Consider the following 225,458-nt stretch of genomic DNA (forward strand, 5'->3'; position numbering starts at 1 on the left):
CCCGCACCTGGATGAGCGAGATCGAGACGATGATGACGAACAGCAGCCACGCCATCGCCGAGGCGAAGCCGAAGTCGAACTGCCGGAACGCCTGCTGAAACAGGTAGATCGCGTAGAACAGCGACGCATCCGACGCCCCTTGCACCTGATCTCGATGGAAGAGCAGGAACGCCTGGTCGAAGACCTGGAACGCAGCGATCGTGAGCACGAGCACGTTGAAGAACACCGCGCCCGAGATCATCGGCAGCGTGATGTTCCAGAAGCGCCGGAGCGGTCCCGCGCCGTCGACCTCGGCGACCTCGTAGAGCTCGGTCGGCACGTTCTGCAGCGCGGCGAGGAAGATGACCATCGTGCCCGCGACGCCCCACAGCGTCATGAGCACGATCGACGGCTTGACCCAATCGGGGTCGAGCAGCCACTGCGGCCCCTGGATGCCGATCGCCGCGAGGCCGCGGTTGATCGCGCCCTGGTTGCCGTTGAGGAGCAGCAGGAACATGGATGCGGTGGCGACCGTCGGCGTCATCTTCGGCAGGTAGAAGACGGTGCGGAAGAAGCCCGCGCCGCGCCGCACGCTGTTGAGCAGCATCGCGAGGCCGAGCGCGAGCACGATCTCGAACGGCACCGCGAGCACGGCGTAGAACAGCGTGTTGCTGAGCGAGCCGATGACCTTCGGATCCTCGAACAGCCGCTCGTAGTTCGCGAAGCCGGCCGGCCGCGCGGTGTTCGTCGCGAGCTGGTAGTAGCTGAACGAGATGACGAGGCTGTAGACCATCGCGCCGAGCGTGAAGATGAGGAAGCCGATGATCCAGGGCGAGATGAAGAGGTAGCCGGCGATCGCCTCCTTGCGGCGGAGCTTGCCCAGCTTCTGCTTCGGGGCCTTGGGTGCGCGCGCTCGGCGCTTGCCGGGCCCGGCATCGGCGGTGGTCGTCATCGATCCCCTCCCATCGGGGGTCGATCTCAGGACTGGGACTGTCCCCCTGAGAAGCGGTTCTACTTCACTTCTCTGGGAGGAGCAACGATTCCGCCGCTTCCCGTTCGCGAGCTCGGAGCACTTCTCCAGGGAAGACGACCGAGGATGCTCCTAGCGCAGGTGCGCGGGATGGCGGGGGTGACGCTGGTGCGGACGCGGAGCTGGAAGCTGTGACGGGGTCGACGACCGAGGAGGTCACGACCGGGTTGCGAGCGGATCGCCGGACGATCCGCGTCGCCTCGGTGCCCGCCTCGCACGTGTACGTGCACCACCTCGCGCCGGTGCACGACGCCGACGACGAGCCACGCATCGAGCGGCTCCCCGATCCGGATCCCGACGACCCCGCGAGACCCGCGGGCGCCAAGTGGTGGCCGCCGACGATGCTCGAGCCCGCCTGGGTGCGCGCGCATCCCGAGTTCGACGTCATGCACCTGCAGTTCGGCTTCGACGCCCGCACGCCCGCGCAGCTCGAGGAGCTCGTCGAGGCGCTGCGCGAGACGGGGCGCCCGCTCGTCTACACCGTGCACGACCTCCGCAACCCGCACCACGAGAGCCGCGACGCGCACGATGCGCAGCTCGACGTGCTCGTGCCCGCGGCGGATGCGCTCGTCACCCTCACGCCGGGAGCCGCGGCCGAGCTCCGTCGCCGCTGGGGGGTCGAGGCGCTCGTGCTCCCGCACCCGCACGTCGTCGACCTCGACACGATGCGCAGGGCATCCGCTCGCCGTCCGCGATCGGCCGGGGATCCGTTCCGGATCGGCGTGCACGTCAAGAGCCTGCGCGCGAGCATGAACCCGCTGCCCGTCATCCGCGCGCTGAGCGAGATCGTCCGCGAGCTGCCGGGCGCGGTGCTGCAGGTCAACGGCCACACCGACGTGCTGCGACCTGGCGAGCGGTACGACCGGCTGCTCGCCGAGCTGCTCGAGCAGCAGGCCGCGGCGGGGCTGCTCGAGCTGCACGTGCACGACTTCCTCGACGACGCGGCGCTCTGGGCGTACCTCTCATCGCTCGACGTGTCGGTGCTGCCGTACCGCTTCGGCACGCACTCGGGCTGGCTCGAGGCGTGCCGCGACCTCGGCACGGCCGTCATCGCGCCCGATTGCGGCTACTACCGCGAGCAGGGGCCAGTCTTCGAGTACCGCAACGGCGACGACGGCTTCGACCCCGACTCGCTGCGCACGGCCGTGCTCGCCGCCCATGCCGCGGGTTCGCCGCCTGCCGCGCGCATCGCGGACCGCGTCGCCGAGCGCGACGCCGTCGCCCGCGCGCACGCGCGGCTCTACGAAGAGCTCGTGCTGTGAGCGGGCTGCGCATCTGCCTCATCGCCTCGAGCCGCTTCCCGGTCGCCGAGCCGTTCGTCGGCGGGCTCGAGGCGCACACGCACGCGCTCACGCGCGCGCTCATCGAGCGCGGGCACTCGGTGACGCTCTTCGCCGGCGAGGGATCCGACCCCGCGCTCGGCGCCGAGACGCTCATCGCCGAGCCGTTCGAGCCCTCGCCCGGCGCGCGCCGCGACGTCGGCGCGCCGCCGCTCCAGTGGATGCAGGAGCACCACGCCTACCTCGCGCTGTGCCTCGAGCTCGCCGCGAGCGGCGCCGACCGCTTCGACGTCATCCACAACAACTCGCTCCACCACCTGCCGGTCGCGATGTCGAGCGCGATCGAGGTGCCGATGCTCACGACGCTCCACACGCCCCCGACGCCGTGGCTCGAGTCGGCGCTCCCCTACGCCTCCGAGCGCTCGCGGTTCGTCGCGGTGAGCGGCTTCACCGCGCGGCAGTGGCGGGACTCGGTGCGCGCCTCGGTCGTGCTCAACGGCGTCGACATCGCGCTGTGGCAGCCCGGTCCCGGCGGCGGGCCGGCGATCTGGTTCGGCCGGCTCGTGCCCGAGAAGGCGCCGCACCTCGCGATCCGCGCGGCGCAGCTCGCGGGCATGCCGCTCGACCTCGCGGGGCCCGTGCTCGACGACGCGTACTTCGAGGCCGAGGTCGCCCCGCACCTCGGCTCGCGCGACGGGAGCCCGCGCATCCGCTACCTCGGGCACCTCGGCTCCGTCGAGCTCGCCGAGCGAGTCGGCGAGGCCTCCGTGACCGTCGTGACCCCCTCGTGGGACGAGCCGTACGGTCTCGTCGCCGCCGAGTCGATGGCGGCGGGCACGCCGGTCGCGGCGCTCGCGCGCGGCGGCCTGATCGAGGTCATCTCGCCCGAGAGCGGCCGCTTGTGCCAGACGGAGGACGCCGCGGAGCTCGCGCGGGCGATGCGGGAGGCGAGCGGGCTCTCGCGCGCCGAGACGCGCGCGCACGCGGTCGCCCACTGCTCGATCGAGGCGATGGTCGACGCCTACGAGCGCTGCTACGCGTCGCTCGCGGACGAGCGGCGAGCCGCGTGATCGGCTGCTACATCCACCACCACGGGCGCGGGCACCTCTCTCGCGCGACCGCGATCGCGACGGCGCTCGCCCGGCCGGTCACGGGGCTCTCGACGCTGCCGGCGCCGCCCGACTGGCCGGGCGACTGGGTGCAGCTGCCCGCCGACGATCCCGACGGCGCGGCCCTCGACGCCGATGCGCACGGCCGCCTGCACTGGGTGCCGCTCCAGCACCCGGGGCTCCGCGCCCGCATGGCGCGCATCGCGCAGTGGATCGAGGAGCACCGCCCCGAGGCGCTCGTCGTCGACGTCTCGGTCGAGGTCGCGCTCCTCGCGCGCCTGCACGGCGTGCCGGTGGTCACGGTCGCCATGCCGGGGCATCGCACCGACGCGGCGCACGAGCTCGGCTTCGCGATCGCCGAGGAGCTCATCGGCGCCTGGCCGCGGGAGGCCGACCCGCTCGGCGACGCTGCGGCGCTCCGCTCGCGCGTGCACGCGGTCGGGGCGATCTCGCGCTTCGCGCCGACCGAGCCGACCGCGGCCGCTCGCGAGCGCCGCAGCGTCGTCGTGCTCGGCGGCGCCGGCGGCGACACGTTCACGGCGGACGCGGTGGCTCGCGCCCGCGCGGAGACGCCCGGCTGGGAGTGGACCCACCTCGGTGCCAACGGGTCGTGGACGGACGATCCGTGGTCGGCGCTCCTCGACGCATCCGTCGTCGTCACGCACGCGGGCGAGAGCGCGATCGCCGAGGTCGCCGCGGCGCGGCGCCCCGCGATCGTCATCCCGCAGCCGCGGCCGCACGACGAGCAGCGGTGCACGGCCGCGGTGCTCGCCGTCGAGCGCTGGCCCGCGCTCGTGGAGGCCGAGTGGCCGAGGACGGGGTGGCCGGCCCTGCTCGAGCGCGCGGCCTCGCTCGACGCCGGCTCGTGGCGGGCCTGGAACGACGGGCGCGGCGCCGAGCGCGCCGCCGCGGTCATCGCGACCGTGGCCGATCGGAGCGGCACCCGATGACGCGCGTCGCCGTCATCACGATCGCCCACGGCCGGCACGAGCACTGGGCGCTGCAGGAGGCCGCGCTCGCGCGCTCCGAGCGGCGGCCCGACGAGCGCATCCTCGTCACGATGGACGACCCGGCGCTCGCGAGCGCCGCTCGCGAGCGCGGGGGCGTGCGCGTCGTCGAGACCGGCGGCGACGAGCGCGGCCTGCCGCTCGCGCGGGCGCGGAACCTCGGCGCCCAGGCTGCGATCGAAGCGGGAGCGGAGGTGCTCGTGCTGCTCGACGTCGACTGCCTGCCCGCGCCCGCGCTCGTCGACGCGTACGCGCGGGCCGCGGAGGCGCCCGAGACGCGCGAGAGCCTGCTCTCGGGCCCCGTCACCTACCTGGATCCCCCGCCGCCGGGGGGCTACGACCTCGATGCGCTCCCCTCGCTCGACCGACCGCATCCGGCCCGGCCGGCTCCCGCGCCCGGCGAGGTCGAGCTCGGCGGCTCGCACGACCTCTTCTGGTCGCTGTCGTTCGCGCTCACCGTCGACCTCTGGCGCCGCATCGGCGGGTTCCACGAGGGCTACGTCGGCTACGGCGGCGAGGACACCGACTTCGCGTGGGCCGCGCGCGAGCTCGGCATCCCGATGGCGTGGGTCGGCAGCGCGCGAGCGTTCCACCAGCACCACCCGATCGAGGACCCGCCGCGGCGCCACGTCGACGCGATCCTGCGCAACGGCGCCGTCTTCCGCGACCGCTGGGGCGCGTGGCCCATGCGCGGCTGGCTCGACGCCTTCGCTCGGGAGGGGCTCGTCGAGCGCACCGCGAGCGGCGACTACCGGCGCACCCCGCGCGACTGACGCGCGCGGCCGATGCCACGCATCCGCGTGCCCCCGCTGGGGTTCGAACCCAGACTGGGCGGAGTTTAAGTCCGCTGCCTCTGCCGGTTGGGCTACGGGGGCGAGGGCGCCGTGCGCCCGCTCCAACGCTAGTCGGCGCCCCGCTCGACCACGGCCGCGAAGCACTCGGGCAGCAGCACGTTGTCGCCCGCGCCTCGGAAGAGCGGCGCGATCTCCTCGGGCGTGAAGCCGGCGATGCCGCAGCCGATCTCGGTGACGAGGAACTCGAGCTCGGGATGCTCGGCGGCGAAGTCGAGGAAGGTCGCGACCTCGCGCTCGATGACGCCGAGGCCGCTCATCGTGTCGATCGCGTACGACTGCCCGTGCAGGCCGCGACCCTCGCCCCAGACCGCGCCGAAGCGCTCCATCGCCGTGCGCGCGGCGCCGGCCCCGTGCATCCCCCCGGCATTCGAGCCGAAGACGAAGACCTGCTGCGGTTCGAGGGAATCGACCCTCGTCGGCGACGTGCGCATGCCCCTACGGTACGCGGCTACCCTGGCGCCATGACCGTCCACGTGCGCGCCACGATCATCCCGCTGCCCGACCGCGAGCCGCGCGTGCCGGACAGCGCGCTCGTGATGCCCGGCGCCGTGATCGCCGGCGCGGTCTCGCTCGGCGAGCGCGTCGGCATCTGGCCCGGCGCGTCGCTGCGCGCCGAGGAGGAGGCCGTCACGATCGGGCACGACTCGAACGTGCAGGACAGCTGCTCGCTGCACGTCGACCGGGGCTCGCCGCTCACGATCGGCGTGCGCGTCTCGATCGGCCACAACGCGGTCGTGCACGGCTGCACCGTCGACGACGACGTGCTCATCGGCATGCACGCGACCATCATGAACGGCGCGCACATCGGCAGCGGCACGATCATCGCCGCGGGCGCGCTCGTGACCGAGGGCACCGTCGTCCCCCCGAACTCGCTCGTCGCGGGCGTGCCCGGCAAGGTGCGCCGCGAGACGACGGAGGACGAGCGGCGCGCGATCGCGAGGAACGCCTCGACCTACTCGGAGCGCATCCGCCTCTACGTCGACGCCTTCGGTCGGTCGTAGCTCTGGCGTGCGGTGCGGGCGGATGCGTAGGCTCGGCCCGACCGGAGGGAGCGGCATGGCGATCGAGGCGACGGGCACCGTGACCGAGCACGGCGAGAGCGCGGAGCTCGTGCTCGAGCGCCGCGTCGCGCACGACGCGCTCGCCGTCTGGCCGTACTTCGCGGAAGCGCGCGAGCTCGGGATGTGGTTCGGCGGCTACGCGGGCGACCCCGACTCGGGTGAAGTGGTCGTCTCGATGAGCGCCGAGGAGGACGACGCGACGATCGCCGTCGAGATCCTCGACTGCGCCGCGCCCGAGCACCTCGCGGTGCGCACGCACGACGAGCACGGCTCGTGGAGCCTCGAGGTCGAGCTCATCGACGGCGGGCACGAGCAGGGCTCGGGCACGACCGTGCGCTTCACGCACCACGACGTCGCGCTCGCGGCGCTGCCCGACATCGGGCCGGGGTGGGAGTGGTATCTCGACCGGCTCGTCGCCGCGCTCGGCGGGCAGCCGATGCCCGAGTGGGACGACTACTACCCGGCGCTGCGGGACGCGTACACGCGCTGACAGCGGGCGGGGCGGCCGCTATCGCGACCGCACCGCCTTCTCCGCCATCTGCACGACGTTGTCGAGCAGCATGACGCGCGTCATCGGGCCGACGCCGCCCGGCACGGGCGAGATCCAGCCGGCGACCTCGCGCACGCCCGGGTCGACGTCGCCGAGCAGCTTGACCTTGCCGGTCTCGGCCGAGAGCCCGCGCGTGATGCCCACGTCGAGCACGGCCGCGCCGGGCTTGACCCAGCCAGCCTTGATGAGCCCCGGCACGCCGACCGCCGCGACGACGATGTCGGCCTCCCGCACCTGCGCCGCGAGGTCCGGCGTGCGCGAGTGGCAGAGCGTCACGGTCGCGTCGATGCCCTTGCGCGTCAGCAGCAGCCCGAGCGGCCGGCCGACCGTGAGCCCGCGGCCGACGATCGCGACCGTCGCGCCCGCGATCTCGATGTCGTGCCGGCGCAGCATCTGCACGATGCCCGCGGGCGTGCACGGCAGCGGCGACTCGATCGGGCCATCGACGCCGAGCACGAGCCGCCCGAGGTTCTCTGGGTGGAGGCCGTCGGCATCCTTCGCCGGATCCATGAGCCCGAGCATCGCGTGCTCGTCGTGCCCCGCCGGCAGCGGCAGCTGGATGATGTAGCCCGTCACCTCGCGCGCGCTGTTGAGGTCGCGGATCGCGGCCTCGACGTCGGCGCTCGACGCGCTCGAGGGCAGGTCGACGCGGATCGACTCGATGCCCACCTCGGCGCAGTCCCGGTGCTTGCCCTTGACGTACGACTGGCTGCCGGGATCGTCGCCGACGAGCAGGGTGCCGAGCCCGGGCGTCACGCCCTTGCCGCGCAGCACGTCGACGCGCTCGCGCAGCTCGTCCTTGATCGCGGCCGCGGTGCGGTTGCCATCGAGGACCTGCGCCGTCATCGGTCGACGCTCGAGCCGAGCTCGTGCACCGCCTCCGGCTCCCCGGAGGGCCCGACGCCCGGGTAGAGCGGGAACGCGTCGGCGAGCTTCGTCACCCGCGCGCGGAGCGCATCCAGGTCGGCTCCGGGCAGCAGCGCGAGCGCGATGATGTCGGCGACCTCGGTGAACTCCTCGTCGCCGAAGCCGCGCGTCGCGAGCGCGGGCGTGCCGATGCGGAGGCCGCTCGTCACCATCGGCGGGCGCGGGTCGTTCGGCACCGCGTTGCGGTTGACGGTGATGCGGATGTCGTGCAGGAGGTCCTCGGCCTGCTTGCCGTCGATCGCGGCGTCGCGGAGGTCGACGAGCACGAGGTGCACGTCGGTGCCGTCCGAGCGCACGGTGATGCCCGCATCCCGCACGTCCTGCTGCATGAGGCGCTCGGCGAGGATGTGCGCGCCGCGCAGGGTGCGCTCCTGGCGCTCCTTGAACTCCTCGGAGCCGGCGAGCTTGAACGCGGTCGCCTTCGCCGCGATGACGTGCATGAGCGGGCCGCCCTGCTGGCCGGGGAAGACCGCGGAGTTGAGCTTCTTCGCGATGTCCGCCTCGTTCGTGAGGATGAAGCCCGAGCGGGGGCCGCCGATCGTCTTGTGCACGGTCGACGAGACGACGTGCGCGTGCGGCACGGGGTTCGGGTGGAGGCCCGCGGCGACGAGGCCCGCGAAGTGCGCCATGTCGACCCACAGGAGCGCGCCGACCTCGTCGGCGATCTCGCGGAAGGCGGCGAAGTCGAGCTGGCGCGGGTAGGCCGACCAGCCGGCGATGATGACCTTGGGCTTGTGCTCCTGCGCGAGTCGGCGCACCTCGTCCATGTCGACGCGGCTCGTGGCCTCGTCGACGCCGTAGGCGACGATGTCGTAGAGGCGGCCCGAGAAGTTGATCTTCATGCCGTGCGTGAGGTGGCCGCCGTGGTCGAGCGAGAGGCCGAGGATCGTGTCGCCCGGGCGGGCGATCGCGTGCAGCACGGCCGCGTTCGCGGTCGCGCCCGAGTGGGGCTGCACGTTGGCGAACTCGGCGCCGAAGAGCGCCTTCGCGCGCTCGATCGCGAGCGACTCGGCGACGTCGACGTGCTCGCAGCCGCCGTAGTAGCGGCGTCCCGGGTAGCCCTCGGCGTACTTGTTCGTGAGCACGCTGCCTGCCGCCTCGAGCACCGCGATGGGCACGAAGTTCTCGCTCGCGATCATCTCGAGGTAGTCGCGCTGGCGGTCGAGCTCGAGCTGCAGCACCGCGGCGATCTCGGGATCGACCTCCGTGAGCGGCGAGTTGAACGTGGAGGGCAGGCGGTCGGTCACGGTTGCTCCTTCGCTGGGGCGCTGGCGCGCGTCGCTGGTTCGGATGCCCAGGCGCGCGGCGGCTGCTCGGCCGCTCCCCGGTGGTGCTCCACCATTGCGCCAGTCACGGCCGCTCCCATCGTACCCGCGCGCGGATGGCGACGACGGATGCGTGGGGTGAGAGAAGTTCATTGACAAGGCAGTGCTCGCGGCCGGATGCTGGCGCTCGACCCGTTTGACGAAGAAGGAGCACTGCATGAGCGTCATCGACCTGACCGGCAAGGTCGCCGTCATCACCGGCGGCGGCAGCGGCATCGGCCGCGCCACCGCCCAGCTGTTCGCCGAGCTCGGCGCGAAGGTCGTCGTGAGCGACATCGCCCAGACCGCCCACGAGACCGTCGCGAGCATCGAGGGGGCCGGGGGCACCGCATCCGCCTTGATCGGCGACATCGGCGACGTCGCCGTCGCCGACTCGGTCGTCGCAGCGGCAGTGGAGCGCTACGGGCGGCTCGACGTGCTCGTCAACAACGCCGGGATCATGGATCACTTCGCGGGCGCCGCGAACGTCGAGGACGCGCTGTGGGACCGCATCATGCGCGTCAACCTCAACGCGCCGTTCTACCTGACGCGCGCGGCGCTGCGGGTCATGCTGCCGCAGGGCTCGGGCTCGATCGTCAACGTCTCGAGCGCCGCGGGCATCCGCGGGGCCGCGGCGGGCGCCGCCTACACGGCCTCGAAGCACGGGCTCGTCGGCCTCACGCGCAACACCGCCTACATGTACGGCAAGCAGGGCATCCGCGCGAACGCGATCTGCCCGGGCGGCGTCGCGACCAACGTCATGACCGAGGACGTGCAGCGCGGCATCGACCACGATGGCCTCGCCGCGCTCGGGCCGATCCACCAGGGCGCGCTCCGCAACGCCGAGTCGATCGAGCAGGCGAACCTCGCCGCGTTCCTCGCGTCGGATGCAGCTTCGAACGTCAACGGCGCGATCATCCCGAACGACGGCGGCTGGGCCGCAGGCTGAGCCGGCCGGCTGCGCTCGAGCGCTCCGCGGACCCCGTCCCGGCAGCGGGACCCGGGATCACGGGTCCGGCTGCCGAGATGGGGTCCGTAACGGTTCGCGGCGACGGCGCCAGTCGCGCGGGCGGATGCGCAACGGCGGATGCGCAACGGCGGATGCGCGCTGGCGGATGCGCGCTGGCGGACACTCGGGCGTGCTTGGATCGGCGCATGGACGACGGCGACCGCTCCCGCTCGCTGCTGCTCGGCGCGCTCGACGCACAGCGGCGGCACGTGCTCGCCGCGGTCGACGGGCTGACCGACGCCCAGCTGCGGGCGGCGGTGCTGCCGTCGGGCTGGTCGCCGATCGGGCTCGTGCGGCACCTCACGCTCGGCGGCGAGCGCTAATGGATCCACACCGTCATGGCCGGCGAGCCGCTCGACTACTGGCCCATCGATCGGCCCGAGCTCGACGAGGGGAGGCCCGCCGACTGGCGCGTCGAGCCGCACGAGTCGACGGATGCCGTGCTCGACGAGTACCGCGACGCGATCGCGCGCTCCGACCGGATCCTCGCCGAGCTGCCGCTCGACGCCTCGCCTCGGCACCGCGAGCCCGACTGGCCGGCGGAGCGGTTCGCCGACCTCGAGGCGGTGCTGCTGCACGTGATCCTCGACGCGGCGACGCACGCGGGCCACCTCGACGCGGCCCGCGAGCTCGTCGACGGTCGCCAGCACCTCGTGCTCTGAGGCCGCTGGTCCCGATAGCCGCGAAGCCCTCGCGCGACTCGACCGCTTCTCGTCGACAGGACCTGCTGCAACGGATCGAGTGGGCGAGAACCGGTCGAGTCGCCGCGGGAACCGGTCGAGTCGCCGAGACCGGGTCGAGCCGCCGAAAGCGGGTCGAGTGGAGTCGCTGCGGACCCGAGATCGGCAGCGGGACCCGAGATCTCGGGTCCCGCTGCCGATGTGGGGTCTGGGTCGCCGGTCAGCGGCGCGCGAGGCCGCACTCGCCGCTGACCGGCGCGCCCTAGATCAGGTGGTCGGTGAGGTGGTTCGGCGTGCCGAAGCGGTGCGCCGTGATCGCGATCGCCTGCTCGCGCAGGAACGGCAGCAGCTCGACGCGGCCCGCCTCCGTCACCGGGTGCGACACGATCGCGAGGTCGGGGCGGCCCTCGACCGCCTCCGCGAGCGCCCGCACACCGGCGGCCACCGCGTCGTCGGCCGCGAGGTAGCGGATGCGACCCTGCTCGAGCCGCTGCGCCGAGCGGCGGAAGGCCGCGTCGTCCTCGACCGTCACCGGCACGCCCGCCGCCGCAAGCGCCGCCCGTACCGCGGGCGCCGACTCGATCGCGGTCGACACCCGCACGGAAGCGCCCGCGCGAAGCGCCGCGACGACCGAGCGCGCGAGCTGCGCGACGCGGCCGCCCTCGGCGAGCCGGATCGTCACGCCCGGCATCGGCAGGTGCCGCAGGATGTCGCGCTCGGCCGAGAGGCCCTGCACGTCCTCGGCGACGCCGAGCTCGGTCGCCCACACGTGCTGGTCGGAGCCGGCCGCGCGTGCGAGCGCCTCGGCCTCCGCTGCTGTCACCGAAGCCGACGCCGTGGCCGTCACCGACGCATCCGTCGCCTTGACGAGCGACTCGACGGCGTCGACGATCCCCTGCACCGCCGGCAGCTCGATCGGCGCGGTCTCGCGCGCCTCGGCCGAGCGCCAGTCGACGAGCGGGAAGAGGTAGCTCGGCCCGCCGGCCTTCGTGGTCGGGCCGACGACCGAGCGCTTCCAGCCGCCGAAGGGCTGGCGCTGCACGATCGCGCCGGTGATGCCGCGGTTGACGTAGAGGTTGCCCGCCTGCACGGTGTCGAGCCACTGGCCGATCTCGTCGGGGTCGAGCGAGTGGATGCCGGACGTGAGCCCGTAGTCGACGTCGTTGACGAGCTCGATCGCCTCCTCGAGCGTCTCGACGCGCATGATGCCGAGGATCGGCCCGAAGTACTCGGTGCGGTGGTACTCGCTCCCCCGCTGCACGCCGGCGCGCAGGCCCGGGCTCCACAGCTTGCCGCTCTCGTCGAGCTGCTTCGGCTCGACGATCCACGACTCGCCCGCGCCCAGGCTCGTGAGCCCCTCGAGCAGCTTGCCCTCGGCGGGCGCGACGATCGGGCCCATCTGACTGTCGGCGTCCCACGGGTAGCCGACGTCGAGCGAGCGCACGCCGTCGACGATCTGGCTGTGCAGGCGCTTCGAGCGGCCTGCCTGGCCGACGAGGATCGCGAGCGACGCCGCCGAGCACTTCTGCCCCGCGTGGCCGAACGCGCTCGCGACGATGTCCTTCGCCGCGAGATCAGAGTCGGCCGAGGGCGTCACGATGATCGCGTTCTTGCCGCTCGTCTCGGCGAGCAGGTCGAGGTCGGGCCGGATGCGTCGGAAGGCCTGGGCGGTCTCGAACCCGCCCGTGAGGATCACGCGGTCGACGCGCGAGTCGCCGATGAGCTGGTCGCCGAGGCTGCGGTCGGCGAACTGCACGAAGTGCAGCACCTCGCGCGGCACGCCCGCCGCCCACAGCGCGTCGAGCATCACGGCGCCCGTGCGGGCCGTCGCGCGCGCGGGCTTGACGATGACGGATGCGCCGGACGCGAGGGCCGCGAGCGTCGAGCCCGCGGGGATCGCGATCGGGAAGTTCCACGGCGGCGTGACCGCGATGAGCCGCGAGGGCACCGCGACGGCGCCGTCGACGCGGTCGAGGTCGCGCGCCCGCTCGGCGTAGTAGTGGGCGAAGTCGATCGCCTCGGAAACCTCGGGGTCGGACTGGTCGAGCGTCTTGCCGGCCTCGGCCGCCGCGACCTCCATGAGCTCGGCGCGGCGAGCCTCGAGCTCACGGCCCGCGCGGTGCAGGATCTCGGCGCGCTCGTCGCCCGAGAGCGCGCGCCAGGCGGCGTTCGCCTCGATCGCGGCCTCGATCGTGGCGTCGAGCTCGGCCGCCTCGCGCAGCGTCGCCGCCTCGACGAGGTCGACGCCGAGCTCCGACGCCTTCGCGCGCTCGCGGATGCCCGCTGCCCACGCCTGGTTCGCCGGCAGCGACGGGTCGGAGTCGGGAGCGTTCCGGAACCCGCGCTCGGGTGCGTCGACCGCATCCGCCGTCGTCACCGCCGTGCGGTCCTGGGTGCGGTGCGTCGCCGGCGCGGGCGCCGCGAGCGCGTCGAGCGAGGCGAAGAAGCGGTCGCGCTCGCGCTCGAAGAGCGGCTCGTCGCGCGCGAGCTCGAACACGGCCGACATGAAGTTCTCGCGGCTCGCGCCCTCCTCGAGGCGGCGGATGAGGTAGGCGATCGCGACGTCGAACTCGCTCGGGTGCACGACGGGCGTGTAGAGCAGCAGCCCGCCGACGTCGCGGCGCACGACCTCGGCCTGGCCCTGCGCCATGCCGAGCAGCATCTCGAAGTCGAGGCCGCGCTCGATGCCGCGCTCCTTCGAGAGCAGCCACGCGAAGGCGACGTCGAAGAGGTTGTGGCCCGCGACGCCGAGCTCGACGTTCGCGATGCGCGAGGGCTCAAGCGACCACGCGAGCACGCGCTTGTAGTGCGTGTCGCTGTCCTGCTTCGTGTGCCAGGTCGCGAGCGGCCAGCCGTGCAGCGACGCCTCGACGCGCTCCATCGGCAGGTTCGCGCCCTTGACGAGCCGCACCTTGACGGGCGCGCCGCCCGCGGCGACGCGCTCGCCGGCCCACGCCTGCAGGCGCTGCATCGCCGGCAGCGCGTCGGGGAGGTAGGCCTGCAGCACGATGCCACCCCGGTACTGCTCGAGGCCCGGCGCCTCGAGGATCCGCGTGAAGACCGCCATGGTCATCTCGAGGTCCTTGTACTCCTCCATGTCGAGGTTGATGAAGGTGCCGGTCGCGGCCGCGCGGCGGTAGAGCGGCAGCAGCCGCTCGATGACGTGCTCGACGGCCTCCTGGAACGCCCACGGCTGGTGCGGCGCGGTCGTCGCCGAGACCTTGATCGAGACGTAGTCGACGTCGGGGCGCTCGATGAGCGCGAGCGTGCCGTCGAGGCGGCGCTTCGCCTCGCGGTCGCCGAGCACGGCCTCGCCGAGCAGGTTGACGTTCAAGCGGGCGCCCGTGGCGCGGATGCGCTCGATCGCCTTGCCGAGGCGGGCGTCGGTCGCGTCGATGATGAGGTGGCCGACCATCTCGCGCAGCACGCGCCGCGCGATCGGCACGACGACGTGCGGCGCGAGCGGGGCGACGCCGCCGCCGAGCTTGAGCGCCTGCCGCATGGGCCAGGGCAGGAAGCCAGGCGCCATGCCTCCGATCTCGCGGAGCGTCTGCGCGGCGACGTGCACGTCCTCGGGGCGGACGACGCCGTCGACGAAGCGCACGGCGAAGTCGAGGCCCTTCGGGTCGCGGAGCACCCCCGCGAGCTGCTCGGCGCTCGCGTCGGTGGGGATGCGCTCGGCCTCCTCGAGCCAGGTGCGCACCTGCGCGACGATGGCCGGTGCGAGCGCCCGAAGCTGTTCGAGCTCGGTCGCATCGGCGCCCGTGCTCGGCTCCACCGCGTCGTGCCGCTCGGCAGTCGTGGTCGTGGTCGCTGTGCTGTCGGTGGCTGCTGCGCCCATGCGGCTGCCCTCCCTCTGCCGTCGTGCGGCTCGCGTGATGGTGCGTGCGATGGCACGCTGCGGACAGTATGCGCCCGCGCAACCGTCGCGTACAGTGACGGTTCACGACGAATATCCGTCGTGTACCGCGATGCTTCCCGGAGGGTCCCGATGCTCGAAGTCCGCCGCTTGCGGCTCCTGCGGGAGCTGCGCCTGCGCGGCACGATCGCCGCGGTCGCGACCGCGCTCGCCTACGCGCCGAGCGCCGTCTCGCAGCAGCTCTCCGCGCTCGAGCGCGAGGTCGGCGTGCCGCTCACGCGCAAGCAGGGCAGGCGGCTCGCGCTCACCCCACAGGGCGAGCTCCTCGCCCAGCACGCCGAAGGCATCCTCACCGGCCTCGAGGCCGCGGAGCGCGCCGTCGCCGCGTCGCTCGGCCGCCCCGTCGGCACGGTGCGCATCGCCGTGTTCCAGTCGGCGGCGCTCGGGCTCGTGCCGCACATGCTGCGGATCCTCGCCGAGGAGGCGCCGGAGGTGCGCGTCGAGATGGTGCAGCGCGAGCCCGAGACGGCGCTCTACGACACCTTCGTGGGCGACTTCGACCTCGTCGTCGCCGAGCAGTACCCGGGGCACGCCGCGCCCCAGCACGCGGGCCTCGACCGGCAGCTGCTGACGACCGATGCCCTGCGGCTCGCGGTGCCGCCCGACTCCGCCATCGAGCGGCTCGCCGATGCCGCCGGGCACGCGTGGGTCATGGAGCCCGTCGGCGCTGCCTCCCGGCACTTCGGCGAGCAGCAGTGCCGGGTCGCGGGCTTCGAGCCCGACGTGCGGTTCGCGACCGCCGACCTGCAGGCGCAGATGCGGCTCATCGAGACCGGGCACGCGGTCGGCGTCATGAACGACCTCACGTGGGTCGGCACCCGGGTCGGCTTCCGCATCGTCGAGCTGCCGGGCGCGCCGCGCCGCGAGGTGTTCACGGCAGCGCGCACCGCCTCGGACGGCAACCCTGCCATCGCCGCCGTGCGGTCGGCGCTCACCGCCGCGGTGCCGGCCGGCCTGGAGTGACTCGCGGCGTCAGCGCACGCGCGCGAGATCGCGGCGGTGCAGCGCGACGTCGCTCGAGACGAGCACGAGCGCGATCGTGAGCCCGGCGAGCAGCGCCCACGGCAGCGCGCCGACACCGATCGAGTCGAGCACGAAGGCGCCGAGCAGGGCTCCCGCGCCGATCCCGACGTTGAAGCCCGTCGTGTACCAGGCGGTCGCCTGCTGCAGCATCCGCTCGGGCGTCGCCTGCAGCTGCCGCGTCTGCAGCAGCGCTGGCAGGGCACCGAGCGAGAACGCCCACAGCAGCACCGCGGTGACCGTGAGCACGACGTGCTGCGAGAGCCCGAGCGCGAGCATCGCCGCGATGCCGGCGACGAGCATCGCGAGCGTCGCCGCCGTCGGCCGCTTGCCGAGCCACAGCGCGATCGCGAGCACCGCCGCGATGCCGACGAGGCCGTAGCCGAACAGCGCGCCCGAGAGCCACGACTCCGGCAGGCCCGCATGGTGGACGAGGAACGGCGAGACGTAGGTGTAGAGCGCGTAGTGGCCGAGCATGACCACGGTCGTCGACAGGATCGCGAGCGCGACGCCGCGCACGCTCTTGCCCGGCTCGGGGTCAGGCAGCGCGATCGAGCCGGTCGAGGTCGTGGCGCGGTCGCGCAAGTGGTCGACGGGCGGCAGCAGCCGCCACACCGCGAGCGCGACCGCGAGGCACACGCCGCCGAAGAGCGCGAACGACCAGCGCCAGCCGATGAGCTGTCCGAGCAGCGTCGCGAGCGGCAGCCCGAGCACGTACGCGAACGAGCCGCCCGCCGACGTGATCGCGACGGCGCGCGCGAGCTGGTGCGGCTTGACGAGGTAGGCGGCGTAGGCGCCGACGACGGTCCAGAAGATGCCGTGCACGATGCCGCCGATGACGCGGAACGCGACCGACCACGCGTAGTCGGGCGCGAGCGCCGAGCCGAAGCAGCTGAGCCCGAAGACCACGAGCACGGTGGTGACGAGCAGGTGGCGGGGGATGCGTCGGGTCAGGCGGATGAGCGTGGTCGAGGATGCGACGACGGTGAAGGCGAAGATCGTCACGAGCAGGCCGATCGCGCCCTCGCTCACGCCGAGCTCGCGACTCATGGGCAGCAGCAGGCCCATCGGCAGCATCTCGACCGAGATGTTCGTGAAGACGGCGAGCGCGAGCACCGCGAGCGCGGCGGTCGGGAAGCGGTCCGGGGCCTTCCCCGCCGCGGTCGTCGACTGCTCGCTCACGACGGGCAAGCCTATGCCGCCGATAGCATCGGCCCGTGCTGACCGCCGACGACGTCATCTCCGCCCGCTTCGCGACCACCCGGTTCGGGCCCGGCTACGACATGGACGACGTCGACGACTTCCTCGACCGCGTCGCGACGACGCTGCGCGCCTACGCCGAGGGCGACGGCGACGGGATCGACGTGCTCGCCGCGGACGTCTCGGCCCAGCGGTTCCCGACCACGACGCTCCGGGAGGGCTACGCGCAACTGGAGGTCGACGACTTCCTCGACCGCGCTGAGACGGCGCTCCGCGCGCTCGAGGCCGCGGCGCTCCGGGGCCCCGCAGGCGCGTAGGCGCGCCTACGCTTGCCCGGTGCTGACCACCGAGGCGATCACCGCCGTGCCCCTGCACTCCGCGAGCGCGTGGCAGCCGGGCTACCCGGCTCCCGCGGTCGACGCGTGGCGCGCGCACGTGCTCGCCTTCGCCGCCGCGCCCGAGTCGGCAGCCGGCGAGGCCGCGCTCGCGGCGGTGATCGCGGGCGCCGTCTCGCTGCCCGGCACGATCGCGCTGAGCGGCGCGCGCTACCGCACCGCCGACGTCGACGCGCTGCTCGACCTCATCGCCGACGCGCTGCCCGAGCCGGAGTGGCCGGAGGGGTCGCGGCCCGAGTGAGTCGCCGCGGCTCGTAGGATCGAGCGGATGAGCGCCAACCACTGGATCCTGTCGATCGTCTGCGACGACCGCCCCGGCATCGTCCACGCCATCACCGGCGCGATCGTCGCGTGCGGCGGCAACATCACCGAGTCGCAGCAGTTCTCCTCCGCCGACACCGACCGCTTCTTCATGCGCCTGCAGGTCGAGGCAGAGGCAGAGCGCAGCGACTTCGAGGTGCAGCTCGCACCCGTCGTCGAGCGCTACGGCATGCAGTGGCAGCTCGACGACGTCGCCCGGCCGCTCAAGACGCTCGTGCTCGTCTCGAAGGCGGCCCACTGCCTCAACGACATGCTCTTCCGCCAGCGGGCCGGCCAGCTCTCGGTCGACATCCCGCTCGTGATGTCGAACCACCCCGACCTCGCGGGCCTCGCCGCGTTCTACGGCGTGCCGTTCGAGCACGCGCCGGTCGTCGACCCCGACTCGAAGGCGGCGTTCGAGCAGCGGGTGCTCGAGGTCGTCGAGCGGGAGGGCGTCGAGCTCGTCGTGCTCGCCCGCTACATGCAGATCCTCTCCCCCGAGCTCTGCGCCGCGCTCGAGGGCCGGCTCATCAACATCCACCACTCCTTCCTGCCCGGCTTCAAGGGCGCGAACCCCTACCGGCAGGCGCACGCGCGCGGCGTGAAGCTCATCGGCGCGACCGCGCACTTCGTCACGAGCGACCTCGACGAGGGCCCGATCATCGAGCAGAACGTCGAGCGCGTCGACCACACGCAGAGCCCTGCGCAGCTCGTCGCGATCGGTCAGGACGTCGAGTCGCGCACCCTCTCGCGCGCCGTGCAGTGGTTCGCCGAGGACCGCGTGCTGCTCGACGGGCAGCGCACGATCATCTTCCGCTGACGGCGAGGGCGATCCGTCACCGCGAGTTCACCCGCCGTGCGTGCGCATGTCGCCGGGTGCGGCTAGGTTCAGGAGCACCCTGCACCCCAACGGAGTGGATCTATGCGCGCACGCACGATGCTCGGCACTGGAACAGTCGCCGCGCTGGCCCTCACGGGCCTGGTCGCTTCCCCGGCAGTCGCCGCGGAGCACCCTGTCATCAACGAGTTCTCGGCCGACGTGAACGGGACCGACACGGACGCCGAGTTCGTCGAGGTCCACGCGGCACCGGGCAGCGACCTGAGCGGTCACACGATCGTGATCGTCGAGGGCGACTCGAACAGCAACCAGGGCAAGGTCATCCGGGCGGATGCCGCGCCCGCGGTCGACGCGAGCGGCTTCGGCGTGCTGCGCTACGCGACCAACGGCATCCAGAACGGCTCCGCCTCGATCCTGCTCGTGCAGGGCACCGCGACCGGCGGCCAGGTCGTCGACGCCGACAAGGACGGCGTGATCGACGAGGGCGTCGGCTTCACCGTCGTCGACGCGGTCGGCGTCCGCGACGCCGACGCGGGCGACCTCGCATGGGGCACGATCCTCGACCAGGGCTTCGACGGCGGCTCCGCCACGGTCGGCGGCGCGAGCCGCGTGCCCGACGGCACCGACACCGACCGCGCGAGCGACTGGGTGCGCAACGCCTTCAACGGCGCCGGCATCGCGGGCTTCGAGGGCACGACCCCCGAGCCCGGCCAGGCGTGGAACACCCCCGGCGTCGCCAACCGCGTCGTCGAGGTGCAGGAGCCGCCGGCCGACATCACGTGCGAGTCGGATGCGGTGACGATCGGCTCCGTGCAGGGCGCGGGCGACACGACGCCCGTCGCAGGCTCCGTCGTGACCGTGCGCGGCACGGTCGTCGGCGACTGGCAGGAGGGCGGCTTCAACGGCTTCCACCTGCAGGACGCCGGTGACGGCGACGCCGCCACGAGCGACGCGGTCTTCGTCTACGCCCCCGGCGCCGACGACGTCGCGGAGGGCGACCTCCTGACCGTCACCGGCACGGCCGGCGAGTTCCAGGGCCAGACGCAGCTGACGAACCCGTCGATCCTCGACTGCGGCGCCGGCACGGTGCCGGCGGCCGTCGCGCTCGAGCTGCCGATCGCCGACGAGGAGCGCTTCGAGGGCATGCTCGTGACGCTCCCGCAGGAGCTCTCGATCCTCGAGTACTTCAACTTCGGCCGCTACGGCGAGGTCGTGCTCGGCACCGACCGCCAGATGCAGCCAACCGCGGTCGCGGCGCCCGGCTCCGCCGAGGCCGCCGCCGTGCGCGCCGCGAACGCCGAGCAGCGCATCACCGTCGACGACGGCCGCTCGGTCCAGAACGCCGACCCGGCGATCCACCCCGGCAACCTCGCCGAGTTCACGCTCGAGAACGACTTCCGCGGCGGCGACACGATCACGGGCCTCACGGGCGTGCTCGAGTTCCGCAACTCGACGTGGAAGCTGCAGCCGACCGACCCCGGCACCTACACCGCGGTGAACGAGCGCCCGGCAGCGCCCGAGATCGAGGGCGCCTCGCTCGAGGTCGCCTCGTTCAACGTGCTCAACTACTTCACGACGCTGAACGACCGCGGCGCGGTCACGGCCGAGGAGTTCGAGCGCCAGGAGGCGAAGATCGTCGCGGCGATCGACGAGCTCGACTCCGCGATCGTCGGCCTGCTCGAGATCGAGAACAACGACGGCGCCGCGCTCGACACGCTCGTCGCGGCCCTCAACGAGGTCGCCGGCACGCAGCGCTGGGCGGGCATCGACACCGGCACGCTCGGCACCGACGCGATCACGACGGCCCTCATCTACCAGCCCGCGCTCGTCGAGCCGGCCGGCGCCTTCGCAGCGCTCGACGAGACGGTCGACGCGCGCTTCGACACGGCCTACAACCGGCCCGCGCTCGCGCAGTCGTTCCGCGACCTCGAGACCGACCGCATCCTCACCGTCGCGGTCAACCACTTGAAGTCGAAGGGCTCGGCGTGCCCGGGCGACTCGGGCTCGCCCGAGCAGGGCAACTGCAACGGCGTGCGCACCGCAGCCGCCGCGGCACTCGCCGACTGGCTCGAGGGCGACCCGACCGGTCAGGACGCCGAGGGCTCGCTCATCATCGGCGACCTCAACGCCTACGACCACGAGGACCCGATCACGACGCTCGAGGCGGCCGACTACACCGACCTGCTCGAGGCCTTCCAGGGTGAGGAGGCGTACACCTACGTCTTCGACGGCCAGCTCGGCTACCTCGACTACGGCCTCGCCGACGCCGGGCTCATGCCCTTCGTCGCCGGCGCCGCCGCGTGGCACGCGAACGCCGACGAGGTGAGCCTCATCGACTACACGATGGCGTTCAAGCAGCCGGCGCAGGACGCGCTCTTCGCGCCCGACCCCTACCGCGCGAGCGACCACGACGCCGTCGTGATCGGCCTGGCGTGGGAGGCGCTGCCGCCCGTCGAGGCGACCCTCGTCGACTACGCCGGCGACGACCGCTACGAGACGAACGCGCTCGTGTCAGCCGACACGTTCGAGCCGGGCACGGATGTCGTGCTCGCCTCGGGCGAGATCTTCGCCGACGCGCTCGCGGCCGGCCCCGCAGCCGCCCGCGCCGGCGAGAGCCTGCTGCTGACGCCCGGCGGCCGACTGCTCGAGGTGACGGCGGAGGAGCTCGAGCGCCTGCAGCCCGAGCGGGTCACGGTGCTCGGCGGCCCCTCGTCGGTGTCGTCGGCCGTCGTGCGCAGCGTGCTCGAGATCGTGCCTGGCGCGACCGTCGAGCGCATCGCCGGCGCCGACCGCTACGAGACGGCCGCCCTCGTGGCCGAGCGCTACTTCGGCACCGCCGAGCACGCGTTCATCGCGAGCGGCCAGCTCTTCCCCGACGCCGTCTCGGCGAGCGGCACGGCCTCGGCGATCGGCGACGTGCCGGTGCTGCTGACGCCGCAGGCGACGGCGAGCCCCTACACGGTCGCCGCGCTCGAGTCGCTCGAGGTCGCCTCGGCGACGCTGCTCGGCGCTCGCGCCTCGGTGAGCGACGCCGCCCTCGTCGGCTACCGCGCCGCCGCGCCGGTCGAGCGCTTCGCCGGCGCCGACCGCTACGCGACGAACGCGATGCTCGTCGAGCGCTTCATCGCGGGCGGCGACGACCAGGCGATCGCGATGGCGACGGGGTTCAACTTCCCCGACGCGCTCTCGGCCTCGATGGTGGCCGGCGCGCTCGACGCCCCGGTGCTGCTCGCGGCCCGCTCGTGCGTGACGCTCGACGTCGCGGAGCGGATCGCCGAGCTCGAGCCGACGACCGTCGTCAACGTGGGCGGCCTGCCCTCGCTGTCGCCGGAGGCGTGGCGCACCGGCTGCTGAGCGGCTGAGCAGCCGCGGACAGCGGCTGCGACCAGGGCCCGCGCCCGAGCCACCGGCTCGGCGCGGGCCCTCGTCGTCGCGGTCAGGAGAAGTCGCGCGAGCCGGGGCTCGGCACCTCGAAGCGGTCGAGCCGGTCGGCGAGCACCGCGATGACGCCCTCGGGCGTGCGCTGCAGCATGCCGCGCACGATGAGGGCGGGCGAGTGCCGCGCGACCTGCCGCGAGTGCGCCCACAGCCCCTTCGAGATGATGACGTTGAGCATCCCCGTCTCGTCCTCGAGGTTCATGAAGGTCACGCCCTGCGCCGTGCTCGGCCGCTGCCGGTGCGTGACGATGCCCGCGGTCTGCACGCGCCGGCCGGGCTCCGCGTCGGCGAGCCGCTCGATGGGCAGCACGCCGCGCTCGTCGAGCATCGGGCGCGCGTGCCGCACCGGGTGGTCGTCGGTCGCGACGCCCGTCGACCAGATGTCGAGCGCCACCTGCTCGGAGGCCGAGAGCATCGGCAGCAGCGGCGGCTGGATGACGAGCTGCGAGCCCTCGAGCTGATCCTCCCGCTCGGTCGACGCGGGCCCCGCGAGCCACAGCCCCTCGCGGCGGCTGACGCCGAGCGCGTCGAGCGCGCCGGCGGTCGCGAGCGCCTCGAGCTCGCCCCGGTCGAGGTCGGCGCGACGGGCGAGGTCGTGGATGTCCCGCAGCGGCGCCGCGTCGCGCGCCGCGACGATGCGCTCGGCCGCCGCCGCGCCGACGCCCGCGACGCTCGCGAGCCCCATCCGCACCGCGAAGCCCGCGTCGCGCCGGTGCCGGTCGCGCACCGCGAGCGACTCCGAGGCCACCGGCGGCACGGGCGGCTGCTCCCGCTCGAGGCACGCGTCGAGCCCGGGCCGGCGCTCGCCGTGCCGCTCGAGGCCCGCGACGGCGGCCGAGCGCACCACGCACGGGCGCAGCGTCTCGACCCCGTGCCGCAGCGCATCCTTCACGAGCGTCTGCGGCGACCAGAACCCCATCGGCTGGCTGCGCAGCAGCCCCGCGAGGAACGCCGCCGGGTAGTGCAGCTTGAGCCACGACGATGAGTAGACTAGCTTGCCGAACGCGAGCGAGTGCGACTCGGCGAAGCCGAAGCCCGCGAACGCCTCGATCTTGCGGTAGATCGACTCGGCCGTCGCGTCGTCGACGCCGTTCGCGGCCATGCCGGCGAAGAGCTTCGCCTTGAGCGCCTCGATGCGCTCGCGCGAGCGCTTCGAGCCGATCGCGCGCCGCAGCTGGTCGGCCTCGGCGGCGTCGAAGCCGCCGACCGCGACCGACATCTGCATGAGCTGCTCCTGGAACAGCGGCACCCCGAGCGTGCGCTCGAGCACGGGCACGAGCAGCTCGTGCGGGTAGCTGATCGCCTCGGCGCCCGTGCGACGGCGGATGTAGGGGTGCACCGCGCCGCCCTGGATGGGGCCGGGGCGGATGAGCGCGATCTCGATCACGAGGTCGTAGAAGCAGCGCGGCTTGAGCCGCGGGAGGGTCGTCATCTGCGCGCGCGACTCGACCTGGAACACGCCCACCGCATCCGCTTCGCACAGCATGTCGTAGACGCCCGCCTCCTCGGCGGGGATCGACGCGATCGACCACGCCTCGCCGAGCTGCTCGCGCGCGAGCTCGAGCGTGTGCGAGATGGCGCCGAGCATGCCGAGGCCCAGCAGGTCGAACTTCACGAGGCCCATCCACTCGCAGTCGTCCTTGTCCCACTGCAGCACCGTGCGGCCCGGCATGCGCGCGGGCTCGATCGGGCACACCGAGCCGACCGGCTCGTCGGTGAGCACCATGCCGCCCGAGTGGATGCCGAGGTGGCGCGGGGCGTGCAGGAACTCGGCGGCGAGGAGCGCGACGTCCTCGGGCATGCCGTCGACGTCGGGCTTCGAGTACGACTCGACCGACTTCGACCACGCGTTCTGCTGGCCGACGGCGTAGCCGAGCGCCTTCGCCGCGTCGCGCACCGCCGACTTCGGCCGGTAGGTGATGACGTTCGCGACCTGCGCGGCGTTGCGGCGGCCGTAGCGCTCGTAGACGTGCTGGATGACCTCCTCGCGCCGGCCGGCGTCGAAGTCGATGTCGATGTCGGGCTCCTCCTCGCGCATCATCGAGATGAAGCGCTCGAACGGCAGCTTGTAGCGGATCGGGTCGACGGCGGTGATGCCGAGGATGAAGCACACCGCGCTCGCGACCGCGCTGCCGCGGCCCTGGCAGAGGATGCCCTGCCGGTGCGCGAAGTCGGCGATCTCGAAGACGATGAGGAAGTAGCCGGCGAAGCCCTTCTGGTCGATGAGGCCGAGCTCGTGCTCGAGCCGCGCCGCGACCTCAGCGCTCGGCCGGCCCGCGCCGTCGACGTCGTAGATGCGCGGCAGCCGCTCGGCGACGAGCGCGCGCAGCCAGCTCATGGGCGAGTGGCCCTCGGGCACCGGCACTCGGGGAAGGCGAGGGGATGCGGCGCGCAGGTCGAAGGCGAGCTCTCGACCGAGGGCGGCGGCGGTGTCGATCGCGCCGGGGAAGCGGCGGAAGCGGCGGGCCATGACGTCGCCCGCGCGGAGCGACGGGACGCCGCCCGCGGGCAGCCACGCGTCGAGCTCGTCGATCGAGCGGCGCGCGCGCACCGCCGCGACCGCGTCGCCGAGCCGCTGCTGCGCGGGGCTCGCGATGTGCGCGTTCGTCGTCGCGATCACCGGCATGCCGCGCGCCTCGCCGAGCGCGGCGAGCGCCCGGTTGCGCTCGAAGTCACGCGGGTCGCCGGTGTCGCTCAGCTCCACCACGACGCGGTCTCGGCCGAAGAGCGACGCGAGCCGGTCGAGCTCGCGACCCGCAGCATCCGCCCCCTCCGGGTCGGCCTCGCCGAGCGCCTGGCGCACGGCGCCCTTCCGGCAGCCCGAGAGGATCATCCACTCGCCGCTCGCCGTCTCGGCGAGCCGCTCGAGCTCGAAGACGGGCCGGCCCTTCTCGCCCGGCGCGCCCTTCGCGTCGGTCGCGAGGTAGCCGTCGGTGAGGGCGGTCGCGAGCGCCGTGTAGCCGGCGGGGCCGGTCGCGAGCGCCACGAGGTGGCTGCCGCCCGGGTCGGGCACGCCGTTCTGCGGCTCGTCGAGGCCGATCGAGAACTCGGTGCCGAAGACGGTCGGCAGCTCGGCCTCGGCGGCCGCCTCGGCGAAGCGCACCGCGCCGTAGAGCCCGTCGTGGTCGACGAGCGCGAGCGCCTCGAGGCCGAGCCGGCGCGCCTCGGTGACGAGCTCGGTGGGGCTCGCGGCGCCGTCGAGGAACGAGTAGTGCGAGTGCGCGTGCAGCTCGGCGTAGGGCGTGACCGCGCCGGGTTGCGGCACGCGCACGCGGCGGCGCCGCGCCTCGTCGAGGTCGCGCGCGTGCGGCGTGCGGCCGGCGCTGACGTCGCGGTCGGAGAGGATGCCCTCGAGCTCGCTCCACGGCATCGCGGGGTTGTTCCAGCCCATCTCCTCGCCTCCTTCCCGCGTGTCGTCGAGGCATCGGCCTCATTCGAACGTACATTCGAATGCTACCCGTCGTCGCCCACTCGCGCCACAGCTCCCACCGGTCGCCCGATCGCCCCGCCCTAGGCTTGCCGCATGTCTGCCACGCGCGCTCCCGGCCGCTCCGACGCCGGCCGCGACGGTGCGCGGTCGGTGGGACGCGGCTCACGGCGCGGCACGATCCTCCGCATTGCCGCGCTCATCGCGGTCGTCGCGGCGATCATCTGGGTCGCGGCGACGGTGCGGCTGCCCGACCTCGACGACCTCCGCGCGCAGATCGAGGGCTTCGGCTGGTGGAGCTGGCTCGTCTTCGTCGCCGCCTACGCCGTCGTGGCGCTCACGCCCATCCCGGTGACGATCATGGCGCTCGTCGGCGGCCTGCTGTTCGGCGTGCCGGCGGGCAGCCTGCTCTCGGTCGTCGGCGCCGTCATCGGCAGCATCGGCGCCTACTGGATCGCCCGCGCGGTCGGCCGCACGACCGTCATGCGCCTGCTCGGCCGGCACGCCAAGAAGCTCGAGGACCGGCTCGACGAGAGCAGCGGCTTCGCGGCCGTGTTCACGCTCCGGGTCATGCCGGGCATGCCCTACTGGCCCGTCAACTACGGCGCCGGCGCGCTCGGGGTGCCGAGCCGCGTCTTCTCGATCGCATCGCTCTTCGCCTCCGTGCCCGGGCAGGTCTCGCTCGTCTCGATCGGCGCCTTCATCGCCGCGCCGTCGTTCTGGGCGGGCGCGGTCGTCGTCATCGCGTGGGGCGTCGTGCTCGGCTTCACGATCTGGGCGTGGCGCTCGTGGCGCGGCAAGGCCGAGCACTCGCTGCCGGGCGAGCCGGATCCCTCCGACACCTCCGCTGGTTGAGCCGCTCCGCCGCCGCAGGCGGCTGAGCGAGTCGAAACCATTCGCCGAGAGCCGTCAGGCGTAGCGCCCCTCCGCGAGCCACGACCCATCGGCGTGCAGCAGCACCCACGCCTCCCCCTCGCCGTCGAGGATCTGCACGCGGTGCACGACGTCGCCGAGCTCGCGGCGCCGGATCGGCCACGGCCCCGCCCACGCGACCACGCGACGACGGGCGGATGCGGGGGGCGAGAAGGCGACAGGGCTCCCCTGCCGCTCGTCGAGGGCCGCGGCGTCGACCGACTCCCCCGCCGCATCGAGCAGCCGCACGGGCAGCGGCGGCCGGAAGACGACCGCGGGCCGCGGCGGCGGAAGCGCGCCCGGCCACGGACCCGCGGCCTGCGGCGCCGGTGCATCGCCCCACGGTGTGAGCACGCCGCGCTCGGCGAGCAGCCGCCCGCCACCGGGTCGTGCGGTGAGCACCGCCTCGCGGCCGAGCATGCCCTGCAGCCGCTCGAGCGCGTGCTTCGTGCGGTCGTCGATGTCGCCGCCGCCCCACAGCCCCGGCATGTGCTCGACGTCGGCGTCGAGCCGCTCGGGCAGCGCCTGCACCTCGACGAGCGCCGAGCCGAGCTCGCTCTCGCCCAGCTGCCACCGCATCCGGTCGACGATGTCGCCCGCGCGCAGGAACCCCGGCTGCCGCCAGAGCCGCTCGCTCACGCGGCCCTCCTCGCCGCGCATGACGATGCGGATCTCGCTGCACACGAGCCGCTGCTCGGCGAGCTGCCGCACGAAGCGCTCGACCGGCTCGCGCACCGCGAGCGCGAGCTCGTGCACGCCCTCGATGCCCGGCTCGAACGCGAGCCGCAGCACTCGCTCCTCGCCGAGGCCGCTGTCGTCGACGCGCCGGTCGTCGAGCCCGCGCGCCCTCGCGAGCGCCACGAGCCCGGCCTCGCCGAAGCGGTCGCGCACGCTCGCGTCGGGCAGCTGCGCGAAGCCGCCGAGGGTGTGCACGCCGAGCCGGTGCAGCATGCTCGGCAGCTCGTCGTCGCCGAGCACGCCGACGGGCAGGCGGCTGAGGAACTCGCGGCTGCGGCCCGCCGGCACGATCGTCTCAGCGCCCGCGCCCGCGGCGAGCTCCGCCGAGAAGCGGTCGTCGGCGACGCCGAAGCTCGCCGTGAGCCCGAGTGGGGCGAGCGCGCCTCGCACCGCCTCGATCGCGCGCGACTCGGAGCCGTAGAACCGGCTCGCCCCGCGCATCCGGAACGCGAGCGCCCCGTCGCCGATCGGCTGCGCCGTCGGCACGACCGCGAGCACCGCGCGCACGACGCGCTCGAAGGCGAGCGCCTCCCCGACCGGGTCGGCGGGCGCGAGCGCGAGCATCGGCGATGCGCCCTGCGCGTCGCGCACCCGCATCCCCACCCGCACGCCATCGGCGCGGGCCTCTGCGTCGCACGCGACGACGCGCAGCGCGTGCACGATCGCGCCGGGCGATCCCTGCTCGCCGCCCGCGGGCAGCGCGCCGGTCTGGCGCGCGACGACGACCGACCAGTCGGGCACCTTGAGCACGCCGACGCGGCCGCCGCGCACCCGCGCTCCGGTCTCGCTCTCCGTCTCGATCGTCACACCTCATCATCGAACACACGTTCGATCAGCGTCAAGCGGATGCGGTGTGTCGCGGCCGCGATCGGGTGCGGGCATGCAGAGGTGCGGGACGCGGCTCGCGCGCCCCGCACCCCCGCTCCATTCAGCTCACCCCGGTCGAGCGGCGGCGCAGCAGCAGGAGCGCACCCGCTGCGAGCAGGGCGAGCGCCGGGAGCAGCATCTCGCCAGCGCTGCCACCCGTGCGGGGCAGCATCGCCGTCGGCTCGTCGGCGGCCACGGCCGTCACCGCGCGATCCGTCTTGGCGTCGCCCGCCGGCTCGTCACCGGGGACGTCGCCCTTGTCGATCGGAGCGGGCTCGCCGGGCATGCCGGGCTCACCGGGCTGACCAGGCTCGCCGGGCTGTCCAGGCTCGCCAGGCTGACCCGGGGCGACCGGCGCTCCGTCGACGCAGCCCGGCGAGACGACGCCGAGCAGCGAGAGGGCGACGCACACGTCGGCGTCGATGAGCGGCGGCTGCTCAGGACGGTCCGAGCCCTCGCCGGCACCCGGCGCCACCGCCGGCGCGCAGGAGCCCGAGCTCGAGCCCAGCAGACCGAGGCCCAGGCAGACATCCGCGTCGATCAGCGACGGTGAACCAGGCTGCTCGCCCTCGTCACCGTCACCCGCACCCGGCGTCACCACCGGCGGTGCGAGCTCAGGCAGCGGGGAGGCGCAACGGCGCCTCCTCCTCGAGCTCGACCGCCGGCCGACCCGCGATCGGGATGCGCGCCCTCCGCGGTGCGCCGCCCGCAGCCGCCTCGACGAGCAGGCTCCCCGCGGCGATCCGCCCGTCGCCGTCGGCGAGGCCCTGCCACTCGGCGCGCACGCTCCGCACGACGGTCGCAGCGTTCGGCCACTCGCCGACGACGAGCAGCGTCGAGGAGGCCTGCCGCAGCCGCGCCGCGAGGCGCGCGGCCTCGGTGGGCGTCACGCGCGCGGGAGAGGCGGCGAGCACGACCGGCATCGCCTCGGCGAGGCTCGCGACCGCGTCGAGCCACGCGCGGCCCGGCTGCGGCACGAGCGCGATGCGGTCGATCGGCACACCGAGGTCGCGGGCCGCCTCGATGCCGAGGTCGGGCATGCCGACGATCGCGCCCCACGCGCCGGCAGGCAGGGCCGCGCCCAGGCACGCGAGCGCGAGGCTGCGCGACTGGATGCTGTGGGCGGCGCCGGGGCGGAGGCTGCGGACGACCTCGTCGAGCCCGGCGGGCGCCGACTCGTCGACCGTCGGCGCGGTCGCGGGCACGGCCTGCTGCATGCCGCGCAGCCGCTCGCGGAGCGCCTCGATCGTCGCGGTGCGCTCCTCGCCCGAGCGGCGCTCGAGCCTCGTGGTCGCCATCCTCATCCCCCCATTCTCGAAGGTGTGTTCGAACCGGTCAACCGCCTGCGGCGTGTCGGCGGCCGTGCTCCATGCGAAGATCGATCCCGATCCGCTGAGCCCTGCGACCGCGACGAGGAGGCCGGATGGCGACCGACGCTCCCCACCCCGACGACGCATCCGAGACCCTCGCACCGGCCGCCGACACCGACCGCTCGACCGGCACCCACGTGCTGTGCGTCACGACGAACCCCGCGATCGACATCACCTACACGATCGACGACCTGCGGCCCGGCTCGAGCCACCGCGTGCCGACCGGGCTCGCGCGCGCGGGAGGGAAGGGCGTCAACGTCGCGCGCGTGCTGCACCAGCAGCACGGTCGCGCGATCGTCGTCGCCCCGGTCGGCGGCCCCGTGCAGTCGCTGTTCGTGCACGACCTCGACCGCTCCGGGATCCCGCACCGGCTCGTCGAGGTGTCGGCACCCACGCGGCGCACGACCGCGATCGTCACCCCCGCCGGCACCACGAACCTCAACGAGACCGGCGAGCCGATCGACCACGACGACTGGGCGCGCGTGCTCGAGATCGTGCGCGCCGAGGCGCCCGCCGCGCGCGTCGTCGTCTCGTCGGGCTCGCTCCCGCCGCTGACGCCCGACCGCTTCTGCGCATCCGTCGTCGACATCGCGCTCGCCGCCGGCCGCCCCGTGATCGTCGACGTCGGCGGCGAGCAGCTGCGGCACGCGATGGCCTCGGGCGCGACGGCCGTCAAGCCCAACCGGCACGAGCTCTTCGACGCCATGGGCGGCACCGACCCGCTCGACGCCGCCCGCCGGCTCGCGGCGCTCGGCACCGGCACCGTCTTCGCGTCGCTCGACATCGAGGGGATGCTCGCGGTGCTCCCCGACGGTCGCGCGTGGCACGCCGTGCTCGACCACGTGCTCGACGGCAACCCGACCGGCGCGGGCGACGCCGCCGTCGCGGCGCTCGCACAGAGCCTCGGTGAGGGCGCGTCGCTCGAGGAGCAGCTCGCCCGCGCGACCGCGTGGTCGGCGGCCGCGGTGCTCCACGCCCAGGCCGGCTCGATCGCCGACCCCGCCGAGCTCGTCGAGCGCATCCGCATCACGCCCATCGGCTGAGCGTCCAGCCGACTCCGAGCGTTCACCCAACGCCCATTCGGCCCCCGGCATCGCGCTGGTACGGTGTGCCCATGACGACACTGCGCCTCGAAGAGCTCAACGCCGCCAACATCGTCGCTGCCAACGGCATGACGCTCAAGCGCGGCCAGGAGGCCTTCCTCGCCGCCAACGCGCGCCTCGAGGAGTTCGTCAACACCCAGAGCGCGTGGCAGCGCGTCGTCTTCGACGGCGACGAGCCCGTCGCGTTCGTGATGGCGAACTTCGACCCCGAGGTCGACCGCGAGGAGTACCGCTCGAGCATCCTGCGCATGTACGTCGCGGGCGACGCGCAGCGGCGCGGCGTCGGCAGCTACACCGTCGAGCAGGTCGCCGAGGAGGCCAAGCGGCTCGGCTTCGAGCACCTCTTCGCGGTGTGGGAGGAGGGCGACCTCGGCCCCGGCAAGTTCTTCCAGGCCGTCGGCTTCGAGATCATCGGCGAGAACGAGTACGGCGAGGCCATCGGCCGCAAGACGCTCTAGCCGGCGCTAGCGCCGCGCATGCGTCGCCTGGCCGCCATCGTCGCCACCGCGGCCGTGCTCGCGGTCGCGGGCTGCGCGTCCGCCCCGCCCGAGCGCCGCGACGCGGGCGTCGCGCTGTTCCAGTGGACGTGGGACGCGATCGCCGCCGAGTGCCCCGCGCTCGGCGAGGCCGGCGTCGCGTGGGTGCTGACCTCGCCGCCGCAGGAGCACGTCGACGGCGCGACAGCCGGGCTGCCCGGCGCGGATGGCACCGCCGGCCCTGCCGGCGCGGATGGCACCGCCGGCCCTGCCGGCGCGGATGGCACCGAGTGGTGGTGGAGCTACCAGCCCGTCTCGTACGAGGTCGAGTCGCGGCTCGGCACGCGCGACGAGTTCGCCGCCATGACCGCCGCGTGCGGCGAGGCGGGCGTCGACGTCTACGCGGATGCGGTGATCAACCACATGGCGGGCGTCGAGTCGGGCTCGGGCTGGGCGGGCACCGCCTTCGAGCACTACGAGTACCCGGGCCTCTACGGCCGCGCCGACTTCCACGACTGCAACCGCACGCTCGACGACGACATCGACGCCTACCGGGAGCCCTTCGTCATCCAGCACTGCGAGCTCGAGAACCTCGCCGACCTCGCGACCGAGTCGGTGCACGTGCGCGCCACGATCGTCGCCTACCTCGACGACCTGCTCTCGCTCGGCGTGACGGGCTTCCGCATCGACGCGGCCAAGCACATCGACCCCAGAGACGCCGCCGCGATCGTCGCCGCGCTGCCCGAGGGCACGCCCGTCATCAGCGAGGTCATCCGCGGCGCGGGCGAGCCGGTGACGCCCGAGCAGTACACGGGCTTCTCGACCGTGTGGGAGTTCGGCTGGGCCGAGCGCGTCGGCGCCTTCGTGCGCGGCGGACAGGCGCGGGCCGTCGCCGACCTCTCCCCCGCCGGCTACGGCCTGCTCGAGGAGGGCCAGCGCACCTTCGTCGCCAACCACGACACCGAGCGCAACAGCCAGACGCTCTCCTACCGCGACGGCGGCGCGTTCGCCGCGGCGACCGCGGTCATGCTCGCGAGCGACTACGGTCCGCCGACGCTCTACTCCGGCTACGCCTTTACCGACCGCGACGCGGGTCCCGAGCTCGAGGCCGACGGCTCGGTGGCGGATGCGTCGTGCACGGCGGATGCACGGCCAGACCCCGAGGGCGGCTGGCAGGACGGCGAGTGGGTGTGCCAGCACCGGTGGCCCGGCACGCTCGAGCTCGTCTCCTGGCGCACGCGCGTCGTCGACGCGCCCGTGACCGAGCAGTCGTCGATCGGCTCGGTCTTCGTGTCGCTCCGCGGCGAGACGGCCGCGTTCGCGGTGCAGCTCGACGACGAGCCGACCTCGGTCGAGGTGCCCATCGACCTGCCTGACGGGACGTACTGCGACGTCGTCGTGCCCGACTGCGCATCCGTCGTCGAGGTCGCCGGCGGCGTCGCCGCGCTCGAGCTCGGCCCGTGGCAAGCGGTCGCGCTCGACCGCTCCACCCGCCCCTGACCGCCGAACTTCCCCGAACCGCGGCTTTCCCCGGCGGGATCCCGCGGTTCGGGGAAGTTCGACGGAGGCGTCGGGACTAGACGAGCGACTCCCGCCACGCGCGGTGCAGCGACGCGAACTTGCCGCCCTGCTCGATGAGCTCGGCCGGCGAGCCGTCCTCGATGATCCGGCCGTGCTCCATCACGAGCACCCGGTCGGCGATCGCGACGGTCGAGAGCCGGTGCGCGATGATGATCGCCGTGCGGTCGGCGAGCAGGGTCGTGAGGCCCTCCTGCACGAGCCGCTCCGACGGGATGTCGAGCGACGCCGTCGCCTCGTCGAGGATGAGCACGCGCGGGTCGGCGAGGAACGCGCGCGCGAACGACAGCAGCTGCCGCTGCCCCGCGCTCACGCGACCGCCGCGCTTGTTGACGTCGGTCGCGTAGCCGTCGGGCAGCGCCTCGATGAAGCCGTGCGCGCCGACCGCGCGCGCGGCCGCCTCGATCTCCTCGTCGCTCGCACCGGGCTTGCCGAGCGCGATGTTGTCGGCGACGGTGCCCGAGAAGAGGTATGCCTCCTGCGTCACCATCACGACCGCGCGGCGCAGGTCGTCGTTCGCGAGCTCCCGCAGGTCGACGCCGTCGAGCTTCACCGATCCGTCGGTCGGGTCGTAGAAGCGCGAGACGAGCTTCGCGAGCGTCGACTTGCCCGCGCCGGTCGTGCCGACGAGCGCGATCGTCTGACCGGAGGGGATGTGCAGGTCGAAGTCGGGCAGCACGACCTTGCCGTTGCCGTACGCGAAGCGCACCGCGTCGAAGTCGATCTGGCCGCGCGAGGCCGGCAGCGCCTTCGGCTGCACCGGCTCCTTCACCGTCGGCTCCTCCTCGAGCACGCCCGAGATCTTCTCGAGCGCGGCCGAGGCCGACTGGTAGCCGTTGAAGAACATGCCGATGCCCTGGATGGGCTGGAAGAAGTTGCGCGCGTAGAGGGCGACGCCGAGCAGGGCGCCGATCTGCATCGAGCCCTCGACGACCCGGAGGCCGCCGACGAGCACGAGCGTCGCGATCGTGACTGCGCCGATCATCATGATGCCCGGCTCGTAGATGCCGAAGATGTTGATCGTGCGGTAGTTCGCGTCGCGGTAGTCGTCGACGCGCTCGTCGAACTCGCGCTGGTTCGCGCCCTCCTTGCGGAACGCCTTCACGGCGCGGATGCCCGTCATGGTCTCGACGAAGTGCACGATCATGCGCGCGCTCGTCGTGCGGGTCTCGCGGAAGAGCACCGTCGAGCGCACCTGGAACCAGCGCGTGAGGATGATCGCCGGGATGAGCGCGATGCCGATGATCGCGCCCGAGAGCGGGTCGAGCAGCGTCATGGCGCCGGCGGTGAAGCCCATGATGAGCACGCCGCGCACGAGCTCGTTGAGGCCCTGGTCGAGCAGGTCGCGGATCGACTCGAGGTCGCTCGTCTGCCGGGCGATGATGCGGCCCGACGTGTAGGACTCGTGGAACTCGAGGCTCAAGCGCTGCGCGTGCGCGAACAGGCGGCGGCGCAGCTCGTAGAGCACCGTCTGGCTGATGCGCGCGATGCCGACCGTGTAGAGGTACATGAGCACGCCGGCGGCGATCGCCGCGGCGATGTAGACGAGCGTCGCGACCCACAGCGGCATCCAGTCGCCCTGCCGCATGATCGCGGGCAGGCCGACGTCGATCCCGTAGGCGATGAGCAGCGGCCCCGCGATGTTCGCGGCGGCCGCGATCACGACGAACAGCAGCGTCACGACGACGCGGCCGACGTGCGGCTTCAGCAGCGAGCCGAGCAGGCGCCGCGAGCGCGCGCGGATGGCCTTCGACTCGGCCTTGGTGTAGTCGGTGCGGTCCTCGCCCTGCACGCCCTGCACGGTCATCGGGAGACCCCCTGGGAAGACTCGGCATCGAGCGCGTCGATGTCGATGACGTCCATCGCGCCGGTGACGGCGGCGATCGACTGGCGGTCGCGCTCGGCCTCCTCGAGGCTCGAGATCACGTAGCGGTAGTGCTCGCTGCGGGCGAGCAGCTCGGAGTGGGTGCCGACGTCGACGATCCGGCCGTCGCGCATGAGCGCGACGCGGTCGGCGAGCTGCACCGTGCTGGGGCGGTGGGCGACGATGAGCGCGGTCGTGCGCTCGAGCACGTGCCGCAGCGCATCCTCGACCTGCGCCTCGGTCTCGACGTCGAGCGCCGAGAGCGGGTCGTCGAGCACGAGCACCGCCGGGTCGGCCGCGACGGCGCGCGCGAGCGCGAGCCGCTGCCGCTGGCCGCCGGAGAGGGAGAGGCCCTCCTCGCCGATCTCGGTGTCGAGGCCCTTCGGCAGGTTGCGCGCGAAGTCGGCCTGCGCGATCGAGAGGGCGCGGTCGAGGGCTTCCTCCGACGCATCCGGGGCGCCCATGAGCACGTTGTCGCGCACGGACGCCGAGAAGAGCGTCGCGTCCTCGAACGCCATCGCGACGTGGGTGCGCAGCTCTTCGAGGGTGAGCTCGCGCACGTCGACGCCGTCGAGCAGCACTCGGCCGCCCGTGACGTCGTAGAGGCGGGTCGGCAGCGCCGTGAGCGTCGTCTTGCCCGAGCCCGTGATGCCGATGAGCGCCATCGTCTCGCCCGGCTCGATCACGAGGTCGGCGCCATCGACGAGGTCGCGCTCGTGCGGCTGCGCGTCCTGGTAGCGGAAGTGCACGCCCTCGAACACGAGCCGGCCCTTCGGCTCGCGGATGGTCTTCGGCTCGGCCGGGTCGACGATCGTGTTCTCGCTGTCGAGGATCTCGTGGAAGCGGCGGGATGCGTTCGACGCGTCGATGAGGAACGCGAACAGGAAGCCGATCGACTCGATGGGCCAGTTGAGCACCATCGCGACGGCGAAGAACGCGAAGAGCGTGCCGACCGTGATCTGGCCGCTCGCCGCGAGCCAGACGCCGAGGAAGAGGCAGACGGCGTACGAGACGTACGGCACGATCGTCAGCCACATCCACAGGCTGCCGTCCATGCGGGCCTTGTCGATCTCGGTCTCTCGCAGCCGCTTCGCCTGGTCGGTGAAGCCCTCGAGCGCGTGGCGGCCACGGCCGAACGCCTTGAGCACGCGGATGCCGTGGATCGACTGCTCGACGGTCGTCGCAAGGTCGCCCGCCTGGTCCTGCGCGGAGCGCGAGATCGAGAAGTAGCGGCGCTCGAAGCGCAGCGCGACGAGCACGATGGGCGCTGAGAGCGTGACGAAGACGCCGGCGAGCAGCGGGCTCCAGTAGAAGAGCACGCCGATGCCGACCACGAGCGTGATCGAGTTGACGACGAGCAGCGGCGCGCCGAAGGCGGTGAAGCGGCGGATCATGCCGAGGTCCTGCACCGCGCGGCTGAGCAGCTGGCCCGACTGCCAGCGGTCGTGGAACGCGACCGGCAGCGCCTGCAGCTTCGCGTAGAGCGTGCGGCGCATCGACGCCTCGACCTTGGTCGAGGGCAGCGTCACGAGCAGCCGGCGCATGTAGACGAAGAACGCCTCACCGAGGCCGAGCGCGAGGATCGCGATGCCCACCGGCCACACGGCGGCCGCGTCGCCGGCGGCGAGCGGGCCGTCGACGAGCGCGCGCATCGCGATGGGCGTCGCGAGGCTCAGCAGCGCTGAGAGCAGCGCGGCGAACGTGCCCCACAGCAAGCGGGGCAGCACGGGCCGGAGGAACGGCACGAGCCGCGAGAGCGCTCGCAGGTGGCCGACGGGCTTGGTCTCGGTCTGGTCCGGAGACGTCGAGGACATGAGGGGATCCTTCGCGGTCGCAGGCTGGGTGGGCCTGCGATGGTGTGACGCGACGATGGTCGCAGTGGTCGTGCGGCGTCAGCGGAGCGTGACGCGGGGCGAGCGGGCTCGCGGCGGGCGGGGGCCCTTCGGCCGTCCTAGGCGGCGGGGCCCGCGGGGCGGACGCGGAGGGCGCGGGTGGCAGCGATCGCAGCGGTCGTCGTCGTGCTCATGGCATCCTCCTGGCGTCGGCCGCACCCGGTCGGTGCAGACAGCCTTCGATCCTAAGCAGATGCCATGCGACGTGTCCAGCGCTGATCGGCGTTTCCCAATGACTCGGCGTCGCGCGATCCTCGATCGAGCGCCGCGAGCAGCCGATCGGCGTCGGCGGGCGTGCGGAGCAGCAGCACGGGCGGCGCCGCGGCGTCGGCGCGCCAGGCGCGCATCCGCTCGCGCTTCGAGCGCCTCGAGCGGAAGTGCCAGACGATGATCGAGTCGCGCGCGAGCACGAGCCGCAGCGTCTCGACGTTGCCGTTGCAGACGCGCTCGCGCGTGCGGAGGCGCCTCGCCGTGCGGCGCACGAGCCGGCCGAGCGACACGAGCCGCGGGTAGTCGAGGCCGACGATGACGTCGACGCGCTCAAGCGCCGCGCGGTTGTGGATGCCGTAGACCGTGTCGGCGACGTACGCCTCCCGGTCGAGCACCGGGAGCACGCGCGCGTCGAGCTCGGCGCGCGGCGGCTGCACCCAGCCGGGATCCCAGCAGAGGTCGTCCATGAGCACGACCGGCAGGCCGAGCCGCTCGGCGAGGGCGGTCGCGAGCGTCGACCTGCCCGATCCCGTGACGCCGAAGCACAGCACGCGGCGGGCGCGCCGGACGTCGTCGATCGTCCCCGCGCTCATGCGGGCGAGGGTAGCGCGAGTCCCGACTCGGCAGCGGGTGCAGCCCTGCCCGACAGGTGGCGGCATACCGCCACCTGTCGGACGGCAGTGCACCCGGCGCCGCGCGTCGGCAGGCGCTCAGTGCGCGAAGTGGCGCTCGCCCGTGAAGTACATCGTGATGCCGGCGGCGGTCGCCGCGGCGATGACCTCCTCGTCGCGCACCGAGCCGCCCGGCTGCACGACCGCGCGCACGCCCGCGTCGAGCAGCACCTGGAGCCCGTCCGCGAACGGGAAGAACGCATCCGATGCCGCGACCGAGCCCGCGGCGCGCTCCCCCGCTCGCGAGACCGCGAGCGCGCACGAGTCGACGCGGTTGACCTGGCCCATGCCGACGCCGACCGAGGCGAGCCCGGCGGCGAGCAGGATGGCGTTCGACTTCACCGAGCGCACCGCGCGCCACGCGAACTCCAGATCGGCGAGCACGTCGTCGGGCACGTGCGAGCCCGCGACCCGCCGCCACGTGTGCGACGAGAAGCCCTCGAACGTGTCGGGCTGCTGCACGAGCACGCCGCCCGAGACCTGCCGCAGCTCGGAGCCCTCGCGCGCGTAGCCCTCCGGGAGGCGCAGCAGCCGGATGCTCTTCTTCGCCGTGAGCAGCTCGAGCGCCTCGGGCTCGAAGTCGGGCGCGACGACGACCTCGGTGAAGATGTCCTTGACCGTCTCGGCCATCGCGCGCGTCACGGTTCGGTTCGCGGCGATGACGCCGCCGAACGCCGAGACCGGGTCGCACGCGTGCGCGCGCTCGTGCGCCGAGGCGATCGCATCGGCCGCACCGGGCGCCGCGATCGCGATGCCGCACGGGTTCGCGTGCTTGATGATCGCGACCGCGGGCTCGACGAAGTCGTACGCCGCCCGCAGCGCCGCATCGGCGTCGACGTAGTTGTTGAACGACATCGGCTTGCCGTGCAGCAGCTCGGCCTGCGTGATGCCCCGCCCGCCGGGCAGCGCGAAGAGCCCCGCCTGCTGGTGGCTGTTCTCGCCGTAGCGGAGGCCCTGCACGAGGCTCGCGCCGCCGACGGCGCGCAGCAGGCCGCTCGCGCTCGAGGTGTCGGCGACGGATGCGTCGGCCGACTCGGGTGCGGTCGTCGCGGTCGGCGCCGCGGCCTGCGCCTCGGGCGCGGCGGGCGCCTCGGCGGCGGGCGCCGGGGCCGCGCTCGCGGTGGCGGCCGCGCTCGGCTCGTCGACCGGCTCGCCCGCGAACCAGCGCGCGACGGCGCGGTCGTAGGCGGCGGTGTGGGCGAACGCGTCGCGCGCGAGGGCGCGGCGCTGCATGAGGTTCAGCCCCGTGCCGGCGGCCTTCGCGATGAGCGGGTAGACGCGCGGATCGGTGACGATCGCGACGTTCGCGTGGTTCTTCGCCGACGCGCGCACCATCGCCGGGCCGCCGATGTCGATCTGCTCGACGATGTCGGCGTCGGCCGCGCCCGAGCGCACCGTCTCGACGAACGGGTAGAGGTTGACGACGACGAGCTCGAACGGCGCGATGCCGAGCTCGGCGAGCTGCGCCGCGTGGTGCTCGAGCCGCAGGTCGGCGAGCAGGCCGGCGTGGATCGCCGGGTGCAGCGTCTTGACGCGGCCGTCGAGGGCCTCTGCGAACCCGGTGACGGCCGCGACCTCGGTGACGGGCAGGCCCGCATCCGCGAGCATCTTCGCGGTCGAGCCGGTCGAGACGAGCTCGACGCCCGCCTGCGCGAGGGCCGCGCCGAGCTCGACGATGCCGGTCTTGTCGCTCACCGAGAGCAGCGCGCGCCGGAAGGGCACCGCATCGCGCTCGCGGTAGAGGCTCGGGTCGTGCTGGGGTCCGCTCACGTGGCTTCCTCCGGTGCGGTCTCTGGCCGGTCGAGCTTGTGCTCGAGGCCGTGGTCGGCGAGGTCGATCGAGCCGTCGGCGATGCCCTCGAGCACGCCCGCGAGCAGGTCGCGCTCGACGGCCTTGATGCGCTCGTGGAGTGTCGCCTCGGTGTCATCAGGCAGCACGGGCACGCGCTGCTGGGCGAGGATCGGACCGGTGTCGACGCCGCTGTCGACGATGATGACGCTCGCGCCCGTCTCGGTGACGCCCGCCGCGAGCGCGTCGCGCACGCCGTGCGCGCCGGGGAACTCGGGCAGGAACGCCGGGTGCGTGTTGAGCAGCGCCGGCGCGAAGCGCGAGACCGCCTGCGCCGAGAGCAGCCGCATGAAGCCCGAGAGCACGACGAGGTCGGGCTCGAACGCCTCGACGCGCTCGGCGACGCGCTCGCTCCACGCCTCGCGCGGCGGCGCGAACGGCTCGACGAACGTCGGGATGCCGGCGGCGCGCGCGATCTCGACGCCGCCGCACTCGCGGTCGGCGCCGACGGCGATCACCTCGACCGCGACGCGGCCGGAGCGGGCGCGATCGAGCAGGTCGGCGAAGTTGCTGCCGCTCCCGGAGACGAGGACGACGACGCGGAGCACGTCCTCCAGCCTACCGAGGGCGCTCGTCGTCGTCGGCAGACGGGATCGGATGCGCTCCGTCGCCCCCGCGCTGCGGCTCGGGGAGGTCATCGGTCGCCTCCGCGCCGCCGGCGGGCGCGTCGACGGGATCGACCGCTTGCGTCTGCACCTGATCCTCGATCGAGACCGCGACGACGGGGGACGACTCCTGCGGCTCGGCGGTCGCCGGTTCGGCCGTCACCAGCGAGGCGGGCGCCGGTTCGGCGAGCGGCGCGACCGGCCGCGTCTCCTGCGCGTCGGCGTCCGCACCGCCCGCGGACGCATCCGCCGCATCACGGCCGGCGCGCAGGCCGAGCACCTCGCGGATCGTCGAGCCCTCCCCCTCGCGGGCGAGCGAGCCGACGCCGCGGCCGCCGACGACGAGGCCGATGAGCAGGCCGACGCCCACCTCGAGCGCGCCCCACGCGGCGACGAGCACCGCGTCGGGGCCCGCTTCGGCGAGCCGACCCGGCCCGATCGAGCCGCTCGAGAGCATCGCGGCGAGGCCGAGCAGCGCTCCGGCGAGCACGCCGCCGCCGACGCCGGCGATCGCGAGCTCCCACCAGTGCACGGGGCCCGAGGGCTCGCCCGCGAGGATCGTCTGCCGCGCGAGCGCGCCGACCACGACCGCCGCGACGACCGGGAGCGCGACGACCGCGAGCATCCACGGCGCCGCCTCGGGGTCGATCGCCGACAGCAGCGGCATCGCGGGGATCGGGCCGAGGTCGGTGCCGAGCGGCGAGACGTGCGAGCCGGTGCCGATCATGAAGCCGGGGCCGATCGCCCACGCCGCGGCCCAGACGATCGCGACGGGTGCGAGCGCGAGCTGCAGCAGGAAGAGCACGAAGGCGCCGAGGTGCGTCACCTGCAGCGACTCCATCACGAGCAGCCCCTCGGCGAAGCGCGTGAAGAGGCCGACGCCGAGCACGAGCCCGCCGACGCCGAGCACCGCGACCGCCCCGCCCGCGCCGGTGCGGAGCGCGGCGCGGATCGGACGCATCCAGCGATCCTCGATCGTGAGCGCGCGCGATGCCGCGTCGAGCCAGTCGTGCCCGTGCACGCGCACGATCGCGGCGGCCATGCCGACGAGCGCGACGAGCGCGGGCAGCGCGAAGGCCTGCGCGAGGTCGGGGGATGCGATGGGGTGCTGCGCGCTCACGGCGGCGAGCAGGCCGACGGTGCCGGTCGCGAGCGCGCCGCAGAGCGTCGCGATGCCCGCGTCGAGGATCGGCAGCTCGGCGAGCCGGCGACCGCTGCGCCAGTGCAGCCACAGCGTGATGAGGCCGATGCCCCACGCACCGAGCGTGATGGCGAAGGGCCGGCTCGCTGCCTCGATCCCGACCGCGATGACCGCGTCGCGGCCGAGCTGGAGCGAGAGGTCGACGCCGTGGCCGACGAGCCACGCGTCGGCCGCGATGCGCCACTGCACGAGCGGGTCGCCGGCGAAGCCCCCATCGACGCCCCAGACGGCGAGCAGCACGAGCGCGCACAGCACGAGGCCCACCGCTGCGATGGCGGCGGACTCGACTGCCTGGCCGATCCCGGCCCACACGCGACGCACGGCTGGCACCCTACCGACGCATCCGCCCCGCGTCCTTCCGCCGCGCGGCGCTCGGGCAGGGTCGCGGTAGGTTGGATGCGCACGGCGCGGCCCGCGCACGCTCTCGAGGCCGCCGTCACAATCCGAGACCGCGAGGGGTTCGAGCCGCATGGCCAAGATCATCTACACGTACACCGACGAGGCGCCGATGCTCGCGACGCACTCGCTGCTGCCGATCGTCGAGGCGTTCGCCGCGGCCGCCGACGTCGAGGTCGAGCGCCGCGACATCTCGCTCGCCGGTCGCGTCGTCGCCGCCTTCGCCGACCGCCTGCCGGCCGAGCAGCAGGAGGCCGACGCGCTCGCCGAGCTCGGCGAGCTCGCGAAGACGCCCGAGGCCAACATCATCAAGCTGCCGAACATCTCGGCGTCGGTGCCGCAGCTCAAGGCCGTCATCGCCGAACTGCAGTCGAAGGGCTTCGCGCTCCCCGACTACCCCGACGAGGTCGTCACGGACGACGACCACGACGTGCGGGCCCGCTACGACTCCGTCAAGGGCTCGGCCGTCAACCCGGTGCTGCGCGAGGGCAACTCCGACCGCCGCGCGCCGCGCTCGGTGAAGGAGTACGCGCGCAAGCACCCGCACTCGATGGGCGCGTGGTCGGCCGACTCGAAGACGGCCGTCGCGACGATGGACGCGGGCGACTTCCGCTCGAACGAGCAGTCGGTGACGATGCCCGCCGCCGACACGCTGCAGATCCGCCTCGTCGGCGCCGATGGCGAGACGACCGTGCTCAAGGACGGCCTCGCCGTGCTCGAGGGCGAGATCGTCGACGCGACGTTCATGTCGGCGAAGGCGCTCGACGCGTTCCTCGCCGAGCAGGTCCGCCGCGCGCGCGACGAGCACATCCTCTTCTCCGCCCACCTCAAGGCGACGATGATGAAGGTCTCCGACCCGATCATCTTCGGCCACGTCGTGCGCGCGTTCCTCCCCGCGGTGTTCGAGCAGTACGGCGAGCAGCTCGCCGAGGCGGGCCTCTCGCCCGAGAACGGCCTCGCCTCGATCCTCGCCGGGCTCTCCGAGCTCGGCGACGAGACGGCCGCCGCGGTGCGCGCCGCGATCGAGCAGGGCATCGCCGACGGCCCTCGCCTCGCGATGGTGAACTCCGACCGCGGGATCACGAACCTGCACGTGCCCTCCGACGTCATCGTCGACGCATCCATGCCCGCGATGATCCGCCAGTCGGGCCACATGTGGGGCCCCGATGGCGAGGAGGCCGACACGCTCGCGGTCATCCCCGACTCCTCGTACGCCGGCATCTACCAGGTCGTCATCGAGGACTGCCAGCGCAACGGCGCCTTCGACCCGAAGACGATGGGCTCCGTGCCGAACGTCGGCCTCATGGCGCAGAAGGCCGAGGAGTACGGCTCGCACGACAAGACGTTCCGCATCGAGCGCGACGGCCGCGTCGAGGTCGTGAACGCCGCCGGCGACGTGCTGCTCTCGCACGACGTCGAGGCCGGCGACATCTGGCGCGCGTGCCAGACGAAGGACGTGCCGGTGCGCGACTGGGTGAAGCTCGCGGTCACGCGCGCCCGCGCCTCGTCGACGCCCGCGATCTTCTGGCTCGACGCCGAGCGCGCGCACGACGCCGAGCTCATCAAGAAGGTCGAGGCCGAGCTGCCGCAGCACGACACCGAGGGGCTCGACATCCAGATCCTGAGCCCCGTCGAGGCGACGCGCGTCTCGATCGAGCGCATCCGCCGCGGTGAGGACACCATCTCGGTGACCGGCAACGTGCTGCGCGACTACAACACCGACCTCTTCCCCATCCTCGAGCTCGGCACGAGCGCGAAGATGCTCTCGGTCGTGCCGCTGCTCAACGGCGGCGGCCTGTTCGAGACGGGCGCCGGTGGCTCGGCGCCGAAGCACGTGCAGCAGCTCGTCGAGGAGAACCACTTGCGCTGGGACTCGCTCGGCGAGTTCATGGCGCTCGCGGAGTCGTTCCGCCACCTGTCGGAGTCGACCGGCAACGCGCGCGCGGGCGTGCTCGCCGAGACGCTCGACGCGGCGACCGGCACGTTCCTCAACGAGAACAAGTCGCCGTCGCGCAAGGTCGGCGAGATCGACAACCGCGGCAGCCACTTCTGGCTCGCGCGCTACTGGGCCGAGGAGCTCGCCGCGCAGACCGTCGACGCGCAGCTCGCCGAGGTGTTCGCACCGGTCGCGCAGCAGCTCGTCGAGCAGACCGACGCGATCGAGCGCGAGCTGCTCGAGGTGCAGGGCTCGCCCGTCGACCTCGGCGGCTACTACCGGGTCGACACCGACCTCGCCGACGCGGCGATGCGCCCGAGCGCGTCGCTCAACGGGATCCTCGCGCACCTGCGCTGACGCGAGACCGACGGGGGCGGATGCGCCCGAGCGGGCCGGGCGTGCCGGCCCCGCTCGGGCGCATCCGCCCCTCTCGCTCGCCCCCGTCCGGCCGGCCACGCCTCACCCGAGGTCGTCGTGCACGCCCGTGACCCACTCGATGTGGCGCTGCGCGCTGCGGGCGATCGCCTGCTTCGGCTGCATCGTGTCGCCGGCGAGCAGCGAGCCCTGCCCGCCGCTCCCCCGCTCCCACACGATGACGGCGGCGCCCGGGAAGTGGCCGCCGAAGCGGATGAGCCGCACGCCCGGCAGCAGCTCGAGCTCGACGACGTCGATGTGCATGCCGTCGGCGAGCTGCTCCTCGACGCTCGTCCAGATCTGGCCGTGCAGCGGCACCCACTGCCGTTCGTCGGCGCAGATGCGGCAGGTCTCGGGCAGCGGCGCAGCGGTCTCGACGCCGCACGTCGCGCAGAGGATCGTCATGCTCCCACTGTGCACCGCGCTCGCGCCGAGCGCGAGGCCCCGTCAGTCGACGTCGGGCTTCGCCGCCTCGTCGTCGGCCGCTTCGTCCTCCTCCGGCTCGAACGTCGACTCCTCGTCGGTCGTCGTCGCGCCGAGCCCGTCGGGGTTCGCGGGGATCGTGCCGTCGTCGCCGAGCCCACCGGGCTTCTTCGTGCCCTCGCCGTCGTGCTCGCTGCTCGCGTCGTGATGCATGGCTGCCTCCTCGGGTCGTGCAGCCACCCTAGACCGCGCGCCCGAGCGGCGGCCGGGAACGAGGAAGGGCCCCGGCCGAAGCCGGGGCCCGTTGCTCACGCAGTCGTGCTCGCGCAGTCGCTCAGAGCGACTCGATGACCTCTCGCATGAGGCGGGCGGTCTCGGACGGCGTCTTGCCGACCTTGACGCCGGCCGCCTCGAGCGCGACCTGCTTCGCCTCGGCGGTGCCGGAGGAGCCGGAGACGATCGCGCCGGCGTGGCCCATCGTCTTGCCCTCGGGAGCGGTGAAGCCCGCGACGTAGCCGACGACCGGCTTCGTCACGTTGGCCTTGATGAAGTCGGCCGCGCGCTCCTCGGCGTCGCCGCCGATCTCGCCGATCATGACGATCGCCTTCGTCTCGGGGTCGGCCTCGAACGCCTCGAGCGCGTCGATGTGCGTCGTGCCGATGATCGGGTCGCCGCCGATGCCGATGGCGGTCGAGAAGCCGATGTCGCGCAGCTCGAACATCATCTGGTAGGTCAGCGTGCCCGACTTCGACACGAGGCCGATCGGGCCCTTGCCCGTGATGTTCGCGGGCGTGATGCCGACGAGCGACTCCTCGGGCGTGATGATGCCCGGGCAGTTCGGGCCGATGATGCGCGTCGTGCCCTTCGCCTTGGCGTGGGCCCAGAACTCGGCAGAGTCCTGCACGGGGATGCCCTCGGTGATGACGACGAGCAGGCCGATGCCCGCGTCGACGGCCTCGATGACGGCGTCCTTCGCGAACGCCGGCGGCACGAAGACGATCGACGTGTCGGCGCCCGTCTCGGCCATCGCCTCGGCGACGGAGCCGAAGACCGGCAGCTCGACGGCGGAGCCGTCCTTCCCCGTGTGGGAGACGGTCGTGCCGGCCTTGCGCGCGTTCACGCCGCCGACGACCTGGGTGCCGGCCGCGAGCATCCGGGCGGTGTGCTTCGAGCCCTCGCCGCCGGTGATGCCCTGGACGATGACCTTGCTGTCCTTGTTGAGGTAGATCGACATCTCTTCTGGTTCTCCTATGCCGCAGCCAGCTCGGCGGCCTTGTCGGCGGCCTCGTCCATCGTCTCGACCACCGTCACGAGCGGGTGGTTCGCGTCGGCGAGGATCTGTCGGCCCTCGTCGACGTTGTTGCCGTCGAGCCGCACGACGAGCGGCTTCGACGCCTCGTCCCCGAGGATCTCGAGCGCCTTCACGATGCCGTTCGCGACCTCGTCGCATGCGGTGATGCCGCCGAAGACGTTGACGAAGACGCTCTTGACGTCCTCGTCGTTCAGGATGACGTCGAGGCCCGCGGCCATGACCTGCGCGGAGGCGCCGCCGCCGATGTCGAGGAAGTTGGCGGGCTTGACGCCGCCGTGGCGCTCGCCCGCGTAGGCGACGACGTCGAGCGTCGACATGACGAGGCCCGCGCCGTTGCCGATGATGCCGACCTGGCCGTCGAGCTTCACGTAGTTGAGGCCGGCCTCCTTGGCCTTCGCCTCGAGCGGGTTCGCCGCGGCCTTGTCCTCGAGCTGCGCATGCGTCTCGTGGCGGAACTCGGCGTTCTCGTCGAGCGTGATCTTGCCGTCGAGCGCGATGACGTCGCCGCCCTCGGTGAGCACGAGCGGGTTGACCTCGACGAGCGTCGCGTCCTCGCCGGTGAAGACGCCATAGAGCTTCACGATGACGGGCGCGACCTTCGCGACGAGCTCCTCGGGGAAGCTCGCGGCGCGCACGATCTCCTCGGCCTTCGCCTGGTCGATGCCGGTCGCCGGGTCGACCTCGACCTTGGCGAGCGCCTCGGGGCGCTCCTCGGCGAGCTGCTCGATCTCCATGCCGCCCTCGTACGAGCACATCGCGAGGTACGAGCGGTTGGCGCGGTCGAGCAGCACCGAGAAGTAGTACTCCTCCTTGATGGCGGCGCCCTCGGCGACCATCACGCGGTGCACGGTGTGGCCCTTGATGTCGAGGCCGAGGATCGCCTCCGCGGCGTCCTTCGCCTCCTCGGGGCTCTTCGCGAGCTTGACGCCGCCGGCCTTGCCGCGACCGCCCGTCTTGACCTGCGCCTTCACGACCACGACACCGCCGCCGAGCTCCGCGGCAGCCGCCTGCGCCTCCTCGGGAGTGTCGGCCGTGATGCCGCGCAGCACGGGGACCCCGTGCTGCTCGAACAGGTCCCTTGCCTGGTACTCGTACAGATCCACGCGTCATCCAATCGGTGTGCTGTTGGGGAATCGCCGTCGACCAGCCTATCCCCGCACCGCATGCGGGCCTGTCGCTTTCGGCTCGCCGAAGCCGCTGCCTTCGGCTCGCGGGTGCAGATCGGCCGAGTGCCGCCTTGCTTGCGGCGCCCTCGCGCGCACCGGACGATGGATGCCCGGGAGGACATCCATGGATCCTGCGCTGCAGCGCCGCCCCGACCTGCCGCCGCCGGTCGGGTCCATCGCGTCGAAGCTCAACTGGCTGCGTGCCGGCGTGCTCGGCGCGAACGACGGCATCGTCTCGACGGCCGCGCTCATGGTCGGCGTCGCGAGCGCCGGCACGTCCCCGGCAGGCGTGCTGACCGCAGGGGTCGCGGCGCTCGTCGCCGGCGCGTTCTCGATGGGCGTCGGCGAGTACGTCTCCGTCTCGTCGCAGCGCGACAGCGAGCGAGGCGCGATCCGCCGCGAGCAGCAGCACCTCGCCGACAATCCCGAGGGGCAGATCGACCAGCTCGCCCACATGTTCGAGGAGCGCGGCCTCTCCCCCGCGACCGCCCACACCGCGGCGGTCGAGCTGCACGGCAAGGATCCGCTGCGCGCGCACCTCAGCATCGAGTACAACCTCGACCCCGACGACCTCAACGATCCGTGGTCGGCGGCCCTCGCCTCCGCGGTCGCCTTCACGACCGGCTCCCTCATCCCGCTGCTCGCCGCCGTGCTCTCCCCCGGCGCATGGATGCCGTGGCCGATCGCGATCGCGACCGTCGTCGCCCTGCTCATCACGGGCTTCGTTTCGGCCCGCATCGGCGCCTCGGGCAAGCGCGTCGCGATGTTCCGCGTGCTGATCGGCGGCATCCTCGCGCTCGCCGCGACCTGGGCGATCGGCGCGCTGCTCGGCACGCCGGTGCACTAGCGCCGCGGCGGCCTCAGCGACGCGGGCTGTAGCGCAGCTCGTCCTACCTCGTGCAGAGCCCGTTCTCGATCGTCGCCTACGTCGCGATGGCGCTCATCATCGTCCTCGCGCTGTGGCTCAAGCGCCGCCGCGCTCGCTTCGAGGCGGCCCTGCCCGCGGCCGACACGACGGCCATCGCGGCGATCGACGAGGAGATCGAGTCGCACGAGCCGCACCCGCAGCCCGACCGCGGTCGGCTCTCGACGACCGCGCTGCCGAAGGTCGAGCGACCGCGGCCGGACCGCCGCGAGGGCGACGACCGCGACTGAGTCGCACCACCACACGACGGATGCCGTCCCGGACACGCCGGGACGGCATCCGTCATCCGTGGCAGGCTGGGCGCATGCAGGAGCAGAGCCGCGAGCAGGACCGGGTGCCGCCGGAGCTCGACCCCTACTTCGAGCGCTTCGACGACGACCGGCCGCCGCGCACGATGGCGCGCCGCTTCCGGCCGATCATCGTCGGCGGCGCGGCGCTCACGCTCGTCGCGATGGTGCTGCTCGTCACGCAGTCGCTCTAGCCCGCGTCAGCCGACGAGCGGCACCGCCTCGACCCGATCGCCCGGTCCGGCGAGCACGAGCACGCGACGCGCCGCGATGCCCTCGAGCGCCGCGAGCACCGCGTCCGTCGGCGGCTGCTCCCCTGCCTCCGCACGCGGCCACTCGACGACGGTCGCCCCGGTCGCCGCCTCGATCGCGCGCGCGAGGGCCGCGCTGTCGTCCGTCGCGACGAGCACGACGCGGTCGATCGCACGCGCTCGCTGCGCGGGCGGCGCCGCCCGGCGATCGCGCCGCCAGATGGCGAAGTGGTAGGCCGCGACGAGCACCGTCGCGAGCAGCAGCCCGAACGGCGCGCGGATGCGCTCGATCGGCCCCTCGCCGGAGCCTCCGTCGAGCACGAGCTCGAACAGCCGGTAGCCCACGACGAGCAGCGCGACGAGCGCGACGACCGCGCTCACGCCGAAGACGGCGACGAGGTAGACCCGCCGCCCCGTCGCACCCACGTCGGCGGTCGCGCCGTCGAGCGGCCGCCACGCGAGCCACCACACCGGCGCGCCGACGAGGAGCGCCGCGAGGCCGGCGAGCAGGAGCGAACGCGGGCCGCTGCCTGCGAGCGGTGCGGTGAGCGTCGCGAGCAGAGCGTTGACGATCACGCCGACGCCCGACGCCGCGAAGATGAGGCCGACACCGGCCTCGACGAGCCGCGCGGCGCTGCGGGTGCTCGCCGATCGCTCGCTCGCGTGGCGCCGGTGGTAGAGCCACACGACCGCGCCGACCGCGGCCGCGGCGATCGCCAGCGGGAGCGGATCGAGCAGCCGGCTCCAGGGCTCCGCGCGGTCGAACGCGGCGCGCAGCCCGACGTGCAGCGCGGTGCCGAGCCCGGCGAGCGCGACCACGGCTCCCCCGAGCACACCCGTGACGACGAGCACGACCGAGGCGAAGGTGCGCTGGAGCGCGGTCGCGCGCTCTCGCACCCAGTGCCACCACCAGATGAGCGCCCCGCCCGCAGCCCAGACGAGCGCCTGCAGGGGGCTGAGCCACCAGTCGCTCCCCACCGTCGCGAGCTCGGGGAGCACGGCAGCGCCGAGCACGCCGCGCAGCGCATCGATGGCCCCGACGGCCGCGACGACGAGCCCGTAGGCGGCGCCGAGCACCGGGGGCACGGTCGACAGCCGCAGCGGCCCCTTGCGCGGATGCGCCCAGAGCAGCCGGTGCCCGATCCAGACAGCGAGCCACGTGACACCGGTGGCAAGGCTGTCGGGCGCCCAGTCGCCGCGCAGCAGCCCTGCCAGCGTGCCGAGCAGCGACGTGGTCGCGGTGACCAGCGCGACGATCGAGAGCACCGCGACGTAGATCCCCCACGCCGCCGACGACCGGTCGGGCCCGGCGAGCTGGCGCCACAGGAACCACCACAGCAGCGCCCACAGCGGCCCGCCGATGAGCGCGAAGGCGAGCGAGAGCGCGAGACCGCCTGCACCGCCCGCGACGTCCGGGCGCCCCTCGAGCAAGCGGCCGAGCAGCCCGCTCACGCCCGTCGCGGTGATGACCGCGAGCACGAGCAGCAGCGTGTAGACGATGAGGCGCCGCACCGTGCCCTGCGCGCCGCGGGGCGCTCGCACGGCTGCGCCGGGGAGGTCGGCGGAGCTCACCGGGCAGCCTCCGCGCAGACCGCGAACTGCCAGGGCGCGGTCTCGATCTCCCAGCTCGAGCCCGTGCGCACGAGGTCGAACGTCGCCTCCTCCCGGTACTCGGAGGTGCCGAGCAGCCCGCCGCCGCTCGCGGTCACGATCGTGACGTCGACGTCGGCGCTCGACTCGCGCTCGGTCGTGCCGGTGAGCGACACCCGCACCTCGTCGAACACGGCGGGCTCCACCGGCTCGCAGTCCTCCCGCACCTCCGCGACGAGGAGCTCGCGGGCAGCTTCCTCGTCGCCGGCGATGACCGCCTCGGCGTAGCGCTGCACCACTCCCGCTGGCGTCGACGCGTCGAGCGGCTCGGCAGCGCCGCGCGTGAGCACGACCGCGAGCGCGATCACCGCGATGGCCGCGACGGCGGCGATGACCGCGATCAGCGCGCGGTCGCGGCGCGGCGGGGATGCATCCATGACGTCATCATGGGCGATCCGCCGACCGGGCGCCAGCGGCGGCGTCGAGGTCGACGTCCGCTCAGAGCTTCTCGATCGGCGCGATCTTCACGAGCAGCCGCTTGCGGCCGGTCCCGTCGAAGAGCACCTCGGCGACGCGCTTCTTGTCGGCGCCGGTGATCGCCTGCACGCGGCCCTCGCCGAAGTCCTTGTGGCGGATGCGGTCGCCGGGCGCGAGCTCCATGCCGCTGTTGTCGCGCACCTCGGTGATGGTGTTGGCGAACTCCCGCTTCGAGCCCTTCGGCAGCGCCTTTGGCTCGCGGAAGCCCGTCACGAACGACTCGCGCGGCTCGTCGCGCCAGCGGCCGACCGCGCGCTGCGACGACGACTGGCGCACCGTCACCGGCGCGGTGCGCCAGTCGATCAGGTCGGTCGGGATCTCCTCGAGGAAGCGGCTCGGCACGGCGGGGTTGACCTCGCCGAACTGCGCGCGCGTCATGGCGAGCGAGAGGTGCAGGCGCTGGCGGGCGCGCGTGATGCCGACGTAGAACAGCCGCCGCTCCTCGGCGGGCCCTCCCGGCTCGTTCGCCGAGATGCGGTGCGGCAGCAGCTCCTCCTCGACGCCCGTGATGAACACCGCCTCGAACTCGAGGCCCTTCGCGGTGTGCAGCGTCATGAGCGAGACCTGCCCGCCGGAGTCGTCGAGCTCGTCGGCGGCGGCGACGAGCGCCGTCTCGGTGAGGAAGTCGACGAGGTTGCCGGTGGGGTTCTGCCGCCGGAACTCGCGCGTCACCGCGATGAGCTCCTCGACGTTCTCGAGCCGCGCCGCGTCCTGCGGGTCGGGCGAGCGGCGCAGCTGATCGGTGTAGCCCGAGCGGCTCATGAGGTCGCGCAGCACCTCGCCGGGATCGGCCTCGGGCCGGTCGCTCCACTCGTCGAGCAGCGCCGCGAGGTCCGTGATCGCCGCGGCCACCTTCGGGCCGAGCGCGATCTCGTCGACGCGACGCATCGCATCCCGCAGCGTGATCTGCCGCTCGTCGGCGAAGGCCTGCAGCGCCGCTTCCGTCGCCGGGCCGATGCCGCGCCGCGGCACGTTCATGATGCGGCGCAGGCTGAGGGAATCGGCGGGGTTCGCGACCGTGATGAGGTACGCCATGGCGTCCTTGATCTCGGCTCGCTCGTAGAACTTCGTGCCGCCGATAACCCGGTACGGGATCGCGGTGCGGATGAGCACCTCTTCGAGCGCTCGCGTCTGCGCGTTCGTGCGGTAGAAGACCGCGATGTCGCTGTAGGCCATGCCCCCGGAGGTGAGCTCGACGATCTCGTCGGCGACGAACTGCGCCTCGTCGTGGCCGGAGTAGCCGGTGAAGCCGACGATCTTCGCGCCGTCGCCCGAGTCGGTCCACAGCCGCTTCTCGCGCCGGTCGAAGTTGTTGCCGATCACGGCGTTCGCGGCCGAGAGGATGTTCTGCGTCGAGCGGTAGTTCTGCTCGAGCATGATGACGCGGGCACCGGCGAAGTCGCGCTCGAAGTCGGTGATGTTGCGGATGTCGGCGCCCCGGAACGCGTAGATCGACTGATCCGAGTCGCCCACGACCGTGAGGGACGCGCCCGGCAGGTCGGCGCGGAGATCGGGCAGGTCGGCGCGCGTGACGGGCTGCGTGAGCTCGCGGATGAGCGCGTACTGCGCCGCGTTCGTGTCCTGGTACTCGTCGACGAGGATGTGGCGGAAGCGCTTGCGGTACTGCGCGGCGACGTGCGGGAACGCGCGCAGCAGGAAGACGGTCTGCGAGATGAGGTCGTCGAAGTCGAACGCGTTCGCGCGCCGCAGCTCGTTGTCGTAGTCGCGCCACAGCTCGAGGAAGGCGGCGTCGAGCGGGTTCTCGAGGTTGGCGGTGCGGGCCCACGAGTCGACGTCGTGCAGCTCGTTCTTCGCCTTCGAGATGCGCGCGGCGACGCCGCCGGGCGTGAGCCCCTGGATGTCGGCGCCGCGCTCCTTGATGAGCCGCTTGACGAGCGCGCGCACGTCGCCCGAGTCGTAGATCGTGAACGACTGCTTGAAGCCGAACTCCTCGGCCTCGCGTCGCAGGATGCGCACGCACGCGGAGTGGAACGTCGAGATCCACATGCCGCGCGACTCCTCGCCGACGAGGCGCTCGACGCGCTCGCGCATCTCGGCGGCGGCCTTGTTCGTGAAGGTGATCGCGAGGATCTGGCTCGGCCACGCCTCGCGGGTCGCGAGCAGCCCGGCGACGCGGTGCGTGAGCACGCGCGTCTTGCCCGAGCCGGCGCCCGCGACGATCAGCAGCGCGGGTCCGCGGTGCTCGACCGCCTCGCGCTGCGGCGGGTTCAGCCCCTCGAGCAGCTCCTCGGGGATCGTCTCACCGCGCGGTCCGAGGGGCGTCGGCCGCTGCACTTCACCGAAGCCCTCGTCCCCCAGGCCCCACAGATCCGTCATGTCCTGCCCAGTCTACGAGCCGCCGGTGACGCGGCCGACGGCCAGGACGCATCCGCCGTGGAGACGACGGGCCCGAATGCGTCGCACCCGGGCCCCGGGACGCGCCCGTCAGGCGCCGCTCACGCCGCGCGCCGATGGCGCAGCGCGAGGCCGATGCCCGCGAGCAGCAGCAGACCGCCGAGCATCACCGCGCCGACCGGTGCCTCGCCGCCCGTGCGCGGCAGCGCGCCAGCACTCGCGCCGGTGCCGCCCTGCCCGACGCCGACCGCGGCGCCGGGCGCCTCGGTCGGCGTCGGCGTCGGCGCAGGCGCAGGGGTCTCCGCCGGCGGAGCGACGCACGCGTCACCCGCCGCCGAGCGCAGCGAGACGCCTTCGTGCGGGCTGTCCGAGATCCACAGCACCGTCGGCGTCGCGGCCGGGTCGAGCGCGCACCAGTCGATCGCGAGGCCCTCGTTCGTGTAGCCGGGGTCCATCGCGGCGGGCGCGTGCACGGCGCGCTGCGTCGTCAGCAGCCCGTCGACGAACGCGAGCTCGGCGTGGCGGTTGTCGCACGCCTCGTCACACACCGCCCACAGGGCGTTGCCGCCCGCGCGCCAGTCGAGCCCCATCACGATATCGAGCGCGTCGCCGGGCGCGGTGGCCTGCAGCAGCGTCACGCCCCTGTCGGCCTCGAGCACGACGAGGTGGACGAGGCCAGTCTGCTCGATCGCGATCGCGAATAGTCCGCCGAAGTGATCGCCGTACGCGGTCGGGTCGTACGCGCCCCCCGCTTCGGCCGCGGCGACCGCGCCCTCGTCGCCGGGGCCGATGATGCTCGAGAGGTCGCGCACGCCGAGGCGCACCGCGTCGGCGTCCGAGATCCACTCGATCGCCTCGGGCCCGAGGTTGGCGCCGAGCGGACCGAGCAGCGACGTCAGATCCCATTCGTGCGTCGTCGTCGACTCGCCATCGGCGCCGAGCTCGACGCGCAGGATCGACGGGCGGCTCACGCCCTTCGTGCGGTTGTCGCGTTCGGTCGCCAGGAAGATCGCGCCGTCACCGGCGACCGAGATGCCCTCGGCGTCGGGCTGGCCCGAGCCGTCCGGGTAGTGCGCGACCCACGACCGGGCGATCGCGGAGACGCTCTCTGCCGCCTCGAGCTCGAAGATCTCGGCGTTGTCGTTGTTGACCGCGAAGAGGGTGCCGTCGGCCGCGAGGTCGAGGCCCGACATGTCATCGCCCCACGTGCCGGGCGCGACTGCCAACCGCACATCGCCGCCGAACGGCCACGGCTCGGCCTCGACGGCCGGCTCCTCCACGGATGCGCAGTCGTTGCGGACCTCGAAGGTCGCGGTCGCGGACGGCGCGAAGTCGCCAGTCATGTCGGCGCAGCGCGCGTAGGTCGCGGGCGCGTGCGCCTCCCAGGTGAACGAGTCGACGATCTGTCCGGCCGCGTCGCGGAGCGTGACGGAGTCGGCGCCGCCGAGCCCGAAGTCGCTGCTGTAGGCCCCCGCGGCATCGGTGATGATCGCGCGGTAGCCGCCCGACTCGATCGTCGTGCCCTCCGGCAGCACGATCGGCTCGTGCGACGGATCGCCGTCGACGAGGCTCCAGCCCGAGAGGTCGACCGTCTCCACCGTGTCGGTGTTGGCGAGCTCGACCCAGTCGCCGCGCGGGTCGCCGTTCGACTCGATCTCGTTGATGACGATCGGCGAGGGGACGAAGCGGGCGACGTTCGGCGCGCCGGGCGTCGGCTCGGTGTCGACCCAGGTGCCCGAGCCGTCGGGCAGCCGGCCCTCGGTGGAGGCGTGCTCGGTCCAGGAGTACTGGTCGACGAGGCCGGTGCCGTCGGCGGTGTAGAGGCGGACCGCGTCGGCCTTGCCGAGGCTGAAGCTCGATGCCACCACATCATCGGCCGTCTCGACGACGAGGTAACCGCCCGGCGCGAGGACCGTGCCGGCAGGGATGCGCACGAGGCTCAGGTCGTCGTCGTCGCGGAGGATCCAGCCCGAGACGTCGACAGAGCGCTCGAAGTCACGATTCACGAGCTCGACCCAATCGGGGCCGCCTGCTGCGTCGGCGCTCTGCACCTCGTTGACGACGACGGGCGAATCGACCGGCACGGCCTCGACGACCTCGCGCGCGACGTTCGGCGCGCCGGGCGTCGGCTCGGTGTCGACGAAGGCGCCGGTGCCGTCGGGCAGCCGCCCCTCCGAGAACGCGTGCTCGGTCCAGCCGTACCTGGCGACGAGCGCGCCCGCGGCCGTGAAGATGCGCACGGAGTCGGCCTTGCCGAGCCCGAAGCCCGCGAGTGGCTCCGGCTCGAACACGGCGAAGTCCCCCGGGGCGATCACGGTGCCCGCGGGGAAGACGATGTGCTCCTCGTCATCCTTGTCGTCGCGGGCTATCCAGCCGGAGATGTCGACGGGCGCGGCACCGACGTTCGTCAGCTCGAAGAAGTCGGGCGCGCCGACGGCGCTGTTCGACTGCACCTCGTTGATCACGATGTCGGCGTCCCCCGCGTGCGCGGCGGGAGCGGTGAGCAGGGTGGCCGCGAGCGCCGCCGGGATGACGGCGGCGAGGGCGGCGGGACGGCGTCGACGCATGGGGTTCCTTCGGTGGAGGGGATCAGCCCCATCGAACGCTCGCCACGTGTCGCGGCGGTGCCGCCCGGTGAACGCGCCGTGAACCGGCGCGGAACAGCCCCTCCTGCTGTCACCCGATCGTGGGCGCGACCGGCGGCGCGAGGCGGCGCCAGAGGTCCGGGTGGTCGACGAAGACCGCCTCGAGCCCGAGCGCCGCGAGCATTCCCCACTCGGTCGTCCAGTCGCCCCAAGCCGCGTCGTGGTGGCCGAGCCGGTGCTCGGGCTCGAGGAAGGCGTTCTCGGGTCGGAGCGTCCAGGTGATCGTGCCGAGGCCGGCATCGCGCGCCCGCTCGACGAGGTCGCTCGTGCCGAGCCGGTCGCCGTCGCGCTCGAAGAGCACCGACTTCGCGACGCTGATCGCGTCGACGCGGCTCGCGAGCGCCTCGAGCGCCGCGTCCTCGCGCTGCTCGGCGTAGGTCTGGGCGGATGCGTCGCCGCCTGCCACGAGGTCGGCCGCGGTGCCGTCGTGGTCCATGAGGTAGACGAGCCGCGCCTCGACGCCGCGCTCCCGCACGGCGTGCAGCACCGACTCCTCGAAGGACTCGACCACGAGCGCCCCCGGCGCCTGCCAGCGGGTGCCGCGCACCGCATCCGCCACGAGCTCGTCGAGCGGCAGGCCGAGCGCGGCGTGGTGGGTGGCGTGCTTGAGCTCGGCGACGACGCCGACGCCGGTCTCGTCGGCGATCGCGAGCAGCTCGTCGAAGCGCAGCACCCGGTCGCGGCCATCGAGCCGCGCTCCGAGGGGGCGCAGCTGCGGCAGCCGCTCGCGAGCGCGCAGCGTCGCGACCTCGGCCCAGGTGAAGTCCTCGACGAACCAGCCCTCGAGCTCGTGGCCGTCGATCGACTGCGAGCGGCGGCGGTCAGCGAACTCCGGTCGGGCGGCGACGTCGGTCGTCTCGCCCAACTCGTTGTCGTGCCGCACGACGAGCACGCCATCGCGGGTCGCGACGAGGTCGGGCTCGACCGCATCGGCGCCGAGCTCGGCGGCCAGGCGGACGGCCGTCTCGGTGTGCTCGGGCGCCCAACCGGAGGCGCCGCGGTGGGCGATGAGCGCGGTCGGCTGCATGCCCTCAGGCTATGCGCCGTCTGCCTTCGGCGAACGAGCCGTGCGACACAGCGGAATCCTGGCTCGTTTCGCTACGCTGAGCGCGACCGCCCTTGGAGGCGGCCGCATGCAGTCGACAGGAGCAACACCCTTGGCAGGCAACCCCGCGTTCCGCAACTCGCCCGCGTTCACCGAGAACTCGCAGCGCGCGGCCCAGGCCATCCCCGGTGGCCAGGCCCCCTATCGCCAGGCACCGTACGGCCAGGCGCCCTACGGCCAGGCACCGTACGGCCAGCAGCAGTTCGGCGGCGCGCCCTACGGCCAGCAGCAGTACGGCGCGCCGTACGGCCAGCAGCCGATCCCGTCGCCCGAGCAGCTCAACCAGCAGTTCAACGCGCCCTCGGCCGGCCCGCTCGAGACCGAGCGGCTCACCTACGACGGTGTCATCACCAAGACGGCGCTGACGCTCGGCGTCACGGCGATCGGCTTCATCATCACGCTGGGGATGCTCTTCCTCACCGGGCCGACGCCGCTCTTCTACGCGCTCACGTGGGGCGGCGCGATCGTCGGCTTCGTGCTCGCGCTCGTCAACATCTTCAAGAAGGAGCCGAGCCCCGCGCTCGTGCTCGCCTACGCCGCCGCGCAGGGCCTCTTCCTCGGCGGCTTCTCGGCCACGGTGGAGTTCGGCATGAACCTGCCGGGCGTGATCTTCCAGGCGCTGCTCGCGACCGCGTGCGTGTTCGGCGTGACACTCGCCGGCTACGCGTTCCGCGTCTTCCGCACGTCGCCCAGGCTCAACAAGATCTTCTTCATCGTGATCATCGGCTACGGCCTGTTCTCGCTCGTGAACTTCGTGCTCATGCTCACCGGCGTCAACCAGGACCCGTGGGGCATGCGCTCGGCGGAGGTCTTCGGCATTCCGCTCGGGGTGCTGCTCGGCGGCCTCGCCGTGCTGCTCGGCGCGTACTCGCTCGTGATGGACTTCGAGGGCATCGAGCTGGGCGTCAAGCGCGGCGTGCACAAGAAGTACGGCTGGTCGGCGGCGTTCGGCCTGGTCATGACGATCATCTGGCTCTACGTCGAGATCCTGCGGATCCTCGCGATCCTGCGCAGCAACAACTAGCGCGCTTCATGCAGCAGCACGAAGGCCCCGGCAGATGCCGGGGCCTTCGTCGTCTCGCCGTCCCGACCGAGCCTGGCAATCGCCGCAATGCGCGGGCTCCGGCTCTGCCGTAGCGTCGGAGGACATCCACGCAACACCACGGGAGGAACATCATGGCCATCGACAGCAAGGTCGCCTTCGTCACCGGAGCGGCGCAGGGCATCGGGCAGGCGATCGCGAAGCGGCTGGCGCATGACGGCGCCGACGTCGCGCTCCTGGATCTGCGAGAGGACTCGCTGCATGAGACGAAGGAGCTCGTGGAGGCCGCCGGCCGGCGCGCGATCACCATCGGCGGCGACGTCTCCGACAAGTCGAGCCTCGAGGCGGCTGTGAACCGCGCGGCGGACGAGCTCGGCGGCTTCGACATCATGGTCAACAACGCCGGGATCGCGGGCCCCATCACGCCGGTGCGCGGGATCACCGAGGACGACTTCGATCGCGTCTTCGGCATCAACGTCAAGGGCGTGCTGTTCGGCATCCAGGTGGCCGCCGCCAAGCTCGAAGAGCTCGGGCACGGCGGCAAGATCATCGCGGCGACCTCGATCGCCGCGCACGAGTCGTTCCCGATGCTCGGCCTGTACTCGTCGAGCAAGTTCGCAGTGCGCGCGCTCGTGCAGGCGGCGGCGCAGGAGCTCGCGACGCTCGGCATCACGGTGAACGGCTACTCCCCCGGCATCGTCGGCACCGGCATGTGGGAGGAGATCGATCGCGGCTTCGCCGAGCTCACGGGCGCCGAGATCGGCGCGACCTACAAGAAGTACGTCGAGGGCATCACCCTCGGTCGCGCATCCACGCCCGAGGACGTCGCGAGCTTCGTGTCGTACCTCGCGGGCCCGGACTCCGACTACATGACCGGGCAGACGCCGCTCATCGACGGCGGCATGGTCTACCGCTGAGCCGCTCGGTCGCCGCGGGGCGCGATGCACGGCGCTCCGCGGCGAGCGTCACATGTCGCGACTCGAGAGCACGCAGAACTCGTTGCCGTCGATGTCGGCGAGCACGGTCCACGGCACGTCCGGCCCCTGCCCGATGTCGATGCGCCGGGCGCCGAGCGCCTCGAGCCGCGCGATCTCGGCGTCCCGGTCATCGCTCGTGTGCGGTGCGAGGTCCATGTGCAGGCGGTTCTTCGTCGCCTTCTCGTGATCCACGCGCACGAACACGAGCCCGGGCGGGAACTGGTGGAAGGTCAGCTTCGCGCCGATCTCCCGCGCCTGCTTCGGGATGACGACCACCTCGTCGTCGGTGTCGTGGATGACCTCCCAGTCGAGCGCCTCGCGCCACCAGGCGCCGAGCCTCCTCGGGTCGGTCGACTCGATCACGTTCGAATACCAGCGCAGCGCCATCGCAGCCCCTCTCGGTCGGTGCTGGGAAGCGTACGCCCCACCGCCCACGGAGGGCGACGGGGCGCATCCGCATCCCGTCAGCTCGCGACGGGCTGGTCCTCGGGCGCGTCGACGCGCGCGTCGTCCTTCGGCGGGCGGCGCGACCAGAACGAGGCGAGCAGCGACCCCGAGACGTTGTGCCAGACGGAGAAGATCGCGGCGGGCAGCGCCGACTCGGGCGAGAAGTGCGTGCGCGCGAGGCCGGCCGCGAGCCCCGAGTTCTGCATGCCGACCTCGATCGCGACCGCTCGGCGGGCGCTCTCGTCCAGCCCGACGGCCTTGGCCGCGAGGAAGCCGAGCGCGTAGCCGACGCCGTTGTGCAGGATGACGACGAGGGCGACGAGCAGGCCGACCGAGAGGATCGTGGCGGCGGAGCCGGCCACGACCGCGAGCACGACGAGCGTGATGCCGGTGACCGACACGAGCGGCAGCCAAGGCAGGATCGCCTGCACGAGCCTCGGCAGCAGGATGCGCAGCAGCACGCCCGCGATCACCGGCAGCAGCACGATGAAGATGATCGACTGGAACAGGCCCCACGCGTCGACCGGCAGGTATGAGCCCGCGAGCCACAGCACGAGCAGCGGCGTGAGCACCGGCGCGAGCAGCGTCGACGCGGTCGTCATCGCGACCGAGAGCGCCGTGTCGCCCTTCGCGAGGTAGACCATGACGTTCGAGGCTGTGCCGCCCGGCGCGGAGCCGACGAGCACGACGCCCACGAGCAGCTCGGGCGGGAGCTGGAAGGCGAGCGCGAGGCCGATCGCCGCGAGCGGCATGATGACGTACTGCGCGATCACGCCGACGACGAAGGCCTTCGGCTTCTTCGCGATGACGGTGAAGTCGACCGGCTTCAGGGTGAGGCCCATGCCCAGCATGATGATGCCGAGCAGCGTGTTGATCCACGGCCCGATCGGCAGGAACACCTGCGGGACGACGATCGCGACGGCCGCCGCGGCGAGCACGACGAGCGGGAACCAGGTGCCGGCGACGCGGCCGATCCGCTCGCCGACGGGCGTGGTGCTGGACATATCAGACCTCCTGAGGGAATGCCTTCATCCCATCACGGCCGGCATGCCGGGCCGCGCCCTGTGACGCCCGGTGTCGCGCCGCTCAGCGGGCGTCGAGCTCGTCGAGCGCCTCCTCGAGCGCGACCCACGCGAGCATCGCGCACTTCACCCGCATCGGGAACTTCGCGACGCCGGCGAAGGCGACGGCATCGCCGAGCAGTGCCTCGTCGGGCTCGATCGAGCCGCGCGAGCGCAGCAGCTCGCGGAGCGCCTCGACGCGCGACCGCGCATCGGCGGCCGTCAGGCCGGGCACGTCCTCCGCGAGCACGGAGGCGGAGGCCTGCGAGATCGAGCATCCCTGCCCCTCCCAGCCGACCGCATCCACCGCGTCCCCCGAGAGCCGCACGCGCAGCCGGATCTCGTCGCCGCACGTGGGGTTCCGGAGGAAGCGCTCGGCATCGGCGGGCTCGAGGAGCCCCTCCCCCGAGCGGCGCTTCGCGTGCTCGAGGATGAGCTCCTGGTAGAGGCCGGCGAGCGGGTCGCGCGGCGCCTGCCCGCTCATCGGCCGGCCCCGAAGTAGGAGCGCACGCTCGAGAGCACGTCGAGGAAGCGGTCGACCTCGGCCTCGGTCGTCGTGAGGTACGTGGATGCGCGGGTCGTCGCGGCGACGCCGAGGCGGCGGTGGAGGGGCTGGGCGCAGTGGTGGCCGACGCGCGCGGCGATGCCGGCGGCGTCGAGCACCTGGCCGACGTCGTGCGCGTGCACGCCGTCGACGATGACGCTCGCGAGGCCGGCGCGCTCGCTGCCGGGGCGCGGACCGACGAGCCGGACGCCGTCGATCGAGGCGGCACCGGCGGCGAGCCGCTCGCCGAGCGCGACCTCGTGCCGCTCGATCGCGCGCATCCCGACCGCCTCGAGGTAGTCGACCGCGGCGGCCAGGCCGACGATCGCGCCGACCGGCTGCGTGCCCGCCTCGAATCGCTGCGGCGCGGGGAGGTAGTCGCGCTCGGTCATCGTGACCGTCGTGATCATCGAGCCGCCCACGCGCGCGGGCGGCAGCGCGGCGCCCAGCTGCGCCGTCAGGTAGAGCACGCCGACACCGCCGGGGCCGAGCATCTTGTGGCTCGAGAACGCCGCCGCGTCGACGCCGAGCGAGCGGAGGTCGACGGGCCGGTGCGGCACCGACTGGCACGCGTCGAGCACGACGAGCGCGCCGACCGCGTGGGCGGCCCGGGCGACCGCCTCGACGGGGGCGATGAGGCCCGTGACGTTCGAGACGTGGGCGATCGCGACGAGCCGCGTGCGCTCGGTGATGCTCGCGAGCGCGTCGTCGAGCGTCCAGACGCCGTCATCGTCGGCCTCGATCCAGCGCAGCGTCGCGCCGGTCTCGTCGGCGAGGCGCTGCCACGGCAGCAGGTTCGCGTGGTGCTCCGCCTCGGTGACGAGGATCTCGTCCCCCTCGCGGATGCGGAGGGCCGGGTCGGTCGCGCCGGCCCGGTTGGCCTCGGCGAGCGAGAGCGCGACGGTGTTGAGCGCATCCGTCGCGTTCATCGCCCACGAGATCTCGGTCGGCTTCGCACCGACGAAGCGCGCGATGCGCTCGCGCGCGAGCTCGTAGTCGTCGGTCGCGAGCGCCGCGAGGGTGTGCGCGCCGCGGTGCACTGCGGCGTTCCGCTGGGTGCGGAACGCCCACTCGGCCTCGAGCACCTGCCGCGGCTGCTGGCTCGTCGCGCCGGAGTCGAGGTAGACGAGCGGCACGCCGGCGGGCTGCTCCGCGAGGATCGGGAAGTCGGCGCGCAGCAGCGCGATCCGCTCCTCGCTCAAGGTCGCCTCGGCACTCGTCGTCGTCACCCACCCAGGGTAGTAGCCCACCCTGTCGGCCCCATATGCGCGACTGTCAGCCCGACGCTCCGCGGCGTAGCGTGGCGACCGTGGAGACGCTCCGCGCAGGTGCCGTCGAGATCGCGTTCGAGCGGGTCGGCGCCCAGCCGCCGCTCGTGCTCGCCCACGGCGCGGGCGACGACAGTCGCGCGTGGGGCCCGCAGCTCGCTGCCGCCGGTGGAGCTGCGCGACGGCGTCGCCGCGGCGACTCGGCAGCTCGATGCCGCCAGCAGCTCCGCGCGATGGCCGAGGCCGGCCCGACGAGCTGCCCCGCACCGCTTCTTCGTTCGCGCGCATGATGAGCATGTGCTGCATGGTCCACTCCTCGTCGCGGTGGGTCGGTCTCGACCCTCTCACTCAGGACGTCGAACGGGAATGGCCTGGATCGACATCGCCGACGGTCTGCTTGGCAGCGCCGGGCCACGCGGCCGCCGCGAGGTACCAGCCGGCGCCGATCGCGGAGGCGGCGACGATCCCGGTCGGCAGCGTGCCGAGGAACGAGATGACGGCGGCGACCAGCAGAAGGACGAACGCCGGCACGATCGTGACGAAGGCGACCCGACGCGGTCGGCCGCGGGCGCGCATCCGCAGCCCGGAGCCGGCGAGCACGCCGGCGACCGCCGTCGCGAGTGCCGGGATCATCGCGCTCTCGATCCACATCGCGAGGCGGCTGTCGTCGATGGCCACGTCGGCCGGCTCGTGCGTCGCGGCGTCGAGCAGCAGCAGACCGCAGAGGACGATCGTCGGCAGCACGGCGATGAGGGCGATCCAGCCGAAGCGCTCGGCGCGCAGCCGCACGCGATCCCACGTGGCGCGCACGATGAGGGCGATGCCGCCGAGGGCGAGGCTCGACAGCACGAGGCTGCTGGCACCGGCCGCGAGGAGGGCAGCGTTGCCGTCGCACACCCACTCCTCGGTCACGAACGCGCAGCCGTAGCGGAGCCTCGCGAGCAGCCAGCTGGTGGGCGACAGCCCGACGAGCACGCTCGCGCCGAAGCCGATGGCGAGCGTCCAGAGCGCGACGACCCGGGCCGCCACGTCCCGCCCCCTCGGCTCCCCCATGCGCTCATCCTCCTCCCCAGCACCGAGCCGCGCCCAGCACCCGCTCCCCGGCTGCCTACCTCCACCAGCGAGCGCGTCGTGCACGCCGCGGGGTGCGAGTTATGAAGAGGTCCGGACGCCCCGTCGGGGCGTCCGGAGCGCTTCATTGTCTGAGCTGAGGAGCGGCGTGCACGACGCGCTCACCCTGCTCCTACTCCCATTCGATGGTGCCCGGCGGCTTCGACGTCACATCGAGCACGACCCGGTTGACTTCCGGTACCTCGTTCGTGATGCGGTTCGAGATGCGGGCGAGCACGTCGTACGGCAGTCGCGTCCAGTCGGCGGTCATCGCGTCCTCGGAGGAGACGGGGCGCAGCACGATCGGGTGGCCGTAGGTGCGGCCGTCGCCCTGCACGCCCACCGAGCGCACGTCGGCGAGCAGCACGACGGGGCACTGCCAGATCTCCTGGTCGAGGCCCGCTGCCGTGAGCTCGGCGCGCGCGATCGCGTCCGCGCGGCGCAGGGTGTCGAGCCGTTCCTGCGTGACCTCGCCGATGATGCGGATGCCGAGGCCGGGGCCGGGGAAGGGCTGGCGGCCGACGATCGCCTCGGGCAGGCCGAGCTCGCGGCCGATCGCCCGCACCTCGTCCTTGAACAGCGCGCGCAGCGGCTCGATGAGCCGGAACTGCAGGTCGTCGGGCAGGCCGCCGACGTTGTGGTGGCTCTTGATGTTCGCGGCGCCCGTGCCGCCGCCCGACTCGACGACGTCGGGGTAGAGCGTGCCCTGCACGAGCCAGCGGATGGGCTCGCCCTCGCTCGCGGCCTCGGCGGCGAGGTCGCGCTCGGCCTGCTCGAAGACGCGGATGAACTCGCGCCCGATGATCTTGCGCTTCTGCTCCGGGTCGGTGACGCCCTTGAGCGCCGAGAGGAACCGCTCCCGCGCATCCACCGTCACGAGCCGCACTCCGGTCGAGGCGACGTAGTCCTCCTCGACCTGGCGCCGCTCGTCCTGGCGCAGCAGGCCGTGGTCGACGAAGACGCACACGAGCTGGTCGCCGACGGCCTTGTGCACGAGCGCCGCGGCGACGGCGGAGTCGACCCCGCCCGAGAGCGCGCACAGCACCTTGTCGGAGCCGACCTGCTCGCGGATGCGCGCGACCTGCTCGTCGATGACGTTGCCGGTCTGCCAGTCGCCCGGCAGCCCCGCGATCTCGTGCAGGAACGACGAGAGCACGCGCTGCCCGTGCTCGGAGTGCTTGACCTCCGGGTGCCACTGCACGCCGGCCATCTTCCGCTCGCGGTCCTCGAACGCCGCGACGGGGGTGTCGGCGGTCGACGCGAGCACGGTGAAGCCCTCGGGCGCCTCCGCGACCGAGTCGCCGTGACTCATCCACACCGTCTGCGCGTCGGGCTGACCGTTCAGCAGCGTGCCGCCGCCATCGACGCGCACGCTCGTCGAGCCGTACTCGCGGTTGCTGGTCTTCGCGACCTTGCCGCCGAGCTGCGCGGCCATCACCTGGAAGCCGTAGCAGATGCCGAACGTCGGCACCCCGAGCTCGAGGATCTGCTCGTCGAGGCGCGGGGCGCCCTCCTCGTAGACGCTCGAGGGGCCGCCGGAGAGCACGATCGCGGCGGGGTCCTTCGCGCGCACCTCCTCGGCGGTGATCGTCGAGGGCACGATCTCGCTGTAGACGTCGGCCTCGCGCACGCGGCGCGCGATGAGCTGCGCGTACTGGGCGCCGAAGTCGATCACGAGCACGGGCCGCTGAGCGGTGTCGGACATCAAGCCTCCGAAGGGGTTGCAGGGGCGGGAGCGGCGGCGTCCCTTGCGGCCCGCTCGGCCTCGAGGCGAGTCACGTCGGAGACCGCGACGTCGTGCATGCGGCGCTCGACGAAGAAGGAGAGGAAGGGCACGACCCCGCCGGCGGCCATCGCGAGCAGGCGCTTGAACGGCCAGCGCAGCAGGCTCCAGAGGCGGAAGCACGCGAGCAGGTAGACGACGTAGATCCAGCCGTGCACGATCAGGATCGCGAGCGAGACGTTGAAGCCGTCGCCGAGCGAGGAGATCTCGCAGCCCATGCCGCCGGGCACGAACAGCGAGTACCACTGACAGCCGTCGCCGGGCACGACGCGCTGCAGAGAGAGCAGCCCGCCCGCGCCGCCGGTGAAGACCTCGACGTGCGTGGGCGAGTACTTCAGCACCATCTCGGCGACGAGCAGCAACAGGAACAGGCCCGTCACCCACGACATCACGCGGTAGAAGCGGATGGCGGAGCGGATCTGCGGCAGCTGTTCGATGGGGCGGGGCACGGATACCAGCCTATCGGCGCGGCCCGGCCGCTTCGGCGGCCGCAGCCTCTGCATCCTCGATGTCCTCGATCTCGCGCTCGAGCGCATCCTTCACGAGCCGGTACCAGAGGTAGAAGGCGAAGAGCATGAAGGCGACCCACTCGATCGCGTAGAAGACGTTGAGCCAGTTGAGCTGCGCGTCGACCTCGGGGCGCACCGAGACGATCGGCTCTGCGCGCTCGACGAGGGCGCCGGATGCGGCTGCCGACGGCTCGTCGAGGATCGCGTACGACCCGTAGGCAGTGCCGTCGTAGTCGTCCCACTCGTTGACGAGCTCGGCGACGCTCATCGCCTCGCGCGTGCCGCCCTGCACGTCGCCCATCGTGGGCGCCTCGGGAGGCATGAGCCGGCCGACGAGCTCCCCGGTCTCCCCCGCGCTGAGCGAGTCGGCGAGCACCTCCGCGGCGGCGGGATCGGGCAGCCACGAGAGCGCGACGGCGAGCGACGCGGTGCCGCCCGTCGGCTGCTCGACGAGCGCGCGACCGATCACCCAGCTGCCCTGGTCGCCGTGCTGGTCGCGACCGACGAGGGTGTCGAAGTCGTCGGTCCAGGTGCCCGAGAAGGCGACCATCCGGCCGCCCGCCTCGCTCGTGAGGGTCGAGCCGGGCTCGGCGACCTGCACGAGCGGCACCGCCGTCTCGGTGTCGCGCTCGTCGGCCTGGCCCTGCTCGACGGCCCGCTCGATCTGCCACTGCCCGAGCAGGGCGAAGACGCCGGCGACGACGATGCACAGCACGAGCACGCCGATCCACCGCGGTCGCTTGGCGACGTCGGAGAAGGTGGGGAGAGGGGTGCTCACGGCGCGCCCAGTCTACCGGCGCGCCGCGAGCGTCCCTCCCCGCTCGCGGCCGTCAGGCCGCGGGCTGCGGCCGAGTGCCGACCGTGTCGGCGGTCGGGAGCGCGCTGAGCGGCACGATCTCGGGCGCCTCCGTGCGCGCCCGGTCGGCCGACTCGTCGTCGGGCAGCTCCTGGCTCGCGATCTCCGCGGCGACGCGCTTGTTGTAGGTGTTGATCTCCTTCTCGACGCGCGCGTCGTCCCAGCCGAGCGCATCCGCCATGATCCGCGCGGCGACGGGCGCCGCCGAGACGCCGCGGTCCCACGACTCGATCGAGATGCGGGTGCGGCGTGCGAGCACGTCGTCGAGGTGCAGCGCGCCCTCGTGGGTGCACGCGTAGCGCACCTCCGCGCCGATGTAGTCGTCGGCGCCGGGCAGCGGCTCGAGCAGCGACGGGTCCTTGCGGATCATGTCGAGGATCTCGTCGGTCAGCACGCCGTAGCGGTTCAGCAGGTGCTCGACGCGGTGCTTGTGGACGCCGAAGGCGCGCGCGATCTTCGCGCGCTTGTTCCACGCGGCGCGGTAGCCGGTCGCGCCGAGCAGCGGGATCTGCTCGGTGCACGACTCGGGCACCTTGCCGTCCATCGCGCTCACGGCCTCGTCGATCGCGTCCTTCGCCATCACGCGGTAGGTCGTCCACTTCCCGCCCGCGATGAGCACGAGGCCCGGCACGGTGTGCGAGACGTAGTGCTCGCGCGAGATGTTCGCCGTCGAGGTGCCGTCGCCGCCGGCCGCGAGCAACGGCCGCAGGCCCGCGTAGACGCCCTCGACGTCGGCGCGCGTGAGCTTCGTCGCGAGCACCTTGTTGACGTTGTCGAGGATGTAGTCGATGTCGGCCGCGGTGGCCGCGGGGTGCGCCTTGTCGAGGTTCCAGTCGGTGTCGGTCGTACCGATGATCCAGTGCCGACCCCACGGGATGACGAACAGCACGCTCTTCGGGGTGCGCAGCAGCAGGCCCATCTCGGAGTGGAAGCGGTCGCGCGGCACGACGAGGTGCACGCCCTTCGACGCGCGCACCTTGAACTCGCCGCGCTCGCCCACCATCGCCTGCGTCTCGCCCGTCCACACGCCGGTCGCGTTCACGACCTGCTTCGCGCGGATCTCGAACTGCTCGCCCGTCTCGTAGTCGTGCGCCTGCACGCCGACCACCCGCTCCCCCACCTTGAGGAAGCCCTCCGCGCGCACGCGGCTCGCGACGTGGGCGCCGTAGAAGGATGCGGTGCGCGCGAGCTCGGCGACATAGCGCGCGTCGTCGACCTGGGCGTCGTAGTAGGTGAGCCCGCCGACGAACGCGTTCGGGTCGAGCGACGGGATCTTCTTGAGCACCTGCTTCTTCGTCAGGTGGCGGTGCAGCGGCACGCCCGGCTTCATGAAGCCCGTGTAGCTGAAGACGTCGTAGAGCGCCATGCCCGCGCCGATGTAGGCGCGCTCGATGAGCGGCGTCTCGAGCGGGTAGAGGAAGCGCACCGGCTTCGCGAGGTGCGGCGCGATGCGCTGCAGCAGCAGCCCGCGCTCGATGAGGGCCTCGCGCACGAGCCCGAAGTTCAGCTGCTCGAGGTAGCGGATGCCGCCGTGGATGAGCTTCGACGAGCGGCTTGAAGTTCCGGAGGCGAAGTCGCGCGCCTCGATGAGGCCGACGCGCAGGCCGCGCGTGACGGCGTCGAGCGCCGCTCCGGTGCCGACGATGCCGCCGCCGATGACGAGCACGTCGAGCTCGCGCTCCCGCATCGAGGCGATCGCAGCGGCGCGCTCCTCGGGGCCGAGCTTCCTCGACCGACTCACGCTGTTGGTGGTCTCAGACATGGATCCTCCTCGTTCGCGTCGCGCGGAGCGGCGCAGTTAGCGTTGCGGGTTGGCCTCCAGCACCACGTCGATCCGCTGGAACTCCTTGAGATCCTTATAGCCGGTGGTCGACATGGCCTTCCTGAGGGCGCCCATGATGTTGGCTGTGCCGTCCGCGACGGGCGACGGCCCGTTCAGCACGACGTCGAGCGGGCCGACCTGGTCGACCTGCACGCGGTTGCCGCGCGGCAGCTTCTGGTTGTGCGCCTCCGGGCCCCAGTGCCAGCCGCGACCCGGCGCATCCGTCGCCCGCGCGAGCGCGGTGCCGAGCACGACGGCGTCGGCGCCGCACGCGAGCGCCTTGACGATCTGCCCGGAGGTGCCGAGCGAGCCGTCGGCGATGACGTGCACGTAGCGGCCGCCCGACTCGTCGAGGTAGTCGCGGCGCGCGGCGGCGACGTCGCTCACCGCGGTCGCCATGGGCGCGGCGACGCCGAGCACGCGCTCGCTCGTCGACGCGGCCCCGCCGCCGAAGCCGACCAGCACGCCCGCGGCCCCGGTGCGCATGAGGTGCAGCGCGGCCGTGTAGGTGACGACGCCGCCGACCACGACCGGCACGTCGAGCTCGTAGATGAAGCGCTTGAGGTTGAGGGGCGCGCCGGCGTCGGCCGAGACGTGCTCGGCCGAGACGGTCGCGCCGCGGATGACCATGAGCTCGACGCCCGCCGCGAGCACGGCCTCGTAGTGCTGCTGCACGGCTTGCGGGCTCAGGCTGCCCGCAACGACGACGCCCGCGTCGCGGATCTGCGCGATGCGGTCGCGGATGAGCTCGGGCTTGATCGGCTCGGCGTAGATCTCGCGCATGCGGCTCGTCGCGAGGTCGGCCGGCAGGCCCGCGATCTCGGCGAGCAGCGGCTCGGGGTCCTCGTAGCGCGTCCACACGCCCTCGAGGTTGAGCACGCCGAGGCCGCCGGCGCGGCCGAGCGCGATCGCCGTCGCGGGGCTCATGACCGAGTCGGTCGGCGCGCCGAGCACGGGGATCTCGAAGCGGAACGCGTCGATCTGCCACTGGAGCGAGACGAGGTCGCTGTCGCGCGTGCGGCGCGACGGCACGATGCTGATGTCGTCGAAGCCGAAGCCCATGCGGGCGCGCTTGCTGCGGCCGATCTCGATCTCCGTCACGCCCCCAGCCTATCCCGGGGTCGCCGAGCGACGCTCAGCCCCCGAGCTCGCTCTGGATGCGCAGCAGTGCCGCCTCGAGCTCGCGCCGCACCGTCGCCGCGCGCTCGGCCGTCATGCGCTCGCCGCGGTCGGCGCGCACGGCCGCGCGCACCTGCTGGCGGAACTCGCCGAGCGCGAGGTCGACGTCGTGCACCGCCATGCGGGCCGCAGCCCGCTCGGCCGGGTGCGACGCATCCGCCCGCCCATCGGACTCGGGCTTCGGCGTGCGCCACGGGTTCGAGACGTGCTCCTCGGGCGCGTCCGGCGGCGCGGGCACGTGGGGCGCCTCGGGCGCCGGCGGGGCGTCAAACCCGGGTGCGGATGCGTCGGGCCCGTGCGGCGCGCTCGGTCGCGGCGCGTGCGCGGCGCTCCGCGCGTCGCGCTCGGCCGCCGCGAGGTCGGCACGGAGGGCCTGCATCGCGCTCTTCACGCCCGCCCGGACGTCGGAGGCCATCCGCCGCACCGAATCCGTGATCTCGCGCTCGAGGTCGCGCAGCTCGGCCTCACGCGCGCCGAGCTCGGCGCGGCCGGCGTCGGTGATCGAGTAGGTGGTCTTGCGGCCGTCGACGGTCTTCGTCAGCAGCCCCTCCTCCTCGAGCTTCGCGAGCCGCGGGTAGATCGTGCCGGCGGAGGGCGAGTAGGTGCCGCCGAAGCGCTGCTCGAGCGCCTGCATGAGCTCGTAGCCGTGCCGCGGCGCCTCGGAGAGCAGGCTCAGCAGGTAGAGCCGCAGCGCGCCGTGGCCGAACACCGCCGGGCTCACGCGTCCCTCCGCACGACCGTGACGTCGCCCGAGACGGTGTTCGCGGTGAAGCCGAAGAGGTTCGAGCCGTCGAGCGTCTCGGTGCCGCCGCGGCGCGGGAGCGAGTGCCCGGCGATCGAGCCGGCGCCCGAGACAGTGCGCGTCGTCACCCGCACGCCCTGGCCCGCGTCGAGGCGCAGCGTCACGTCGGCCGAGACGGTGTTGACCGAGATCGAGCGCGGCGAGCCGTGCACGTCGAGCAGCACGTCGCCGTTCACGGTGTCGACGCCCACCTCCTCGAGCGCACCGCTCGCCGTGACATCCGCCGAGACGCCGTTGACCGACAGCCGGCCGCTGCCGCCCGAGACCTCGATGTCGCCCGAGACGGTGTTGAGCTCGAGCTCGCCCTCGTGCGACTCGACCTGCAGCTGCCCGGAGACGGTGCTGAGGGTCGCGGTCGAGCGGAGGCCCGAGACGAGGGCGGATGCGCTCACCTGGCCGAGCGAGAGGGTTGCGTCGCGGGGCACGAGGATCGAGAGCTCGACCTTGGCGCGCACGCCCACGAGCGCTTTGACCGACTGCCACACGTCGTCCCAGCTCACGCGCGGGTGCGCGATCGACAGCCGGCCGTGCTCGAGCTTGACCGTGAGGTCGCGCCCCTCGACGCGGTGCACCTCGACGCGGGCAGTCGGCTCGTCGTGCGCGACGATGTCGACGCTGCCGCCGACGATGCCGACGCGCAGCGCCCGCACCTCGTCGAGGTCGATGACGCGGCTCTCGCCCTCGCGCACGACCCACTCCTCCACGATCCGGTCGGCACCGGACGCCGATGCACCGGATGGGCTGCGGGGCCTGGTGTCGCCGCTCTCGAACTGCTCGTCCATCTGAGGCTCCTTCGCCTGGTCAGAGACGCGATATAGCGCGTCGTGCGCCACACGATATATCGCGTCTTGCGGCGACGCAAGAGGCGGTTCGGGTTCGCCCTCCGCGATGGGTGCACCACCACCCACCGGGTGCGGGAACGCCGCCACCCCGCAGGCACGAGGGAACCCGTTGCGACTCACCAGCCCGGCAGGATGCGTGAGCCCACCGGCAGGCCGGCGCCCGCGAGGATGCGGCGCAGTCGGGTCGGCTGGATGGCGTCGACCCACATCCAGCGGGCCATGTCGTGCGTCTCGCGGACGCCGTCCTCGCGGCGCTTCTCGCGCACGAGGGCGTCTACCCCGCTCCGCCCTGATCGCTCGGCGAGGATGCCGTACTTCTGCGCGCCGTCGAACTCTCCCGCGAGCGGCCGCCGGCCCGGGCGCGTCCACTCGAAGTCGAGCCAGCGGTCACCCGCCGCGACGGTGCGCACTTTCACCTGCAGCTCGGGCGGCGGGGCACCGATGCGGTGCATGGTCACGCGGCTCACGCTCTCGCCGGGCGACTCGGAGCGGCCGTCGGCGAAGCCGATGACCCAAGCCGCCCGGCGCCTGCCGCGCGCGCCCTGCCGCGACAGCGCCTCGAGCACCGCCTCGCGCTCAACCCGATCGGCCGCGAGCGCCGCGTCGAGCGCGCTCACGGCGACGTGCTGCGGCAGCCTCCGAGCGACGTCGGCGAGCAGGTACGGCAGCGCGAGGCGCGCGGGCGCCCCGGGCGGCTCGCTGACGTCGGCGTCGTCGAGCTCGATGTGCGCGTGGGCGACGCCGTTGCGGCGACCGCTCGTCGACATCCCGCCGATCGTCGCGACCACGTCCGGCGCGACGCCGAATGGCAGCCCCTCGAGCGCCAGGCCCGCCTGCAGCGCGAAGACCGGCTCGTCGCGTGCCGCATCCACCGCCAGCACCCGAGCGAGGAAGCGCTCGTCGGCATCGGCACCTTCCCAGGCAGCGGCGTCGACATACGCGTCGCGACGCAGGCGCACGAGCGAGGGGTCGCGATCCGGCCTCGAGAAGCCGTCCGACGCATCCGACCGACCGAGGATGTCCATGCCCACGGCCGACGATCATCCTCCGGCGGAGCCGCGCGCGTCGCCCGCCGACCGCCGCCTGTGGATGCTCCTGCGCGCCCGTCCGACGACGGGTGCGCTTCTGCTCTGCCGGTGCTGGCATTCCACCACCTCGGCGGCGGTGGCGCACCCGCTGCCGAGGGAGCGGCGGCGCCTCCCGCGAGCGAAGCGGTCAGCGGCGGTAGTTCGGCGCCTCGACGACCATCTGGATGTCGTGCGGGTGCGACTCCTTGAGCCCGGCCGCGGTGATCTGCACGAAGCGGCCCTTCTCCTTAAGCTCGTCGATCGTGCGCGCACCGGTGTAGAACATCGACTGCCGCAGCCCGCCGACGAGCTGGTAGGCGACCGAGCCGAGCGGGCCGCGGTAGGGCACCTGCCCCTCGATGCCCTCGGCGATGAGCTGCTCGTCGCTCGGCACGTCGGCCTGGAAGTAGCGGTCGCGCGAGTAGGAGGTCTTCTTGCCGCGCGTCTGCATCGCGCCGAGCGAACCCATCCCGCGGTACGTCTTGTACTGCTTGCCGTTGACGAGCACGAGATCGCCCGGGCTCTCGTTCGTGCCCGCGAGGAGCGAGCCGAGCATGACCGACGACCCGCCCGCGACGAGCGCCTTCGCGATGTCGCCCGAGTACTGCAGCCCGCCGTCGGCGATGATCGGGATGTCGGTGCCCGCATCGTGCGCGGCGCGCGCGGCGTCGTAGATGGCCGAGACCTGCGGCACGCCCACGCCCGAGACGACGCGCGTCGTGCAGATCGAGCCCGGCCCGACGCCGACCTTCACGGCATCGACGCCCGCGGCGATGAGCGCCGCCGCACCCTCGTACGTCGCGACGTTGCCGCCGATGATGTCGATGTCGTCGAAGCGGCTGTCGCCCTTGAGCTTCGCCACCATGTCGAGCACGCCCTGGCTCTCGCCGTTCGCGGTGTCGACGACGATGACGTCGACACCTGCCTCCGCGAGTGCCTCGGCGCGCCCGAAGGCGTCGCCGAAGAAGCCGATCGCGGCGCCGACGCGGAGCCGTCCCTGCCGGTCCTTCGTCGCGTTCGGGTACTGCTCGATCTTGTCGAAGTCCTTGACGGTGATGAGCCCGCCGAGGCGGCCCTCGTCGTCGACGAGCGGCAGCTTCTCGAGCTTCGTCTGCTGGAAGATCTGGAACGCGTCCTCGCGCGAGATGCCGATCGGCGCGGTCTTGAGCGGCGAGGGCGTCATGATGTCGCGCACGAGCGTCGTCGCGAACTCGTCGCGCGGCACGAAGCGCATGTCGCGGTTCGTCACGATGCCGACGAGCACGCCCGCCTCGTCGACCACCGGGAGCCCCGAGACCTTGAACTCGCCGCAGACGCGGTCGACCTCCTCGATCGTGGCGTCCGGATGCGTCGTCACGGGGTCCGTGATCATCCCCGACTCCGAGCGCTTCACGCGGTCGACCATCGCCGCCTGCTCGGCGATCGAGAGGTTGCGGTGGATGATGCCGAGCCCGCCCTGGCGCGCCATGGCGATCGCCATGCGGTCCTCGGTCACGGTGTCCATCGCGCTCGAGACGAGCGGGATGCCGAGCCGGATGCGGCGCGAGAGCCGCGTGCCGGTGTCGGCCTCGCTCGGGATCACATCCGTCCGGCCGGGCAGCAGCATGACGTCGTCGTAGGTGAGGCCGATCGGCCCGAACGGGTTGCGCATCTCCATCGCTCTCATCGTATCGATTCGGTTACGGTCCAGCGGCATCTCGGCGAAGTTGGCCCGAGGAGCGGCTCAAGTGGACGAGAAGCGGCGCGGCCGCCGCTACTGTGACACCACCGATGTAACGGGCATCCCGCGAGCCACATTCCTGCTGGACTCGTCGCCCCACAGCATGGAGGACATGTGAAGACGTCCAGCAGACCGCGACGGCGCGGGCTGCGGCGAGTGATCGCCGTGGCCTTGGCCGTCATGGGCATGGTGGCTGGTGGTGCGACCGCGGTCGCCGCCGCGCCGCTCGCCCAGACCGAGCAGGCATCCCCCTACAACTTCAACGGCATCATCCGTGACGGGCAGACGCCCGTCGAGGGCGTCGAGATCACCGTCACCGGCAACGGCGTGGACGAGACCGTCGCCACGGGCGCCGACGGACGCTGGCTCATCGGCGTCCCGTCGACCGGCACGTACACGGTGTCGATCGACACGTCGACGCTGCCGGAGGGTCTCACCCTGCGGGACCCCAGCTTCGAGAGCCGGGAGTTCGAGGTCGGCGGCTCGACCGCGGTCGGCGTGCTGTTCCCCTTCGGCCCCACCACTGGCGGAAGCCCCGGCACCGACCCGGGCGGCAGCCCCGGCGGCGGCGAGGCGCCCGCTCCCGGAGACGGCGAGACGCCCGGCGGCACCTCCGACACCGGTTCGAGCTCGAACGACTTCGGCTCGCAGCTGCTCGCGCGCGTCATCTCGGGCCTGAGCTTCGGCCTCCTGCTCGCGCTCGCCGCGATCGGCATCACGCTCATCTTCGGCACGACGGGCGTCAACAACTTCGCGCACGGCGAGCTGCTGACCTTCGGCGGCATCGTCTTCTACGTCACGACGACGCTCGTGAACTGGCCCGCGTGGATCGCGGTGATCGTGACGCTCGCCGCCTCGGCGGCGCTCGGCTGGGCGCACGACTGGGCCATCTTCAAGCCGCTCCGCCGGCGGCGCGTCGGCCTGGTGCAGGTGCTCATCGTGACGATCGGGCTCTCGATCGCGCTGCGCTACTTCTACCAGTTCCTGATCGGCGGCGGCACGTACGGCCTCTCCGTCGAGCGCGGCGACGTGCTCCAGATCGGCCCGGTGCTCATGCGCACGTCCGGCGTCGTGAGCTCGGTCATCGCGATCGTCGTGCTCGTGGCCGTCGGCCTCTTCCTCACGCGCACCCGCATCGGCAAGGCGACGCGAGCCGTGAGCGACAACGCGGGCCTCGCATCCGCCTCGGGCATCGACGTCGACAAGGTCATCCGCATCGTGTGGGTGCTCGCCGGCCTCCTCACCGGTGGTGCGGGCATCCTCTACACCTACTTCATCGGCGCGAACATCAAGTGGGACGTCGGCTTCACGATCCTGCTGCTGCTGTTCGCGGCGGTCACCCTCGGTGGCCTCGGCAGCGCATTCGGCGCGCTCGTCGGCGCCATCATCATCGGCCTCGTGACCGAGATCTCGACGCTCTTCATCGCACCCGATCTGCGGTACGCCATCGCGCTGCTCGTGCTCATCCTGGTGCTGCTCTTCCGACCGCAGGGCATCCTCGGTCGACGGGAAAGGATCGGCTGACATGGACTTCCTCTCCATCATCAACTCCGCCGCCAGCGAGATCCTCTCGCCCACCACCGCCGCCTTCGCCCTCGCGACGATCGGCCTCAACGTCCACTTCGGCTACTCCGGCCTGCTGAACTTCGGCCAGGCTGGCTTCATGGCGATCGGCGCGTACGCGTTCGCGATCTTCACGATGATGGTCGACCCGACGGCGACGCTCGGCTGGCCGGTGTGGCTGTCGTTCATCGCGGCCGTGCTCGTCGCGATCGTCGCTGCGGTGGTCTTCGCCCTCATCCTCGGCATCCCGACGCTGCGGCTGCGCGGCGACTACCTCGCGATCGTGACGATCGCGGCGGCCGAGATCATCCGCTTCTCGGTCCGCACGCAAGATCTCACCGCCATCACGGGCGGCTCGCAGGGTCTCCGCGGCGCGGACTACAAGGGCGACTTCGACGCGATGAACCCGCTCACCGGCACCACCTACGGGTTCGGACCGTGGACGGCCACCGCGTACGACACGTGGGTGCGCATCGTCGCGTGGTCGCTCGTGATCGTCGCGCTCGTGCTCGTCTGGCTCCTCATGCGGAGCCCCTGGGGCCGCGTCATCAAGGGCATCCGCGAGGACGAGGATGCGGTGCGCTCGCTCGGCAAGAACGTCTACGGCTACAAGATGCAGGCGCTCGTGCTCGGCGGCGTGCTCGGCGCCGTCGCCGGCGTGATGTTCGTGCTGCCTCGAGCCGTGCAGCCCGACAACTTCGCCACCACGATGACGTTCTACATCTGGACGGCGCTGCTGCTCGGCGGAGCGGCGACCGTGTTCGGGCCGCTGCTCGGCTCGATCCTCTTCTGGGTGCTGCTGTCGTTCACGGGCGGCGTCATCAACCTGCTCCACGGCATGGGGGTGTTCGGCGACATGTCGGGCTCGCAAGCAGGGCAGATCCGGTTCGTGCTCATCGGCATCGCACTGATGGTCCTGGTGATCTTCAGACCACAGGGCATCCTCGGCAACAAGAAGGAGCTGTCGTTCAATGTCTGACACGACCACGCCTCCCACCACGCACGCGCTCGTCGACGGAGAGGTCGGCCCGGGCTGCAAGAAGGTCGACCCGATCGTCGTCGCCGACGGGGTCGTGCGCCAGTTCGGCGGTCTCACGGCCGTCGACGTCGAGCACGTCGAGATCCCGCGCGGCATGATCACCGCCCTCATCGGCCCGAACGGCGCGGGGAAGACGACGTTCTTCAACCTGCTCACCGGCTTCGACCGACCCAACAAGGGCTCGTGGTCGTTCGAGGGCCAGTCGCTCGCGCACGTGCCGAGCCACAAGGTGGCCCGGCGCGGCATGGTGCGCACGTTCCAGCTCACGAAGTCCCTCGGGCGCCTCACCGTGCTGCAGAACATGCTGCTCGGCGCGCGCGACCAGCGCGGCGAGGGCATCTTCGCGGCGCTGCTCAAGCCGCTGTGGGCGAAGCAGGAGCAGGCGAACACCGAGCGCGCCGACGCGCTGCTCGCGCGCTTCAAGCTCGACGCGAAGCGCGAGGACTACGCGGCGTCGCTCTCGGGCGGGCAGCGCAAGCTGCTCGAGATGGCGCGCGCGCTCATGAGCGAGCCGAGCCTCGTGATGCTCGACGAGCCGATGGCAGGCGTCAACCCGGCGCTCACGCAATCGCTCCTCGACCACGTCAAGGGGCTCAAGGCCGAGGGCATGACCGTGCTCTTCGTCGAGCACGACATGCACATGGTGCGCCACATCTCCGACTGGGTGATCGTGATGGCCGAGGGCAAGGTCGTCGCCGAGGGCCCGCCCGAGACGATCATGCAGAACCAGGCCGTGGTCGACGCCTACCTCGGCGCGCACCACGACACCGACCTCGGCACCCTGACGAACCAGCAGGTGGCGCAGATCCACGAGGCGGCCGAGGATGAGGTGCCCATCGATCCAGACGCATCCGAGACGGACGCCGTGGGCAGCGGCGGCGCGACGCGGGTCGCGACCGCCGACGACGAGGAGGGCCAGCGATGACCGCGACCGGTGCGACGACCACCCCGGTGCTCGAGACGAAGCAGCTCGTCGCTGGGTACCTCCCAGGCGTCAACATCCTCAACGGCTGCTCGATCGTCGCCAACCAAGGCGACCTCATCGGCATCATCGGCCCGAACGGCGCCGGCAAGTCGACGCTGCTCAAGGCGGTCTTCGGGCAGGTGAACATCCGCGAGGGGTCGGTGCTGCTGAACGGCGACGACATCACCGGGCTCAAGGCCGACAAGCTCGTGAGCAAGGGCGTCGGCATGGTGCCGCAGAACAACAACGTGTTCCCGTCGCTCACGATCGAGGAGAACCTCGAGATGGGGCTCTTCCAGGAGCCGAAGATGTTCAAGGAGCGCTTCGAGTTCGTCGGCGCGCTCTTCCCTGAGCTCGTGAAGCGGCGCAAGCAGCGCGCGGGCAGCCTCTCGGGCGGTGAGCGCCAGATGGTCGCGATGGGCCGCGCGCTCATGATGGACCCCGCGGTGCTGCTGCTCGACGAGCCGAGCGCTGGCTTGAGCCCCGTGCGCCAGGACGAGACGTTCCTGCGGGTCGCCGAGATCAACAGCCACGGCGTGACGATCGTCATGGTCGAGCAGAACGCGCGGCGCTGCCTGCAGATCGCGCACCGCGCGTACGTGCTCGACCAGGGCAAGGACGCCTACACGGGCACCGGCCGTGAGATGCTCAACGACCCCAAGGTCATCCAGCTCTACCTCGGCACGCTCGCGACCGACGTCGAGGAGAAGGCGCGCACGTCGTCGCAGGCGACGGTCGAGCCGACGCCCGACGTCGCCACGACGACCGCTCCCCCGGTCGTGACCGAGGAGCCGAAGGCGCCGTAGGCGGATCGACGATGAAGGCCCCCGCCGCGGCGGGGGCCTTCGTCGTCGGAGCGAGTCGCCGGCGCGCTTCGACACGGGCTGCGCGCTGCGCGCGCGGCCCGGCTCAGCGAGCGGGAGAGGCGGCTCAGCGAGCGGGAGAAGCGCCTCAGCGAGCGGGCGCGGGCCGAGACGCCAAGAGGGCCCCGCCGGAGCGGGGCCCTCTTGTTGGGGTTCAGGTCACTCGTTGAGCGAGCCGAACTCCGCGGTCAGGAAGGTGTACTTGTTGTCGGCACCGTACTGGTAGATGCCGATGTACGCCTCGGTCGGGTCGCCGTTCTCGTCGAACTCGATCGGGCCCGAGGGGCCGTCGTAGTCGATGTCCTCGCCGTCGGCGATTAGCTGCAGGCACTCCGCGACGTCGGTGCACTTCGTGCCGCCCTCGGAGACCGACTGCATGTTGTCGCGGATGGTCTCGGCGTCGGCACTGCCCCCCTGCGCGGCCGCGAGGGCCGCGAGGATGACCGCGTCGTACGACTCGGGGCCGTACGAGAAGTCCTGCAGGTTGGGGTCCTGCTCGAGGAGGCGGTCGCGGAACGTCTCGTCGGCGGGGTTGCCGGGGAGCGTGCCCTTCGCACCGTCGAGCGTGCCCTCGGGGAAGTTGTAGTCGTTCGACAGGTTGCCGTCGACGAAGTACATGCCCGAGGCCGGGAAGCCCTGCGTCACGAGCTCCGGCACGATCTGCGCCGTCTCGGCGAAGGCGATGATGGCGATCGCGTCGGGCTGGCCCGCCATGATCTCCTGCACCTGCGTCGTGAAGTTCGTGTCGCCCGGGTTGTAGAGGACGCTGCCCGTCACAGTGCCGCCGGCGGCCTCGACGGCCATGGCCGCGTTCTCCTGCAGACCGGTGCCGTACGGGTCGTTGATCGTGATGAAGCCCACGCTCGCCGCGCCGTCGCCCGTCATGAGGTTGCCGAGCACGCGGCCCTGCAGCACGTCGGAGGGCGCGGTGCGCCAGTAGAACCCGTCGTCGGGGTAGTCGGAGAAGTCGGGCGAGGTGTTCGCCGGCGAGATCTGCACGACGCCCGCGTCGATCAGCTGGTCGATGAACGTGAACGAGACGCCGGACGATGCGGCGCCGACGACGATGTCCGCACCGGCGGAGATCAGCTCACCCGCCGACGCGGTCGCGATGTCGGTCGTGGTGTCGCCCGAGTCGCGGTGCTGCACGTCGACCGTGAACTCGAAGCCGGCGGCCTCGAGGTCGGCTGCGGCGAGGTCGACGCCGGCGAACTCGGGCGGGCCCAGGAAGGCGAGGTTGCCCGTCTGGGGCAGGATCGTGCCGACCACGAACTCCGTGTCGACCTCGCCGTTGCCCTCGGGTCCGGCCGAGCCCGACGGGGTGGCCGCTCCGCCGCCGCCGCCGGAACATGCGGCGAGCAGCAGCACGCCGGCGGTCGCGGCGCCGAGCGCCGCGAAGCGCCGGGGCTTGGGCCCCTTGGTGCGAAGGAAGGACTGCATAGTGCTCCTCAGTTGCGTAGGACGCGCACTAGCGCACGCGTTTGCACCACAGTAGGCGAGCATCGCGCCGATTTCGGCGCGTTCGCGTTACGTCCTGGTAACGGTCTTGGCGCAAGTGGCCGCGCTTGCGTCCGGGCACGGCCATTCCTCGGCCGCCCCTGAGCGGCGGTCAGGCTGCAGGCGGTAAGGGCCGTGGGCGACGGAAGCGCCCGACGACGAGGTCGACCGACACGAGCACGAGCGAGAGCCACACGAGCGAGAAGCCGATCCAGCGCTCGAGCGGCATCGGCTCGAGCATCACGAAGGCGCCGAAGAGGAAGGAGATGATCGGCGCGAGGTACTGCGTGAAGGCGAGCGCAGTGAGCGAGATGCGGCGCGCGGCGGCCGAGAAGGCCAGCAGCGGCAGCGCCGTCACGACTCCGAGGCCGACCGTGGCCCAGATGCCGGTCGTGCCCGCCGCGCCCACGGTCATCCCGTTGATGCTCACGACCACGGCGAGCATCAGCATCGAGGCGGGGAGCACGGCCGTGGTCTCGATCGTGAAGCCGGAGAGCGCATCCACCGATCCCCCGACGCGCTTCTTGATGAGGCCGTACACGCCGAAGGAGAGCGCGACGGTCAGGCCGAACCACGGCACCTCGCCGTAGCCGATCACCATGACGAGCACGCCCACCGCCCCGAGGCCGACGGCGACCCACTGCGTGGGCCGCAGCCGCTCGCCGAGGAAGAGCACGGCGAGCACGACCGAGACGAGCGGGTTGAGGAAGTAGCCGAGGCTCGTTTCGAGCACCCGGTCGGAGAGCACCGCGACGATGAACGCGGTCCAGTTGACGAGCACGGCGTGGCCGGCGAGCACGAGCGTCCAGGTGTCGCGCCGGTTGCGGAGGATCGCGCGCAGGCGCACCCACCCGCGGGTCATCGCGACGAGGGCGAAGCCGACCGCGACGGAGGCGAGCACGCGCCAGCCGATGAGCTCGAAGCCGTCGATGCCCTTCGTGAGCTGCAGGTAGACGGGGACCACGCCCCAGAAGGCGTAGGCGAAGACGGCGTACCAGACGCCGGTGGTGCGCTGCTCGGGCATCGTCCCCTTCGTCAGTGCTGGTGGCTCAGCGCTCGACGATCGCGAGCACGTCGCGAGCCGAGAGCACGAGGTACTCGTCGGCGCCGAACTTGACCTCGGTGCCGCCGTACTTCGAGTAGAGCACCTTGTCGCCGACGCTCACGTCGATCGGCACGCGGTTGCCGTTGTCGTCGATGCGGCCGGGGCCGACCGCCACGACCTCGCCCTCCTGGGGCTTCTCCTTGGCGGTGTCAGGGATGACGAGACCGCTTGCAGTGGTCGTCTCTGCCTCGACCTGCTTGATGACGATGCGGTCCTCGAGCGGCTTGATGGAAACCGACACGGTTGCCTCTTTCTTGTCAGACTCTGGGGCGCGCCCGGTCATGCCGGGCGCCGCTCCAAGACTAGGCGGAGAGTTGGCACTCGGTCAACATGAGTGCCAATCGCGGGAGGTTCGGGGGCGATCGGTGGTGTTGGATGAGAGCGATGGACGCCGATGCGCTGCGACTCCTGCTGTCGAAGGAGGGCCTCGCGCTGCTCGACCGCACGGGCGCGGGCCTCGACGGCGGCGAGGTCGTGCGCGAGGTCGCGCGGCTGCGTGCGGAGGGCCACGACCCGCTGCTCGTCGCGACGGTGCTGACGCAAGCGAGGCTGCGCCGTCGGGCGCGGGCGAAGTTCGGCGAGTTCGCCGACGGGATGCTCTTCACCGAAGCGGGGCTCGAGCAGGCGACGCGGCTGCGCGTCGCCGCTCACCACGCGGGCCGGATGCGCTCGGCCGGCATGGTCTCGGTCGCCGACCTCGGGTGCGGGATCGGCGCCGACGCGCTCGCGTTCGCGACCCTCGGGCTCGAGGTCACCGCGGTGGAGCGCGACGAGGTGACGGCCGCGATCGCCGCCTTCAACCTCGCGGCGTGGCAGGCGACCGTCGTGCACGGCGACGCCCTCGAGGCGCCCACGGACGCCCAGGCGCTCTGGTTCGACCCCGCGCGGCGCGACGGCGCGAGCCGGCTGCGCGACCCGGCCGACTGGTCGCCCTCGCTCGACCGGGTCTTCGAGCGCGCTGCCGCGCAGCCCGCGGGCGTCAAGCTCGCACCGGGCATCGACCGCGCGCTGCTGCCTCCCGACGCCGAGCACCAGTGGGTCACCGACGGCCTCGAGACCGTCGAGGCGGTCGTGTGGACCGGCGCCCTCGCCCGTCCCGCCGCGCCGCGCAGCGCCCTCGTGCTCGGCGACGGCGTGGCGGAGGAGCTCGTCGGTGCGCCGACGCATCCGGAGCCGGGCGCGCTCGGCGAGTGGCTCTTCGAGCCGGCGGGCTCCGTCATCCGCGCCGAGCTCATCGGCACGCTCGCCGAGCGGCTCGGCGCCCGGAGCGTCAGCGAGGGCATCGCCTACCTCACGGGCGACGCACTCGTCGAGACGCCGCTCGCGCAGGCGTTCCGCGTGCGCGAGACGCTCCCGCTCGACGAGCGGCGGATCGCGCAACGGCTGCGCGAGCTCGGCATCGGCGAGCTCGAGATCAAGAAGCGCGGCGCGGACGTCGACCCCGCGGCCCTCCGGAAGCGGCTGAAGCTCAAGGGCGACGAGCGGGCCACGCTCATCGCGACGCGCGTGGGCGGACGCCACCGCGCGATCCTCGCCGACCGCGCCTGACGCCGCGTCGGTCAGCCGACGAGGAGCTCCGGCAGCCGCGGCAGCCACTCGACCGCGGTGACGATCGCCAGGATGAGGGCGAGCACCGTGCCGACCGAGCCGGTCGCGACCGCGACGTACGGCCACGGGCTGTCTTCCGGGCGCCGCCGGAGGGCGGAGAGCGCGCAGACGGTGCCTCCGGCGGCGATCGGGAGCCCGGCCCCGCTCATGAACGCGAGCGCGAGGCCGAGGCCCGACAGGATGAGCGCGACCCAGGTGAGGTCGCTCAGCCGGCGCGCGCCGCGCGCCGGCCGGGGCAGCGCCGGCTGGGTCAACCGCCCATGATCGAGTAGTACTCGATCCACTGCGCGAGGCGGATGGCGTTGACGACGCCGACGATGATCGAGATCACGACCGCGACCGCGCCGACGATCCCCGCGACGAGCGGCCACGGGCGACCCTCGGGGTTCTTGCGGATGGCGACGAAGCCGAGGATCGCGCCGACGAGCGCGGGCAGGAAGCCGAGCCCGAAGACGAACGAGAGCAGCAGACCGAGGCCCGAGAGCACGAGCGCCCACACGGTGATGCCCTTGAGCTTCTTCTCGCCGGGCGCGGCGGCGTACCCGGTCGGCGCGTAGCCGCTTGCGGCGTCGCCGTAGGCGGGAGCCTGGCCGTAGGCGGTCGAGTCGCCGCCGTAGGCGGGCTGCTGACCATACGCCGGCTGCTGGCCGTACGCGGGCTGCTGCCCGTAGGCCGGCGCGCTGCCGTAGGCCTGCTGCTGGCCGTACGCGGCCTGCTCGCCGTAGGCGGGCTGCTGCTCGCCGCCGGCGGGCGGCTGCTGGCCGTAGGCCGGCTGCGCCTGCTGGCCGTAGCCGGGCTGCTGCTCGCCGTAGGGCTGCTGCCCGTATCCCGACGCGGGAGCCGACTGGCCGTACGCAGCCTCGCCCTGCGGTGCCTGCTGGTCGAAGGCTGGCTGCGAGAACGCCTGCCCCTGGTCGCCGAACGACGGCTGCTGCCCGTACGCGGGCGGTTGGCCGGAGCCCGAATCCTGCTGTCCGTACGCGGGGGCGTCGGGCTGCGGGTCGTAGGCCGGCTGCTGCCCGAAGTCCGCGGCGGGCTGCTCGCCGGTCTGGGGCTCGGCGCCCTCCTGGTCGGGCCGACGGAATCGGTCGTCGGCCTGCGAGAACTGGTCGGTCACGGGGCTCCTCCTTGGCACGCGCGCGGATGCGCGTGATCACGGTATCGCCTAGAGGCCCGGCTGCACCTGTTCGGCGAGCTGCACGATCATCGCGATCCCGGTGATCGTCGCCGAGAGCATGGCCACGATCGTGACGGCGCCGAGGATGATGGCCCAGATCGCGAGCAGCCGGCCGTCCTCACCGGTGCGCTTGATGCCCCCGAGCGCGATCGCGCCCATGACCATCGCCGCGATCGAGCCGATGATCGGCAGCACCGTCGCGCCGCACGCGGCCGCGATGATCGCGAGCACCGCGAGGGTGCTCGTCGTCGGTCCCGGATGCGTCGGCGCGCTCCACCCCGTCGGCTGCGGTCCCGGAGCGGGCTGGGCGGGCTGCGGGGCACCCCACCCCTGCTGCTGCCACGTGGCCTGGCTCATGCTGCGCCTCCTCCGTCTCGGCTCCGATCCTGCCAGTCGCGCCTGTGCGGCGCATCGGCGACCTGCCGCGGGCTCAGACCTGCACCGTGCTCGCGTCGAGCGTCGACTCGGCCGCGAAGCCCGCGGGGCTCGGGGCGTCGCCGCGCGCGACGAGCATCGCGCCGACGGCGGCGATCATCGCGCCGTTGTCGGTGCACAGCTCGAGCGGCGGGATGCGCAGCTCGACGCCGTGCGCGGCAGCCCGCTCCGCAGCGACCTCCCGCAAGCGGCGGTTCGCGACGACGCCGCCGCCGAGCAGCAGGCGCGGGATGCCGACCTCGGCGCAGGCGTCGAGCGCCTTCGTCACGAGCACGTCGACGACCGCCTCGCGGAAGCTCGCCGCGACGTCGGCGGTCGGCAGCGCCTCCCCCGCCGCCTGGGCGCGCTCGACGTGCCGCGCGACGGCCGTCTTGAGCCCCGAGAACGAGAAGTCGAAGCGGTGCCGCTGCCGGTCCTTCGTGGCCGTGAGTCCGCGCGGGAAGCGGATCGCCTCCGGGTCGCCGCCGACGGCGGCCGCATCGATCGACGGCCCGCCGGGGTAGCCGAGGCCGAGCAGGCGCGCGGTCTTGTCGAAGGCCTCCCCCGCGGCGTCGTCGATCGTCTCGCCGAGCAGCTCGACGTCGCCCGCGAGGTCGCGCACGAGCAGCAGCGACGTGTGCCCGCCCGAGACGAGCAGCGCGACGGTCGGCAGCTCGAGCGGCTCGCCCGAGAGCACGTCGGCCGCGACGTGGCCGACCAGGTGGTTGACGCCGTAGAGCGGCAGCTCCCGCGCGATCGCGAGGCCCTTCGCGGCACCGATCCCGACCATGAGGGCGCCCGCGAGTCCCGGCCCGGCCGTCACGGCGATCGCGTCGATGTCGTCGAGAGTCATGGATGCGTCGTCGAGCGCCGCGAGGATCGTCGGCTGCATCTGCTCGAGGTGCGCGCGCGCCGCGATCTCGGGCACGACGCCGCCGAAGCGCGCGTGCAGCTCCATCGACGACGCGATGCGGTTCGCGAGCAGCTCCGTGCCGCGCACGATCCCGACGCCCGTCTCGTCGCAGCTCGACTCGATGCCGAGCACGACCGGTGCGCGCTCGCTCATCGCGCCTCCCGCTTCATCACCACGGCATCCACGTCCTCCGGCTGGTAGTAGCGCGGCCGCACCCCGATCTCGCGGAAGCCGACCGACTCGTAGAGGCCGCGCGCGACGGGGTTGTCGGCGCGCACCTCGAGGAAGAGCTCCTGCACGCCGCGGCGCTGCGCCTCGGCGAGCAGCTCGGCAAGCAGGGCACGCCCGATGCCGCGCCCGCGCGCGTCGTCCGCGACGGCGATCGTCTGCACGTCGCCCTCGACGCCCACGGCGCGGAGGCCCGCGTAGCCGACGAGCCGCCCCTCGGCGTCGACCGCCGCGAGGTAGCGCCCCCACTCGCTCGCGATCTCGTGCCGCATCGTCTCGGCCTCCCACGCGCTTGGGCCGAAGGACGCGCGCTCGAGGGCCATGATCGCGTCGAGGTCGTCGGCGTCGGCGGTGCGGATGCGCACGGCCGCGGCGCGCGCGTCGGCGGTCACTGCGACACCCGCTTCGGGCCTGCCGACGGCACGGCGTCGGCCTCGCGGAGGTAGAGCGCCTCGGTGACCTCGGCCGCGCCGCGTGCGGCGGCGCGCGCGAGCAGTCCCGCGTCGATCGCCTCGGCGTCCACGCGCGGGAGCGCCGCGTGCTCTCCCGCGAGCGCGGGGACGGCGTCGGCGGGCGCGAGGTGCGGACCGTCGACGACGGCGCCGCCCGCGACGACGCTCCACGCGCGCTCGCGACGGCGCACGTCGGTCGTGACCTGCGCGTCGCCCGTCGTCGCGCCGAGGTGGCTCGCGACCCCGAGGCAGCGCACGCCGAGCCCCATGGCCGTCGCGCGGGCGGCGGCGATGCCGACCCGCAGCCCCGTGAACGCGCCGGGCCCCATACCCGCGACGACGAGCTGGATCGCGCCCCTCCGCCCCTCGAGCGCGCGCTCGAGCATGGGCCCGAGCCGCTCCGCGTGCCCGCGCCGGTCGTCGGAGCGCTCCTGGAAGACGAGCTCGTCGCCGTCGAGCACCGCGACCGCGGTGCCGAGCGAGGTGTCGATCGCGAGGATCATCGCGCCGCTCCCTCGAGCGCGAGCGCGCGCAGCCGCGCGGCGTCCCACGCCGGGCCGTGACCGCTCAGCCGCACGCGCCGCGGCGCATCCGCCTCGTCGTCCATGTCGTCCTCCCCTGGGCCGGCCTCCGGCCGCTCGATCTCGACCCGCAGCCACGAGTCGAGCGCGTGCTCGAGGGGCGCGCCCCACTCCGCGACCGTGATCGCGCCGTCGAGGTCGAGGTCGAGGTCGTCGAGCTGGGCCTCGCTGCCCGTGTCGGCGCCGAGCCGGTAGGCGTCGACGTGCTGGAGGTCGGGCCCGGCGGCGGTGCGGTGCGTGCGGGCGATGACGAAGGTGGGGCTCTGCACCGTGCCGCGCGCGCCGAGCGCTCGGCCGATGCCGCGCGTGAGCGTCGTCTTGCCCGCCCCGAGCGGCCCGATGAGCAGCACCGCGTCGCCCGCCACGAGGCTCCGCCCGATGCGCTCGCCGAGCAGCTCCATCGCGTCGGCGTCGGGCACGTCGCCCGCGAGCTCGACCGCGACGCGCGGGCCGAGCATGCCGGTGAGCTCGGGCGCGGATGCGTGCTCGAGCGAGACCGCGTCGCCGACGGCCGCGAGGCGGTCGCCGATGTCGAGCACCACCTGGTCCATCGCGACGCGCCCGCGGATGGGCTCCGCGCCACCGCGGAGCTGCACGGGCCGGCCGGTCGCGGCGCGCGTGACGCCGTCGGCGTAGCCCAGCCCGACGAGCGCGAGCGTCGTCGACCGCTCGGTCACGTGCTCGCCGCCGTACGAGACGCCGAGGCCGGCCTCGACGCGCTTGACGCCGACGAGCTCCCCGAGGAGCCGCCGCGGCGTCCCGTCGAGCCCGAGCTCGAGCGCTCGCCGCGGCGCGAGCGCGGGATCCGCGGCCGTGCCGTGCGCGCCGAGGGCGAGCGAACCCATCCGCGTCACGACCTCGTACGAGATGGTGCCGGCCGCGACCGCCCACGCATCGGCGCTCGGCTCGCCCGCCGCGGGGTCGCCGAAGAGCACGCCCTCGCCCGAGAGCGGCGGTTCGATGCGGAGCGCGCCGGCGGTGACCTCCGCGACGCGCGCGGCCTGGTCGCCCACCTGCACCGGGGCGCCGATCGCGGGCAGCAGGCCCGCATCGAGGCCACCTTCCGCGACGCCGCCCTGGAACGTCGCGGTCACGCGCATCGCGGGACGGAGGCCGAGCGCCGCCGCAGCCGCGCCGCCACCATCGCCGGGGCCAGCCGGATCGACGCCGTAGGCGGCCATGCCGAGGCGCACCATGTCGAAGCGCGCCTCGGGCAGGGCGAGCGCGGCCGCCGAGGCCGCGAGGTGCCGCACCTCGAGCGCGAGCGGCTCGGCGGCAGCGGCCGCAGCCGCGAAGTCAGCGACCTGCGCGAGGTCGGCGTCGCGGCTCGAGCCCGCGAGGTGCGACATGAGGCCGCGCACGCGCGCGCCGCCCCGGGCGAGCTCGATCGCCCGCGCGAGGGCGGCGGCGCGATCGCCGCGCGCGATGCCGTTGCGGCCGAGCCCCGTGTCGACCTTGAGGTGGATGGTCGCGCCGGCGTCGGCGGCCGCCTCGAGCTGCGCGATCGACGAGACCGCGACCTCGATGCCGCGCCGCGCGGCGATGCGGAAGTCGGTGCGCGGCCCGTGCAGCCACGCGAGCAGCGGCGCGTCGAGCCCTGCGTCGCGCAGCGCGACGGCCTCGGCGAGGTCGACGACCCCGAGCATCGCGGCGCCGCCGTCGAGCATCGCGCGCGCCGAGGCGAGCGCGCCGTGCCCGTAGCCCTCTGCCTTCACGACCCCGAGCACCGGCACGCCGACGCGAGCGCGGAGCGCGCGCACGTTCGCCGCGATCGCCGCGGCATCCACCTCGACGCGCATCAGTCCTCCGCGATGACGGTCGCGGTCGCGACGCCGCCGTCGTGGCTCATCGAGAGGTGCAGCCGCCGGGCGCCGATCGCCGCGGCCCGCGCCGCAGCGGTGCCCCGCACCTCGAGCTCGGGATCGCCCTCGGACGACGGCACGACCACGAGGTCGACCCACCGCATCCCTGCGTGCGCGCCGAGCGCCTTGATCGCCGCCTCCTTCGCGGCGAAGCGCGCCGCGAGCGAGTGGAGCCCGCGCTCCTGCCCGTCGCTGCGGACGAGCTCCTCGGGCGCGAAGAGCCGCGGCTTGAGCGCGGGCGTGCGCGTGACGGCGCGCTCGAAGCGGGCGACGTCGACGACGTCGACGCCGAGCCCCACGATCACGAGCCGACCCCGCTCATCCGCGCCCGTTCAGCTCCCGAGCGTCACTCGACGGTGACGGACTTCGCGAGGTTGCGCGGCTGGTCGACGTCGAGGCCCTTCGCGGTCGCGAGCTCGAGCGCGAAGATGTGCAGCGGCACGACCTGCAGCACCGGCTCGAGCATCGGGAGCGTGAGCGGCACGCGCAGCACGACGTCGGCGTACGGCAGCACCGCGGCGTCGCCGGCCTCGGCGACCGCGATCACCCGGGCACCGCGCGCGCGGATCTCCTGGATGTTCGAGACGATCTTCGAGTGCAGCAGCGGCTCGTTGCGCGGGCTCGGCACCACGACGAAGACGACCTGGCCGGGCTCGATGAGCGCGATCGGGCCGTGCTTGAGCTCGCCGCCGGCGAAGCCCTCCGCGTGGATGTAGCTGATCTCCTTGAGCTTGAGCGCGCCCTCGAGCGCGACGGGGTAGCCCACGTGGCGGCCGAGGAAGAGCACCGAGCGGCTGTCGGCCATCCAGTGCGCGAGCTCGTGCACCGCCTCCTGCTCGGCGAGCACCTGGCGCAGCTCGGCGGGCAGCTCGCGCATCTCGGCGACGACCTCGGCGATCGCCTCGTCGGCCATCGTGCCGCGCACGCGCGCGAGGTGCAGGCCGAACAGCAGCTGGCCGATGACCTGCGCGAGGAAGGCCTTCGTCGACGCGACCGCGACCTCGGGGCCGGCGTGCGTGTAGAGCACCGCCTCCGACTCGCGCGGGATCGTCGCGCCCTGCGTGTTGCAGATCGACAGCGTGCGCGCGCCCTGCGCCTTCGCGTGCTGCACGGCCATCTTCGTGTCCATCGTCTCGCCCGACTGCGAGATCGAGATGACGAGCGTGCGCTCGTCGAGCACCGGGTCGCGGTAGCGGAACTCGTGCGCGAGGTCGACCTCGACCGGCACCCGCGCCCACGTCTCGATCGCGTACTTGCCCACGAGGCCCGAGTAGTTCGCGGTGCCGCACGCGACGATCACGATGCGGTCGATCGAGCGCAGCACCTCGTCGTCGAGCGCGCCGAGGTCGAGCTCGACGCGCGAGTCGGCGAGGCGGCCGCGCATGGTGTTCTCGACGGCCTCGGGGCCCTCCGAGATCTCCTTCGCCATGAACGAGTTCCACCCGCCCTTGTCGGCGGCCGAGGCGTCCCAGCTCACCTCGAAGCGCTTGGGCTCGACGGCGTTGCCGTCGAAGTCGGTGACGGATGCGCTGTCCTTGGTGATCGCGACGATCTGGTCGTTGTCGAGCGCGGCCGCGTTGGGCGTGAACTTCACGAACGCGCTCACGTCGCTGCCGAGGAAGTGCTCCCCGTCGCCGTAGCCGACGAGCAGCGGCGAGTTGTGCGAGGCGCCGACGACGACGCCGGGCTGCTCGGCGTGCATCGCGAGCAGCGTGAACTGGCCGTGCAGTCGCCCCACGACCTGACGCATCGCCGTCGTCAGGTCGCCGGTCTCGCGGTAGGCGCGGCCGAGCAGCTTCGCGGCGGCCTCGGTGTCGGTCTCGCTCGCGAAGGCCTCGCCCGCTGCCTCGAGTTCTGCGCGGAGCTCGGCGAAGTTCTCGATGATGCCGTTGTGGATGAGCGAGAGCCGACCGTCGTCACCGACGTGCGGGTGCGCGTTCTCGTCGGTCGGGCCGCCGTGCGTCGCCCACCTCGTGTGCCCGATGCCGGTGGCCGACGCGGGCAGCGGCGCGTCCTCGAGGCTCTCGCGCAGCACCGCGAGCTTGCCGCCCTTCTTGCGCAGCGCGATGCGTCCGCCGTCGATGACGGACACCCCGGCGCTGTCGTAGCCGCGGTACTCGAGCCGCGACAGCCCCTCGAGCAGCACATCGACCGTGCCGCGCTCACCGGTGTATCCGACGATTCCACACATGCCCTCGATCCTACCGGCGGTAGAGTCACGCTCGATGTCGCACCCGATCAGCTCGCCGTTCGTCGAGATCGACCGCGCCGATTGGGCGAGGCTCGCGCCCCACGTGCCCGACCCGCTCACCGAGGCCGAGGTGCGGCGCATCCGCGGTACGGGCGACCGGCTCGAGCTGCGCGAGGTGGCCGAGGTCTACCTGCCGCTGTCGAAGCTCATCAGCCTCTACCGCGACTCGGCCGCCCGCCTGCACCGCGAGACGACGGAGTTCCTGGGCGCACCGACGCATCCGACCCCCTTCGTGCTCGGCGTCGCCGGCTCCGTCGCGGTCGGCAAGTCGACGACCGCGCGGCTGCTCAAGGAGCTGCTCGGCCGCTGGCAGGGCGAGCTGCGCGTCGACCTCGTGACGACCGACGGCTTCCTGCACCCCAACCGCGTGCTCGAGCAGCGCGGGATCATGGGCCGCAAGGGCTTCCCCGAGTCGTACGACCGGCGCGCGCTGCTGCAGTTCATCACTCGCGTGAAGTCGGGCGAGGCCGAGGTGCGCGCGCCCGTGTACTCGCACCTGTCGTACGACATCGTGCCGGGCGAGCAGATCGTGGTGCGGCGCCCCGACATCCTCATCGTCGAGGGGCTCAACGTGCTGCAGCCGCCGCCGCCGGGCTCGCACCTCGCGGTCTCCGACCTCTTCGACTTCTCGGTCTACGTGGATGCGCGCACGCGCGCGATCCGGGAGTGGTACATCGAGCGCTTCTTCACGCTCAAGGCGACCGCGTTCCAGGACCCGCAGTCGTACTTCCACCGCTTCGCCGACATGACGGATGCGCAGGCGCGCGCGTACTCGTCGGACATCTGGGACTCGATCAACGGCCCGAACCTCGTCGAGCACATCCTGCCGACGCGCTCGCGCGCCGACCTCGTGCTGCGGAAGGACGACGACCACACGATCCGCTCGGTGCTGCTGCGGAAGGTGTAGCCCCACCCCCGCTGGTCGAGTCGCCGCGGAGGCGGCGCATCGAGACCCGGCTCCGCCCGAACTGACCGCTCACGGGCGGATGTGATCGCTCGGGGCCGCGCGCTACGGCGCCGGGACGCCCTCCACCACGTTCGGCGATCGCGCCGCGCGCGAGCGGCCGCTCTGCCCGAGGCGCACGAGCACGACGCCCGCGATGATCGCGGCGGCGCCGAGCAGCTGCGGCGGGGTCGGCAGGATCCACAGCAGCAGCGCGGTCCAGACGATCGCGAACATCGTCTCGGAGTAGCCGACGAAGCTCGCGAGGGTCGCGCCGAGCCGGCGTCCGCCGAGGATGCCGAGCACATAGGCGGCGGCGGTCGAGACGAGCACGACGAGCGCGACCACGACCCACATCGGCACCGTCGCGCCCGCGAGCACCACCGGCTCGGCGTTCGCCTCGAACGGCAGCAGCCCCGTGAGCGACGCGGCGCCGAGCACGATCGCGCCGACGATCATGCCGAGACCGGCGAGCGCGATGGGGTGCAGCTCGGAGTCGGGCTTCGACGCGACGACCCAGTAGGCGGCGTTGCCGATCGCCGAGCCGAGCGCGAGCAGCACGCCGATCGGGTGCAGCGCGTCGCCGCCGACGCCCGAGATGAGCGCGAGGCCGACGAGCGCGACGCCCGCGCCCGCGAGCGTGAGCCACGCCGGGGCGCGACGCGTGACGGCCCAGGTGGCGAAGACGAGCAGCACCGGACCGAGGAACTCGATGAGCAGCGCGAGCGAGGGCTGGATGTAGGCGACGGCGCTGAAGAAGGCGAGCTGGCACAGCGCGATCGCGAGCACGCCGAGCACCAGCACCTCCTTCCACGAGCGGGCAACCGCACCCCAGCGACCGCGCAGCAGCCACAGCGTCGGGCCCAGCAGCACGAGCGCGCCGCCCGAGATGCGCACGGTCGTGACGGCGCCGGAGGTCCACCCCGCGTCGAGGAGCGACGAGGCGAGGATGCCAGAGATGCCGAAGGACGCGGCGCTCGCGAGCGCGAACGCGAGGCCGATCGATCGACGAGCGTGCATCGGCGGGGCCCCTGTCTCGGTTAGCATCGTGCTGACGACGGCACGGTGTCACGACCGTCGGGCCTGACAGTCGCGATCCTAACCGAGGTCACCCAGTGTCGCTGCCGTATCCGAAGGAGCTCGTACGCTCGCTCGAGTTCATCGCCGAGCTCGCCAACCGACGCCGCGACGCGGAGCTCGAGACCGCCGTGAGCCTGCGCGAGGTGTGCGCTTCGTGGGGCTTCCCGGGCGCGAGCGGCGCGACGCGCGCCGACCTCGAGGCGACGTGGCGCAGGATCGACCAGATCGAGCGGATGTGGGACGCCGAGCGCGACGCGGTCGCGGCGATGGTGAACCGCATCTTCGAGCAGGCGAACGCGCGCCCTCGCCTCGTTCGCCACGACGACTTCGACTGGCACCTGCACGGGCTGCCGCACGGCGCATCGCTCGCCGACGCGATCGCGGTCGACGCGGCGATGGCGCTCGGCGACCTCGTTCGCCTCGACGACCTCGCGCGGTGCCGGCGCTGCACCGACGTGCGCTGCGAGCGGATGTTCTTCGACCTCTCGCGCAACCGCTCGCGCCGGTTCTGCTCGACGCGCTGCCAGTCACGCACGAACGTCGCGGCGTTCCGGGCGCGAGCGCTCGAGGCGTAGCAAGCGAGGGCGGCCTCCCAGCTTGCCGGGAGCATCCTTTCGCGCGTGGCAACGACCACGACCGAGGAGCCGGCGGGTCACTCGACGAAGCTGCAGCTCGGCATCACGACGCTGCTGCTGTTCGTCTTCGTCGTCGGCGACACGCTCGGTGCAGGCATCTCCACGCTCGTCGGCACGATGGCGGCCGACGTCGGCGGAATCCCATGGCTCCCGCTCAATCCTCGCGCTCGCCCCGCTCACCGCGGGGACCTACGCGGAGCTCACCACGAAGTACCCGCACGCGGACGGCGCCCCACGCTAGGCCGACCGGCGCTAGGCGCTGACCGCGAGCTCCGCGCGCACGAGCTCCGCGAGCTCGTCGGCGATCGACTGCGCGACGTGGTGCTCCTGCGCCTCCACCATCACGCGCACCATCTTCTCGGTGCCCGATGGGCGCAGCAGCACGCGGCCGTTCGAACCGAGTTCCGCCTCCGCGCGCGCGACGGCGTCGGCGATCGGCTGGTTGCCGCGCAGGCCGAGCCGGTCGACGCCCGAGACGTTCACGAGCACCTGCGGGTAGACCTCCATCACGGCGGCGAGCTCGCTGAGCGGCTTGCCGGTGCGCGCCATCTCGGCTGCGATCTGGAGCCCCGTCAGGATGCCGTCGCCGGTCGTGGCATAGCGGGAGAAGATGATGTGCCCCGACTGCTCGCCGCCGAGCGCGAGCCCGTACTCCCGGAGCGCCTCGAGCACGTAGCGGTCGCCCACGGCGGTCTGCACGAGCTCGATGCCATGCCGCTCCATCGCCACCCGCAGGCCGAGGTTCGACATCACGGTCGCGACGAGCGTGTCGTCGGTGAGGCGGCCGCGGCGCTTGCCCGAGAGTGCGAGGATCGCCATGATCTGGTCGCCGTCGACGACGTTCCCGTCGGCGTCGATCGCGAGGCAGCGGTCGGCGTCGCCGTCGTGGGCGATGCCGAGGTGGGCGCCCGAGGAGACGACGAGCTCGCGCAGCTGCTCGAGGTGGGTGGAGCCGACCTCGCGGTTGATGTTGAGCCCGTCGGGGTCGTTGCCCATCACGGTCACGCGCGCCCCCGCGTCGGCGAACGCGCGCGGGCTCACGCCCGCGGCGGCGCCGTGCGCGCAGTCGAGCGCGACGTGCAGCCCCTCGAGGCTCACGTCGAGCGTGCCGAGCAGGTGCACGAGGTAGCGGTCCTCGGCGTCGGAGAAGCGGCGGATCGTGCCGACCTCGGCGCCGATCGGGCGCAGCGGCGCCCCGGCGAGCGCGAGCTCGATCTCGTCCTCGACCGCGTCCGGCAGCTTGCGGCCGCCGCGGGCGAAGAACTTGATGCCGTTGTCGGGCGCCGGGTTGTGCGAGGCGGAGACCATGACGCCGAAGTCGGCGTCGATGTCCTGCACGAGGTAGGCGGCGGCTGGGGTCGTGATCACGCCGGCGTCGAGCACGTCGACGCCGCTCGAGGCGAGCCCCGCCGAGACGGCCGCGGCGATGAACTCACCCGAGACCCGGGGGTCCCGCGCGACGACGGCGACAGGGCGCCGCGACTCCTGCCGGGCGGTTCGCCCGAGCACGAGTGCGGCGCCCTGTGCCAGCGCCAGCGCCGATTCTGCCGTGATGTCGAGGCCTGCGAGACCCCGAACGCCATCCGTGCCGAAGAGGCGCGACATCGATCAGCGCTTCGAGTACTGCGGTGCCTTGCGGGCCTTCTTGAGGCCGGCCTTCTTGCGCTCGATGACGCGCGCGTCGCGCGAGAGGAAGCCGGCCTTCTTGAGCTCCGGGCGGTTGTTCTCGACGTCGATCTCGTTGAGCGCGCGGGCGATGCCGAGGCGGAGCGCACCGGCCTGGCCCGAGGGGCCGCCGCCCGAGATGCGGGCGATCACGTCGTACGAGCCCTGCAGCTCGAGGAGCGCGAAGGGGTCGTTGATGAGCTGCTGGTGCAGCTTGTTCGGGAAGTAGTCCTCGAGCGTGCGGCCGTTCACCGTGAACGAGCCGGAGCCGGGGACGAGCCGCACGCGGGCGATGGCCTGCTTGCGACGGCCGACGGCCTGGCCGCCGATGTTGACGACGCGGGGCGCGCGGGGAGCCTCAGCCGCCGGCGTCTCGGTCGAGAAGCTCTCGGGAGCCTCGATGGAGTCTGCGATCTTCGCCATGTCTGGTGTCTCCTCGCGCCCTACTGGGCGACCTGGTCGAACGTGTAGGGGGTCGGCTGCTGCGCCGCGTGCGGGTGCTCGGGGCCGGCGTAGACCTTGAGCTTCTTGATCTGGGCGCGGCCGAGCGAGTTCTTCGGCAGCATGCCGCGGATCGCCTTCTCGACGGTGCGGACGGGGAAGCGCTCGAGCATCTCCTCGTAGCCGACCGCCTTGAGGCCACCGGGCTGACCCGAGTGGCGGTACGCGACCTTCTTCGCGAGCTTCTGGCCCGTGAGCGCCACCTTCTCGGCGTTGACGACGATGACGAAGTCGCCCATGTCCATGTGGGGGGCGAACGTCGGCTTGTGCTTGCCGCGGAGCATCGCGGCAGCGTGGCTGGCCAGGCGGCCGAGCACCACGTCGGTGGCGTCGATGACGATCCAGTCGTGCTGGACCTCCGCCGCCTTGGGCGAATACGTGCGAGTCATTGGTTGCCTCACTGATCGAATGGATGGTCGTGAATCCCGCTCCGAGGTGTTGTCGCGGCGATGCCGGGCAACCATCCGGTGGAGGGCTCATTCGGGTGGGCACAGGCGTGCGCACCAAGGATCGAGCATAGCGGCACGATCCTCGGCAGGTCAACCGCCGGGTCGACGGCCCCTGGTCAGCGCGTGCGGGGTCAGCGGTCGATCGCGGGGTCGTACTCCTCGTCGTCCTCGTGCCAGACGACCTCGACGACCTCCTCGCGCGTCGCGGGCTCCTCGATCGCCTCGGCCTCGATCGAGGAGCCGAGCGCGAGGCCCTCGAGCGGGTCGACGACGGGGGCGGATGCGGTGAAGGCGTCGGGCACGACGGCCCGATCCTCGGCCGCGACCGTCAGCACCGCCGAGCCCGGCGCATCCGCCGTGGAGCCCGTCGCATCCGTGCCGCGGTCCTCGCCGCCGGCACTGCTCCACGTGCGCGGGTCTGCGGCGTCGGCGACGTGCATGAGCGACTGCACCTCGGCCATGAAGCCGGTGAGCTGGGTCTGCTGGTAGCGCAGGCCGCGAGCGCGGTCCTCGGCGTCGCGCAGGACGTCCTTCGTGTGCTTCGTGACGGTGTCGACGATCGCCTGCGAGCGCAGCCGCGCCTCGTCGAGCATCGCCGACGCGCGCGCCTTCGCGCTCGCCTCGATCTGCGCGGCCTGCGCCTTCGAGAGCTGCTCGTAGGCCTCCGACTGCTCGGCGACGTGCTTGGCGTGCGCGAGTGCCGAGGCGACCTTCTCGTTCGCGTCGGCGGTGATGCGCTCGGCGTGCGCGACGGCCTGGTTGTGCAGGCGCAGGAACTCCTGCTGCGCGTCGTCCTGCCGACGGGTGAGCGCCGCGTCGAGCTCGACCCGGCGCGCCTTCGCCTCTCGCACGATGCGGTCGGCGTCGAGCTTGAGGTCGTCGGTCTCGCGCGTCACCTGCGCGCGCAGCGCCGCGGCGGCGCGCTCGGCCTCGCCGAGGAGCACCTGCGCCTCGCGGTCGGCCTGCGCGACCTTCTCGCCGATCGAGCCGAGCTCGGTCTCGATGCGCGCGCGGTGCGCCGTCTGCTCCGTCTCGCTGCGGCGACGCACGAGCTCCGCCTCGTGCTGCGCCTCCTGCAGCACGCGCGCGGCCTCCTCCTGGGCGTCGCGGCGGATGCGGTCCCGGTCGGCGTTCGCCTCGTCGAGGATCCGCTGCGCGGCGCTCGAGGCGCTGTCGACGAGCGACGACGCCTGGTCCTCCGCGACCCGCAGGATCTCGGCGAAGCGCACGCGCGTCTGCCGGCCCTCCTTCGAGTCGTCGTCGTCGGCGCCCTCCTCGGCGTCGTCGTCGAGCGTCTGCACCTGCTGCGCGAGCCGCAGCATGCGCGCCTCGGCCTGGTCGGCGCGCGCGACGGCCGCGTCGAGGTCCTCGCTCAAGTGCTGCGCGCGAGCCTCCGCCTCGAGGCTGCGCGCCTCGGCCGTGCGCCGCACCTCGTCGAGCTCGACGCGCAGCGCCGCGAGAGCACCGTCCACCTGCTCGCGGTCGTACCCGCGGAAGACCTGATCGAACGACGACTGCTCCGTCATCACCACTCCTCGACTGGCCGCGCTGGGGTGCCGCCGCCTCCGATCCTACGCCGGGCGCGAACCGGCCTGGCCCGCCCGAGCGGCGCTCTGGGACGATGGACGGACATGGCACCCCACGGCATCATCTTCGACCTCGACGGCACGCTCACCGACTCCAAGCCCGGGCTCTTCGCGAGCCTCCGGCACATGCACGCGGCGCTCGGGTGGGAGCAGCCCACCGACGACGCGCTGCAGGCGTGGCTCGGCCCGCCGGTCGGGCAGAGCCTCAAGGAGGAAGGCCACGACGACGCGACCGTCGAGCGCGCGCTCTCGGCGTTCCGCGACCGGCTCGAGACCGGGCTGTTCGAGAGCGAACTCTACCCCGGCATCGATGCGCTGCTCGCCGACCTCGACCGCGACGGCACGCCCCTCGCCGTCGCGACCTTCAAGGTGCAGCCCGACGCGGAGCGCGTCATCGAGCACTACGGGCTCGGCCACCGGTTCCGCGGCGTGCACGGCCGCAGCCCCGAGCTGCTCGGCCACTCGAAGGCGGCCGTGATCGAGCAGGCCGTCGCGTCGGTCGGCCTCGACGCATCCGACGTCGTCATGGTCGGCGATCGCGAGCACGACATCGCCTCGGCCGCCGAGCTCGGCATCCGGGGCATCGGCGTCGCCTACGGCTACGGCTCGCGCGACGAGCTCGAGGCTGCGGGCGCCTGGCGGGTCGTCGACTCGGTCGGCGAGCTGCGCGACGCGCTGCGCTGAGCGAGTCGAGCGCGCTTCACTCCTCGAGGTCGGATGCGCTGCGTCGCGCCCGGGCGCGCTCGGCCTGCTGGGCGAGCCCCTCGTCTGGCGGATAGCCGACCGCGACGAGCGTGAGCCCGTGCGCGGGCATGAGCCCCGTGAGTGGCGATCGCTGCCGCTCGTCGAGCAGCGCCGCGGCCTGGGCGAGCCCCATCCGGCCCTCCCCCACCCGCACGCACGCCGCGACGAGCGCTCGCACCATCGAGTGGCAGAACGCGTCGGCGGTGAGCGACGCCGTCAGGAGCTGTCCCTCCCGCATCCACGAGAACTCGCGCAGCTCTCGGATCGTCGTCGCGCCCTCGCGTGGCCGGCAGAAGGCCGCGAAGTCGCGCAGGCCCACGAGCGCCTCCGCGGCGCGGCGCATCGCCTCGACGTCGAGCCCGTGCGGCACGTGCGCCGCGGTGCGGCGCTCGAGCGGATCGGCCGGACCGGTGACGATGCGGTAGCGGTAGGACCGCGAGACCGCCGAGAACCGCGCGTCGAAGCCGGGCGGCGCGAGCGAGACGGCGCGCACGACGAGGTCGCCCTCGGGGGCGGCGAGCCGCGAGAGCCGGTGGGCGACCCGCTCGGCCCGCTCGGTCGCGTCGGCTGCGAGCGCGTCAGGCACGTCGGCGTGCGCGACCTGCCCGCTCGCGTGCACGCCCGCATCGGTGCGGCCCGCGACCGTCACCCGGATCGGCTCGCGCGCGATCGTCGAGAGCGCACGCTCGACGACCCCCTGGCACGTGCGCAGCCCCGGTTGCGCCGCCCAGCCTGCGAAGCCGCCGCCGTCGTACGCGAGGTCGAGGCGGAGGCGGGGCATGCGCTCAGCCTATGCAGGCGAGCGGCCGCGCCGGTGCTCCGGCCGCCTGCCCACGGGGCTCGGAGGTCGCCTCGATAGCCTCTCGCCATGCCCGTCGCGCAGCCCTCGCCCATCGAGCACTACGCCATGATCGGCGACCGGTCGACCGCCGCGCTCGTCGGCCTCGACGGCTCGATCGACTGGCTCTGCCTGCCGCACTTCGACTCGCACGCGTGCTTCGCCGCGCTCCTCGGCGATCGACGGAACGGCCACTGGCGCATCGGCCCCGCAGCGCCCGCGACGACGACGCGCCGCTACCTGCCCGGGAGCCTCGTGCTCGAGACGACGCACGAGACCGCCGGCGGCACGGTGCGGGTCACGGACGCGATGCCGACGGGCGACGACCGCGCCGACGTCGTGCGCATCATCGAGGGCGTCGCAGGCGAGGTCGAGATGGAGCAGGAGCTCGTCGTGCGCTTCGGCTACGGCGCGGTGCCCCCGTGGGTGCGCCAGGTGCGCGACCGCGGCGAGGAGGTGCTCGTGGCGATCGCCGGCCCCGACCGGCTCGTGCTGCGCGGTGCCCCGCTGCCGCGCAGCGAGCACCACACGCACCGCGGGAGGTTCACGGTGCGCGCCGGCGAGCGGCTCGTGCTCGACCTCTGCTGGCAGCACTCCTGGCTGCCGATCGCCGAGCCCGTCGGCGAGCCCGAGGTGGTCGCGACGACGGTCGCGGAGTCAGCGGAGTGGCTCGCGGAGCTCGACTACGACGGCCCCTACCTCGAGGCGGTGCAGTCGAGCGTGCTCGTGCTGCGCGCGCTCACCGACCAGGCGACGGGCGGGATCCTCGCCGCCCCCACGACGTCGCTGCCCGAGGATCCGGGCGGCGTGCGCAACTGGGACTACCGCTTCACGTGGCTGCGCGACGCATCCCTGACGGTCGACGCGATGCTCGCCGTGCGGCTCGTCGAGCGCGTCGGCCTGTGGCGCGACTGGCTGCTGCGCGCGATCGCGGGCGACCCGCAGGACATGCGCATCATGTACCGCCGCGACGGCGGTCGCGACCTCATCGAGCGCGAGCTGCCGCACCTGCCGGGCTATGGCGGCGCACGCCCAGTGCGCATCGGCAACGGCGCCGCCGACCAGCGGCAGCACGACGTGCTCGGGCAGGTCATGCTCACGCTCCAGCGGCTCCGCGAGCTCGGCATCGCCGACAGCCACGACTCGTGGCACATGCAGCGCGCGCTGCTCGACGAGCTCGCGACCCACTGGCGCGAGCCCGACCACGGGCTCTGGGAGATGCGCGGCGAGCCGCAGCTCTTCACGCACTCGCGGGCGATGATGTGGGCGGCCTTCGACTGCGGCGTGCGCGCGGTCGAGGGCGGCTGCGACGGCGATGCGAGCCGCTGGGCCGAGCTGCGGGATGCGCTCCGCGAGGAGGTGCTCACGCGCGGCTTCGACGAGTCGACGGGGTCGTTCCGCCAGCACTACGGCACGAGCGACGTCGACGCCTCGCTCCTGCAGCTGCCGACGATCGGGATCGTCGAGCCGACCGACCCGCGCTTCCTCGGCACGATCGCGCGCATCGAGCAGGAGCTGCTCGTGGACGGGCTGCCGCTGCGCTACCGCACGACGGGGCTCGACGGGCTCTCGGGCGACGAGCACCCCTTCGTGCTGTGCGGCTTCTGGCTCGTGAGCGCCTACGCCGGGGCGGGTCGGCTCGCCGACGCGGCGGCGCTCATGGACCGGCTCGTCGCGCTCCGCAACGATGTGGGCCTGCTCGCCGAGGAGGTCGACCCCGCGACCGGTCGCCACTGGGGCAACTTCCCGCAGGCGTTCTCGCACCTCGGGCTCGTGCTCGCGGCGACCGACATCGAGCGCGCGCGAGCGGCCCAAGCACGACCGTGACGCGACGAAGGGCCCCGCTCTCGCGGGGCCCTTCGCTCGTGCGATGCGACTACTTGTTCTCGCGCGCCTGCGCCTCGGCCTGCGTCGCGGCGTCCTGCGTCGCGTTCGCGGCATCGGCGGCAGCGGCGTCAGCAGCCTCGGCGGCGACCTGCTCGCCCTCGACCGTCGCCTCCTGCGCCTCGGCGGCATCGGCCTCGGCGATCTCGGTCTCGGCGTCGGTCGACTCGACCTCGGCCTCCTCCTCGGCAGCCTCGGCGGACTTCGCCTCGGCGGCCTCCTGGTCGGCAGCGGCGGTCGACGCGGCAGCGGCGGCCTTCGACTTCGACGGCTTCTTCGCGACCGGCTCGAGCACGAGCTCGATCTGCGCCATCGGGGCGTTGTCGCCCTTGCGGTAGCCGAGCTTCGTGATGCGGGTGTAGCCGCCCTCGCGCTCCGCGACGAGCGGCGCGATCTCGGTGAAGAGCTCGTGCACGACGCCCTTGTCGCCGATCACGGCGAGCACGCGACGACGCGCGTGCAGGTCGCCGCGCTTGGCGAACGTGATGAGGCGCTCAGCGATCGGGCGGAGGCGCTTGGCCTTCGTCTCGGTCGTCTTGATCGACTTGTGCGTGAACAGCGCGGCCGCGAGGTTCGCGAGCAGCAGGCGCTCGTGCGCCGGACCGCCTCCGAGGCGGGGACCCTTGGTGGGCTTGGGCATGGTTCCTTTATCCCTTGATCGTCAATCGGCCCGCGTCAGCGAGCGTCCTCGTCGTAACCGCTGTAGAAGTGCGCGCCGTCGAAGCCGGGCACCGCATCCTTGAGCGAGAGACCGAGCTCGGTGAGCTTGTCGCGCACCTCGTCGACCGACTTCTGGCCGAAGTTGCGGATGTTCATGAGCTGCGTCTCGCTGAGCGCGACGAGCTCCGACACCGTGTTGATGCCCTCGCGCTTGAGGCAGTTGTAGGAGCGCACCGACAGGTCGAGCTCCTCGATGGGCGTCGCGAGCTCGCCCGAGCCGATGGCTTCGGCGGGCGCCTGCCCGATCTCGATGCCCTCGGCCTCGGCGTTCAGGTCGCGCGTGAGGCCGAACAGCTCGACGAGCGTGCGACCGGCCGACGCGATGGCGTCGCGCGGCGAGATCGCCGGCTTCGTCTCGACGTCGACGACGAGCGAGTCGAAGTCGGTGCGCTCACCGGCACGCGTCGCCTCGACGCGGTAGGTGACCTTGAGCACGGGCGAGTAGATCGAGTCGACCGGGATGACCCCGGCTTCGGCGAACTCGTCGCGGTTCTGAGCAGCGGACACGTAGCCGCGGCCGCGCTCGACGGTCAGCTCGAGCTGGAACTTCGCCGAGTCGTTGAGCGTCGCGAGCACGAGCTCGGGGTTGTGGATCTCGACACCGGCGGGCGTCGTGATGTCACCGGCCGTCACCGTGCCCGCGCCCTGGCGCGAGAGGTAGGCGACGACGGGCTCGTCGTGCTCCGACGAGACGACGAGCTGCTTGATGTTCAGGATGATCTCGGTGACGTCCTCCTTGACACCGGCGATCGTCGAGAACTCGTGCAGCACGCCGTCGAGGCGGATGCTCGTGACGGCTGCGCCGGGGATCGACGACAGGAGGGTGCGGCGGAGCGAGTTGCCGAGGGTGTAGCCGAAGCCGGGCTCGAGCGGCTCGATCGTGAACCGCGAGCGGTGCTCGGCGATGGACTCCTCGGAGACGGTGGGGCGCTGGGCGATCAGCACGTGTCGGTTCCTTTCGGTCGCGAGTCCGCTATATGACTCGCGTGTTCAGTGACGGCGGAATGCCGGGCAGGCGAGGATCGCCTGCCCGGCAGGAGCGACTAGTTGCGGCGCGGCTTCGGCGGGCGAACGCCGTTGTGCGCCTGCGGCGTCACGTCGTGGATCGCGCCGATCTCGAGGCCGGCGGCCTGGAGCGAGCGGATCGCCGTCTCACGGCCCGAACCGGCGCCCTTGACGAAGACGTCGACCTTCTTCATGCCGTGGTCCTGCGCCTGGCGCGCAGCCGACTCGGCGGCGAGCTGGGCGGCGTAGGGCGTCGACTTGCGCGAGCCCTTCATGCCGACCGCGCCACCCGAGGCCTGCGTGATGACGGCGCCGGTGATGTCGGTGATCGAGACGATCGTGTTGTTGAAGGTCGACTTGATGTGGGCCTGGCCCACGGCGACGTTCTTCTTGTCCTTCTTGCGCGGCTTGCGGACCGCGGACTTGGGAGCTGCCATGTTTCTCTACCTCCACGCGGCCTAGCGGCCGGCCTTCTTCTTGCCGGCGACCGTCTGCTTCTTGCCCTTGCGGGTGCGCGCGTTCGTCTTGGTGCGCTGTCCGCGCACGGGGAGACCGCGGCGGTGGCGGATGCCCTCGTACGAGCCGATCTCGACCTTGCGGCGGATGTCGGCGGCCACCTCGCGGCGCAGGTCGCCCTCCACCTTGAACGTGCCCTCGATGTGATCGCGAAGCGTCACGAGCTGCTCGTCGGTCAGGTCCTTGACGCGGGTGTTGCGGTCGATGCCGGTGGCCTCGAGCGTTGCGACCGACCGGGTGCGGCCGACGCCGTAGATGTACGTCAGTGCGATCTCCACGCGCTTCTCGCGCGGGATGTCGACACCTGCGATGCGTGCCATCGTGTGTCTCCTCAGGAGTATGAGAGGTGTGGAGCAGCGGAGGTGCCTGGGCCTCTCCCCAAGGTGTCACCCGGATGGGCTCTTACCGCTGCTGGGATGTGCACCGCAGTCCCGGTGGTCGAGCAGCCGGCGGAGCCGGCGTATCGAGACCTGGTCTCGGTGCGTGTTCAGTTGTGGGGTGTTGCTGTGCTTCGGATCTCGATACGCGCGACCTTCGGTCGCGCGCTACTCGATCTTGAGCGCTCCGCGCGCGACGCGGCGGAGCCGCATCGCGCGCTGTGCGCTCAACCCTGCCGCTGCTTGTGGCGGGGGTCCTGGCAGATGACCATCACGCGGCCGTGGCGGCGGATGACCTTGCACTTGCCGCAGATGGGCTTGACGCTGGGGTTGACCTTCATGTCTGCTTCCTCGCTGGCCTCGTGCTCGCGCGGACGCGCGAGCCGTTCCTTATCCAGCGACCGGGGCTACTTGTAGCGGTAGACGATGCGACCGCGGGTGAGGTCGTAGGGGCTGAGCTCCACGATCACTCGGTCGCCCTGCAGGATGCGGATGTAGTTCTGCCGCATCTTGCCGGAGATGTGTGCGAGCACGATGTGCCCGTTCGAGAGCTCCACGCGGAACATCGCGTTGGGGAGCGCCTCGCTCACCGAGCCTTCGATCTCGATGACGCCGTCTTTCTTGGCCATATCCTCTTCTACAAGTTCCTGGTCGCCAGTCATGCGAGTGGCGTGCGCAGAGGGCGCACGACACCAACGATCAACTCTACGCGCGGCGCCGTGGTTTGTGCAAGCCGGGCGTGTCGCTGCTTGGGTGCGGCCGCTACCGACGCCCGGGACGGGCGTCGGCGCTGGGGTCGCGGTGACGGCACGAAAGTGCCGTCACCCTTGAGCTCCACCGCGCTGCACCACGATCGACCCCCACAGCATCGCGCGATCGCGACGCGCACGCTTCGCCGCGTCGTCATCCATCGTCGTCGCGAACGACCGCGCGATGAGCGGACCGCCGGGCACGAGCGCTCGGACGGCCGCCTTCCGCAGGTCGCGCACCCAGCGCTCGTCGGCGCCGTCGACGACGTTCGAGACGGTGACGGCGTCGTAGGAGCCGGGCTCCGCGCGCTCGAGGTGGTCGAGCAGCGGCTCGTCGATCCAGGCAACGGCATCGTCGTCGACGCGTGGGAGGGCATGGCCGGGCATCTCCTCCCCCAGCAGCAGCCGCCACGCGAAGGGATTGCCGCTCGGCGGGTGCTTGCGGAGCGCGCGACCGATGCGGCCGCGGATCGCCTCGTCGAAGTGCGGCGGCAGGGGCGTCGAGAAGTCGCGCAGCACGAGCGCCGACAGCGCGCCGGCGGGCCCGAGCATGGTCTTGAGGATCGACGCGAGCGTGCGGTTGTCGAGGCGCGACCGCCAGTGCTCGGCGGCGCGGAGCGCATCGTGCTCCTGCAGGAACTGCCGCATCCGACGGCGGCTCCACTGGGGGCTCGCCGCGCGGACCATGCCGCGGCCGAGGTCGAAGAGCCGCTCAGCGGCGCCCGGCTCGAAGGCGCCGCCGGCGACGCGCCTGCGCGCGTAGTCGAGCTGCGTGCGGTTCGAGGTGATCGCCGAGACGCGGTGGCCCGCAGCCGCGAGCTCCGCGACGACCTCCCCGGCGCCCGCCGAGGCGAGCACGCGGCTCGCGGGGCGCAGCTCGGCGAGCTCGATCCGCGCATCCGCCCAGTCCCAGCCGTGCAGCAGTCGCTGCCTCGGGCTCGCGCTCGAGCGGCCGCGACGCCGGGACGTGCTCAGCACCACCGCTGCCGCCGCTCGATCGCCGCCGCATCCGCCGCCACCGCATCCATCGCCGCCGCATCCATCTCCACGGTGCCATTCTCGCCGATGAGGCGCCGCCGCCGCTCAGTGCGCTTGCGCCTCCCGGACGGCGCCGACCAGCCGCGCGGTCAGCGGGTGACCGTCGTCGAGCCCCGTCACCCGGGCGACGAACGCCGCGGGATCGAGCGAGCGCAGCAGCTCCTGGAGCTCGACCGCCTGCTCGTCCCCTGCCGCGTCGAAGCGCAGCGCCGTGCGGAAGGCCGCGATGAGCGCGTCGGCGGGCTCGCCGCGCTCGACGAGCTGCGCGGCGGGCTCGACGAAGCGCTCGTGGCGCGAGAGCTTCCGGAGCGGCTGTCGTCCGATGCGCTCGCACGTGTCGGGCAGCGCCGGGTTCTCGAAGCGGGCGATCGCCCGCGCGACGTAGGCGGCGTGCTCGGCCTCGTCGAAGCCGTGCTTCGCGACGAGCAGCCTCGACGTGTCGGCGAGCGCCGCCTCGACGGCCGCGCGGATCTCGGGCAGCTCGAGCGCGGCGGCGATCGTGTCGATGCCAGCGACCCACCCGGCGTAGGCGGTCGTCGCGTGGCCCGTGTTGACGGTGAAGAGCTTGCGCTCGATGTAGGGCTCGAGGTCGTCGACGAAGTGCGCGTCGCCGATCCGGGGCGCCGCGACCCCGCGGCGCTCGAAGGCGGTGCGGTCGATCGACCACTCGAAGAAGTCCTCCACGACGACGTCGAGGCCGTGCGGGTCCTGCGGCGGGATGATGCGGTCGACGGCGGTGTTGGCGAAGACGGCGCGGTCCGCGAGCTCCGGCGCCCCGTCGAGCACGTGCTCGCGGAGCGTGTCGGAGGCACCGATGGCGTTCTCGCACGCCATCACGACGACCGGCGCGCCCTCGCGCTGCTCGAGGCCGGCGCGGATCGCCGGCGCGATGAAGCGCATCGCGGTCGGCCCGACGGCGCACGTCACGACGTCGGCCTCCGCGACGGCGCGCGCCGCGGCCTTCGGGGCGGCGCTCGAGTCGATGCCCGAGAAGCCGGTGACCGTGTGGATGCGGGCCTCGGGCCCGACCTCCCGCACCTGGTACGCATCCGCCGCCTGCAGCATCCCGATGAGCTCGGGGTTGACGTCGACGAACGTGACGTCGTAGCCCGCGCGGTGCAGGATGAGCCCGACGAAGCCGCGGCCGATGTTGCCCGCGCCGAAGTGGACGGCGCGCATCACTCGTTGACGTCGCCGAGCAGCTCGAGGATCGCCGCCGCGTCGGGCGCCTCCTCGAGCTTCGCGACGTCGTCCTGCTCGGAGAAGACGATCGCGATCTTCGAGAGGATCTCGAGGTGGCCGCCGTCCTTGCCGGCGATGCCGATGACGAACTTCACCGGGTTGCCGTCCCAGTCGAGCGGCGCCTCGTAGCGCGCCACCGAGAGCGCCGATGTCAGGATCGAGTCCTTCGACTCGTTCGTGCCGTGCGGGATCGCCAGCAGGTTGCCCATGTAAGTCGACACGCTCGCCTCTCGCGCGCGCATCGCGTCGGCGTAGTCGGGCGTGACCGCCCCGGCGGCGACGAGCATGTCGGCCGCCTCCTGGATGGCCTCGTCCTTCGTGGTCGCTCGCGGGCTCGTGGTGATCTGCTCGAGGGTGAGGACGGGCATGGCGCTCCTTAGGCGGTCGTGTCGCTGCCGTCGCGATTGGCGCGCTGCACCATCTCGACGACCTCGTCGTACTTGGGGCTGTTCATGAAGTTGTCGACCGAGACGTGGGTGGCGCCCGGCGTGCGCTCGCGCGCGCGGTCGGTGAGCTCCTGCTGCGTGATGACGAGGTCGACGTCGGTCGCGAGCGCCGCGATGGCGACGTTCTTGACGTCGACGCCCTCGATGCCCGCCTTCTTGATCTTGTTGCGCAGCACGCTCGCGCCCATCGCGCTCGAGCCCATGCCCGCGTCGCACGCGAACACGATCGAGCGGATGGGCTGGTCCGTCGGGCGGTCGGGCTCGGCCGTCAGCGCGGTCGCGCCGCGCGTCGCGCTCGCGCCGGCGCCGCCGGCAGCCGCGAGCCCCGCGAGCGCCTCCGACGACTTGCCCTTGTTCGCCTGCGTCTGCGCGACTGCAGCGCCGAGCGCGTCGTCGCCGGCCGCCTCGCGCTCGAGGTCGCGCTTGCGCCCGAGCCGCAGGATGACCGCGCCGACCGCGAACGAGACCGCGGCGGAGAGCACGACCGAGAGGATGACGCCGAGGTAGCTGTCGCCCGCCGTCTGCGCCAGGACCGCGAAGATCGACCCCGGCGACGCGGGGGCCCGCAGGCCCGTCGCGAACAGCATGTTGGTCGCGACGCCCGTCATGCCACCGGCGACGACCGCGAGCAGCAGCGCGGGCTTCATGAGCACGTAGGGGAAGTAGACCTCGTGGATGCCGCCGAGGAACTGGATGACGGCCGCGCCGGGCGCGGTCGCGCGCGCGGCGCCGACGCCGAAGAACGTGAAGGCGAGCAGGACGCCGAGGCCCGGGCCGGGGTTCGCCTCGAGCAGGAAGAGGATCGACTTGCCGTCGGCCGCCGCCTCGGTGATGCCGAGCGGCGTGAGCACGCCGTGGTTGATCGCGTTGTTGAGGAAGAAGACCTTCGCGGGCTCGATGAGGATCGAGGCGAGCGGCAGCAGGTTCGTCTGGACGAGCCAGCCGACGGCGCCGCCGATGACGTCCATGATCCAGTTGACGACCGGGGCGAGCAGGTAGAAGCCGCCGATGCCCAGGATGAACGCGACGATGCCCGCCGAGAACATGTTCACGAGCATCTCGAAGCCGGCCTTGATCTTGCCGTCCCAGAGCGCGTCGAGCTTCTTCATCACCCACGCGGCGAGCGGGCCCATGATCATCGCGCCGATGAACATGTGCACCTGCCCGAGCTCGCCCTGCCCCTCGGCGGGCGGGTTGGCGGCGTTGAACTGCGCGATGAGCCAGTCGGAGCCGGCGATGACGCCGAGCGTCGCGAACGCGCCGACGACCGCGCCGCGCGCCTCGTAGACCATCCGTCCACCGGTCGCGGCGATGAGGATGGGCAGGAGGTAGTGGATCGTCGGCCCCACGATCGACGCGAGGCCCTCGTTCGGGAACGGGCCGTCGGCGATGAAGAGTGCCGTGACGATGCCCCACGCGATGAGCGCGGGGATGTTGGGCATGATCATGCCCGAGAGGAACGTGCCGAACCGCTGGACGCGGACGCGGGCGCCGCTGCCGGACGCCGTCGCTGCTGTGGTGGTCATCTCGGCTCCTGTGCTCGCTGGCGGATCAGGGCTCGCGGCGCCTATGCGTCGTGGTCGGTGGAGAGCAGCTGCTCGAGCTCGTCGAGCGCAGCCTCGTCGTCGGAGGCGATCGTGACGGTGTCTCCCTTGTTGACGCCGAGCGAGATCACCGACAGGATGCTCGCCGCGTTCACCTGCTTGTCGCCGACGGCGACGGTGACGGGGGCGGATGCCCTGGCGGCGGCCTGGGCGAACAGGGAGGCGGGCCGCGCGTGCAGGCCGTGGGACGACTCGACGGTGACGGTGCGCTCAGCCATGCTGCTCCTTGAGGATCCATCCGGCTGGACGCCGGTTGGCGCTCACGGTATCACCGGTTCCCCGGGCGTCGGCAGGGCGGCGGGACGCCTCAGCGGGGGCGGGTGCCGCGCAGCCGAGCCCAGGCCCCGAGCACCGCGATGGCGGTCCAGCCGATCGCCGCCGAGGCCGCCACGCGGACCGCGTCGTCGCCGATCGGAGCCAGCACGGCGCCGTCGGCGACGGTCCCTTCCGCGAGCGCACGGAGGGCGTGGCACGGCAGGAGCCATCTGAGGCCGTCGAGGCCCGCGCCGACGAGCGCGCCGCCGATCCCCGGTTCCACGATGAGCGGCAGCGCGAGGCCCACCGCGAGCACGAGCATGGGCGAGCGCGTCACGTGCGCGAGCGCCGCCATCCACGCCGCCCACGCGGTCGACGCGACCAGGTGCACGCCGGTCGCCGTCAGGATCGCGCCGAGGCTCGGCCGCACGAGCACCGCGGCGCCCGCCACCGCCGCCGCGCTCGAGACGGCCGCGAGCAGCAGCGCGGGCACGAGCATCGGCACGGCCGTCAGCGCCAGCCGCCGCGCCGGCCGCGGGTGCGCGAGCGCCGCGTGCAACCAGGCGCCATCGCGGTAGGGCCCCGCGACGCCGAGGCTCGCGAGCACGACGATCGCGAGCTGTGCCGCCGAGCCGCGCGCGACGATGGCGGTCGCGGCCTCGAGGTCGCTCGAGGCGGCTGCGCGCGAGAGCAGCCCGCCGACCGCGAGCCCAGCGAGCGCCGAGCCGACGACGGCGATCGCCACCGGGATCCACAGACGGCGGCCCAGGAGCATCGCTGCGAGCTCGGCCCTACCCGCCCGCAGGACCGCGCTCATCCGCCCTCCTCGATCGCCGCGGCGAAGGCTGCGCTCAGCGAGAGCCGCCGAGGCGAGAGCTCGGTCACGAGCACGCCCTCCCTCGCGGCGATGCGGGCGACGCGCTCGGCGTCGAGCCCGCGGGCGGCGAGCGCGCCCGACGGCCGGCCGTGCACGACGGCGCCCGCCGCGCGCAGCGCCGCGCCGAGGCGCTCGGGCTCGGGCGAGCGCACGATGACGACAGGTGCGGCGTGGCGACGGAGGAACGCATCCGCGTCGCCCTCGAACCTCGTCCGTCCGTCGTGCAGGCAGACGAGCCGGTCGAGGAGCGGCTCGATCTCGTCGAGCGCGTGCGCCGAGAGGAGGACGGCGCCGCCGCCGTCGGCATGCGCGCGCAGGAGCGCCGAGAGCCAGCGGCGCCCGGCGGGATCGAGCCCGTCGAACGGCTCGTCGAGCACGAGGATGCGCGGGCTCGCCAGCAGGGCTCCCGCGATCGCGAGGCGGCGCCGCATGCCGAGCGAGAACGAGCGCACCGGCCCGCGCGCACCCGCGAGACCCACCGCACCGAGCATCCGGTCGATCGCGTCGGGCGCGACCGCCGCGCGCAGCGCGATCGGCAGCAGGTGGGCCCGCGCGCTCGCGCCCGCCGCCGCGCCGAGCGCATCGGGGCAGAACCCGACCGTGCGCAGCGGCTCGCGGAGCGCGCCGTACGCGGCGCCGTCGATCCGCGCGCTCCCCTCGCCGCGCTCGAGCCCGAGCAGGCAGTGCAGCGTGGTCGTCTTGCCGGCGCCGTTCACCCCGATGAAGCCCGTCACGCTCCCCCACGGCACGTGGAACGTCACCCCGTCGAGCACCGCGCGGCCGCCGAAGCTGCGGCGCAGCATGGCGACCTCGATCGCGGGCCTCACGCGGGCTCCATCCGGGCGACCGTCGTCTCGGCGGCCAGCGGGCGCGCCCCGTGGTCGACGAGCACGACGAGACCCGTCGCCGCCCATCCCTCGATGGCGGTGACGAGGCGGCCCGCGGCCACGTCGTCGAGGCCGAGGAACGGCTCGTCGAGGATCCTGACGCGCGCCTCGCGGAGCGTCGTGAGGACGACCCACGCGCTGCGCCGCTGGCCGGTCGAGAGCAGGTCGGCTCGCACGGCGAGGCAACCGCCGAGCCCCGCGCCGACCAGCGCGGAGAGCGCGCGGTCGGCGTCGACGCCCGCTGCCCTCGCGAAGAGGCGCGCATGGCGCTCGAGGCTCACCGCCGGCAGGAGCGCCGGCTCGCTGCGGGTCACGGTGCGGGCGCCGCGCGCGAGCCTGCCGCTCGCGACCCGTCCATTGACGAGCACGCGGCCTCGGCGAGGTGCCACGGAGCCGCCGAGCAGCTCGACGACGGTGCTCTTGCCGACGCCGTTGCGGCCGGTGAGGCGCACGAGCTGCGGCGCTCGAGCGTGCAGGTCGGGCACGCGCACGACCGCGCCGCCGATCGCCACGCTCCCGACGCCCTCGATGTCGACGCTCGTCATCGACGCCTGCCGAGCGGCAGCGCCACGCCCGCCGCCGCGACTGCGGCGCCGGCCACGGGCAGCCAAGCGACGGCGACAGCGCCCGTCGCGACGAGGAAGGGCGGCGTCAGCAGCATCGCGAAGGCGACGACGCGCACGGCGGCGCGCTCGGAGCCAGGTTCGAGGAGCACGACCGCGCTCGCGGCCACGACCACGTACCAGGCGATCGCGACGGCCGCGAGCGCGAGGTCGCCGCCCGTGAGCGCCGCGAGTGCCGCCGCGATCGGGGTCGGAGCGATCCCCATCGTCAGGATCCCGGCGGCGAGGAGCCCGGCGGGCACGGCAGCGGGAGCCCCGCACGAGACGAGCTCTCGCACGAGCTGCACGAGCGGCCGCGCGTCGCGTGCGAGCAGCTCGCCGGCCACCCACAGCGCGGGTGCCGCGGCGATGGCGAGCACGAGCGGCGCCGGGGCCGCTGCGATCGCGCCGATCGCATCGACGCGGACGAGTGCCGTGCGCAGGACCCCGAGCGCAGCCCAGGCCGCTGCCCCGGCCGCCAGCACTCCCGCGAGCCGTGCCGGGAGGCCCGACAGCAGCGGTCGTCCGCCGCGCAGCGCCGCGAGCGCGCCGGCCGCGCCGAGGCCGGCACCGGCGGCGGCGATCACGACAGCCGCGCGCGCATCCCCCGCGGTCGCGAGCGACAGCGCCGCGGCTCCCGAGACGACGAAGGATCCCACCAGCGCCGGGGTGATCGCCGCGAGCGCTCCCGAGGCTCGGGCGCCGCCGAGGTCGAGCGCGCGCAGGAGCGGCGCGACGGCGGCGACCGACGCGACGAGCGGTGGCGTCGCGCCGATCGCGACGCGCGCGAGCGGACCGAGGGCGAGCGCGAGCGCCAGCACGGGCACGGCGAGCTCGGGCTCGAGCCGCACGGCGAGGTGCACGGTCGCGGCGAGCACCGCAGCTGCGCCGAGCAGCGCGCTCGCCGACCCGACGAGCAGCGGCACCCGCAGGGTCGTCGAGAGCGCGGTCAGCAGCCAGCCGGGCAGCGCGTGGTGCGCGACGACCCAGCCCGCCTCGGCGATCGCGACGGCGCGAAATGGTCCGCGCGGGAGGCTCATCGCCCCGGCGCTCGCGCCCCGCCGACCAGGTGGTAGGCGACGGCGAGCATGGAGACGGCGAGGAGCGGCCAGCCGAAGAGGTGCGCGGGCCAGACCCGCAGCAGACCGACGAGCGCCATCGCGACGAGGGCCGTCGCCATCGAGCCGATGCCCGCGAGGCCGAATCGGAACCGGCCGTCGAGGAGCGCGGGCACCGTGGTCGCGAGCGCGCAGGTGGAGGCTGCGAGCGTCAGACACGTGCACGCCGAGCGCAGCGCCGGTGCGACCTCCGCCCACGCGGCGGTGCTCAGCACGCCCGCGACGAGCAGCAGCTGCGCGAGCGCGATGCCTCGGACGCCCGCGCGCGAGAGCGGCAGCGCGATGCCCAGCTCGGGGATGCGGAACGTCGGCGGCGTCATCCCAGGCACAGGAGCACCCCCGTGGCGGCCGCCGCGGTGAGCGCCCGCAGGTAGGCGCGCGCGGAGCGGCGAGCCACCGGGAACGCGAGCGGCGCCACGACGGCGACGGCGATCGCCACCATCCACAACTGCCACCCGCGCGGGACGGCGGCGACCCCGAGGACGACCGCGGCGCCCTGCTGCCCGAGCACGAGGACCGCGAGCACGAGTCCGGCCACGCCCAGCCGGAGCGTGCCGCTCGCGCGCGACGGACGCAGCGCGACGGGACCGAGCCAGCGCTCGAGGAGCGTCGCCAGCACGGCGACGACGATGAGGACGAGCACGTGCAGCATGACGGCGCCGACCGCGCCGACCGTCGTCGCGGCGGCGGCGAGCGCGGGGTCGTCGAGCGACTCCGCCGCCTCCTCCCCCGCCGCGGCGGCGACCTCGACGAGGAGCGGCAGTCGCGCGAGCAGCAGCGCCGTCGCGAGCGCGAGCACGACGCACCACACGACGGGCGAGGTCGTCGGCCGCGCGAGCGCGGGGTGGACCGCTCGCGACTCGACATGCGTGTCCATGGGATTCCCTTCCGTCACGCGCCGCGAGCGACGCAGATCGATTCGATGAGCGCCCCGAGCACGACGAGCAGCGCTGCTGCTGCCGTGAGCCGCAGACCGTAGCCGAGTCCGTCCGCGTACGCGCGACCGGGCTGCCGGCCTGTGCGAAGCCACGCCGTGACGGCGTGCGCGGTGGGGAGCAGCCCCGCGATCGCCGCGAGGAGCACCGCCGCAGCTTCGAAGACGATGTACGGCGCGATGCGCGCGATCGTCTCCGCCGCTCCGAGCGCGGCGACGACCGAGGCAGCGGAGACGCCGACGCCGATCCCGATGAGCGCGATGCCCACGAGCGTGAGCGACCCGAGCACCGGCGCCCCTGCGGCGAGCAGGGCGAGCGCCGCCAGGTTGTTCGCAGCGATGCCGAGCGCGCTGCCGTCGGTCGAGAGCACGCTCGAGTCGATCGAGCCCCGCGCGACCGAGGCGGCGTTCTCGGTCGCGACGCCGGCGGACGCCGCGGCGGTGGAGACCGCGGTCGCGGCGAGGAGTCCGCAGGCGAGCACGGCCGACACCGCGAGCGCGAGCTGCAGCTGCGGTCGCTCGAGCGCGGCGTCGGCCGTGCCGCGCCTCATCGGATGGCCAGCGTGCGGAGCTTCCGCTTCAAGTACCACGTGACCGTGGAGATGACGGCGCCGAGCAGGCCGCCCGAGAAGAGCGCGGCGACGACGGCGATCGCCGCCCCGCCGATCTCGATCGCCGCGACGACCTGCGCCGCAGCGATGCCGGACAGCCCGAAGCTGGCCATCAGCCACGACAGCGACACGCCTGCCGCAGCCAAGCCGACGACCGTCACGGTCGCCGACGCCGTCCACACGGCCGCACGGCCGCGCCTGGTTTCGATCTGCATGAGTTGACTCCTTCGTCCCACCCGTTCGTCGGGTGCCCGTGCCGGACGGCACGAGTTCGTGGGCGTCGCTCTCGACGCGGTCACTCGCCCTCCTCCCGCAGCTGCGCCGCGATGGCGGCCGCGAGGCGCGCCACGAGCGACGCCGGAGGCTCGATCGCTCCTTGCTCGACGCCCACGACCGTGCTGAGCGGCGCGCCGGCGCGATCCGCCAGTGCCTGCTGCGACATGCCCGCACGGGTGCGCAGGGCTGCGAGTGAAGCCCCTGCGCGAGATTCGACCGGCATGTCGTAAAGCATGCCAGGTCTTCGACATTCGCGCAAGCATTTGTCGATGGTCCGGTGGAGAAGCTGCTCCGGTTGTCGAACGATCGTCGAAGACTGCCCGCGGGCAACGGCACTCGTCCGGATAATGATCGGTGAGAGCAGGAACGGGGTCGAGCGATGTCCATCCACCTTCGCGGCGCGAGCGCCGCCGAGCGCGCCCACTACGCCGAGCTCGTCCGCCCCGCGCGCGTGCGGCGAGGGCTGAGCCAGCAGGCCCTCGCGAGCCTCGCCGAGGTCGACCGGACCACCGTGAGCAACATCGAGCGAGGCGCTGGCGCGCCGCAGGAGGATGTGCTGCGACGGCTGTTCGCCGCGCTCGGGCTCGCGACCGATGCGCAGCCGCGCGATCCGGAGGTGGAGCTGTGGATCGCGGTGATGTCGGAGCTGCTCTCGAGCGTGCCCGCCGACCGTCGCCACCTCGCGGCCGACGCGGCGATCGCGACGCTCGCCGCGCACGTGCGAGCCGGCGAGGTGTCAGCGGTCGGCTCTAGGGTCACCGCCATCCACGACCACGGCGGACTCGAGGAGCGCGACATCCATGGACTTGCAGCGCGGCGCGGCATCGCTCGAAGGGACGAGCCCCACGCTGAGTGACCTCGAGCGGCTGTGCGGGCAGCTGCACCTCGAGGTGCACACCGCAGCGCTGCCGCAGGGCTTCCTCGGCGCCTTCGACCACGAGCGGCAGCGCATCCTGCTCGCCCGCGGGCTCACCCCCGTCGAGCAGCGGTCGGTGCTCGCGCACGAGCTCGGGCATGCCCTGCTCATGCACGTCGGCTCGTCGAGCGCCGACGAGCGAGCGGCTGAGCGCTTCGCGGCCCGCGTGCTCATCGACCCCGGCGCGCTCGCCGCGGCGTGCAGGTGGGCGCGCGACGACGTCGAGCTCGCCGACGAGCTGGGCGTCACGGTCGACATCGTGCAGAGCTACCGGGACCAGCTGGGCAGTCGGCGCGCCGCTTGAGGGCGTCGCCCGGCGGCGCTCAACGACGAACGATCCGTGGAGCGCTCAGCGGTCGGGGATGGGCACCGGCTCGACGCCGAGCGGCGCGAGGCGCGAGGCGCCGCCGTCGAGCGCGGTGAGCACCCAGATGCCGCCCGAGTGGACGGCGACGGAGTGCTCCCACTGGCACGCGTCGGAGCCGTCGGCGCTCCGCACCGTCCAGCCGTCGGCGTCGACGGTCGTCGCGGTGCCCTTCGCGTGGATGATCGGCTCGATCGCGACGCACAGTCCCGGCTTGACCGCGGGCCCCATGACGCGCGTGCGGTAGTTGAAGACGGGCGGCTCCTCGTGCATCGCGCGGCCGATGCCGTGGCCGATGTAGTCCTCGCTGATGCCGTAGTCGCTGTGCGCGTCGATGTGCTCCTCGATCGCGACCCCGACCTCGCCGAGCTGCTTCGCCCCGGCGAGCGCGGCGATCCCGGCCCACAGCGCGTCGTGCGTGACGTCGCTCAGCCGCTGCCGCGCATCCGTCACCGCAGGGTCGCCGCCGGGCACCACGACCGAGATCGCGGCGTCGCCGTGGAAGCCGTCGATCGTGGCGCCGCAGTCGACGGTGACGATGTCGCCCGGCTGCAGCGGTGTGCCGTTCGGGATGCCGTGCACGACGACGTCGTTGACGTTCGTGCAGAGGGTGTGCTCGTAGCCGGGCTCGAGCTGGAAGTTCGGCACGGCCCCGTGCTCGCGGATGACCCGCTCGGCGATCGCGTCGAGCTCGAGCGTCGTCACGCCCGGCGCGATCGCGCGCTCGACCGCCTCGAGCGCGAGCGCGGTGATGCGGCCCGGCTCGCGCATGCCGGCGAGCTCGCGGCGCGACTTGTAGGGGCCGCGGCCGCGCATCAGGCCTCGATGCCGCGTGCGGCGAGACCCGCGAGGATGCGCTCGGTCACCTCGTCGACCGCGCCGATGCCGTCGACCTCGACGACGAGGCCGCGCTCCTCGAAGATCGCGATGAGCGGGGCGGTCTCGCGCTCGTAGACGTCGAGGCGGTGGCGGATGACCTCCTCGGTGTCGTCGCTGCGGCCCTGCTCGGCGGCGCGGGCCGTGAGGCGGCGGACGACCTCGTCGGTGTCGGCGACGAGGCGCACAACCGCGTCGAGCTGCTCGCCGCGGCGCAGGTTCACGCCGTCGAGGTACTCGACCTGCCCCGCCGTGCGCGGGTAGCCGTCGAGCAGGTAGCCGCCCTCGGCGTCGGGCTGCGCGAGCCGGTCGTCGACGAGCTCGTTCGTGAGCTCGTCGGGCACGTACTCCCCGGCGTCGAGGATCGCCGTGACCCGCTTGCCGAGCTCGGTCTGGTCCTTGATGTTCTGGCGGAAGATGTCCCCGGTCGAGACCGCGGGCACGCGCAGTGCCGCGGCCAGCCGAGCTGCCTGGGTGCCCTTGCCCGCTCCGGGCGGGCCGACGATGAGGAGGTTCGCCATTTAGCGGATGAGCCCTTCGTAATGGCGCTGCTGCAGCTGCGCGTCGATCTGGCGGACCGTCTCGAGGCCGACGCCGACGATGATGAGGATCGATGCCCCGCCGAACGGGAAGTTCTGGTTCGCGCCGACCGTCGCGAGGGCGATGAGCGGGATGAGCGCGATGAGCCCGAGGTAGAGCGATCCGGGGAAGGTGATGCGGGTGAGCACGTAGTCGAGGTACTCGGCCGTCGGGCGGCCCGCGCGGATGCCCGGGATGAAGCCGCCGTACTTCTTCATGTTGTCGGCGACATCCTCGGGGTTGAAGGTGATCGCGACGTAGAAGTACGTGAATCCGACGATGAGCAGGAAGAACACCAGCATGTAGAGCGGGTGGTCGCCGGTCGTGAAGTTCGCCTGCACCCACAGCACCCAGTCGGCGGGAGCGGTGCCGTCGGCCGGCATGTTGAACTGCGCGACGAGCGCCGGGAGGTACAGCAGCGACGAGGCGAAGATGACGGGCACGACGCCGGCCATGTTGACCTTGATCGGGATGTAGGTCGACTGCCCGCCGTACATGCGCCTGCCGACCATGCGCTTCGCGTACTGCACGGGGATGCGGCGCTGGGACTGCTCGACGAACACGACGAGACCCATGATCAGGACGCCGACGAGCAGCACCATGATGAAGGTGTTGACGCCCTGCGTCTCGAAGATGATGCCGAGGGCGCCGGGGAAGGTCGCCGCGATCGACGTGAAGATGAGCAGCGACATGCCGTTGCCGATGCCGCGCTCGGTGATGAGCTCGCCGAGCCACATGATGAGGCCCGTGCCGGCGGTCATGGTGATGATCATGAGCGCGATCGACCACCAGGAGTCGTTCGTCAGCAGGTTCTGGCACTGCGGGAGCGAGGGGCCCCCGGTGGCCGAGAAGAGGGCGCCGGAGCGGGCGACGGTGATGAGGGTCGTCGACTGGAGCACGCCGAGCGCGATCGTGAGGTAGCGCGTGTACTGCGTGAGCTTCGCCTGGCCCTGCTGGCCCTCCTTGTAGAGGGTCTCGAAGTGCGGGATGACCACGCGCAGCAGCTGCACGATGATCGCGGCGGTGATGTAGGGCATGATGCCCAGCGCGAAGATGCTCAGCTGGAGCAGCGCGCCGCCGGAGAAGAGGTTGACGAGCTGGTAGAGCCCGGTCGCCTGGGAGTTGGCCGCGATGCACTGCTGCACGTTGCTGTAGTCGACGAACGGCGCGGGGATGAACGACCCGAGCCGGAAGATCGCGACGATCGCGAGCGTGAAGAGGATCTTCCGACGCAGGTCTCGCGTCTTGAAGATGCGTGCGATGGCACTGAACACGTGCAGCCTTCCGGAAATGGCAATCGGGGCGGTCCGCGCACGGACCGCCCCTCAGCCTACTTACTTGACGGAGCCGCCAGCGGCCACGATCTTCTGCTCGGCCGCCGCCGACACCTTGTCGACGTCGATCGTCAGCGCGACGGAGAGCTCTCCGCCGGCGAGCACCTTCACGAGCTCGTTCTTGCGGACCGCGCCCTTGGCCACCAGGTCGGCGACCGTGACGTCGCCGCCGTTCGGGTACAGCGACTGCAGCTGCCCCACGTTGACCACCTGGTACTCGGTGCGGAACGGGTTCTTGAACCCGCGCAGCTTCGGGGCGCGCATGACGCTGTTGAGCTGGCCGCCCTCGAAGCCCGCGCGCACGGAGTTGCGGGCCTTCGTGCCCTTGGTGCCGCGACCGGCCGTCTTGCCCTTCGACGCCTCACCGCGGCCGACGCGCGTGCGGGCGGTCTTCGCGCCCGGCGCGGGCCGGAGGTGGTGCACCTTGAGCGACGGCAGCTCGGTCGACTCGTTCTTGTCAGTCATTCTGGATCTCCTCGACCTTGACGAGGTGCCGAACCGTGTTGACGTAACCGCGGTTCTGCTCGTTGTCCTCGCGCTCGACCGACTGGCCGATGCGCTTGAGGCCCAGCGAGCGGAGCGTCTCGCGCTGGTACTGCTTCTCGCTGATCACGGACTTGATCTGCGTGATCTTCAGCTTGCTCACTTGGATGCCGCCTTCGCGATCTCGGCCTCGTGCTTCGTGAACTCGGCCTGGATGCGCGCGAGCTGCTTGGGCAGCACGCGGTCGAGGTCGAGGCCACGACGAGCGGCGACGGCGCGGGGCTCCTCGAGCATCCGCAGCGCCGCCACGGTGGCGTGCACGATGTTGATGGAGTTCGACGAGCCGAGCGACTTGCTCAGGACGTCGTGGATGCCGGCGCACTCGAGCACGGCGCGCACGGGGCCACCCGCGATGACACCGGTACCGGCGGCAGCGGGACGCAGCAGCACGACGCCGGCAGCGGCCTCGCCCTGCACGGGGTGCGGGATCGAGCGGCCGATGCGGGGGACGCGGAAGAAGTTCTTCTTCGCCTCCTCGACGCCCTTCGAGATCGCCGTCGGGACCTCGCGGGCCTTGCCGTAGCCGACGCCCACGAGACCGTCGCCGTCGCCGACGACGACGAGCGCCGTGAAGCTGAAGCGGCGGCCGCCCTTGACGACCTTCGAGACGCGGTTGATCGTGACGACGCGCTCGAGGAACTGGTTCTCCGTGCGGTCGTCGCGGCGGCCGCGCTCGTTGCGGGTGCCGCGGTCGCGGCTCCCCCGGCGCTGCTCGCGCGGCTCGTCGCGGTGGTCGGCCGTCGTCGCGGCCTCAGCAGCAGGCTGCTGCGTGGTGTCCGTCACCTGCGTGTCCTTGTTCTCTTCGCTCACAGTCCCAGCCCTGCCTCTCGTGCGCCGTCGGCGATCGCCGCGACGCGGCCGGCGTAGCGGTTGCCGCCGCGGTCGAAGACGACCGACTCGATGCCGGCAGCCTTGGCGCGCTCGGCGACGAGCTCGCCGACGCGCTTGGCCTTCGCCGTCTTGTCGCCGTCGAAGGCGCGGAGGTCGGCCTCCATCGTGGACGCGGATGCGACCGTGACGCCCTGCGAGTCGTCGACGACCTGCACGAACACGTGGCGTGCCGAGCGGGTGACGACGAGGCGCGGCACCAGCGGGGTGCCGACGATCTTCTTGCGCAGGCGTGCGTGACGACGACCGCGGGCAGCCGACTTGCTCTTGCCTCGGGTACCGATGCCCATCACTTACCAGCCTTTCCAGCCTTGCGGCGGATCTGCTCGCCCGCGTACCGCACGCCCTTGCCCTTGTAGGGCTCCGGCTTGCGCAGCTTGCGGAGGTTCGCAGCCACCTCGCCGACGGCCTGCTTGGAGATGCCGCTGACGGTGACCTTGTTGTTGCCCTCGACCGTGAGCGTGATCCCGGCGGGCGGGTCGACGTTGATCGGGTGCGAGTAGCCGAGCGCGAACTCGACCCCGGTGCCCTTGGCCTGCACGCGGTAGCCGGTGCCGACGACCTCGAGGGACTTCGAGTAGCCCTCGGTCACGCCGACGATGTCGTTGGCGATGAGGGTGCGGGTGAGGCCGTGCAGCGAGCGCGACTCGCGCTCGTCGTCGGGCCGGGTGACCTGCACCTGGCCGTCGGCGACCTCGACCTCGATGGGCTGCGCGACCTGCAGCTGCAGCTCGCCCTTCGGGCCCTTGACGGTGACGACGCCGTCGTTCACCGTGACCTCGACACCAGCGGGGATGTCGATGGGGAGACGTCCGATTCGTGACATGTCAGCTCACCACACGTAGGCGAGGACTTCCCCGCCGACGCCCTTCTGCTCGGCCTCACGGTCCGTGAGGAGGCCCGAGCTCGTGGACAGGATCGCGACGCCGAGGCCGCCGTGCACCTGGGGGATCTCGGTCGAGCGCGCGTAGACGCGCAGGCCCGGCTTCGAGACCCGCTTGATGCCGGCGATCGCGCGCTCGCGGTTGGGGCCGTACTTCAGGCCGAGCGTGAGGGTCTTGCCGACGCGTGCGTCCTCGACCTTCCAGCCCGTGATGTAGCCCTCGCGCTCGAGGATCTCGGCGATGTTCGCCTTCAGGGTCGACGACGGCAGCGTGACCTCGTCGTGCATCGCCGTGTTGGCGTTGCGCAGACGCGTCAGCATGTCGGCGACCGGATCGGTCATCGTCATGGATGTTCTCCGTTCTGGTTTCGCTGCCCGTTCCGCGGACAGCGACCTTGAATCTGCTCGGCGCCGGCGGCGCCGATGGGGGTCAGGACTGGAAGGGGAAGCCGAGCGCCTTGAGCAGCGCGCGACCCTCGTCGTCGTTCTTCGCCGTCGTGACGACGGTGATGTCGAAGCCGCGGACGCGGTCGATCTTGTCCTGGTCGATCTCGTGGAACACGGACTGCTCCTGGAGGCCGAAGGTGTAGTTGCCGTTGCCGTCGAACTGCTTCGGGCTCAGGCCGCGGAAGTCGCGGATGCGCGGGAGGGCGAGCGTCAGCAGACGGTCGAGGAACTCCCACATGCGGTCGCCGCGCAGCGTGACGTGCGCACCGATCGGCATGCCCTCGCGCAGCTTGAACTGCGCGATCGACTTGCGGGCGCTCGTGACCATCGGCTTCTGCCCCGTGATCTGGGTGAGGTCGCGGATCGCGCCCTCGATCACCTTCGAGTCGCGCGCGGCCTCGCCGACGCCGGTGTTCACGACGATCTTCGTGAGCCCCGGCACCTGCATGACGTTGGCGTAGCCGAACTCCTCGCGGAGCGTCGGGATGATCGTCTCGCGGTACTGCTGCTTGAGCCGCGGGAGGCGCACAGCGGTGTCAGTCATTGCTCTTGATCTCCTTGCCCGACTTCGTCGCGACGCGGACCTTCGTCGTGGTCGTGACGCCGTTCTTCTCGGCGGTCTTGACCTCGCGGCGCACGCGGGTGGGCTTCTTGGTCTCGGGGTCGACGAGCGCGACGTTCGACACGTGGATCGGGGCCTCGTGGGTCTCGATGCCGCCCGTGCGGGTGCCGCGGTTGGTCTGCCCGACCTTGATGTGCTTGGTGACGAGGTTGACGCCCTCCACGATCACGCGGTTCTGCTCGCGCAGCACCTCTATCACGCGGCCGGTCTTCCCCCGGTCGCCGCCGCGCGACTCGCGCGCGCCTGCGATGACGACGACGAGGTCGCCCTTCTTGATGCTGGCCATGGGTCAGATCACCTCCGGTGCGAGCGAGACGATCTTCATGAAGCGCTTGTCGCGGAGCTCGCGACCGACGGGACCGAAGATGCGGGTGCCTCGGGGGTCTCCGTCGTTCTTCAGGATGACCGCTGCGTTCTCGTCGAACTTGATGTACGAGCCGTCGGCGCGGCGCGTCGACTTCACGGTGCGGACGACGACCGCCTTGACGACGTCGCCCTTCTTGACGTTGCCGCCGGGGATGGCGTCCTTGACCGTGGCCACGATGGTGTCACCGAGGCCCGCGTAGCGACGGCCGGAGCCGCCGAGCACGCGGATGGTCAGGAGCTCCTTGGCGCCGGTGTTGTCGGCGACCTTGATGCGGGATTCCTGCTGGATCATTGTGGATCTCCTTCGAGGCCGAGGCCTACTTGGCCTTCTCGAGGATCTCGACGATGCGCCACCGCTTGGTCGCGCTCATCGGGCGGGTCTCTGCGATCAGGACGCGGTCGCCGATGCCGGCTGCGTTCTGCTCGTCGTGCGCCTTGACCTTGGACGACTTGCGGATGACCTTGCCGTACAGCGGGTGCTTCACGCGGTCCTCGACCTCGACGACGACCGTCTTCTCCATCTTGTCGGAGACGACGTAGCCCATGCGCGACTTGCGGTATCCGCGCTGGACGCTCTCGTCCTTCTGCTCGGTAGCCATCAGTTGTCCTCAGCCTTCTGGTCCTTCTCAGAAGTCGCGGCCTCGTCGGCCTTCTTCGACTTCTTCTTGTCCGCAGCCTTCTCGACCGGCGCCGGCGAGGCGCTGATGCCGAGCTCGCGCTCGCGGATCACGGTGTACAGCCGCGCGATGTCGCGCTTGACGGCGCGCAGGCGGCCGTGCGAGTCCAGCTGGCCGGTGGCCGACTGGAAGCGGAGGTTGAACAGCTCCTCCTTGGCCCGCTTCAGCTCGACGACGAGTCGCTCGTCGTCCATGGTGGCGAGCTCGGCGGGCATGAGCTCCTTGGAACCGATCGCCATTATGCGTCAGCCTCCTCGCGCTTGATGATGCGTGCCTTGAGCGGCAGCTTGTGGATGGCTCGCGTCAGCGCTTCGCGCGCGAGCTGCTCGTCGACACCGGCGACCTCGAAGAGGACGCGACCCGGCTTGACGTTGGCGACCCACCACTCGGGCGAACCCTTGCCGGAGCCCATGCGGGTCTCGGCGGGCTTCTTCGTGAGGGGACGGTCGGGGTAGATGTTGATCCACACCTTGCCGCCACGCTTGATGTGGCGGGTCATCGCGATTCGCGCGGACTCGATCTGCCGGTTCGTGACGTACGCAGGCGTGAGTGCCTGGATGCCGTACTCGCCGAAGCTGACCTTCGTGCCACCGGTCGCCTGGCCCGAGCGCTTCGGGTGGTGCTGCTTGCGGTGCTTGACTCGACGGGGGATGAGCATGATTACGCCTCGACTCCTGCTGCGGCCGGCGCGTCGCGACGGGGGCCCCGACGCTCTCGCTGCGGCTTCTGGTTCGCCTGCTCGCGAGCGAGCTCGCGGTTGGTGAGCTCACCGTTGTAGATCCAGACCTTCACGCCGATGCGGCCGAAGGTCGTGCGGGCCTCGTAGAAGCCGTAGTCGATGTTCGACCGGAGCGTGTGCAGGGGCACGCGGCCCTCGCGGTACGACTCGCTGCGGCTCATCTCCGCGCCGCCGAGGCGGCCGGAGACCTTGATCTTCACGCCCTTCGCGCCGGCGCGCTGCGCCGACTGCAGGCCCTTGCGCATCGCGCGGCGGAACGCCACGCGAGCGCTGAGCTGCTCGGCGATGCCCTGCGCGACGAGCTGGGCAGACGCCTCGGGGTTCTTGACCTCGAGGATGTTCAGCTGGATCTGCTTGCCGGTGAGCTTCTCGAGGTCGGCGCGGATGCGCTCGGCCTCGGCGCCGCGGCGGCCGATCACGATGCCCGGGCGGGCGGTGTGGATGTCGACGCGGACCCGGTCACGGGTGCGCTCGATCTCGATGCGGGCGACGCCGGCGCGGTCGAGGCTCGTCTTGAGCATCTTGCGGATGCGGACGTCCTCGGCGACGTAGTCGGCGTAGCGCTGCCCCGGCTTCGTCGACTCGGCGAACCAGCGCGACACGTGGTCGGTGGTGATGCCGAGGCGGAAGCCGTACGGGTTGACCTTCTGTCCCATTACTTCTCGTCCTCCGTGGTCGGCGTCGCGAGCACGACGGTGATGTGGCTCGTCCGCTTGTTGATGCGGAACGCGCGACCCTGTGCACGCGGCTGGAACCGCTTGAGCGTGGTGCCCTCGTCGACGAACGCGCGGGCCACGTAGAGGTCCTGCTCGTCGAGGTACTCGTTCGCCTGGTCCGCCTTGACCCGAGCGTTCGCCATCGCCGAGGCGACGAGCTTGAACACGGGCTCCGAGGCGCCCTGCGGGGCGAACTTCAGGATCGCGAGGGCCTCTTCGGCCTGCTTGCCGCGGATCATGTCGACGACGCGGCGGGCCTTCTGAGGGGTCACGCGGATGTGACGAACGCGAGCGATCGACTCAACCATTGCCTTCTCCTTCTCCGTCGCCGCGTCAGCGGCGACGGCCCTTCTTGTCGTCCTTCACGTGACCGCGGAAGGTGCGGGTGGGCGCGAACTCGCCCAGCTTGTGGCCGACCATCGTCTCAGTGACGAAGACCGGGATGTGCTTGCGACCGTCGTGCACGGCGATCGTGTGGCCGAGCATGGCCGGCACGATCATCGAGCGGCGCGACCACGTCTTGATGACGTTCTTGCTGCCGGCCTCGTTCTGCCGAACCACCTTGGTGAGGAGGTGGTCGTCGACGAACGGACCCTTCTTGAGGCTGCGGGGCATCGGACTCTCCTACTAGCGCTTCTTCTTGCCGGTGGGGCGGCGACGGACGATGAGCTGGTCGCTCGGCTTGTTCGGGCGGCGCGTGCGGCCCTCGGCCTGGCCCCAGGGGCTGACGGGGTGGCGGCCACCGCTCGTCTTGCCCTCGCCACCGCCGTGCGGGTGGTCGACCGGGTTCATCGCGACACCGCGGACCGTCGGGCGGATGCCCTTCCAGCGGTTGCGGCCGGCCTTGCCCCAGTTGATGTTCGACTGCTCGGCGTTGCCGACCTCGCCGATCGTGGCGCGGCAGCGCGCGTCGACGTTGCGGATCTCGCCCGACGGCAGGCGGAGCTGCGCGTAGGGGCCGTCCTTGGCGACGAGGCGCACCGAGGCGCCGGCCGAGCGCGCGAGCTTCGCGCCGCCACCGGGGCGGAGCTCGATCGCGTGCACGACGGTGCCCGTGGGGATGTTGCGCAGCGGCAGGTTGTTGCCCGGCTTGATGTCGGCGCCTGCGCCCGACTCCACGACGTCGCCCTGCGAGAGCTTGTTCGGGGCCAGGATGTAGCGCTTCGTGCCGTCCTCGAAGTGCAGCAGCGCGATGCGCGCCGTGCGGTTCGGGTCGTACTCGATGTGCGCGACGCGGGCGTTCACGCCGTCCTTGTCGTTGCGACGGAAATCGATGACGCGGTACTGGCGCTTGTGACCGCCGCCGATGTGACGGGTCGTGATGCGACCGGTGTTGTTGCGGCCGCCGGTCTTGGGCAGCGGGCGCAGCAGCGACTTCTCGGGCGTCGACCGGGTGATCTCAGCGAAGTCGGCGACGGAGGAGCCACGACGACCGGGGGTCGTCGGCTTGTACTTGCGGATTGCCATGCTCTTGTTCCTTCCGTCCTCAGCCGACAGCCGTGAAGATGTCGATCGAGCCGGACTTCAGCTTGACGATGGCGCGCTTGGTGTCCTTGCGCTTGCCGATGCCGAAGCGGGTGCGGCGCGCCTTGCCGACGCGGTTGAGGGTGTTCACGCGGGCGACCTTGACGCCGAAGATCTTCTCGATCGCCAGCTTGATCTCGGTCTTGGACGCGCGGGGGTCGACCTCGAAGGTGTAGCTGCCCATGTCGATGAGCGCGTAGCTCTTCTCGGACACGACGGGTCGGATGATGATGTCGCGAGGGTCCTTGTTGCCGCTCATCGGTTCTCGTCCTTGTCTGCCTCGTCGGCCGCGGCGACAGGCGCCTCGCCCTTGGTCTTCGCCGCGACGAACGCGTCGTAGGCGGTCTTGGAGAAGACGATGTCGTCGCTCACGAGCACGTCGTAGGCGTTGAGCTGGTCCCATGCGAGCACGTGCACCTCGGGGAGGTTGCGCACGGACAGGAAGCCGTTCTCCTCCGAGCGGTCGAGCACGAGCAGCACGTTCTTCGCGACGCCGAGCGCCTTGAGCGTCTCGACGGCGACGCGCGTCCTCGGCGTCTCGACGGCGCCGAAGGCCTCGACGATGTGGAGGCGGCCGCCGCGGGCGCGGTCGGAGAGGGCGCCGAGCAGGGCTGCGGCGATCATCTTCTTGGGGGTGCGCTGCGCGTAGTCGCGCGGCACGGGGCCGTGGACGATGCCACCGCCGCGGTGCTGCGGCATGCGGATCGAGCCCTGGCGCGCGCGGCCGGTGCCCTTCTGCTTGAAGGGCTTCGTGCCGGAGCCCGAGACCTCGCCGCGGCCCTTGACCGAGTGCGTGCCCTGGCGTGCGGCGGCGAGCTGCGCGACGACGACCTGGTGGATCAGCGGAACGTTCGTCTGCACGTCGAAGATGCTCGCGGGCAGCTCGACAGAGCCGGCCTGCTTGCCCTCGGCGTTGACGATGGCGACCTGTGCGGTCATGCTCAGGCTCCCTTCACAGCGTTGCGGACGAACACGAGTCGGCCGCGAGCGCCGGGGACGGCGCCCTTGACGAGCATGAGGCCCTGCTCGAGGTCGATCGAGTGGACCGTGAGGTTCATCACCGACACGCGAGCGCCACCCATGCGGCCGGCCATGCGCGTGCCGCGGAAGACGCGGCTGGGCGTGGCCGAGGCGCCGATGGAGCCCGGCTTGCGGTGGTTGCGGTGCGCACCGTGCGATGCGGAGACGCCGGCGAAGTTGTGACGCTTCATCACACCGGCGAAGCCCTTGCCCTTCGAGGTGCCGACGACGTCGATCTTCTGCCCGGGGGCGAAGAGGTCGACGCTCAGCTCCTGGCCGAGCTCGTACTCGCCGGCGTTGTCGGTGCGGACCTCGGCGAGGTGGCGGCGCGGCGTGACGCCGGCGGCGTTGAAGTGACCGGCCGCGGGCTGGTTGACCTTGCGCGGGTCGATCTGGCCGGCAGCGATCTGGATCGCGGCGTAGCCGTCCTTCTCGGGCGTGCGGATCTGCGTGACCACGTTCGGCGTGATCTCGAGCACCGTGACGGGGACGAGCTTGTTCTGCTCATCCCACACCTGGGTCATCCCGAGCTTCGTGCCGAGCAGGCCCCGCGTCGTCATGATCTTCGACATGGCGTTCCTTAGAGCTTGATCTCGATGTTGACGTCAGCAGGCAGGTCGAGGCGCATGAGCGAGTCGACGGCCTTCGGCGTCGGGTCGATGATGTCGATGAGACGCTTGTGCGTGCGCTTCTCGAAGTGCTCGCGGCTGTCCTTGTACTTGTGGGGCGAACGGATCACGACGACCACGTTCTTCTCGGTCGGCAGCGGCACGGGGCCCACCACCGTCGCGCCCGCACGGGTCACGGTGTCGACGATCTTCCGCGCCGACGAGTCGATGACCTCGTGGTCGTACGACTTCAGTCGGATGCGGATCTTCTGTCCCGCCATGGCTGACTCTCTTCCTGTCGACGCAGCGTTCTACGGCTGCTCGCAACGCACCTGTCAGTGCACCGCTGTTCTTCTGTCAATGCCCCTCGCGGAGCGCGCGCCGCCGCAGAGCATGGACATGCCCTGCTCTGCAACGGCGAAGTTCTTCGTTGGCTGCCCGCGGCCCAGGATCTCGATCGTCCTGTGCACTGCAGGGCAGTGAGCGGCGGTAGCGCCGCGTTTGCAACCTGACGATTCTCGCACGGATGCGAAGGTACGTGCAACCCGGGCGTGTCGCGCCGTGAGCCGCGTCGTTCCGCGGGACTCGGGCGGATGCGGTGGGGTCGTCGAGCGCGCCGGCCTCGGTCGCGCGGGCGCTCCCGGGTGCCCTACTGCCGGCCGTCCTGGCCGACGGCGCCGTCGGCCGCCTCCTGCGCCTTGTCGGTGTGCTCGGCGAAGCGGCCGCCCGTGGCCGTGTCGAACGCGTGCGCCGCGCCGATCGCGGCGCCGGGCATCCACGCAAGCACAGCGCGCGGCGCACAGGCTGGGAGCCCGGTGGGGCTTGCTAGCGTCGCGGCATGACCGACGCCGCTCTCCCCCACGACCCGAGCTGGCCGCGCGCCGGCGACTGGCCCGCGCTCGGCTCGGCCGACGGCCCGCTCGACGCCGTGCTCGTCGGGCTCGGGACGCACGCGACCTCGATCAGCCCCACCGCGGCGCACGGCACTCCCTCGGCCGTGCGCGCGGCGCTCCGCCGCTCCTCCCCGCATGCGGCGGGGATCGACCTCGCGGCGCTGCGGCTCGCCGATGCGGGCGACGCCGCAGATCCCGACGGCGACGAGCGGGCCGCAGCAGCGCTCGTCGCGCGCGCCGCGGCGCGCGCCCGGCTCGTGCTCGCCATCGGCGGCGACAACGCCGCGACCGTGCCGGCCGCCCGCGGCGCGTGGGGCGAGCGCATCGGCACCGCGGGGCTCATCACGATCGACGCGCACCACGACTTGCGCGACGGCCGCAGCAACGGCTCGCCCGTGCGGCGGCTGCTCGAGGCGGGGCTCGACGGCCGCCGGGTCGTGCAAGTCGGCATCCAGGACTTCGCGAACTCGGATGCGTACGCCCGCCGGGCGGCGGACGCGGGCATCACCGTCATCCGTCGCGACGCGTGCGAGGAGGCGCCGATGCGCGAGATCGCCTCGCGCGCGATCGCGATCGCCGCCGCGGCCGGCGGCCCCGTGCACGTCGACGTCGACGTCGACGCGTGCGACCGAGCCGCCGCGCCCGGCTGCCCCGCGTCGCTCCCCGGGGGCCTCTCCGCGTGGCAGCTGCGGCAGCTCGTCCGGGCGCTCGCGTCGGCACCCGAGGTGACCTCGATCGACTTCACCGAGGTCGACGCATCCGCCGACACTCCCGACGGCCGCACGGTGCGGCTCGTCGCCGTGTGCGTGCTCGAGGCGCTCGCGGGCCTCGCTTCGCGGTCCGCGGCGAGCGCGACCTAGAGCCCGCGCATCGTGAACGCGGCGGCGAGCGCGCCGCGCGCGGGCGGCAGCCCCAGCACGCGCGCGAGGGCGAGCCGCGCGGCGCGTCCCGCGGGCGGCACCGGCGCGCCCATCCCCATGTTCCACGCCGCGCGCCGCATGGCCCGCAGCGCAGCGCGGCGCCGCGCGGCGGCGTAGTCCGCGAAGGGCTCGTCGGTCGCCGACCCGATCGCGCGATCGAGCTCGAGCGCGTCGATCCAGCCGAGGCTCATGCCCTGCCCGCCGATCGGGCTCACCTCGTGCGCCGCGTCGCCCACGAGCGCGATCGGGCCGCGCGCGAAGGTCGTCGCCATGCGCTGCCGCGCGATGAACGCGCTCGCGGGGGCGCTCTGCGGCAGCCGTGGCGGCTCCGGGAGGCGCTCGGCGAGGATCGCCTGCAGCCGCTCGGCGGTCATGGCGGGCTCGGGATCGCGCAGCCGCGCGACCCAGCGCCGCTGGCCGCCGGGCAGCGGGAACGACTCGACGATGCCGTCGCGCTCGAGATGCAGGAGGGCGATGCCGCGAGCGCCGGTGCCGTCGGGTCCGTCGGCCATCGCGTAGGGGCCGCTGCCGCGGCGATCGCGCACGCCGATGCCCGCGAGCCGGCGGACGGTGCTGCGGATGCCGTCGGCGCCGACGAGCCAGCGCGCCTCGAACCGAGCGCCCTGGCCGGTGATCGCGACCCCGCCCCGCACGGCGTTGAGGTCCGTCACCTCGGTGCCCTGCCGCAGCGTCCCGGGCGCGAGCGCCGCGAGCCGCTCGCGCAGCAGCGCCTCGGTGCGGTGCTGCGGCAGCGTGTGGATGAGGTCGTCGAAGCGCAGCCGCGCGAGTTGCCGGCCGTCCGCGAGCGCGATGCCGCCGCGGATGCGCTCCCCCTCGGCGCGCACGCGCCCGCCGACGCCCACCGCGTCGAGGGCCGCGAGGCCCGGCGGATGGATGCCGATGGCGCGCGAGCTCCGCGACGGCGTCGACCGGCGCTCGAGGACGACGGCGTCGAGGCCGCGCTGCGCGAGCAGGCAGCCGAGCAGCAGCCCGACGGCGCCGCCGCCCACGATCGCGACGTCGTGGCGCTCGGTCACGGGACTCGCCGGACGAGCTCGAGCCGGTAGGGGATGCCGCGGCGCACGCACCAGCCGGGCGGCGCGGCAGCGGCGAGCTCGCGCGCCGTGTGGCTGCGGCGGATGGACGCGAGCCCGTCGGCGCGGATGAAGGTGCCGCGCAGGAGCGTCGGCTCGAACGGGGCCGTGGCGGCCGCGAAGGCCGCGTAGGCGAGCGCCGAGCGCGCGATGTCGCCGTGCACCGCGACGCCGGCGCGACGCAGCAGCGCCTCCGAGTCGGCGAGGATCGCCCCGAGCTCGACGCCCGAGAGGTGGTGGAGCACGTGGTTCGAGAGCACGACGTCGAAGCGCTCGCCCTCGCGCGCGAGGTCGCGGGTGGTCGCCTGCCGCAGCTCGAGGCCCGGCACGGGCGGCAGCGAGCGCGCGTACGCGATCGAGCGCGGGTCGGGATCGATCGCCACGACGCGGAGGTCGCCGTCGGCGGCCGCCCAGCGCAGCAGCCGGCGCGGCAGGTCGGCGCCGCCTGTGCCGACGTCGAGCAGCCGCACGGTGCCCCCCGCGCGCAGGCGTGGCCGCACCCACTCGCGGTAGACGGCCCGGGGCGCCGAGACGATCGCGTTCACGAGGTCGAAGCGCGCGTAGGTGCGCTCGAGCGTCGCGGGATCGCACGCCGGGTCGTCCATTTCCTCGCGCACGTCGGGGTCGCGCGAGCGCAGGCACGGCAGCACGCTCAGCCCTCGACGGTCAGGAGCGCCGACTCGACGGTGAGGCCTGGGCCGAAGGCCATCGCGGCGATCCGATCGCCGTCCTGCGCGGCATCGCCCTCGAGGATGCGCTGCAGCACGAACAGCACGGTCGCGCTCGACATGTTGCCGAAGTCGCGTAGCGTGTCGCGCGCGGGCTCGAGCTGCGCCTGGGAGAGCGCGAGCGTCGACTCGACGTGGTCGAGGATGCTGCGGCCGCCGGGGTGGATGGCCCAGTGCTCGATCGAGTCGCCGACGGCGCCTCCGCGAAGCGCATCCACGAGCGGCCGCTCGGGCTCGAGCAGCGGCTCGATCGCGCCGGTCACGTGCTCGCCGATGAGCGAGGGCACCGCGTTCGAGAGCACCATCTCGAAGCCGTGGTCGCCGATGCGCCACGCCATGTCGCCCTCGCCCTGCGGCGTCGTGCGGGTCGCGAAGCGATCGAGCCGCAGCGCGCGCTCCCCCGCCTCGAGCGCGCGCGACGTGACGATGCCGGCGCCCGCGCCATCGCCGAAGAGCGAGGTCGCGACGATCGTGTCGGGGTCGTTGGAGGTGCGCAGGTGCAGGGTGCACAGCTCGACGCTCACGACGAGGACGACCGCTGACGCATCCGCCTCGCACAGCTGCGCGGCGAGCCGCAGCGCCGGCATCGACGCGTAGCAGCCCATGAAGCCGAGGTGGTAGCGCTGCACGCCCGCGCGCAGGGCGAGGTCGCGCGCGAGCACGAAGTCGGGGCCCGGCGCGTAGAAGCCCGTGCAGGAGACGGTGATGACGTGCGTGACGTCGTCCGCGTCGATGCCCGGCGTCGCCGCGAGCGCCGCCCGGCCGGCCTCGATGTAGAGGCGCGTGGCGTGCTCGGCGTAGCGGTCGTTGCGCAAGCGCGTGCCGGGGTCGAGGATGAGGCCTTGCGAGCGGTCGTAGAACTCGGGCTCGGCGACCTCTGGGCCGCTCGTCGAGAGCTCCTCGAGCACGGTGTAGCGGTGCTCGATGCCCGAGAGCCCGAAGGACGTCGAGACGATGCGCTGCGCGAGCCGGCTGAGGCCCGGCTGCGCGCCGAAGACCTCCGCGACCTCGGTCTGCTGGAGCTGCGTCGCCGGCACTGCCGTCGACAGGCCGCGAAGTCGCACCGTCATGGCGCGAGACTATGGCGCGCCGCCCTGAGGAACCTAGGAGCGCGGGCGGAGGACCGCCTCGCCGCGCCGCCACACCGCGTGCACGAGCGGCACGCCCGGCCGGTAGGCGAGGTGGGTGGCCGAGGGCGCGTCGAGCACCTGCAGGTCGGCGCGAGCGCCGGGGCGGAGGCGGCCGAGCGGCGGCAGCGATGCGCCGTGGCGGTCGAAGCGCGGCGCGTCGCGGTCGAGCGCGACCGCACCGCCGAGGGTCGCGGCGCGCACGGCCTCATCGACCGTGAGCCCCATCTGCAGCACCGCCGTCGCGACGCAGTACGCCATCGAGGTCGTGTAGCTCGAGCCCGGGTTGCAGTTGCTCGCGATCGCGACGACGGCGCCCGCGTCGAGCAGCCGGCGCGCCGGGGCGAGCGGCATGCGGGTCGAGAGGTCGCACGCGGGCAGCACGGTCGCGACCGTGCCGCGGCCGCCGTGCCACGAGTCGGCGAGCAGCGCGACCTCGTCGTCGTCGGCGAAGGCGACGTGGTCGACGCTCAGCGCGCCGAGCTCGACCGCGAGCCGCACGCCCGGGCCGGGGCCCAGCTGGTTGCCGTGCACGCGCATCGCGAGGCCGCGATCCCTCGCGGCCTCGAGCACGCGCCTCGACTGCGCCTCGTCGAAGGCGCCGCGCTCGCAGAACACGTCGACGGCGTCGACGAGCGGCGCGACGGCCTCGAGCATCTCGCGAGCGACGAGGTCGACGTACCCGTCCGCATCCGCCCCGTCGGGCACGAGGTGCGCGCCGAGGAACGTGACGGCGTCGGCGCGGCCGCGCGCGATGCGCGCCGAGCGCGCCTCGTCGGCGACGGTCAGGCCGTAGCCCGTCTTGACCTCGAGCGCCGTCGTGCCGCCGCGGAGCGCCTCGTCGGCGAGCCGGTCGAGGGTCGCGGCGAGCTCGGCGTCGCTCGCCGCGCGCGTCGCGGCGACGGTGGCGGCGATGCCGCCGGCGGCGTAGGGCTCGCCGGCCATGCGGGCCTCGAACTCGGCCGTGCGGTCGCCCGCGAAGACGAGGTGCGTGTGGCTGTCGACCCAGCCGGGCAGCACCGCGCGGCCGCCGACGTCGACCGCGTCGTCGGCGGCGGGCGCCTCGGCGGCGCTCCCGACCCACGCCACGAGCTCGCCGTCGAGCACGAGGGCCGCGTCGCGCATCCGGCCGAGCTCGTCGTCGTTCGTGGTGAGCTCGCCGATGCCGGTCACGAGGGTCGCCATCGTCACGCCCCTCGGCGCATGGGGATGGGGATGCCCTGCAGCTGCGCGAACCGCTCGGCCTCGTCGTAGCCGGCGTCGACGTGGCGGATGACGCCCATCGCGGGGTCGTTCGAGAGCACGCGCTCGAGCTTCGCGGCGGCGAGCGACGTGCCGTCGGCGACCGAGACCTGCCCCGCGTGGATCGAGCGGCCGATGCCGACGCCGCCGCCGTGGTGGATCGAGACCCAGCTCGCGCCCGAGGCGGTGTTGACGAGCGCGTTGAGCAGCGGCCAGTCGGCGATCGCGTCCGAGCCGTCGCGCATCGCCTCGGTCTCGCGGTAGGGGCTCGCGACCGAGCCGGAGTCGAGGTGGTCGCGGCCGATGACGATCGGCGCCGAGAGCGTGCCGTCGGCGACCATCTCGTTGAAGCGCAGCCCTGCCCGGTGGCGCTCGCCGGCCCCGAGCCAGCAGATGCGCGCGGGGAGCCCCTGGAAGTGCACCCGCTCCTGCGCCATGCGGATCCAGCGGTGGAGGTGGGCGTCGTCGGGGAAGAGCTCGAGGATCGCCTCGTCGGTGCGGCGGATGTCCTCGGGGTCGCCCGAGAGCGCCGCCCAGCGGAAGGGGCCCTTGCCCTCGCAGAACAGCGGCCGGATGTAGGCGGGCACGAAGCCGGGGAACGCGAAGGCGTCGGCGAAGCCGCCGAGCTGCGCCTCGGCGCGGATCGAGTTGCCGTAGTCGAAGACCTCGGCGCCCGCGCGCTGGAAGCCGACCATCGCCTCGACGTGGCGCGCCATCGACGCGCGGGCGCGGTCGGTGAAGCCGGCCGGATCGCGCTCGCGCTCGGCGCCCCAGTCCTCGAACGCGACGCCGCTCGGCAGGTACGCGAGCGGGTCGTGCGCGCTCGTCTGATCCGTGACGATGTCGATCGGCGCGCCCATCGCGAGCAGCTCCGGCACGACGTCCGCGGCGTTCGCGTGCAGGCCGATCGAGAGCGCCCGCCCGGCGTCCCTCGCCTCGATCGCGCGAGCGAGCGCATCCGTCACGTCCTCCGCCTCGACGTCGAGGTAGCGGTGCTCGATGCGCCTCGCGATGCGCGAGCGGTCGACCTCGACGCAGATCGCGACGCCGTCGTTCATCGTCACCGCGAGCGGCTGCGCGCCGCCCATGCCGCCGAGGCCCGCGGTGAGGGTGATCGTGCCGGCGAGCGAGTCGAGGCCGAGCGAGCGGGCGACGGCCGCGAAGGTCTCGAACGTGCCCTGCAGGATGCCCTGGGTGCCGATGTAGATCCAGCTGCCCGCCGTCATCTGGCCGTACATCGTGAGCCCCTCGGCCTCGAGCCGGCGGAACTCGGGCCACGTCGCCCAGTCGCCGACGAGGTTGGAGTTGGCGATGAGCACGCGCGGCGCCCACTCGTGCGTGCGCATGACGCCCACGGGGCGGCCCGACTGCACGAGCAGCGTCTCATCGGACTCGAGGGCCTCGAGCTCGCGCACGATCGCGTCGAACGAGCGCCAGTCGCGCGCCGCGCGCCCGGTGCCTCCGTAGACGACGAGCTCGTCGGGGTGCTCGGCCACCTCGGGGTCGAGGTTGTTCTGCAGCATCCGCAGCGCTGCCTCCTGCGGCCAGCCCTTCGCGTGCAGCTCGGTGCCGCGGTGCGCCCGCACGGGGCGAGCTCCGTCCATCGTCATGACCGTCCTCCTCGTTCGATGCCCGCGCGGAACGCCTCGTCGGGATCCGCGGTCCATGCCTCGCCGCGCGCCATCCCCGCGGCGGTGAGCGCCCCGCCGCCGACGACGAAGGCGACGGATGCCTCGATGTCGCGGGCGAGGAAGCGGTCGGGCCCGATGCCCGGCACGCTCCTGCGCAGCTGCGCGATCACGCGGCCGGTCCGGGGCCCGGGCGGGTCGCTGCGCAGCTCGATGCCGCGCGCGGCTGTCATGACCTCGATCGCGAGCACGCGGCCGAGCCCGTCGATCGCGCGGCGCAGCTTGCGCGCGGCGCCCCAGCCCATCGAGACGTGGTCCTCCTGCATCGCGCTCGAGGGGATCGAGTCGACCGAGGCGGGAGCGGCGAGCCGCTTGAGCTCGGAGACGATGCCCGCTTGCGTGTACTGCGCGATCATGAGGCCCGAGTCGACGCCCGGGTCGTCGGCGAGGAACGGCGGCAGCCCGTACGAGCGCGCCGGGTCGAGGAAGCGGTCGGAGCGGCGCTCGCTCATCGAGGCGACGTCGGCGATGGCGATCGCGAGGAAGTCGAGCACCGCCGCGATCGGCGCGCCGTGGAAGTTGCCGTTCGAGACGACTCGGCCGTCGGGCAGCACGACCGGGTTGTCGATCGCGCTGCCGAGCTCGATCTCGGCGACGCGCGCGGCGTGGGCGGCGGTGTCGCGCGCGGTGCCGTGCACCTGCGGCGCGCAGCGCAGCGAGTAGGCGTCCTGCACGCGCGTGTCCTCGGGCCCCTTGTGGCTCGCGACGATCGGGCTGCCCGCGAGCAGTGCCGCGATGTTCGCGGCGCTCGCGGCTTGCCCGGGGTGCGGGCGCAGCGCCATGAGCTCGGGCGCGAACGGCGCGTCGGTGCCGAGCAGCCCCTCGACGCTCATCGCCGCGGCGAGGTCGGCGGCGTCGAGCAGCTCGTCGAGGTCGGCGAGCGCGAGGCACAGCATGGCGAGCATGCCGTCGGTGCCGTTGACGAGCGCGAGCCCCTCCTTCTCGGCGAGCACGACGGGAGCGAGGCCGGCGCGCTCGAGCGCGGTCGACGCATCCATCACCTCGCCGCCCAGCTCGACGACGCCCTCCCCCATCGCCGCGAGCGCGACGTGCGAGAGCGGCGCGAGGTCGCCAGAGCAGCCGAGCGAGCCGTACTCGCCGACGATCGGGGTGATGCCGGCGTCCAGCATGCCCGCGTAGAGCTCGGCGGTCGCGCGGCGCACGCCCGTGCGGCCGGTCGCGAGCGTCTGGAGCCGCAGCAGCATGAGCCCGCGCACGACCTCGCGCTCGACCGCCTCGCCGCTCGAGGCGGCGTGCGAGCGGATGAGCGACTGCTGCAGGCGCGTGCGGTCGCCGGGCGCGATCGCCGTGTTCGCGAGCGCCCCGAAGCCGGTCGAGATCCCGTAGTGGGGCCGGTCGTCGGCCGCGAGCGCGTCGATCACGTCGCGCGACGCGTCGATGCGCGCGAGCGCCGCAGCGCTCAGCTCCACGGGGACGTCGAAGCGCGCGACCTGCACGACCTCGCGCCGAGTGAGGGGATCGTCGCCGATGACCACTGCCATGGCCCTATCCCAGCGCGTGCGGTGCCGTGCCGCACCCGCTCGGCGCATACTGGTGTCTGAGATCTCAGACTCGGATGCGGGAGGCGGCACGGTGGGAGCGCCCAGGATGCCAGCGGCGCGCAGCGCCCTGCGGGTGCTCGCGCTGCTCGCCGAGCAGCCCGGCCCCGTGCGGGCGGCGACGATCGCGCGCGAGCTGGACCTGCCGCGCTCGAGCGCGTACCAGCTGCTGCAGGTCATGCGCGACGAGGGCTTCCTCGTGCACTACCCCGAGCTCGGCGCGTGGGGGCCGAGCGCACGCGTGCAGCAGCTCGGCTCCCGGGTCGCGGCCGCGACGCGGCTCGAGCGGCTCGCCCAGCCCATCCTCGACCGGCTCGTCGCGGCCGCCGGCCTCCCGGCGACGAGCCATCTCGCTGTGCTCGCGGGCCGCGACGTCGCCTACGCGGGGCGCGGCGAGGGTCGGCGCTCGCCCGCGACGGTCTCGCAGGTCGGCGTGCGGCTCCCGGCCGTGCGCACCGCGACCGGCCGGGCGATGCTCGCGGCGCTCGGTCCCGACCAGGTGCGGGCGCTGCTGCCGCACGATCGCGACCTCGAGGGCGAGCGGCCGGCGACGCGCGCGGCGCTCACCGCGATGCTCGCAGGCGTCCGCCGGCGCGGCTTCGCGATCGAGGAGGGCGAGGTGGATGCGACGTACGGCTCGGTCGCGGCCGCCGCGCGGGACGCTGCGGGGCACCCGGCGGCAGCATTGGGGCTCACGTTCCGGCTCGCCGACGCCGAGTCGCACGACTGGGCGGCGCTCGGTGCGCGCTGCGCGGACGCCGCCGCCGAGCTCACGCGGAGGCTCGGCGGCGGCTGAGCCGAGGGCTCGACCCGGTCAGGCGAGGCGCGTCTCGATCGGCGTCGGGTTCGAGAGCAGGTCGTGCACGGGGCAGTGCGCGTCGACGACGCGCCGCAGCTCCTCGAAGCGCTCGCGCTCGTGCGGTCCGTCGATGTCGACCACGACGCGCACCCCCGCGAAGCCCGGGCGCACGTCGTCGGCCCCGAAGAGGCCGCGCACGTCGAGCTCGCCCTCCGCGCGCAGCTCCAGCCGATCGATCGTCAGGCCGAGGCGCTGGGCGTAGAGGCGGTAGACGACCGTCTGGCACGCGAGCAGGGCGCCGAGCGCCGCCTCGACGGGGCTCGCCCCGGCGTCGTCACCCGCGAGGCCGGCGGGCTCGTCGATGAGCCACGAGTGCCGTCCCGCGGTGATGCGCGTCGCGACGGCGCCCTCGGGGTCGCCCGAGACGGCGACGGCGAGGCGCGCGCTGCGAGGGTCGGCGGCGAGCCGGTCGCCCCAGGCACGCTCGGCGCGCTCGAGGCGAGCCGCGCGATCCGCGGCGGAGACGACGACGGGGGATGCGGTGGTGACGGGCATGCGGTGCTCCTTCGGTTCGGGATCCACACGCTCGCACGGACGCGGCGGGCCGAGCAGCCCGCCGCGTCACGCCGCGTCACATCGCGTCGCCGTGCGTCACAGGGCGTCGCCGTGCGTCACAGGGCGTCGCCGTGCGTCACAGGGCGTCGCCGTGCGTCACAGGGCGTCGCCGTGCGTCACCCCGCGTCGCCGTGCGTCACACCGGTCGCTCGTCGGCGTCAGGACCCGGCGGCTCGGAGCCCTCGACCACCGCGGCGGCCGCGTCGTCGGGCTCGAGCTCGGCGTTGGCCGTCGCGTCGTCGCGCTCGATGGCCGCGCGGGCGAGGTCCGAGAGCTCGTCGTACGAGCGTCCCGAGAGATCGCCCGAGACGCCCTCCGGCGCGTCGGCGTCGAGCGCGAGCTCGGGCGCCTCGTCGTCGTCGCGGGAGCGCTCCGGCTCCTCGATGTCCTCGATGCCGTCAATGGGCTCGCTGCCGTCGATGGGCTCGATGTCGTCGTGCTGCACGTCTCCCCCTCTCAGGGCTGCGCCCTGTCGATGTCGTCGAGCGCGCTCGCGTCGCCCGCCGGGTCGCCGACCGGGGCGGCGGGGTCGAGCGTGCCGGGGCCCTGCGGCGCCGCGGGCGCCGTGGGCGCGCCGGGTGCGGTCGGATCGGGAGCGACGGAGTCGGGCTCCGTGACGCCCGCGTCGCCGGAGCCGACGGGCCCGCCCGGCACGTCAGGCGCGCCGGCGCCTGGCTGGAGCGACGAGCCGGACGAGCCGGAGGAGCCGACCGCCGCGCCGGGCTGCTCGGCCTCGAGCTCCTCGATGCGCGCTCGGTGCTCGTCGATGCGCTCGAGGCCCTCGTCGACGGTGCGCTCGAAGCGCTCGCCGGTCGCATCGGCGACGAAGTCCGACTGCCCGTCGCGACCCGCGTTCGGATAGGGCAGGCCGGGCTCACCGCCCGCGGGCAGCTGGCGGTCGTCCTCCGGCGGGTGGTCGCCGCCGCGGCGGACGGGCACCGTGTCGAGCGGGTCGGTGCCGTCAGGGCGCTTGGGCTCGTCGTCGAGGGGCTGGTCGCCGCCGTCGCGGATGGGGCTGTCTGCCATGCTCGCACCTCCAGGTCACGGCCGGCACCGGTGCGCCGGCTCCGGTCCCAGCCAAGCACCGCCGGCTGGGAGCGGCATCAGTCAGTCGCCGCGCACGTCGACGGCGCCGCCGTCGAAGGGGTCGCCGAAGCCGCTCGCCTCGACGTCTGCGTCGCCGGCCTCGCCCGTGCCCATCGCCTCGGGCTCGGTCGCGGGCGAGCGGGTGCCCTCGGGCCCGAAGCCGTCGCCGCCCTCCTCCGAGCCCGTGTGATCAGCGGCGGCCCAGGCCCCGCTCGTCGCCTCGGTATCGGCGCTCGGCACATTCGGGTCGGTGCTCGTCTCGTCCGAGCCGGCGCCATCGGCGCCGATGAGCTCGTTCGCGGGCGATCGCGTGCCCGGCATCTCGTCGTCGCGCTGCTCGCGCGCCTCGTCGGCGAGGTCCTCGAATCCAGCCATGCTGCAGCTCTCCTCTCGCGCGGCCGCGATCGCGGTCGCTGCGACCAGCCAACCCGACACGGCTGGGAGCGCGCTCCCCGCGCTCGGGGACGGCGGGGCTCAGGAGACGGCGAGCCACCAGATGCCCGCGACCGCTTGCGCGATCGCGATGACGATCGCGATCGCGACGAGGGTCACGTGCACGGTGAGGAACCTCGTCGGCCGCCCCGCCGAGTCGCGGGCGCGCTCATCGCGCGCGACGCGCCGGAGGAAGGCGGGCCAGACGATGACGCTGAACGCGGCGCCGACGAGCAGCAGGATCGCGCCGAGCGTGCCGACCGCCTCAGGCATCGCGCGTCCCGTCGTCCTCGCGATGCCATGCGATGCGGAAGAGCCTGCGCAGCACGTCCTCGTCGATGCCGTCGAGGCGCTTGACGTACACGCACCCCGCGCCCTCGGTGTACTCGCCGAGCTCCGGCAGCAGCGCCTCGCCCTCCGGGCGGTCCTTGAGCCCGTAGAGCGTGAGCGCAGCCCTCCGCGGCGACAGCGCGACCTTGGGCCAGTCGCCGGTCGAGGAGCCGGAGGGGGAGACGTAGCGGAACGAGCCGAAGCCGATCATCGACGGCCCCCACATGACGGGCTCGGCGCCCGTCTCCTCGCGGATGAGCGCCACGAGCCGCTTCGCGTCCTCCGCGCGCCGCGCGGGCTGCGCGGCGTCCAGGAAGTCGGCGACGCTCGCGTCGGTCGGCTTCGTCTTCGCCTCTGCCATGCCGACAGGCTAGTCGCCCCACGCGCGGGCGCGCGCTCCTCACAGCCCGGCAGCGAGCCGATCGCGCACGGCGGTCGCGAGCGACGCGGGCCACCAGGGCGCAGACCCGGCGACGCGCGCGGCGAGGTCGGCGATCGCCACCGCGGCGCCGAGGTCGGACCTGGCGAGGGCCGCCTCTAGCCGGGCGGCGATCGCCGGTTGCCCTGCCTCGGCGCGCCGCCACGGATCGTGCGGATCACGAGGGCCGAGCGCGCCGGCGTCCGCGCCGCGCGCGGGCAGCGCTCCCGCGAGCTCGAGGAGCGCGCCGGCGGCGTCGAGCAGGTGCCTGCGCGCCGCGAGCCGCTCGCCGCGCGCGCCACGGCCGCCGCCGACGAGGAGCGCTCGGTGCAACCGGGTCGCGGTGGTACGCGCGTCTCGGCGCGGTGGCTCGAGCGAGTGGCGCAGCCGCGACTCGAGGCCGCCGAGGCGACGAAGAAGTCGTGGTCGCTCCAGGCGTCGGGTGAGCGGGCGCCGTCGGCGGTGCTGCCGACGAGCGCGAGGGAGAGGACGCCGTCCGCCTGAGCGGCCCACCCGGTCAGCGCCTCCGAGGGCGCGGCGTCGTCGTTCGGCTGCATGCGTGCACGATGTCGATGCGCGGTGGTCTCCGCCGCAGACCCTCAGCAGCACGCTGCACGACGAGAACGGGGGCCCCTGCGAATGCAGGAGCCCCCGTCGAGCAGTCCGGAGACTACTTGATGATCTTCGTCACCGTGCCGGCGCCGACCGTGCGGCCGCCCTCGCGGATCGCGAAGCCGAGGCCCTCCTCCATGGCGATCGGCTGGATGAGCTCGACCGTCATGTCGGTGGTGTCACCGGGCATGACCATCTCGGTGCCCTCGGGCAGCGAGATGACGCCCGTGACGTCGGTGGTGCGGAAGTAGAACTGCGGGCGGTAGTTCGTGAAGAACGGGTTGTGGCGGCCGCCCTCGTCCTTGGCGAGGATGTACGCCGTGCCCTCGAAGTTCGTGTGCGGCGTGACCGAGCCCGGCTTCACGACGACCTGGCCGCGCTCGACGTCCTCGCGCTTGGTGCCGCGGAGCAGGAGACCGCAGTTCTCGCCGGCCCATGCCTCGTCGAGCTGCTTGTGGAACATCTCGATGCCCGTGACCGTGGTCTTCTGCGTCGGGCGGATGCCGACGATCTCGACCTCGGAGTTGATCGCGAGCGTGCCGCGCTCGGCGCGACCCGTCACGACCGTGCCACGGCCGGTGATGGTGAAGACGTCCTCGATCGGCATGAGGAACGGCTTGTCGCGGTCACGCACCGGGTCGGGGATGTTGTCGTCCGCGGCCTGCATGAGGTCGAGGATCGCCTGCGTCCACTGCTCCTCGCCCTCGAGCGCCTTGAGCGCCGAGACGCGGATGACCGGGGCGTTGTCGCCGTCGAAGTCCTGGCTCGAGAGCAGCTCGCGGACCTCGAGCTCGACGAGCTCGAGGATCTCCTCGTCGTCGACCATGTCCGACTTGTTGAGCGCGACCATCAGGTACGGCACGCCGACCTGCTTCGCGAGCAGCACGTGCTCGCGGGTCTGCGCCATCGGGCCGTCGGTGGCGGCAACCACGAGGATCGCACCGTCCATCTGGGCCGCACCCGTGATCATGTTCTTGATGTAGTCGGCGTGACCCGGCGCGTCGACGTGCGCGTAGTGGCGCTTCGGCGTCTCGTACTCGATGTGCGAGATGTTGATCGTGATGCCGCGCTGGCGCTCCTCGGGAGCCGAGTCGATCGAGGCGAAGTCGCGCTGCACGTTGGTCGCCGACGGGTACTTGTCTGCCAGGACCTTGGAGATCGCAGCCGACAGCGTCGTCTTGCCGTGGTCGACGTGACCGATCGTTCCGATGTTGACGTGCGGCTTGGTCCGCTCGAACTTGGCCTTAGCCACTATGTCCTCCTAGGACTGTTCTCATGAGTGCACCGCCGCTTCGCGGCAGAGCGTTCGGTGGTGTTGAACTATCGTACTTGCGCCGCGGGCTCAGAGAAACCGCGGCAGGTCGGTGGGGCCGGGGCGGCGCTCGCCGCCCCGGGCACTCACTCTCCCTTGCTCTTCTGGACGATCTCGTCCGAGACGGCCTTCGGCACCTCGGCGTAGGTCGAGAACTCCATCGAGTAGACGGCACGGCCAGACGTCTTCGACCGCAGGTCGCCGACGTAGCCGAACATCTCCGACAGGGGCACGAGGGCCTTGACGACCTTCACGCCCTGGGCGTCGTCCATCGACTGGATCTGCCCGCGACGCGAGTTCAGGTCGCCGATGACGTCGCCCATGTACTCCTCGGGCGTGCGCACCTCGACGGCCATGATCGGCTCGAGGAGCACCGGCTGCGCCTTGCGCGCGGCCTCCTTGTACGCCATCGAGCCGGCGATCTTGAACGCCATCTCCGACGAGTCGACGTCGTGCGCGGCGCCGTCGAGCAGCGTCGCCTTCACGCCGACCGTCGGGAAGCCGGCGAGCACGCCGACCTGCATCGCGTCCTGCATGCCGGCGTCGACCGAGGGGATGTACTCGCGCGGCACGCGACCACCGGTGACCGCGTTGACGAACTCGTACGTCTGCTCCGCGGTGATCTCGAGCGGCTCGAGCTTGATCTGCACCTTGGCGAACTGGCCGGAGCCACCCGTCTGCTTCTTGTGGGTGTAGTCGTACTTCTCGATCGTGCCCTTGATCGTCTCGCGGTAGGCCACCTGCGGCTTGCCGACGTTGGCCTCGACCTTGAACTCGCGCTTCATGCGGTCGACGAGGATGTCGAGGTGCAGCTCGCCCATGCCCTTGATGACGGTCTGACCCGTCTCGGGGTTGTTCTCGGTGCGGAAGGTGGGGTCCTCCTCGGCGAGCTTCTGGATGGCCGTGGAGAGCTTCTCCTGGTCGGCCTTCGTCTTCGGCTCGATCGCGACCTCGATCACGGGCGCGGGGAACGTCATCGACTCGAGCACGACCTGGTTCGACGGGTCGCTCAGCGTGTCGCCCGTCGTGGTGTCCTTGAGGCCGATCACCGCGTAGATGTGGCCCGCGGTCATCGAGTCGACCGGGTTCTCCTTGTTGGCGTGCATCTGGAAGATCTTCCCGATGCGCTCCTTCTTGCCCTTCGTGGAGTTCGCGACGGCGGCGCCCGAGTCGACGTGGCCCGAGTAGACGCGCACGTAGGTGAGGCGACCGAAGAACGGGTGCACGGCGACCTTGAACGCGAGCGCGGCGAACGGCTCGTCGCGGTCGGCGTGGCGCTCGATGACGATCTCCTCGTCGCGCACGTCGCGACCGGGGATGGCCGGCACGTCGACGGGCGAGGGCAGGTAGTCCACGACCGCGTCGAGCATCGGCTGCACGCCGCGGTTCTTGAACGCGGAACCGCACAGCACGGGGTAGAGCTCGGAGTTGATCGTCATCTTGCGGATGGCGGCCTTGATCTCGGCGACCGAGATCTCCTCACCCTCGAAGAACTTCTCCATGAGCGTGTCGTCGCTCTCGGCGATCGTCTCGATGAGTGCCGCGCGGTACTCCTCGGCCTTCTCCTTGAGGTCGGCCGGGATCTCCTCGATCGCGTACTCGGCGCCCATCTTCACGTCGCCCTTGGCGTCGCCGCGCCAAGTCTTCGCGTTCATCTCGACCAGGTCGACGATGCCCTCGAAGGCGCTCTCCGAGCCGATCGGCAGCTGGATGACGAGCGGATGCGCGCCGAGGCGGTTCACGATCGTGTCGACCGTGAAGTAGAAGTCGGCACCGAGCTTGTCCATCTTGTTGACGAAGCAGATGCGCGGCACGTCGTACTTGTCGGCCTGACGCCACACCGTCTCGGACTGGGGCTCGACGCCCTCCTTGCCGTCGAAGACGGCGACCGCGCCGTCGAGCACGCGGAGCGAGCGCTCGACCTCGACCGTGAAGTCGACGTGGCCGGGGGTGTCGATGATGTTGATCTGGTTCTTGTCCCAGAAGCAGGTCACGGCGGCAGACGTGATCGTGATGCCGCGCTCCTGCTCCTGCTCCATCCAGTCGGTGGTCGCGCCGCCGTCGTGCGTCTCGCCCATCTTGTGGTTGACGCCCGTGTAGAACAGGATGCGCTCGGTCGTGGTGGTCTTGCCGGCATCGATGTGGGCCATGATGCCGATGTTGCGGACCTTGTTCAGGTCGGTGAGCACGTCCTGTGCCACAGGGTTCCTCCGATGAGTGGATGGAGCGGGTTGGTCTGGTGAGCCGAGAGCGGGGCCGGTCGGGCCCCGCCCTCAGCTCTGGCTGTCACCAGCGGTAGTGCGCGAAGGCCTTGTTCGACTCGGCCATCTTGTGCGTGTCCTCGCGACGCTTCACGGCGGCGCCGAGGCCGTTCGAGGCGTCGAGGATCTCGTTCATGAGGCGCTCGGTCATGGTCTTCTCGCGACGCGCCTTGGCGTACGAGACGAGCCAGCGCAGCGCGAGCGTGTTCGCGCGGTGCGGCTTGACCTCGACGGGCACCTGGTAGGTCGAGCCACCGACGCGGCGCGACTTCACCTCGAGGGTGGGGCGGATGTTGTCGAGCGCCTTCTTGAGCACCGTCACGGCGTCCTGGCCCGACTTGGTGCCGACACCGGCGAGCGCGCCGTAGACGATGCGCTCGGCGAGGCCCTTCTTGCCGTCGAGGAGGATCTTGTTGACGAGCTGCGAGACGATCGGTGCGCCGTAGACGGGGTCAGCAACGACCGGGCGCTTGGGAGCGGGACCCTTGCGAGGCATTACTTCTTCTCCATCTTCGCGCCGTAGCGGCTGCGAGCCTGCTTGCGGTTCTTCACGGCCTGGGTGTCGAGCGCGCCGCGCACGATCTTGTAGCGCACGCCGGGGAGGTCCTTCACTCGACCGCCGCGCACGAGCACCATCGAGTGCTCCTGGAGGTTGTGGCCCTCACCGGGGATGTAGGCGGTGACCTCGGTGCCGTTCGAGAGCTTCACGCGCGCGACCTTGCGGAGCGCCGAGTTCGGCTTCCTGGGGGTGGTGGTGTAGACGCGGGTGCAGACGCCGCGCTGCTGGGGGTTCGCCTTCAGCGCCGGCGCCTTGGTCTTCGAGACCTTCGGCGACCGACCCTTGCGGACCAGCTGCTGGATGGTGGGCACGTTGCTTCTTCCTGCTGCACGGTGACAGCGATTTCGATGTGGTTCGTCGGCTCGGCCGACTCCATCGGTGATCCACCGCACGCGCTTCCGCGCGCTCTTCTCAAGTGGTGGATATGCCGTGGGGGCTCGCGGACCGGTGTCCGCTGCCCGAGTGCTGCCCGCCCGCTCCCCGCGCATGACGCAGGGCGCGCGTGTGCGCACACCCGATCAATGTTAAGGGCACGACGCATGCACGGTCAAGCGTCGGCCGCGACCCGCTCCTGCGGCTCCTCCTCCGGCTCGGCTCGGGCGGCCTCGAAGCGGGACGCGACCGCGATCGCGTCGCAGAGCGCGAGCAGCAGCGCGGCCGGTGCGACGAGCGGCACGTCGAGGTGCAGGAGCGCCGCGCGCCGCTCGCCCGGCACCGTCACCCAGTAGTCGACCGCGAGCGCCGGCGTCGCGCCGTCGCCGTGCGGCGCGTCGCGCACGACCGGTCGGCGCAGGACGCGGGACCGGCCGGCGTCGAGCACGCGATCGTCGGGGCCCGGAGACGCGGTGCCGCCCGCGCCCTCGTGCGCCGCCCGCAGCACGAGCGGCACGAGCGCGGCCATCACCGCGTCGGGCTCGACCGAGGCGGCGGTCGGCAGCGGCACCCCGCGGTAGACGGATGCGACGGCGGGCAGGGGTACGTCGGACTCGAGCGCGACCCCGACGTGCACCTCCGCTGCGCCCGCCGCCTCGGAGCGCTCGAGCGCCGCCTCGAGCCGCTCCCGCAGGGCGATGCGGAGCGGTGCTCGCTCGTCGCCCCGACCGAGCAGCCGAGCCGCGAGCTCGCGGATCCGCTCGCGTGCGCCGGGCTCGCCGACCGGCAGCCGCACCCACTCCCCCGGCAGCCGCAGCACGAGCCTCACGCCCCGCTCCCGAGCAGCAGGACCTCGCCGCCCGCGGCGACGGCGCCCTCGACGGGCACTGCCTCGAGCGCCGCGCACACATCGATCGCGTGGCGCACGCCGTCGACGAGCCGCTCGAGCGCGAGGCTCGCCGGCACGCCCGGCCGGGTCGAGCGGAGCGCGTCGACCGCCGCGCGCACGACGCGGCCCGCCGCATCCGCCCCCTCGTCGTCGACGAGCAGCGCGACGCGCAGCGCGCGGCTGCCGGGCAGCCCGTCGACCGCGATCGTCGCGCACGCCGAGGCGACGCCGTCGATCGCCTCGAGCTGCAGCTCGAGCCCGGGCTCCCTCCCCGTCGCGGCCACGTCAGCGGCCCCGCTCGAAGATCGACGCGTGCGCGAGCTCGACGCCGACGAAGAAGCGATCGAGGTCGTGGAGCGCCATCCACGTCGCTGCGGGTCCGGGTGCATCGCCCTGCTGCTGCATCGTCACCTGGTACGCGAGGCCCTCGTGCGGCACGAGGCCCGTGCCGGGGGGCGGCGGCACCCGCACGCTCAGCCGATTCGGGTCGCCGCTGAGGTCGAGCTTGCCGGGCGCCTCGGCGAGCGGCACGGGGTCTGGCAGCCCGTCGCCCGCGTGCTCGAACGACAGCACCGGGATGTGGGTCGGGATCGACGCGTCGTCGACGGGGGCGCCCGCGACGATCACCGCGTCGACGTCGTAGAGGGCGGTGAAGGCCGGGTCGGCCGCGAGGTTCGCGGCCGTGATGCCGCCGAGGCTCCAGCCCGAGAGCAGCACGCTCGAGCCGGCCGGCACACCGGCCTCGGCCATCGCCTGCACGACCGCCCGCTCGAGCTGCGTGGGGTCGACGCCGAGCTTCGCCGCGACATCGGAGTGCACGTCGTTGATCGACGAGGAGCCGGGGCTCCACACCTGGGTGCTCGGGATGCTCACGCGGTAGGCGGTCGTGCCGTAGGCGCCGGTCACGGCGGTGACGGTGATCATCGTGGAGGCGCCAGGATCGTGCTCGCCGGGCGCGCCCGCGTGGGCGTCGGCCGCGCGGTTGTCGGCCTGCAGCCTCGCGAGCAGGTCGCCGGCAGTGCCCGCGGTGCCCGCGCGCGGCTCGCGCGCGCCGCTCCACAGCAGCACCGGCGTGCCCGCGTCGCCCGCGATGAGCCAGTCGACGACGCCCGGCAGCGAGCCGTGCAGCCACGCGATCGTGCCGCGCACGATCGCCGCGTCGATCGAGCCGGTCTCGACGAGCGCGCGGACGAACGCCGCCGCTCCGCCGTTCGCGACCCACGTCACGACGAGCGCGAGCGCGACACCGGCGAGCAGTGCGCCGACGAGGCCCGTCGCGGCGAGCGCGATCGCGAGCGCCGCGGCGACGAGCGCGCCGATCGCCGCGAGCACCGCCGCGCCGAGCCAGGCGAGCGCGTCGACGACCGCGTCGCGGATCGCGTCGAGGAGCCCCGAGACGGCGCCCCGCACATCGTCCCACCACGAATCGCCGATCGCGGAGTGCTCGATCTCCGCGCGGATGCGCGCAGTCGCCTCCTCGGCCGCGCGCCGCTTGCGCTCTGCCGCGCCGCGCCAGTCGGCCTCCGCCTCGGCCCGCCGGCCTGCGTGCAGCTCGGCGAGCGCGAGCTGCTCCGCCGCCGCCCGCTCGAGCGGAGCGGCCTCCGCGGCGGCGCCAGCGAGGCTCGCGAGCCGGTCGCGCTCGGCGAGCGCCTCGAGCCTCGCGGCATCGGCGCTGCGCCACTCCTCGATCGCCCCGTCGGCGCTCTGCTGGGCGGCGCGCAGCTCGTCGGCGTAGTCGACGAGCGCCTGGCCCGTCACGCGGTAGCGCGAGGTCGCGGAGCCCAGCTGGCCCGACACCTCCTCCGCGCCCTCCCGCACCCGATCGAAGGCGCGCGCGACGGTCGCGTCCTCGTCGCTGATGGCACGCAGGTGCTCGATCGCCTGCTCGATCGCCTCGGCCGTGCGGAGGTAGGCGTCGCCGTGCCCCTCGACGGCCTGCCACTGCCCGCTGAGCTGCTCGAGCGTCATCCGGCCGCCAGCTGCCGGTCGGTCTCGCGGAACCCGGTCGCGATGCCCGCGATGCGCTCGGCGAGCGCGTCCGCCGCCTCCCGATGGCGCTCGCGGTTGTCGTCCCAGGTGTCGGCGAACGCGAGCACGCTCGCTGCCAGCCCGTCGTGCCCCACGGCCTCAGCTGCGGCGGCGCTCGTGCGGTCCGACGCCGCGAGCTGCCGCGTGACGAAGCCGAGCTCGGCGACCGCTGCGTCCAGGTCGCCGTAGGTGATGCGGATGTCGGCCACTGCGCCTCCTCGTGGGGCCGACGCTACGCATCCGCCGCCCGGGGAGTGAATGGGCAGGAGTGCCCATCGACAGCAGCCGTCTCGCGAGCGAGGGGTGCCGGGGATCAGGGCTGCGGGCGCCGCCAGCGCAGCGTCGAGACGCACGCGTCGAGGAGGATGCGCTGGCCGTCGACGAGCGGATCCTCGACGTCCATGTCGACCGGCCGGTTGATAGTCGCGGTCAGCTGCAGCGCGCGCCTGCGCTGCGTGCCGGGGACGGGCGTGAGGTAGACGACGGTGAGCACCCGCAGCGACTCGCCCTGCACGGTCTCGAGCCGGTCGCGCTCGAAGCGCACGATGCGCTTCGAGTCGTCGAGCGGCGCCGCGTCGTACTCGAGGATCGCGTGGCGCACCGCCTCGTCGAGCGTGACGTCGGGCTGCGCGCGGCGGATGGAGGCGAGGATCGACGACGACAGCCACAGCGTGTCGTCGCCCTCCTCGGTCGGCGTGAAGAAGGCGACGACGTCGCTGCGCTGCATCGCCTCGAACGAGTCCTGGAGCATGCGCTTTGCGTGCGCGTAGAGGTCGGGCCGGTGGGCGCGGAGCATGCGCTCGCGGATGCCGGCGGCCATCGCATCGTGCGTGGCGCGATCCGGCGCGTGCCGCGCCCAGCCGGGCGGCAGCTCGAGCTCGAACTCGGGGTCGGGCGCGGCTCCGAGCTCCGCGCGCAGGTCGGTCTGCTCGCTCATGCGTCCTCCTCGGTCATGGATGTCCGGGCCTCGTCCGAGCGGGGCGCGGTCACTGCGCGCGCTGCTCGGCGTCGAGACGGTGCAGCGTGCCGAGCTCGGCACGACGGGCGCGCTCGGCGGTGCTCGGCTCGAGCCTGCCGCGCTCGGCGAGCAGGGCGATCGCCGCGTCGCGGTCGTCGCGGATGCTCCGCAGCTCGTGGTCGGGGATGCCCGCGAGCACGGCGGCGAGCGCGTCGCGATGCGCGCGAGCGTCCTCCGCGGCGGCCGTGACGGCGGCGGCGCCGCGGCCGAGGGCGAGCACGAGCAGGCTGAGCACGAGGCCGAGCACGCCGGCGACGAGCACGGCGCTGCGCCACCCGCCGACGCCGGCGACCGACGCGAGCGAGGCGGCGGAGCCCATGACCCACCAGCTGAGCGCGGCGAAGACCGCCGTGCCGAAGCCGAGCAGCAGCAGCTGCCGGTCGCGCAGGCGCGGCCCGCGCAGCCACACCACCGCGGCGACGACCTGCACGACGGCAGCGACGCCGAAGCACGCGCCCGCGATGGGCACGGACACCTCGCCGTCGAGGCGGTGGTAGCCGAGCGGGTCGCCCAGCAGCGCGGCGAAGCCGATGACGGGCGCGATGACCGCGAGCAGGAGCGGCAGCAGCAGCCAGAGGCCCGCCATGCCGCTGCCCTTCGCGCCCGCGACGCGCGCGAGCCCGGCGCCGTCGTCGCCCATGTGCTCGAGCGCGGCGGGGTGGCGCTGGAGGGCGTAGGCCTCGAGGATGCCGAGCCGCGGCTCGGCGGCGGCCGAGAGGTCGTCGGCCCACGCGAGGGCGCTGTCGTGGCGGAGGCTCACGCCGCGCCTCCCAGGCTCCAGCCCGCCTCGTCGGCGACGAGGCCCACGGGCGGCTCGGCGCGGAACGCGGAGCCGTCGGGCCGCTCGAGCTCGATGCGGTCGACGAGGTCGAGGAGCGCGGGCGCCGAGAGGTCGGCGACCTCCGCGACGGTCGGGTCGATCGAGAGCGCGAACGCGGCCTCGCCGTCGTCGAAGGCGAGCACGGCGACCGCCGCCGACGCGCTCGCCTCCTCGAGCCGCACGCGCCCGGTGACCTGCACGCCGGGGCCGAGGGTCGAGCTCTCGATCGGCTGCACGGCCGCGCCCGCCGCGTGGAAGTCGGGCAGCGCGGCGCTCGGCACGACGCGCGCGCGGACGATCGAGAAGACGGGCAGCGCGACGGGCCACAGCTGCCACGAGAGCAGGTCGTCGGCCTCGCGGCGGTCGAGCCCCGCTCGCAGCAGCGCCGGCACGGCGCGGTCGAGGTCGTCGCTCCAGCGCTCGCCGAACGCGGCGCGCAGCGCCGCGGTGCGCTCGGCGACCCAGTGTCCGTCGTCGGCGCCGAGCGGCGGCATGCCGAGCCAGCCGGGAGCGGCCGAGCTCGCGGAGATCCGCCACGTGGCCGTCACCGATCACATCCCTCGTCGCTCGAGCGCGCCTCGATCACCAGACGATGTCGAAGGCGGGCACCTTCTCCTTGATCGTCTCATGGCCCGTGAACTTCGAGATCCAGCCGTCGTACTTGAGGGGCACGGCGAACAGTCCGTGCATGAGGTCGGATGCGGTGGCGAGCGCCGGCAGGACGCCGGTCGTCACGTCGCCGAGCTTCTCGAAGGCCGCGACGTCCTTCCCCGTCATGAGGCGCAGGAACACGTCGCCGAAGCCGTTCGGGTTGTTGCCGGTCGCGAGCTGGCGCAGGCTCCCGAGCGCGCCGCTCGCGCCGCGGCCGTGGAAGAGGTAGGCGAAGCCGAGCTCCTTCGCCTGCGAGCCGGCGTTGCGCCACGCGGTCGCGCCGAGCACGCCGCCGAACATGTCGTCGGCGAAGCTGAACTTGCCGCTCGCGATCTTCCCGAGCTTGCCCCACGGCAGCACGCCTGCGATCGCGAGCCCGAGCTGCAGCCATCCCGCGTCCCCGCGGATCTTCTGGTAGATCGTCAGGCCGAGGGCGACGAGGCCGATGATGCCGCCGATGAGGGCGAGGATCGGGCCGCCGAAGATGATCGCGAGGATGCCGACCGCGAGCCCCGCCCAGCTGAGCGCCTTCTGCAGGCCCGCGACGAAGCCGTCGACGTTGTCCCAGAACCCGTCCTCGACCTTGCCCTCGAGCACGTCGCCGATGCCGCTCGCGGCCGACTCGAAGGCCGCTTCCCACGTGTCGTAGTCGGCGTCCCAGTAGCCCGCCTCGTCCTCCCACGCACGGTAGGCGGCGAGCTTCGCGGCGTCCTCCTCCGCCTGCTGCTCGGCCTCGGGGCTGTCGGGCTCGGGCTGGAACCAGCCGCCCGTGCCGCGCGGCTCGACCGAGCCCGGCAGCGCAGAGAACGTCGACCACAGCGCTGCGCACGTGTCGACGTGCGCCTTGATCTTCGGCTGCACGTCGGCGAGCGCCTCGCCGTAGGCGACGAGCACGGGGCCGGTCGGCTCGTAGAGCTCGCCCGCTTGCCGGAGCAGCCCGTGAGAGTCGCCGACCACCTCGCGCAGCTTCGCGACCGCGAGGCCCTTCTGGCCGTCGGCGCCGCTCTTGACCTGCTCGAGCGTCGCCGCGCTCGCCTTCATCGCCCGCCCGAGCGACGCGATCGCCTCGCCGCGCGCCACGATCCCCTCGGGGTCGCCCTCCACGTAGTCGATCCAGCGGCCCCTCGGCGACTGCGGTCCTGCGTGCATCGTCGTCTCCTCGTCGTCCCGGTCAGCTCGCCGCGTCCGCGGCCTCGAGCTCGAGCGAGGCCTCCTCGTCGAACTCCGCGAAGCCCTCGAGCACGCCCTGCACGTGGTCGCGCACCTTCGTCATGTCGCGCGCGAGGTCGACGCGCTTGTCGTTCCAGCGGCTCTCGAAGTCGCCCGCGCCCGAGCGCAGCTCCCACCGGCCGTAGGGGGCGCCGATCGCCGCCTCGAGCTCGCTCGACCGGTCACCCGCGCTCTCGAGCTCGACGATGATCTCGTCGAGCTGCTGCCGCAGCGCGAGCAGCTCGTCGAAGGTGATGAGCACGTCATCCATGTCTCTCCTCGAATCCGTCAGCGGCCGCGCCGCTCCTGCTCCTCAACGTAGGCGGCGGATGCCTCGAGGGCGATGGGGAGGACTCCCCCACCCGCTCGGCTCGCGGCCGCGGACGCCGAGAGGGGCCGGCCTCGCGGCCAGCCCCTCTCGAGCGGTGGATCAGCTGCCGGCGAGCTGCTCGTCGAGCGACTGGATCGCCTGCATCATGCCGCGCAGCGCCTCACCCATCTCGGAGATGCCCTCGATCGCCTTCTCGAGACCCGACGTGAGCTCCTCGTAGCCCTCACCGAACTTGCCCGACGCGTGCTGCGTCTTGAAGTCCTCACCCAGCAGGGTGTCGACCTGACCCTTCAGGTCCTTCAGGACACCCGAGATGTCCTCCTTGCCCGTGTCGAGCTTGCCCGCCACGGACTCCATCTCTGCATACGATGCGCCGAAATCGCTCATGGATCTGATCCTCTCGAGGTCTGGTTCGCGGACCCGCTGCGGGCCGCTCTGGAGCCAAGGTACGAAAGCGCGCCTGGGGACTCAATGGGGAGGAGTCCCCATGGGTCAGCCCTCCGCGCCCACCGACGCGGCCTCGGGCTCCGGCGCCGAGGACGCATCCGCCGATGCGGGCGCCGGCGGCCGAGCGGCGTCGTCGGGCACGAGCGGCAGCTGCACGGTGACCGCGCGGCCCTGCTGCACGAAGATGCCACGGCCCTCGGGGAAGTCCGAGCGCTTGACCTTCGGGAACGGCACCTTGAAGACCGAGTCGCCGTCGTACGCATCCGGCTTGAGCACGATGCCCTTGCGGCCCGCCTTGAAGTCGCCGATGAAGCCGAAGCCGCCGGTGACCTGCGTGACGTCGGCGTCGCCGATGAGCAGGTGGTCGCTGCGGTTGATCGCCTGGAAGAGGCCCTTGAGCGCGCGCTCCGCGTCGGAGTCGGCGAACTGCGGCACGTTCTCCATCACGATCATGATGCGGCCAGGGATCGACTCGTCGGCGACGATCTCGGCGAGCTCGGTCGCGAGCGCCTTCGCGTCGTCGGGCCTCGTCGCGCTGCGCACCCACGGGCGGAAGTCGGCGAGCACCGAGCGTCGGCCGGCGAAGTGGAAGAGCTTGACCTCTGGATCGAAGCGCTCCATCGCGATGACGAGCGCCTTCATCGCGTTCGTCTTGCCCGAACCGGGCGGGCCCGCGACGATGAACGTGCCGATGGGGTCGAAGTCGCGCGCCGCGAGCGTATCCTCGGCGACGCCGATGACGGGGAAGTCGTCGACGCGCGCGGGCAGCTGCCCGAGCTCGAGCCGCGTGGGCAGCGCGCCGATCTCCTCGACGTCGCGCACGCCCTGCGCGCGCAGCGCGTCGGCGAGCTGGCCCATGAGCTTCGTCTGCTCGGCGACGTTCGGCGTGCCGCCGAGGGTCGCGACCTGCATCTCGAGGCCGTCGATGATCGCGCGGCCGGGCGCCGACTGGTCGTCGAGCACGTCCTTCGGGGCGCCCACGAGCATGTAGCCCGACTCGTCCGAGAGGCGCAGCACGACGCGGCGGGACACGTTCGAGCTGACCGCGGTCGGCACGGCGCCGGAGCGGTCGGCGGTCGCGATCGCGTGGATGCCGAGCGGCCTGCCCTCGCCGAGGATGCGCATGAAGACCTGGTAGAACGGCGAGCGGGCGCTCGTCACCTCCCAGTCGGCCTTGAACTGCGGGAAGTTGTCGAGCAGCAGGAAGATGCGGGTCGCGTTCGGGTCGACGAGCTCGCGGTACTCGGTGAGGCTCGCAGCGTTCGCCTCGGCGAAGGCCTTGCCGCGCCGGTCGAGCTCGCGGCCGAGGGAGCGCAGCAGCCGCTGCACGCGCTCGGCGTCGTCGCCCGCGATGATCGAGCCGACGTGCGGCAGCTGCTCCATCGACTTGAGCGCCCCGGAGGCGAAGTCGAGCCCGTAGACCTCCGCGCTGCCGAGCTCCGGGCGCATCCCCGCGGCGATCCCGATGGTCTTGAGCAGCGTCGACTTGCCGGAGCCCGAGGTGCCGTAGACGAGCATCGAGCCGTCGCGGTCGGGGTGGAAGTAGACCGGGTCCTGCCGCTGGCGCTCGGGGATGTCGGCCTTGCCGAGCACGATGCGACTGTCGCCCTCGATCGCGAGCTCGCGCAGGTCGACGGTCGTCTCGAGGTCGTCGAGCCACGGCCGGCGGGGCGCGGGGATGCCCGCTCGCTCGGTCGCGCGGATGAGCGTCGAGACGATGCGCTTCTGGTCGTTCGGGCCGAGGTCCTCGTCGTGCGAGTCGGACTCGGGCGCCGCATCCGGCTCCCAGCGCTGCACCGAGCCGAAGCGGAGCTCGGCGACCTTGACGTCGGCCGCCTTGACCTCGTCGGGACGGGTCCAGCCGCCCGCGTAGGCCGACTGGAACGGCACGAGCCGGCCCGGTCCCGTCTTCGCGATGCCGCGGCCGGGGATGGAGGGCGGGAATGACGCCGCCACGGGGTCGTCGACGACGTCCTTCGAGTCGGATTCGTCGGCCATCCGGAGCGCGACGCGCAGGTTGGTGTTGGCTCGCAGGTTGTCCTTGATGACGCCTGCTGGGCGCTGCGTCGCCATGATGAGGTGGATGCCGAGCGACCGGCCACGCTGCGCGATGTCGACGACGCCGTCGACGAACTCGGGAACCTCTCCCGCGAGCGCCGCGAACTCGTCGATCACGAGCACGAGCGCGGGTGGCGTCTCGGGGTCCTGGCGCTTCTCGAGCTCGAGCAGATCCTTCGCCTTCTTGCGGTTGAAGAGGTGCTCGCGGTGGTGCAGCTCGGCGCGCAGGCTCGTGAGCGCGCGGCGCACGAGGTGGGGGCTCAGGTCGGTGACGAGCCCGACGCAGTGCGGCAGCTCGACGCAGTCGGCGAAGGCCGAGCCACCCTTGTAGTCGACGAAGAGGAAGGTCACGCGGTCGGGGCTGTGCGCGCTCGCCATGCCGAGCACCCACGCCTGCAGGAACTCCGACTTGCCCGCGCCGGTCGTGCCGCCGACGAGCGCGTGCGGGCCTTGCGTGCGCAGGTCGAGCGTCATCGCGTCGCTCGCGCCCTGGCCCATGATCGCGCGCAGGTTGCCGGCCTTCTTGAGCCGCGGCTTCGGCTCGCCCGAGCGGTCGAGGATCGTGTTGTTCTGCCGCCAGCGGTCGATGACCGCGTTCGGGTCCTCCGCGAGCTCCGGGCCCACGAGCGAGAGGAACATGACGGAGTCGGGGATGTCGGAGGAGTCGTTGATGACGATGCTCGCGTCGACGACGGGCGCGAGGCGCTTCGCGAGCATGTCCATGTACTCGCTCGAGACGCCCTCGACCTTGACGCCCTCGTACTCGACGCCCGATCGCACGGTGCCGACCTTCGCGTCCTCGAGGCCGGCCGAGACGTCGATGTAGCTGCGGCACACCGCGGGCAGCGATTCGACGGTCGGCGCGACGAAGACGCCGTAGATGCCGACCGCGGCGCCGCGCTCGAGGATCTGCGTGAGCCGCGGCCGGTCGACGGGGGCGTCGTTCGTGACGACGAGCACGACGGAGGTCTGCACGCTCGTGACGGTGTCCTTCGCTGCGCGCTCGACGTCGGAGCCGTAGCGCATGGGGTGCCAGTCGTCGTCGAACGGCGTCTTGCGGTCGGCGGCGGCCTGCTTCGAGCGCCCGAGCACGAGCTCCTCGAGCGCGCTCAGCAGCGCGGCACCCGCGGTCGCCGAGTCGGCGAGCGGCATCTCCTTGAACGGGCTCGTCTCGCTCGTCGTGTGGGGCAGCCACTTCATCCACTCGAGCTCGCCGGTCCACTCCGCGTCGCAGATCGCGACGGTCACGACCTCGTTCGGGGCGTGCAGTCCGTAGAGCTGCACGGCCATGCCGCGCAGCGCATCCGAGGCGAGCGACTTCGGGCCCGCGATGCCGATCGAGCCGACGGTCGCGAACGACTCGACGATCGGCACGTCGTCGACGTAGCGGTAGCGCTCGCGGAGCCGCTCGACGCGCTCGATGTACTCGGGCAGCCCGTCCTGCGACTCCTCGTCCTTGATCGAGTTGCGCGACTCCGCGCGGCACGTGCCGAGCCGCACCGAGAGGAAGTTCCAGTGCTCGGGCCTGCGGGTCCAGAGCATCGGCCCGAGCCGCATCGCGTGCTCGAAGACCTCGGCGACGGGCGGCACCTCGAGGCCGCGGATGCGCTCCTCGACCGGCTTCTCGCGGTAGAGCGTCTCCTCGAGCTCCTCGTAGCGGGTCTCGAACAGCTGCGTCTCGAGCTTGCGCTTCTGCCCGTTCTGGGTGCGCATGTTGACGAAGTTGCCGAGCAGCATGAGCGGCGTCATGAGCGCGATGAGGATCGAGCGCGGGTTGTTCGTCATCGCGAACATCGCGCCGGCGAGCAGGATCGGCGTGACGAGCATGGGCCACGGGAAGATGCGCTCGACCATCTCCTTCGGCAGCCGCGGGCCCTTGTAGGCGGTGCCGGGGTAGCGCGCCTCGACGCGCGGCGAGCGGTTGAACATGAGCGCGCCCCCGCGCTCGAGCACGGGGTCGGGGCCGGAGGCGTCGAAAGCGCCGACGAGCCAGACGGCGAGCGTCGAGTCGCCGAGCGTGAAGGGCGCGCCGGGCACGACGCGCAAGCGCGAGACAGGAGCGCCGTCGACGATGACGCCGTTCGCCGAGCCCCGGTCGACGACCTCGATGTGCGTGCCGACCTCGATGCGCGCGTGGCGCTTCGAGACGAGCGGATCGGCGAGCACGATGTCGTTCGCCGCATCGCGGCCGATCGAGGCGTGGCCGCGGCCGAGCTGGAACTCCTGGCCCGCGAGCGGTCCGGCGATGACCCGCAGCACCGCGATCGCCTCGAGCGCGCTGCCCGCGGGTCCGCCGCGGCGGCGCGCGTCGGTGCCGAGGTTGACGACCTGCGTGTGGAAGCCGCTGCCGATCGGCGCCTCGGCGATGAGGGCGTCGGGCTGCAGCTGCACGAGCTGCTGCTCGGTGGGCGGGGCGACGGCGAGCGAGAGGGTGTCGCCCTCGGCGAAGGAGATCGAGCGCGCGGGGTCGGCGAGCGCGATCTGCCGCGCGACGTCCTCGACCGTCGCGGTCGAGTCGGCCGTGATGACGACGTCGGTCGCCTCGGTCGTCGGGCGGTGCAGGGTGAGCTTGACCTTCATGCGTCGTCCTCAGTCCTCGTCGGTCTCGCGAAGCGCTGCGTCGTCGAGCAGGGCGAGGTCGGCCCGCGTGACGAGCTGCGACGAGACGGCGTACTCGACGAGCCGAGCGCGACGGTTGCTCGCGAGCTTCCCGATGCCGCCCCGCAGGCCCTGCACGCCCATCCGGTCGAGCTTGTCGCACACGTTGTCGAGCTTGCGGTTGAAGCGGCTCATCGTCCAGCCGAGCCGGTCGGCGGCCGCCGCGCTCGAGGGCAGCTCGCTCACGCCCACGCCGTCGCGGCGCAGCATCGGCTCGGCGAGCGCGACGATGAGCAGCTTCTGCAGCTCGGTGAGCCCGACGGGCATGACGGTCGTCTCGCCCGAGGAGCGGCGCCGGTGCTCGGTCGAGAGCGAGAACGACGCGTCGTCGATGTGCGCGCCGATCTCGTAGGTCGTGGGGCCGGCGGTGAAGACGATGGACGCGTCGGAGAAGACGATCGGGAGCCGCGCGCCGGGCGAGAGCCACGACTGCACCGCGCCCCCGGCGCTCGAGACGGTGGCCGAGAGGCGCGAGCCGACGTTCGCGAGCCACCACAGCCCGTCGCGGTGGTGCACCTCGAGGAACGCGCGGTGCAGGTACTGGTTGTCGTCGACGGTGAGGTCGCCCTCGCGGCCGATGACGAACGGCCGCGCCGGGTCGAGCGTGAACCACTCCCCCGCGAACTCGAGCTGGAGCCTCGGAGCCTGCTCAGCCTGTGCCTGCTCAACCATTGACGCATCCCTTCGCATCGTTCGATTGCCGACCGTCCGAGCGCACGAGCGTGACGAGGATGCACGACTCGCCGTCGCTGTCGCGCTGCACGGTGACCGTCTCACCCGCGGCCGTCGCGATCGTCGGGTCGGCGTCGCTCGGCTCGTAGCGGTAGCGGAAGCTGTCGCCCGCTTGCGGCTGCGCGTTGACCCACGTGAAGGTGACCGAGTCGCCCTCGACGGTGCCGACGACGTTGATGGGCGCCGGTGGCCGCTGCGGCGCGGCGGGCGCCGCGATCGTCTGGCTCGGGTTCGCGGGCGGCTGCGTCGGGGCGCTCCCCGCGACCGCCAGCCACACGATCCCGCCGCCGACGAGCACGACGAGGGCGGCGCCGACGATCGACGCGATCGTGCGGCGGCGTCGATCCGGCGCCGCCGCCTCGGGCTCCGGCGCGACGGCGGCGGGCGCGCCCGCCGCCTGGTCGGGCCGCGGCCGCCGGATCGTCGCGTCGGGCGCCGCGGCGCCGAGCGGCATCGCGGGCGCGGGCTCGCCCGCGTGCGGGTCGATCGAGACGACGCCGCGGATGCGCGTCGCGCCGCCGTCCTCCTCGTCGACCGAGCCCGCGTCGAGCGAATCGTCGAGCACGTCGAGCGGCGTGACGGGCAGCGCCATCTCGGCCTCGACCTGCTGCAGGGCGCGGCCGAACGCCATCGCCGTCGCGTAGCGGCGCGACGGGTCCGGGTCCATCGCCGAGGCGAGCACGGCCTCGAGCCGCGGCGGCACGTCGTGGCGCGCGAGCGGCGAGATCTCGCCGCGCTGGATGCGGTCGATGAGGTCGACGCTCGTGTTGCTGCCGCCGGGCAGCTCGAACGGCGTCCTGCCCGCGAGCAGCGTCGAGAGCGTCGCGGCGAGCGAGAAGACGTCGGATGCGGGCGTCGACCTGGGCGGATCCTGGAACGCCTCGGGCGGCGACCACGGGATCGACATGCCGCTCGCGTCGTCGGCGCCGCCCGCGCTCGTCGCGATGCCGAAGTCGGTGAGCGCCGGCCGGTTGTAGGCGGTGACGAGGATGTTCGCGGGCTTGATGTCGCGGTGCAGGATGCCCGCGCGGTGGGCGGTCTCGACGGCGCCGGCGATCTGCACCCCGAGCGAGAGCACCTCGGGCACCGCGAAGCGGTCGCGGCGGTAGCGCACGCCGAGGTTGGGCTTCGAGCAGTACTCCATCGCGAGGTACGGGCGCCCGTCGGGCGCGACGGCGGCGCCGTAGATCGTCACGATCGACGGGTGGGTCGAGAGCTGCGCCATGACGTTCGCCTCGTGGCGGAAGTTCTCGATGAGCTCGCGGTTGACGGCGTCGGGCAGCAGCACCTTGATCGCGACCTGCCGCGACGGCAGCAGCTGCTGGTAGAGGAAGACGTCGGCGAAGCCGCCCGAGCCGAGCAGCGAGACGTACTCGTAGCCGGGCAGCTCGGGCGGAGCGGAGGGGGCGCGCTTCGGGCTCACTGCGCGTCCTCCGCGCGAGCCGGCTCGATCGCGACCACGACGCCGTCGCCGAGGTCGAGCCGATCGCCGAGCTGCAGGATCGTCGCTGCCTCGGGCCGCAGCCGCTGAGGTGCCGAGCCCTCGCGCAGCAGCAGCGTGCCGTTCGTCGACGACAGGTCGACCGCGACGAGGTTCCAGTCGTCGACGCGCAGCTCGAGGTGGCTGCGCGAGATGTCCTCGCTCGGGCTCTCGACCGTCACGAGCCTCGGCACGCGGCCGTCCTCGACGCGCCGCGAGCGCGGCCGGCGGCCGAGCACGACGCCGCGGCCGAGCGGCACGCGCTCGCCCGAGGGCAGCACGGCGACGGCGACCTCCGGCCGGCGGCGCTGGGCGGTGCTGCGGTCATCGACCGGCGCGCCGCACGTCGTGCACGCCGTCGTGCCGGGCGCGTTGACGTGGCCCGACCCGCACAGCGACGAGAGCACGAGCGGACCGGTCGCGGGCGGCCCGGCCGGCTCCGCCGGTGTCGCCGCCTGCGCGGCCGCGGCACGCTCGGCCTGGAGCCTGCGCGCCTGCTCCGCGGTGATCGTCATGCCGTCGTGGTCGCCCGCGTCCACGGGGACGGATGCGGCGGGCTGCGCGAGCGGGACGGGTCGCGTCGGCGCGCCCTCGGCGCCGCCGGGCGCGGGCGACGACTCGGCCGCCTCGCGAGCGGGCGCGGCGGCGCGCGGCGCCGGCGCGATCTCGCTCACGTCGACGGCCGGCTTGATGAACCCGGGAACGGAGTCGATGAGACCGCCGATCGACCCCTCCGCCTCGCGCGCGGGCGCGGGCGCTGGCGCGCTGGCCTCGACCGGCGCTGGCGCGCTGGGCTCGACCGGCGCTGGCGCGCTGGGCTCGACCGGCGCTGGCGCGCTGGGCTCGACCGGCGCTGGCGCGCTGGGCTCGACCGGCGCAGCCGGCTCGGCAGCGGGCTCGGCAGCGGGCGCGCTCGCGGGCCGCGGCTCCGCGCGCTCCGCGGCGACCGCGCGGGGCGGCAGCGTCTGGCCGAAGTCGCCGAAGCGCGCGTCGTCGCCGTCGCTCTCGACGACCGGCGCCGGCACGACCGGCTCCCGCACGGCATCCGCTCGCCCCGGGGCGATGCGCACGGCGGCGACGCGCGCGACGCCGCCCTCGAGCGGCAGCGTCTGGCCGGCGAGCGTCGCGAGCCCGCCGGCGTCGACGACCGCATCGCGCGGGGTCTCGTCGAGCGCCCACTCGGGCCCGAAGCGGTCGGGCAGCGCGTCGTCGTCCGCCGTCGCCGGCACGCCGTGGCGGCGCAGCAGCACGCGCGCATCCGCGGTGTCGACGAGTCCGATGAGCGCGGTGGGCTCGAGCTCGAGGAGCCTCCGCAGCGCCGCGGCGTCGGCGACGGTCGCCGCGGCGTCGTAGAGGGCCCGAGCCCGCACGGGCGGCAGGTCCCGCTCGCACACGACCACCGCGGCCCCCGCCGCGACGCACCACGCCTCGCCGGGCGCGTACTCCAGGCGTGCGCTCATCGCAGGGCCTCTCTCGGGATGGTGTCGTCGATCGTGTGTGCGTGCGTGTCGTGCAGCTCCTCGTCGGCGAGCGCGACGGCATCCACGTCGACGACGACGACCGTGACATTGTCGGGCGCGCCCGCATCGAGCGCGCGCCGCAGCAGCAGCGCCGCGACCGCGGCGGGCGAGGAGACATCGCCGAGCAGCTCGGCGATCTCGTGGTCGTCGACCTCGCCCGTCAGGCCGTCGGAGCAGACGACGAGCCGCTGGCCGCGCTCGGCGGGGCGGAGCCAGACGTCGGCCGGCTGCCGCTCCCCCGCGCCGAGCGCGCGCGTGATGACGTTGCGGTTCGGGTGCCGGCGCGCGTCGGCGCGGCGCAGGGCGCCGGTCTCGACCATCTCCTGCACCATCGAGTGGTCGACGGTCACCTGCTCGAGCCTGCCCTGCTCGTAGAGGTAGGTGCGGGAGTCGCCGACGTTGAGGATGAGCCAGTGCGCGACGCCGTCGACGTCGACGAGCACGGTGCCCGAAAGGGTCGAGCCGCCGGCAGGCTCGCCGACCGCGTTGGCGTGCACGCTCTCGAAGGCGTGCTCGACGGCCGTCTCGACGCACTCGACATCCGCGAGCGTGCGTCCCTTGAGCCCGCGGAACGCCTCGATCGCGAGCGCGCTCGCGACATCGCCCGAGGCGTGGCCGCCCATCCCATCGGCGACGACGAAGACGGGGAAGGATGCGAACACCGAGTCCTCGTTGACGCTCCGGCGCATCCCGGGGTGCGTCGTCGCCGCCCATCGCAGCGCGATCGACGGGTGGCTGAAGCGGAACTCGCCGATCGCGCTCACGACGCCGCCTCGACCGTCAGGGAGCGGTCGCCGAAGCGCACGACGTCGCCCGGCTGGAGCGGGAACGCGCGGCCCGGCTCGAGCGGCGTCTCGGACCCCGCGCGCACGACGCTCGAGCCGTTCGTCGAGGCGCGGTCGATCGCCGCGAGCGGCGAGGCCGTGAGGAGCAGGTGCGTCTTCGAGATCGAGCGCGTGTCGTCGGCGATCGGCAGCAAGTGCTCGACGACCTCTCCTGCGCTCGGCGCGGGGTTGCGGCCGATGAGCGCCGCGCCCGTGATCGCGAAGCGGTCGCCGGTGTCGAAGGCGAGCGTCGCGACCGCGGCCCGCGACGACGGGCGGGCGCGGGTGGCCTCGAGGTCGTCGTCGGGCTCGGCGATCTCGATGCGGCGCACCGTGCGGTCGTCGATCGCGTCGCCGTCGTCGGACTCGACCTCGAAGCCTGCCTCGAGATCCGGCTCGATGATCGTCTGCTCGTCGATCTGCGCGGCAGGCGCGGCAGGCGCGGCAGGCTGCGCCGGCGCGCGGCCGGGCACGCTGCCGACGATGCCGCCGATCTGCGGGGCGAAGCGGGGCTCGGCGGGCTGCTGCGGCTCGGGCGCGGCAGGCGCGCTCGGTCGAGGGGCGGACTGCGCCGGCGCGGAGCCGCTCAGCTCGCCCGGCCGGTAGCCGCCGAGGCGCGCGCCCCCCGCGGGCATGCCGGGGACGGTGTGCGTCGGGGTGGGCTCCGCCGCCGAGGAGGCGAGCCCGATCTGCTGCGCCCCCGGCTGCTGCGGGCGGGCCGCGCCGACGACGCCCGAGCTCGTGCGGGCACCGGGCCGATAGGCGCGGGCCGCCGCGTCCGCGGGCGTCGCGAGCGAGGGCAGCGGCGCCTTGGCGGCCTCGGGCTCGGCCTGCACCGTCTTCCGCGCGATGCGCATCTTCTTCTCGTGGTACGGGTCGAGGCCGCCGCGCACGTCGACGAACCACGTGCGCGCAGCCTTGTCGAGCCAGCTGCGGCCGCGCTTCTCGCTGTCGAACCAGACGGAGCAGAACACGAGCGCGGGCCCCACGATCGGCACGAGGAAGAACGCGTAGAGCAGCAGCGCACGACCGAGCGAGCGCTTGATGCCGGGCCGCTCGAGGGTCGCGACGTGGATGGAGCGGATGCCCGTGAACGCCTTCCCGAGCGTGACGCCCTTGCGGCCGTGGAGCACGATCTGCACGATCACGAACGCGGTCGAGAGCACGAACGAGACGGCGGTCGCGACGATCATCCACACGAGGTTCGGATGCGTCGCGAGGCCGTAGGGCTGGAGGGCGCCGGTCGCGAGCCGCACGAGCGAGGGCATCGCGACGATCCAGTACGGCAGCTGCAGCAGGGCGTAGAGGGCGAACTCGATGAGCGACGCGAGCGCGCGACGGCCGAGGGGCGCCGGCCGGAGCCCGAGCGCCGCCGCGTAGGCGGGGTCGGGCCGCCCGGCCTCGTCGAGGCCCTCGATGCGCTTCTGCCCCTCGTCGATCTCCCAGATCACCGTCGTCTCCGCTCTCGCCTCCGCCGGGCGAACGACCGCAGCGACAGCCTGCCGAGCAGGCGCTCCCGCGGTGTGGCCTCGGCACGCATGCCCTGCACGCTCCGCTCGACGTCGAGCCAGAAGGCGTCGACGTCCGCCGGATCCGGCTCGCCGGGCCCGAACACGCCCTCGTCGACGAAGTCGCCGATGTCGGTCGCTCCCGATCGAGGGTAGCGATCCGCCACCGCGCGGGCGACCTCGCGCCGCGTCACGCCCGCGGGCACCGGCAGCCCGAGGTCGACGGCCTCGTCGACGACCTCGTGCCAGCCGCCCGAGAGCCGGTCGCTCTCGCGCTCGGCCCTGCGGCGCCGCTTCCGCCGCGCCGCCTTGAGCGCGCCGACGACGATGAAGGGGAGCAGCAGGAGGAGCAGCACGAGCAGCACGCCGCCCGCGACCCACAGCCAGACGACCCACGAGCGGTCCTCCGGCTCCTCGTCGTCGTCCTCCCGACCCTCGTCGGCGACGGTGTCGGGCGACATCTCGGCCGGCTCCTCCGGCGGCTGCGGCGGCTGCAGCACCTGGGGCTTCGGCTCGGGCTGCGGCTCGGGCTCCGGCTGGATCTCGTCGTTGTCCTCGGGCGGCGTCGGGTCGAACCGCACCCATCCGTGGCCCTCGAAGGGCACCTCGACCCACGCGTGCACGTCGCTGCCGGTGAGCTCGACCGGCTCGGAGCTGCCGCTGAAGCCGTCGTCGGGGTAGAGGCCCATGACCACGCGGGAGGGCACGTTGATGCGCGAGAGCGCGAGCGCGAACGCGGTCGCGTACTGCTCGTCGTCGCCGAGCAGCACCTCCTGGTCGAACATGTCCTGGATGCGCGCGGCGCCGTGCCCGGCGAGCGAGGGGATGTCTCCCTCGAGCCCGTGGCTGAAGCTGCCGTTGTTCATGAGCCGCAGCATCGTCTCGAGGTTCTCGAAGGCGCTCTGGCCGCCGGCGCCGTGCTGCGAGACCCACGCCTGCAGCAGATCGGGGACCACGGCCGGCTCCGGCACCTGCACGCGCGTGATGGGCACGCTCTCGAGCTCCTCGTGCGAGGGCTGCGGGGGCACGATCGCCTGCAGCTCGTACGCGTCGCCGGCGCCGAGTCCGTCGAGCGCGATCGCGGTGCCCGTCTGGCCGTTGTAGTGCAGCGAGCCCTGCAGGCCCGGGGCGCGCTCGCCCTCGAAGGCGAGCGACTGCATGTAGCCGACGTCGGGCACCCAGATGCCGGAGTAGTCCTGCACCTCGACCCGCACCGACGCGGTCTGCCCCGACTGCGCGACGAGCACCTCGTCGCCGATGCGGGCGAACGAGCCCGAGCCGCTCGACTGCTGCGAGCCGGCGACCGCGAAGACGCTGCCGTCGTAGAGGTCGAAGGTCGCGAGGCGCAGCCTCGAGCCCTCGGGCATGCCGCTCACGGTGAGGAGCGTCTCGTCCTCGAAGTTCTTGTGCCAGTTGCGGAACCCGGCGAGCGGGCTCGGATACTCGGCGAGCTCGATCGGCGGCTCGACGGCGTCGCGGAGCACCGCGCGGCTCGCCGGCTGCACCGGGATGCTCACGAGGCCCGCGACGAGCATCGCGCCCGCGATCATCGCGATCGCGCCGCGCGCGCGCTGCTTGCGCGCCTTGACGCGGAAGCGGCTGTCGTTCGTGACCTCGACCTCTTCGTTCAGCCCCGTGCGCCACGTCGCACGGCGCCACGCGCACCACGCGAGGATGACGCCGGCGACGAGCGCGCCGAGCGCGGCGGGCCAGAAGGCGATCTTCGTGCCGAAGGCGATGCCGACCAGGAGGGCGACGATGCCGGGCACCATCGCGAAGGGGGCGCCGCGGTCGAGCCGCAAGGCGAGCACCGTCGCGACCGTCGCGCACAGCAGCGTGGTGAGGAACGGCACGACGAGCAGGCTCGGGAACCCCTCAGCCGGCGGCTCGGCGGTCAGCAGCCCCTTCCACGAGAAGACGACCCCGAGCAGCAGCTCGCGCCATCCCTCGAGGGTCGGGAGGACGCCGCCGATCGTCCGCCGCGGCACCGCGAGCGCGGGGCCGAAGACGACGAGCGCGAGCACGAAGCCCGCTGCCGTCATGAGCCAGCCGCGCAGCGGGCGCAGCGACGTCGCGACGCCGACGGCGATCCCGAGGATCGCCCCGCCGAGCCCCGCGACGAGGTAGGCGGTGCCGCCGAAGACGGGGCCGAAGGAGAGGGTCGCGGCGAGCATGACGGCGAAGACGGCCGCGCAGTCGATCACGGCCTGCCGCGGGGTGCGGGGCAGCATGCGCTCGTCGGTCATTGCAGCGCCACCCCTCGCATCACGCGCGGGAGGTCGCTCACCGAGCCGATCGTCGCGAGCGAGACGTCGCCGATCGGCTGCAGCCGCGGGCTCGCGCCCTGCACGACCGAGAAGACGATGACGCGCGCTTGCGGCGGCAGCAGGGTGCGCGCGCGGCGCACGAGGGCGGCGTCGATCGACGCTCCCGCGTGGAGCACGATGACGGATGCGCCGGCGTGGTCGCGCGCGATCGTCGCGGCGAGGTCGAGGAAGCGGTCGTCGCGCGGCGACCACTCGACGCCCGAGAGCGCGTCGAGCAGGCGCTTGCCGGTGCTCGCGGGCACGGTCCTGCGGGACGTCTGCACGGCGACGTCCATCTCGTCGCGGATCGCCTGCAGGCCGAGCGAGCCGAGGATCGAGATGGCCGTCTCGAACTCCGACGGGTCGGCGTAGTCGTCGGGCGAGGTCGAGAGTCCGAGCGCGAGCACGCTGCGGCGGGTCTGCTCGAACTGCCGCACCATGAGCTGCCCGGTGCGGGCCGACGACTTCCAGTGGATGTAGCGCCGGTCGTCGCCGGCCACGTAGTCGCGCAGCGCGTGGAAGGCGATGTCGCTGTTCGTCAGGTCGCGGGTCGTGATGCCCTCGAGGTCGCGGATGAGGCCCGGCGCGGTCTCGTCGAGCTGCACCGTCTTCGGGTGCACGTAGAGCTCGACGGGATCCGTCCACCGCACCTGTCGCCGGAGGAGCCCGACGGGGTCGCCCCGCACGGAGCGCACGGGACCGACCTGCAGGATCCTCCGGCGGCTCGTGGGGATCGCGAAGACGTCCTCGTGCACGTCGCCCGGCTGCATGCGCGGCAGGTGGAACGAGGCGAGCGCCTTGCCGACGGGCACCTCGATCGTCGCGGGCAGCAGCGGCTTCGTCGAGGCGGCGTGGATCTCGATGCGGCCGAGCGCCCGCTCCCCCACGACGACGCGCGTGTAGGCGAGGTCGAGCTCGATCCGGTAGCGGTTGCGCCCGACGATGAAGGCGATCGCGGCACCGAGCAGGAGCGCGCCGGCGATGCCCATGACGATCAGCTCCTTCCAGCCGAGCACGATCCCGGCCGCGAGCGCGAGCGCGGTCGCGATGAGCACGGCCCAGCCGAAGCCCGTGATGGGCTCGATCGCCGGCCAGACGCGCTCGCGCGCGACGCGGCCCGCTCGTCGCAGCCAGTCGGCCGCAGCCGAGTCGTCGCCCACGAAGCGCGCGGCGAAGCGCTGCCACGGCGTGCGCTCGCGCTCGACGGCGCGGCGCAGCCGCGTCGTCTCGGACGCCGGGCGAGTGCCGGTCGTGGAGCCGGTGTCTGGGTCAGGTGCGGGGGTCGGGGTCGCCCGCTCGGGCGCCGTCGTCACGCAGCGTGCTGCCGGTCCTGCGGTGCCGCGGTGTCGGCGAGCGCGCGGTCGATGATGCGGTCGCCCGTGACGCCCGAGAACTCCGCCTCGGGATCGATGACGACGCGGTGCGCCCACACCGGCTGCACGAGCTCCTTGACGTCGTCGGGCAGCACGAACGCGCGACCCTTCGACGCGGCCCACACCTTGACGGCGCGCATGAGCGCCATCGCGCCCCGCACCGAGACGCCCAGGCGCGTGTCCTTCGAGTCGCGCGTGTGCTCCGAGAGCTGCGCGACGTAGTCGAGCACCGCGTCGTCGACGTGGACGGTCGCGGCGAGGTCGATCATCTCGGCGATCGCGCTCGTCGTGATCACGGGCTGCACGCCCGAGGAGGCGTTGCGGTTCGAGGCGCCAGCCAGGATGCGCACCGTCTGCTCGCGCCCGGGGTAGCCGATCGAGGTCTTCATGAGGAAGCGGTCCAGCTGCGCCTCGGGCAGGCGGTAGGTGCCGGCCTGCTCGATCGGGTTCTGCGTCGCGATGACCATGAAGGGGCGCCCGACCGAGTAGGGCGTGCCGTCGACCGTGACGCGGCCCTCCTCCATCACTTCGAGGAGTGCGGACTGTGTCTTCGGGCTCGCTCGGTTGATCTCGTCGGCGAGCACGATCGAGGCGAAGATCGGGCCCTTGTGGAACTCGAACTCACCCGTCTTCTGGTCGTACACCGTGACGCCCGTGACGTCGGAGGGCAGCAGGTCGGGCGTGAACTGGATGCGGTGGTTCGTGCCCTGCACCGTCGCGCCCATCGACTTGGCGAGCTGCGTCTTGCCCGTGCCCGGCGCGTCCTCGAGCAGCAGGTGCCCTTCGGAGAGCATCGCCGTGAAGGCGAGCCGGATGACGTCCTCCTTGCCGAGGACGACGCTGCCGACGTTGTCGACGAGGCGCGTGAACGTCTCGGCGAACCAGGCGGCCTGCTCGCGGGTCATGGTGCTCGTCATCGTGTTCCCATCTTGATCATGGCCAGTTCACCCTCCTGGTCTCGAGGTCGATCCCGTTGCCCCAGACGCGCATCCACGCCTGGCCGCTGAAGCCGGAGTAGCAGGTGTTGTTGTCGCCCGCCTCGCCCTGGTACTCGGTGATCGTGCTGCCGTTGCGGCTCGTGATGTTCACGCGGCCGCTCTCGAACGGACTGCCCGCACCGTTGCCCGAGCCGGTGTTGTGGCAGCTGAAGCTGTAGATGCCGGGCTCGAAGTCGGTCCAGTTGAGCCGGAACCACCTGCACTGCTCACCGTTCGCGCCCTGGCACGAGCCCGCATAGGCGACGCCGCCGTCGCTGAGCGAGACGCTCGGTCGGAGTCGTTCCTGCGCTGTCGCCTGCGCGGTCGCGGTCGTCGTCTGGCGGCCGTGACCGCCGCCGTCGGGCAGGCCAGTGCTGCTCTCGACCGTGATCGTGACCGTCTGGCCCCCGTTCGCGGCCTGCGTCACGGCACCGCCCGACCAGTTGACCCAGCCGCCGTTGCCGATGCGGTAGCGGGTCGTGATGTCCCTGCCGTTGCGCCCCGGCGCGCTGATCGTGAAGGTCACCTGCTCGACCTGTCCGCTGCCGCTCACGCTCGGCGCCCCGATCTCGCCATAGGGGCGGACCTGCGCTGCGGCGCGCGTCCAGCCGCTCGCCTCGCCGAAGCCGTCCACCACCGCGACTGCCCGCACCTCGAAGGTGTAGGGGCCGCCGTTGTTGTTCATGCCGGTGTAGGTGCCGCCCGGGCCGAAGGACTGCGTGCCGTTGCCGCCGCCGCGCACCTCGAAGCGCACCTCGTTCGCGCGCAGGCCGTTCGGGTTGCCGGGCGTCCACGAGACGACGGAGTTGCCGTTGCCGTCCGTCGCGGTCACCCCGGTCGGCGCGTCGGGTGCCGTGAAGGTGCGCACCGGGGCGGAGGCGGCGGAGGGCACGCTCGTGCCGGCGCGGTTCGTCGCACTGACGGTGAAGCTCACGTTCTCGCCGGTGGCGTCGAAGCGGAAGTTGGCGGTCGTCCCTGTCGCCTGCACTGCTGCCCCTCCGTTGGAGGGCGTCACGGTGTAGGCAGTGATCGGCGCGCCGTTCTCGTTCGGCGCCGCCCACGAGACGCGCACCTGCACCTCGCCGGGGATCGATCGATCGGGCGTCGCCGAGACGTTCGTGACCTGCATCGGCGGGCCGGCGGGCGTCACCGCTCGCGAGTAGGCGGAGAAGTCGCTCGGCTCGTCGGCGAGGTTCACCGCCTGGATGCGGAAGGTGTACGACGTGCCGTTGACGAGGCCCGTCCAGGTGTAGTTCGCGCTGCCGCCGCTGACGGTCTGCTGCACGACGCCGCCCGGCGCGGGCGGGGAGATCTCGATCCGGTACTCCTGGATGGGCGAGCCGCGGTTGACGGGCGGCACCCACGTGAGCGCGACCTGCGTGTCGCCGTCGACGGCCGAGGGCGGCGCCGGCTGCTCGGGGCGCACGTCGGGGCGCGCCTCGTTCGACGCCGCCGAGGGGTCGGAGTCGCCGACCTCGTTCTGCGCGACGACCTGGAAGCGGTAGGTCACGTTGTTCGTGAGGCCGGTGACCGTGCACGTCGTCGCGGGGCACGGGAAGCTGATCGCCCCGTCGACCGACTTGACGACGTAGCCCGTGATCGGCGCGCCGTTCGAGGGCGGGGCACCCCACGTGAGCGTCACTTGCGAGTCGCCCGTCGCGTCGACGTTCGGGCGCGGCGGCGCGTCGGGGCGGCCCTTCACGTTGAGGGTCAGCGTGCCCGTCACGTGGCGCGCGGTGAGCTCGGTCGCATCCTCGACCGTGTAGCGCACGGTGAGCACGCCGTGGAAGTCGGCGCCCGGGGTGACGGTCACCTCCCGGTCGTTGTGCGAGACCTGGCCCTGCCCCGCGACCGTCTCGGCGGAGATGACGCGCAGCGGCTCGCCGCGATCGGCGAAGGGGTTGAAGTCGTTCGCGATGACGTCGGTCGTGAGCGCGATGCCCTGCGTCGCCTCGCCGCTGTCGGCACGCGCCTCGGCGAGCGGCCTCGTCGTGGCGACGACCTCGACGACGACCGTGCCGGGCGCCTCGTTGCCGTGCGGGTCGATCGCGACGATCTGGAACGAGCCGCTCGAGCCGGGCGGCGTCGTGAGGTCGGCGGTCGCGGTGAAGACGCCGTCCTGCAGCGACACCGAGACGCCGGCCATCGACCCGCCGCGCTGCTCGAAGACCATCGCCTCGAGGTCACCGGGGTCGGGGTCGCGCGTCGCGTCGCGGAGGTCGAAGACCGCCGCCTGCTCCCCCGCCTCGGGACGGAGGATCGCGCCGGCGAAGGTCGGTGCGACGACGCTCGAGGGCGTGACCTCGATCGCGATCGTCAGCACCGCCGTGTTGCCGTCCGGGTCGTCGGGGCCCGTGCCGTCGGTGACCTCGAACGTGATGGATGCGGGACCGACGTAACCCTGCGGGGACTGGAAGCGCAACGTGTGCTCGTCCACGATGCTCTCGGAGCCGTCATGGTTGACCGCCGAGACGCTGTCGCCCGTCGTGATGCGCGGCGCCGCGCCGTTCGAGGTCGTGACGTACTGGCGCAGCGGCAGCTCGAGCGGCAGGCCCGAGCCGACCTGCGCGGGCTCGGTCTTCGAGAGGAAGGGTGCGCGGTCGCGCACGGGCGGCACCGCGACGAAGGCCTCCGCGGTGAGCCCGTCGATGTCGGTCACGCGGTAGGTGACGACCTGGAACGCCTCGGTCGGGACGACCTGGACGGTGCCGCGCACGACATCCGCCTCGCCCGTCACGATCGAGAGCTCGAGCTCGCTCGGGTCGCCGTCGAGGTCGAGGTCGTTGTCGAGCACCGGCACGTCGAACGCCTGGCCGAGCTCCACCTGATCGCGGGGCAGCGGGTCGTCGCGCGCGATGGGCGGCAGCAGCTCCGCGTCCTCGGTGACCGTGAGCATGACCGAGCCCGTCGCGCTCGCGCCCCGCGCATCCACCACCGAGTAGGTGAACTGGTACGTGCCCGGCTCCGAGGGCGAGCGGAGGTCGACGGTGTCGCGCTCGGTGTTGACCTCGGCGTCGGGCAGCTGCTCGGTGCCCTCGAGCCCGTCGACGAGGAGCCTCAGCGCATCCTGATCCGGATCGGAGTCGTTCTCGAGCACCGGGATCGCGATCCGCCGGTCGGGGCGCACGTCGACGTAGTCCGGCTGGGCGAAGGGCGTCTGGTTGATGTCGGCAGCCTGCGCGATGCCGATGATCGCGGTCGCCGTGCCCTCGGCGCCCCAGCGGTCGCGCACGCGATAGGTGAACTCGACGGTGCCGGCGCTGTCGGGGAAGGCCTCGAAGTCGAAGTAGTCGGGGCCGACGGTCGGCAGGATGCGGCCGCCCTCGGGCGCGGTGTCGTAGCCGACGAGCTCGACGCCGTCGCCGTCCGGATCGATGCCGTCGAGCGGGATCGGGATGCGCACGGTCGAGCCCGCGAGCACGCGCGACGTGACCGTCTGCGGCGCGGGCGACGAGTTCGACTCCGCGTCGCGCGGCACGATCGTCACGGCGACCGTCGCGGAGTCGCGGTTGCCGAAGTCGTCCTCGACTTCGTAGACGACCGTCGCGCGCGTCGGTCCGCCCTCGAGCGCGTGCACGCGCAGCCGGCCCTCGGAGATGAACGCGACGCCCTCCGCGTCGGAGGCGAAGCTCGTCGAGACGACGCGCTCGGCGACCCAGAACGGCGTGCCGTCGGGCGAGAAGTCGTTGTCGATGACGTCGAGGGTGCCGTAGTCGCCCGCGCGCACGGTCATGGCATCGTCGACCGCCTTCGGCGCGCGCGGCTGCGCGGGCGGCACGACGGGGATGACCTCGACCGTGCCGGTCTCGGAGAAGCGGCCGTTCGAGACGGTGTAGGTGAACTGGAAGGGCGACTCGAGCCCGCGGTTGTCGACGATGCTCACGATCCGGCGGTCGCGCAGTTCGACGCTGATCGGCGCGCCGTTCTCGATCTCGAACTGCTGGACGACGAGCACGCCGCCCGCAGGGTCGACGTCGTTGGCGAGCAGGTCGACGAGCGCCGTGCCCTGCTGCGGCACGAGCGCGATGTCGCGCACCGCGACGGGCCGGGCCTCCTCGTCGGGCGTGCGGATGTCGACGCGCACGCGGCCCTGGCTCGAGAGCGCGCCGTCGGCGACGAGGTAGGTGAAGTAGTGCGTGCCGACCGGCCCGCCCTGCACCTTGACCGTGCCGGTCGTCGCGTCCCACGTCATGTCGAGGCTCGCGGCCGGCTCGACCGACGCGAGGCGCAGCGGCCGCCCCGACGGGGAGAAGTCGTTGAGCATCGGCCGGATCATGGCCTCGCGGCCCTCGATCGTCGTGATGAAGTCGGCGTTCGCGAGCGGGTTCGCCGTGCCGCGCTCGCGCACGTCGACCGTGATCTCGCCCGTCGTCTCGGAGCGCCCGTCCGAGACCGTGATCGAGACGCTCTGGAGGCCGATCTCGCCGGTCGCGGTGTAGACGAGCCTGCCCGAGGGGTCGGTCTGGATCGTGTCGCCGGAGTCGGTCGTCGCCCCCACGAGGTACATGTCATCGCCGTCGGGGTCGACCCAGTCGGCGAGCACCTGGTACTCGTACTCCCCGCCCTGCTCGACGGCGAACGCCTGCGCGCGGAGCGCCTCCGGCACGTCGTTCTCGCCCTCGCCGCGCACGGTGAGCGTGACCGTCGCCTGGTCGCGGCCCTCGCGGCCGTCGTGGATCTCGTAGCCGAACGTGAAGGTTCCGGCCGCCTGGTCGGGCGGCAGGTGCACCTGCAGCTGGGAGTCGTTCGCGACCGGCGCCACCGAGACGCCCGTCGGCAAGTCGCCCACGACGCGCGCCGTGAGCACGTCGCCGTCGGCGTCGACGTCGTTCCAGAGCACCGGCAGGAGGGTCGAGGTGCCCGGGCGCGCGCCGAAGCGGTCGTCCTCGGCGCTCGGCTCCGTGTTCTCCTCGTTGATGGGGGGCGGTTGGTTCGTCAGCAGGTCGTCGGTCGACTCCGAGTCCTCCTCGTCGGAGCGGCTCTCGTCCTGCGGCGGCACGAGGTCCTCCCAGTTGTCGACGAGGATGAGCGTGTCCGAGAGCAACCACGATGCGCCCTCGACGAACTGGTTGAGCACGACCGCGTCGCGGTTGACGCGGAACTTCGCGGGCGAGCCGTCCATCTCGGGCACTTGCGCGCGCAGGTCGCGCGCGTCGTCGTCGCAGTCGCGCACGAACTGGGCACTCCCGGGCCAGACGCCGTAGACGCATCCGCCGAGCTGCACGGGCCGCACGGCCTCTCCGCCGCCCGCGATCTGCTCGACCTCGGCGTCGCCGCCGCCGAGCGGCTGGCGGATGAGGCTGTCGGGCGTGGCGAGGATGACGCGGTCGGAGCGGTCGCCGTCGAGCTGCACCGCGGCGCCCTCGGGGGTGGAGACCGCGCCGCCCGGCAGCAGCAGGGTCGACGTGGCCTCGTCGTGCACGATCGCGCGGTCGCCCACCGTCGTGACGATCGGCTCCTCCATCGCGCCGAGCTCGTCGCGGCCGCGGAGCTCTGCCTCGCCGATCGCGCCGTCGACGAGCGGGAGCGTCAGCTCCTGCGCGTCGGCGATCGAGACCGCGTGCACGGTGCCGTCGCGACCGACCGTGACCGCCGCCCCGGCGCCGAGCTCCGCGACCGGATCGGTGTGCTCCGGCGAGAAGCCGCCGATGTCGGCGAACCGCATCGCCCACAGCGCGCCGTCGGCGGGGTCGACGATCGCGACCACACCGCCGCCGAGCGCGATGCCGGCTTGCGGGGGCAGCTGCACCGCGGTGCCCATGACGACTTGCGTCGGGTCGACGAGCAGGGCGACGGATGCCTCCTGGTTGTGGAGGATGACGTCGTCGCCGTCCTGCAGCACGTCGAACGTCGCGGTCGGCGAGATGAGCCCGGCGTCGAGCTCCTCCGCCTGGACGTTGATGCGGCCGAGCTGCTGGGACGACTGCTTCGTGACCCAGACGCCGCCGTCGTTCAGGTCGACATCGGTCGTCGTGAATCCCTCGTGCGTGAAGGCGACGATGCCCAGTGCGACGGAGACAGCCGTGATGAGGGCTCCGGCGGCCGTCGACTTGCGATGGCGCGAGAGAGACCTGAGCACAGGACTGCCCCTTCCGACGGCACGGGTAGCCGCACCCGGCTGGGGAACGGCGGCCCCATTGTGTCAGACCTGAGCAAACGCCAATCGCCTGACGAGGGTCGCGACGGTGTCGACTTGCTGGGAATCGGCTGGAGATCGACGCGGGAGACGAGCGAGGGGCGACCGATCGGGCCGCCCCTCAGCGCCGCACGACTCAGCCGCGTGCGCGCTCGTACGCGGCGAGCTGCTCGGCGTGCTCGCTGTTGAACTCGTCCATCGCCTGGCGGTTGCGCTCCTTCGCCCGGCGGCCGCGACGCGACTGGATGCCGCCGATCCAGATCGGCACCTCGCGAGCGACGACGAAGGCGAGCACCGAGAGCGGCGCGAGCAGGAGCTGCCCGAGCGACGCGGCGTCGATGCCGAGGACGGCGGTGAAGCTGCCCCAGCCGCCCTCCGACTCCATGAACGCGCCCGCGATGTGGGCGGCGTAGGTGAGCAGCGCGACGACGAAGCCGCCGAGCACGTGGGCCCACCAGCCGGCGCGGTTCGCGATGAGGCTGAGGATGAGGTAGCCGACGAAGAAGACGACGACGGGAAGCAGGTACGAGGGGCGCAGCCAGAGCGACTGGAGCGTCTCGGCGGCGTCGAACTGCCGGTCGAAGAGGTAGCCGACGGCGAAGAAGGCAGCGGCGTGCAGGAGCCCGAAGACGAGCGTCGCGAGCAGCACGACCGCGACGCCGACGCCGCGCGCGCCCTTGCGGCGCGGGGGCACGGGCTCCTCCACGAGCACGATGGGCGAACCGCCGGCAGCGGCGCCGCTCGCCGCGGCGTCCCCCCGGATCGCCGAGGCCGGCACCTCGTCGCGCACGTCGTCGCGCACGATGCCGAAGCGGTTCGAGCGGTCGCGGAGCGGCTGCTGCTGCTCGAGCGCCTGGGTCGGCTCCTCCGCGTGCGCGTCCATCGCACGAGTGGGTGCGTCGTCGGCCGGGGTCGAGGCGCGCTCGTCGGTCGTGTCGATCGCGCGCGTGGCGTCGTCGTCGTGCCGCTGCGCGTCGATGGCCTGGGTGGGCTCGGGCTCGACGAACTCGCGCCGGTCGGCATCGCCGCTCGCGGCGCCGGCTGCGACGCTCGACTCGGTGAGCCCGGCGAGGCCCGCTCCGGCAGCGGGCTCGTCGCCGTGGCGACGGAGGCCGAAGGAAGGACGGCGCGGCTCGACGAGCGCGGGCGGCTCCGCGGGTTCGGCGACCGGCTCGCTCTCGAGCGAGCTCGATGCGGCGTCGCCGTGCACCTCGTCGGCGGTGGGGCGAGCGGAGTCGTCGGGGTGCGCCGCGGAGTGCGAGGGTCCGCGGAGCGTCGAGGGCGCGATGACCGTGGGCTCGATCGGGCTGTCGCTCGCGGAGGGCCGCTCGAGCACCGCGGTGTCGGCCTCGGGCTCGTGCTCGACGAGCGGCTGGTGCGCGTCGTGCTCGTCGACCGTCGTCGTCGCCGCCTCGGTGGAGTCGGGCGCGAGCTCCGCGGAGTGGGCCGCGGAGACCTCGGACGCGTCGGCGTCGGTGCCGCCGGTCGCGTCGGCGGGCTCGTCGGGCGTCGCCTCGGCGAGCGGCGCGGTGCCGAAGAAGCGGTCGCGCCACGACGTGGGCTGCTGGTCGCTCATGGGTGGAACCTCCTGCGCCGGCACGGTGCCGGGTCGGGGCGATCCTAGGGGCGAGGCGGGGCAGGGATCGGGCGGCGCACCGCGAGCGGGCGAATCGCGCCCGGACGCGGAGAGGGCCGCTCCCCTTCGGGAACGGCCCTCCTCGTGTGGATCTCGATACGCGTGCGGCTCCGCCGCGCGCTGCTCGATCCTGAGCGCTTCGCGCTCAGACGTACTGACCCGGCTCCTCGCCGAGCTCGCCGCCCGTGAAGGCGTCGAAGTCGAGGTACGACAGGTCGGACTCGTCGACGCCGCCGGCGTCGGCGAACAGGCGGTTCGGGTAGCGCTCCGCCTTCGCCTCCTCGGTGGCCTCGACCGTGACGTCGCGGTAGCGCGCCAGGCCGGTGCCGGCCGGGATGAGCTTTCCGATGATGACGTTCTCCTTGAGGCCGAGCAGCGGGTCGCGCTTGCCGGCGAGCGCCGCCTCGGTGAGCACCTTCGTCGTCTCCTGGAAGGAGGCGGCCGAGAGCCACGACTCCGTCGCGAGCGACGCCTTAGTGATGCCCATGACCTCCTGGCGGGCCGAGGCGGTCTTCTTGCCCTCGGTCAGCGCGGCGCGGTTGAGCTCGTTGTACCGCGAGCGGTCGACGAGCTCACCGGGCAGCAGGTCGGTCTCGCCGTGGTCGACGACGGTGACCTTGCGCAGCATCTGCCGCACGATGACCTCGATGTGCTTGTCGTGGATCGGCACGCCCTGCGAGCGGTACACGTCCTGGACGCCCGAGACCAGGTGCTTCTGCACCTCGCGGACGCCGCGCACGCGCAGCACCTCCTTGGGGTCGATCGAGCCGACCTGCAGCTGCTGGCCCTGCTCGACGTGGTCGCCGTCCCCGACCTCGAGCGTCGCGCGGCGCAGCACCTGGTAGGTGAGCTCCTCGTCGCCGTTGTCGGGCGTGATGACGACGCGCTTCGACTTCTCGTCCTCCTCGATGCGCACCCGACCGGCGACCTCGGCGATGGGCGAGGCGTTCTTCGGGGTGCGGGCCTCGAAGAGCTCCGTCACGCGGGGCAGACCCTGCGTGATGTCGCTCGCGCCGACCGATCCACCGGTGTGGAACGTGCGCATCGTGAGCTGCGTGCCGGGCTCGCCGATCGACTGGGCGGCGATGATGCCGACCGCCTCGCCGATGTCGACGAGCTTGCCGGTCGCGAGCGAGCGGCCGTAGCAGTGGGCGCAGACGCCGACCGCCGACTCGCACGTGAGCACCGAGCGCACCTTGACCGTCTCGACGCCGGCGCCGATGAACGCGCGGATCTCGCGGTCGCCGATGTCGGAGCCGCCGGTGGCGAGCACCGTGCCGTCGGAGGTGACGACGTCGACCGCGAGGTTGCGGGCGAATGCCGCGGACTCGACGTTCTCGTGCAGCACGAGCTGCCCGTCGATCGTCTCGGCGATCGGCACGTCGAGGCCACGCTCGGTGCCGCAGTCGTCCTCACGGATGATGACGTCCTGCGACACGTCGACGAGGCGACGCGTGAGGTAGCCCGAGTCGGCCGTGCGGAGCGCGGTGTCGGCCGAGCCCTTGCGCGCGCCGTGCGTGGCGATGAAGTACTCGGCGACCGTCAGCCCCTCGCGGTACGAGGAGATGATCGGGCGCGGGATGACCTCGCCCTTCGGGTTCGTCACGAGACCGCGCATGCCGGTGATGTTGCGCACCTGGATCCAGTTGCCGTTCGCGCCCGCGGTCACCATCCGGTAGATGGAGTTGCCCTCGTCGAACGCCTCCTGGGTGGCCTTCTGCACGTCGTTCGTGGCGCGGGTCCAGAGCTCGGTGAGGTCGCTGCGGCGCTCGGCGTCGGTCAGCAGGCCCTTCTCGAACTTGTCCTGGATCTTCCGGGCCGACTCCTCCGCGGCGCCGACGATCTCGTCCTTGCGCGCGGGGGTGATGACGTCGGAGAGCGCGACCGTGATGCCGGAGCGGGTCGCCCAGTGGAAGCCCGCGTCCTTGATCTTGTCGAGCGTCGCCGCCACCACGGTCTTCGGGTAGCGCTCGGCGAGCGCGTTCACGATGAGCGAGATGACCGGCTTCGCCGCGACCTCCGCGACGAACGGGAAGTCCGCCGGCAGCAGCTCGTTGAAGAGCGCGCGGCCGAGGGTCGTCTCGAGCAGGAACGGCTCACCGTCGACGAAGCCCTCCGGACGGTCCTGGTCGCGGAAGACGAGGTCCGACAGGCGGATGCGCACGACGGCGTTGAGGTCGAGCGTGCCCTGGTCCATGGCCATGATGGCCTCGGCGACCGAGGAGAACGCGCGGCCCGTGCCCACCGCATCCGCCTTGACGGACGTGAGGTGGTGGAGGCCCGAGACGATCTCGTGGGTCGGGAGCGTCACCGGTCGGCCGTCGGACGGCTTCAGGATGTTGTTCGACGCGAGCATCAGCACGCGGGCCTCGGCCTGCGCCTCGACCGAGAGCGGCAGGTGCACAGCCATCTGGTCGCCGTCGAAGTCGGCGTTGAACGCCGAGCAGACGAGCGGGTGCAGCTGGATGGCCTTGCCCTCGACGAGGAGCGGCTCGAACGCCTGGATGCCGAGGCGGTGCAGCGTGGGCGCGCGGTTCAGCAGCACGGGGCGCTCGCGGATGATCTCCTCGAGCACGTCCCACACCTGCGGCTTCGACCGCTCGACCATGCGCTTCGCGTGCTTGATGTTCTGCGAGTGGCCCAGGTCGATGAGGCGCTTGATGACGAACGGCTTGAACAGCTCGAGCGCCATCTGCTTCGGCAGGCCGCACTGGTGCAGCTGCAGCTGCGGGCCGACGACGATGACCGAGCGGCCCGAGTAGTCGACGCGCTTGCCGAGCAGGTTCTGGCGGAACCGGCCCTGCTTGCCCTTCAGCATGTCGGAGAGCGACTTGAGCGCGCGGTTGCCGGTGCCCGTGACGGGGCGGCCGCGGCGGCCGTTGTCGAACAGGGCGTCGACCGCCTCCTGCAGCATGCGCTTCTCGTTGTTCACGATGATCTCGGGGGCACCGAGGTCGAGCAGGCGGCGGAGTCGGTTGTTGCGGTTGATGACGCGGCGGTACAGGTCGTTCAGGTCGCTCGTCGCGAAGCGGCCACCGTCGAGCTGCACCATCGGGCGCAGCTCCGGCGGGATGACCGGGACGACGTCGAGCACCATCGCGGCCGGGCTGTTGCCCGTCTGCAGGAACGAGTTGACGACCTTGAGGCGCTTGATCGCACGGATCTTGCGCTGGCCCTTGCCCTCGGCGATCTGCTGGTGCAGGTCCTCGGACTCGGCCGCGAGGTCGAACGAGAGCAGGCGCAGCTTGATCGCCTCGGCGCCCATGTGGCCCTCGAAGAACTCGCCGTAGAGGTCGACGAGGTCGTGGTAGACCGCGTCCTCCGCCTTCAGGTCGCCGAGCTTGAGCGAGCGGAAGTCGTCGAAGACCCGCTCCATGTGGGCGATCTGGTCGTCGGCGATCTTGCGCAGCTGCGCCATCTCGCGCTCGCCCGCGTCGCGGACCTTGCGCTTCTGGTCGGCCTTCGCGCCCTCCTCCTCGAGCTCGGCGACATCCGTCTCGAGCTGCGCGAGGCGCTCGGCGATGTCTGCGTCGCGGCGCTTCTCGATCTCGCCGATCTTGAGGCGCAGCTCCTGCTCGAGCGCCGGCAGGCGCTCGTGGCGAGCCTCGTCGTCGACCCGGATGATCATGTACGCGGCGAAGTAGATGACCTTCTCGAGGTCCTTCGGCGCCATGTCGAGCAGGTAGCCGAGGCGGCTGGGCACGCCCTTGAAGTACCAGATGTGCGTCACCGGGGCGGCGAGCTCGATGTGGCCCATGCGCTCGCGGCGCACGGACGACTTCGTGACCTCGACACCGCAGCGCTCGCAGACGATGCCCTTGAAGCGCACGCGCTTGTACTTGCCGCACGCGCACTCCCAGTCGCGGCTGGGGCCGAAGATCTGCTCGCCGAACAGGCCGTCCTTCTCCGGCTTCAGCGTGCGGTAGTTGATGGTCTCCGGCTTCTTCACCTCGCCGTAGGACCATGCCCGGATGTCGTCGGCCGTTGCGAGGCCGATCCGCAGCTCATCGAACGTGGTTGCGTCGATCAATGCTTTTCCTCTTGTCTTCGAGTTCTGTTCTGCGGCTGCCGGATCAGATGTCGTCGATCGACGACATCTCGGGGCGCGAGAGGTTGATGCCGAGCTCCTCGGCCGTGCGGAGCGCCTCGTCCTCGTCGTCGCGCAGGGTGACGACGTCACCCGCGGCGTTGAGCACCTCGACGTTCAGGCACAGCGACTGCATCTCCTTCATGAGCACCTTGAAGGACTCGGGGATGCCGGGCTCCTGGATGTTCTCGCCCTTGACGATCGCCTCGTACACCTTCACGCGGCCGACGATGTCGTCGGACTTGATGGTGAGCAGCTCCTGCAGGGTGTAGGCGGCGCCGTACGCCTCGAGCGCCCAGACCTCCATCTCGCCGAACCGCTGGCCGCCGAACTGGGCCTTACCGCCCAGGGGCTGCTGCGTGATCATCGAGTAGGGGCCGGTCGAGCGAGCGTGGATCTTGTCGTCGACCAGGTGGTGGAGCTTGAGGATGTACATGTAGCCGACCGAGATCGGGTACGGGAAGGGCTCGCCCGAGCGGCCGTCGAAGAGGTCCGCCTTGCCGGAGCCGTCGACGAGCCGCTGGCCGTCGCGCGTCGGGAGCGTCGCGTCGAGCAAGCCGATGATGGCCTCCTCGGTCGCGCCGTCGAACACGGGGGTCGCGACCTTCGTGTTCGCGGGCGCCTCGAGCGTGCGCGGGTCGAGGCCCTCGGCCCAGTCGGGGGTGCCCTCGACCTTCCAGCCCGTCTTCGCGATCCAGCCGAGGTGCGTCTCGAGCACCTGGCCGAAGTTCATGCGCTTCGGGATGCCGAGCGGGTTGAGCACGATGTCGACCGGCGTGCCGTCCGCGAGGAACGGCATGTCCTCCTCGGGCAGGATCTTCGCGATGACGCCCTTGTTGCCGTGACGGCCGGCGAGCTTGTCGCCCTCGGTGATCTTGCGCTTCTGCGCGATGTAGACCACGACCTTCTCGTGCACGCCCGAGCCGAGCTCGTCGTCGCCGTCCTCAGCGCGGAACTGCTTGACGGCGATGACCGTGCCCTGCTCGCCGTGGGGCACCTTGAGGGACGTGTCGCGCACCTCGCGGCTCTTCTCGTTGAAGATCGCGCGCAGCAGGCGCTCCTCGGCGCTCAGCTCGGTCTCGCCCTTCGGCGTGACCTTGCCGACGAGGATGTCGCCCGGCACGACCTCGGCGCCGATGCGGATGATGCCGCGCTCGTCGAGGTCGGCGAGCAGGTCGGGACCGACGTTGGGGAGGTCACGCGTGATCTCCTCCTTGCCCAGCTTCGTGTCGCGGGCGTCGACCTCGTACTCCTCGATGTGGATCGACGAGAGCACGTCCTCCTTCACCAGGTTCTGGCTCAGGATGATGGCGTCCTCGTAGTTGTGGCCCTCCCACGGCATGAACGCCACGAGCAGGTTGCGGCCGAGGGCGAGCTCGCCCTGGTCGGTCGCGGGGCCGTCGGCGATGACCTCGCCGGCCTCGATGCGGTCGCCCGCCGAGACGATGACGCGGTGGTTGTACGACGTGCCCTGGTTCGAGCGGTCGAACTTGCGCAGGAAGTACTGCTGCGTGCCGCCCTCGTCGAGCTGCACCGTGACCAGGTCGGCCGAGACCTCGGCGACCACGCCCGACGCATCCGCCGTGATGACGTCGCCGGAGTCGATCGCGGCGAAGCCCTCCATGCCGGTGCCGACGTACGGCGACTCGGAGCGGACGAGCGGCACGGCCTGGCGCTGCATGTTCGCACCCATGAGGGCGCGGTTGGCGTCGTCGTGCTCGAGGAACGGGATGAGGCTCGTCGCGACCGACACCATCTGGCGCGGCGAGACGTCCATGTAGTCGACCTCGGTCGGGACGACGAGCTCGACCTCCTCGCCCTTGCGACGGGCGACGACGCGCTCCTCGACGAAGCGCTGCGACGAGTCGAGGCGGTTGTTCGCGTGGGCGACGACGAACTCGTCCTCCTCGGAGGCGGTGAGGTAGTCGATCTTCTCGCTCACGACGCCGTTCTCGACCCGGCGGTACGGGGTCTCGATGAAGCCGAACGAGTTGATGCGCGCGAAGGTCGCGAGCGAGCCGATGAGGCCGATGTTCGGGCCCTCAGGCGTCTCGATCGGGCACATGCGGCCGTAGTGCGAGGGGTGCACGTCGCGCACCTCGACGCCTGCACGCTCGCGCGAGAGGCCGCCGGGGCCGAGCGCCGAGAGGCGACGCTTGTGGGTCAGGCCCGCGAGCGGGTTGTTCTGATCCATGAACTGCGACAGCTGCGAGGTGCCGAAGAACTCCTTGATCGCCGCCGAGACCGGACGCACGTTGATGAGCGTCTGGGGCGTGATCGCCTCGATGTCCTGCGTCGACATGCGCTCGCGCACGACGCGCTCCATGCGAGCCAGGCCCGTGCGGACCTGGTTCTGGATGAGCTCGCCGACCGCGCGGATGCGACGGTTGCCGAAGTGGTCGATGTCGTCGACGTCGAGGCGGATGTCGACCGGCTCGCCCTTGCGGACGCCCGGCAGGGTCGTGTCGCCGTTGTGCAGCGCGACGAGGTACTTGATGGTCGCGACGATGTCGTCGACCGAGAGCACCGAGTCGCTCATGGGCACGTCGATGCCGAGCTTGCGGTTGATCTTGTAGCGGCCGACCTTCGCGAGGTCGTAGCGCTTCGGGTTGAAGTAGAAGTTGTCGAGCAGCGCGCGGGCGGCCTCGGCGGCGACCTGCTCGCCCGGACGCAGCTTGCGGTAGATGTCGCGGAGGGCGTCCTCCTTCGTCATCGGCGCGTCCTTCTCGAGCGTCGCGAGGATCGACTCGTAGCCGGCGAACTCGCGCGCGATGTCCTCGGCGGTGAGGCCGAGCGCCTTGAGGAAGACCGTGACGGACTGCTTGCGCTTGCGGTCGATGCGCACGCCGACGGCGTCGCGCTTGTCGACCTCGAACTCGAGCCACGCGCCGCGGCTCGGGATGACGCGAGCCGAGTAGACGTCCTTGTCGGAGTTCTTCTCGGGGGTGCGCTCGAAGTAGACGCCGGGGCTGCGGACGAGCTGCGAGACGACCACGCGCTCGGTGCCGTTCACGATGAACGTGCCCTTCTCGGTCATGAGCGGGAAGTCGCCCATGAAGACGGTCTGCGACTTGATCTCGCCCGTCTCGTGGTTCATGAACTCAGCGGAGACGTAGAGCGGAGCGGCGTAGGTCTTGCCGCGCTCCTTGCACTCGTCGATCGTGTACTTCGGCACGTCGAGGACGGGCTCCGAGAACGAGAGCTGCATCTTCTCGCTCAGGTCCTCGATCGGGGAGATCTCCTCGAAGATCTCCTCGAGCCCCGAGTGCGCGGGGATGTCGTCGCGGCCGGCGGCCGTCGCCTCGTCGAGGCGGGCCTTCCACGCGTCGTCGCCGATGAGCCATTCGAAGCTCTCGGTCTGCAGCGCCAGCAGGTCGGGGACGGTGAGCGTCTCCGGGATTCGGGAGAAGCTCAGTCGGCTTGCGTTCCGACCGGTCTTGGGGCTCAGTTCAGCCAAGGCAGATACCTCCGGGCCGGGAAGGGTTGCGGGTCTTCCCGGGATCGTGTCGTCGGTGAGAGACTCGTCAACACCCTTGAAGCGCCCGGTGTCCGGGCGCGCGCCGACCGCAATATGAAGGCAGAGGGGATGTCTGTGAGCGCAAAGAATCACTGTACGCCTCGCGGCCCCGCGTGTCCAGTCACCGCGGCGTGTCGGCTGGCGCTCGCCCGGACGTCGATGCTAGCGCGGCGCGCGGACGGCTCGCGGTAGCGACAGGATGGGAGCGTGGAGACACCGAGCCGCCGCCTCTCGAGCGGCATGCACGCCGAGATGCGCTACGCCTCGGCGGGGGGCTGGCAGCTCGTCGTCGACGGCACGCCGCAGTCGCACGTCGACCCCGAGCGCCCGCAGCTGCTCGTCTACGAGTACGTGCAGCAGATCGGCCACGTCATCGACGCGCTCGAGCCCGGCCCCATCACCGCGGTGCACCTCGGCGCCGGCGCGCTGACGCTCCCCCGCTACGTCGACGCGACCCGGCCGGGCTCGCGCCAGCAGGTCATCGAGCTCGAGCCGGCGCTCGTCGAGCTCGTGCGCGAGGTCGCCCCGCTCCCCCGCGGCACGAGCGTGCGGCTGCGCTACGGCGATGCTCGCGAGCAGCTCGCCCGCTTGCCGAAGGGGCTCGTCGGCGCCGCCGACCTCGTGGTCGTGGATGTGTTCTCGGGCTCCCAGACGCCGGCCCACGTGACGACCGTGGAGTTCCACGCGCTCGTGCGCGAGCTGCTCGCCCCGGCAGGGGTCGTCGCGGTGAACATCGCCGACGACCGGCAGCTCGCGTTCGCGAAGCGTCAGCTCGCGGCCCTGCTCGAGGTGCACGCCGAGGCGGCCGCGCTCGCCGACCCCGGCATGCTCAAGGGTCGCCGATTCGGCAACGTCGTCGCGATCGCGGGCGCGGCGCTCCCCGACCTGGAGGCGATCGGCCGGGCGCTGCGCCGCGACCCGCTGCCGGGCAAGGTCGTCGCGGGCGACGAGCTCCGCCGCTTCCTCGGCGGCGCGCTGCCGGCGCGCGACGCCGATGCGACGCCGAGCCCCGCGCCGAGCCGCGGCATCTTCGGCTGACCGCCCGCTCCGCTCGCCCCATCCGCGCGCTGAGCGAGTCGAAGCGGCTCGCGGCGCGGCCTCCCGGCGGAACCGCGAACCTGCGGCACGATGTCGGGATGAGCGAGTCGATCGGCTACGACCAGACCGCGCTGCGCAACGCCGTCGACGTGGCGGCCGCCGCCCGCCGGCTCCGCGAGCTCGGGCGCGAGCGCTCGCTCGCCGCCGTCTCGGAGCGCGCGTGGCTGCTCGAGAGCATCGGGCGGCTCGACGAGGCGCTCGCCGCCGCGAGCGAGGCGGTGACGCTCGCCCGCGCGTCGGGCTCGCGCGACCGCGCCGCCGAGGCCCGGCTGCTGCGCGCATCCGTGGTGCAGACGCGCGGCGACCTCTCGACGGCGCTCCGCGAGTGCACCGCGATCATCGCCGAGGCGCGCTCGAACGACTGGGTCGAGCTGTGGGCGCACGCGCTCCAGCAGCGCGGCACCGTGCACTTCGCGCTCGGCCGCTGGCAGGAGGCGTGCGTCGACTTCACCGTCGCCGTCGAGCTGTGCCGCGAGGCCGACCTGCCGCCCGAGCAGCTCGAGGCCGCCGAGATCGCGCTGCTCGTCGCGACCGACCGTGCGCAGACCGAGGCGGTGCGGGCCGAGCAGGACGTGCCGCGCGCGAGCCACCCGATCTGGGGCGGGCGCTGACCCTCCACAGGCTCGCCTCGCCGGTTCGCGCCGCGCGGTGCACTGCTGGCATGCTCGCTGCCGGCGGGAGGTGACGGATGGCGGAGCTCGAGCGGGTGCGGGTGTGGGCGGAGGCCCTCATCCGGCTGCACCTCGACGAGTCGTGGAGCTTCGATTTCGATCGCGCCGTCAAGCGCGCGGGCCTCACCGACTTCCGCGCGCGGCGCATCTCAGTCTCGAAGCACCTCGCCGCCCGCTGGGATGACGACGATGTGCACCAGACGCTGCTGCACGAGGTGGCGCACGCGATGGTCGGGCCCGGCGCGGGCCACGGTCCGGTGTGGCGACGCGCGGCCCGCGAGCTCGGCTACGTCGGCGGGCGCACGCACCAGGGCGAGATCGCGGCGGAGCGCGCCGGCTGGCTCGGCGAGTGCCCGGGCGGCCACGAGCACGTGCGCTTCCGGGCGCCGCGGGGGCGCTACGCGTGCAAGGCATGCTCGCGCTCGGCCCGGCGAGTGGTCGAGATCCGGTGGCGGCGTCGGGTGACGGCGTGACGTCGCGGCGACTCTCGAGCGGCCGTGAGGCGCGGCTCGATGCGGTCGACGACGGCCTCGTGCTCGTGATCGACGGCATCGAGCAGTCGCACATCGCGGCGCCAGGGACCGCGCCTCGGCACGCGTCGGCGCGCTGGATGCTCGCGGCGGCGCTCGAGTGCCTCGCCGGCGGCGGGCGGCGCGCGCTGCACCTCGGCGGCGGCGCAGCGACCCTGCCGCGGCTGCTGCAGCACGAGCTGCCCCACCTCGCCCAGCGGGTCGTCGAGCTCGAGCCGGCGCTCGCCGAGCTCGTGCGAGCCGAGGCGCCGCTCCCCGGCGGCGTCGAGCTCGAGGTCGGTGATGGCCGCGCGGTGCTCGAGGCGCTCACCGAGCCCGTCTCGATCGTGCTCTCGGATGTCTTCGGCGGCGGCAGCGTGCCGGCACCGTTCACGTCGATCGAGTTCTACGCCGCCGCGCGCGCGGCGCTCGAGCCGGGCGGCGCGCTGCTCGTCAACTCCGCCGACGGGCCGCCGCTCGCGTTCGTGCGCGCGCAGCTCGCGACCGTGCGGGCCGTCTTCGCGCACGTCGCCCTCATCTCGACCGGCTCGACCCTCGCGGGTGCGCGCTTCGGCAACGTCGTGCTGCTCGCGAGCGACGCGCCGCTGCCCGTCGACGCGATCCGCGAGCGGCTCCGCGGCGAGGCGCCGCCCGTCGCCGTGCTCCCGTGGTCGAGGCTCGAGCGGTTCGTCGCCGACACCGCGCCCGAGCCGATCACCGACGCGACCGCGGTCGACTCCGCGCCGCCGTCGCGCTCGGCCTACCTCGGGCCGGGCGCCCTGCCGCCGTCGCTGCTCGAGCGCGACGGCGACTGATCCCGCTCGGGGCGGCCCGACGCATCCGACCCCGCACCCTCGGCCGGCGCGACGTCGACCGCGCTCGACGCCGCGGGCGGCATGTCGTCGGGTGGCGCCGCGGCGTCGTAGGAGGCGCTGATCTGCCGGTACGACTTCGTCAGCATCGCGAGCGCCGCGGCGATGATCATGACGACGCCGCCGACGAGGAACACGAGCGCGATGCCGCGCGCGACGCCGGCGCCGAGCAGCGGCTCGAGCGCCGCCGAGCCCTCGCTCGAGCGCGCCCACGGGAGGATCCAGAACTCGGCGAGCGGTGCGATGAGGAACGCGGTGGTCGGTGCCGCCGCCCCCTCGAACGCCATCGCGAAGCCGAACACGCGACCTTGCCGCGAGAGCGGCACGACGCGCTGGATGATCGTCTGCTCGGCAGCCTCGGCGGCCGGGATACGAGATGCTCGAAGCCGCCGGCTGGATCGTGGTCCGCATCACGAAGCCCGATGTCGCGGGCTCGGGAGTCCGCTGCGCGAGGCGCGTGCGCGCCGCGCTGGCCCGTCGCGCGTAGCGCGTAGCGCGTAGCGCTCGACCGTGTCCACGCAGCCACATGCACGCTCTTGCGGCTCGAGGCGCCGCCGAGCAGCAGGAGCGTGCACATCGCGGCAGGGTGCCGGTCGGCGGCGGCCCGCCGCGGCGTCAGTCGCGCGAGTGGCGCGCGGCGTCAGTCGCGCGAGTCGCGCGCGCCCGCCCACAGGTCGACGCCCGGCTCGTCGCGCGCGAGCTCGTCGATCGCCGCAAGCTCGTCGGCGCTGAACGAGAGGCCGCCGAGCGCCGCGATGTTCTGCTCGAGCTGCTCGAGCCGCGACGCGCCGATCGTGAGCGACGTCATGCGCTCGTCGCGCAGCGCCCACGCGAGCGCGAGCTGCGCGAGTGACTGCCCGCGCGACTCGGCGATGCGGGCGAGTCCTCGGAGTCGCTCGGCCGCCTCGGGCGAGAGGCTCGCGTCGAGCGATCCCCGCGCGCTGCCGAGCGCTGCCCGCGACCCCTCGGGCACCCCGTCGAGGTACTTGCCGGTCAGGAGCCCCTGCGCGAGCGCGGTGAAGCCGATGACCCCGATGCCGAGCTCACCCGCGGCGTCGAGCAGCCCATCCGTCTCGATCCAGCGGTTGAGCATCGAGTACGACGGCTGGTGGATCGTGAGCGGCGTGCCGAGCGAGTCGAGGATCGCGTGCGCGCGGCGCGTCTCGTCGGCCGAGTAGCTCGAGACGCCGACGTAGAGCGCGCGGCCCGAGCGCACGATGTGGTCGAGGGCCGCCATCGTCTCTTCGAGCGGCGTCTCGGGGTCGGGCCGGTGGTGGTAGAAGATGTCGACGTAGTCGAGCCCCATGCGCTGCAGCGACTGGTCGAGGCTCGCGACGAGGTACTTGCGGCTGCCGCCGAAGCCGTAGGGTCCGGGCCACATGTCCCAGCCGGCCTTCGTCGTCACGAGGATCTCGTCGCGGTGCGCGCCGAGGTCGCTCGCGAGCACGCGGCCGAAGTTCGACTCGGCCGCGCCGTAGGGCGGGCCGTAGTTGTTGGCGAGGTCGAAGTGCGTCATGCCGCGGTCGAAGGCGCCGAGGATGAGCTCGCGCTGCCGCTCGAGCGGCACGTCGTCGCCGAAGTTGTGCCACAGGCCGAGCGTGAGCGCCGGCAGCTTGAGGCCGGAGGAGCCGGCGCGGCGGTACTGCATCGCGCCGGGTCGGTCGATGTCGTAGCGGGTGGGGTCGGGCTGCCAGCTCATCGTGCGGCTCCTCCGTGTTCGGCACGCGCGGCGGACTCGGCGGCGAAGAGCGACTGCGTCGCGCCGCGGAGCCCAACGGCGGCCGCGCACGCCGCTGCGCACGCGGGGCTGTGGAAGTCGATGCCGAGCTCGGCGAGCGCGTCGACGACGCGGCCAGCGACGAGCAGGTCGGCGGCGTTCGGGCGCAGGCTGCCGTCGCCCCAGCGATCCCCCGCCGCGACGATCGCGATCGAGGCGCGCTCGCCGAGCCGCACCTGCTCGTCGAGCGCCGCTTGGGCGATGTCGGATGCGTTCGCGAGCGTCGCGTCGAGCACGAGCGTCGTGCGGGGCGCACGATCCTGCAGCTCGGCCGACTCGGGGCCCCGGTCGGCGTCCGCGATCACGATGACGTCGGCCGCGGCCGCGTCGATCCCGGCGGGACCCCACTCGAGGGTCACCTGGTGCTGCGCGCTCATGCGCCCAGCCTACGGAGCGCGACCCTGCGCATCCGCCCTACTCATCCGCCCTGCGTCGTCCCGAGTCCGCCCTGCGTCGTTCCGAGTCAGCGCAGCGCCGTCGCGAGTCAGCGCAGCGCGCCGCAGTGCGCGAGCGCCGCGCGCACGAGGCTGCCGCGGCCGCCCTCCATCTCGCTCGTGACGAGCTCGGACGCGGCGGCCTCGGGGCTGAGCCACGTGAGCTCGAGCGCGTCCTGCCGCGGGTCGCACGTGCCGGTGACGGGCACGATGTAGCAGAGCGACACCGCGTGCTGGCGCTCGTCCGAGAAGATGCCGTCGCCCGGGAGCGGGAAGTACTCGGCGATGTGGAAGGGCACGGGGCTCGCGGGCAGCTGCGGGAACGCCATCGGCCCGAGGTCCTTCTCGAGGTGCCGGTAGAGCGCGTCGCGCACGCGCTCGCCGCGCAGCACGCGGCCCGAGACGACCGTGCGGGTCATGACGGCCTGCTCGTTCATGCGCAGCAGCAGCCCGACCTCCGTCACCTGCCCCATGCCGTCGAGCCGCACGGGGATCGCCTCGACGTAGAGGATCGGCAAGCGCTCGCGAGCGTGCTGCAGCTCCTCGTCGCTGAGCCATCCGGGGTTGGGGTCGGGAGTGCGCACGGCCATGCGCTCCATTGTGCCTCGGCCGACCTCCAGCCGCTCGGAGAGGGGCGGATGCGTCGGCGGCTACGGGCGCAGGCGCCGGCCCGAGCGGTCGGCCCAGCGCGCGAGCGCGAACCAGGCGGCGACGACGACGAGCGCGAGCACGACCGAGGGGATGTCGCCGAGCCGCGCGAACGCGCCGACCGGATCGGGGTCCGGCAGGGCCTCGAGCAGCGTGCGCAGCGCGAGCGTCGTCGCGACCGCGAGCAGGCTGACGCGGCCGACGGCCGCGAAGGGCTCCGCGAGGGCACCGAGCGTCGAGGTGCCGCCGCGCAGGTCGGTGTCGATGACCGGATGCGCGACCGTCGCGAGCACGGCGGCGAGCGTCGCGACGCCCAACGTGAGCGGCGGCGTCCAGACCGCGACGGCCGGCTCGAGCGCCTGCTGCCCCCACATCGTGGGCGTGAAGTAGGCGATGACGCCGAGCACCGCGAAGAGCGTCGCGGCGAGCAGCCCGAAGCCGATCACGCGCGGCCGCTGGCGGCCCGTGATGCTGCGCGCGCGGAGGAAGCCGTGCACGAGCGCGGCGCCGGCCGCGGCTGGCACCGCGAGGCCGAGGCCCGCGACGACCGTCGTGACCGCTTGCACGACGAGCGGATCGGCCGACACGCCCGCGGCATCCGCGACGCCCCCCACGACGAGCGTCGCGGGGCTGCAGACGTCGCTGAGCGCACCGCACGTGCCGCTCGCGAGCCACAGCGCGCCCGAGCCGATGAGCGCGACGATCGCGAGCGCCGCGACCCACCCCGACCAGCTGCGCGCGAGCAGCCCGAGGAAGCCGAGCGCCGCGATCGCGATCGCGAGCTGCACGAGCGGGCCGGCCACGGGCATCCGCTCGAGTCCGCCGAAGGTGCCGGCGCCCGGGTCGAACGGCACCCCCGCGGCGGCGCCGGCGATGAGCGCCGCGAGCGCCGAGAGCAGCAGGCCGAGGCCGAGCAGCAGCAGCGATCGCAGCGCGACCCGGCCGCCGGACGTCCAGTCGCGGTGCTGCGCCATCGCGAACGCGCAGCCCGCGATGAGTGCGAACGTCGGCATCGCGAGCGCGTCGATGCCGATCGCGCCCCACGGCTCCGACGCGGGCACCGGGCGGCGGGGCGCCGCGAGCCACGCGACGGTCGCGAGCACGAGGAGGCCGCGGGCGGCGTCGAGCGAGACGACGCGGCCGATCCGCTTGCCGCGCGCCGGCCGCCGGGCAGGGCCGCGTCCGCCGGCCGCGGGCATGACGCGCGTGGTCGCCGATGTGCTCGTCACGGGTGCGCCTCCATGCTTCGAGGCTACTGTCGAGGGGAGCGGCGCGGCGGGCGCCCGAGAGGAGCGCGAGATGCAGCAGATCGACGCGGATGCGGTGCAGTGGCGGGACGGCACCGGTGACGAGCTGCTCGTGGTCATGCACGGCATCGGCTCGCACGAGGGCGACCTGTTCGGGCTCGCTCCGCACCTGCCGGCCGAGCTGACGATCGCATCGCTGCGCGCGCCGATCCCCTACGGCGGCGGCTTCGCGTGGTTCGACTTCTCGCCGATCGACAGCGACGACGACTCCCTCATCAACGCGACCGCCGAGGGCGTGCTCGCGTGGCTCGACGGGCTCGAGCGGCGCTACTCGCGCGTGCACCTGCTGGGCTTCTCGCAAGGCGGCGCGATGGCGGTGCAGCTCGCGCGGCTCGCGCCGGAGCGGTTCGCGTCGATCGCCCACCTGTCGTCGTTCGTGCACGCGGGCGAGCTGCCCGGTGACACCGAGCTCGCCGCCCGCGAGCCGCGGCTGCCGCTGCTCGCGACGATCGGCGAGCTCGACGACGTCATCCACAAGGACAAGATCGTCCGCTCGGCGCCGTGGCTCGACGCGCACTTCGACGTCGACCGGCGCACCTACCGGCGCGCGCACACGATCGTGGGCGAGGAGCTCGCCGACGTCGTCGGCTTCCTGCAGCGGGTCTGAGCGCGCCGATCGAGCGTCCCGGCGCACGGGCGGCGGACGGCAGGATGGAGCCATGGAACGGTTCCGGCTGGGCGGCGTGCCGGGCGTGACGCCGGCGAAGTGGATGCGGGTGTGGGCCGAGCGCGTGCCCGACGTGCCGATCGAGCTCGTCGCGCTCGACGAGGCCGACGCGGTGCCCGCGCTGCGCGACGGCCGTGCCGACGCCGTCCTCGCGCGCCTGCCGATCGAGACGGAGGGCATGCACCGCGTGCCGCTCTACGACGAGCTCGCCGTCGTCGTCGCCCCCGTCGGCCATCCGATCGTCGCGTTCGAGACCGTGACGCTCGCCGACCTCGAGGGCGAGCAGCTGCTCGAGTCGGGCGACCTCTCCCCTGCGCAGCTGCTCGAGGTCGTCGCCTCGGGCGCGGGGCTCGCAATCGTGCCGATGTCGGTCGCGCGAGCGGTCGGCGGCCCGAACACCCGCCATCGGGTGGTGACGGATGCGCCCACCACGACGATCGCGCTCGTCTGGCCCGAGCGCGCGGACTCCGCGCTGCACCAGGAGCTCATCGGCATCGCGAAGGGCCGCCGCGCGGGTTCCTCGCGCGGCCGGGAGCGCGAGCACCGCGTCGAGCCCGGCAACGCCGCGACCGGCGCGAAGCCCCGCCCCTCGAAGCCGAAGCCATCGCCGGCCCAGCGCCCCCGCAAGCGCGGCGGCCACGGCCGCGGCGGCCGCCCGGGTCCCGGCGGCCGCCGCTGACCCGAACCGCGCGACGCCCGCCCCCGCCCGCCCGCCCGGCGCAGAGTGCCGGCACTCTGCGCGCTGAGCGCCGCAGAACAGCAGAGTGGCGGCACTCTGCCGGCACCCGGCGCGGGAACGGCGAAGGCCCCGCGCTCTCGCCGAGCGCGGGGCCTCCCGCTGGCGGTGACGGTGGGATTTGAACCCACGGTGGAGGGTTACTCCACACGACTTTTCGAGAGTCGCACCTTCGGCCGCTCGGACACGTCACCAAGGGAATATCGTACACAGCCTCGGACCCGCTCGCGAACCGGCGCCTGCCGTCAGGGCAGCAGCGCCTTCACGCGGCGCACCTCGTGCAGCCCCTCCTCGACCTTCTCCCCGCCGTCGAGGTGCCAGCCGCGCGCGTCGTAGAACGCGGCGGCCCGCTCGTTGCCCGCGAGCATCCACAAGTAGGCCCTGCGGTGCCCATCGGCGATGAGCCGCCGCTCGACCTCCGCGAGCAGCGCCTTGCCGACACCCCGCGACCAGCGCTCGGTGTGCGCGTAGATCGCGTAGAGCTCGCCCGTGACGCCGTCGAGCACCTCGCGAGCCCGGCCGGCGCTCGCCCACCCGACCACCTCGCCGTCGGCCACCGCGACGAGGTCGTGGCTGCCCGCATCCGCGTGGTGCTCATCCCACCGCTCGACGCGGTGCGCCGTCTCGCGCTGCACGTCGAGGCGATCGAGCACCTCCTTCGGCACGAGCCCCGAGTAGGCGGCCCGCCAGGTCTCGATGCGCACGCACGCGATGCCTGCGGCGTCGGCGACCGTGGCGTCGCGGACGTGCGCGGTCATGCGGCCTCCTCCGGTGCGGCGTCGATGACGCAGAAGCGGTTGCCCTCGGGGTCCTCCATGATCACGTAGTCGGCGTCGGGCGGTCGCTTCGACCACTCGACGCGACGGGCGCCGAGCGCCTCGAGCCGCTCGACCTCGGCCCGCTGGTCGTCGGCATACAGGTCGAGGTGGATGCGCGGGGGCAGGATGCGCTCGCTCGGCACGGCGTCGAGGGAGACGTTGGGCCCGGCTCCCGCTCGCGGCCGCAGCAGCACGAAGTCTGTCTCGATCGGCTCGCGCGGCTCGTAGTCGAGCGCCGCGGCCCAGAAGCGCAGCTGGCGCTCCAGGTCGCTGCACCGGATCACGATCGAGCCGACGGTCAGCATGTCCGCGAGCGTAGTGGGTGAAGGGGGCTCATGACCCGCGATCGTGCACACTCGCGCTCGCGTCGTCGACGGCATGTCGGCGGCGGCCGATAGCGTCGATCGCATGGCCAAGTCCCCCGCGTTCCGCTGCTCCGAGTGCGGGTGGACGACCCTCAAGTGGGTCGGGCGCTGCGGGGAGTGCCAGCAGTGGGGCACCGTCGAGGAGGTCGGCATGCCCGCGAAGGGCGTCGCCGCGGCCTCGGTGCCCGCGTCTCGCGCGGCCCGGCCGATCACCGCGCTCGAGACGGCGGAGGCGCCGCGCTGGCCGACGGGCATCGCCGAGTTCGACCGCGTGCTCGGCGGCGGCATCGTGCCGGGCGCGGTCGTGCTGTGCTCGGGCGAGCCGGGCGTCGGCAAGTCGACGCTGCTGCTCGCGGTCGCCGCGCGCGCTGCCTCGAGCGGCCGCCGCGTGCTCTACGTCTCGGGCGAGGAGTCGATCGCGCAAGTGCGGCTGCGCGCCGAGCGCACGGGCGCGCTCGAGCCGCAGCTGTACCTCGCGAGTGAGACCGACCTCGCGACGATCCTCGGCCAGGTGCGCGACACCGCGCCGGAGCTCGTGATCGTCGACTCCGTGCAGACGGTCGCGAACGCCGCGAACGAGTCGCTCGCGGGCGGGCCGAGCCAGGTGCGCGACGTCGCCGCCGCGCTCACGAGGGCCGCGAAGGATGCGGGCGTGCCGCTCCTGCTCGTCGGCCACGTCACGAAGGACGGCTCGGTCGCCGGTCCCCGCGTGCTCGAGCACCTCGTCGACGTCGTCGCGCACTTCGACGGCGATCGGCAGACGGCGCTGCGCTTCGTGCGCACCTCGAAGAACCGCTTCGGGCCGACCGATGAGGTCGGCTGCTTCGAGATGACGGGCGACGGCATCCTCGAGGTGCCCGACCCCTCCGGCCTCTTCCTCTCGCGCTCCGCGACGCCGCTCGCCGGCACGTGCGTGACGATCGCGCTCGAGGGCCGCCGCGCGCTCCCGGTCGAGATGCAGGCCCTCGTCGTGCCCGCGTCGACCGCTCAGCCGCGCAGGGTCGTGAACGGCGTCGACTCCTCGCGCGTCGCGATGGTCATCGCGGTGCTCGAGCGGCACGCCGGCATCGCGCTCGGCAACCAGGACGTCTACGTCTCGACCGTCGGCGGCATCCGCGTCACCGAGCCGGGCGCCGACCTCGCGATCGCGCTCGCGATCGCGAGCGCCTTCCGCAACACCGCGCTGCCCCGTGAGCTCGCCGCGGTCGGCGAGATCTCGCTCGCGGGCGAGATCCGCGCCGCCTCGGCGGCGAAGCGGCGAGCGGCCGAGGCGCGCAGGCTCGGCTACGCGCGAGTCGTCGACGAGGGCGTCGCGCTCGTGCGAAGCGCCGTCGCCGAGACGCTCGCGGCAGGCCGCCGCCAGCGGCAGCACGACCCGCTCGAAGCCGTCCCCGGCTTCTGAGCCGCCGGCCTCACTCGAGGATGAACTGCCGGCTCTCGGCGCTCGCGTAGTCGCCGACCCGCACGCTGAGGTTGTAGGCGGCACCGCCCGCCGTCACCTGCGGGCGCTCGGCCGTGCACGTCTCGATCGACGACGGGGTGCGGTCCCACTCGATCGGCACGGTCGACTGCGGCGTCGCGGGCTCGAGCTGCACCATGTTGTCCTGCACGTCGGCGGCGCAGTCGGTGTAGCGGTAGACGACCTCATCGCCCGTGCGGATCTCGTACTCCTGCACGGCGGTGCCGGCGTTGAGCGAGCACGCGCTCTCCCCGGTGTTCTCGATCGTGAACGACAGCAGCACGGGCTCGCCGGCCGCGTACGTCGAGTGATCGGTCGTCGGCGTGATGCGCACGGCCTCGGGCGCGCACGGCTCACCGGGCGCGGCGCTCGGGCTTCCGCCGATCGGGGTGAACGGCGTCGTCGGGGTCGGCGTGGGCGTCTCCGACTCGACGGGCGCGGCGCTCGCGATCTCGCTCGGCGGGGTCGCGGGCGGCGGTGCCTCGCCCGGCTCCCACGGCCGCCAGACGAGCAGCGCGGCAGCGGCGACCGCGATGACGAGCACGAGGCCGAGCAGCGTGCGACGCCGACGCACCGCGGCGCGGCGCTTGGCTGTCTTCGGCGTGCTCACCGATCCAGGGTAGGCGTCGGACGCGGGCTCACAGCCGCTTGAGCATGCGTGTGTTGCCGAGCGTGTTGGGCTTCACGTGCGCGAGGTCGAGGAACTCGGCGACGCCGCCGTCGGCCGAGCGCAGCAGCTCGACGAAGACCTCGGGCTCGACGACCTGCTCGGCGACCTCCTCGTAGCCGTGGCGGCCGAAGAAGTCGGTCTCGAACGTGAGGCAGAACAGCCGCGTGAGCCCCAGCTGCCGCGCGCGCTCCTCGAGGTCGACGAGCATGGCGTGGCCGACGCCCTTGCCGAGCGCACCCTCCGCGACGGCGATGGTGCGCACCTCGCCGAGGTCCTCCCACATGACGTGGAGCGCGCCGCAGCCGACCACCTGCCCGTCGCGCTCCGCGACGACGAACTCCTGCACGGCCTCGAAGAGCGTCACGAGCTCCTTGCCGAGCAGGATGCGTCGGCGCACGTAGGGCTCGATGAGGTCGCGCATCGCGCGCACGTCGCTCGTGCGCGCGGCCCGCACGGTGAGCTCGGAGCGATCGGGGGCAGGAGCGGGTGCGTCGGCCATAGGGATCGAGCCTACGCCCCTCCCCGTTCGAGCCCACCCGCGCGCTGGAGCTCAGGCGACCCGATAGACGAGCCGCGCGAACTGCCCCACCCGACGCACCTCGACGAGCGTGAGCCGGTCGGACTCGACCCGGCGCGGCATGAGCGGCGCGCCGCTCGGGAGCGCGACGGGCGCGACCGAGATCGCAACCTCGTCGAGCGCGCCCGCGTCGAGGAACTGGCCGGCGAGGTCGCCGCCGCCCACAACCCAGATGTCGCCGTCGCCGGCCGCCGCCCGCAGCTCCGGCAGCGCGTCGGCGACCGAGCCCCGGAGGAAGCGGATGTCGGAACCCTCCGGCACGGGCAGCTCGCGGGTCGTGAAGACGAACGCCGGCCGCTCGCCCGCGAAGTCGTGCCACGCCTGATCCCGCCCCGTCGCGTGCCACTCGCGGAGCATCCACTCGTAGGTGTGTGCGCCGAGCACCATCACCGTCGCGTCGGCCGGCAGCAGGGTGTCGTCGGGATCGGTGCCGCCGTCGACGGCGAAGAGCCACGCGAGCGAGTGCTCGTCGTCGGCGAGGAAGCCGTTGATGGTCGTCGCGGTGTCGAAGATGATGCGTGCCATGGGCGGGACGCTAGGGCGCACCGCCCACACGCGGGCGGACGACGGAGGGGCGGAGCCGCAGCCCCGCCCCTCCGCGATCGATCGATCAGCCGATCAGTCGCAGCTGCCGAGCCACGCAACCGTGGCCGAGAGCGACGGCTCCCCGCCGAGCAGCGTCACCGAGGTGGGCTGCAGTCGGTCGAGCTCAGCGAGCACGCGCGAAGGCACGCACGCCGAGGTGCTGATCAGCAGGGGCGCACCCTGGGCACCGGCGACCGCGCCGCCCGCGAGGGCGTCGGGGAAGCTGTACCCGGAGGCGAGGTAGGCGCCGTTCGGAGCCGCGTCGAACGCCGAGGCCGTCACGATCGCGCTGGTCGCGAAGCGGTCGACCCCGCCGAGCCGGCGGACGCTGAAGCCGGCGTCGACGAACTGTGCGGCGTTCGACGACGGCACGGCCTTGGTGTCGCCGACGATCCGGACCCGCGCAACGCCGAGGCCCTCGAGCGTCGAGATCGTCGCGGCCGGGACGGCCTCGCGCGTGTCGACGAGGACGAGCGGCATGTCGAGGTGGCCCGCCGCGGCACCCGCGGAGAGGGCGTCGGGGAACCGCAGGCCGGTGGCGACGTACGCGCCGTCGGCCGACTCGAACGCGTACTCCGCGACGAGGCGGCTCGTCTCGAAGCGATCGGCGCCGGCGATCCGGTCGATCGTCGTGACGCCGTCGACCTCGCCGATCGACGCCTCGACCGCGGCGCTGAGCGTCGGCTCGCCGCCGACGATCACGACGCGCTCGGCGCCGAGCCGGTCGATCTCGGCGAGCACGTCGTAGGACACCGAGCCGTGGCGCGCGAGGAGGAGCGGGCCACCCTCGTGCGCGGCGGCCGGGGCTGCCGTGAGCGCGTCGGGCCAGCGCTCGCCGCTCGCGACGTAGACGACCGGAGCGCCCTCGGGGTACGCGGCCCTCGAGATCTCGACCGCGGTCTGGAAGCGGTCCTCGCCCGCGATGCGGGACGTGGGCTCGACGACCTCGAGCTGGAACGGCACCTCGCTCGTAGCGGTGCGCACCGCGTAGGCGGCGGTGACGGGGCCGGCGACCGTGGCCTCGGGCGTCGAGACCGTGAACGTCACGGTCGCCGACGTCGTGAGCGGGTTGCCGGAGGCATCGGTGTTGACGACGACGTCGCCCGTGCCGACGACGGCACCGGTCTCGTCCACGATCTCGACCGTCTCGGACGCCTCGGCGCCGAGCGAGCGGATGCGGTCGAGCTGGCGCACCTCGACGGTGTGCTCAGAGCCCGCGGCGACCGCGCCCTCCGGCAGGCCGACGACGTCGACGTGCCGCACCGAGTAGTCGGGCGCGAGGCCCGGGTTGTCGGCGAGGTACGCGAGCAGCGCGTCGAGGTCGACGAGGCCCGAGTCGCGCTCGTCGGTGCCCTCGGCGAACGCCCAGAAGTTGTCGCCAGGGGTGCCGCCGTTGACGCCCATGAGGAACGAGGCGCTCGCGATGCGGATCTCCTGGTCGGGCGAGACGAACTCGCCGTCGATCGCGATGTCGCTCACGCGGTCGTCGATCGCCCGCGACGGGTCGGAGACGTACGTGACGTTGTCGCTCAGGCCGAGCTGCAGGTAGGTGCGGCCCGTCGCGAGCGGCACGCCTGCGGCGTCGCGCTGCCACTGCTGCTCGAGCAGCAGGTCGAGCTCAGCACCGGTCATCGTGATCGTCCAGAGGTTGTTGATGAACGGCAGCACGTTGTTCGCCTCGGCGAGGCGCACGACACCGTCCTCGGTCTCGGGCGAGGTCGCGGCGTACAGCAGGCTGTCGCGCACGCCACCCGGGTTGACGATGCCGATCTCGGCGCCGCCGCGGCCCTCGGGGGCGAGCTGGTCGCGGTACATGTTCGCGACCATCTGCGCCGCGGTCGACTCCTCGCCGCGGTTGCCGTTCGAGAGCGCCGGCACGGTGATCGGGCCCGAGATCGTGCCGACCTCGACGTTGCCGATCACTGCGGCCTCGGCGACCGCCGCGTCGACGATCTGCTTGACGGCCGCGACGCGCGGGAACGCGGCGACGAGGTCGGCGGCAGGAGCGGTCGTGCGCGCGTGGTTCGTGAGCACCTCGACCGAGACGTCGAGCGACGCGCGGTCGACCGCCAGGACGACCTGGCCGACGAGGTTGGAGTACTCGTTCGACTGCACGATGGGGCGCGTCTCGCCCGCGACGCCCGGCACGGGCGCGAGCCACGAGTAGGTGCGGTGCGTGTGGCCGTTGAAGATGACGTCGACGTCGGCGGAGAGGCTGTTGACCATGTCGCCGAAGGGACCGCCGGCAGCCGCGTCGGCACCGAGCAGCGCCTGCTGGTCGGCCTGCGGGGCGTTGACCGGGAGCACGACCTGCGAGCCCTCGTGGATCTCGGCGACGATCACGTCGGCCTCGCCGTTCGCGGCGTTGCCGTCGGAGAGGGCGGCTGCGACCTCGTTGACGGCGACCACCGGGTCGCCGAACTCGACGCCCACGATGCCGGAGCCGTCGACGAGCGACGGCGTGAACTCCGTCACGGCACCGACGACGCCGACGGTGATGCCGTCGATCTCGACGAGCTCGTACGCGGGGCCGATCGGAGCGCCGTTCAGCGTGACGTTCGCCGAGAGGTAGGGGAACTCGATGAGGTCGGCCACGCGGCCGGTGAGGTCGTCGACACCCTTGTCGAACTCGTGGTTGCCGACCGCGGCGGCGTCGACGCCCATGGCGTTCAGCACCTCGATCGTCGGCTCGTCGCCCTGCGAGGCGGACGTGAAGGCGGATGCGCCGATGTTGTCGCCGCCCGAGAGCAGGACGGTCGACTCGGGATAGTCGACGCGCAGCTGCTCGATCGTGCCGGCGAACTGCACGGTCGTCGTCGCGTCGAGTCGGCCGTGGAAGTCGTTGAAGTGCAGGAGGTTGACGACCGCCGTGGTCGTCGGGTCGACGGTGATGGGCGCGGCGTTCGCGACCGTCGGGGTGCTCACGAGCAGCCCGACGCCCAGCGCGCAGGCGGCTCCGGCCGCGAGCGAGCGCTTCGCTTTGGTGTTCACAGGATCTCCGAAGGCAAGGTGACAGGGGGTGGTGCGGGGCACCGTGACTGAGCCTATGGAGCGCGGGGCCGATTGGCGACCCCTCCGGGAGTCGGATCGGTGAATGGTGGGTGAATCGCGAGGAGGGGACCCCGTTCGGGGTCCCCTCCTCAGCTGCGCGGGTCAGGCGCCGGCGGGCGCGAGCTCCGGCTCGTGCGGCTCCGGCGACGTGTGGGTGAAGACGAACTCGTCGTCGACGAAGTCGACCGTGACGTGCTCCCCCGAGCCCAGCTCGCCGTGCAGGATCTTCTCGCTCAGCACATCCTCGACCTCGTGCTGCACCGCGCGGCGCAGCGGCCGAGCGCCGAGCGCCGGGTCGTGGCCGATGTGGATGAGCCGGCGCTTGGCCGCCTCGGTGAGCTCGATCGTCATGTCGCGGTCCATCAGGCGCTCCGCGAGGCGCTTGATGAACAGGTCGACGATCTGCAGCAGCTCGTCCGGGCTGAGCTGCGGGAAGACGATCGTCTCGTCGACGCGGTTGAGGAACTCGGGCTTGAAGTTCTTCTTGAGCTCCTCGCGGACCTTCGCGCGCATCCGCTCGTAGTCGTTCTCGCTCGAGCCCTCGAGCACGAAGCCGACGGGCCCGCCCGAGATGTCCTTCGTGCCGAGGTTCGTGGTCATGATGATGACCGTGTTCTTGAAGTCGACCACGCGGCCCTGGCCGTCGGTGAGGCGGCCCTCCTCGAGGATCTGCAGCAGCGAGTTGAAGATGTCGACGTGCGCCTTCTCGATCTCGTCGAAGAGCACGACCGAGAACGGCTTGCGGCGCACCTTCTCGGTGAGCTGGCCGCCCTCCTCGAAGCCGACGAACCCGGGAGGGGCGCCGAAGAGCCGCGAGACGGTGTGCTTCTCGCTGAACTCCGACATGTCGAGCGAGATGAGGGCGTCCTCGTCGTCGAACAGGAACTCGGCGAGCGCCTTGGCGAGCTCGGTCTTGCCGACGCCCGTGGGGCCGGCGAAGATGAACGACCCCGAGGGGCGACGCGGGTCCTTGAGGCCCGCGCGCTGCCTGCGGATCGTCTTCGCGAGCACGCTCACGGCCTCCTCCTGGCCGATGACGCGCTGGTGCAGCGCCTTCTCCATGAAGACGAGGCGCGCCGACTCCTCCTCGGTGAGCTTGAACACCGGGATGCCGGTCGCGTTCGCGAGCACCTCTGCGATGACGCCCTCGTCGAGGATGCCCGTGTGGCCGCCGTTGCCGGAGCGCCAGTGCTTCTCGAGCCGCAGCCGCTCGCCGAGCAGCTCCTTCTCCTCGTCGCGCAGGCGCGCAGCCGCCTCGAAGTCCTGGCCCTCGATCGCCCCCTCCTTGCGGGAGCGGACGTCGGCGATGCGCTCGTCGAACTCGCGCAGCTCCGGCGGTGCCGAGAGGATCGACAGCCGCAGGCGGGCGCCGCCCTCGTCGATCAGGTCGATCGCCTTGTCGGGCAGGAAGCGGTCCTGCACGTAGCGGTCGGCGAGGTTCGCCGCAGCGACGAGCGCGCCGTCGGTGATCGTCACCTTGTGGTGCGACTCGTAGCGGTCGCGCAGGCCCTTGAGGATGTTGATCGTGTGGGCGACCGACGGCTCGTTGACCTGGATGGGCTGGAAGCGGCGCTCGAGCGCGGCATCCTTCTCGAAGTGCTTGCGGTACTCGTCGAGCGTCGTGGCGCCGATCGTCTGCAGCTCGCCGCGCGCGAGGAGCGGCTTGAGGATGTTGGCCGCGTCGATCGCGCCCTCGGCGGCGCCCGCGCCGACGAGCGTGTGGATCTCGTCGATGAAGGTGATGATGTCGCCGCGCGTGCGGATCTCCTTCGTCACCTTCTTGAGGCGCTCCTCGAAGTCGCCGCGGTAGCGGCTGCCGGCGATGAGGCTGCCGAGGTCGAGCGTGTAGACCTGCTTGTCCTTGAGCGTCTCGGGCACCTCGCCCTTGATGATCGCCTGCGCGAGGCCCTCGACGACGGCCGTCTTGCCGACGCCGGGCTCGCCGATGAGCACGGGGTTGTTCTTCGAGCGGCGCGAGAGGATCTGCATGACCCGCTCGATCTCCTTCTCGCGGCCGATGACGGGGTCGAGCTTGCCGTCGCGCGCGGCCTGCGTGAGGTTGCGCCCGAACTGGTCGAGGATCTGCGAGCCCTTGGTGTCGGACTGCTGGGTCGTGTCACCGCCGACCGTGGTCGACTCCTTGCCCTGGTAGCCGGCGAGGAGCTGGTTGACGGTCTGGCGCACCCGGTTGAGGTCGGCGCCGAGCTTGACGAGCACCTGGGCGGCGACGCCCTCGCCCTCGCGGATGAGGCCGAGCAGCACGTGCTCCGTGCCGATGTAGTTGTGGCCGAGCTGCAGCGCCTCGCGCAGGCTCAGCTCGAGCACCTTCTTGGCGCGCGGCGTGAACGGGATGTGGCCCGTCGTCTGCTGGCTGCCGGTGCCGATCATGTCCTGCACCTGCGCGCGGACGGCATCGAGCGAGATGCCGAGCTGCTCGAGGGCCTTGGCTGCGACGCCGTCGCCCTCGTGGATGAGGCCGAGCAGGATGTGCTCCGTGCCGATGTAGTTGTGGTTGAGCAGCTTCGCCTCTTCCTGAGCGAGCACCACGACTCGGCGAGCGCGGTCGGTGAACCTCTCGAACATCGCTGCCTCCCTTCGTTGATCTCGAGCGTAGCCGCGGGGTGGGGGACGCCGCGGCCGTGTTCGCTGTGGGCACGAACGACGGATGCGTGGAGGCCGCCGTGCGCGGCGCGCGCTTGACGTCCTTGTCGACCGTCGTTAACGTATCGACGGTCGATAACAATGAGGATCGATAACTCGATCGCAAGGAGCCATCATGACATCCACCGCGAGTTCCAGCCGGACCCTGGCCCGCGGCGACGCCGCCTCGCTCGCCGCCTTCGTCGTCGCGGGCGCCGCGATCGCCGTCTCCGTCGCCGTCGCCGGCGTCGTGCGCGTCGCAGAGCTGCTGGGCGGCGGCGCGGTGCGCGTGCCCTTGCGCTTCGCCGGCACGCGAGCCGAGGCACCGATCGGGCCGGGCGGCGACCCCGTGACGATCGAGCTCGACCGAGCGGTCGTCGTGGCAGCCGAGCTGCCCATCCCGTCCCTCGTCGCGCTCGTGCTCGAGCAGGCGGCGCTGGTCGCCACGGTGCTCGTCGTCGTGGGATCGCTGCTGTGGCTCGCCGTCAGCATCCTCCGCGGTCGTGTCTTCTCGCGGCGCAACACCGCGCTCGTGGCGACGGCCGGACTGACCGCCGTCATCGGCGCCGCGCTCGTGCCCCTCTTCGCGAACATGGGCGCGAACGGCGCGGTCGCCGCGCTGTCCGGCGGTGACTTCGAGACCCCGGTGATCGCGGTCGACCCCTTCCCCTTCGTCATGCTCGCCTTCGTCGGCGCGCTCGCCAGCACGGTCTTCTCGGTCGGCGCGCGGCTGCAGCGCGACACGGAAGGGCTCGTCTAGTGCCGGCGGAGGAGGACCTCTCGCGCTTGCACTGCCGGCTCGACGAGCTGCTGGAGGCGCGCGGGATGACGCTCACGGCGCTCGCCGCGGCGGTCGGCGTGAGCCTCGTCAACCTCTCGGTGCTCAAGAACGACCGCGCCAGGGCCATCCGCTTCTCCACCCTCATCGCGCTGTGCGATGCGCTCGAGTGCCAGCCGGGCGACCTGTTCGAGGTGCGCCCACACGGAACGCCTGGCTCGCCCCGATAGCCTCGGGACGACGTCGAAGGAGCCAGGTGAACGATCAGCCCGCCCAGCCCTGGGAGCAGCCGCAGCCCGTCCAGCCCGAGACCGGCCACGAGCCTGCCCAGCAGGGCTACCCGCAGCCGAGCGCTGCCCAGCCGCAGTACGGCCAGCCGGTGCTCCCGCCCGCGCCGGTCGGCCAGCCGGGCTACGGCGGCTACGGCCAGCCGGCGCCGCAGGGCTACGGGCAGCCGTCGTACCCCCCGCAGGCCTACGGCCAGCCGGGCTACGGCTATGCGCCGCAGGGCTACGCATCCGCCCCGCCGCCCTCGAAGCCGGCGCTGCTGCCGGCAGCGCTCCCGATGCCCGACCAGGCGTACGCGAACGCCTTCCGCCCGCTCACGAAGCGCGTCGGCCGCTGGTTCCTCGCCTGGGCGATCGCGATCGGGTTCTTCGCCGCCGGGCAGATCGTCATGCTCGCGCTCATCATGCCCGGCCTCGTCGACGCGCTGCTGGACCTCGACCTCGCCGAGGCGTCGACCAACCCGGACTCCGCGGCCTTCGACGCGCTGTTCGAGGTCATCGGCTCGCCGCTCGGCATGGCGGGCGTCAACCTCTCGTGGGCCTCGATGATCCCGGGCGCGATCGTCGCGGCCGCCGCCTTCGGCAAGGGCGCCGGCGGCTACGTCTCGAGCGTCGTCGGCCGCTGGCGCTGGGCGACCGTCGGCCGCGCGGCGATCGTGATCGTGCCGATCTTCGCCATCTACATCGGCGTCACGCTCTCGCTCGACCCGAGCATCGAGTGGCAGTGGAACCCCAACTGGGGGCTCGTCGCGATCATCCTGCTCACGACCCCGCTGCAGGCGACGGGCGAGGAGTTCGCGTTCCGCGGCTTCCTCACCCAGATGCTCGGCGGGTGGATCGCGAACCCCTGGGTCGCCTCGATCGGCATCGGCGCGCTCACGGGCCTCATCTTCGGCGCCGCGCACATGCATGCATCGATCGCCGCGACGCTGCAGCTCTCGCTCGTCGGCTTCACGTGCTCGATGCTCACGTTCCGCACCGGCGGCCTCGAGGCCGCGTCGGTGCTGCACACGGCGAACAACGTCTTCATCATGGTGCCGCTCGCGCTCACCGGCACGTCGGCGTTCTCATCGCAGCCCGTCTCGGGCGAGGACTGGCTCTCGCTCGGCATCGCGATCCTCGCGCTCGGCGCGAGCTACCTCGCGGTGCACTTCTTCCTGCGCAAGGAGCAGCGCTGGACGAAGGGCGCGCCAGGGGCCGAGCTGCTCGTGCCGCAAGCGCGGCTCGAGCCGCAGGTCGCGGCACCCGTCATGCGCTGACGCCGTCCGACGTCCGCGATGGCCGGCGGCGCCGCCCGCGCGTCAGCGGGCTGGGTCGTCGGGCGACGGCGTGGACGCGGATGCGCGCTCGGCCGCCTGCGCGGCCGGAGCCGTGCTCGGTGCGGCCGCGGACGCATCCGCCGATCCCCTGGGAGGCAGACCCGCCTTCGCGCGCTCCTCGGCCTCGATGCGGTCGTACTCGAGCCGGGCGGTGCGGTCGCCGCGGATGATGAACCGCAGCACCATCCAGAACAGCAGCCCGAGCACGATCGTCGGGATGAGCGAGAAGATCGCGTTCCCCCACCAGCTCTCAGGCATGCGGTGATCCTATCGCTCGCTGCGCCGCCCTGCGGGCGCCGCGAGCCGGCGACCCGGTCCGATTCACTTCGGCTGGCCGGGCGAAGGCGTCAGGAAGTCGCCCGTCATGCCGAGCGTCGCGTCGGTCATCCGCATCGAGGAGGCAGCGTCGGGCGCGCTCCCGGTCAGCGCACGGATCGCGTCGATGGTCTCCGGCACGACGATCGACTCGTTGTGGACCTGGTAGGTCAAGTACACCTCGTCGTCCTGCACGGTGACCAGATCCTCCCAGATCGCCACCTCCCACATGTCGCCCCGCGGTCGGCCGAGGTCACGCATGAGCTCGATCGTGGAGTTCAGCGCGACGAGACCGTCGGACATCCGGATGAACGCGACGCGCGGAGCGGCGCGGAACGCGTCGAGCACCTCATCCCGGGTCACCTGCTTCGTCATCCGAAGGGTCCAGTAGTGGTTGTGCGTCTCCGTGTGCGCGCCCTTCGCCGCGATGGTGACGAGGTCGAGCTCAGGCATCACCGTCTGCGCGTCCGGCCCTTGATGCGAGGGGATCCTCGCTTCCGGGACGACGGTGTTCATGATGCCGCCCAGGTGCGATTCCCATGGATCCGTGGCACGTCGGATCAGCACCCCTCGAGCGCTCGAGAGGAGGCCGGCGTCATGCAGCGCGCCCAGCACGCGCACGATGCTCGTCGTGTTGCACGACACGACCCGGGTGCTCTCGCGACCGAGCGCGCTCTCGTAGTTCGCCTGCGCGACGAAGGAGTGCCCGGTCGTCTCATGCGACTCCCCACCCTGGAGCACGAACCTGACCCCGGCATCCCGGTACCGCTGGATGTTGCCAGCCGCGACGCGCTTCGGAGTGGTGTCCACCACGATGTCGACCGCGCTGATGAGATCCTCCAGCGTGCCGGCGATGTCCAATCCAGCCGCACGCATGGCGCGCGCCGCGTCGTCGGTCGCGCCGAAGATCGGCGCCTTGCCTCTCGCGGCCATGATGCGCCAATCGGTCGCGACGTCGGCGACGCCGACGAGCTCCATGTCTGGCTGCAGCCGCACCGCGTCGGCGACCCGCTTCCCGATCACGCCGTATCCGTTGACGGCCACCCTGGTCTTGCTCATCGCCCATCCTCCCGGTTGGTTCGGTGTGTTGGATCCTGCGCGCTCGTCGCCGACCGCGCATCCCCGCGCGTCCCTCGCGCCAGCGGGAACCGCTCGCTCTCGCCTCCCGAGAGGAGCGCGAAGCGTCCCGCGACTCCGACCCGGACGGGAGGTGCGCCGCACGGCAGCAGCGAGACCGTCACGAGATCTCGGCTCAGGGACACGTCGATCCGATGGCCCCGGTAGCCGATCTGGAAGCCCGCATCCTCGAGGTGGCCGGGCAGGCGGGGATCGAGGATGAGCGCATCCGCCTCGGTCCGCAGGCCGGCGAAGGCACGGATCACGATGTCGATCGTCCCGGACATCGCCCCGAGGTGGATCCCCTCGCGCGTGGTGCCGCCCTGCGTGTCATCCAGGTCTGCGATCAAGGCCGCCCGGAACGTGGACCAAGCCTGCACCTCGTCGAATCGGGCCAGGACCGAGGCGTGCACGACACGGCTGAGCGTCGAGCCGTTCGCGGTTCGGGGGAGGTAGTACGCGATCGTGCGCTCGAGGTCCCGCTCCGAGCACTCGTAGCCGAGATGATGCAGCTGCTCGATCACGCCGGCGGGCCCGAGGAGGTAGATCAGCATGAGCACATCCGCCTGCTTCGAGAGCTTGTAGCGGTTGGCCATGTCGCCCTCGGCCTCGAGGATGAGATCGAGCCGCCCGATGTTGCCGTACGTGGCGCGGTAGCGCTGCCAGTCGAGCTCGAGCAGCTGCTCATAGCCGTCGAACTGGCTGATCACGCCATCGGCGTGGAACGGCACAGCAAGACGGCTGCCGAGCACGGACCACATACGGATCTCGTCCGTCGTGATGTGCAGCCGGTCTACGAGGTCGTCACCGGGATGACCTCGCAGCTCCTCCAGCGCATCGGCGGCGCGGTCGCAGAGCCACGACACGAGCACGTTCGTGTAGGCGTTGTCGCGCAGGCCCTCGCCCGGCGCGTGCGGGTATCCATCGTGGTACTCGTCGGGCCCCATCACGCCGTCGATGTGGTATCTGCCCGTCTCGGGCTCCCAGCGTGCCGACGACGCGAACATCCGGGTGACCTCGACGATGAGCTCCGCACCGCGCGCTGCGAGCCAGTCCCGGTCGCCGGTGGCCTGGAAGTGCTGCCACGCGTTGAAGGCCACCGCGAGCCCGACATGGCGCTGACGGCTCGAGTTGTCCGGCATCCAGCGGGCCGAGCGCGTGTTGTACAGCTCTCGCGGGGTCTCCTCGCGTCCGTCGCTGCCGCTCTGCCAGGGGAAGAGCGCCCCCTCGAGTCCTTGCGCGCGCGCCGCGGCCCGAGCGGCATCCAGCCGCCGCCAGCGGTACTCCAGCAGCGCCTGACCGACCCGAGGGCATCGCAACCCGACGACCGGCATGAAGAACAGCTCGTCCCAGAAGACGTGCCCCCGGTAGCCCTCGCCGTGGAGACCGCGGGCGGGCACCCCGGCATCGAGCGCTGCGCTGTGCACGGAGATGGTCTGGAGGAGATGGAAGACATGCAGGTTGAGGAGCAAGCGTGACTGCTGATCGGAATCGAGCGCGATCGCGAATCGATCCCACAAGCGCCGCCACGCCGCCACATGCTCGGTCAGCAGCGCCTCGAAGCCCGGGCGCCGACGGTCCAGCTCGGTCAGCGCGGCAGCGCCGGGGGACGCGATGGCACCGTCGCGGGAGGTGACCACGGCGACATCCTTGTCGATCGTGACCGGCAGGCCGTCCGCGAGCCGGAGGTCGAACTGCCGCCAGTGAGCCGCGCCGTCGCGCTCAGCGGCGCGTGGCGTCACGGTCGCATCGCCCGTGAGCGTGGTCCGAACGGCGAGCGCGATGCCGATCCGGCTCTGCACGGTGCTGACTTCGCACAGCACCGTGTCGATGGCCGCCTCGGTGAACGAGGGGTCGGAGAGATGCCGGGTGCTGGCATAGGCGCGGACGTTGCCGTTCGCCACGGCCGCATCGATGCCGACCCGAACGCCGACGGCGCCGCTGAAGCCCTCGGCCGTGATGGTGGTCTCCAACCCCGCGAGGTGAGGGTTGTGCATCGCGACCAGCCGCCGCTGGAGGATGCTGAGTCGTTGGCCGGACTCTCCGATCAAGGTGGCTCGGCGCGTGAGGACCCCGCGACGCAGGTCGAGCTCGCTCCGCTCCTCCACGACTCGGATCCCCCCGCTCGACCACCACGGCCCATCCCCGATGCGGAGGTCGAGCGGCAGCCAGTTGGGGACGTTGACCAGGTGCTCCTCCTCGAGCGCGTGACCATGGATCACGCCGGTGGCACGGTTGTAGACCCCTGTCAAGTACGTGCCGGGATAGTGCACGCCGTCATCGTGATGCTCGGGACGCGCCCCTCGGGTCGCCATGTACCCGTTGCCCAGAGCGGTCAGCGCCTCGCGATGGCCCTCGTGCGCAGGGTCGAAGCCGTCGTAGACCAGGGTCCAGGAGTCGGCCTCGGTGGCGCCCAGGTCGAGCTGTGAGACGTCTCCCAGCACGACATCGGCGCCGGCCAGCTCGAGCTGCTCGCGGTTCCCCGTGCGGTCGATGCCGACCACGAGCCCGAAGCCGCCGCGTCGAGCAGCCTCGACACCGGAGACAGCATCCTCCACGACCGCCGCGCGCGCCGGCGGTACGCCGAGCAGGCGCGCCGCCGCGAGGAACATCGCCGGATCCGGCTTGCCCGGCAGCCGCTCCTCCGCAGCGGTCTGCCCGTCGACGATCACGTCGAACTCGACGTCGAGCCCGGCTGCAACCAGCGAAGCGCGAGCGTTGCGGCTCGCGGTGACAAGGCCCACAGGAACCCCGCCCGAGCGCAAGCGCTTCAGCAGGGCGACGGTTCCCGGATAGGCGGCTACGCCCGCGCGGCGCACCGATTCGAGGAACAGCACGTTCTTGCGCGCACCGAGCCCGTAGACCGACCACTCGTCCGGCCCGTCCTCTGGACTGCCGTCGGGCAGTCGGATGCCGCGCGACGCGAGGAACGCGACCACTCCATCCTCGCGCTGCCTCCCGTCGACGTAGCGCCGGTAGTCCTCACCCTCGTCGAATGGCCGTGCCGCATCGGCGGTCGAGAGCCGAGGATCTCGCAGAACCTCATCGAAGAGCTGCTTCCACGCCGCCGCGTGCACGACCGCGGTCTGGGTGACCACCCCATCCATGTCGAACAGCACCGCCTCGTAGGGCACCGCGGGCTCGTGGCGCGTCGGTTCGGGCTCCGTCGCGCCACCGGCTCGGCTGGACAGCCGCATGCTAGACGGATCGGTCCACGGTGCCGCTCTGCGGCCGGCCTGCCGGATCGGGCCCCCACGACCACTGCCAGTCGGTGATCTCTGGCATGTCCTCGCCGTGGACTCGGATGTACTGGCGGTGCTCGAGCAGCTTGTCCTTGAGCTCCTCGCGCACGTGGGCTGAGCTCTCGCGAAGCCGCGGAACGCGGTCGATCACGTCGATGGCCAGACTGAAGCGGTCGATCTGGTTGAGCACGCACATGTCGAACGGGGTGGTGGTCGTGCCCTCCTCCTTGTACCCGCGCACGTGGAAGTTGTGGTGGTTCGTGCGCCGGTAGGTCAGCCGGTGGATCAGCCAGGGGTAGCCGTGGTAGGCGAAGATCACCGGCGCGCCTGTCGTGAAGAGCGCGTCGAAGTCGCGGTCCGTCAGCCCGTGCGGGTTCTCAGCATCGTCCTGCAGCCGCATGAGGTCGACGACGTTGACCACTCGGATGCGCAGGTCGGGGAAGCGAGTGCGCAGGAAGTCGACGGCCGCGAGCGTCTCCATCGTCGGCACGTCGCCGGCGCAAGCCATCACGACGTCGGGCTCGGCACCCGCGTCGGAGCTCGCCCATTCCCAGATGCCGATCCCCTTGGTGCAGTGCACGACGGCGGATTCCATGTCGAGGTACTGCAGCTGCGGCTGCTTGCCCGCCACGATGACGTTGACGTACTGGCGGCTTCGCAGGCAGTGATCGGCGACGGACAGCAGCGTGTTCGCGTCCGGCGGCAGGTAGACGCGGATCACCTCTGGCTTCTTGTTGATCACGTGATCGATGAAGCCCGGATCCTGGTGCGAGAAGCCGTTGTGATCCTGCCGCCACACGTGCGAGGTCAGCAGGTAGTTCAGCGATGCGATGGGTCTGCGCCATTCGATGCGGTTGGCGGTGTCGAGCCACTTGGCGTGCTGGTTGAACATCGAGTCGACGATGTGCACGAACGCCTCGTAGCACGAGAAGAACCCGTGTCGGCCCGTCAGCAGATAGCCCTCGAGCCAACCCTGGCAGGTGTGCTCGGACAGGATCTCCATCACTCGGCCGTCTCGGGCGAGGCGATCGTCTTCCGGCACCGTGCGCGCGTTCCATGTCCGATCCGTCGCCTCGAGCACTGCGTCCAGTCGGTTGGAGTTGTTCTCGTCCGGGGCGAAGACCCGGAAGGTGTCCGAGTTCATCGCCATCACGTCTCGCAGCATCTCGCCCAGCACTCGCGTGGACTCGACCGCCCCCGTGCCCGGTTCCGTCACCGCGACCGCATAGTCGCGGAACTCCGGCATGCGCAATGCGCGAAGCAGCACGCCGCCGTTCGCATGGGGGTTCGCGCTCATCCGGCGGGCGCCCGTCGGGTGCAGGGTCCGGATCGCCTCGACGGGAGCACCGCTCTCGTCGAACAGCTCCTCGGGACGGTAGCTGCGCAGCCAGTCCTCCAGCACCTTTCGGTGGCCGTCGTCCTCACGAGCGGCGCTGAAGGGCACCTGGTGGGAGCGCCAGGAGCCTTCGACCTTCTTCCCGTCCACCTCGGCTGGCCCTGTCCAGCCCTTCGGGGACCTCAGCACGATCATCGGCCAGCGAGGACGCTCGTTCGTGCCGTCCTCGCGGGCTCGCCGCTTGATCTCCGCGATCTGGTCGAGGCAGGCGTCCAGAGCTCTGGCGAAGTCCTGGTGCATCTGCCCGGGATCATCGCCCTCGACGTAGTGCGGCGTGTGGCCGTAGCCCCGCAGCAGGCCGTGCAGCTCGTCCCGGTCGATCCGGTCCAGCACTGTCGGATTCGCGATCTTGTAGCCGTTCAGGTGGAGGATCGGCAGCACGGTGCCGTCGCGGGCCGGATCGATGAACTTGTTCGAATGCCAGCTCGCGGCAAGGGGACCGGTCTCCGCCTCGCCGTCACCCACCACGGCGGCGACGATCAGCTCCGGATTGTCGAACGCCGCACCGTAGGCGTGCGAGAGCGCGTAGCCAAGCTCCCCGCCCTCGTGGATCGAGCCGGGAGTCTCCGGCGCGACATGGCTGGGAATCCCACCGGGGAACGAGAACTGGCGGAACAGCCGCTCCATCCCCACGGCGTCCTGCGAGATGTTCGGGTAGGTCTCGCTGTACGTGCCTTCGAGCCACGCCGCCGCCACCGGGCCCGGCCCGCCGTGCCCGGGGCCCATGACGTAGATCGTGTCGAGGTCTCGCTCGATGATCGCCCGGTTGAGGTGCGCGTAGATGAAGTTGAGCCCGGGGGTCGTCCCCCAGTGGCCGAGGAGGCGCGGCTTGACGTGCTCGGGCAGCAGCGGCTCGCGGAGGAGCGGATTGTCCATGAGGTAGATCTGTCCCACCGACAGGTAGTTGGCCGCCCGCCACCAGGCGTGGATGCGTTCCAGTTGCTGGGGGTCGAGGACGGTTGCCGGCTCGGGCTGGCCCTGCGCGTTCACGGGGTCTCCTGTCTCTCAGACGATTCGGCCTTCACCTGCTGGGACGGCTGCCGGGCACCGCTCGGCTCCGGGAGCGGCCGGTCGCGCTTCGCACCGGCTGCGGCTTCGACGGGGCTCGGCAAGCGCAAGCGCTTCAGCAGCAGGGCGTTCACGGCGACGATCACACTGGAACCGGACATGGAGATCGCGGCGATCTCGGGGCTGAGCATGAGTCCGAACGCGGGATAGAAGACTCCGGCTGCGATCGGCAGGGCGATGACGTTGTACCCGATCGCCCACGCCAGGTTCTGACGCATCTTGCGCACGGTGCCCTTGCCGATCGTCAGGGCGATGGGGACATCGAGCGGATCGGATCGCATCAGCACGACGTCTGCGGTCTCGATGGCCACGTCGGTGCCGGCGCCGATCGCGATGCCCAGGTCTGCCTGAGCCAGCGCGGGCGCGTCGTTCACGCCGTCCCCGACCATCGCCACGCGCTTGCCGGCCTGCTGCAGCTCCCGCATCTTGACAGCCTTGTCACCGGGCAGGACCTCGGCGATGACGGTGTCGATGCCGAGCTGGGCGGCGATCCGGTTGGCGGTCGCCTCGTTGTCTCCGGAGAGCATGACGACCTCGATGCCGGCTTCGTGCAGGGCCGCGACAGCGGGTGCGGCAGTCTCGCGTGCGGCATCGGCGAGGGCGATGACGCCGACAGCCCTGCCGTCCACGGCCACGAGCACGGCGGTCCGGCCCGTCGACGCGAGGGACTCCCGCTCCTGTGCCACGAGGGCCAGGTCGATCCCTTCGCCGACCATCAGCTTGCGGTTGCCGACGAAGATCTTCCGTCCGTCGACGGTCGCGCCGGCGCCGTGCCCAGGCACGTTCCGGAAGGCGCTCGCCGTCGTCGAGCGGACGCCGCGGGCGACGGCGTAGTCCACGACGGCCCCCGCCAGCGGGTGCTCGGACTCCCGCTCGACCGCGGCGACGAGCGCCAGGAGCTCGTCCTCGTCGATGCCGTGGGCGATGAAGTCGGTGACCTCCGGCTCCCCCTTGGTCAGGGTGCCGGTCTTGTCCATCACCACGGTGTCGATGCCGGACGCGGTCTCGAGGGCGGTCGCGTTCTTGAACAGGATGCCGCGCTTGGCTCCCAGCCCGGTGCCCACCATGATGGCCGTCGGCGTGGCGAGGCCCAGGGCATCGGGGCAGGTGATGACGACGACGGTGATGGCGAAGAGGATGGCTTGCGGAACGCCAGCGCCCGCGAGCCACCAGGCAAGGAATGTGGCCGACCCTCCGATCAGCGCGACGAAGACGAGCCAGAACGCTGCCCGATCCGCGAGCCGCTGACCGGGGGCCTTCGAGTTCTGCGCCTCCTGCACGAGGGCGACGATCTGCGCCAGTGCGGTATCGGCGCCGACTCGGGTCGCCCTGACCCGCAGCGTCCCGGTGGTGTTCACGGACGCGCCGATCACGTCGGCTCCGGGCGACTTGGAGACGGGCAGGCTCTCCCCCGTCACCATGGACTCGTCGATCTCCGACTCGCCCGACTCCACCACCCCATCCGTCGGGATCTTCGATCCGGGGCGCACGAGCATCAGGTCGCCGGGCATCACCTCGGCCGTCGGAAGCTCGATGGTCTCGCCGTCGCGGATGACGAGAGCCTTCGGCGGCGCCAGCTCGAGCAACGTGCGCACCGCATCGTTCGCACCGCCCCTGGCCCGCATCTCGACCCAGTGCCCCAGCAGCACGAAGGTGGCCAGCACGGTGGCCGCTTCGTAGAACACCTCCCCGCCGCCCGTGAGGGTGACGACGAGGCTGTAGATCCATCCCGCTCCCACGCCCACGGCGACGAGGACCATCATGTCGAGCGTCCGCGCGCGCAGCGCCCGGTAGGCGCCGTCGAAGAAGATCCACGCCGCGTAGAAGATCACCGGCAGGGAGAGGATGAGCGCGAAGACGTCGTCGCGCAGGCCGAACGGCGCCGGGACGGTGAAGCCGAGGACCTCGCGCCCGATCGGCGACCACAGCGTGATCGGCACCGAGAGGATCGCCGCCACCAGGAAGCGGTTCCGCATGTCGCGGATCATCGATCCCATCGACATGCCGTGGCCGCCGCCGTGACCCATGACGTCCTGCGCCTCGCGGGTACCGAGCCGGCTGTCGCGGGCCGGCCCGGCGTCGGCATGTGCGGCGTGGGCGATGGATCCGGCACCCTGGCTGTGGTGGGAGTCGCCGTCACCCCGAGCCGCGTGATCGCCCATCGGGTCGCAGAGGTGGTCGGGCACGGACTGGCCGGAGCAGTGATAGCCGCAGTCGCGGATCCATTCGGTCAGGTCGGCGATCGACGTCACCGTCGGGTCGAACGTGACGGTCGCGGTCTGCGAGACGGGATTGGCATCCACGCGCGTCACGCCGGGACGACGGGACAGACTGGTCTCCGTGACGGCCTTCGAGGACGCCCAGTGCACTCCCACCATCTCCATGACGACGGTCTCTTCCGTCTCACCCATGGCGCATCGTTCCTCTCAGTAGTGCGTCGTGAGGACCAGCATCAGGGGGATCGACGCGGTGATCCCGACGATGCCAGAAGCCCGTCAGATTGTCGACAGCAGCTGCTGCATCTCAGCGATCTCCGCCTCCTGATCCGCGACGATCTGCTCGGAGAGCGCGAGCGCCTCGGTGTTCTGACCGTCTTCCAGCTCGGTCTGCGCCATCTCGACGGCGCCCTCGTGGTGCGCGATCATGAGCTCGAGGAATCGGCGATCGAACTCGACCCCGGAGAGGCCCGCGAGCTCCGCCATGGCCTCCTCCTGGCTCATGCCGTCCATGTCCATCCCGCCGTGGTCCATGCCGCCCATGCTCATGGTCTCCTCGCCCCACGCCTCGAGCCACGAGGTCATCTTCTCGATCTCGGGCCCCTGGGCAGCGGAGATCCCCTCCGCGAGGGATCGGACCTCTTCGCTCGCCGCCCGCTCGACGGCGAGGTCAGCCATCTCGATGGCGCCCTCGTGGTGGACGATCATCATCTGGGCGAACATGGTGTCGGCGTCGTTGTGGCTCGCGCCGGCCTCCCCGGTCGAAGACGCGGTCGGTGCAGCGCTTGGAGGTGTCGCATCGGGTGTCGTGGTGCTGCTGGCGCCGCTGCAGGCGGCGAGCGCGAGGGACACCACGATCGCGGTGCCGGCGACGGCACCGAGCTTGCGGATGCTCTTCATCAGGTTCATCTCTCCTCGAGTGTTCGCAGTGCGGGGTCTCCGCCGGTCCGGGACCGCGGCCCGGATCGGTGGTGCCGGGACTCATCTGCCCAGAGCGTCCGCACTCGGTTCACCCTCATGTCTACCGAGGATGCGGAGTCCCGGGTCCGTTCGGGTGAGCGACTTCACGGAACCTTCATGACCCGGCCCCGAGACTGCACGACCCGTCCGGCGCCAAGGGCAGCTCGACCGCGATCACCGTTCCCTGTCCTGGCCCGCCGCTGGCGGCACTCACGGAGCCGCCGTGGGCCTCCGTGATCGCCCGGACGATGGCCAGCCCTACCCCCGAGCCGCCGTGAGCCCGATCGCGCGCGGTATCGACGCGGTAGAAGCGATCGAAGATGCGGGGCACGTGCTCCTGCGGGATGCCCTCCCCGTCGTCCCGCACCGTGATCCGGAGCAGGGCGCCGACGCGAGCAGCGCCGAGGCGCACGTGACCACCGGCCGGGGTGTGCCGCAGCGCGTTGTCCAGCAGGTTCGTGAGCACTTGACCCAGCCGATCGACATCGGCGTCGAGCAGTGCAGCGGCGGCGCTCGGTGGTACGTCCACGCTGAACGCCACGCCTGCGGCGACGGCACGGCCGATGATCTGGGCGGCAGCGTCATCGAGGACCCGCCCCGCCGGCACACGGGTGCGCCGCATGGCGAGCCGCCCCTCCTCGGCCGTCGTGACGAGCGCGATGTCCTGGCTCAGGCGAGTGAGGCGCGCGACCTGTGCTCGCAGCATCTCGATGGTCGGTGCGTCGGCACGGGCGACGCCATCGCGAATGGCTTCGAGGTAGGCCTCGAGCACGGCGGCCGGCGTCCTCATCTCGTGAGCGAGCTCGCTCAGCATCCGGGTACGCGCGACCTCGAGCCCCGCCAGGTCGACCGCCATGCGGTTGAACGCCCGCGCGAGCTCGTCGAACTCCGACCCCATGCCGAGCAGCGGAGCGCGAGCCGAGTAGTCGCCGACCGCGACCTGCTCCGCCGCGCTGCGGACCCCGGCGAGTCGGCGCTGGATCCGGCGCGCGAGGAAGGCGCTGATGACGATCGACGTGACGGCGGCGGCGACGAGCGCCAGTGAGAGGCTCAACGCCGAGGCGGTGCGGAAGGCTTCTTCTGCGTGCCGATTGACGGCCGGGTCTGCGGTCCCGGATTCGAGCAGGTGCGCGTGGAAGATGGGCGGCCCCACGGCTGAGCCCACGGCCCACGCGGTCAGAGAGCCGACGCCGACCGCGATGGCGATCGCCGCCAGCAGGCGAGCGCGCAGCCCCCTCGCCTGCAGCCTCGAGCGACCGACGAGCGCCCACCGACCCTTCACCGACCGGCGCCCATGCGATAGCCGACGCCGCGCACGGTGCGGACGAAGTCGGGGGCGGCCGGGTCATCCCCGAGCTTGCGGCGCACGTGCGCGACGTGGACGTCGACGAGGTGCTCGTCCCCGACCCAGTCCGATCCCCAGACTGCATCGATGATCTCCCTGCGGGAGAGCGCGAGCTCTGGCCGGGTCGCGAGCGCCATCAGGACGTCGAACTCCGTCCTCGTCAAGCGCACCGGCCGGCCATCGACCAGGGCCTCCCTGCCCGCTGCATCCAGCGTGAGGCTGCCGAACGTGAGTGGCGGCTCGGCCGCTCGCCGAGCACGCTCGCGCGGCCGTCGCATCATCGTCTTCACGCGTGCGACCAGCTCGCGCGGGCTGAACGGCTTGGTGAGGTAGTCGTCCGCGCCGACCGCGAGCCCGACCAGCTTGTCGACCTCCTCCGCGCGCGCGGTGAGCATCACGACGTAGCAGTCGGAGAACGTCCGGAGCGCGCGGCACACCCGGACCCCGTCCGCGCCCGGAAGACCGAGATCGAGCACCACGACGTCCGGATCCCATTCGCGGGCGATGGCGATCGCATCCGCGCCGTCGCCAGTCGTGCGGACCTCGAACCGTCCTCTCTCGAGGTAGGTCGCGACCAACCGGGCCAGCGGCTCCTCGTCCTCGACCACGAGCACCCGGGGTCCGACGTCGGCCGAGGTCACCATCCCCTCATCCTGCCCGAACCGCGGGATGCGTGCCGGGGCGTGCGCATCGCCGTCCGATGTCGATGCGCTTCCATCAGGCTGCGCGAGCGGAGCTGCTCGCGGCGCGTGGAGTCAGGTGAGCAGCTCGCGCACGCGCTCGCGGCCGATCGCGAGCAGGAGCGTGGGGATGCGCGGGCCGGTCTCGCGGCCGACGAGCAGTCGGTAGAGCAGCGCGAAGAACGCGCGCTGCGCGCCCGAGAGCTCCTTGTCGCCCTTCACGATCGCGTCGGGCTCGAGCCCGCGCTGCACCTTCGCGACGCCGTACGCCTGGTTCGTGAGCCCGTCGAGCGTCCACGCCTCCTCGATCGGCGGCAGGCCCCCGCCGCCGTCGAGCAGCAGCCGGAGCGCATCCCGCTCCCCCTCGGTGAGCGCGTCGAGCGCCTCGCGGTCGGGCTCGGCGCGCACGATCGTGTGCTCGTCGGCGGGCATGTGGGTCGCGACCCACGCCTCGACCCGGTCGAGCCGCGGGCGCAGCTCGTCGAGGTCGGTGATCGGATCGTCGGCGTCGAGGCCGCGCAGGATCCGCAGGACCTGCGCCTCGTCGCCGAAGGTGATGTCGACGACGGATGCGAGGGTGCGGTAGGCGACCCGGCGCGGCGTCTCGGGGAGCCGCTCGTGCGCGGTGGAGGTCGCGCGCTCGAGCGCGGCGAGCTCGGCGGGCTGGGCGGTGCCGGCGGCGGCCTTCCGCGCGAGCGCGTCCCACTCGTCGTAGGTGCGCTGCAGCTCGGAGCCGAAGGCGACGTCGAACGACTGGTTCATGCGGCGGCGGGCGTAGAGCCAGCGCAGCACCGGCGCCTCCATGACGGCGAGCGCGTCGGCGGGCACGGGCGCGCCGCCGCGCGAGGAGGACATCTTCGCGACACCGCCGAAGCCGACGAATGCGTACATCGGGCCGAGCGGCCGCTGCCAGCCGAACACCGGCGCGAGCTCGAGCCCGACCTGGAACGACGAGCCGGGCGACTGGTGGTCGACGCCGCTCGGCTCGAACACGACGCGCTCGAACGCCCAGCGCATGGGCCAGTCGACCTTCCAGACGAGCTTCCCCGAGCGGAACTCGCGCAGCAGCACCGTCTCGCGGTGCCCGCACTGGCACGCGTACGTCATCTCGCTCGAGTCGTCGTCGTACGCCTCGATCGTCGTGAGGTCCTTGTCGCAGCTCGTGCAGTAGGGCTTGTAGGGGTAGTACTCGGCACCGCCCGAGCCGTCGCTCTCGCGCGCCGCGCCCGAGGAGGCGTCGAGGGCGCGCTGCAGCTCCTCGTCCTCGTCCCTCGCGGCGGGCAGGGTGCGGAACTGCGCGAGGATCGCGTCGATCTCGCGGCGGTGGCGCATCGCGTGCAGGATCTGCTCGGTGTAGGCGCCCGCCCGGTACTGCTCGGTCTGGCTGATGCCGCGGTAGCGGATGCCCGCCTCGGCGAACGAGGCCTCCGCGGCGCTGCGGAAGTGGGCGGCCCACGACTCGTGCTCGCTCCCGGGCGGGGCGGGCACGCTCGTGAGCGGCTTGCCGATGTGCTCGGCCCACGACTCGTCGACGCCCTCGATGCCGGCCGGCACCTTCCGGAAGCGGTCGTAGTCGTCCCAGCTGAAGATATGCTCGGCGTCGATGCCGCGGCGCTGCAGCTCGTCGACGACGAGGTGGGGGCTCATGACCTCGCGGAAGTTGCCGAGGTGGATGGGGCCGGAGGGTGAGATGCCGGATGCGGCGACGGGCTTCGTGCCGCGCGCTGCGGCCTCGGCGACCACCTCGTCGGCGAGGCGCGAGACCCAGTCGGCGCGCTCGTGCTCGGCGGATGCGCCGGCAATCTCGGCATGGGCGGTCGGCGTCTCGGTCACGACTCCCGATCCTACCGAGCGCCGTCCGCTCGGGCGCCGGAGCGCATCCGCCGCCTCGCGCGTCAGGAGATCTCGAACACCGTGTTGTCGATGAGGCGCACCCTGCCGACGCGAGCGGCGAGGAGCACTTGCGCGCGGCCCCGGTGGTCGTCGGGGGCGTGGAGGAACGTCGCCGGGTCGACGACGGCGAGGTAGTCGAGCTCGACGCCGGGCTCGCGCTCGAGCTCGGTGCGGGCGGCCGCGAGCATCGCCTGCACGCCTCGGTCGGCGGCAGCGCCGGCGGCCTCGAGCGCGCGGGAGAGGGCGAGCGCGTCGGTGCGCTCCGCCGGCCGCAGCAGCCGGTTGCGGCTCGAGAGGGCGAGTCCGTCGGGCTCGCGCACCGTCGGCACCCCGATGACGCGCACCGGCAGGTTGAGGTCGCGCACCATGCGGCGCACGAGGAAGAGCTGCTGCGCGTCCTTCTCGCCGAACACGGCGACGTCGGGACCGATGATCGAGAGCAGCTTCGTCACGACGGTGAGCACGCCGTCGAAGTGGCCGGGTCGGCTGCTGCCCTCGAGCACGCCGCCGAGGTGCCCGGCGGTCACGAGCGTCTCGGAGCGGCCGCCGTCGGGGTACATCTCGTCGACCTCGGGCATGAAGAGCGCCTCGGCGCCGAGCACGATGAGCTGCGCGGTGTCGGTCTCGGGCGTGCGCGGGTAGCGGTCGAGGTCCTCGTTCGCGCCGAACTGCATCGGATTGACGAAGACGGAGGCAACGACGGTGTCGGCGTGCTCGCGCGCGGTGCGGACGAGCTCGAGGTGGCCCTCGTGCAGCGCGCCCATCGTCGGCACGAGGGCGATGCGGCGCCCGGCCGCGCGCTCGGCGGCGACGAAGGCGCGCGCTTCGTCGACGGTCGTCAGGCTCTGGATGGGCTCGGGCACCAGCCAAGGATAGGCGCGGGCGGGTGCGGGGCCGGTTCGGCGCCCCGCGGCTCGGCGCTCGACCGGCCGGCTGCGCGGCTGAGCACCGACAGCCGGTCGGCGCCGCAGCCGACCGGTCGAGCGGGGCTCAGGGCTCGAGCGGAGGGTCGGGATAGCGCGCGAGCGCCGTCTCGACCGCGGAGCGGACGACGCCGCCGAGCACGCGCCCGGGCCGCTCGACGCCGAGCTCGTGCAGCTGCCGCAGCGCCCCCGCGACGATGCCCTCGGCGAAGTCGCGAGCCGCGCCGATCGCCTCGGCGTACGCGGGCCGGTCGGCCTCGTCGACGACGATCGGCTCGGCGCCCATCTCGACCGCGAGCGCCTGCCCGATCGGCAGCACGGGCCCGGGCGCGGTGACCGCGATCGTCGACTCGAGCAGCCGCGAGAGGTCGAGCGACGTGCCGGTGAACGACATCGCGGGGTGCAGCGCGATCGGGATCGCGCCGCGCTCGCGAGCGGGCCGCAGCACCTCGACGCCGTGCTCGGGGGCGGTGTGCACGACGAGCTGACCCGGCTGCCAGGCGCCCGTCGCGGCGAGGCCCGCGACGAGCGCGGGCAGCTCGGCGCTCGGCACGGCGAGCAGCACGAGCTCGCTGCGCTCGACGAGCGTCGGGGTGTGGAGCATCGGCACGCCCGGCAGCAGCGCCTCCGCGCGGTCGATCGCGTCGGCGCCCGTCGCGACGATGCCGACGATCGCGTGGCCGGCGCCCGCGAGCGCCGCGCCGAGCACCGGCCCGACGCGGCCTGCGCCGACGATGCCGACGCCGAGCCGGCCGGGCCTGCTCGTCGCGTCCGCGGCGCTCACCGGCCGCTGCCTGTCTGCTGGTCAGCGCCCATCGCGAGGGCGGCGCCAGCGCGCGTCGGGGTCGGTCGCGGATGCGTCGGGCGCGCTCGCGGGAGCCTCCCGCGTCGCGTCGCGGGGAGCCGGCGGCTGCGGCGCGGGCCGCCACGTCGCCGGCGGCTGGGGCGCGGAGCCCTGCGGCTGCGGCGCCGAGCCGGGTGCCAGCGGCATCGGCGCGGACGGCTGCTGGGCGCCCTGCGCGTACGGCGGTCGCCCCGGCGCGAACGGCTGCGGCTGCGCGGGCGGCCACGGCTGCTGCTGCCCCGGCGCGAACGGCTGCTGCTGCGCGGGCGGCCACGGCTGCTGCTGCCCCGGCTGCCACGGCTGCGCGGCTCCCGGCGCCTGCGCGCCCGGCCATTGGGCGCCGACCGGCGCCGCCATTTGCGGCCGCCCCGCGGGACCGCTCGGCGGCGCCATGAGCCCGTCCTGCACCGCGGGTGCCGTCTCGAGCACGGCATTGCGGGAGAGCGCGCTCGCCCACGACTCCGACGCATCCCGGTCGATCGCGACCTTGATCGAGCGCATCGCGTGCTCGAACAGCGTGCTCGCGTCGCCCTGGTCGATCGCGCCGATGCCGGGCGAGAGCACCGTGTCGGGCACGTGGAGCTGCACGCGCGCGAGGCGGGCGAGCCCGTAGATCGGGCCCTGCTGCAGCGCGACCGACTGCACGCGCGCTTGCGGCACGAGGTGCATCGAGCGCCAGATGCGGCCGTGGCGCAGCAGGAACGCGGCGTCGTGCACGTGGAAGCCGTTGCGCTTGAGCGAGAACCACCGGAACGCGCGCGCCCGCGGCGGGCTGACGACGAACGCGTCGGGCGCCTGGCCGAGGAGGCCCGCGTCGATGAGCGGCGAGCGGGCGAGCTCGGGCAGCACGAGCCCCACGACGGTGCGCACGTCGCGCAGGTCGCCGACGGGCAGCAGATAGCTGGCCATCTGGCCGCTCCCGCCCTGTCCCGAGCCGTCGGGCTTCATCTTGCCGGCCCGCGTGAACGTCACCTGCCACCACCCGAACGGGCGCCACAGGAGCGGCTGCTTGATCTGCAGCGCGAAGATGCGGCCCGGCGGGATGATCTCGGTCGTCGTCGACGCGAGGCCGTACGCGAGCCGGATGCCGTCGGGCGTCGCGGCGATCGAGTAGCGCAGCTTCGAGCCGAGCGACTTCATGCCGGCGGCGAAGAACGCGAACGCGCCCGGCAGGAGCGCGAACACCGCCCACCACTGCTGGAAGCCGACGATCACGACGAGGGTCACGACGAGGTAGAGCACCGCCCACACGATCGTGCCGTCGAGCAGCGACGAGAGGGCGATGCGCTGCGTCGGGATGCGCACGAGCGAGTCGGGCGCGAGGTGGGCGATCTCGGCGTCCGGGCGCAGGAGGTCGTCGACGACCGTGGCGCCTCCGGCTGCGCCGCGCTCGGCGGCGAGCCGCTCGGCGTCGGCGGCCGAGCGGCCCGACGCGCGATCCATGATCTGGTACCGCAGCGCATCCGCCACCGACGAGCTCAGGTAGTTCAGGTCGACGTTCGAGTCGTTGCCGGCCTGCTGCACCTCGAACTTGCACGCCCCGAGCAGCCGCGCGAACCATGGCTTCTGGATGTTGATCGCCTGGATGCGCGCGAGCGGCGCGCGGCGGTGCTTCTTGACGAGGATGCCCTGCTGCACCTCGACGGCGTCGCCCGTGATGCGGAAGCGGTGCACGCGCCACGCGACCCAGAAGAGCGCGACGGCCAGCACGACGAGCGCGATGACGCCGAGCAGCACCCACAGCAGCTGCTCGACGATGAAGTCGCCGAAGGGGTCCTCGTTGAACTCATCGAACTCGTCGGGCACGAATGCGGTGAGGAAGCGGTCGCGGAACGTCGAGATGAGGATGCCGAGCACGATGATGAGCGCGAGGCCGCCGCGCAGCAGCGGGGTCGCGGGGTGCAGCCGGTGCCACTCGCCGTCGACGAGCTCGATGGCCTTCCGGTGCGCCTGCTGCTGCGCGCTCGGGGCGGCGCCCGGGCCCGGCTGCTGCTGGATGCCGAAGGCGGGCGGATGCGTCGGCGCGCCCTGCTGCCGCCAGCCCGGCGCCGGCTGCGGCTGCGGCCACCCCGCCTGCGGGTGCGAGCCGGGGCGCGGCTGCTGCGGGTCGGTCACAGGCCCGCCCGTCGCGACTCGGAGACGTCGACGAGGTGGTCGCGCAGCTCCTCCGCCGTCGAGCCGGGCATGCCGGGGATCGTGATCGCGCTCGACGCGGCCGCGGTGACGAACTTCAGGGTCTTGAGCCCGAACATCCGCTCGATCGGTCCCTGCGTGATGTCGACGATCTGCATGCGGCCGTACGGCACCGCGACGAATCGGCGGAAGAGCATGCCGCGGCGCACGAGCAGGTCGTCGGCGCGCTGCAGGTAGCCGATCGTGCGCGTGCGCAGGAACGCCCACACGGCGCTCGCGATCGAGAGCACGACGGCGGCCGCGATCGGGATCCAGCCCCACGGCATCGGCAGCTGCTGATCGTTCGCGAACCAGATCGGCACGGTCACGCCGATGCCGAGCACCGCCCAGCCGATCACGCTGCCGATCGAGTCGACGAGGGCGTAGCGCATGCTGACGCGCTGCCACTCGCCGGGGACGTCCAGGCGCTCGGCCACAGTTCCTCCTCTGCCGGTTCCCCGGCGATCGATCCAGGCGTGGCCCAGGCTAGCCGCCCCGCGCCCGTCGGTCCGTCTGGGATACTCGTCGGATGACTGCCGATACCACGCCGCGCAAGCGCCAGACCGGCCGATGGGTCGCCGTCGGCATCGTCGGGGTCATCGTGCTCGCGCTCCTCGCCGCGATCGGCTGGTACTTCCTGCGCGTCAACCCGTCGCTGCAGCAGGTCGAGACGATCGAGACGGCCTTCCCCGAGGAATCCCTGCGGCCGACGGTCGAGCCGGTCGAGGGCAACGCCCCCGTCAACGTGCTGCTGCTCGGCAGTGACTCGCGCGCGACCGACGGCTCGCTGCTCACGGGCCTCGGCGACCGCGCCGACACCATCCTCGTCGCCCACATCCCGCCCGACCGCGAGACGGTGCAGATCATGTCGATCATGCGCGACTCGTGGGTCGAGATCCCCGGCCACCCGGGCATGCGCAAGGTCAACGCGGCGCTCGCGCTCGGCGGGGTGCCGCTCATGGTGCAGACGGTCGAGGGCATCATCGACCAGCGCATCGACCACGTCGCGGTGATCGACTTCGAGGGGTTCAAGGGGCTCACGACCGCGCTCGGCGGCGTGACGCTGCAGAACGACATCGCCTTCAGCGAGGGCGCCTACTCGTTCCCCGCGGGCGAGATCACCGTCGAGGGCGACGCGGCGCTCGCCTACGTGCGCGCCCGCTACCCCTTCAGCGACGGCGACTACCAGCGCGCCCACAACCAGCGGGCGCTGCTGCGCGGCGCGATCGAGCAGCTCATGACGCGCGAGAACCTCACGAACCCCGACCGGCTCGCCGACATCTTCGCGACCGTCTCGCCGCACATGGCGATGACCGACACGCTCTCGCTCCCCGTCGGCGTCCAGCTCGCGACGCAGATGGCGCAGCTCGACTCGTCGCGCGTGCAGACCTTCACGATGCCGACGCTCGGCACCGGCATGGAGGGATCGCAGTCGGTCGTCTACGTCAACTGGGACGGCGTCGAGCAGATCCGCGAGGCGTTCGACGCAGAGTCGATGACGAGCTTCCAGCCCGCTCCCGAACGCTAGGCCGGCTCGGGCGCCGACGCGCTCGGCGCGGTCTCGTCGTCGTCGGGCGGCAGCACGCACCACGACTCGGCGACGATTCCCGCGACGAGCTGCAGCAGCGCCCCGACGAGCACGACCCCGAGCGCGACGAGCGCCTGCTCGGCGATGGCCGGGCGGGTCGAGAAGAAGCCGATCGCGCCGAGCGCGGCTCCCGCGAGCAGCGCTGCGAGCGTCGAGGATGCCTTGGCGAAGCCGAGCACGCCGGTCGCGTGCCGGTAGTCGATGCGTCGTGTGCCGCGCCCCGCTTGCCGCACGGGCCACGCGACGATGAGCAGCACGCCGCCCAGCACCGCGAGCGCCGGCCCGAGCGTGAGCGGCGGCACGAGCGCCGCGCGGCCGGACATCACGAGCACCGCCTCGAGCAGCCAGCCCGCGAGCGCCGCCGCCACGACGAGCAGCCCGACGACGAGCGGGCTCGTGCGAGTCACGGCAGCTTCCACGCGTCGCCGTGCGCGTAGTCCGCGAGCTCGGCGATCGGCCCGTGGCCGGGGATCGACGCCCGCGGATCGACCTCGAGCCACGGCTGCAGCACGAACTGCCGCTCGTGCGCCCGCGGGTGCGGGATGACGAGCCGGTCCTCGGCGTGCTCCATCTCGCCGATCGCGACGATGTCGATGTCGATCGTGCGGCTGCCCCACCGCTGCGAGCGCTCGCGGCCGAGCGCCGTCTCGACGGCCTGCACCGCGTCGAGCAGGTCGACCGGCTCCATCGTCGTGCCGACGATGACGACGATGTTCACGTAGTCGGGCGAGAGCCCCTCGCCGTCGGGGTGCCACGAGGGCGACTCCCACGCGCTCGAGCGGAGCAGGACCCGGATGCCGTCGATCGCGTCGAGGGCGCGCACGGCCGCGTCGATGGTCGCGACCCGGTCGCCGAGGTTGGCGCCGAGCGAGAGGACGGCGCGGCGCTCGAGCTGGAGCCTCATCCGATCCTCCACCGCGCCAAGGAGACGGCCACGTCGGCGAACGGTACGGCGATGGGGGCGTTCGGCTTGTGGACCGTCACCGACGCCCGCTGGACTCGCTCGTCGTCGAGGCAGACGCGGGCGATGCGATCCGCGAGCGTCTCGATGAGGTCGACCGGGTCGCTCGAGACCGCGGCGGCGACTCGCTCGGCGAGCTCCCCGTAGTGCACCGTTCGGCGGACGTCGTCGCTCGCCACGGCCGCCGCGAGGTCGAGCTCGAGGTCGACGTCGACGACGAACTCCTGGCCATCGCGGCGCTCCTCCGGCAGCACGCCGTGGTGGCCGCGCGCGCGGATGCCGCGGAGAGAGATGCGGCTGGCCCGGTGCACGAGCTCGTGGGGCTCGCCGTGACGCGTGGGCTGCAACCCGGCAGCCGCATCCTGCATCGACTCGAGTGCCCGCAGCGCCGAGACCGTCGACGCGACATCGTGCACGCGCACGGCTGCAGCGCCGCCCTGCGCCGCGAGCAGCGATGTCGCCGCCGTCGCGGCGTCGCGCTCAGCCGCGTCCGCGCCGTCGGGCAGCAGCGCGCCGAGGAAGCGCTTGCGGCTCGTGCCGACGAGCACCGGCAGCTGCAGCCTGGCGATGAAGTACAGGCCGGCCAGCAGCCGCCAGTTGTCGCGCGGCTCCTTCGAGAAGCCGAACCCGGGGTCGACGAAGATCCGGTCGCGCTCGATGCCCGCTTCGACCGCGGCATCGATCCGCGAGCTGAGGTGGTCGGCGACCTCGCCCACCACATCGTCGTAGTGCGTGTCCCGCGTCACGTCGATGCCGCGCGAGTGCATGAGCACGATGCGTGCGCCGCCCTCGGCGACCGCGTCGAGCATCCCCTCGTCGTGCAGGCCCGCCGTGACGTCGTTGACGATCTCGGCGCCAGCGGCGACGACGGCGCGGGCGGTGGATGCGTGGATGGTGTCGACCGAGACGCGGATCCCCTCGCGCACGAGCTCCTCGACGACCGGCAGGATGCGCGCGAGCTCCTCGGCCGGATCGATCGGGTCGG

Annotated in this window: 215 protein-coding genes, 2 tRNA genes, 2 pseudogenes and 1 riboswitch (2 of these 220 running past the window's edge); of the genes and pseudogenes, 48 read left to right on the forward strand and 171 right to left on the reverse strand. The window is 72.6% G+C overall.

Going from position 1 to position 225,458, the window contains the following annotated elements; all coding sequences use genetic code 11:
- Positions 1–931, reverse strand: the 5' portion of a protein-coding gene (locus tag JSQ78_RS06440; protein WP_211450337.1) for a carbohydrate ABC transporter permease. 38 nt of this gene lie to the left of the window's left edge; only the first 931 of its 969 coding nucleotides appear in the window; the start codon lies at positions 929–931; the stop codon falls past the left edge of the window.
- A 209-nt stretch (positions 932–1,140) separates the two neighbouring features.
- Between JSQ78_RS06440 and JSQ78_RS06445 the strand changes: the two genes are divergently transcribed.
- The 4 genes from JSQ78_RS06445 to JSQ78_RS06460 are packed head-to-tail and all read left to right on the forward strand — an operon-like array spanning position 1,141 to position 5,178.
- Positions 1,141–2,271, forward strand: a complete 1,131-nt coding sequence (locus JSQ78_RS06445) for a glycosyltransferase family protein (protein WP_249295951.1) — start codon at positions 1,141–1,143, stop codon at positions 2,269–2,271.
- Positions 2,268–3,359 (forward strand): glycosyltransferase family 4 protein, encoded by a 1,092-nt coding sequence (locus JSQ78_RS06450; RefSeq protein WP_249295953.1) that lies wholly within the window; start codon positions 2,268–2,270, stop codon positions 3,357–3,359. Before JSQ78_RS06445 ends, JSQ78_RS06450 begins: the two co-directional genes overlap by 4 nt.
- Positions 3,356–4,348, forward strand: coding sequence for a glycosyltransferase (locus JSQ78_RS06455; protein ID WP_211450338.1), 993 nt, complete (start codon positions 3,356–3,358; stop codon positions 4,346–4,348). The genes JSQ78_RS06450 and JSQ78_RS06455 overlap by 4 nt, the downstream gene beginning before the upstream one ends.
- Positions 4,345–5,178 carry a glycosyltransferase family 2 protein gene (locus JSQ78_RS06460; protein ID WP_211450340.1) on the forward strand — a complete coding sequence of 278 codons (834 nt, stop codon included), beginning with the start codon at positions 4,345–4,347 and terminating at the stop codon, positions 5,176–5,178. The genes JSQ78_RS06455 and JSQ78_RS06460 overlap by 4 nt, the downstream gene beginning before the upstream one ends.
- Before the next feature lie 28 nt (positions 5,179–5,206).
- Here JSQ78_RS06460 and JSQ78_RS06465 read toward each other — a convergent pair.
- Positions 5,207–5,280, reverse strand: a tRNA-Leu gene (locus JSQ78_RS06465).
- Between the two features lie 26 nt (positions 5,281–5,306).
- A complete protein-coding gene (locus JSQ78_RS06470; protein ID WP_211450342.1) occupies positions 5,307–5,690 on the reverse strand; it encodes an A1S_2505 family phage non-structural protein in 384 nt (127 codons plus the stop codon).
- Between the two features lie 30 nt (positions 5,691–5,720).
- Between JSQ78_RS06470 and JSQ78_RS06475 the strand changes: the two genes are divergently transcribed.
- Both JSQ78_RS06475 and JSQ78_RS06480 read left to right on the forward strand, forming a co-directional pair.
- Entirely contained in the window at positions 5,721–6,260 is a 540-nt protein-coding gene (locus JSQ78_RS06475) for a gamma carbonic anhydrase family protein (protein WP_211450344.1), read from the forward strand.
- Between the two features lie 55 nt (positions 6,261–6,315).
- A complete protein-coding gene (locus JSQ78_RS06480) occupies positions 6,316–6,810 on the forward strand; it encodes an SRPBCC domain-containing protein (protein ID WP_211450346.1) in 495 nt (164 codons plus the stop codon).
- Between the two features lie 18 nt (positions 6,811–6,828).
- Here the strand turns inward: JSQ78_RS06480 and JSQ78_RS06485 are convergent, their stop codons facing one another.
- Both JSQ78_RS06485 and glyA read right to left on the reverse strand, forming a co-directional pair.
- Entirely contained in the window at positions 6,829–7,716 is an 888-nt protein-coding gene (locus JSQ78_RS06485; protein ID WP_211450347.1) for a bifunctional methylenetetrahydrofolate dehydrogenase/methenyltetrahydrofolate cyclohydrolase, read from the reverse strand.
- Positions 7,713–9,044 carry a serine hydroxymethyltransferase gene (gene glyA, locus JSQ78_RS06490; protein ID WP_211450349.1) on the reverse strand — a complete coding sequence of 444 codons (1,332 nt, stop codon included), beginning with the start codon at positions 9,042–9,044 and terminating at the stop codon, positions 7,713–7,715. The genes JSQ78_RS06485 and glyA overlap by 4 nt, the downstream gene beginning before the upstream one ends.
- A 38-nt stretch (positions 9,045–9,082) precedes the next feature.
- Positions 9,083–9,161, reverse strand: a riboswitch (ZMP/ZTP riboswitch).
- A 118-nt stretch (positions 9,162–9,279) separates the two neighbouring features.
- Here glyA and JSQ78_RS06495 point away from each other — a divergent pair.
- Positions 9,280–10,050 (forward strand): SDR family NAD(P)-dependent oxidoreductase, encoded by a 771-nt coding sequence (locus JSQ78_RS06495; RefSeq protein WP_211450351.1) that lies wholly within the window; start codon positions 9,280–9,282, stop codon positions 10,048–10,050.
- Positions 10,051–10,256: 206 nt separating this feature from the next.
- Positions 10,257–10,772: pseudogene (locus tag JSQ78_RS06500) on the forward strand (DinB family protein).
- Positions 10,773–11,052: 280 nt separating this feature from the next.
- On the opposite strand, the gene JSQ78_RS06505 reads toward JSQ78_RS06500, so the two are convergent.
- Complete coding sequence (locus tag JSQ78_RS06505) at positions 11,053–14,631, reverse strand: bifunctional proline dehydrogenase/L-glutamate gamma-semialdehyde dehydrogenase (protein ID WP_211450352.1); 3,579 nt, start codon at positions 14,629–14,631, stop codon at positions 11,053–11,055.
- Positions 14,632–14,781: 150 nt separating this feature from the next.
- Between JSQ78_RS06505 and JSQ78_RS06510 the strand changes: the two genes are divergently transcribed.
- Positions 14,782–15,672 (forward strand): LysR substrate-binding domain-containing protein, encoded by an 891-nt coding sequence (locus JSQ78_RS06510; protein WP_211450353.1) that lies wholly within the window; start codon positions 14,782–14,784, stop codon positions 15,670–15,672.
- A gap of 9 nt (positions 15,673–15,681) precedes the next feature.
- Here the strand turns inward: JSQ78_RS06510 and JSQ78_RS06515 are convergent, their stop codons facing one another.
- Positions 15,682–16,911 (reverse strand): MFS transporter, encoded by a 1,230-nt coding sequence (locus JSQ78_RS06515; protein WP_211450354.1) that lies wholly within the window; start codon positions 16,909–16,911, stop codon positions 15,682–15,684.
- A gap of 35 nt (positions 16,912–16,946) precedes the next feature.
- Here JSQ78_RS06515 and JSQ78_RS06520 point away from each other — a divergent pair, with 35 nt between their 5' ends.
- The 4 genes from JSQ78_RS06520 to JSQ78_RS06535 all read left to right on the forward strand — a co-directional run bounded on the left by JSQ78_RS06520 (position 16,947) and on the right by JSQ78_RS06535 (position 21,816).
- Positions 16,947–17,246 carry a DivIVA domain-containing protein gene (locus tag JSQ78_RS06520; RefSeq protein WP_211450355.1) on the forward strand — a complete coding sequence of 100 codons (300 nt, stop codon included), beginning with the start codon at positions 16,947–16,949 and terminating at the stop codon, positions 17,244–17,246.
- A 19-nt stretch (positions 17,247–17,265) separates the two neighbouring features.
- On the forward strand, positions 17,266–17,565 hold the full coding sequence (locus JSQ78_RS06525; RefSeq protein WP_211450356.1) for a hypothetical protein: 300 nt from the start codon (positions 17,266–17,268) through the stop codon (positions 17,563–17,565).
- Between the two features lie 27 nt (positions 17,566–17,592).
- Positions 17,593–18,444 (forward strand): formyltetrahydrofolate deformylase, encoded by an 852-nt coding sequence (purU, locus tag JSQ78_RS06530; protein ID WP_211450357.1) that lies wholly within the window; start codon positions 17,593–17,595, stop codon positions 18,442–18,444.
- Between the two features lie 102 nt (positions 18,445–18,546).
- Positions 18,547–21,816: an ExeM/NucH family extracellular endonuclease gene (locus tag JSQ78_RS06535; RefSeq protein WP_211450358.1), complete on the forward strand. Its 3,270-nt coding sequence runs from the start codon at positions 18,547–18,549 to the stop codon at positions 21,814–21,816.
- Between the two features lie 82 nt (positions 21,817–21,898).
- Here JSQ78_RS06535 and JSQ78_RS06540 read toward each other — a convergent pair whose 3' ends face one another.
- A complete protein-coding gene (locus tag JSQ78_RS06540) occupies positions 21,899–25,291 on the reverse strand; it encodes an error-prone DNA polymerase (protein WP_211450359.1) in 3,393 nt (1,130 codons plus the stop codon).
- A gap of 132 nt (positions 25,292–25,423) precedes the next feature.
- Here JSQ78_RS06540 and JSQ78_RS06545 point away from each other — a divergent pair, with 132 nt between their 5' ends.
- Positions 25,424–26,182, forward strand: coding sequence for a TVP38/TMEM64 family protein (locus JSQ78_RS06545; protein ID WP_211450360.1), 759 nt, complete (start codon positions 25,424–25,426; stop codon positions 26,180–26,182).
- 54 nt (positions 26,183–26,236) lie between these two features.
- Here JSQ78_RS06545 and JSQ78_RS06550 read toward each other — a convergent pair whose 3' ends face one another.
- The 3 genes from JSQ78_RS06550 to imuA' form a co-directional block, all read right to left on the reverse strand.
- Positions 26,237–27,784, reverse strand: coding sequence for a DNA polymerase Y family protein (locus JSQ78_RS06550; RefSeq protein WP_211450361.1), 1,548 nt, complete (start codon positions 27,782–27,784; stop codon positions 26,237–26,239).
- Positions 27,785–27,905: 121 nt separating this feature from the next.
- Positions 27,906–28,319: an LPXTG cell wall anchor domain-containing protein gene (locus JSQ78_RS06555; protein WP_211450362.1), complete on the reverse strand. Its 414-nt coding sequence runs from the start codon at positions 28,317–28,319 to the stop codon at positions 27,906–27,908.
- Between the two features lie 139 nt (positions 28,320–28,458).
- Positions 28,459–29,148 (reverse strand): DnaE2-dependent mutagenesis accessory factor ImuA', encoded by a 690-nt coding sequence (imuA', locus tag JSQ78_RS06560; RefSeq protein ID WP_211450363.1) that lies wholly within the window; start codon positions 29,146–29,148, stop codon positions 28,459–28,461.
- A 119-nt stretch (positions 29,149–29,267) separates the two neighbouring features.
- On the opposite strand from imuA', the gene JSQ78_RS06565 reads away from it, so the two are divergent.
- The 3 genes from JSQ78_RS06565 (at position 29,268) to JSQ78_RS06575 (ending at position 32,293) form a co-directional block, all read left to right on the forward strand.
- Positions 29,268–30,257 carry a 1-phosphofructokinase family hexose kinase gene (locus tag JSQ78_RS06565; protein ID WP_211450364.1) on the forward strand — a complete coding sequence of 330 codons (990 nt, stop codon included), beginning with the start codon at positions 29,268–29,270 and terminating at the stop codon, positions 30,255–30,257.
- 71 nt (positions 30,258–30,328) lie between these two features.
- Positions 30,329–30,775 carry a GNAT family N-acetyltransferase gene (locus JSQ78_RS06570; protein ID WP_211450365.1) on the forward strand — a complete coding sequence of 149 codons (447 nt, stop codon included), beginning with the start codon at positions 30,329–30,331 and terminating at the stop codon, positions 30,773–30,775.
- Positions 30,776–30,793: 18 nt separating this feature from the next.
- Positions 30,794–32,293: an alpha-amylase family glycosyl hydrolase gene (locus JSQ78_RS06575; RefSeq protein ID WP_211450366.1), complete on the forward strand. Its 1,500-nt coding sequence runs from the start codon at positions 30,794–30,796 to the stop codon at positions 32,291–32,293.
- A gap of 76 nt (positions 32,294–32,369) precedes the next feature.
- On the opposite strand, the gene JSQ78_RS06580 is transcribed toward JSQ78_RS06575, so the two are convergent.
- The 6 genes from JSQ78_RS06580 to JSQ78_RS06605 form a co-directional block, all read right to left on the reverse strand.
- Positions 32,370–34,178 (reverse strand): ABC transporter ATP-binding protein, encoded by a 1,809-nt coding sequence (locus tag JSQ78_RS06580; RefSeq protein ID WP_211450367.1) that lies wholly within the window; start codon positions 34,176–34,178, stop codon positions 32,370–32,372.
- Positions 34,175–36,049 (reverse strand): ABC transporter ATP-binding protein, encoded by a 1,875-nt coding sequence (locus JSQ78_RS06585; RefSeq protein ID WP_211450368.1) that lies wholly within the window; start codon positions 36,047–36,049, stop codon positions 34,175–34,177. Before JSQ78_RS06585 ends, JSQ78_RS06580 begins: the two co-directional genes overlap by 4 nt.
- Positions 36,050–36,312: 263 nt before the next feature.
- Entirely contained in the window at positions 36,313–36,930 is a 618-nt protein-coding gene (locus JSQ78_RS06590) for a P-loop NTPase family protein (RefSeq protein WP_211450369.1), read from the reverse strand.
- A 117-nt stretch (positions 36,931–37,047) separates the two neighbouring features.
- A complete protein-coding gene (gene purH / locus JSQ78_RS06595) occupies positions 37,048–38,778 on the reverse strand; it encodes a bifunctional phosphoribosylaminoimidazolecarboxamide formyltransferase/IMP cyclohydrolase (protein ID WP_211450370.1) in 1,731 nt (576 codons plus the stop codon).
- Complete coding sequence (purN, locus tag JSQ78_RS06600) at positions 38,775–39,404, reverse strand: phosphoribosylglycinamide formyltransferase (RefSeq protein WP_211450371.1); 630 nt, start codon at positions 39,402–39,404, stop codon at positions 38,775–38,777. Before purN ends, purH begins: the two co-directional genes overlap by 4 nt.
- 10 nt (positions 39,405–39,414) lie before the next feature.
- Complete coding sequence (locus JSQ78_RS06605) at positions 39,415–40,983, reverse strand: cell division protein PerM (protein ID WP_211450372.1); 1,569 nt, start codon at positions 40,981–40,983, stop codon at positions 39,415–39,417.
- A gap of 148 nt (positions 40,984–41,131) precedes the next feature.
- Here JSQ78_RS06605 and JSQ78_RS06610 point away from each other — a divergent pair, with 148 nt between their 5' ends.
- On the forward strand, positions 41,132–43,351 hold the full coding sequence (locus JSQ78_RS06610; protein ID WP_211450373.1) for an NADP-dependent isocitrate dehydrogenase: 2,220 nt from the start codon (positions 41,132–41,134) through the stop codon (positions 43,349–43,351).
- Positions 43,352–43,453: 102 nt separating this feature from the next.
- On the opposite strand, the gene JSQ78_RS06615 is transcribed toward JSQ78_RS06610, so the two are convergent.
- The 4 genes from JSQ78_RS06615 to sucC form a co-directional block, all read right to left on the reverse strand.
- Entirely contained in the window at positions 43,454–43,813 is a 360-nt protein-coding gene (locus tag JSQ78_RS06615) for a hypothetical protein (protein ID WP_211450374.1), read from the reverse strand.
- A gap of 42 nt (positions 43,814–43,855) precedes the next feature.
- On the reverse strand, positions 43,856–44,044 hold the full coding sequence (locus tag JSQ78_RS06620) for a hypothetical protein (RefSeq protein ID WP_211450375.1): 189 nt from the start codon (positions 44,042–44,044) through the stop codon (positions 43,856–43,858).
- Between the two features lie 121 nt (positions 44,045–44,165).
- Complete coding sequence (gene sucD, locus JSQ78_RS06625) at positions 44,166–45,065, reverse strand: succinate--CoA ligase subunit alpha (protein ID WP_211450376.1); 900 nt, start codon at positions 45,063–45,065, stop codon at positions 44,166–44,168.
- Between the two features lie 14 nt (positions 45,066–45,079).
- Positions 45,080–46,246 carry an ADP-forming succinate--CoA ligase subunit beta gene (sucC, locus tag JSQ78_RS06630; RefSeq protein WP_211450377.1) on the reverse strand — a complete coding sequence of 389 codons (1,167 nt, stop codon included), beginning with the start codon at positions 46,244–46,246 and terminating at the stop codon, positions 45,080–45,082.
- 187 nt (positions 46,247–46,433) lie between these two features.
- Here sucC and JSQ78_RS06635 point away from each other — a divergent pair, with 187 nt between their 5' ends.
- The 3 genes from JSQ78_RS06635 (at position 46,434) to JSQ78_RS06645 (ending at position 47,715) form a co-directional block, all read left to right on the forward strand.
- Positions 46,434–47,156, forward strand: a complete 723-nt coding sequence (locus JSQ78_RS06635; protein WP_211450378.1) for a VIT1/CCC1 transporter family protein — start codon at positions 46,434–46,436, stop codon at positions 47,154–47,156.
- A 50-nt stretch (positions 47,157–47,206) separates the two neighbouring features.
- Positions 47,207–47,464, forward strand: coding sequence for a hypothetical protein (locus JSQ78_RS06640; protein ID WP_211450379.1), 258 nt, complete (start codon positions 47,207–47,209; stop codon positions 47,462–47,464).
- Between the two features lie 74 nt (positions 47,465–47,538).
- Complete coding sequence (locus JSQ78_RS06645) at positions 47,539–47,715, forward strand: hypothetical protein (RefSeq protein WP_021010806.1); 177 nt, start codon at positions 47,539–47,541, stop codon at positions 47,713–47,715.
- A gap of 6 nt (positions 47,716–47,721) precedes the next feature.
- Here the strand turns inward: JSQ78_RS06645 and JSQ78_RS06650 are convergent, their stop codons facing one another.
- From JSQ78_RS06650 to JSQ78_RS06670, 5 genes are all read right to left on the reverse strand, one after another.
- On the reverse strand, positions 47,722–49,344 hold the full coding sequence (locus tag JSQ78_RS06650) for a DUF5671 domain-containing protein (RefSeq protein WP_249295955.1): 1,623 nt from the start codon (positions 49,342–49,344) through the stop codon (positions 47,722–47,724).
- Positions 49,341–49,799 carry an LpqB family beta-propeller domain-containing protein gene (locus tag JSQ78_RS06655; protein ID WP_211450380.1) on the reverse strand — a complete coding sequence of 153 codons (459 nt, stop codon included), beginning with the start codon at positions 49,797–49,799 and terminating at the stop codon, positions 49,341–49,343. Before JSQ78_RS06655 ends, JSQ78_RS06650 begins: the two co-directional genes overlap by 4 nt.
- 61 nt (positions 49,800–49,860) lie before the next feature.
- Positions 49,861–52,236 carry an ATP-dependent helicase gene (locus JSQ78_RS06660; protein WP_211450381.1) on the reverse strand — a complete coding sequence of 792 codons (2,376 nt, stop codon included), beginning with the start codon at positions 52,234–52,236 and terminating at the stop codon, positions 49,861–49,863.
- Between the two features lie 119 nt (positions 52,237–52,355).
- Positions 52,356–54,821 (reverse strand): lamin tail domain-containing protein, encoded by a 2,466-nt coding sequence (locus JSQ78_RS06665; protein WP_211450382.1) that lies wholly within the window; start codon positions 54,819–54,821, stop codon positions 52,356–52,358.
- Between the two features lie 109 nt (positions 54,822–54,930).
- The gene (locus JSQ78_RS06670) at positions 54,931–55,926 is read right to left on the reverse strand and encodes a glycerophosphodiester phosphodiesterase family protein (protein WP_211450383.1); all 996 of its coding nucleotides are present in this window, start codon (positions 55,924–55,926) and stop codon (positions 54,931–54,933) included.
- 106 nt (positions 55,927–56,032) lie between these two features.
- Between JSQ78_RS06670 and JSQ78_RS06675 the strand changes: the two genes are divergently transcribed.
- Both JSQ78_RS06675 and JSQ78_RS06680 read left to right on the forward strand, forming a co-directional pair.
- Positions 56,033–57,028 carry a Bax inhibitor-1/YccA family protein gene (locus JSQ78_RS06675; protein ID WP_211450384.1) on the forward strand — a complete coding sequence of 332 codons (996 nt, stop codon included), beginning with the start codon at positions 56,033–56,035 and terminating at the stop codon, positions 57,026–57,028.
- 152 nt (positions 57,029–57,180) lie between these two features.
- Complete coding sequence (locus JSQ78_RS06680; protein ID WP_211450385.1) at positions 57,181–57,963, forward strand: acetoin reductase; 783 nt, start codon at positions 57,181–57,183, stop codon at positions 57,961–57,963.
- Positions 57,964–58,011: 48 nt separating this feature from the next.
- Here the strand turns inward: JSQ78_RS06680 and JSQ78_RS06685 are convergent, their stop codons facing one another.
- The 14 genes from JSQ78_RS06685 to guaB form a co-directional block, all read right to left on the reverse strand.
- The gene (locus JSQ78_RS06685) at positions 58,012–58,410 is read right to left on the reverse strand and encodes a VOC family protein (protein WP_211450386.1); all 399 of its coding nucleotides are present in this window, start codon (positions 58,408–58,410) and stop codon (positions 58,012–58,014) included.
- 77 nt (positions 58,411–58,487) lie between these two features.
- Positions 58,488–59,474 carry a bile acid:sodium symporter family protein gene (locus JSQ78_RS06690; RefSeq protein ID WP_211450387.1) on the reverse strand — a complete coding sequence of 329 codons (987 nt, stop codon included), beginning with the start codon at positions 59,472–59,474 and terminating at the stop codon, positions 58,488–58,490.
- Between the two features lie 82 nt (positions 59,475–59,556).
- Positions 59,557–60,015: a Fe-S cluster assembly sulfur transfer protein SufU gene (gene sufU, locus JSQ78_RS06695; RefSeq protein WP_211450388.1), complete on the reverse strand. Its 459-nt coding sequence runs from the start codon at positions 60,013–60,015 to the stop codon at positions 59,557–59,559.
- On the reverse strand, positions 60,012–61,304 hold the full coding sequence (locus JSQ78_RS06700; RefSeq protein ID WP_249295959.1) for a SufS family cysteine desulfurase: 1,293 nt from the start codon (positions 61,302–61,304) through the stop codon (positions 60,012–60,014). The genes sufU and JSQ78_RS06700 overlap by 4 nt, the downstream gene beginning before the upstream one ends.
- A 387-nt stretch (positions 61,305–61,691) precedes the next feature.
- Complete coding sequence (locus JSQ78_RS06705; RefSeq protein WP_211450389.1) at positions 61,692–62,396, reverse strand: hypothetical protein; 705 nt, start codon at positions 62,394–62,396, stop codon at positions 61,692–61,694.
- Positions 62,397–62,586: 190 nt separating this feature from the next.
- Positions 62,587–64,158: a glutamine-hydrolyzing GMP synthase gene (guaA, locus tag JSQ78_RS06710; RefSeq protein WP_211450390.1), complete on the reverse strand. Its 1,572-nt coding sequence runs from the start codon at positions 64,156–64,158 to the stop codon at positions 62,587–62,589.
- Positions 64,158–64,685, reverse strand: coding sequence for a DUF3817 domain-containing protein (locus tag JSQ78_RS06715; protein WP_249295961.1), 528 nt, complete (start codon positions 64,683–64,685; stop codon positions 64,158–64,160). Before JSQ78_RS06715 ends, guaA begins: the two co-directional genes overlap by 1 nt.
- A gap of 10 nt (positions 64,686–64,695) precedes the next feature.
- Positions 64,696–65,523 (reverse strand): SURF1 family protein, encoded by an 828-nt coding sequence (locus tag JSQ78_RS06720; protein WP_211450392.1) that lies wholly within the window; start codon positions 65,521–65,523, stop codon positions 64,696–64,698.
- Between the two features lie 52 nt (positions 65,524–65,575).
- Positions 65,576–67,363: a glycerol-3-phosphate dehydrogenase/oxidase gene (locus JSQ78_RS06725; RefSeq protein WP_211450393.1), complete on the reverse strand. Its 1,788-nt coding sequence runs from the start codon at positions 67,361–67,363 to the stop codon at positions 65,576–65,578.
- Between the two features lie 36 nt (positions 67,364–67,399).
- Positions 67,400–68,485 (reverse strand): GuaB3 family IMP dehydrogenase-related protein, encoded by a 1,086-nt coding sequence (locus JSQ78_RS06730; RefSeq protein ID WP_249296010.1) that lies wholly within the window; start codon positions 68,483–68,485, stop codon positions 67,400–67,402.
- A gap of 73 nt (positions 68,486–68,558) precedes the next feature.
- Positions 68,559–69,323, reverse strand: a complete 765-nt coding sequence (locus JSQ78_RS14115; protein WP_211450395.1) for a helix-turn-helix transcriptional regulator — start codon at positions 69,321–69,323, stop codon at positions 68,559–68,561.
- Entirely contained in the window at positions 69,320–70,186 is an 867-nt protein-coding gene (locus JSQ78_RS06740; RefSeq protein ID WP_211450396.1) for a DUF4097 family beta strand repeat-containing protein, read from the reverse strand. Before JSQ78_RS06740 ends, JSQ78_RS14115 begins: the two co-directional genes overlap by 4 nt.
- A gap of 176 nt (positions 70,187–70,362) precedes the next feature.
- Entirely contained in the window at positions 70,363–71,277 is a 915-nt protein-coding gene (locus JSQ78_RS06745) for a hypothetical protein (protein WP_211450397.1), read from the reverse strand.
- Between the two features lie 184 nt (positions 71,278–71,461).
- Entirely contained in the window at positions 71,462–72,970 is a 1,509-nt protein-coding gene (guaB, locus tag JSQ78_RS06750) for an IMP dehydrogenase (protein ID WP_211450398.1), read from the reverse strand.
- Between the two features lie 228 nt (positions 72,971–73,198).
- Here guaB and JSQ78_RS06755 point away from each other — a divergent pair, with 228 nt between their 5' ends.
- From JSQ78_RS06755 to JSQ78_RS06770, 4 genes are read left to right on the forward strand one after another with little or no spacing between them, the layout of a single operon-like run.
- The gene (locus JSQ78_RS06755) at positions 73,199–74,557 is read left to right on the forward strand and encodes a branched-chain amino acid ABC transporter permease (RefSeq protein ID WP_211450399.1); all 1,359 of its coding nucleotides are present in this window, start codon (positions 73,199–73,201) and stop codon (positions 74,555–74,557) included.
- 1 nt (position 74,558) lies between these two features.
- Positions 74,559–75,575 carry a branched-chain amino acid ABC transporter permease gene (locus JSQ78_RS06760; RefSeq protein ID WP_211450400.1) on the forward strand — a complete coding sequence of 339 codons (1,017 nt, stop codon included), beginning with the start codon at positions 74,559–74,561 and terminating at the stop codon, positions 75,573–75,575.
- Positions 75,568–76,560, forward strand: a complete 993-nt coding sequence (locus JSQ78_RS06765; protein ID WP_211450401.1) for an ABC transporter ATP-binding protein — start codon at positions 75,568–75,570, stop codon at positions 76,558–76,560. The genes JSQ78_RS06760 and JSQ78_RS06765 overlap by 8 nt, the downstream gene beginning before the upstream one ends.
- Positions 76,557–77,405 (forward strand): ABC transporter ATP-binding protein, encoded by an 849-nt coding sequence (locus JSQ78_RS06770; protein WP_211450402.1) that lies wholly within the window; start codon positions 76,557–76,559, stop codon positions 77,403–77,405. Before JSQ78_RS06765 ends, JSQ78_RS06770 begins: the two co-directional genes overlap by 4 nt.
- A gap of 216 nt (positions 77,406–77,621) precedes the next feature.
- Here JSQ78_RS06770 and JSQ78_RS06775 read toward each other — a convergent pair whose 3' ends face one another.
- From JSQ78_RS06775 to groES, 3 genes are all read right to left on the reverse strand, one after another.
- Positions 77,622–78,902 (reverse strand): ABC transporter substrate-binding protein, encoded by a 1,281-nt coding sequence (locus tag JSQ78_RS06775; RefSeq protein WP_211450403.1) that lies wholly within the window; start codon positions 78,900–78,902, stop codon positions 77,622–77,624.
- 169 nt (positions 78,903–79,071) lie between these two features.
- Positions 79,072–79,983 (reverse strand): EamA family transporter RarD, encoded by a 912-nt coding sequence (rarD, locus tag JSQ78_RS06780; protein WP_211450404.1) that lies wholly within the window; start codon positions 79,981–79,983, stop codon positions 79,072–79,074.
- Between the two features lie 25 nt (positions 79,984–80,008).
- On the reverse strand, positions 80,009–80,305 hold the full coding sequence (gene groES, locus JSQ78_RS06785; RefSeq protein WP_211450405.1) for a co-chaperone GroES: 297 nt from the start codon (positions 80,303–80,305) through the stop codon (positions 80,009–80,011).
- A 143-nt stretch (positions 80,306–80,448) separates the two neighbouring features.
- Between groES and JSQ78_RS06790 the strand changes: the two genes are divergently transcribed.
- The gene (locus JSQ78_RS06790; RefSeq protein ID WP_211450406.1) at positions 80,449–81,612 is read left to right on the forward strand and encodes a class I SAM-dependent methyltransferase; all 1,164 of its coding nucleotides are present in this window, start codon (positions 80,449–80,451) and stop codon (positions 81,610–81,612) included.
- Between the two features lie 11 nt (positions 81,613–81,623).
- On the opposite strand, the gene JSQ78_RS06795 is transcribed toward JSQ78_RS06790, so the two are convergent.
- The 9 genes from JSQ78_RS06795 to glmS form a co-directional block, all read right to left on the reverse strand.
- On the reverse strand, positions 81,624–81,926 hold the full coding sequence (locus JSQ78_RS06795; protein ID WP_211450407.1) for a hypothetical protein: 303 nt from the start codon (positions 81,924–81,926) through the stop codon (positions 81,624–81,626).
- Positions 81,923–82,789 (reverse strand): hypothetical protein, encoded by an 867-nt coding sequence (locus JSQ78_RS06800; RefSeq protein WP_211450408.1) that lies wholly within the window; start codon positions 82,787–82,789, stop codon positions 81,923–81,925. Before JSQ78_RS06800 ends, JSQ78_RS06795 begins: the two co-directional genes overlap by 4 nt.
- Before the next feature lie 48 nt (positions 82,790–82,837).
- On the reverse strand, positions 82,838–83,206 hold the full coding sequence (locus tag JSQ78_RS06805) for a DUF4190 domain-containing protein (protein ID WP_211450409.1): 369 nt from the start codon (positions 83,204–83,206) through the stop codon (positions 82,838–82,840).
- 73 nt (positions 83,207–83,279) lie between these two features.
- Positions 83,280–84,329: a tRNA (adenosine(37)-N6)-threonylcarbamoyltransferase complex transferase subunit TsaD gene (tsaD, locus tag JSQ78_RS06810; protein ID WP_211450410.1), complete on the reverse strand. Its 1,050-nt coding sequence runs from the start codon at positions 84,327–84,329 to the stop codon at positions 83,280–83,282.
- The gene (gene rimI / locus JSQ78_RS06815) at positions 84,326–84,796 is read right to left on the reverse strand and encodes a ribosomal protein S18-alanine N-acetyltransferase (protein WP_349305139.1); all 471 of its coding nucleotides are present in this window, start codon (positions 84,794–84,796) and stop codon (positions 84,326–84,328) included. The genes tsaD and rimI overlap by 4 nt, the downstream gene beginning before the upstream one ends.
- Complete coding sequence (tsaB, locus tag JSQ78_RS06820; protein WP_211450411.1) at positions 84,793–85,359, reverse strand: tRNA (adenosine(37)-N6)-threonylcarbamoyltransferase complex dimerization subunit type 1 TsaB; 567 nt, start codon at positions 85,357–85,359, stop codon at positions 84,793–84,795. The genes rimI and tsaB overlap by 4 nt, the downstream gene beginning before the upstream one ends.
- Entirely contained in the window at positions 85,356–87,236 is a 1,881-nt protein-coding gene (gene tsaE, locus JSQ78_RS06825; RefSeq protein WP_211450412.1) for a tRNA (adenosine(37)-N6)-threonylcarbamoyltransferase complex ATPase subunit type 1 TsaE, read from the reverse strand. The genes tsaB and tsaE overlap by 4 nt, the downstream gene beginning before the upstream one ends.
- Positions 87,236–87,604 (reverse strand): holo-ACP synthase, encoded by a 369-nt coding sequence (locus JSQ78_RS06830; protein ID WP_211450413.1) that lies wholly within the window; start codon positions 87,602–87,604, stop codon positions 87,236–87,238. The genes tsaE and JSQ78_RS06830 overlap by 1 nt, the downstream gene beginning before the upstream one ends.
- 41 nt (positions 87,605–87,645) lie before the next feature.
- Complete coding sequence (glmS, locus tag JSQ78_RS06835) at positions 87,646–89,490, reverse strand: glutamine--fructose-6-phosphate transaminase (isomerizing) (protein ID WP_211450414.1); 1,845 nt, start codon at positions 89,488–89,490, stop codon at positions 87,646–87,648.
- Positions 89,491–89,524: 34 nt separating this feature from the next.
- Between glmS and coaA the strand changes: the two genes are divergently transcribed.
- Entirely contained in the window at positions 89,525–90,457 is a 933-nt protein-coding gene (coaA, locus tag JSQ78_RS06840) for a type I pantothenate kinase (protein WP_249295963.1), read from the forward strand.
- A gap of 102 nt (positions 90,458–90,559) precedes the next feature.
- Here coaA and JSQ78_RS06845 read toward each other — a convergent pair whose 3' ends face one another.
- On the reverse strand, positions 90,560–91,513 hold the full coding sequence (locus JSQ78_RS06845) for an EamA family transporter (RefSeq protein ID WP_211446610.1): 954 nt from the start codon (positions 91,511–91,513) through the stop codon (positions 90,560–90,562).
- 95 nt (positions 91,514–91,608) lie between these two features.
- Here JSQ78_RS06845 and JSQ78_RS06850 point away from each other — a divergent pair, with 95 nt between their 5' ends.
- Positions 91,609–92,148: a CGNR zinc finger domain-containing protein gene (locus JSQ78_RS06850; protein ID WP_211446611.1), complete on the forward strand. Its 540-nt coding sequence runs from the start codon at positions 91,609–91,611 to the stop codon at positions 92,146–92,148.
- A 312-nt stretch (positions 92,149–92,460) separates the two neighbouring features.
- On the opposite strand, the gene glmM is transcribed toward JSQ78_RS06850, so the two are convergent.
- The 4 genes from glmM to JSQ78_RS06870 form a co-directional block, all read right to left on the reverse strand.
- Positions 92,461–93,813, reverse strand: coding sequence for a phosphoglucosamine mutase (gene glmM, locus JSQ78_RS06855; protein ID WP_211446612.1), 1,353 nt, complete (start codon positions 93,811–93,813; stop codon positions 92,461–92,463).
- A 3-nt stretch (positions 93,814–93,816) separates the two neighbouring features.
- On the reverse strand, positions 93,817–94,296 hold the full coding sequence (rpsI, locus tag JSQ78_RS06860) for a 30S ribosomal protein S9 (RefSeq protein ID WP_026374231.1): 480 nt from the start codon (positions 94,294–94,296) through the stop codon (positions 93,817–93,819).
- A 20-nt stretch (positions 94,297–94,316) separates the two neighbouring features.
- Entirely contained in the window at positions 94,317–94,763 is a 447-nt protein-coding gene (rplM, locus tag JSQ78_RS06865; RefSeq protein WP_211446613.1) for a 50S ribosomal protein L13, read from the reverse strand.
- Positions 94,764–94,954: 191 nt separating this feature from the next.
- Positions 94,955–96,349, reverse strand: a complete 1,395-nt coding sequence (locus JSQ78_RS06870; RefSeq protein WP_211446614.1) for a coiled-coil domain-containing protein — start codon at positions 96,347–96,349, stop codon at positions 94,955–94,957.
- A gap of 105 nt (positions 96,350–96,454) precedes the next feature.
- On the opposite strand from JSQ78_RS06870, the gene JSQ78_RS06875 reads away from it, so the two are divergent.
- Complete coding sequence (locus JSQ78_RS06875; protein ID WP_211446615.1) at positions 96,455–97,093, forward strand: HAD hydrolase-like protein; 639 nt, start codon at positions 96,455–96,457, stop codon at positions 97,091–97,093.
- A 16-nt stretch (positions 97,094–97,109) separates the two neighbouring features.
- Here JSQ78_RS06875 and truA read toward each other — a convergent pair whose 3' ends face one another.
- Positions 97,110–97,934: a tRNA pseudouridine(38-40) synthase TruA gene (gene truA, locus JSQ78_RS06880; RefSeq protein WP_211446616.1), complete on the reverse strand. Its 825-nt coding sequence runs from the start codon at positions 97,932–97,934 to the stop codon at positions 97,110–97,112.
- 87 nt (positions 97,935–98,021) lie between these two features.
- Between truA and JSQ78_RS06885 the strand changes: the two genes are divergently transcribed.
- Positions 98,022–99,818, forward strand: coding sequence for a glycoside hydrolase family 15 protein (locus JSQ78_RS06885; protein ID WP_211446617.1), 1,797 nt, complete (start codon positions 98,022–98,024; stop codon positions 99,816–99,818).
- 49 nt (positions 99,819–99,867) lie between these two features.
- On the opposite strand, the gene rplQ is transcribed toward JSQ78_RS06885, so the two are convergent.
- The 20 genes from rplQ to JSQ78_RS06985 all read right to left on the reverse strand — a co-directional run bounded on the left by rplQ (position 99,868) and on the right by JSQ78_RS06985 (position 113,298).
- Positions 99,868–100,515, reverse strand: coding sequence for a 50S ribosomal protein L17 (gene rplQ / locus JSQ78_RS06890; RefSeq protein ID WP_211446618.1), 648 nt, complete (start codon positions 100,513–100,515; stop codon positions 99,868–99,870).
- Positions 100,516–100,550: 35 nt separating this feature from the next.
- Positions 100,551–101,540: a DNA-directed RNA polymerase subunit alpha gene (locus JSQ78_RS06895; protein ID WP_211446620.1), complete on the reverse strand. Its 990-nt coding sequence runs from the start codon at positions 101,538–101,540 to the stop codon at positions 100,551–100,553.
- Between the two features lie 98 nt (positions 101,541–101,638).
- Positions 101,639–102,037, reverse strand: a complete 399-nt coding sequence (rpsK, locus tag JSQ78_RS06900) for a 30S ribosomal protein S11 (protein ID WP_211446622.1) — start codon at positions 102,035–102,037, stop codon at positions 101,639–101,641.
- Positions 102,038–102,058: 21 nt separating this feature from the next.
- Complete coding sequence (gene rpsM, locus JSQ78_RS06905) at positions 102,059–102,436, reverse strand: 30S ribosomal protein S13 (protein ID WP_211446624.1); 378 nt, start codon at positions 102,434–102,436, stop codon at positions 102,059–102,061.
- 284 nt (positions 102,437–102,720) lie between these two features.
- Positions 102,721–102,834: a 50S ribosomal protein L36 gene (gene rpmJ / locus JSQ78_RS06910; RefSeq protein ID WP_211446625.1), complete on the reverse strand. Its 114-nt coding sequence runs from the start codon at positions 102,832–102,834 to the stop codon at positions 102,721–102,723.
- A 66-nt stretch (positions 102,835–102,900) separates the two neighbouring features.
- Positions 102,901–103,122 carry a translation initiation factor IF-1 gene (gene infA / locus JSQ78_RS06915; protein WP_021010861.1) on the reverse strand — a complete coding sequence of 74 codons (222 nt, stop codon included), beginning with the start codon at positions 103,120–103,122 and terminating at the stop codon, positions 102,901–102,903.
- A 192-nt stretch (positions 103,123–103,314) separates the two neighbouring features.
- A complete protein-coding gene (locus JSQ78_RS06920; protein WP_211446627.1) occupies positions 103,315–104,220 on the reverse strand; it encodes a class I SAM-dependent methyltransferase in 906 nt (301 codons plus the stop codon).
- Between the two features lie 105 nt (positions 104,221–104,325).
- Entirely contained in the window at positions 104,326–105,459 is a 1,134-nt protein-coding gene (locus JSQ78_RS06925; RefSeq protein ID WP_211446629.1) for a mannitol-1-phosphate 5-dehydrogenase, read from the reverse strand.
- Positions 105,459–105,890 carry a PTS mannitol transporter subunit IIA gene (locus JSQ78_RS06930; protein ID WP_211446631.1) on the reverse strand — a complete coding sequence of 144 codons (432 nt, stop codon included), beginning with the start codon at positions 105,888–105,890 and terminating at the stop codon, positions 105,459–105,461. The genes JSQ78_RS06925 and JSQ78_RS06930 overlap by 1 nt, the downstream gene beginning before the upstream one ends.
- An 8-nt stretch (positions 105,891–105,898) precedes the next feature.
- Entirely contained in the window at positions 105,899–107,494 is a 1,596-nt protein-coding gene (locus JSQ78_RS06935) for a PTS mannitol transporter subunit IIBC (protein WP_211446633.1), read from the reverse strand.
- Positions 107,495–107,535: 41 nt separating this feature from the next.
- Positions 107,536–107,790, reverse strand: a complete 255-nt coding sequence (locus tag JSQ78_RS06940; RefSeq protein WP_211446635.1) for an HPr family phosphocarrier protein — start codon at positions 107,788–107,790, stop codon at positions 107,536–107,538.
- 89 nt (positions 107,791–107,879) lie between these two features.
- A complete protein-coding gene (locus JSQ78_RS06945; RefSeq protein ID WP_211446637.1) occupies positions 107,880–108,644 on the reverse strand; it encodes a hypothetical protein in 765 nt (254 codons plus the stop codon).
- The gene (locus JSQ78_RS06950; protein WP_211446638.1) at positions 108,641–109,531 is read right to left on the reverse strand and encodes an ABC transporter ATP-binding protein; all 891 of its coding nucleotides are present in this window, start codon (positions 109,529–109,531) and stop codon (positions 108,641–108,643) included. The genes JSQ78_RS06945 and JSQ78_RS06950 overlap by 4 nt, the downstream gene beginning before the upstream one ends.
- Positions 109,528–110,136: an ABC transporter ATP-binding protein gene (locus JSQ78_RS06955; RefSeq protein ID WP_211446640.1), complete on the reverse strand. Its 609-nt coding sequence runs from the start codon at positions 110,134–110,136 to the stop codon at positions 109,528–109,530. The genes JSQ78_RS06950 and JSQ78_RS06955 overlap by 4 nt, the downstream gene beginning before the upstream one ends.
- On the reverse strand, positions 110,133–111,233 hold the full coding sequence (locus JSQ78_RS06960; RefSeq protein WP_211446642.1) for a hypothetical protein: 1,101 nt from the start codon (positions 111,231–111,233) through the stop codon (positions 110,133–110,135). Before JSQ78_RS06960 ends, JSQ78_RS06955 begins: the two co-directional genes overlap by 4 nt.
- The gene (locus JSQ78_RS06965; protein WP_211446644.1) at positions 111,230–111,631 is read right to left on the reverse strand and encodes a hypothetical protein; all 402 of its coding nucleotides are present in this window, start codon (positions 111,629–111,631) and stop codon (positions 111,230–111,232) included. The genes JSQ78_RS06960 and JSQ78_RS06965 overlap by 4 nt, the downstream gene beginning before the upstream one ends.
- Positions 111,628–112,188: a hypothetical protein gene (locus JSQ78_RS06970; protein ID WP_211446646.1), complete on the reverse strand. Its 561-nt coding sequence runs from the start codon at positions 112,186–112,188 to the stop codon at positions 111,628–111,630. Before JSQ78_RS06970 ends, JSQ78_RS06965 begins: the two co-directional genes overlap by 4 nt.
- Before the next feature lie 14 nt (positions 112,189–112,202).
- Positions 112,203–112,796: a stage II sporulation protein M gene (locus tag JSQ78_RS06975; RefSeq protein WP_211446648.1), complete on the reverse strand. Its 594-nt coding sequence runs from the start codon at positions 112,794–112,796 to the stop codon at positions 112,203–112,205.
- Positions 112,793–113,071, reverse strand: a complete 279-nt coding sequence (locus tag JSQ78_RS06980; protein WP_211446649.1) for a hypothetical protein — start codon at positions 113,069–113,071, stop codon at positions 112,793–112,795. Before JSQ78_RS06980 ends, JSQ78_RS06975 begins: the two co-directional genes overlap by 4 nt.
- Before the next feature lie 80 nt (positions 113,072–113,151).
- Complete coding sequence (locus JSQ78_RS06985; protein ID WP_211446650.1) at positions 113,152–113,298, reverse strand: helix-turn-helix domain-containing protein; 147 nt, start codon at positions 113,296–113,298, stop codon at positions 113,152–113,154.
- Between the two features lie 213 nt (positions 113,299–113,511).
- On the opposite strand from JSQ78_RS06985, the gene JSQ78_RS06990 reads away from it, so the two are divergent.
- Both JSQ78_RS06990 and JSQ78_RS06995 read left to right on the forward strand, forming a co-directional pair.
- A complete protein-coding gene (locus JSQ78_RS06990) occupies positions 113,512–113,988 on the forward strand; it encodes a helix-turn-helix domain-containing protein (RefSeq protein WP_211446651.1) in 477 nt (158 codons plus the stop codon).
- Positions 113,933–114,352, forward strand: a complete 420-nt coding sequence (locus JSQ78_RS06995) for an ImmA/IrrE family metallo-endopeptidase (protein ID WP_211446652.1) — start codon at positions 113,933–113,935, stop codon at positions 114,350–114,352. The genes JSQ78_RS06990 and JSQ78_RS06995 overlap by 56 nt, the downstream gene beginning before the upstream one ends.
- Before the next feature lie 45 nt (positions 114,353–114,397).
- Here the strand turns inward: JSQ78_RS06995 and map are convergent, their stop codons facing one another.
- The 24 genes from map to JSQ78_RS14015 form a co-directional block, all read right to left on the reverse strand.
- Positions 114,398–115,228: a type I methionyl aminopeptidase gene (map, locus tag JSQ78_RS07000; protein WP_211446654.1), complete on the reverse strand. Its 831-nt coding sequence runs from the start codon at positions 115,226–115,228 to the stop codon at positions 114,398–114,400.
- A complete protein-coding gene (locus JSQ78_RS07005) occupies positions 115,228–115,809 on the reverse strand; it encodes an adenylate kinase (protein WP_211446656.1) in 582 nt (193 codons plus the stop codon). The genes map and JSQ78_RS07005 overlap by 1 nt, the downstream gene beginning before the upstream one ends.
- A complete protein-coding gene (secY, locus tag JSQ78_RS07010; protein ID WP_208063914.1) occupies positions 115,810–117,141 on the reverse strand; it encodes a preprotein translocase subunit SecY in 1,332 nt (443 codons plus the stop codon).
- Between the two features lie 60 nt (positions 117,142–117,201).
- On the reverse strand, positions 117,202–117,666 hold the full coding sequence (rplO, locus tag JSQ78_RS07015) for a 50S ribosomal protein L15 (RefSeq protein ID WP_211446658.1): 465 nt from the start codon (positions 117,664–117,666) through the stop codon (positions 117,202–117,204).
- Complete coding sequence (gene rpmD, locus JSQ78_RS07020; protein ID WP_021010879.1) at positions 117,659–117,847, reverse strand: 50S ribosomal protein L30; 189 nt, start codon at positions 117,845–117,847, stop codon at positions 117,659–117,661. The genes rplO and rpmD overlap by 8 nt, the downstream gene beginning before the upstream one ends.
- The gene (gene rpsE / locus JSQ78_RS07025; protein ID WP_021010880.1) at positions 117,844–118,554 is read right to left on the reverse strand and encodes a 30S ribosomal protein S5; all 711 of its coding nucleotides are present in this window, start codon (positions 118,552–118,554) and stop codon (positions 117,844–117,846) included. Before rpsE ends, rpmD begins: the two co-directional genes overlap by 4 nt.
- On the reverse strand, positions 118,551–118,922 hold the full coding sequence (gene rplR / locus JSQ78_RS07030) for a 50S ribosomal protein L18 (RefSeq protein ID WP_021010881.1): 372 nt from the start codon (positions 118,920–118,922) through the stop codon (positions 118,551–118,553). The genes rpsE and rplR overlap by 4 nt, the downstream gene beginning before the upstream one ends.
- A complete protein-coding gene (gene rplF / locus JSQ78_RS07035; protein WP_211446660.1) occupies positions 118,922–119,458 on the reverse strand; it encodes a 50S ribosomal protein L6 in 537 nt (178 codons plus the stop codon). Before rplF ends, rplR begins: the two co-directional genes overlap by 1 nt.
- 6 nt (positions 119,459–119,464) lie before the next feature.
- On the reverse strand, positions 119,465–119,863 hold the full coding sequence (gene rpsH / locus JSQ78_RS07040) for a 30S ribosomal protein S8 (RefSeq protein WP_211446661.1): 399 nt from the start codon (positions 119,861–119,863) through the stop codon (positions 119,465–119,467).
- Between the two features lie 82 nt (positions 119,864–119,945).
- Positions 119,946–120,506: a 50S ribosomal protein L5 gene (rplE, locus tag JSQ78_RS07045; RefSeq protein WP_211446663.1), complete on the reverse strand. Its 561-nt coding sequence runs from the start codon at positions 120,504–120,506 to the stop codon at positions 119,946–119,948.
- Complete coding sequence (gene rplX, locus JSQ78_RS07050; protein WP_211446665.1) at positions 120,499–120,870, reverse strand: 50S ribosomal protein L24; 372 nt, start codon at positions 120,868–120,870, stop codon at positions 120,499–120,501. The genes rplE and rplX overlap by 8 nt, the downstream gene beginning before the upstream one ends.
- 3 nt (positions 120,871–120,873) lie before the next feature.
- Positions 120,874–121,242, reverse strand: coding sequence for a 50S ribosomal protein L14 (gene rplN, locus JSQ78_RS07055; RefSeq protein WP_021010886.1), 369 nt, complete (start codon positions 121,240–121,242; stop codon positions 120,874–120,876).
- Between the two features lie 25 nt (positions 121,243–121,267).
- Positions 121,268–121,549, reverse strand: a complete 282-nt coding sequence (gene rpsQ, locus JSQ78_RS07060; protein WP_211446667.1) for a 30S ribosomal protein S17 — start codon at positions 121,547–121,549, stop codon at positions 121,268–121,270.
- Positions 121,549–121,866 carry a 50S ribosomal protein L29 gene (gene rpmC / locus JSQ78_RS07065; RefSeq protein WP_211446669.1) on the reverse strand — a complete coding sequence of 106 codons (318 nt, stop codon included), beginning with the start codon at positions 121,864–121,866 and terminating at the stop codon, positions 121,549–121,551. Before rpmC ends, rpsQ begins: the two co-directional genes overlap by 1 nt.
- Positions 121,866–122,285 (reverse strand): 50S ribosomal protein L16, encoded by a 420-nt coding sequence (gene rplP, locus JSQ78_RS07070; RefSeq protein WP_211446671.1) that lies wholly within the window; start codon positions 122,283–122,285, stop codon positions 121,866–121,868. Before rplP ends, rpmC begins: the two co-directional genes overlap by 1 nt.
- A gap of 2 nt (positions 122,286–122,287) precedes the next feature.
- On the reverse strand, positions 122,288–123,022 hold the full coding sequence (rpsC, locus tag JSQ78_RS07075; RefSeq protein WP_021010889.1) for a 30S ribosomal protein S3: 735 nt from the start codon (positions 123,020–123,022) through the stop codon (positions 122,288–122,290).
- Positions 123,022–123,390 (reverse strand): 50S ribosomal protein L22, encoded by a 369-nt coding sequence (rplV, locus tag JSQ78_RS07080; RefSeq protein WP_021010890.1) that lies wholly within the window; start codon positions 123,388–123,390, stop codon positions 123,022–123,024. The genes rpsC and rplV overlap by 1 nt, the downstream gene beginning before the upstream one ends.
- 25 nt (positions 123,391–123,415) lie before the next feature.
- Positions 123,416–123,697 carry a 30S ribosomal protein S19 gene (rpsS, locus tag JSQ78_RS07085; RefSeq protein WP_021010891.1) on the reverse strand — a complete coding sequence of 94 codons (282 nt, stop codon included), beginning with the start codon at positions 123,695–123,697 and terminating at the stop codon, positions 123,416–123,418.
- Positions 123,698–123,709: 12 nt separating this feature from the next.
- Positions 123,710–124,549, reverse strand: coding sequence for a 50S ribosomal protein L2 (gene rplB, locus JSQ78_RS07090; protein ID WP_021010892.1), 840 nt, complete (start codon positions 124,547–124,549; stop codon positions 123,710–123,712).
- Positions 124,550–124,568: 19 nt separating this feature from the next.
- On the reverse strand, positions 124,569–124,865 hold the full coding sequence (gene rplW / locus JSQ78_RS07095; RefSeq protein ID WP_021010893.1) for a 50S ribosomal protein L23: 297 nt from the start codon (positions 124,863–124,865) through the stop codon (positions 124,569–124,571).
- Positions 124,862–125,545 (reverse strand): 50S ribosomal protein L4, encoded by a 684-nt coding sequence (gene rplD, locus JSQ78_RS07100; RefSeq protein WP_211446673.1) that lies wholly within the window; start codon positions 125,543–125,545, stop codon positions 124,862–124,864. Before rplD ends, rplW begins: the two co-directional genes overlap by 4 nt.
- A 2-nt stretch (positions 125,546–125,547) precedes the next feature.
- Positions 125,548–126,198 carry a 50S ribosomal protein L3 gene (rplC, locus tag JSQ78_RS07105; RefSeq protein WP_211446675.1) on the reverse strand — a complete coding sequence of 217 codons (651 nt, stop codon included), beginning with the start codon at positions 126,196–126,198 and terminating at the stop codon, positions 125,548–125,550.
- An 8-nt stretch (positions 126,199–126,206) separates the two neighbouring features.
- A complete protein-coding gene (gene rpsJ / locus JSQ78_RS07110; protein WP_021010896.1) occupies positions 126,207–126,515 on the reverse strand; it encodes a 30S ribosomal protein S10 in 309 nt (102 codons plus the stop codon).
- A 368-nt stretch (positions 126,516–126,883) separates the two neighbouring features.
- Complete coding sequence (locus tag JSQ78_RS14015) at positions 126,884–127,009, reverse strand: hypothetical protein (RefSeq protein WP_283245013.1); 126 nt, start codon at positions 127,007–127,009, stop codon at positions 126,884–126,886.
- A 63-nt stretch (positions 127,010–127,072) separates the two neighbouring features.
- On the opposite strand from JSQ78_RS14015, the gene JSQ78_RS07115 reads away from it, so the two are divergent.
- Positions 127,073–127,987, forward strand: coding sequence for an arginase family protein (locus tag JSQ78_RS07115; protein ID WP_211446676.1), 915 nt, complete (start codon positions 127,073–127,075; stop codon positions 127,985–127,987).
- Here the strand turns inward: JSQ78_RS07115 and JSQ78_RS07120 are convergent.
- From JSQ78_RS07120 to hutH, 6 genes are read right to left on the reverse strand one after another with little or no spacing between them, the layout of a single operon-like run.
- Complete coding sequence (locus JSQ78_RS07120) at positions 127,984–129,084, reverse strand: FAD-dependent oxidoreductase (protein WP_211446678.1); 1,101 nt, start codon at positions 129,082–129,084, stop codon at positions 127,984–127,986. The two genes, JSQ78_RS07115 and JSQ78_RS07120, sit on opposite strands and share 4 nt — an antisense overlap.
- Entirely contained in the window at positions 129,081–129,791 is a 711-nt protein-coding gene (locus JSQ78_RS07125) for a methyltransferase domain-containing protein (RefSeq protein ID WP_211446680.1), read from the reverse strand. Before JSQ78_RS07125 ends, JSQ78_RS07120 begins: the two co-directional genes overlap by 4 nt.
- Before the next feature lie 2 nt (positions 129,792–129,793).
- Positions 129,794–130,939, reverse strand: a complete 1,146-nt coding sequence (locus JSQ78_RS07130; protein WP_211446681.1) for a type III polyketide synthase — start codon at positions 130,937–130,939, stop codon at positions 129,794–129,796.
- Positions 130,940–130,972: 33 nt separating this feature from the next.
- Positions 130,973–132,181: an imidazolonepropionase gene (gene hutI, locus JSQ78_RS07135; RefSeq protein WP_211446683.1), complete on the reverse strand. Its 1,209-nt coding sequence runs from the start codon at positions 132,179–132,181 to the stop codon at positions 130,973–130,975.
- Positions 132,182–132,183: 2 nt separating this feature from the next.
- Positions 132,184–133,842 carry a urocanate hydratase gene (gene hutU / locus JSQ78_RS07140; RefSeq protein WP_211450548.1) on the reverse strand — a complete coding sequence of 553 codons (1,659 nt, stop codon included), beginning with the start codon at positions 133,840–133,842 and terminating at the stop codon, positions 132,184–132,186.
- Positions 133,843–133,844: 2 nt separating this feature from the next.
- Positions 133,845–135,428, reverse strand: coding sequence for a histidine ammonia-lyase (hutH, locus tag JSQ78_RS07145; protein ID WP_211446685.1), 1,584 nt, complete (start codon positions 135,426–135,428; stop codon positions 133,845–133,847).
- Between the two features lie 106 nt (positions 135,429–135,534).
- On the opposite strand from hutH, the gene JSQ78_RS07150 reads away from it, so the two are divergent.
- Complete coding sequence (locus tag JSQ78_RS07150; RefSeq protein WP_211446686.1) at positions 135,535–136,281, forward strand: IclR family transcriptional regulator; 747 nt, start codon at positions 135,535–135,537, stop codon at positions 136,279–136,281.
- 18 nt (positions 136,282–136,299) lie between these two features.
- Here the strand turns inward: JSQ78_RS07150 and JSQ78_RS07155 are convergent, their stop codons facing one another.
- The 7 genes from JSQ78_RS07155 to JSQ78_RS07185 all read right to left on the reverse strand — a co-directional run bounded on the left by JSQ78_RS07155 (position 136,300) and on the right by JSQ78_RS07185 (position 139,498).
- Positions 136,300–136,839: an OsmC family protein gene (locus tag JSQ78_RS07155; protein ID WP_211446688.1), complete on the reverse strand. Its 540-nt coding sequence runs from the start codon at positions 136,837–136,839 to the stop codon at positions 136,300–136,302.
- Between the two features lie 196 nt (positions 136,840–137,035).
- Complete coding sequence (locus tag JSQ78_RS07160; RefSeq protein ID WP_211446690.1) at positions 137,036–137,344, reverse strand: hypothetical protein; 309 nt, start codon at positions 137,342–137,344, stop codon at positions 137,036–137,038.
- An 11-nt stretch (positions 137,345–137,355) separates the two neighbouring features.
- Positions 137,356–137,925, reverse strand: a complete 570-nt coding sequence (locus JSQ78_RS07165; RefSeq protein ID WP_211446692.1) for a hypothetical protein — start codon at positions 137,923–137,925, stop codon at positions 137,356–137,358.
- An 81-nt stretch (positions 137,926–138,006) separates the two neighbouring features.
- Complete coding sequence (locus JSQ78_RS07170) at positions 138,007–138,360, reverse strand: hypothetical protein (protein WP_211446693.1); 354 nt, start codon at positions 138,358–138,360, stop codon at positions 138,007–138,009.
- Positions 138,361–138,459: 99 nt separating this feature from the next.
- A complete protein-coding gene (locus tag JSQ78_RS07175; protein ID WP_026374195.1) occupies positions 138,460–138,690 on the reverse strand; it encodes an SCO4848 family membrane protein in 231 nt (76 codons plus the stop codon).
- On the reverse strand, positions 138,683–139,108 hold the full coding sequence (locus tag JSQ78_RS07180) for a DUF1801 domain-containing protein (protein ID WP_211446695.1): 426 nt from the start codon (positions 139,106–139,108) through the stop codon (positions 138,683–138,685). The genes JSQ78_RS07175 and JSQ78_RS07180 overlap by 8 nt, the downstream gene beginning before the upstream one ends.
- 39 nt (positions 139,109–139,147) lie before the next feature.
- Entirely contained in the window at positions 139,148–139,498 is a 351-nt protein-coding gene (locus JSQ78_RS07185) for a hypothetical protein (RefSeq protein WP_211446697.1), read from the reverse strand.
- 45 nt (positions 139,499–139,543) lie between these two features.
- Here JSQ78_RS07185 and JSQ78_RS14020 point away from each other — a divergent pair, with 45 nt between their 5' ends.
- The gene (locus tag JSQ78_RS14020) at positions 139,544–139,669 is read left to right on the forward strand and encodes a hypothetical protein (protein WP_283245014.1); all 126 of its coding nucleotides are present in this window, start codon (positions 139,544–139,546) and stop codon (positions 139,667–139,669) included.
- Between the two features lie 166 nt (positions 139,670–139,835).
- Here the strand turns inward: JSQ78_RS14020 and tuf are convergent, their stop codons facing one another.
- From tuf to rpoB, 27 genes are all read right to left on the reverse strand, one after another.
- Positions 139,836–141,029: an elongation factor Tu gene (gene tuf, locus JSQ78_RS07190; protein ID WP_211446698.1), complete on the reverse strand. Its 1,194-nt coding sequence runs from the start codon at positions 141,027–141,029 to the stop codon at positions 139,836–139,838.
- Between the two features lie 146 nt (positions 141,030–141,175).
- Positions 141,176–143,290, reverse strand: a complete 2,115-nt coding sequence (gene fusA / locus JSQ78_RS07195; RefSeq protein ID WP_211446700.1) for an elongation factor G — start codon at positions 143,288–143,290, stop codon at positions 141,176–141,178.
- Between the two features lie 85 nt (positions 143,291–143,375).
- The gene (rpsG, locus tag JSQ78_RS07200) at positions 143,376–143,846 is read right to left on the reverse strand and encodes a 30S ribosomal protein S7 (RefSeq protein ID WP_021010915.1); all 471 of its coding nucleotides are present in this window, start codon (positions 143,844–143,846) and stop codon (positions 143,376–143,378) included.
- Positions 143,846–144,220: a 30S ribosomal protein S12 gene (rpsL, locus tag JSQ78_RS07205; protein WP_211446702.1), complete on the reverse strand. Its 375-nt coding sequence runs from the start codon at positions 144,218–144,220 to the stop codon at positions 143,846–143,848. The genes rpsG and rpsL overlap by 1 nt, the downstream gene beginning before the upstream one ends.
- Positions 144,221–144,456: 236 nt before the next feature.
- Entirely contained in the window at positions 144,457–145,110 is a 654-nt protein-coding gene (locus JSQ78_RS07210) for a hypothetical protein (protein ID WP_211446703.1), read from the reverse strand.
- Positions 145,107–145,454: a hypothetical protein gene (locus JSQ78_RS07215; protein ID WP_211446705.1), complete on the reverse strand. Its 348-nt coding sequence runs from the start codon at positions 145,452–145,454 to the stop codon at positions 145,107–145,109. Before JSQ78_RS07215 ends, JSQ78_RS07210 begins: the two co-directional genes overlap by 4 nt.
- Position 145,455: 1 nt before the next feature.
- Positions 145,456–147,138 carry a hypothetical protein gene (locus JSQ78_RS07220; RefSeq protein WP_211446707.1) on the reverse strand — a complete coding sequence of 561 codons (1,683 nt, stop codon included), beginning with the start codon at positions 147,136–147,138 and terminating at the stop codon, positions 145,456–145,458.
- Positions 147,135–147,407, reverse strand: coding sequence for a hypothetical protein (locus JSQ78_RS07225; protein ID WP_211446709.1), 273 nt, complete (start codon positions 147,405–147,407; stop codon positions 147,135–147,137). Before JSQ78_RS07225 ends, JSQ78_RS07220 begins: the two co-directional genes overlap by 4 nt.
- A gap of 104 nt (positions 147,408–147,511) precedes the next feature.
- The gene (locus JSQ78_RS07230; RefSeq protein WP_211446710.1) at positions 147,512–148,135 is read right to left on the reverse strand and encodes a hypothetical protein; all 624 of its coding nucleotides are present in this window, start codon (positions 148,133–148,135) and stop codon (positions 147,512–147,514) included.
- 49 nt (positions 148,136–148,184) lie between these two features.
- Positions 148,185–148,976 carry a hypothetical protein gene (locus JSQ78_RS07235; protein WP_211446712.1) on the reverse strand — a complete coding sequence of 264 codons (792 nt, stop codon included), beginning with the start codon at positions 148,974–148,976 and terminating at the stop codon, positions 148,185–148,187.
- The gene (locus JSQ78_RS07240; protein WP_211446714.1) at positions 148,973–149,584 is read right to left on the reverse strand and encodes a hypothetical protein; all 612 of its coding nucleotides are present in this window, start codon (positions 149,582–149,584) and stop codon (positions 148,973–148,975) included. Before JSQ78_RS07240 ends, JSQ78_RS07235 begins: the two co-directional genes overlap by 4 nt.
- Before the next feature lie 34 nt (positions 149,585–149,618).
- Positions 149,619–150,836, reverse strand: coding sequence for a hypothetical protein (locus JSQ78_RS07245; protein WP_211446715.1), 1,218 nt, complete (start codon positions 150,834–150,836; stop codon positions 149,619–149,621).
- A 22-nt stretch (positions 150,837–150,858) separates the two neighbouring features.
- The gene (locus JSQ78_RS07250; protein WP_211446717.1) at positions 150,859–151,167 is read right to left on the reverse strand and encodes a hypothetical protein; all 309 of its coding nucleotides are present in this window, start codon (positions 151,165–151,167) and stop codon (positions 150,859–150,861) included.
- A 159-nt stretch (positions 151,168–151,326) separates the two neighbouring features.
- Entirely contained in the window at positions 151,327–151,614 is a 288-nt protein-coding gene (locus JSQ78_RS07255; RefSeq protein ID WP_021010516.1) for a WXG100 family type VII secretion target, read from the reverse strand.
- 105 nt (positions 151,615–151,719) lie between these two features.
- Positions 151,720–156,312 carry a type VII secretion EssC family protein gene (locus JSQ78_RS07260; RefSeq protein ID WP_211446719.1) on the reverse strand — a complete coding sequence of 1,531 codons (4,593 nt, stop codon included), beginning with the start codon at positions 156,310–156,312 and terminating at the stop codon, positions 151,720–151,722.
- A gap of 9 nt (positions 156,313–156,321) precedes the next feature.
- Positions 156,322–157,062: an FHA domain-containing protein gene (locus JSQ78_RS07265; RefSeq protein ID WP_211446721.1), complete on the reverse strand. Its 741-nt coding sequence runs from the start codon at positions 157,060–157,062 to the stop codon at positions 156,322–156,324.
- On the reverse strand, positions 157,055–158,545 hold the full coding sequence (locus JSQ78_RS07270) for a serine/threonine-protein kinase (RefSeq protein WP_211446722.1): 1,491 nt from the start codon (positions 158,543–158,545) through the stop codon (positions 157,055–157,057). Before JSQ78_RS07270 ends, JSQ78_RS07265 begins: the two co-directional genes overlap by 8 nt.
- Positions 158,542–160,062 carry an FHA domain-containing protein gene (locus JSQ78_RS07275; RefSeq protein ID WP_211446724.1) on the reverse strand — a complete coding sequence of 507 codons (1,521 nt, stop codon included), beginning with the start codon at positions 160,060–160,062 and terminating at the stop codon, positions 158,542–158,544. Before JSQ78_RS07275 ends, JSQ78_RS07270 begins: the two co-directional genes overlap by 4 nt.
- Positions 160,059–160,886, reverse strand: a complete 828-nt coding sequence (locus JSQ78_RS07280; protein WP_211446726.1) for a PP2C family protein-serine/threonine phosphatase — start codon at positions 160,884–160,886, stop codon at positions 160,059–160,061. Before JSQ78_RS07280 ends, JSQ78_RS07275 begins: the two co-directional genes overlap by 4 nt.
- A complete protein-coding gene (locus JSQ78_RS07285; protein ID WP_211446728.1) occupies positions 160,883–162,397 on the reverse strand; it encodes an RDD family protein in 1,515 nt (504 codons plus the stop codon). The genes JSQ78_RS07280 and JSQ78_RS07285 overlap by 4 nt, the downstream gene beginning before the upstream one ends.
- A complete protein-coding gene (locus tag JSQ78_RS07290; protein ID WP_211446729.1) occupies positions 162,394–164,700 on the reverse strand; it encodes a transglutaminase-like domain-containing protein in 2,307 nt (768 codons plus the stop codon). Before JSQ78_RS07290 ends, JSQ78_RS07285 begins: the two co-directional genes overlap by 4 nt.
- On the reverse strand, positions 164,697–166,073 hold the full coding sequence (locus tag JSQ78_RS07295; RefSeq protein ID WP_211446731.1) for a DUF58 domain-containing protein: 1,377 nt from the start codon (positions 166,071–166,073) through the stop codon (positions 164,697–164,699). Before JSQ78_RS07295 ends, JSQ78_RS07290 begins: the two co-directional genes overlap by 4 nt.
- Positions 166,070–167,050: an AAA family ATPase gene (locus JSQ78_RS07300; RefSeq protein WP_211446733.1), complete on the reverse strand. Its 981-nt coding sequence runs from the start codon at positions 167,048–167,050 to the stop codon at positions 166,070–166,072. Before JSQ78_RS07300 ends, JSQ78_RS07295 begins: the two co-directional genes overlap by 4 nt.
- Before the next feature lie 16 nt (positions 167,051–167,066).
- On the reverse strand, positions 167,067–173,189 hold the full coding sequence (locus JSQ78_RS07305) for an Ig-like domain-containing protein (RefSeq protein ID WP_211446735.1): 6,123 nt from the start codon (positions 173,187–173,189) through the stop codon (positions 167,067–167,069).
- Between the two features lie 193 nt (positions 173,190–173,382).
- Positions 173,383–174,822 carry a DMT family transporter gene (locus tag JSQ78_RS07310; protein WP_211446737.1) on the reverse strand — a complete coding sequence of 480 codons (1,440 nt, stop codon included), beginning with the start codon at positions 174,820–174,822 and terminating at the stop codon, positions 173,383–173,385.
- A gap of 205 nt (positions 174,823–175,027) precedes the next feature.
- A complete protein-coding gene (rpoC, locus tag JSQ78_RS07315) occupies positions 175,028–178,912 on the reverse strand; it encodes a DNA-directed RNA polymerase subunit beta' (RefSeq protein WP_211446739.1) in 3,885 nt (1,294 codons plus the stop codon).
- A 43-nt stretch (positions 178,913–178,955) separates the two neighbouring features.
- Positions 178,956–182,426 (reverse strand): DNA-directed RNA polymerase subunit beta, encoded by a 3,471-nt coding sequence (gene rpoB / locus JSQ78_RS07320; RefSeq protein WP_211446740.1) that lies wholly within the window; start codon positions 182,424–182,426, stop codon positions 178,956–178,958.
- A gap of 267 nt (positions 182,427–182,693) precedes the next feature.
- Between rpoB and JSQ78_RS07325 the strand changes: the two genes are divergently transcribed.
- The 4 genes from JSQ78_RS07325 (at position 182,694) to JSQ78_RS07340 (ending at position 185,579) form a co-directional block, all read left to right on the forward strand.
- Complete coding sequence (locus tag JSQ78_RS07325; protein ID WP_249295516.1) at positions 182,694–183,524, forward strand: spermidine synthase; 831 nt, start codon at positions 182,694–182,696, stop codon at positions 183,522–183,524.
- A gap of 98 nt (positions 183,525–183,622) precedes the next feature.
- Positions 183,623–184,195, forward strand: coding sequence for a hypothetical protein (locus JSQ78_RS07330; protein WP_211446742.1), 573 nt, complete (start codon positions 183,623–183,625; stop codon positions 184,193–184,195).
- 77 nt (positions 184,196–184,272) lie between these two features.
- The gene (locus JSQ78_RS07335) at positions 184,273–184,728 is read left to right on the forward strand and encodes a SprT-like domain-containing protein (protein WP_211446744.1); all 456 of its coding nucleotides are present in this window, start codon (positions 184,273–184,275) and stop codon (positions 184,726–184,728) included.
- Positions 184,725–185,579, forward strand: a complete 855-nt coding sequence (locus JSQ78_RS07340) for a spermidine synthase (protein ID WP_211446745.1) — start codon at positions 184,725–184,727, stop codon at positions 185,577–185,579. Before JSQ78_RS07335 ends, JSQ78_RS07340 begins: the two co-directional genes overlap by 4 nt.
- 92 nt (positions 185,580–185,671) lie before the next feature.
- Here the strand turns inward: JSQ78_RS07340 and JSQ78_RS07345 are convergent.
- From JSQ78_RS07345 to JSQ78_RS07365, 5 genes and pseudogenes are all read right to left on the reverse strand, one after another.
- Positions 185,672–186,007, reverse strand: a pseudogene (locus JSQ78_RS07345) (MFS transporter); the annotation flags it as partial.
- A gap of 269 nt (positions 186,008–186,276) precedes the next feature.
- Positions 186,277–187,335: an L-glyceraldehyde 3-phosphate reductase gene (gene mgrA, locus JSQ78_RS07350; RefSeq protein WP_211446746.1), complete on the reverse strand. Its 1,059-nt coding sequence runs from the start codon at positions 187,333–187,335 to the stop codon at positions 186,277–186,279.
- Positions 187,332–187,790, reverse strand: a complete 459-nt coding sequence (locus tag JSQ78_RS07355) for a hypothetical protein (protein ID WP_211446747.1) — start codon at positions 187,788–187,790, stop codon at positions 187,332–187,334. The genes mgrA and JSQ78_RS07355 overlap by 4 nt, the downstream gene beginning before the upstream one ends.
- A gap of 107 nt (positions 187,791–187,897) precedes the next feature.
- Entirely contained in the window at positions 187,898–188,437 is a 540-nt protein-coding gene (locus tag JSQ78_RS07360; RefSeq protein ID WP_211446748.1) for an NUDIX hydrolase family protein, read from the reverse strand.
- Between the two features lie 60 nt (positions 188,438–188,497).
- A complete protein-coding gene (locus JSQ78_RS07365) occupies positions 188,498–189,724 on the reverse strand; it encodes a hypothetical protein (RefSeq protein WP_211446749.1) in 1,227 nt (408 codons plus the stop codon).
- A 70-nt stretch (positions 189,725–189,794) separates the two neighbouring features.
- Here JSQ78_RS07365 and JSQ78_RS07370 point away from each other — a divergent pair, with 70 nt between their 5' ends.
- Together JSQ78_RS07370 and JSQ78_RS07375 are read left to right on the forward strand one after the other, a co-directional pair.
- Positions 189,795–190,409 carry an alpha/beta hydrolase gene (locus JSQ78_RS07370; RefSeq protein ID WP_211446750.1) on the forward strand — a complete coding sequence of 205 codons (615 nt, stop codon included), beginning with the start codon at positions 189,795–189,797 and terminating at the stop codon, positions 190,407–190,409.
- A gap of 52 nt (positions 190,410–190,461) precedes the next feature.
- Complete coding sequence (locus JSQ78_RS07375) at positions 190,462–191,148, forward strand: LysR substrate-binding domain-containing protein (protein WP_211446751.1); 687 nt, start codon at positions 190,462–190,464, stop codon at positions 191,146–191,148.
- A 160-nt stretch (positions 191,149–191,308) separates the two neighbouring features.
- Here the strand turns inward: JSQ78_RS07375 and JSQ78_RS07380 are convergent.
- The 3 genes from JSQ78_RS07380 to JSQ78_RS07390 all read right to left on the reverse strand — a co-directional run bounded on the left by JSQ78_RS07380 (position 191,309) and on the right by JSQ78_RS07390 (position 192,328).
- Positions 191,309–191,399 (reverse strand) — tRNA-Ser (locus JSQ78_RS07380).
- A gap of 51 nt (positions 191,400–191,450) precedes the next feature.
- Positions 191,451–191,963, reverse strand: coding sequence for a GNAT family N-acetyltransferase (locus JSQ78_RS07385; RefSeq protein WP_211446752.1), 513 nt, complete (start codon positions 191,961–191,963; stop codon positions 191,451–191,453).
- Positions 191,960–192,328, reverse strand: a complete 369-nt coding sequence (locus JSQ78_RS07390) for a VOC family protein (protein ID WP_211446753.1) — start codon at positions 192,326–192,328, stop codon at positions 191,960–191,962. The genes JSQ78_RS07385 and JSQ78_RS07390 overlap by 4 nt, the downstream gene beginning before the upstream one ends.
- Positions 192,329–192,431: 103 nt before the next feature.
- Between JSQ78_RS07390 and radA the strand changes: the two genes are divergently transcribed.
- Positions 192,432–193,790 (forward strand): DNA repair protein RadA, encoded by a 1,359-nt coding sequence (radA, locus tag JSQ78_RS07395; RefSeq protein WP_211446754.1) that lies wholly within the window; start codon positions 192,432–192,434, stop codon positions 193,788–193,790.
- Positions 193,791–193,800: 10 nt separating this feature from the next.
- Here the strand turns inward: radA and JSQ78_RS07400 are convergent, their stop codons facing one another.
- The 5 genes from JSQ78_RS07400 to JSQ78_RS07420 form a co-directional block, all read right to left on the reverse strand.
- Entirely contained in the window at positions 193,801–194,457 is a 657-nt protein-coding gene (locus JSQ78_RS07400; RefSeq protein ID WP_211446755.1) for a hypothetical protein, read from the reverse strand.
- A gap of 28 nt (positions 194,458–194,485) precedes the next feature.
- Positions 194,486–195,016 carry an amino-acid N-acetyltransferase gene (locus JSQ78_RS07405; protein WP_021010956.1) on the reverse strand — a complete coding sequence of 177 codons (531 nt, stop codon included), beginning with the start codon at positions 195,014–195,016 and terminating at the stop codon, positions 194,486–194,488.
- A 51-nt stretch (positions 195,017–195,067) separates the two neighbouring features.
- Positions 195,068–195,619, reverse strand: coding sequence for a dihydrofolate reductase family protein (locus JSQ78_RS07410; protein WP_211446756.1), 552 nt, complete (start codon positions 195,617–195,619; stop codon positions 195,068–195,070).
- A 93-nt stretch (positions 195,620–195,712) separates the two neighbouring features.
- Positions 195,713–198,670 carry a cell wall-binding repeat-containing protein gene (locus JSQ78_RS07415; protein ID WP_211446757.1) on the reverse strand — a complete coding sequence of 986 codons (2,958 nt, stop codon included), beginning with the start codon at positions 198,668–198,670 and terminating at the stop codon, positions 195,713–195,715.
- A 162-nt stretch (positions 198,671–198,832) separates the two neighbouring features.
- Entirely contained in the window at positions 198,833–201,313 is a 2,481-nt protein-coding gene (locus tag JSQ78_RS07420; protein ID WP_211446758.1) for an ATP-dependent Clp protease ATP-binding subunit, read from the reverse strand.
- 193 nt (positions 201,314–201,506) lie between these two features.
- On the opposite strand from JSQ78_RS07420, the gene JSQ78_RS07425 reads away from it, so the two are divergent.
- From JSQ78_RS07425 to JSQ78_RS07435, 3 genes are read left to right on the forward strand one after another with little or no spacing between them, the layout of a single operon-like run.
- Positions 201,507–202,130 carry a hypothetical protein gene (locus JSQ78_RS07425; RefSeq protein ID WP_211446759.1) on the forward strand — a complete coding sequence of 208 codons (624 nt, stop codon included), beginning with the start codon at positions 201,507–201,509 and terminating at the stop codon, positions 202,128–202,130.
- Positions 202,130–202,378 (forward strand): helix-turn-helix domain-containing protein, encoded by a 249-nt coding sequence (locus JSQ78_RS07430; protein WP_211446760.1) that lies wholly within the window; start codon positions 202,130–202,132, stop codon positions 202,376–202,378. The genes JSQ78_RS07425 and JSQ78_RS07430 overlap by 1 nt, the downstream gene beginning before the upstream one ends.
- 26 nt (positions 202,379–202,404) lie before the next feature.
- A complete protein-coding gene (locus JSQ78_RS07435; RefSeq protein WP_211446761.1) occupies positions 202,405–203,694 on the forward strand; it encodes a CPBP family intramembrane glutamic endopeptidase in 1,290 nt (429 codons plus the stop codon).
- Between the two features lie 42 nt (positions 203,695–203,736).
- Here the strand turns inward: JSQ78_RS07435 and JSQ78_RS07440 are convergent, their stop codons facing one another.
- The 13 genes from JSQ78_RS07440 to JSQ78_RS07500 all read right to left on the reverse strand — a co-directional run bounded on the left by JSQ78_RS07440 (position 203,737) and on the right by JSQ78_RS07500 (position 222,361).
- Positions 203,737–204,012, reverse strand: a complete 276-nt coding sequence (locus JSQ78_RS07440) for a hypothetical protein (protein ID WP_211450663.1) — start codon at positions 204,010–204,012, stop codon at positions 203,737–203,739.
- Positions 204,013–204,075: 63 nt separating this feature from the next.
- Entirely contained in the window at positions 204,076–205,128 is a 1,053-nt protein-coding gene (locus JSQ78_RS07445) for a type II glyceraldehyde-3-phosphate dehydrogenase (RefSeq protein ID WP_211446762.1), read from the reverse strand.
- Positions 205,125–208,319 carry a beta-phosphoglucomutase family hydrolase gene (locus JSQ78_RS07450; protein ID WP_249295519.1) on the reverse strand — a complete coding sequence of 1,065 codons (3,195 nt, stop codon included), beginning with the start codon at positions 208,317–208,319 and terminating at the stop codon, positions 205,125–205,127. Before JSQ78_RS07450 ends, JSQ78_RS07445 begins: the two co-directional genes overlap by 4 nt.
- Positions 208,320–208,383: 64 nt before the next feature.
- Entirely contained in the window at positions 208,384–210,813 is a 2,430-nt protein-coding gene (locus JSQ78_RS07455) for a phosphoketolase family protein (protein ID WP_211446764.1), read from the reverse strand.
- A complete protein-coding gene (locus tag JSQ78_RS07460) occupies positions 210,810–213,302 on the reverse strand; it encodes a heavy metal translocating P-type ATPase (protein WP_211446766.1) in 2,493 nt (830 codons plus the stop codon). Before JSQ78_RS07460 ends, JSQ78_RS07455 begins: the two co-directional genes overlap by 4 nt.
- Before the next feature lie 84 nt (positions 213,303–213,386).
- Entirely contained in the window at positions 213,387–214,007 is a 621-nt protein-coding gene (locus JSQ78_RS07465; protein WP_211446768.1) for a DUF305 domain-containing protein, read from the reverse strand.
- 175 nt (positions 214,008–214,182) lie between these two features.
- On the reverse strand, positions 214,183–215,349 hold the full coding sequence (locus tag JSQ78_RS07470; protein WP_249295522.1) for a HAMP domain-containing sensor histidine kinase: 1,167 nt from the start codon (positions 215,347–215,349) through the stop codon (positions 214,183–214,185).
- Positions 215,346–216,056: a response regulator transcription factor gene (locus JSQ78_RS07475; RefSeq protein WP_026373201.1), complete on the reverse strand. Its 711-nt coding sequence runs from the start codon at positions 216,054–216,056 to the stop codon at positions 215,346–215,348. Before JSQ78_RS07475 ends, JSQ78_RS07470 begins: the two co-directional genes overlap by 4 nt.
- Before the next feature lie 111 nt (positions 216,057–216,167).
- On the reverse strand, positions 216,168–217,925 hold the full coding sequence (locus JSQ78_RS07480) for a lysine--tRNA ligase (protein ID WP_249295523.1): 1,758 nt from the start codon (positions 217,923–217,925) through the stop codon (positions 216,168–216,170).
- Between the two features lie 62 nt (positions 217,926–217,987).
- Positions 217,988–218,848 carry a pantoate--beta-alanine ligase gene (gene panC / locus JSQ78_RS07485; RefSeq protein WP_502756120.1) on the reverse strand — a complete coding sequence of 287 codons (861 nt, stop codon included), beginning with the start codon at positions 218,846–218,848 and terminating at the stop codon, positions 217,988–217,990.
- Positions 218,849–218,975: 127 nt separating this feature from the next.
- The gene (locus JSQ78_RS07490; protein WP_211446770.1) at positions 218,976–219,692 is read right to left on the reverse strand and encodes a DUF2520 domain-containing protein; all 717 of its coding nucleotides are present in this window, start codon (positions 219,690–219,692) and stop codon (positions 218,976–218,978) included.
- A 21-nt stretch (positions 219,693–219,713) separates the two neighbouring features.
- Positions 219,714–221,867: a PH domain-containing protein gene (locus JSQ78_RS07495; protein WP_211446772.1), complete on the reverse strand. Its 2,154-nt coding sequence runs from the start codon at positions 221,865–221,867 to the stop codon at positions 219,714–219,716.
- Positions 221,864–222,361 (reverse strand): PH domain-containing protein, encoded by a 498-nt coding sequence (locus tag JSQ78_RS07500; protein ID WP_249295524.1) that lies wholly within the window; start codon positions 222,359–222,361, stop codon positions 221,864–221,866. Before JSQ78_RS07500 ends, JSQ78_RS07495 begins: the two co-directional genes overlap by 4 nt.
- Positions 222,362–222,453: 92 nt before the next feature.
- Here JSQ78_RS07500 and JSQ78_RS07505 point away from each other — a divergent pair, with 92 nt between their 5' ends.
- A complete protein-coding gene (locus JSQ78_RS07505; protein ID WP_211446774.1) occupies positions 222,454–223,452 on the forward strand; it encodes an LCP family protein in 999 nt (332 codons plus the stop codon).
- Here the strand turns inward: JSQ78_RS07505 and JSQ78_RS07510 are convergent.
- The 3 genes in view from JSQ78_RS07510 to folP are tightly spaced (each overlapping or abutting the next) and all read right to left on the reverse strand, a layout consistent with a single transcriptional unit that may run on beyond the window.
- Positions 223,449–223,919: a DUF3180 family protein gene (locus tag JSQ78_RS07510; protein ID WP_211446775.1), complete on the reverse strand. Its 471-nt coding sequence runs from the start codon at positions 223,917–223,919 to the stop codon at positions 223,449–223,451. The genes JSQ78_RS07505 and JSQ78_RS07510 overlap by 4 nt on opposite strands.
- A complete protein-coding gene (folK, locus tag JSQ78_RS07515; protein ID WP_211446777.1) occupies positions 223,916–224,416 on the reverse strand; it encodes a 2-amino-4-hydroxy-6-hydroxymethyldihydropteridine diphosphokinase in 501 nt (166 codons plus the stop codon). The genes JSQ78_RS07510 and folK overlap by 4 nt, the downstream gene beginning before the upstream one ends.
- On the reverse strand, positions 224,413–225,458 hold the 3' portion of the coding sequence (gene folP, locus JSQ78_RS07520; protein ID WP_211446778.1) for a dihydropteroate synthase. Its footprint extends 157 nt past the window's final position; the window shows 1,046 of its 1,203 coding nt (coding positions 158–1,203); its start codon lies beyond the right edge, outside the window — the gene reads right to left on this strand; the stop codon is at positions 224,413–224,415. The genes folK and folP overlap by 4 nt, the downstream gene beginning before the upstream one ends.

It is taken from the genome of Agrococcus sp. Marseille-Q4369 (genome assembly GCF_018308945.1).
Lineage (GTDB): Bacteria > Actinomycetota > Actinomycetes > Actinomycetales > Microbacteriaceae > Agrococcus.

Bases quoted from the DNA above. Each gene is read 5' to 3' on its own strand.
- folK (WP_211446777.1), bottom strand. From the start codon at position 224,416: ATGAGGCTCCAGCTCGAGCGCCGCGCCGTCCTCTCGCTCGGCGCCAAC.
- JSQ78_RS06470 (WP_211450342.1), bottom strand. From the start codon at position 5,690: ATGCGCACGTCGCCGACGAGGGTCGATTCCCTCGAACCGCAGCAGGTC.
- JSQ78_RS07265 (WP_211446721.1), bottom strand. From the start codon at position 157,062: ATGGTTGAGCAGGCACAGGCTGAGCAGGCTCCGAGGCTCCAGCTCGAG.
- JSQ78_RS07475 (WP_026373201.1), bottom strand. From the start codon at position 216,056: ATGGTGACCTCGGCCGACGTCGGACCCCGGGTGCTCGTGGTCGAGGAC.
- tsaB (WP_211450411.1), bottom strand. From the start codon at position 85,359: ATGATCCTCGCGATCGACACCTCGCTCGGCACCGCGGTCGCGGTGCTC.
- mgrA (WP_211446746.1), bottom strand. From the start codon at position 187,335: ATGAGCTGGCAGCCCGACCCCACCCGCTACGACATCGACCGACCCGGC.
- rplW (WP_021010893.1), bottom strand. From the start codon at position 124,865: ATGAGCGGCAACAAGGACCCTCGCGACATCATCATCCGACCCGTCGTG.
- JSQ78_RS07175 (WP_026374195.1), bottom strand. From the start codon at position 138,690: ATGCCTGAGGCGGTCGGCACGCTCGGCGCGATCCTGCTGCTCGTCGGC.
- guaB (WP_211450398.1), bottom strand. From the start codon at position 72,970: ATGGAGATGCGCAACCCGTTCGGGCCGATCGGCCTCACCTACGACGAC.
- JSQ78_RS06535 (WP_211450358.1), top strand. From the start codon at position 18,547: ATGCGCGCACGCACGATGCTCGGCACTGGAACAGTCGCCGCGCTGGCC.
- rplD (WP_211446673.1), bottom strand. From the start codon at position 125,545: ATGACCGCACAGGTCGCCATCGTCAACGCCGAGGGCAAGCAGGCCGGC.
- JSQ78_RS07440 (WP_211450663.1), bottom strand. From the start codon at position 204,012: ATGCCTGAGAGCTGGTGGGGGAACGCGATCTTCTCGCTCATCCCGACG.
- JSQ78_RS06565 (WP_211450364.1), top strand. From the start codon at position 29,268: ATGGCGACCGACGCTCCCCACCCCGACGACGCATCCGAGACCCTCGCA.
- JSQ78_RS06935 (WP_211446633.1), bottom strand. From the start codon at position 107,494: ATGACCACCACAGCAGCGACGGCGTCCGGCAGCGGCGCCCGCGTCCGC.
- tsaE (WP_211450412.1), bottom strand. From the start codon at position 87,236: ATGCGCGTCGAGGTGGATGCCGCGGCGATCGCGGCGAACGTGCGCGCG.
- JSQ78_RS06770 (WP_211450402.1), top strand. From the start codon at position 76,557: ATGACCGCGACCGGTGCGACGACCACCCCGGTGCTCGAGACGAAGCAG.
- tsaD (WP_211450410.1), bottom strand. From the start codon at position 84,329: ATGAGCGAGCGCGCACCGGTCGTGCTCGGCATCGAGTCGAGCTGCGAC.
- JSQ78_RS06485 (WP_211450347.1), bottom strand. From the start codon at position 7,716: ATGACGGCGCAGGTCCTCGATGGCAACCGCACCGCGGCCGCGATCAAG.
- JSQ78_RS06475 (WP_211450344.1), top strand. From the start codon at position 5,721: ATGACCGTCCACGTGCGCGCCACGATCATCCCGCTGCCCGACCGCGAG.
- JSQ78_RS06665 (WP_211450382.1), bottom strand. From the start codon at position 54,821: ATGCGTCGACGCCGTCCCGCCGCCCTCGCCGCCGTCATCCCGGCGGCG.
- JSQ78_RS07360 (WP_211446748.1), bottom strand. From the start codon at position 188,437: ATGGCCGTGCGCACTCCCGACCCCAACCCCGGATGGCTCAGCGACGAG.
- JSQ78_RS06635 (WP_211450378.1), top strand. From the start codon at position 46,434: ATGGATCCTGCGCTGCAGCGCCGCCCCGACCTGCCGCCGCCGGTCGGG.
- rpsQ (WP_211446667.1), bottom strand. From the start codon at position 121,549: ATGGCTACCGAGCAGAAGGACGAGAGCGTCCAGCGCGGATACCGCAAG.
- JSQ78_RS06940 (WP_211446635.1), bottom strand. From the start codon at position 107,790: ATGGCTGAGCGCACCGTCACCGTCGAGTCGTCCCACGGCCTGCACGCG.
- JSQ78_RS07275 (WP_211446724.1), bottom strand. From the start codon at position 160,062: ATGAGCGCACGCCTGGAGTACGCGCCCGGCGAGGCGTGGTGCGTCGCG.
- JSQ78_RS07165 (WP_211446692.1), bottom strand. From the start codon at position 137,925: ATGGCAGACAGCCCCATCCGCGACGGCGGCGACCAGCCCCTCGACGAC.
- rpmJ (WP_211446625.1), bottom strand. From the start codon at position 102,834: ATGAAGGTCAACCCCAGCGTCAAGCCCATCTGCGGCAAGTGCAAGGTC.
- JSQ78_RS06985 (WP_211446650.1), bottom strand. From the start codon at position 113,298: ATGTCGCAGCAGGCACTGGCGGATCGCGCCGGCGCGCCGCTCAGCACG.
- JSQ78_RS06730 (WP_249296010.1), bottom strand. From the start codon at position 68,485: ATGGGCTTCGGCTTCGACGACATCAGCATCGTGCCGTCGCGCCGCACG.
- JSQ78_RS06965 (WP_211446644.1), bottom strand. From the start codon at position 111,631: ATGACGCCGCCGACGTTCCGCATCCCCGAGCTGGGCATCGCGCTGCCG.
- JSQ78_RS07310 (WP_211446737.1), bottom strand. From the start codon at position 174,822: ATGAGCGACCAGCAGCCCACGTCGTGGCGCGACCGCTTCTTCGGCACC.
- JSQ78_RS07375 (WP_211446751.1), top strand. From the start codon at position 190,462: ATGGAACGGTTCCGGCTGGGCGGCGTGCCGGGCGTGACGCCGGCGAAG.
- JSQ78_RS06580 (WP_211450367.1), bottom strand. From the start codon at position 34,178: ATGACCGTGCAGGGCGTGCAGGGCGAGGACCGCACCGACTACACCAAG.
- JSQ78_RS06805 (WP_211450409.1), bottom strand. From the start codon at position 83,206: ATGAGCCAGGCCACGTGGCAGCAGCAGGGGTGGGGTGCCCCGCAGCCC.
- rplE (WP_211446663.1), bottom strand. From the start codon at position 120,506: ATGACTGACACCGCTGTGCGCCTCCCGCGGCTCAAGCAGCAGTACCGC.
- rpsK (WP_211446622.1), bottom strand. From the start codon at position 102,037: ATGGCAGCTCCCAAGTCCGCGGTCCGCAAGCCGCGCAAGAAGGACAAG.
- rplQ (WP_211446618.1), bottom strand. From the start codon at position 100,515: ATGCCCAAGCCCACCAAGGGTCCCCGCCTCGGAGGCGGTCCGGCGCAC.
- JSQ78_RS07220 (WP_211446707.1), bottom strand. From the start codon at position 147,138: ATGACGCTCGAGCAGCTCAGCGGGCAGTGGCAGGCCGTCGAGGGGCAC.
- JSQ78_RS07260 (WP_211446719.1), bottom strand. From the start codon at position 156,312: ATGAAGGTCAAGCTCACCCTGCACCGCCCGACGACCGAGGCGACCGAC.
- rplO (WP_211446658.1), bottom strand. From the start codon at position 117,666: ATGACTGACAAGAACGAGTCGACCGAGCTGCCGTCGCTCAAGGTGCAC.
- JSQ78_RS07230 (WP_211446710.1), bottom strand. From the start codon at position 148,135: ATGAGCGAGCAGACCGACCTGCGCGCGGAGCTCGGAGCCGCGCCCGAC.
- JSQ78_RS06990 (WP_211446651.1), top strand. From the start codon at position 113,512: ATGTCCATCCACCTTCGCGGCGCGAGCGCCGCCGAGCGCGCCCACTAC.
- glmS (WP_211450414.1), bottom strand. From the start codon at position 89,490: ATGTGTGGAATCGTCGGATACACCGGTGAGCGCGGCACGGTCGATGTG.
- JSQ78_RS07300 (WP_211446733.1), bottom strand. From the start codon at position 167,050: ATGACGAGCACCATGACCCGCGAGCAGGCCGCCTGGTTCGCCGAGACG.
- JSQ78_RS06645 (WP_021010806.1), top strand. From the start codon at position 47,539: ATGCAGGAGCAGAGCCGCGAGCAGGACCGGGTGCCGCCGGAGCTCGAC.
- rpsG (WP_021010915.1), bottom strand. From the start codon at position 143,846: ATGCCTCGCAAGGGTCCCGCTCCCAAGCGCCCGGTCGTTGCTGACCCC.
- JSQ78_RS07445 (WP_211446762.1), bottom strand. From the start codon at position 205,128: ATGAGCAAGACCAGGGTGGCCGTCAACGGATACGGCGTGATCGGGAAG.
- rpsJ (WP_021010896.1), bottom strand. From the start codon at position 126,515: ATGGCGGGACAGAAGATCCGCATCCGACTGAAGTCGTACGACCACGAG.
- JSQ78_RS06975 (WP_211446648.1), bottom strand. From the start codon at position 112,796: ATGAGGCGCGGCACGGCCGACGCCGCGCTCGAGCGACCGCAGCTGCAG.
- JSQ78_RS07245 (WP_211446715.1), bottom strand. From the start codon at position 150,836: ATGCACGCAGGACCGCAGTCGCCGAGGGGCCGCTGGATCGACTACGTG.
- JSQ78_RS06570 (WP_211450365.1), top strand. From the start codon at position 30,329: ATGACGACACTGCGCCTCGAAGAGCTCAACGCCGCCAACATCGTCGCT.
- rplM (WP_211446613.1), bottom strand. From the start codon at position 94,763: ATGACTCGCACGTATTCGCCCAAGGCGGCGGAGGTCCAGCACGACTGG.
- JSQ78_RS07390 (WP_211446753.1), bottom strand. From the start codon at position 192,328: ATGCTGACCGTCGGCTCGATCGTGATCCGGTGCAGCGACCTGGAGCGC.
- JSQ78_RS07290 (WP_211446729.1), bottom strand. From the start codon at position 164,700: ATGACCGACGAGCGCATGCTGCCCCGCACCCCGCGGCAGGCCGTGATC.
- JSQ78_RS06620 (WP_211450375.1), bottom strand. From the start codon at position 44,044: ATGCATCACGACGCGAGCAGCGAGCACGACGGCGAGGGCACGAAGAAG.
- JSQ78_RS06505 (WP_211450352.1), bottom strand. From the start codon at position 14,631: ATGGGCGCAGCAGCCACCGACAGCACAGCGACCACGACCACGACTGCC.
- JSQ78_RS14015 (WP_283245013.1), bottom strand. From the start codon at position 127,009: ATGCCCGGCGCCGCGATCGGCGCGGCGCACGCGTTCGACACGGCCACG.
- JSQ78_RS07180 (WP_211446695.1), bottom strand. From the start codon at position 139,108: ATGGCAGAGGCGAAGACGAAGCCGACCGACGCGAGCGTCGCCGACTTC.
- guaA (WP_211450390.1), bottom strand. From the start codon at position 64,158: ATGTCCGACACCGCTCAGCGGCCCGTGCTCGTGATCGACTTCGGCGCC.
- JSQ78_RS06495 (WP_211450351.1), top strand. From the start codon at position 9,280: ATGAGCGTCATCGACCTGACCGGCAAGGTCGCCGTCATCACCGGCGGC.
- JSQ78_RS07425 (WP_211446759.1), top strand. From the start codon at position 201,507: ATGACATCCACCGCGAGTTCCAGCCGGACCCTGGCCCGCGGCGACGCC.
- JSQ78_RS07155 (WP_211446688.1), bottom strand. From the start codon at position 136,839: ATGCCCGTCACCACCGCATCCCCCGTCGTCGTCTCCGCCGCGGATCGC.
- JSQ78_RS06955 (WP_211446640.1), bottom strand. From the start codon at position 110,136: ATGACGAGCGTCGACATCGAGGGCGTCGGGAGCGTGGCGATCGGCGGC.
- rplP (WP_211446671.1), bottom strand. From the start codon at position 122,285: ATGCTCATCCCCCGTCGAGTCAAGCACCGCAAGCAGCACCACCCGAAG.
- JSQ78_RS07250 (WP_211446717.1), bottom strand. From the start codon at position 151,167: ATGGATGACGTGCTCATCACCTTCGACGAGCTGCTCGCGCTGCGGCAG.
- JSQ78_RS07335 (WP_211446744.1), top strand. From the start codon at position 184,273: ATGGCGGAGCTCGAGCGGGTGCGGGTGTGGGCGGAGGCCCTCATCCGG.
- JSQ78_RS06590 (WP_211450369.1), bottom strand. From the start codon at position 36,930: ATGAGCGCGGGGACGATCGACGACGTCCGGCGCGCCCGCCGCGTGCTG.
- JSQ78_RS06460 (WP_211450340.1), top strand. From the start codon at position 4,345: ATGACGCGCGTCGCCGTCATCACGATCGCCCACGGCCGGCACGAGCAC.
- rpsI (WP_026374231.1), bottom strand. From the start codon at position 94,296: ATGGCGAAGATCGCAGACTCCATCGAGGCTCCCGAGAGCTTCTCGACC.
- JSQ78_RS06660 (WP_211450381.1), bottom strand. From the start codon at position 52,236: ATGACGGATCTGTGGGGCCTGGGGGACGAGGGCTTCGGTGAAGTGCAG.
- sucD (WP_211450376.1), bottom strand. From the start codon at position 45,065: ATGTCGATCTACCTCAACAAGGACAGCAAGGTCATCGTCCAGGGCATC.
- JSQ78_RS06845 (WP_211446610.1), bottom strand. From the start codon at position 91,513: ATGCACGCTCGTCGATCGATCGGCCTCGCGTTCGCGCTCGCGAGCGCC.
- JSQ78_RS06655 (WP_211450380.1), bottom strand. From the start codon at position 49,799: ATGGATGCATCCCCGCCGCGCCGCGACCGCGCGCTGATCGCGGTCATC.
- JSQ78_RS06690 (WP_211450387.1), bottom strand. From the start codon at position 59,474: ATGTCCAGCACCACGCCCGTCGGCGAGCGGATCGGCCGCGTCGCCGGC.
- JSQ78_RS06705 (WP_211450389.1), bottom strand. From the start codon at position 62,396: ATGGGGGAGCCGAGGGGGCGGGACGTGGCGGCCCGGGTCGTCGCGCTC.
- JSQ78_RS06775 (WP_211450403.1), bottom strand. From the start codon at position 78,902: ATGCAGTCCTTCCTTCGCACCAAGGGGCCCAAGCCCCGGCGCTTCGCG.
- JSQ78_RS07410 (WP_211446756.1), bottom strand. From the start codon at position 195,619: ATGGCACGCATCATCTTCGACACCGCGACGACCATCAACGGCTTCCTC.
- JSQ78_RS07130 (WP_211446681.1), bottom strand. From the start codon at position 130,939: ATGACGGTGCGACTTCGCGGCCTGTCGACGGCAGTGCCGGCGACGCAG.
- JSQ78_RS07005 (WP_211446656.1), bottom strand. From the start codon at position 115,809: ATGGCGAACCTCCTCATCGTCGGCCCGCCCGGAGCGGGCAAGGGCACC.
- rplN (WP_021010886.1), bottom strand. From the start codon at position 121,242: ATGATCCAGCAGGAATCCCGCATCAAGGTCGCCGACAACACCGGCGCC.
- JSQ78_RS06790 (WP_211450406.1), top strand. From the start codon at position 80,449: ATGGACGCCGATGCGCTGCGACTCCTGCTGTCGAAGGAGGGCCTCGCG.
- JSQ78_RS07355 (WP_211446747.1), bottom strand. From the start codon at position 187,790: ATGAGCGCGCAGCACCAGGTGACCCTCGAGTGGGGTCCCGCCGGGATC.
- JSQ78_RS06970 (WP_211446646.1), bottom strand. From the start codon at position 112,188: ATGGACACGCATGTCGAGTCGCGAGCGGTCCACCCCGCGCTCGCGCGG.
- rpsS (WP_021010891.1), bottom strand. From the start codon at position 123,697: ATGCCCCGCAGCCTCAAGAAGGGTCCGTTCGTCGACGACCACCTCCTC.
- JSQ78_RS07150 (WP_211446686.1), top strand. From the start codon at position 135,535: ATGCCAGCGGCGCGCAGCGCCCTGCGGGTGCTCGCGCTGCTCGCCGAG.
- rplR (WP_021010881.1), bottom strand. From the start codon at position 118,922: ATGGGCATCGGTACCCGAGGCAAGAGCAAGTCGGCTGCCCGCGGTCGT.
- JSQ78_RS07385 (WP_211446752.1), bottom strand. From the start codon at position 191,963: ATGACCGCGCACGTCCGCGACGCCACGGTCGCCGACGCCGCAGGCATC.
- rplF (WP_211446660.1), bottom strand. From the start codon at position 119,458: ATGTCACGAATCGGACGTCTCCCCATCGACATCCCCGCTGGTGTCGAG.
- JSQ78_RS07420 (WP_211446758.1), bottom strand. From the start codon at position 201,313: ATGTTCGAGAGGTTCACCGACCGCGCTCGCCGAGTCGTGGTGCTCGCT.
- JSQ78_RS06945 (WP_211446637.1), bottom strand. From the start codon at position 108,644: ATGAGCGCGGTCCTGCGGGCGGGTAGGGCCGAGCTCGCAGCGATGCTC.
- JSQ78_RS06675 (WP_211450384.1), top strand. From the start codon at position 56,033: ATGCAGTCGACAGGAGCAACACCCTTGGCAGGCAACCCCGCGTTCCGC.
- JSQ78_RS06875 (WP_211446615.1), top strand. From the start codon at position 96,455: ATGGCACCCCACGGCATCATCTTCGACCTCGACGGCACGCTCACCGAC.
- rplV (WP_021010890.1), bottom strand. From the start codon at position 123,390: ATGGTTGAGTCGATCGCTCGCGTTCGTCACATCCGCGTGACCCCTCAG.
- rpsM (WP_211446624.1), bottom strand. From the start codon at position 102,436: ATGGCACGCATCGCAGGTGTCGACATCCCGCGCGAGAAGCGCGTGGAG.
- JSQ78_RS06585 (WP_211450368.1), bottom strand. From the start codon at position 36,049: ATGTCCTCGACGTCTCCGGACCAGACCGAGACCAAGCCCGTCGGCCAC.
- JSQ78_RS06765 (WP_211450401.1), top strand. From the start codon at position 75,568: ATGTCTGACACGACCACGCCTCCCACCACGCACGCGCTCGTCGACGGA.
- JSQ78_RS06575 (WP_211450366.1), top strand. From the start codon at position 30,794: ATGCGTCGCCTGGCCGCCATCGTCGCCACCGCGGCCGTGCTCGCGGTC.
- JSQ78_RS06615 (WP_211450374.1), bottom strand. From the start codon at position 43,813: ATGACGATCCTCTGCGCGACGTGCGGCGTCGAGACCGCTGCGCCGCTG.
- JSQ78_RS06540 (WP_211450359.1), bottom strand. From the start codon at position 25,291: ATGGGCTGGAACAACCCCGCGATGCCGTGGAGCGAGCTCGAGGGCATC.
- JSQ78_RS06930 (WP_211446631.1), bottom strand. From the start codon at position 105,890: ATGCCCGTCCTCACCCTCGAGCAGATCACCACGAGCCCGCGAGCGACC.
- JSQ78_RS06610 (WP_211450373.1), top strand. From the start codon at position 41,132: ATGGCCAAGATCATCTACACGTACACCGACGAGGCGCCGATGCTCGCG.
- JSQ78_RS07115 (WP_211446676.1), top strand. From the start codon at position 127,073: ATGACCGACGCCGCTCTCCCCCACGACCCGAGCTGGCCGCGCGCCGGC.
- JSQ78_RS06995 (WP_211446652.1), top strand. From the start codon at position 113,933: ATGGACTTGCAGCGCGGCGCGGCATCGCTCGAAGGGACGAGCCCCACG.
- rpsC (WP_021010889.1), bottom strand. From the start codon at position 123,022: ATGGGACAGAAGGTCAACCCGTACGGCTTCCGCCTCGGCATCACCACC.
- rplX (WP_211446665.1), bottom strand. From the start codon at position 120,870: ATGGCCAGCATCAAGAAGGGCGACCTCGTCGTCGTCATCGCAGGCGCG.
- JSQ78_RS06670 (WP_211450383.1), bottom strand. From the start codon at position 55,926: ATGCAGCCGACCGCGCTCATCGCCCACCGCGGCGCCTCCGGTTGGGCG.
- rpsH (WP_211446661.1), bottom strand. From the start codon at position 119,863: ATGACGATGACCGATCCGGTCGCCGACATGCTGACGCGTCTGCGCAAC.
- JSQ78_RS06685 (WP_211450386.1), bottom strand. From the start codon at position 58,410: ATGGCGCTGCGCTGGTATTCGAACGTGATCGAGTCGACCGACCCGAGG.
- radA (WP_211446754.1), top strand. From the start codon at position 192,432: ATGGCCAAGTCCCCCGCGTTCCGCTGCTCCGAGTGCGGGTGGACGACC.
- JSQ78_RS07460 (WP_211446766.1), bottom strand. From the start codon at position 213,302: ATGGGTGAGACGGAAGAGACCGTCGTCATGGAGATGGTGGGAGTGCAC.
- infA (WP_021010861.1), bottom strand. From the start codon at position 103,122: ATGGCCAAGAAAGACGGCGTCATCGAGATCGAAGGCTCGGTGAGCGAG.
- JSQ78_RS06870 (WP_211446614.1), bottom strand. From the start codon at position 96,349: ATGACGGAGCAGTCGTCGTTCGATCAGGTCTTCCGCGGGTACGACCGC.
- JSQ78_RS07370 (WP_211446750.1), top strand. From the start codon at position 189,795: ATGCAGCAGATCGACGCGGATGCGGTGCAGTGGCGGGACGGCACCGGT.
- JSQ78_RS06680 (WP_211450385.1), top strand. From the start codon at position 57,181: ATGGCCATCGACAGCAAGGTCGCCTTCGTCACCGGAGCGGCGCAGGGC.
- hutH (WP_211446685.1), bottom strand. From the start codon at position 135,428: ATGGCAGTGGTCATCGGCGACGATCCCCTCACTCGGCGCGAGGTCGTG.
- JSQ78_RS06760 (WP_211450400.1), top strand. From the start codon at position 74,559: ATGGACTTCCTCTCCATCATCAACTCCGCCGCCAGCGAGATCCTCTCG.
- JSQ78_RS06510 (WP_211450353.1), top strand. From the start codon at position 14,782: ATGCTCGAAGTCCGCCGCTTGCGGCTCCTGCGGGAGCTGCGCCTGCGC.
- truA (WP_211446616.1), bottom strand. From the start codon at position 97,934: ATGCCCCGCCTCCGCCTCGACCTCGCGTACGACGGCGGCGGCTTCGCA.
- purU (WP_211450357.1), top strand. From the start codon at position 17,593: ATGAGCGCCAACCACTGGATCCTGTCGATCGTCTGCGACGACCGCCCC.
- hutI (WP_211446683.1), bottom strand. From the start codon at position 132,181: ATGGCGACCCTCGTGACCGGCATCGGCGAGCTCACCACGAACGACGAC.
- hutU (WP_211450548.1), bottom strand. From the start codon at position 133,842: ATGGACGGAGCTCGCCCCGTGCGGGCGCACCGCGGCACCGAGCTGCAC.
- JSQ78_RS07170 (WP_211446693.1), bottom strand. From the start codon at position 138,360: ATGGCTGGATTCGAGGACCTCGCCGACGAGGCGCGCGAGCAGCGCGAC.
- JSQ78_RS07465 (WP_211446768.1), bottom strand. From the start codon at position 214,007: ATGAAGAGCATCCGCAAGCTCGGTGCCGTCGCCGGCACCGCGATCGTG.
- map (WP_211446654.1), bottom strand. From the start codon at position 115,228: ATGCGCGGCCGCGGCCCCTACAAGTCGCGCCGCGAGCTCGCCGGCATG.
- JSQ78_RS07505 (WP_211446774.1), top strand. From the start codon at position 222,454: ATGACTGCCGATACCACGCCGCGCAAGCGCCAGACCGGCCGATGGGTC.
- JSQ78_RS07330 (WP_211446742.1), top strand. From the start codon at position 183,623: ATGAGCGAGTCGATCGGCTACGACCAGACCGCGCTGCGCAACGCCGTC.
- JSQ78_RS06740 (WP_211450396.1), bottom strand. From the start codon at position 70,186: ATGGACGAGCAGTTCGAGAGCGGCGACACCAGGCCCCGCAGCCCATCC.
- sufU (WP_211450388.1), bottom strand. From the start codon at position 60,015: ATGAGCGGGCAGGCGCCGCGCGACCCGCTCGCCGGCCTCTACCAGGAG.
- JSQ78_RS06960 (WP_211446642.1), bottom strand. From the start codon at position 111,233: ATGAGCCTCCCGCGCGGACCATTTCGCGCCGTCGCGATCGCCGAGGCG.
- JSQ78_RS07405 (WP_021010956.1), bottom strand. From the start codon at position 195,016: ATGGCCGACGCACCCGCTCCTGCCCCCGATCGCTCCGAGCTCACCGTG.
- coaA (WP_249295963.1), top strand. From the start codon at position 89,525: ATGTCGCACCCGATCAGCTCGCCGTTCGTCGAGATCGACCGCGCCGAT.
- JSQ78_RS06885 (WP_211446617.1), top strand. From the start codon at position 98,022: ATGCCCGTCGCGCAGCCCTCGCCCATCGAGCACTACGCCATGATCGGC.
- JSQ78_RS06725 (WP_211450393.1), bottom strand. From the start codon at position 67,363: ATGTCTGAGACCACCAACAGCGTGAGTCGGTCGAGGAAGCTCGGCCCC.
- glmM (WP_211446612.1), bottom strand. From the start codon at position 93,813: ATGTCGCGCCTCTTCGGCACGGATGGCGTTCGGGGTCTCGCAGGCCTC.
- rpmC (WP_211446669.1), bottom strand. From the start codon at position 121,866: ATGGCGATCGGTTCCAAGGAGCTCATGCCCGCCGAGCTCGCCACCATG.
- JSQ78_RS06480 (WP_211450346.1), top strand. From the start codon at position 6,316: ATGGCGATCGAGGCGACGGGCACCGTGACCGAGCACGGCGAGAGCGCG.
- JSQ78_RS07255 (WP_021010516.1), bottom strand. From the start codon at position 151,614: ATGAGCGATTTCGGCGCATCGTATGCAGAGATGGAGTCCGTGGCGGGC.
- JSQ78_RS06545 (WP_211450360.1), top strand. From the start codon at position 25,424: ATGTCTGCCACGCGCGCTCCCGGCCGCTCCGACGCCGGCCGCGACGGT.
- rplB (WP_021010892.1), bottom strand. From the start codon at position 124,549: ATGGCAATCCGCAAGTACAAGCCGACGACCCCCGGTCGTCGTGGCTCC.
- JSQ78_RS06925 (WP_211446629.1), bottom strand. From the start codon at position 105,459: ATGCGCGCCGTCCACTTCGGCGCGGGCAACATCGGCCGCGGCTTCGTC.
- rplC (WP_211446675.1), bottom strand. From the start codon at position 126,198: ATGTCGAAGATCATGACGACGCGGGGCCTGCTCGGCACGAAGCTCGGG.
- JSQ78_RS06980 (WP_211446649.1), bottom strand. From the start codon at position 113,071: ATGCAGATCGAAACCAGGCGCGGCCGTGCGGCCGTGTGGACGGCGTCG.
- imuA' (WP_211450363.1), bottom strand. From the start codon at position 29,148: ATGAGGATGGCGACCACGAGGCTCGAGCGCCGCTCGGGCGAGGAGCGC.
- rarD (WP_211450404.1), bottom strand. From the start codon at position 79,983: ATGCCCGAGCAGCGCACCACCGGCGTCTGGTACGCCGTCTTCGCCTAC.